192 protein-coding genes and 2 pseudogenes (1 of these 194 running past the window's edge) are annotated in these 230,686 nt (G+C 46.8%); 76 read left to right on the top strand and 118 right to left on the bottom strand.

Annotated features, from left to right (window positions below; genetic code table 11):
* The 3 genes in view from ACXAFI_RS07100 to ACXAFI_RS07090 are tightly spaced (at most 13 nt apart) and all read left to right on the top strand, a layout consistent with a single transcriptional unit that may run on beyond the window.
* A protein-coding gene (locus ACXAFI_RS07100) for a type I restriction endonuclease subunit R (RefSeq protein WP_475108225.1) crosses the window boundary here: on the top strand, window positions 1–3,090 show its 3' portion. 207 nt of this gene lie to the left of the window's left edge; only the last 3,090 of its 3,297 coding nucleotides appear in the window; the start codon falls outside the window, past its left edge; the stop codon is at window positions 3,088–3,090.
* A gap of 7 nt (window positions 3,091–3,097) precedes the next feature.
* Window positions 3,098–3,892, top strand: a complete 795-nt coding sequence (locus ACXAFI_RS07095; RefSeq protein WP_475108224.1) for a M48 family metallopeptidase — start codon at window positions 3,098–3,100, stop codon at window positions 3,890–3,892.
* Window positions 3,893–3,905: 13 nt separating this feature from the next.
* Window positions 3,906–5,243 carry a patatin-like phospholipase family protein gene (locus tag ACXAFI_RS07090; protein ID WP_475108223.1) on the top strand — a complete coding sequence of 446 codons (1,338 nt, stop codon included), beginning with the start codon at window positions 3,906–3,908 and terminating at the stop codon, window positions 5,241–5,243.
* A 51-nt stretch (window positions 5,244–5,294) separates the two neighbouring features.
* Here ACXAFI_RS07090 and ACXAFI_RS07085 read toward each other — a convergent pair whose 3' ends face one another.
* The 3 genes from ACXAFI_RS07085 to ACXAFI_RS07075 all read right to left on the bottom strand — a co-directional run bounded on the left by ACXAFI_RS07085 (window position 5,295) and on the right by ACXAFI_RS07075 (window position 8,718).
* The gene (locus ACXAFI_RS07085) at window positions 5,295–6,974 is read right to left on the bottom strand and encodes an NAD-dependent malic enzyme (RefSeq protein ID WP_152453895.1); all 1,680 of its coding nucleotides are present in this window, start codon (window positions 6,972–6,974) and stop codon (window positions 5,295–5,297) included.
* 734 nt (window positions 6,975–7,708) lie between these two features.
* Window positions 7,709–8,158 (bottom strand): GyrI-like domain-containing protein, encoded by a 450-nt coding sequence (locus ACXAFI_RS07080; protein WP_475108222.1) that lies wholly within the window; start codon window positions 8,156–8,158, stop codon window positions 7,709–7,711.
* Window positions 8,159–8,334: 176 nt separating this feature from the next.
* Window positions 8,335–8,718 (bottom strand): SpoIIAA family protein, encoded by a 384-nt coding sequence (locus tag ACXAFI_RS07075; RefSeq protein WP_475108221.1) that lies wholly within the window; start codon window positions 8,716–8,718, stop codon window positions 8,335–8,337.
* Between the two features lie 283 nt (window positions 8,719–9,001).
* Here ACXAFI_RS07075 and ACXAFI_RS07070 point away from each other — a divergent pair, with 283 nt between their 5' ends.
* Window positions 9,002–9,700, top strand: coding sequence for an alpha/beta fold hydrolase (locus tag ACXAFI_RS07070; protein WP_475108220.1), 699 nt, complete (start codon window positions 9,002–9,004; stop codon window positions 9,698–9,700).
* Here the strand turns inward: ACXAFI_RS07070 and ACXAFI_RS07065 are convergent.
* The 3 genes from ACXAFI_RS07065 to ACXAFI_RS07055 all read right to left on the bottom strand — a co-directional run bounded on the left by ACXAFI_RS07065 (window position 9,697) and on the right by ACXAFI_RS07055 (window position 12,954).
* On the bottom strand, window positions 9,697–10,020 hold the full coding sequence (locus ACXAFI_RS07065) for a VOC family protein (protein ID WP_475108219.1): 324 nt from the start codon (window positions 10,018–10,020) through the stop codon (window positions 9,697–9,699). The genes ACXAFI_RS07070 and ACXAFI_RS07065 overlap by 4 nt on opposite strands.
* A gap of 30 nt (window positions 10,021–10,050) precedes the next feature.
* Window positions 10,051–11,754, bottom strand: coding sequence for an arylsulfatase (locus ACXAFI_RS07060; RefSeq protein WP_475108218.1), 1,704 nt, complete (start codon window positions 11,752–11,754; stop codon window positions 10,051–10,053).
* 225 nt (window positions 11,755–11,979) lie between these two features.
* Window positions 11,980–12,954: an HAD family hydrolase gene (locus ACXAFI_RS07055; protein ID WP_475108217.1), complete on the bottom strand. Its 975-nt coding sequence runs from the start codon at window positions 12,952–12,954 to the stop codon at window positions 11,980–11,982.
* Window positions 12,955–13,142: 188 nt separating this feature from the next.
* On the opposite strand from ACXAFI_RS07055, the gene ACXAFI_RS07050 reads away from it, so the two are divergent.
* Entirely contained in the window at window positions 13,143–15,446 is a 2,304-nt protein-coding gene (locus ACXAFI_RS07050; RefSeq protein WP_475108216.1) for a tetratricopeptide repeat protein, read from the top strand.
* A 29-nt stretch (window positions 15,447–15,475) separates the two neighbouring features.
* Here ACXAFI_RS07050 and ACXAFI_RS07045 read toward each other — a convergent pair whose 3' ends face one another.
* From ACXAFI_RS07045 to ACXAFI_RS06965, 17 genes are all read right to left on the bottom strand, one after another.
* Window positions 15,476–16,831, bottom strand: a complete 1,356-nt coding sequence (locus ACXAFI_RS07045) for a hypothetical protein (protein ID WP_475108215.1) — start codon at window positions 16,829–16,831, stop codon at window positions 15,476–15,478.
* A 14-nt stretch (window positions 16,832–16,845) separates the two neighbouring features.
* A complete protein-coding gene (locus ACXAFI_RS07040) occupies window positions 16,846–17,589 on the bottom strand; it encodes an outer membrane lipoprotein-sorting protein (RefSeq protein WP_475108214.1) in 744 nt (247 codons plus the stop codon).
* Between the two features lie 37 nt (window positions 17,590–17,626).
* Complete coding sequence (locus ACXAFI_RS07035; protein WP_475108213.1) at window positions 17,627–18,856, bottom strand: ABC transporter permease; 1,230 nt, start codon at window positions 18,854–18,856, stop codon at window positions 17,627–17,629.
* A 2-nt stretch (window positions 18,857–18,858) separates the two neighbouring features.
* Window positions 18,859–19,563 (bottom strand): hypothetical protein, encoded by a 705-nt coding sequence (locus tag ACXAFI_RS07030; RefSeq protein WP_475108212.1) that lies wholly within the window; start codon window positions 19,561–19,563, stop codon window positions 18,859–18,861.
* On the bottom strand, window positions 19,560–20,294 hold the full coding sequence (locus ACXAFI_RS07025) for an ABC transporter ATP-binding protein (RefSeq protein ID WP_475108211.1): 735 nt from the start codon (window positions 20,292–20,294) through the stop codon (window positions 19,560–19,562). Before ACXAFI_RS07025 ends, ACXAFI_RS07030 begins: the two co-directional genes overlap by 4 nt.
* Entirely contained in the window at window positions 20,294–21,028 is a 735-nt protein-coding gene (locus tag ACXAFI_RS07020; protein WP_475108210.1) for a hypothetical protein, read from the bottom strand. The genes ACXAFI_RS07025 and ACXAFI_RS07020 overlap by 1 nt, the downstream gene beginning before the upstream one ends.
* Window positions 21,029–21,049: 21 nt before the next feature.
* Window positions 21,050–21,304 (bottom strand): acyl carrier protein, encoded by a 255-nt coding sequence (locus tag ACXAFI_RS07015; RefSeq protein ID WP_152453918.1) that lies wholly within the window; start codon window positions 21,302–21,304, stop codon window positions 21,050–21,052.
* 2 nt (window positions 21,305–21,306) lie between these two features.
* Entirely contained in the window at window positions 21,307–22,443 is a 1,137-nt protein-coding gene (locus tag ACXAFI_RS07010) for a hypothetical protein (protein ID WP_444922472.1), read from the bottom strand.
* The gene (locus ACXAFI_RS07005) at window positions 22,440–23,354 is read right to left on the bottom strand and encodes an alpha/beta hydrolase (protein ID WP_444922473.1); all 915 of its coding nucleotides are present in this window, start codon (window positions 23,352–23,354) and stop codon (window positions 22,440–22,442) included. The genes ACXAFI_RS07010 and ACXAFI_RS07005 overlap by 4 nt, the downstream gene beginning before the upstream one ends.
* Window positions 23,351–25,318 carry an NAD(P)/FAD-dependent oxidoreductase gene (locus tag ACXAFI_RS07000; RefSeq protein ID WP_475108209.1) on the bottom strand — a complete coding sequence of 656 codons (1,968 nt, stop codon included), beginning with the start codon at window positions 25,316–25,318 and terminating at the stop codon, window positions 23,351–23,353. The genes ACXAFI_RS07005 and ACXAFI_RS07000 overlap by 4 nt, the downstream gene beginning before the upstream one ends.
* A complete protein-coding gene (locus tag ACXAFI_RS06995) occupies window positions 25,318–27,171 on the bottom strand; it encodes an acyl-CoA dehydrogenase (RefSeq protein ID WP_475108208.1) in 1,854 nt (617 codons plus the stop codon). The genes ACXAFI_RS07000 and ACXAFI_RS06995 overlap by 1 nt, the downstream gene beginning before the upstream one ends.
* Entirely contained in the window at window positions 27,164–28,183 is a 1,020-nt protein-coding gene (locus tag ACXAFI_RS06990) for a hypothetical protein (protein WP_475108207.1), read from the bottom strand. Before ACXAFI_RS06990 ends, ACXAFI_RS06995 begins: the two co-directional genes overlap by 8 nt.
* Window position 28,184: 1 nt before the next feature.
* Window positions 28,185–28,712, bottom strand: coding sequence for a hypothetical protein (locus tag ACXAFI_RS06985; protein WP_475108206.1), 528 nt, complete (start codon window positions 28,710–28,712; stop codon window positions 28,185–28,187).
* Window positions 28,709–29,545 carry a hypothetical protein gene (locus tag ACXAFI_RS06980; RefSeq protein WP_475108205.1) on the bottom strand — a complete coding sequence of 279 codons (837 nt, stop codon included), beginning with the start codon at window positions 29,543–29,545 and terminating at the stop codon, window positions 28,709–28,711. Before ACXAFI_RS06980 ends, ACXAFI_RS06985 begins: the two co-directional genes overlap by 4 nt.
* A complete protein-coding gene (locus tag ACXAFI_RS06975) occupies window positions 29,542–30,582 on the bottom strand; it encodes a hypothetical protein (RefSeq protein WP_475108204.1) in 1,041 nt (346 codons plus the stop codon). The genes ACXAFI_RS06980 and ACXAFI_RS06975 overlap by 4 nt, the downstream gene beginning before the upstream one ends.
* Window positions 30,583–30,585: 3 nt before the next feature.
* Window positions 30,586–31,734 carry a type III PLP-dependent enzyme domain-containing protein gene (locus tag ACXAFI_RS06970; protein ID WP_475108203.1) on the bottom strand — a complete coding sequence of 383 codons (1,149 nt, stop codon included), beginning with the start codon at window positions 31,732–31,734 and terminating at the stop codon, window positions 30,586–30,588.
* A gap of 146 nt (window positions 31,735–31,880) precedes the next feature.
* Window positions 31,881–33,350: a class I adenylate-forming enzyme family protein gene (locus ACXAFI_RS06965; RefSeq protein WP_475108202.1), complete on the bottom strand. Its 1,470-nt coding sequence runs from the start codon at window positions 33,348–33,350 to the stop codon at window positions 31,881–31,883.
* A gap of 1,122 nt (window positions 33,351–34,472) precedes the next feature.
* Between ACXAFI_RS06965 and ACXAFI_RS06960 the strand changes: the two genes are divergently transcribed.
* Window positions 34,473–35,924 carry a DUF1254 domain-containing protein gene (locus tag ACXAFI_RS06960; RefSeq protein ID WP_475108201.1) on the top strand — a complete coding sequence of 484 codons (1,452 nt, stop codon included), beginning with the start codon at window positions 34,473–34,475 and terminating at the stop codon, window positions 35,922–35,924.
* On the opposite strand, the gene ACXAFI_RS06955 is transcribed toward ACXAFI_RS06960, so the two are convergent.
* Window positions 35,918–36,949 (bottom strand): AraC family transcriptional regulator, encoded by a 1,032-nt coding sequence (locus ACXAFI_RS06955; RefSeq protein WP_475108200.1) that lies wholly within the window; start codon window positions 36,947–36,949, stop codon window positions 35,918–35,920. The genes ACXAFI_RS06960 and ACXAFI_RS06955 overlap by 7 nt on opposite strands.
* A gap of 96 nt (window positions 36,950–37,045) precedes the next feature.
* On the opposite strand from ACXAFI_RS06955, the gene ACXAFI_RS06950 reads away from it, so the two are divergent.
* A complete protein-coding gene (locus ACXAFI_RS06950; protein ID WP_475108199.1) occupies window positions 37,046–38,599 on the top strand; it encodes a flavin-containing monooxygenase in 1,554 nt (517 codons plus the stop codon).
* Between the two features lie 136 nt (window positions 38,600–38,735).
* On the opposite strand, the gene ACXAFI_RS06945 is transcribed toward ACXAFI_RS06950, so the two are convergent.
* The 5 genes from ACXAFI_RS06945 to ACXAFI_RS06925 all read right to left on the bottom strand — a co-directional run bounded on the left by ACXAFI_RS06945 (window position 38,736) and on the right by ACXAFI_RS06925 (window position 45,580).
* Window positions 38,736–39,962 carry a phytanoyl-CoA dioxygenase family protein gene (locus ACXAFI_RS06945; RefSeq protein ID WP_475108198.1) on the bottom strand — a complete coding sequence of 409 codons (1,227 nt, stop codon included), beginning with the start codon at window positions 39,960–39,962 and terminating at the stop codon, window positions 38,736–38,738.
* Between the two features lie 42 nt (window positions 39,963–40,004).
* Entirely contained in the window at window positions 40,005–41,225 is a 1,221-nt protein-coding gene (locus ACXAFI_RS06940) for a phytanoyl-CoA dioxygenase family protein (protein ID WP_475108197.1), read from the bottom strand.
* Window positions 41,226–41,317: 92 nt separating this feature from the next.
* Entirely contained in the window at window positions 41,318–43,216 is a 1,899-nt protein-coding gene (locus ACXAFI_RS06935; protein ID WP_475108196.1) for an alkyl/aryl-sulfatase, read from the bottom strand.
* Between the two features lie 394 nt (window positions 43,217–43,610).
* Complete coding sequence (locus ACXAFI_RS06930; protein ID WP_475108195.1) at window positions 43,611–44,765, bottom strand: acyl-CoA dehydrogenase family protein; 1,155 nt, start codon at window positions 44,763–44,765, stop codon at window positions 43,611–43,613.
* A 305-nt stretch (window positions 44,766–45,070) separates the two neighbouring features.
* The gene (locus tag ACXAFI_RS06925; RefSeq protein ID WP_152453935.1) at window positions 45,071–45,580 is read right to left on the bottom strand and encodes an Lrp/AsnC ligand binding domain-containing protein; all 510 of its coding nucleotides are present in this window, start codon (window positions 45,578–45,580) and stop codon (window positions 45,071–45,073) included.
* A 141-nt stretch (window positions 45,581–45,721) separates the two neighbouring features.
* Between ACXAFI_RS06925 and putA the strand changes: the two genes are divergently transcribed.
* The 10 genes and pseudogenes from putA (at window position 45,722) to ACXAFI_RS06875 (ending at window position 59,179) form a co-directional block, all read left to right on the top strand.
* Entirely contained in the window at window positions 45,722–48,868 is a 3,147-nt protein-coding gene (putA, locus tag ACXAFI_RS06920; RefSeq protein WP_444922488.1) for a bifunctional proline dehydrogenase/L-glutamate gamma-semialdehyde dehydrogenase PutA, read from the top strand.
* A gap of 450 nt (window positions 48,869–49,318) precedes the next feature.
* The gene (locus ACXAFI_RS06915) at window positions 49,319–49,603 is read left to right on the top strand and encodes a hypothetical protein (protein ID WP_475108194.1); all 285 of its coding nucleotides are present in this window, start codon (window positions 49,319–49,321) and stop codon (window positions 49,601–49,603) included.
* A 125-nt stretch (window positions 49,604–49,728) separates the two neighbouring features.
* Window positions 49,729–50,166: a hypothetical protein gene (locus ACXAFI_RS06910; RefSeq protein WP_475108193.1), complete on the top strand. Its 438-nt coding sequence runs from the start codon at window positions 49,729–49,731 to the stop codon at window positions 50,164–50,166.
* Window positions 50,167–50,704: 538 nt separating this feature from the next.
* A complete protein-coding gene (locus ACXAFI_RS06905; RefSeq protein ID WP_475108192.1) occupies window positions 50,705–51,082 on the top strand; it encodes a DUF6896 domain-containing protein in 378 nt (125 codons plus the stop codon).
* A gap of 160 nt (window positions 51,083–51,242) precedes the next feature.
* Complete coding sequence (locus ACXAFI_RS06900) at window positions 51,243–53,063, top strand: AAA family ATPase (protein WP_475108191.1); 1,821 nt, start codon at window positions 51,243–51,245, stop codon at window positions 53,061–53,063.
* A gap of 139 nt (window positions 53,064–53,202) precedes the next feature.
* Window positions 53,203–53,475 (top strand): hypothetical protein, encoded by a 273-nt coding sequence (locus ACXAFI_RS06895; RefSeq protein ID WP_475108190.1) that lies wholly within the window; start codon window positions 53,203–53,205, stop codon window positions 53,473–53,475.
* 183 nt (window positions 53,476–53,658) lie between these two features.
* A complete protein-coding gene (locus ACXAFI_RS06890; protein ID WP_475108189.1) occupies window positions 53,659–54,276 on the top strand; it encodes a LysE family translocator in 618 nt (205 codons plus the stop codon).
* A gap of 193 nt (window positions 54,277–54,469) precedes the next feature.
* Window positions 54,470–56,025, top strand: a pseudogene (locus ACXAFI_RS06885) (transposase).
* A gap of 523 nt (window positions 56,026–56,548) precedes the next feature.
* Window positions 56,549–56,746, top strand: a complete 198-nt coding sequence (locus ACXAFI_RS06880) for a tautomerase family protein (protein WP_475108188.1) — start codon at window positions 56,549–56,551, stop codon at window positions 56,744–56,746.
* A 1,167-nt stretch (window positions 56,747–57,913) separates the two neighbouring features.
* Complete coding sequence (locus tag ACXAFI_RS06875; protein WP_475108187.1) at window positions 57,914–59,179, top strand: S41 family peptidase; 1,266 nt, start codon at window positions 57,914–57,916, stop codon at window positions 59,177–59,179.
* Window positions 59,180–59,282: 103 nt separating this feature from the next.
* On the opposite strand, the gene ACXAFI_RS06870 is transcribed toward ACXAFI_RS06875, so the two are convergent.
* The gene (locus ACXAFI_RS06870) at window positions 59,283–59,432 is read right to left on the bottom strand and encodes a hypothetical protein (RefSeq protein ID WP_475108186.1); all 150 of its coding nucleotides are present in this window, start codon (window positions 59,430–59,432) and stop codon (window positions 59,283–59,285) included.
* A gap of 799 nt (window positions 59,433–60,231) precedes the next feature.
* Between ACXAFI_RS06870 and ACXAFI_RS06865 the strand changes: the two genes are divergently transcribed.
* Complete coding sequence (locus ACXAFI_RS06865; protein WP_475108185.1) at window positions 60,232–61,089, top strand: hypothetical protein; 858 nt, start codon at window positions 60,232–60,234, stop codon at window positions 61,087–61,089.
* 191 nt (window positions 61,090–61,280) lie between these two features.
* Window positions 61,281–61,769: an AAA family ATPase gene (locus ACXAFI_RS06860; RefSeq protein WP_475108184.1), complete on the top strand. Its 489-nt coding sequence runs from the start codon at window positions 61,281–61,283 to the stop codon at window positions 61,767–61,769.
* Window positions 61,770–61,835: 66 nt separating this feature from the next.
* Here the strand turns inward: ACXAFI_RS06860 and ACXAFI_RS06855 are convergent, their stop codons facing one another.
* The gene (locus tag ACXAFI_RS06855) at window positions 61,836–62,477 is read right to left on the bottom strand and encodes an MIP/aquaporin family protein (RefSeq protein WP_152453944.1); all 642 of its coding nucleotides are present in this window, start codon (window positions 62,475–62,477) and stop codon (window positions 61,836–61,838) included.
* 315 nt (window positions 62,478–62,792) lie between these two features.
* Window positions 62,793–64,196, bottom strand: coding sequence for an MFS transporter (locus ACXAFI_RS06850; RefSeq protein ID WP_475108183.1), 1,404 nt, complete (start codon window positions 64,194–64,196; stop codon window positions 62,793–62,795).
* A 148-nt stretch (window positions 64,197–64,344) separates the two neighbouring features.
* Between ACXAFI_RS06850 and ACXAFI_RS06845 the strand changes: the two genes are divergently transcribed.
* Window positions 64,345–65,124: an amidohydrolase family protein gene (locus ACXAFI_RS06845; RefSeq protein WP_475108182.1), complete on the top strand. Its 780-nt coding sequence runs from the start codon at window positions 64,345–64,347 to the stop codon at window positions 65,122–65,124.
* Between the two features lie 131 nt (window positions 65,125–65,255).
* Here ACXAFI_RS06845 and ACXAFI_RS06840 read toward each other — a convergent pair whose 3' ends face one another.
* Window positions 65,256–66,221 (bottom strand): UDP-glucuronic acid decarboxylase family protein, encoded by a 966-nt coding sequence (locus tag ACXAFI_RS06840; RefSeq protein ID WP_475108181.1) that lies wholly within the window; start codon window positions 66,219–66,221, stop codon window positions 65,256–65,258.
* A gap of 368 nt (window positions 66,222–66,589) precedes the next feature.
* On the opposite strand from ACXAFI_RS06840, the gene ACXAFI_RS06835 reads away from it, so the two are divergent.
* Window positions 66,590–67,321, top strand: coding sequence for a glycerophosphodiester phosphodiesterase (locus ACXAFI_RS06835; RefSeq protein ID WP_475108180.1), 732 nt, complete (start codon window positions 66,590–66,592; stop codon window positions 67,319–67,321).
* Window positions 67,322–67,818: 497 nt separating this feature from the next.
* Here the strand turns inward: ACXAFI_RS06835 and ACXAFI_RS06830 are convergent, their stop codons facing one another.
* The 4 genes from ACXAFI_RS06830 to ACXAFI_RS06815 all read right to left on the bottom strand — a co-directional run bounded on the left by ACXAFI_RS06830 (window position 67,819) and on the right by ACXAFI_RS06815 (window position 72,630).
* The gene (locus tag ACXAFI_RS06830; RefSeq protein WP_475109800.1) at window positions 67,819–67,989 is read right to left on the bottom strand and encodes a transposase; all 171 of its coding nucleotides are present in this window, start codon (window positions 67,987–67,989) and stop codon (window positions 67,819–67,821) included.
* Between the two features lie 675 nt (window positions 67,990–68,664).
* Window positions 68,665–70,068, bottom strand: a complete 1,404-nt coding sequence (locus ACXAFI_RS06825) for an MFS transporter (RefSeq protein ID WP_475108179.1) — start codon at window positions 70,066–70,068, stop codon at window positions 68,665–68,667.
* 167 nt (window positions 70,069–70,235) lie between these two features.
* Window positions 70,236–71,300, bottom strand: a complete 1,065-nt coding sequence (locus ACXAFI_RS06820; protein WP_475108178.1) for a LacI family DNA-binding transcriptional regulator — start codon at window positions 71,298–71,300, stop codon at window positions 70,236–70,238.
* 76 nt (window positions 71,301–71,376) lie between these two features.
* On the bottom strand, window positions 71,377–72,630 hold the full coding sequence (locus ACXAFI_RS06815; protein WP_475108177.1) for an MFS transporter: 1,254 nt from the start codon (window positions 72,628–72,630) through the stop codon (window positions 71,377–71,379).
* Window positions 72,631–73,060: 430 nt separating this feature from the next.
* Between ACXAFI_RS06815 and ACXAFI_RS06810 the strand changes: the two genes are divergently transcribed.
* Window positions 73,061–75,412 carry a glycoside hydrolase family 65 protein gene (locus tag ACXAFI_RS06810; protein ID WP_475108176.1) on the top strand — a complete coding sequence of 784 codons (2,352 nt, stop codon included), beginning with the start codon at window positions 73,061–73,063 and terminating at the stop codon, window positions 75,410–75,412.
* Window positions 75,409–76,080 carry a beta-phosphoglucomutase gene (gene pgmB, locus ACXAFI_RS06805; RefSeq protein WP_475108175.1) on the top strand — a complete coding sequence of 224 codons (672 nt, stop codon included), beginning with the start codon at window positions 75,409–75,411 and terminating at the stop codon, window positions 76,078–76,080. Before ACXAFI_RS06810 ends, pgmB begins: the two co-directional genes overlap by 4 nt.
* A gap of 546 nt (window positions 76,081–76,626) precedes the next feature.
* On the opposite strand, the gene ACXAFI_RS06800 is transcribed toward pgmB, so the two are convergent.
* From ACXAFI_RS06800 to ACXAFI_RS06775, 6 genes are all read right to left on the bottom strand, one after another.
* Entirely contained in the window at window positions 76,627–77,610 is a 984-nt protein-coding gene (locus ACXAFI_RS06800) for a hypothetical protein (protein WP_475108174.1), read from the bottom strand.
* A gap of 153 nt (window positions 77,611–77,763) precedes the next feature.
* Window positions 77,764–78,174, bottom strand: coding sequence for a PaaI family thioesterase (locus ACXAFI_RS06795; protein WP_475108173.1), 411 nt, complete (start codon window positions 78,172–78,174; stop codon window positions 77,764–77,766).
* A gap of 443 nt (window positions 78,175–78,617) precedes the next feature.
* Window positions 78,618–79,991 (bottom strand): nucleotide 5'-monophosphate nucleosidase PpnN, encoded by a 1,374-nt coding sequence (gene ppnN, locus ACXAFI_RS06790; protein ID WP_475108172.1) that lies wholly within the window; start codon window positions 79,989–79,991, stop codon window positions 78,618–78,620.
* Between the two features lie 535 nt (window positions 79,992–80,526).
* Entirely contained in the window at window positions 80,527–81,360 is an 834-nt protein-coding gene (locus ACXAFI_RS06785; RefSeq protein ID WP_475108171.1) for an alpha/beta hydrolase, read from the bottom strand.
* A 436-nt stretch (window positions 81,361–81,796) separates the two neighbouring features.
* Window positions 81,797–84,079 carry a TonB-dependent receptor gene (locus ACXAFI_RS06780; RefSeq protein ID WP_475108170.1) on the bottom strand — a complete coding sequence of 761 codons (2,283 nt, stop codon included), beginning with the start codon at window positions 84,077–84,079 and terminating at the stop codon, window positions 81,797–81,799.
* 314 nt (window positions 84,080–84,393) lie between these two features.
* Window positions 84,394–84,579: a hypothetical protein gene (locus ACXAFI_RS06775; RefSeq protein WP_444922518.1), complete on the bottom strand. Its 186-nt coding sequence runs from the start codon at window positions 84,577–84,579 to the stop codon at window positions 84,394–84,396.
* Between ACXAFI_RS06775 and ACXAFI_RS06770 the strand changes: the two genes are divergently transcribed.
* Both ACXAFI_RS06770 and ACXAFI_RS06765 read left to right on the top strand, forming a co-directional pair.
* The gene (locus tag ACXAFI_RS06770; RefSeq protein ID WP_475108169.1) at window positions 84,565–84,831 is read left to right on the top strand and encodes a hypothetical protein; all 267 of its coding nucleotides are present in this window, start codon (window positions 84,565–84,567) and stop codon (window positions 84,829–84,831) included. The genes ACXAFI_RS06775 and ACXAFI_RS06770 overlap by 15 nt on opposite strands.
* 6 nt (window positions 84,832–84,837) lie before the next feature.
* Window positions 84,838–86,058 (top strand): phytanoyl-CoA dioxygenase family protein, encoded by a 1,221-nt coding sequence (locus ACXAFI_RS06765; protein ID WP_475108168.1) that lies wholly within the window; start codon window positions 84,838–84,840, stop codon window positions 86,056–86,058.
* A 45-nt stretch (window positions 86,059–86,103) separates the two neighbouring features.
* Here ACXAFI_RS06765 and ACXAFI_RS06760 read toward each other — a convergent pair whose 3' ends face one another.
* The gene (locus ACXAFI_RS06760) at window positions 86,104–87,168 is read right to left on the bottom strand and encodes an FAD-dependent oxidoreductase (protein WP_475108167.1); all 1,065 of its coding nucleotides are present in this window, start codon (window positions 87,166–87,168) and stop codon (window positions 86,104–86,106) included.
* Between the two features lie 283 nt (window positions 87,169–87,451).
* Between ACXAFI_RS06760 and ACXAFI_RS06755 the strand changes: the two genes are divergently transcribed.
* Together ACXAFI_RS06755 and ACXAFI_RS06750 are read left to right on the top strand one after the other, a co-directional pair.
* Window positions 87,452–88,084 (top strand): LysE family translocator, encoded by a 633-nt coding sequence (locus ACXAFI_RS06755; RefSeq protein ID WP_475108166.1) that lies wholly within the window; start codon window positions 87,452–87,454, stop codon window positions 88,082–88,084.
* Window positions 88,085–88,230: 146 nt separating this feature from the next.
* Window positions 88,231–88,587 carry a DUF4870 domain-containing protein gene (locus tag ACXAFI_RS06750; RefSeq protein ID WP_152453960.1) on the top strand — a complete coding sequence of 119 codons (357 nt, stop codon included), beginning with the start codon at window positions 88,231–88,233 and terminating at the stop codon, window positions 88,585–88,587.
* Between the two features lie 186 nt (window positions 88,588–88,773).
* On the opposite strand, the gene ACXAFI_RS06745 is transcribed toward ACXAFI_RS06750, so the two are convergent.
* The 7 genes from ACXAFI_RS06745 to ACXAFI_RS06715 all read right to left on the bottom strand — a co-directional run bounded on the left by ACXAFI_RS06745 (window position 88,774) and on the right by ACXAFI_RS06715 (window position 99,836).
* On the bottom strand, window positions 88,774–89,544 hold the full coding sequence (locus ACXAFI_RS06745) for a zinc-dependent metalloprotease family protein (protein WP_444922523.1): 771 nt from the start codon (window positions 89,542–89,544) through the stop codon (window positions 88,774–88,776).
* A gap of 231 nt (window positions 89,545–89,775) precedes the next feature.
* A complete protein-coding gene (locus ACXAFI_RS06740; RefSeq protein WP_475108165.1) occupies window positions 89,776–90,453 on the bottom strand; it encodes a hypothetical protein in 678 nt (225 codons plus the stop codon).
* 2,472 nt (window positions 90,454–92,925) lie between these two features.
* Window positions 92,926–93,813: a zinc-dependent metalloprotease family protein gene (locus ACXAFI_RS06735; protein WP_475108164.1), complete on the bottom strand. Its 888-nt coding sequence runs from the start codon at window positions 93,811–93,813 to the stop codon at window positions 92,926–92,928.
* A 171-nt stretch (window positions 93,814–93,984) separates the two neighbouring features.
* On the bottom strand, window positions 93,985–94,614 hold the full coding sequence (locus ACXAFI_RS06730; protein WP_475108163.1) for a hypothetical protein: 630 nt from the start codon (window positions 94,612–94,614) through the stop codon (window positions 93,985–93,987).
* 391 nt (window positions 94,615–95,005) lie between these two features.
* Window positions 95,006–98,938 (bottom strand): cobaltochelatase subunit CobN, encoded by a 3,933-nt coding sequence (cobN, locus tag ACXAFI_RS06725; RefSeq protein WP_475108162.1) that lies wholly within the window; start codon window positions 98,936–98,938, stop codon window positions 95,006–95,008.
* A gap of 20 nt (window positions 98,939–98,958) precedes the next feature.
* A complete protein-coding gene (locus ACXAFI_RS06720; protein WP_475108161.1) occupies window positions 98,959–99,306 on the bottom strand; it encodes a DUF2149 domain-containing protein in 348 nt (115 codons plus the stop codon).
* Window positions 99,306–99,836, bottom strand: coding sequence for a MotA/TolQ/ExbB proton channel family protein (locus tag ACXAFI_RS06715; RefSeq protein ID WP_226648689.1), 531 nt, complete (start codon window positions 99,834–99,836; stop codon window positions 99,306–99,308). Before ACXAFI_RS06715 ends, ACXAFI_RS06720 begins: the two co-directional genes overlap by 1 nt.
* A gap of 225 nt (window positions 99,837–100,061) precedes the next feature.
* Here ACXAFI_RS06715 and ACXAFI_RS06710 point away from each other — a divergent pair, with 225 nt between their 5' ends.
* On the top strand, window positions 100,062–102,233 hold the full coding sequence (locus ACXAFI_RS06710; protein WP_475108160.1) for a TonB-dependent hemoglobin/transferrin/lactoferrin family receptor: 2,172 nt from the start codon (window positions 100,062–100,064) through the stop codon (window positions 102,231–102,233).
* Window positions 102,234–102,503: 270 nt separating this feature from the next.
* On the opposite strand, the gene ACXAFI_RS06705 is transcribed toward ACXAFI_RS06710, so the two are convergent.
* The gene (locus ACXAFI_RS06705; RefSeq protein WP_152453968.1) at window positions 102,504–102,710 is read right to left on the bottom strand and encodes a DUF2905 domain-containing protein; all 207 of its coding nucleotides are present in this window, start codon (window positions 102,708–102,710) and stop codon (window positions 102,504–102,506) included.
* Between the two features lie 119 nt (window positions 102,711–102,829).
* Here ACXAFI_RS06705 and ACXAFI_RS06700 point away from each other — a divergent pair, with 119 nt between their 5' ends.
* The 3 genes and pseudogenes from ACXAFI_RS06700 to ACXAFI_RS06690 form a co-directional block, all read left to right on the top strand.
* On the top strand, window positions 102,830–103,543 hold the full coding sequence (locus ACXAFI_RS06700; protein WP_475108159.1) for an NUDIX hydrolase: 714 nt from the start codon (window positions 102,830–102,832) through the stop codon (window positions 103,541–103,543).
* 67 nt (window positions 103,544–103,610) lie between these two features.
* The gene (locus tag ACXAFI_RS06695) at window positions 103,611–104,534 is read left to right on the top strand and encodes an ADP-ribosylglycohydrolase family protein (protein ID WP_475108158.1); all 924 of its coding nucleotides are present in this window, start codon (window positions 103,611–103,613) and stop codon (window positions 104,532–104,534) included.
* 210 nt (window positions 104,535–104,744) lie between these two features.
* Window positions 104,745–104,960, top strand: a pseudogene (locus ACXAFI_RS06690) (IS3 family transposase); the annotation flags it as partial.
* Between the two features lie 143 nt (window positions 104,961–105,103).
* Here ACXAFI_RS06690 and ACXAFI_RS06685 read toward each other — a convergent pair.
* The 8 genes from ACXAFI_RS06685 to ACXAFI_RS06650 all read right to left on the bottom strand — a co-directional run bounded on the left by ACXAFI_RS06685 (window position 105,104) and on the right by ACXAFI_RS06650 (window position 108,366).
* Window positions 105,104–105,856 (bottom strand): hypothetical protein, encoded by a 753-nt coding sequence (locus tag ACXAFI_RS06685; RefSeq protein ID WP_475108157.1) that lies wholly within the window; start codon window positions 105,854–105,856, stop codon window positions 105,104–105,106.
* Window positions 105,857–106,372: 516 nt separating this feature from the next.
* Window positions 106,373–106,678, bottom strand: coding sequence for a hypothetical protein (locus ACXAFI_RS06680; RefSeq protein WP_444922533.1), 306 nt, complete (start codon window positions 106,676–106,678; stop codon window positions 106,373–106,375).
* On the bottom strand, window positions 106,662–106,907 hold the full coding sequence (locus ACXAFI_RS06675; RefSeq protein WP_444922534.1) for a hypothetical protein: 246 nt from the start codon (window positions 106,905–106,907) through the stop codon (window positions 106,662–106,664). The genes ACXAFI_RS06680 and ACXAFI_RS06675 overlap by 17 nt, the downstream gene beginning before the upstream one ends.
* Window positions 106,908–106,919: 12 nt before the next feature.
* Window positions 106,920–107,171 (bottom strand): hypothetical protein, encoded by a 252-nt coding sequence (locus ACXAFI_RS06670; RefSeq protein ID WP_444922535.1) that lies wholly within the window; start codon window positions 107,169–107,171, stop codon window positions 106,920–106,922.
* A gap of 4 nt (window positions 107,172–107,175) precedes the next feature.
* On the bottom strand, window positions 107,176–107,373 hold the full coding sequence (locus ACXAFI_RS06665; protein WP_152453974.1) for a hypothetical protein: 198 nt from the start codon (window positions 107,371–107,373) through the stop codon (window positions 107,176–107,178).
* A 24-nt stretch (window positions 107,374–107,397) separates the two neighbouring features.
* Window positions 107,398–107,622: a hypothetical protein gene (locus ACXAFI_RS06660; RefSeq protein WP_475108156.1), complete on the bottom strand. Its 225-nt coding sequence runs from the start codon at window positions 107,620–107,622 to the stop codon at window positions 107,398–107,400.
* A 60-nt stretch (window positions 107,623–107,682) separates the two neighbouring features.
* Window positions 107,683–107,952, bottom strand: coding sequence for a hypothetical protein (locus ACXAFI_RS06655; RefSeq protein ID WP_152453976.1), 270 nt, complete (start codon window positions 107,950–107,952; stop codon window positions 107,683–107,685).
* A 99-nt stretch (window positions 107,953–108,051) separates the two neighbouring features.
* Window positions 108,052–108,366: a hypothetical protein gene (locus ACXAFI_RS06650; protein ID WP_252085480.1), complete on the bottom strand. Its 315-nt coding sequence runs from the start codon at window positions 108,364–108,366 to the stop codon at window positions 108,052–108,054.
* Between the two features lie 149 nt (window positions 108,367–108,515).
* Between ACXAFI_RS06650 and ACXAFI_RS06645 the strand changes: the two genes are divergently transcribed.
* The 6 genes from ACXAFI_RS06645 to ACXAFI_RS06620 all read left to right on the top strand — a co-directional run bounded on the left by ACXAFI_RS06645 (window position 108,516) and on the right by ACXAFI_RS06620 (window position 116,888).
* Window positions 108,516–109,988 (top strand): MltF family protein, encoded by a 1,473-nt coding sequence (locus ACXAFI_RS06645; protein WP_475108155.1) that lies wholly within the window; start codon window positions 108,516–108,518, stop codon window positions 109,986–109,988.
* 21 nt (window positions 109,989–110,009) lie between these two features.
* Window positions 110,010–110,426: a DUF805 domain-containing protein gene (locus ACXAFI_RS06640; RefSeq protein WP_444922539.1), complete on the top strand. Its 417-nt coding sequence runs from the start codon at window positions 110,010–110,012 to the stop codon at window positions 110,424–110,426.
* 2,075 nt (window positions 110,427–112,501) lie between these two features.
* Window positions 112,502–112,903 carry a hypothetical protein gene (locus ACXAFI_RS06635; protein ID WP_475108154.1) on the top strand — a complete coding sequence of 134 codons (402 nt, stop codon included), beginning with the start codon at window positions 112,502–112,504 and terminating at the stop codon, window positions 112,901–112,903.
* 301 nt (window positions 112,904–113,204) lie between these two features.
* Window positions 113,205–114,368: a PQQ-dependent sugar dehydrogenase gene (locus ACXAFI_RS06630; RefSeq protein WP_475108153.1), complete on the top strand. Its 1,164-nt coding sequence runs from the start codon at window positions 113,205–113,207 to the stop codon at window positions 114,366–114,368.
* A gap of 110 nt (window positions 114,369–114,478) precedes the next feature.
* Entirely contained in the window at window positions 114,479–116,131 is a 1,653-nt protein-coding gene (locus ACXAFI_RS06625) for an amidohydrolase (RefSeq protein WP_475108152.1), read from the top strand.
* 199 nt (window positions 116,132–116,330) lie between these two features.
* The gene (locus tag ACXAFI_RS06620) at window positions 116,331–116,888 is read left to right on the top strand and encodes an NADAR family protein (RefSeq protein ID WP_444922543.1); all 558 of its coding nucleotides are present in this window, start codon (window positions 116,331–116,333) and stop codon (window positions 116,886–116,888) included.
* A gap of 160 nt (window positions 116,889–117,048) precedes the next feature.
* Here the strand turns inward: ACXAFI_RS06620 and ACXAFI_RS06615 are convergent, their stop codons facing one another.
* The 3 genes from ACXAFI_RS06615 to ACXAFI_RS06605 form a co-directional block, all read right to left on the bottom strand.
* On the bottom strand, window positions 117,049–119,271 hold the full coding sequence (locus ACXAFI_RS06615) for a pre-peptidase C-terminal domain-containing protein (RefSeq protein WP_475108151.1): 2,223 nt from the start codon (window positions 119,269–119,271) through the stop codon (window positions 117,049–117,051).
* 803 nt (window positions 119,272–120,074) lie between these two features.
* Window positions 120,075–121,985, bottom strand: coding sequence for a tetratricopeptide repeat-containing sulfotransferase family protein (locus ACXAFI_RS06610; RefSeq protein WP_475108150.1), 1,911 nt, complete (start codon window positions 121,983–121,985; stop codon window positions 120,075–120,077).
* A 340-nt stretch (window positions 121,986–122,325) separates the two neighbouring features.
* Window positions 122,326–124,728 (bottom strand): TonB-dependent receptor, encoded by a 2,403-nt coding sequence (locus ACXAFI_RS06605; RefSeq protein ID WP_475108149.1) that lies wholly within the window; start codon window positions 124,726–124,728, stop codon window positions 122,326–122,328.
* 988 nt (window positions 124,729–125,716) lie between these two features.
* Between ACXAFI_RS06605 and ACXAFI_RS06600 the strand changes: the two genes are divergently transcribed.
* From ACXAFI_RS06600 to ACXAFI_RS06575, 6 genes are all read left to right on the top strand, one after another.
* On the top strand, window positions 125,717–127,420 hold the full coding sequence (locus tag ACXAFI_RS06600) for an HAD-IIIC family phosphatase (protein ID WP_475108148.1): 1,704 nt from the start codon (window positions 125,717–125,719) through the stop codon (window positions 127,418–127,420).
* Window positions 127,421–127,740: 320 nt separating this feature from the next.
* Window positions 127,741–128,031, top strand: coding sequence for an IS66 family insertion sequence element accessory protein TnpA (tnpA, locus tag ACXAFI_RS06595; protein ID WP_475108147.1), 291 nt, complete (start codon window positions 127,741–127,743; stop codon window positions 128,029–128,031).
* Between the two features lie 5 nt (window positions 128,032–128,036).
* Window positions 128,037–128,387: an IS66 family insertion sequence element accessory protein TnpB gene (tnpB, locus tag ACXAFI_RS06590; protein ID WP_475108146.1), complete on the top strand. Its 351-nt coding sequence runs from the start codon at window positions 128,037–128,039 to the stop codon at window positions 128,385–128,387.
* Window positions 128,388–128,644: 257 nt separating this feature from the next.
* The gene (gene tnpC, locus ACXAFI_RS06585; RefSeq protein WP_475108145.1) at window positions 128,645–129,997 is read left to right on the top strand and encodes an IS66 family transposase; all 1,353 of its coding nucleotides are present in this window, start codon (window positions 128,645–128,647) and stop codon (window positions 129,995–129,997) included.
* Between the two features lie 380 nt (window positions 129,998–130,377).
* Window positions 130,378–131,619, top strand: a complete 1,242-nt coding sequence (gene hemA, locus ACXAFI_RS06580; protein ID WP_475108144.1) for a 5-aminolevulinate synthase — start codon at window positions 130,378–130,380, stop codon at window positions 131,617–131,619.
* A 181-nt stretch (window positions 131,620–131,800) separates the two neighbouring features.
* On the top strand, window positions 131,801–132,325 hold the full coding sequence (locus ACXAFI_RS06575; protein WP_475108143.1) for a YgjV family protein: 525 nt from the start codon (window positions 131,801–131,803) through the stop codon (window positions 132,323–132,325).
* A 198-nt stretch (window positions 132,326–132,523) separates the two neighbouring features.
* On the opposite strand, the gene ACXAFI_RS06570 is transcribed toward ACXAFI_RS06575, so the two are convergent.
* The 3 genes from ACXAFI_RS06570 to ACXAFI_RS06560 all read right to left on the bottom strand — a co-directional run bounded on the left by ACXAFI_RS06570 (window position 132,524) and on the right by ACXAFI_RS06560 (window position 136,960).
* Window positions 132,524–133,003 carry a LysR substrate-binding domain-containing protein gene (locus tag ACXAFI_RS06570; protein WP_475109799.1) on the bottom strand — a complete coding sequence of 160 codons (480 nt, stop codon included), beginning with the start codon at window positions 133,001–133,003 and terminating at the stop codon, window positions 132,524–132,526.
* A 446-nt stretch (window positions 133,004–133,449) separates the two neighbouring features.
* Entirely contained in the window at window positions 133,450–135,666 is a 2,217-nt protein-coding gene (locus tag ACXAFI_RS06565) for a M3 family metallopeptidase (RefSeq protein ID WP_475108142.1), read from the bottom strand.
* 499 nt (window positions 135,667–136,165) lie between these two features.
* Window positions 136,166–136,960: a class I SAM-dependent methyltransferase gene (locus tag ACXAFI_RS06560; RefSeq protein WP_475108141.1), complete on the bottom strand. Its 795-nt coding sequence runs from the start codon at window positions 136,958–136,960 to the stop codon at window positions 136,166–136,168.
* Between the two features lie 849 nt (window positions 136,961–137,809).
* Between ACXAFI_RS06560 and ACXAFI_RS06555 the strand changes: the two genes are divergently transcribed.
* Window positions 137,810–138,610, top strand: a complete 801-nt coding sequence (locus tag ACXAFI_RS06555; protein ID WP_475108140.1) for an IclR family transcriptional regulator — start codon at window positions 137,810–137,812, stop codon at window positions 138,608–138,610.
* Window positions 138,611–138,686: 76 nt separating this feature from the next.
* On the opposite strand, the gene ACXAFI_RS06550 is transcribed toward ACXAFI_RS06555, so the two are convergent.
* Complete coding sequence (locus ACXAFI_RS06550; protein WP_475108139.1) at window positions 138,687–139,814, bottom strand: acyl-CoA dehydrogenase family protein; 1,128 nt, start codon at window positions 139,812–139,814, stop codon at window positions 138,687–138,689.
* Window positions 139,815–139,841: 27 nt separating this feature from the next.
* Window positions 139,842–141,041, bottom strand: a complete 1,200-nt coding sequence (locus tag ACXAFI_RS06545; RefSeq protein ID WP_475108138.1) for an acyl-CoA dehydrogenase family protein — start codon at window positions 141,039–141,041, stop codon at window positions 139,842–139,844.
* A gap of 457 nt (window positions 141,042–141,498) precedes the next feature.
* Here ACXAFI_RS06545 and ACXAFI_RS06540 point away from each other — a divergent pair, with 457 nt between their 5' ends.
* From ACXAFI_RS06540 to ACXAFI_RS06520, 5 genes are all read left to right on the top strand, one after another.
* The gene (locus tag ACXAFI_RS06540) at window positions 141,499–143,376 is read left to right on the top strand and encodes an acyl-CoA synthetase (protein ID WP_475108137.1); all 1,878 of its coding nucleotides are present in this window, start codon (window positions 141,499–141,501) and stop codon (window positions 143,374–143,376) included.
* A gap of 56 nt (window positions 143,377–143,432) precedes the next feature.
* Window positions 143,433–144,635 (top strand): 3-oxoadipyl-CoA thiolase, encoded by a 1,203-nt coding sequence (locus ACXAFI_RS06535; RefSeq protein WP_282950988.1) that lies wholly within the window; start codon window positions 143,433–143,435, stop codon window positions 144,633–144,635.
* Between the two features lie 60 nt (window positions 144,636–144,695).
* Window positions 144,696–146,798 carry a 3-hydroxyacyl-CoA dehydrogenase NAD-binding domain-containing protein gene (locus tag ACXAFI_RS06530; RefSeq protein WP_475108136.1) on the top strand — a complete coding sequence of 701 codons (2,103 nt, stop codon included), beginning with the start codon at window positions 144,696–144,698 and terminating at the stop codon, window positions 146,796–146,798.
* 80 nt (window positions 146,799–146,878) lie between these two features.
* Window positions 146,879–147,892: a DMT family transporter gene (locus ACXAFI_RS06525; RefSeq protein WP_475108135.1), complete on the top strand. Its 1,014-nt coding sequence runs from the start codon at window positions 146,879–146,881 to the stop codon at window positions 147,890–147,892.
* 6 nt (window positions 147,893–147,898) lie between these two features.
* Complete coding sequence (locus ACXAFI_RS06520) at window positions 147,899–148,303, top strand: PaaI family thioesterase (RefSeq protein ID WP_152453998.1); 405 nt, start codon at window positions 147,899–147,901, stop codon at window positions 148,301–148,303.
* A gap of 305 nt (window positions 148,304–148,608) precedes the next feature.
* Here ACXAFI_RS06520 and ACXAFI_RS06515 read toward each other — a convergent pair whose 3' ends face one another.
* The 10 genes from ACXAFI_RS06515 to ACXAFI_RS06470 all read right to left on the bottom strand — a co-directional run bounded on the left by ACXAFI_RS06515 (window position 148,609) and on the right by ACXAFI_RS06470 (window position 161,316).
* The gene (locus ACXAFI_RS06515) at window positions 148,609–149,583 is read right to left on the bottom strand and encodes a TIGR00341 family protein (protein WP_475108134.1); all 975 of its coding nucleotides are present in this window, start codon (window positions 149,581–149,583) and stop codon (window positions 148,609–148,611) included.
* Window positions 149,584–150,120: 537 nt separating this feature from the next.
* The gene (locus ACXAFI_RS06510) at window positions 150,121–151,380 is read right to left on the bottom strand and encodes a glycosyltransferase family 4 protein (protein WP_475108133.1); all 1,260 of its coding nucleotides are present in this window, start codon (window positions 151,378–151,380) and stop codon (window positions 150,121–150,123) included.
* A 495-nt stretch (window positions 151,381–151,875) separates the two neighbouring features.
* Window positions 151,876–152,799, bottom strand: a complete 924-nt coding sequence (locus tag ACXAFI_RS06505) for a DMT family transporter (RefSeq protein ID WP_475108132.1) — start codon at window positions 152,797–152,799, stop codon at window positions 151,876–151,878.
* 762 nt (window positions 152,800–153,561) lie between these two features.
* Window positions 153,562–153,888: a low molecular weight protein tyrosine phosphatase family protein gene (locus ACXAFI_RS06500; protein WP_475108131.1), complete on the bottom strand. Its 327-nt coding sequence runs from the start codon at window positions 153,886–153,888 to the stop codon at window positions 153,562–153,564.
* Window positions 153,889–153,965: 77 nt separating this feature from the next.
* On the bottom strand, window positions 153,966–154,859 hold the full coding sequence (locus tag ACXAFI_RS06495; RefSeq protein WP_475108130.1) for a TolB-like translocation protein: 894 nt from the start codon (window positions 154,857–154,859) through the stop codon (window positions 153,966–153,968).
* Window positions 154,860–154,941: 82 nt separating this feature from the next.
* Complete coding sequence (locus ACXAFI_RS06490; protein WP_475108129.1) at window positions 154,942–155,331, bottom strand: hypothetical protein; 390 nt, start codon at window positions 155,329–155,331, stop codon at window positions 154,942–154,944.
* Between the two features lie 1,308 nt (window positions 155,332–156,639).
* Complete coding sequence (locus tag ACXAFI_RS06485) at window positions 156,640–157,254, bottom strand: LysE family translocator (RefSeq protein WP_475108128.1); 615 nt, start codon at window positions 157,252–157,254, stop codon at window positions 156,640–156,642.
* Window positions 157,255–158,261: 1,007 nt separating this feature from the next.
* Window positions 158,262–158,693: a hypothetical protein gene (locus tag ACXAFI_RS06480; RefSeq protein WP_475108127.1), complete on the bottom strand. Its 432-nt coding sequence runs from the start codon at window positions 158,691–158,693 to the stop codon at window positions 158,262–158,264.
* Window positions 158,694–158,738: 45 nt separating this feature from the next.
* Window positions 158,739–159,128, bottom strand: a complete 390-nt coding sequence (locus ACXAFI_RS06475; protein ID WP_475108126.1) for a hypothetical protein — start codon at window positions 159,126–159,128, stop codon at window positions 158,739–158,741.
* 127 nt (window positions 159,129–159,255) lie between these two features.
* Window positions 159,256–161,316 (bottom strand): P-loop ATPase, Sll1717 family, encoded by a 2,061-nt coding sequence (locus ACXAFI_RS06470; protein WP_475108125.1) that lies wholly within the window; start codon window positions 161,314–161,316, stop codon window positions 159,256–159,258.
* Between the two features lie 370 nt (window positions 161,317–161,686).
* Here ACXAFI_RS06470 and ACXAFI_RS06465 point away from each other — a divergent pair, with 370 nt between their 5' ends.
* On the top strand, window positions 161,687–161,983 hold the full coding sequence (locus tag ACXAFI_RS06465; protein ID WP_475108124.1) for a hypothetical protein: 297 nt from the start codon (window positions 161,687–161,689) through the stop codon (window positions 161,981–161,983).
* 1,469 nt (window positions 161,984–163,452) lie between these two features.
* Here the strand turns inward: ACXAFI_RS06465 and ACXAFI_RS06460 are convergent.
* From ACXAFI_RS06460 to ACXAFI_RS06450, 3 genes are all read right to left on the bottom strand, one after another.
* Window positions 163,453–164,844 carry a class II 3-deoxy-7-phosphoheptulonate synthase gene (locus ACXAFI_RS06460; RefSeq protein ID WP_475108123.1) on the bottom strand — a complete coding sequence of 464 codons (1,392 nt, stop codon included), beginning with the start codon at window positions 164,842–164,844 and terminating at the stop codon, window positions 163,453–163,455.
* A 68-nt stretch (window positions 164,845–164,912) separates the two neighbouring features.
* On the bottom strand, window positions 164,913–166,103 hold the full coding sequence (locus ACXAFI_RS06455) for an amino acid aminotransferase (RefSeq protein WP_475108122.1): 1,191 nt from the start codon (window positions 166,101–166,103) through the stop codon (window positions 164,913–164,915).
* A gap of 25 nt (window positions 166,104–166,128) precedes the next feature.
* Window positions 166,129–166,629: a MarR family winged helix-turn-helix transcriptional regulator gene (locus tag ACXAFI_RS06450; protein ID WP_475108121.1), complete on the bottom strand. Its 501-nt coding sequence runs from the start codon at window positions 166,627–166,629 to the stop codon at window positions 166,129–166,131.
* Between the two features lie 267 nt (window positions 166,630–166,896).
* Here ACXAFI_RS06450 and ACXAFI_RS06445 point away from each other — a divergent pair, with 267 nt between their 5' ends.
* From ACXAFI_RS06445 to ACXAFI_RS06420, 6 genes are all read left to right on the top strand, one after another.
* Window positions 166,897–168,030 carry a homogentisate 1,2-dioxygenase gene (locus ACXAFI_RS06445; protein WP_475108120.1) on the top strand — a complete coding sequence of 378 codons (1,134 nt, stop codon included), beginning with the start codon at window positions 166,897–166,899 and terminating at the stop codon, window positions 168,028–168,030.
* A gap of 76 nt (window positions 168,031–168,106) precedes the next feature.
* Window positions 168,107–168,736: a maleylacetoacetate isomerase gene (gene maiA / locus ACXAFI_RS06440; RefSeq protein ID WP_475108119.1), complete on the top strand. Its 630-nt coding sequence runs from the start codon at window positions 168,107–168,109 to the stop codon at window positions 168,734–168,736.
* Between the two features lie 275 nt (window positions 168,737–169,011).
* Window positions 169,012–169,296, top strand: coding sequence for a 2TM domain-containing protein (locus ACXAFI_RS06435; protein ID WP_475108118.1), 285 nt, complete (start codon window positions 169,012–169,014; stop codon window positions 169,294–169,296).
* Between the two features lie 332 nt (window positions 169,297–169,628).
* Window positions 169,629–171,104 carry a ricin-type beta-trefoil lectin domain protein gene (locus tag ACXAFI_RS06430; protein WP_475108117.1) on the top strand — a complete coding sequence of 492 codons (1,476 nt, stop codon included), beginning with the start codon at window positions 169,629–169,631 and terminating at the stop codon, window positions 171,102–171,104.
* 300 nt (window positions 171,105–171,404) lie between these two features.
* Window positions 171,405–171,848, top strand: coding sequence for a CopD family protein (locus tag ACXAFI_RS06425; RefSeq protein WP_475108116.1), 444 nt, complete (start codon window positions 171,405–171,407; stop codon window positions 171,846–171,848).
* Between the two features lie 60 nt (window positions 171,849–171,908).
* Complete coding sequence (locus ACXAFI_RS06420; RefSeq protein ID WP_475108115.1) at window positions 171,909–172,415, top strand: arsinothricin resistance N-acetyltransferase ArsN1 family B; 507 nt, start codon at window positions 171,909–171,911, stop codon at window positions 172,413–172,415.
* A gap of 14 nt (window positions 172,416–172,429) precedes the next feature.
* Here the strand turns inward: ACXAFI_RS06420 and ACXAFI_RS06415 are convergent, their stop codons facing one another.
* On the bottom strand, window positions 172,430–173,101 hold the full coding sequence (locus ACXAFI_RS06415) for a phytanoyl-CoA dioxygenase family protein (protein WP_475108114.1): 672 nt from the start codon (window positions 173,099–173,101) through the stop codon (window positions 172,430–172,432).
* Window positions 173,102–173,951: 850 nt separating this feature from the next.
* On the opposite strand from ACXAFI_RS06415, the gene ACXAFI_RS06410 reads away from it, so the two are divergent.
* The 8 genes from ACXAFI_RS06410 (at window position 173,952) to ACXAFI_RS06375 (ending at window position 181,920) form a co-directional block, all read left to right on the top strand.
* Window positions 173,952–174,566: a bactofilin family protein gene (locus ACXAFI_RS06410; RefSeq protein WP_475108113.1), complete on the top strand. Its 615-nt coding sequence runs from the start codon at window positions 173,952–173,954 to the stop codon at window positions 174,564–174,566.
* Between the two features lie 71 nt (window positions 174,567–174,637).
* The gene (locus ACXAFI_RS06405; RefSeq protein ID WP_475108112.1) at window positions 174,638–175,870 is read left to right on the top strand and encodes a class I SAM-dependent methyltransferase; all 1,233 of its coding nucleotides are present in this window, start codon (window positions 174,638–174,640) and stop codon (window positions 175,868–175,870) included.
* Entirely contained in the window at window positions 175,870–177,180 is a 1,311-nt protein-coding gene (locus ACXAFI_RS06400) for a MotA/TolQ/ExbB proton channel family protein (RefSeq protein ID WP_475108111.1), read from the top strand. The genes ACXAFI_RS06405 and ACXAFI_RS06400 overlap by 1 nt, the downstream gene beginning before the upstream one ends.
* Complete coding sequence (locus tag ACXAFI_RS06395; protein ID WP_444922581.1) at window positions 177,173–177,874, top strand: OmpA/MotB family protein; 702 nt, start codon at window positions 177,173–177,175, stop codon at window positions 177,872–177,874. The genes ACXAFI_RS06400 and ACXAFI_RS06395 overlap by 8 nt, the downstream gene beginning before the upstream one ends.
* Window positions 177,871–178,896, top strand: coding sequence for a hypothetical protein (locus ACXAFI_RS06390; RefSeq protein ID WP_475108110.1), 1,026 nt, complete (start codon window positions 177,871–177,873; stop codon window positions 178,894–178,896). The genes ACXAFI_RS06395 and ACXAFI_RS06390 overlap by 4 nt, the downstream gene beginning before the upstream one ends.
* Window positions 178,897–179,637: 741 nt before the next feature.
* A complete protein-coding gene (locus ACXAFI_RS06385) occupies window positions 179,638–180,240 on the top strand; it encodes a DJ-1/PfpI family protein (RefSeq protein WP_475108109.1) in 603 nt (200 codons plus the stop codon).
* Window positions 180,241–180,437: 197 nt separating this feature from the next.
* On the top strand, window positions 180,438–180,839 hold the full coding sequence (locus ACXAFI_RS06380) for a YybH family protein (protein ID WP_475108108.1): 402 nt from the start codon (window positions 180,438–180,440) through the stop codon (window positions 180,837–180,839).
* Window positions 180,840–181,539: 700 nt separating this feature from the next.
* Window positions 181,540–181,920: a VOC family protein gene (locus ACXAFI_RS06375; protein WP_475108107.1), complete on the top strand. Its 381-nt coding sequence runs from the start codon at window positions 181,540–181,542 to the stop codon at window positions 181,918–181,920.
* Between the two features lie 159 nt (window positions 181,921–182,079).
* Here the strand turns inward: ACXAFI_RS06375 and ACXAFI_RS06370 are convergent, their stop codons facing one another.
* The 4 genes from ACXAFI_RS06370 to ACXAFI_RS06355 all read right to left on the bottom strand — a co-directional run bounded on the left by ACXAFI_RS06370 (window position 182,080) and on the right by ACXAFI_RS06355 (window position 184,174).
* Complete coding sequence (locus ACXAFI_RS06370; RefSeq protein ID WP_475108106.1) at window positions 182,080–182,454, bottom strand: hypothetical protein; 375 nt, start codon at window positions 182,452–182,454, stop codon at window positions 182,080–182,082.
* Window positions 182,447–183,001, bottom strand: a complete 555-nt coding sequence (locus ACXAFI_RS06365) for a sigma-70 family RNA polymerase sigma factor (protein WP_152454047.1) — start codon at window positions 182,999–183,001, stop codon at window positions 182,447–182,449. The genes ACXAFI_RS06370 and ACXAFI_RS06365 overlap by 8 nt, the downstream gene beginning before the upstream one ends.
* A gap of 10 nt (window positions 183,002–183,011) precedes the next feature.
* The gene (locus ACXAFI_RS06360) at window positions 183,012–183,812 is read right to left on the bottom strand and encodes a DUF6249 domain-containing protein (RefSeq protein ID WP_444922586.1); all 801 of its coding nucleotides are present in this window, start codon (window positions 183,810–183,812) and stop codon (window positions 183,012–183,014) included.
* A gap of 65 nt (window positions 183,813–183,877) precedes the next feature.
* Window positions 183,878–184,174 (bottom strand): hypothetical protein, encoded by a 297-nt coding sequence (locus ACXAFI_RS06355; protein WP_444922587.1) that lies wholly within the window; start codon window positions 184,172–184,174, stop codon window positions 183,878–183,880.
* 178 nt (window positions 184,175–184,352) lie between these two features.
* Here ACXAFI_RS06355 and ACXAFI_RS06350 point away from each other — a divergent pair, with 178 nt between their 5' ends.
* The 3 genes from ACXAFI_RS06350 (at window position 184,353) to ACXAFI_RS06340 (ending at window position 186,224) form a co-directional block, all read left to right on the top strand.
* Window positions 184,353–184,958 (top strand): DUF924 family protein, encoded by a 606-nt coding sequence (locus ACXAFI_RS06350; RefSeq protein ID WP_475108105.1) that lies wholly within the window; start codon window positions 184,353–184,355, stop codon window positions 184,956–184,958.
* Entirely contained in the window at window positions 184,958–185,575 is a 618-nt protein-coding gene (locus ACXAFI_RS06345) for a LysE family translocator (protein ID WP_475108104.1), read from the top strand. Before ACXAFI_RS06350 ends, ACXAFI_RS06345 begins: the two co-directional genes overlap by 1 nt.
* Before the next feature lie 352 nt (window positions 185,576–185,927).
* Window positions 185,928–186,224, top strand: coding sequence for a YebG family protein (locus tag ACXAFI_RS06340; protein WP_444919359.1), 297 nt, complete (start codon window positions 185,928–185,930; stop codon window positions 186,222–186,224).
* A gap of 174 nt (window positions 186,225–186,398) precedes the next feature.
* Here ACXAFI_RS06340 and ACXAFI_RS06335 read toward each other — a convergent pair whose 3' ends face one another.
* The 3 genes from ACXAFI_RS06335 to ACXAFI_RS06325 form a co-directional block, all read right to left on the bottom strand.
* The gene (locus ACXAFI_RS06335; RefSeq protein WP_475108103.1) at window positions 186,399–186,794 is read right to left on the bottom strand and encodes an MAPEG family protein; all 396 of its coding nucleotides are present in this window, start codon (window positions 186,792–186,794) and stop codon (window positions 186,399–186,401) included.
* 171 nt (window positions 186,795–186,965) lie between these two features.
* Window positions 186,966–188,267, bottom strand: a complete 1,302-nt coding sequence (locus tag ACXAFI_RS06330) for an amidohydrolase family protein (protein ID WP_475108102.1) — start codon at window positions 188,265–188,267, stop codon at window positions 186,966–186,968.
* On the bottom strand, window positions 188,264–189,676 hold the full coding sequence (locus tag ACXAFI_RS06325; protein WP_475108101.1) for an amidohydrolase: 1,413 nt from the start codon (window positions 189,674–189,676) through the stop codon (window positions 188,264–188,266). Before ACXAFI_RS06325 ends, ACXAFI_RS06330 begins: the two co-directional genes overlap by 4 nt.
* 25 nt (window positions 189,677–189,701) lie before the next feature.
* Here ACXAFI_RS06325 and ACXAFI_RS06320 point away from each other — a divergent pair, with 25 nt between their 5' ends.
* Both ACXAFI_RS06320 and ACXAFI_RS06315 read left to right on the top strand, forming a co-directional pair.
* A complete protein-coding gene (locus ACXAFI_RS06320; protein ID WP_475108100.1) occupies window positions 189,702–189,983 on the top strand; it encodes a hypothetical protein in 282 nt (93 codons plus the stop codon).
* Window positions 189,984–191,624, top strand: coding sequence for a hybrid sensor histidine kinase/response regulator (locus tag ACXAFI_RS06315; RefSeq protein ID WP_475108099.1), 1,641 nt, complete (start codon window positions 189,984–189,986; stop codon window positions 191,622–191,624). It begins immediately after the preceding gene.
* A gap of 39 nt (window positions 191,625–191,663) precedes the next feature.
* On the opposite strand, the gene ACXAFI_RS06310 is transcribed toward ACXAFI_RS06315, so the two are convergent.
* From ACXAFI_RS06310 to ACXAFI_RS06280, 7 genes are read right to left on the bottom strand one after another with little or no spacing between them, the layout of a single operon-like run.
* Window positions 191,664–192,830 carry a glutathionylspermidine synthase family protein gene (locus ACXAFI_RS06310; RefSeq protein ID WP_475108098.1) on the bottom strand — a complete coding sequence of 389 codons (1,167 nt, stop codon included), beginning with the start codon at window positions 192,828–192,830 and terminating at the stop codon, window positions 191,664–191,666.
* Window positions 192,831–192,833: 3 nt separating this feature from the next.
* Window positions 192,834–193,457 (bottom strand): DUF1190 domain-containing protein, encoded by a 624-nt coding sequence (locus tag ACXAFI_RS06305; protein WP_152454058.1) that lies wholly within the window; start codon window positions 193,455–193,457, stop codon window positions 192,834–192,836.
* Between the two features lie 12 nt (window positions 193,458–193,469).
* Window positions 193,470–193,886, bottom strand: a complete 417-nt coding sequence (locus ACXAFI_RS06300) for a DUF350 domain-containing protein (RefSeq protein WP_152454059.1) — start codon at window positions 193,884–193,886, stop codon at window positions 193,470–193,472.
* A 15-nt stretch (window positions 193,887–193,901) separates the two neighbouring features.
* A complete protein-coding gene (locus ACXAFI_RS06295) occupies window positions 193,902–194,555 on the bottom strand; it encodes a YjfK family protein (RefSeq protein WP_475108097.1) in 654 nt (217 codons plus the stop codon).
* Window positions 194,540–195,613, bottom strand: a complete 1,074-nt coding sequence (locus ACXAFI_RS06290; RefSeq protein WP_475108096.1) for a potassium channel family protein — start codon at window positions 195,611–195,613, stop codon at window positions 194,540–194,542. The genes ACXAFI_RS06295 and ACXAFI_RS06290 overlap by 16 nt, the downstream gene beginning before the upstream one ends.
* Window positions 195,614–195,617: 4 nt before the next feature.
* Window positions 195,618–196,313, bottom strand: coding sequence for a PspA/IM30 family protein (locus ACXAFI_RS06285; RefSeq protein WP_444919366.1), 696 nt, complete (start codon window positions 196,311–196,313; stop codon window positions 195,618–195,620).
* Window positions 196,310–196,714, bottom strand: a complete 405-nt coding sequence (locus ACXAFI_RS06280) for a DUF2170 family protein (RefSeq protein WP_444919367.1) — start codon at window positions 196,712–196,714, stop codon at window positions 196,310–196,312. The genes ACXAFI_RS06285 and ACXAFI_RS06280 overlap by 4 nt, the downstream gene beginning before the upstream one ends.
* A 148-nt stretch (window positions 196,715–196,862) precedes the next feature.
* Here ACXAFI_RS06280 and ACXAFI_RS06275 point away from each other — a divergent pair, with 148 nt between their 5' ends.
* A complete protein-coding gene (locus ACXAFI_RS06275) occupies window positions 196,863–197,177 on the top strand; it encodes a DUF6471 domain-containing protein (protein WP_152454064.1) in 315 nt (104 codons plus the stop codon).
* Between the two features lie 87 nt (window positions 197,178–197,264).
* On the opposite strand, the gene ACXAFI_RS06270 is transcribed toward ACXAFI_RS06275, so the two are convergent.
* From ACXAFI_RS06270 to ACXAFI_RS06240, 7 genes are all read right to left on the bottom strand, one after another.
* A complete protein-coding gene (locus ACXAFI_RS06270) occupies window positions 197,265–197,567 on the bottom strand; it encodes a hypothetical protein (protein ID WP_152454065.1) in 303 nt (100 codons plus the stop codon).
* A 102-nt stretch (window positions 197,568–197,669) separates the two neighbouring features.
* Window positions 197,670–200,375 carry a DEAD/DEAH box helicase gene (locus ACXAFI_RS06265; protein WP_475108095.1) on the bottom strand — a complete coding sequence of 902 codons (2,706 nt, stop codon included), beginning with the start codon at window positions 200,373–200,375 and terminating at the stop codon, window positions 197,670–197,672.
* A 96-nt stretch (window positions 200,376–200,471) separates the two neighbouring features.
* Complete coding sequence (locus ACXAFI_RS06260; protein ID WP_475108094.1) at window positions 200,472–201,023, bottom strand: GmrSD restriction endonuclease domain-containing protein; 552 nt, start codon at window positions 201,021–201,023, stop codon at window positions 200,472–200,474.
* A 135-nt stretch (window positions 201,024–201,158) separates the two neighbouring features.
* Window positions 201,159–201,500 (bottom strand): hypothetical protein, encoded by a 342-nt coding sequence (locus ACXAFI_RS06255; protein WP_475108093.1) that lies wholly within the window; start codon window positions 201,498–201,500, stop codon window positions 201,159–201,161.
* Window positions 201,501–201,995: 495 nt separating this feature from the next.
* The gene (locus ACXAFI_RS06250) at window positions 201,996–205,103 is read right to left on the bottom strand and encodes an efflux RND transporter permease subunit (RefSeq protein ID WP_475108092.1); all 3,108 of its coding nucleotides are present in this window, start codon (window positions 205,101–205,103) and stop codon (window positions 201,996–201,998) included.
* 42 nt (window positions 205,104–205,145) lie between these two features.
* Entirely contained in the window at window positions 205,146–206,210 is a 1,065-nt protein-coding gene (locus ACXAFI_RS06245) for an efflux RND transporter periplasmic adaptor subunit (protein WP_475108091.1), read from the bottom strand.
* 33 nt (window positions 206,211–206,243) lie between these two features.
* On the bottom strand, window positions 206,244–206,771 hold the full coding sequence (locus ACXAFI_RS06240; protein WP_475108090.1) for a TetR/AcrR family transcriptional regulator: 528 nt from the start codon (window positions 206,769–206,771) through the stop codon (window positions 206,244–206,246).
* A gap of 172 nt (window positions 206,772–206,943) precedes the next feature.
* Between ACXAFI_RS06240 and ACXAFI_RS06235 the strand changes: the two genes are divergently transcribed.
* Window positions 206,944–207,339, top strand: a complete 396-nt coding sequence (locus ACXAFI_RS06235; protein WP_475108089.1) for a YchJ family protein — start codon at window positions 206,944–206,946, stop codon at window positions 207,337–207,339.
* On the opposite strand, the gene ACXAFI_RS06230 is transcribed toward ACXAFI_RS06235, so the two are convergent.
* Both ACXAFI_RS06230 and ACXAFI_RS06225 read right to left on the bottom strand, forming a co-directional pair.
* On the bottom strand, window positions 207,336–207,560 hold the full coding sequence (locus tag ACXAFI_RS06230; RefSeq protein ID WP_475108088.1) for a hypothetical protein: 225 nt from the start codon (window positions 207,558–207,560) through the stop codon (window positions 207,336–207,338). The two genes, ACXAFI_RS06235 and ACXAFI_RS06230, sit on opposite strands and share 4 nt — an antisense overlap.
* A gap of 149 nt (window positions 207,561–207,709) precedes the next feature.
* On the bottom strand, window positions 207,710–208,918 hold the full coding sequence (locus ACXAFI_RS06225) for an RtcB family protein (protein ID WP_475108087.1): 1,209 nt from the start codon (window positions 208,916–208,918) through the stop codon (window positions 207,710–207,712).
* Window positions 208,919–209,282: 364 nt separating this feature from the next.
* Here ACXAFI_RS06225 and ACXAFI_RS06220 point away from each other — a divergent pair, with 364 nt between their 5' ends.
* On the top strand, window positions 209,283–210,119 hold the full coding sequence (locus ACXAFI_RS06220; protein WP_475108086.1) for a pseudouridine synthase: 837 nt from the start codon (window positions 209,283–209,285) through the stop codon (window positions 210,117–210,119).
* Window positions 210,120–210,228: 109 nt separating this feature from the next.
* Here ACXAFI_RS06220 and ACXAFI_RS06215 read toward each other — a convergent pair whose 3' ends face one another.
* From ACXAFI_RS06215 to ACXAFI_RS06190, 6 genes are all read right to left on the bottom strand, one after another.
* A complete protein-coding gene (locus tag ACXAFI_RS06215) occupies window positions 210,229–211,491 on the bottom strand; it encodes a patatin-like phospholipase family protein (protein WP_444919378.1) in 1,263 nt (420 codons plus the stop codon).
* Window positions 211,492–211,658: 167 nt separating this feature from the next.
* Window positions 211,659–212,672 (bottom strand): YhdH/YhfP family quinone oxidoreductase, encoded by a 1,014-nt coding sequence (locus ACXAFI_RS06210; protein ID WP_475108085.1) that lies wholly within the window; start codon window positions 212,670–212,672, stop codon window positions 211,659–211,661.
* Between the two features lie 54 nt (window positions 212,673–212,726).
* Complete coding sequence (gene sohB / locus ACXAFI_RS06205) at window positions 212,727–213,878, bottom strand: protease SohB (protein ID WP_475108084.1); 1,152 nt, start codon at window positions 213,876–213,878, stop codon at window positions 212,727–212,729.
* Window positions 213,879–213,926: 48 nt separating this feature from the next.
* Window positions 213,927–214,577, bottom strand: coding sequence for a cation/multidrug efflux pump (locus tag ACXAFI_RS06200; RefSeq protein WP_444919381.1), 651 nt, complete (start codon window positions 214,575–214,577; stop codon window positions 213,927–213,929).
* Between the two features lie 45 nt (window positions 214,578–214,622).
* A complete protein-coding gene (gene nudC, locus ACXAFI_RS06195; RefSeq protein ID WP_444919382.1) occupies window positions 214,623–215,438 on the bottom strand; it encodes an NAD(+) diphosphatase in 816 nt (271 codons plus the stop codon).
* Between the two features lie 20 nt (window positions 215,439–215,458).
* Window positions 215,459–217,168, bottom strand: a complete 1,710-nt coding sequence (locus ACXAFI_RS06190) for a FimL-related protein (RefSeq protein ID WP_475108083.1) — start codon at window positions 217,166–217,168, stop codon at window positions 215,459–215,461.
* A 375-nt stretch (window positions 217,169–217,543) separates the two neighbouring features.
* Between ACXAFI_RS06190 and nhaB the strand changes: the two genes are divergently transcribed.
* Window positions 217,544–219,079: a sodium/proton antiporter NhaB gene (gene nhaB / locus ACXAFI_RS06185; RefSeq protein ID WP_152454081.1), complete on the top strand. Its 1,536-nt coding sequence runs from the start codon at window positions 217,544–217,546 to the stop codon at window positions 219,077–219,079.
* 111 nt (window positions 219,080–219,190) lie between these two features.
* Here nhaB and dnaQ read toward each other — a convergent pair whose 3' ends face one another.
* From dnaQ to ACXAFI_RS06170, 3 genes are read right to left on the bottom strand one after another with little or no spacing between them, the layout of a single operon-like run.
* Window positions 219,191–219,919, bottom strand: coding sequence for a DNA polymerase III subunit epsilon (gene dnaQ, locus ACXAFI_RS06180; protein ID WP_152454082.1), 729 nt, complete (start codon window positions 219,917–219,919; stop codon window positions 219,191–219,193).
* Window positions 219,920–219,938: 19 nt separating this feature from the next.
* On the bottom strand, window positions 219,939–220,370 hold the full coding sequence (gene rnhA / locus ACXAFI_RS06175) for a ribonuclease HI (RefSeq protein WP_226647515.1): 432 nt from the start codon (window positions 220,368–220,370) through the stop codon (window positions 219,939–219,941).
* Between the two features lie 51 nt (window positions 220,371–220,421).
* Window positions 220,422–221,210 carry a class I SAM-dependent methyltransferase gene (locus tag ACXAFI_RS06170; RefSeq protein ID WP_475108082.1) on the bottom strand — a complete coding sequence of 263 codons (789 nt, stop codon included), beginning with the start codon at window positions 221,208–221,210 and terminating at the stop codon, window positions 220,422–220,424.
* A gap of 234 nt (window positions 221,211–221,444) precedes the next feature.
* Between ACXAFI_RS06170 and gloB the strand changes: the two genes are divergently transcribed.
* Both gloB and ACXAFI_RS06160 read left to right on the top strand, forming a co-directional pair.
* Complete coding sequence (gloB, locus tag ACXAFI_RS06165) at window positions 221,445–222,227, top strand: hydroxyacylglutathione hydrolase (RefSeq protein ID WP_152454084.1); 783 nt, start codon at window positions 221,445–221,447, stop codon at window positions 222,225–222,227.
* Between the two features lie 201 nt (window positions 222,228–222,428).
* On the top strand, window positions 222,429–223,985 hold the full coding sequence (locus ACXAFI_RS06160; RefSeq protein WP_475108081.1) for a LysM peptidoglycan-binding domain-containing protein: 1,557 nt from the start codon (window positions 222,429–222,431) through the stop codon (window positions 223,983–223,985).
* A 99-nt stretch (window positions 223,986–224,084) separates the two neighbouring features.
* Here the strand turns inward: ACXAFI_RS06160 and ACXAFI_RS06155 are convergent, their stop codons facing one another.
* The 3 genes from ACXAFI_RS06155 to lon form a co-directional block, all read right to left on the bottom strand.
* Window positions 224,085–225,968, bottom strand: coding sequence for a SurA N-terminal domain-containing protein (locus ACXAFI_RS06155; RefSeq protein WP_475108080.1), 1,884 nt, complete (start codon window positions 225,966–225,968; stop codon window positions 224,085–224,087).
* 119 nt (window positions 225,969–226,087) lie between these two features.
* Entirely contained in the window at window positions 226,088–226,360 is a 273-nt protein-coding gene (locus ACXAFI_RS06150; protein ID WP_010132873.1) for an HU family DNA-binding protein, read from the bottom strand.
* Window positions 226,361–226,616: 256 nt separating this feature from the next.
* Window positions 226,617–229,022 (bottom strand): endopeptidase La, encoded by a 2,406-nt coding sequence (gene lon, locus ACXAFI_RS06145; RefSeq protein WP_444919388.1) that lies wholly within the window; start codon window positions 229,020–229,022, stop codon window positions 226,617–226,619.
* 43 nt (window positions 229,023–229,065) lie between these two features.
* On the opposite strand from lon, the gene ACXAFI_RS06140 reads away from it, so the two are divergent.
* Window positions 229,066–229,248, top strand: coding sequence for a hypothetical protein (locus ACXAFI_RS06140; protein WP_475108079.1), 183 nt, complete (start codon window positions 229,066–229,068; stop codon window positions 229,246–229,248).
* Between the two features lie 50 nt (window positions 229,249–229,298).
* On the opposite strand, the gene clpX is transcribed toward ACXAFI_RS06140, so the two are convergent.
* Window positions 229,299–230,585, bottom strand: a complete 1,287-nt coding sequence (gene clpX / locus ACXAFI_RS06135; RefSeq protein ID WP_152454089.1) for an ATP-dependent Clp protease ATP-binding subunit ClpX — start codon at window positions 230,583–230,585, stop codon at window positions 229,299–229,301.
* Window positions 230,586–230,686 lie beyond the last annotated feature (101 nt).

Here is a 230,686-nt window from a genome sequence, read left to right as displayed (position 1 = left end):
CTCTCGCAAAAATCCATCGACCACCTGATCGGCATAGTGTGCAGCCCAGCGCTGAACAAAGGGCCGCTTGCGGCCAATGAAGAGTTGTACAACCACCTGCTCTACGGCATTTCGGTGACCGAATTTATCGATGGCAAAAAAGCCACCCCCACCATTGCCCTGATCGACTGGCACACCATCGAAAACAATCACTTTGCCTTTACCGAGGAATTCAGCGTAACCCGTGCCAGCGGCGTGGAGAGCCGCCGCCCGGATATGGTGTGCTTTGTCAACGGTATTCCCCTGGTAGTGATCGAGGCCAAGCGCCCGGATGGCAAGAAAGGGCCCTCTATCGACGAGGGTATCTCCCAGAGTCTGCGCAACCAGCGCCACGATGAAATCCCACAATTGTTCGCCTACAGCCAACTGCTGCTGTCGGTGAATGGCGCCGAGGGCCGCTACGGCACTTGTAACACGCCGGCAAAATTCTGGGCGGCCTGGCGCGAGGAAGATATCTCCGATGGGGAAATGCTGGCGATCAAAAACCGCCCCCTTTCCAGCGAACAAATCCAAACCCTGTTTAAACAGCGCGCCCCGGCAGATCTGGACTGGTACCAGACCCTGATCGCCGGTGGCGAGCTGGCCCTAGGCGGCCAGGATCGGTTGCTAATCAGCTTGCTATCGCCCCAGCGACTGTTGGAGATGGTCCGTTACTTCACCCTGTTCGATAAAAAGGCCGGCAAAATTGTCGCCCGCTATCAGCAGGTATTCGGTATCAAACGACTGTTGGAGCGCATTGCCCAACGCGGCAATGACGGCGCGCGGGAGGGCGGTGTGATCTGGCATACCACCGGCTCCGGCAAATCCTTCACCATGGTGTTTTTAAGCAAGGCGCTGATCTTCCAGCCGAGTCTCAAACAGAGCCGCCTGGTTATTGTCACCGACCGGGTGGATCTGGAGCGCCAGCTCAGCAATACCTTTGCCAGCGGCGGCGAACTGGCGGGCAAGAAAGACAAGGAAGCGGCCATGGCTACTTCCGGCAAGCGTTTGGCCCAGCAGATTGGCAGCGGCAATGAGCGGATTATCTTCTCGCTGGTGCAAAAATTTACCGGCGCCACTGCCCTGCCGGAGTGTCGCAACGACAGTGCCGACTTGATTGTGCTGATCGACGAGGGCCACCGCAGTCAAGGCGGCGAAAACCATATCCGTATGCGCCAGGCCCTGCCCAATGCCGCCTTTGTGGCCTTTACCGGCACGCCCCTGCTGAAAGACGACAAGACCACCAATAAATTTGGCCCCATAGTCCATGCCTATACCATGCAACGGGCGGTGGAGGATCGCACCGTAACCCCACTGCTGTACGAAGAGCGCATCCCCGACCTGAATGTTAACGAGCGCGCAATTGACCGCTGGTTTGAGCGTATTACGGTGGGGTTAAGCGAGGAGCAGAAGGCGGATTTAAAACGCAAGTTTGCCCGCAAGGGAGAGATTTACACTGCCGACGATCGCATTCGACTGATTGCTACCGATATCGCCACCCATTTTGTTAAAAACATCGATGCGGGCTTAAAAGGCCAGCTAGCCTGCGATAGCAAAGCCACTGCCATCCAATATAAAAAGTACCTGGATGAGGCCCAACAGCACTGGCCAGAAGCACAGAAGTTTGAGTCGGCAGTGGTCATCAGTGCACCGGATACCCGCGAGGGCAACGAGGCGGTAGATGAGTCCTCTATGCCGGAGGTGGTGAAGTGGTGGAAAGACAATGTGGGCTCGCAAAATGAACAGCGCTACACCCAGGGAGTGATTGAGCGCTTCGATAAAGACGATTCCCTGAAACTGCTGATTGTAGTGGACAAACTACTGACCGGATTCGATGAGCCCAAGAATACGGTGCTGTATATCGATAAGCCGCTCAAGGAACACAACCTCATCCAGGCGATCGCGCGGGTCAACCGCCTGCACCCGGATAAAAAGTTCGGCCTGCTGATCGATTACCGGGGCATCCTGGCAGAGCTGGATACCACCCTGCAGAAATACCAGGATCTGGCCGCGCGCACCCAGGGCGGTTACGACATCGACGATATTGCCGGGCTCTACAGCCCCATGAGCAGCGAGTACAAGCGCCTGCCCCTGTTGTATAAAAACCTTTGGGGCATTTTCGCCGACGTGAAAAATAAGCAGGACCCTACGCAGTTAGAGAGTGTTGTGATACCAAGGATAGAAAAGCGCAACGGTGAACTGGTGGATGTGAACCTAAAAGTGCGCGAGGACTTCTACGAGGCACTCACCCACTTCACCACCTGCCTGAAAGTAGCCTTGCAATCGGCCACCTTCTTCGAAGACAAAAGCTTTAGCGACAATGATCGCCAGCACTACAAACAGACGGTTAAACAATTTGCCAGTTTGCGCCAATGGGCGCTACAGCAAACCGGAATCTCTGTGGACTATGACCAGTACGCGGCCCAGGTAAAAAACCTGTTGGATAAGCATGTGGTGGGCGTGGAAATCTTGGAGCCCGAGGGTAAATACGAAGTCAACAAAATGGGCAAGACGGAGCGGCCCGAAGATTGGGGGGAGAACAAAACCCGCAACGAAACCGATCTTATCAAAACCCGCGTCACCCGCATGATCGAGCAGGAGCTGCGCGACGACCCCTATGCCCAGGAGGCCTTTTCCAAGTTACTGCTGCAAGCCATTGAGGAGGCGGAAAAACTGTTCGATCACCCGCTCAAGCAGTATTTGCTGTTCGAGGAGCTAGAAGCCCAGGTAAAAGCCCGCAACCTGGATGAGATCCCCAATGCCTTTGCCGATAACCGCCACGCCCAGGCCTATTTTGGTGTATTCAAGAAAAACCTGCCGGAGGTTTTTGCGGTGGGCGATAGTCAGGTGCAAGATAAATGGATCAAGCTAGCTTTCGAGATCGATACAATGGTTGCCCAGTCCGTAATGGAGCACTCCATCAGCCCGCAAAATATTGAGAAGGATATCCATAAAAAACTGATGCCCAAATTATTTATGGCGTGTAAATCCATCGGTAGTGGTATGGTGCAGGCTAAAAAAATGGTGGAGATGATCGTGCAGATCACCCGCGTCGGTTTGAGCGGAGACTAACCCCGGCATGAACGTGCCTATTATCGATCAACAAAATAACCTCAATACCCGGCAACTGAGCTTTGCCTATGGGGATGAACACATCACATTTGAATGCCAACCCCGCCCCCAGGCCAGTGGGCGAGTGCTGATCAAAGTACACCCCGACTGCCGCGTGGTAGTCAGCGCGCCCGAACCTATTGATGATGATGCGGTATTAAAAGCGGTAAAAAAACGGGGGCGCTGGATTTACCAGCAGCTGCGCGATTTCCGCAAAGCGCTGGAATATATAACGCCACGGCAATATATCAGTGGCGAGAGCCACTACTATCTGGGCAAGCAATACCTGCTGAAAGTCATTGAGTCTGAAGACACTCAACAGCAGGTCAAATTACTGCGCGGTAAGCTGGAAGTATCCGTGATTAAGAAAGATCCGGAGAGAGTGCGCCTGCTTTTGGCCAAGTGGTATAAGGATCGCGCCAAAGAAGTTTTTCATCGCCGCCTGGATGCTCTGCTTGAGCAAACCCTATGGGTCCCCGGGCGCCCACCCCTGCGCACCCTCAGCATGAAAACCCAGTGGGGCAGCTGCTCCCCCCATGGACGTATTACCCTCAACCCCCATCTGGTAAAGGCTCCGCGCCAGTGCATTGACTATGTGATTTTGCACGAGCTCTGCCATATAGCCGAGCACAACCACAGCGAGCGCTTTTACCGATTGATGAATCAAGTAATGCCCCGGTGGGAAAGTACTAAAAACAAGCTGGATGCCATGGCGAATTTGATTCTGGGTGATACCCTGCCTCAACCACATAACCGCACATAATTTGTTCGAACACATGGAATTAATTAACACAGAAGGGAAAACCCAAATAGGGGAAGCAAGCTGGGTCTCAGATGCCCTGCAAAAGGCTAACACCCTATGGCATAAAGCCTGTCCTCAAGTTGAGGGCAAGATATTTAGTGATGTACAGGATTCCAACGGGTTCCAGTATGTGGACTTGGTGATGGAGGGTGGCGGCATGCTGGGGATTGCCCTGGTAGGCTACACCTACATCCTGGAGTTAGCCGGCATTCGCTTTCGCAAGATTGCGGGCACATCGGCCGGTGCTATCAACGCCTTGTTTTTAGCTGCCGCTGGTACCCCAGGCTCGCGCAAGAGTGAGAAACTCCTCGAGATTATGGCCAAGGCGGACTTTGCCAGTTTCGAAGATGGGGAGCTTTTTGCTCGTAGGACCGTTCAGCGCCTGCTTAATGGCCGAGGATTCTTTAGTAATCTGGCCCTACATCCTTTCGACTCCCTGCGCACCCTGCGGCAGCTGCTGCGGGACAAGGGCCTGAATCCTGGAGATACCTTCACCTACTGGCTGCAAGACGAGTTGCGCCAGCTGGGTATCACTGATACCGCGCAGTTATACCAACGCATCAACCAGTTCCCCACATTGTTTTACCAAGGCAATCCCGATCCCGAGGTTGGCATTGCAGAGGTAGCCCTGGTCGCCGCAGATATTACTACGGAGACCCGCGCGGTATTCCCAGCCAAAGCTCCGCTCTATTTCAGTGACCCAAATACGGTGAACCCGGCCGAATATGTGCGCGCATCAATGTCGGTGCCCGGCTTCTTCAAACCCTATACGGTAAAAAATATTCCCCAGTTGGAGCAGTGCCAATCTATTGAGGAGAACTGGCGCAACATAAAGGGTATCGGCAATCCCAGACGCTTCTTCAAGCACGGCTTTCCCCAAGAGGTGGAGTTTGTCGATGGTGGCCTGGTATCCAATTTTCCTTTCGATATTTTTCACGACCCCTATGGCACACCCAAACTGCCCACTTTGGGGGTCAAGCTGGAGGTAGATCACTACCAACCCAAATCCAATACCATGGGGCGCTTTGCCATGGGCTTGGTCAATACTTGCCGCAATATGCTCGATAACCATGTACGCGCAAGCCTGAATGCTGAGTACCATGCCTTGGTCAAGGAAATCGCCATTGATCCAATGGCGAATGGCCGTCTCCCACACTGGTTGGATTTCTCTATGCCAGGGGAGCATTGCGAACACCTGTTTGTATCCGGGGCCAAATCCGCCATCGAGTTTTTAAGTAAAGGTTTTCTTTGGGAAGATTATCTGGTGCTGCGCCAGCCAGAGGCAATCTATGGCAACGAACAGATTGCCTAAAAGAAGCTGGGCCGCAGAAGCGGCCCGGTTTGCGAAGGTTTGGAAATGATATTAGAAAGAGCGGCGGCGGTAACTGCGGTAGTTGGCATGCCAGAAATTGCGCTTTAGGGATTTCTCCAGCTGCTCATGGCTCACTTTGGGGGCAACCCCATCAAGCTGCGCCTGGGCAGCCACAGCCCTGGCAATATCTATACTCACCTCACGAATATTATCCAAGTGCGGCAGAAGTGCACCCTTGCCTTCCTTCACTACAGGCGCTTGCTCTGCCAGAGCGTTGGAGGCGGCCATCAGCATACCATCCGTCACACGGGTGGCGTTGGCAGCAATCACTCCAAGGCCAATGCCGGGGAAGATATAAACATTGTTGCACTGAGCCACCGGGTGAGTGCGCCCATCGATTTCCACCGCAGCAAAGGGACTGCCGGTGGCCACCAGTGCCTCCCCTTTGGTCCAGGTGTAGATCTCTGTAGGTGTCGCTTCCGCACGGGAAGTGGGATTAGATAGCGGCATAACCAGCGGGCGTTCATGGCCCTTTTGCAAGGCCTCAATCACCTGTTGATTGAATAACCCACCCTGACCGGAAACCCCGATAAGAATGCTGGGTTTTATCTGGCCAATCAGGCTTTCCAAGTCTGATTCGGCAACGCCCTCGAAGATATTCGGGGGCTGTGCCAGGGCCGCCTGGAAATCGTGCAGGCCCTTCATATCCGAGGTTACCAAGCCATAGCGATCGAACATAAAAATACGTGAGCGAGCATCCGCATCGCTGAGCCCCGCCTGCGCCATGGCAGACACCACTTGTTCGGCAATACCACAACCGGCGGAACCCGCACCGACAATCACAACCCTCTGGGCAGTGAGAGGCTCCTGCCAGGTTTTACACGCGGCGAGAATAGTCCCCAACGTAACGGAGGCTGTGCCCTGAATATCGTCATTGAAACAGCAGAGCTGATCCCGGTAGCGCTGCAATAGAGGCATGGCATTGGTCTGGGCAAAATCCTCAAACTGCACCAACACCTTGGGCCAGCGACGCTTCACGGCTTCAATAAACTGCTCTAAAAACTCATCGTACTCTTGCTGGGAAACACGCTCGTGTCGCCAGCCCATGTACATAGGATCACTGAGGAGAGTACGGTTGTTGGTGCCCACATCCAGGGTTACGGGAAGCGTATAAGCCGGGCTGATACCACCACAGGCGGTGTACAGAGACAGTTTGCCGATGGGAATTCCCATGCCACCTATGCCCTGATCGCCGAGACCGAGGATACGCTCGCCATCGGTAACCACAATAACCTTGACGTTTTCTTTGGTGGCACTGCGCAACATATCATCCATGTACTCACGGTCTGGATAGGGGATAAACAGTCCGCGGTGGGTGCGATAAATATTGGAAAATTCCTCACAGGCTGCGCCGACTGTGGGGGTATAGATGATCGGCAGCATTTCATCGATATGGTGCTCGATCAGGTAAAAGAACAGGGTTTCGTTATCATCTTGAATGCCCCGCAAAAAGATGTGCTTATCCAGGTCAGTCTTACAGTGCTGGTACTGGTAATAAGCTCGCCGGGCCTGCTCCTCAATGGTCTCAACATTGTTAGGCAAGAGACCCGCCAAGTTGAACTCCAGCCGCTCTTCCAAGGTGAATGCACTGCCTTTGTTCAATAGTGGCATTTCCAGCAAGGAAGGGCCGGCATGTGGAATATACAGGGGGCGCTTTTCGTTGTTGCTCATAAACCTGCTTTTAATTAGCGATGATGGACAAGTTATATTGCGCAAATAGCTTTCAGTCTGACCAAAACAAGCAAAGAGAGTCAGAAATTTGCACAGACCTACCGGTCTCTTGCCAGTCTAAGGGGTTTAAAGACTACTTAGTGTCCCGAATTATAACAAGGCCTACCCTCTTCCCTTGAGAGCCTGAAAAATACCTTTCAATCATGCTAGTTGGATTTTCACAGTGGTTCTTAATGGAGAATTTTTAGGCAACTCTGCTTTCCCTCTCTTAGAGGACTAACAGAACAGATAGTGAAACAGAGTAGATAATAGCCACCTGAACCAACCTCTAAGCCCTGTAATTCCAGGGTGGTTTTATCAATTACTGTGGGAAAGTTAAAGAAATGTGAGCGGGAGTAAAAGCCAGCCCTGCGTATTCTTGACGGGAACATCGCACTGTATTGGCAATAGACGGGGCGTCATCATCCAGGGAATACTAAGCAAGTCAGTGGAATCCGCATTTTTCGCCTTGTCTATTATGACGCCGGAAATTGTCCATTGTGACCATGCTGTCTATTCGGACATTTACCCACCCAGGCATCTGGAAGCACCGCCCGATGTTGAATATTTTTTAAGCGTTTTTGGTGGTCCGCTTTTTAGCCGCCTCTCTGCCAACTGGACAATTGACCTTATGAAAAGCCAGAGAGGAGGCTAATGGCCCTTTAGCCAAAAGGCCATTAAAGGCCCCTTAAGAGTTATTTGATAGAGATGGCGACTCTTATCTCATTCGGGCCCACATAGTGTTCAAAGTCTGTGGTGTAAGCACGTTCGTGAGGGCATTCCGGTGAGGAGAAGTAATTCCATACTTCACCCCATAAATTGATAACCGCCTGTGGCATTTCCCCCTGAGCTGAAAACACCAGGTACTTACCAGGCTCTACATGTATCGACTTAAAGTCCTCAGACATATCTGTTGAAAGCAGATCAGAGCAAGCATAGACATCGAACATCCCGCTATGGTCTGACTCGTAGTTGGTGTATACCCCATAAACCTGAGGGGTTCCCCTAAACTTGGGCGCCACCTCAGCACTAAACTTCTCCCACAAAGGGGCTATTTGCGCTGTAGAAGCATCCGCCTCATTCTCATTCTTAGTCCTTGTGCAAAGCCCCACCAAATCAAAGCCTGAAATCTGTTCAACGACCATAGCAGCCCCGCTATTTCCTCATTATTGATTGACTTAAAATCTATCTACTATTAAGCAGTGTTTGATAGCAACTGACCATTGCTCAACCTGAAACCCAGAATAGTCTGTTCCTACTCAGGAGATCGTTGCTTTGAGCCTCAAAATGAGAAAAAATTCCTTAGGAACCCCGTTTCGCTCTAATCTGTATTTTCTGGAGCATAGTGCTTGAGAAACTGTATGGCTTCCTCACGTTGGCCTAAAGAGAAGCACCGGATATCCATATTTCTAAAAATCTTATCTTCAACCCTTACAATTTTCTGCAACCATCGTTTATCCGTCAAAATAGCAGCTGCAGCAATATTGGAGATACCTACGTCAGCTAGGTACTTGAATTTCTCTATTATTGCCGAGAACTCAAACCCCTTAAATGACTCAACTTCTTCATAAATAGTTATCTTCCCAAACCTCCTACCAAGAGACCTTGCCTTATCCAAAGCCTTAGAGACATCATTATCAGTAATTTCACCCGAAACTTTAAAGGCGAGAACATTTGGAATATCAATATCTATAGCTGAGATCATTGTTCTTTCCTACCTACAAGTGGTTTTATTGAGAACTCTATATTAGCCATCCAGAGAAGAAAGTTGCAACGCTATGGCTTTTAAAAAACCCGAGAGTCTTCTCAAAATAAGACCCCATGAAAAGAGAGAAAAATAGAAGCAGGGTCACTCAAACTCAAACTCAAACTATTAACAGACATAGATTAAAAATTTTTTATCTAGTAGATAAAATCAACACTAAAAAGTAGAATAAACGCCAGATAAAGCACGTATTGAGCATGCAACTCTTTATGGAGGGTCAAACTTGAAGCTACTTCTCCTGCCTGGACTAGATGGTACAGGAATATTGTTTGAAGACCTAATCAAAGCACTACCAAAGTCATTAAAAATCCAGGTAGTTTCACTCTCAGAGCTATCCGGTAAGACTTATTATGAACAGGCAGAGTCATTAAACAGGTTGATGAAAGATGAAAATCTACTTTTAGTAGCGGAGTCTTATTCAGGCAGACTTGCTTATGAACTATACAAACTGGCTAAAAATCGAGTTAAAGGTTTCATTTTTATTGCCAGCTTCATCTCTTCACCATCATTTATATCCAGATTCGCAAAGTTATTCCCTATAATATTGATCAAGCCCAACCGCATCAATTACTGGATAATCAATCATTATGGCTTCAACGGCCATGCCACCAAAGAGAAAATTCAAAGAATTCTTCATTCAATAAAAACAACAGATAGAGAAAAATTTAAATATCGATTTAAAAATATTGCAGAAATAAATAACCCTATAGATAAGCTCAACCTGTCCGTAATCTACCTTAGTCCGAACAAGGATCGCCTTGTAGGCAAGAAAGCATTAAAACAATTAGCTTCTACATTCGAGAGGCTAGAAGTTGTCCAACTGCCGGGTGGGCATTTTATTGCACAAGCGAAGCCAATTGAATGCGCAAAAATCATTGCGCTAACGGCTAGCCAGTTATCGAGAAAAACCAAACTTTCCTAATCAACTTGATAACTCGCATTACTCCAAGCATTATTAATTTCCTCTGCTTGTTGCTTTGCATTAAAACGCTCCCAGACAATGCCATTGACATCTTTATCCTGAGTAAAAGCTGTTGCGCTTGGGTCTTCCCAACCCAAATGCCTGAGAGTTCCGGGCTTGCACTTTGAGTCCTTACGAATAGACAGATTTAAACTGTCAGTTCTCCACAGAGCATATTCGCCAGAGACATGGGCGCAGGGTTTGCAGTTCAGGCGAGCGCTATAATCCTGAACCGTTTCTTCGACCTTATCTGTTGATAGCGCAATATGTAGCCTTTTCATAGCTCCCTCCCTATTTGAGATACCAATAAATCAGTTACTGCCCGATGCCCCAGCTTCAAGCTGCTTCTGTACTTTTTCCAGATTGAAAGAACCTGGCACTTGGCTAGGTGGATACTCTTTCATGGTTTTTAGAAATTTTGTGGCAAGCTGCTGCATAGGAACCAGTACAAATGCACGATCAATAAACCAGTCATTATAGGTATTTGAATTATGCTGAGCTTTCTCGAAGGGATCTTGGCGCAAATTGAATAGAAGGGGAACTCGTAATTCCGTAAAAGGTTCACGCCAAACTTCAAAGCCCTTGCCACGATTTTCCAGAAAAATAGCTTTCCAGGGCTCATAACGCATAGCCACTATCTGACCATCATCATTGACATAAATAAATTCCTTCCTCGGCGATAGCTTGGCCTTACCAGAAAAGTAATTCATCATGTTGTAGCCATCCACATAATTGCGGTATTGCCGACCGTTCAGTTCCACACCCTGCTTAAGTTGATTTTTGATATTGGGATTTCCAGCGGCAGCAGCCAGTGTTGGCAGCCAATCCTCGTGTGAAACAATACCAGTTAAAGTGGTTCCCGCGGGAAACTTACCGGGCCAGCGCACAAACGCGGGCACTCGATAGGCCCCCTCCCAATTAGAGTTCTTCTCGCTGCGAAAAGGGGTTGTAGCGGCATCAGGCCAGGTATTGAAGTGTGGACCGTTGTCTGTGGAATAAAACACAATGGTATTATCAGAAATTTTCAGGCGGTCCAGCAAGCTCAGTAACTTACCCACTAAAATATCATGCTCCACCATGCCATCCATATACTCATTGCTGTTAGGGCCCGCCAGGTTTTTGTGTTCTTCACGCACATGAGTACGAAAGTGCATGCGAGTGGCATTCCACCAAACAAAAAAAGGTTTTCCCGCTTGATGAGCACGCTCTATAAAATCAATAGCAGCAGCAAGCGTTTCATCATCAATAGTCTCCATACGCTTTTTGGTTAGGGGGCCGGTATCCTCGATAGGGCCACCGGCATAAGATTTGATCACGCCACGTGGGCCAAATTTTTCCCGAAATTCAGGGTCTTTGGGATAATCACGATTCTCTGGTTCCTCTTCTGCATTCAGGTGGTAGAGATTGCCAAAGAACTCATCAAAGCCATGATTGGTAGGTAGATGCTCATCCCTGTCGCCCTGATGATTCTTACCAAACTGTCCGGTAACATAACCCAGACTTTTCATCACCGTAGCGATTGTCGCATCGTTCTTCTGCCAGCCTTCCTTTGCTCCAGGAAGCCCAACTTTGGTCATTCCAGTACGTACTGGGACATTACCTGCAAGGAAAGCAGCACGCCCCGCCGTACAAGATTGCTGACCGTAATAGTCAGTGAATGACAGCCCCTCAACGGCCAACCGATCAATGTTTGGCGTGGCATAGCCCATCATGCCTCGGTTGTTGAAACTGATATTCCATATACCGATATCATCTCCCCAAATCACCAGGATATTGGGCTTTGTAGAGGTGGAGGTCTGAACCGGCTGCTGTGTCTGGACTTGGGGCTGCCCCTGTTCTTGCTCCTGATATTGATCTGGCTGTGGCTGTGGCTGTGGCTGTGGCTGTGGCTGTGGCTGTGGCTGTGGCTGTGGCTGTGGCTGTGGCTGTGGCTGTGCAATAACCTGCCAATGAAGAAAGCATAACGCAACGGCACAAATGACTAAGCGGCTTAGAACCTGCATAAATGAGTGCATGATGGGTCTCATAAATCACTTAACGATCGATTAAAACGCAGATAACGATAAATAAAATTTTCCTGACATTCAGAATATTAACCACTGGAATTAACGCCAAAATATCAAGCTAAGATTCCTCTCGAGAGGAATACAACAAGACTAGAGCATACTTATCAAAGTCGTTGATAATTGCTCACTACCAAACTCAAAAGTAAAAAATAACGAGAAATCGGTCAGGAAGAATCAGCCATCATTGAGCGCGGGCTCTTTTTGTGTCTCCTTTCCCGAGCTAGGAGACTTAACCTTCGGAAAAATGATACTCCAGTCCTTCGCCATATCGACCACGGTCCAGCCATGAGTTTTGGCAGCTAAGAGAGCTTTATCCAGGTATCCGACACTGGAGTTATGATCATAAGCCCACTCCCTCTTACCATCAGTGTGATGTATCAGCATACCAAAACGTGGCCCTTTGCCGGTGGTAGACCATTCCAGCATCTGCAGATCTCCATCTGAATTACCAGCCACAAAAATTGGGCGATGACCAATAACCTGTTTGATACCAATGGGTTTACCTTTTCTATCGTTCAAAAATTCAACCTTATCCGTTGTAAGAACGTGAGGATGACCATCAGTATTCTCATAACGTAACTTTAAACGACTACCTATCACCTGCTCTGGTGGAATACCATATAAATCAAAAGAAAACACTCTGATAAAATCGGCACTACCACCAGAGGAAATAAAAGTTTTAAACCCCTTACCCCGCAGGTAATCCAAAAGCTCTCGCATTGGCTGATAAACCATATCACGATACCGCTTATCAGTGAGTGGGTTCTTCGCAGTAGAAAGCCAGGAAGTGACAATCTTATTAAACTCTGAACCTTCTACTCCGACATGAGTGACACCCACCATTTTCTCTATTCCAACCTTCCCCTGAGCTAATAGGCTGGATATATCTTCGTTAAGAATTGCGGCATAGGGCTGTTCCTTCTGCCATTCCGGGTGCTCTGGTGCTAGTCGTTTTATCTCATCTATAGCGAAGAGTAATTGAAAGTAGGCAGGTTTTTCCGCCCATAGAGTCCCATCGTTATCGAATACCGCGATACGTTGTTCGGGAGGGACAAAGTCTGGACTGCCACCCTGCGTGACTTTATTTACAAATTCCACAATGGCAGATTTTGTCGCAGTGTTATTCCATGACGGAAGCTCTGCACTCATACCCTTATCGGTAAGGCAGATATTTATCAGAGAAACTAGAAGTAAGGGGATTAAATACCGTATAAAACTAACCGTTGGCATATGTGTTTCTCAACAATGAAAGTTGTAACTTTTGTCGCAGAATGAACTAATTTGGACTCAGTAGGCACAGATCAAAACTTTAAGAAATCCAAGGCAACTTTAAAGTCATGATAAATATAGCTGGCAGGAATTCCAGCCTGATAGTTCTCGTCAGTCTGCTGCTTTTAGCAGGTTGCTCTAGAGACGAGGATGCCACGCCAGCAGCAGATGAGCCTGATGACAGCAAAGTTTCTTCAGCGGTAAGCCTGCAGCAAAATCATCTGAGTATTGAAATGCCGACGTATAGCGGATCTACTTCTTGTAGCGGCTGTCATCAAAAAGAAAGCACCGCTTGGGAGAGTTCTCACCACGCACATGCTATGCGGTTAGCGAGTGAGGAGAGCGTGCTTGGTAACTTCAACAATTCCACTTTTACCTACAGGGGTATAACTACAACCTTTTATAAAAGGGAGGGAACCTATTATGTTGAGACCGAAGGTATGGAGGGTAATCTGGAAGAGTTTCCGATTGCTTTTACCTTTGGCGTGGCCCCACTACAGCAATACCTGATTCAATTTCCGGGAGGGAGGCTGCAGGCTCTCAGTATCGCTTGGGACAGTCGCCCTAAAGCGGATGGTGGGCAACGCTGGTTTCATTTATATCCCGATGAGGTTATCGACCATTCAGATTCCCTACATTGGAGTGGCATTAACCAAAACTGGAACTTTATGTGTGCTGATTGCCACTCCACCAATCTACAAAAAAATTACGATCTCAATACAGATACATTTCAAACCAGTTGGTCCGAAATGAATGTTGCTTGTGAGTCCTGTCATGGACCAGCCTCAAAGCATCTTGAGTGGGCTTATGGTCAACAGCCAAACCTCGAAAATTTTGGTTTTCCCATTGAGTTACAGAAGGTTAATACAAACAACTGGAAAATGAACCTTGACAGTGGAATCGCCTCTAACAAAGCAGCAAAGACTTCCGCTGAAATACAAATCTGTGCACAGTGTCATTCCAGGCGTGCGACTTTTTTTCCTGGCGCAGGCCCAGGGAGCCAATTCTTGGACCACTACAATCCTGCCCTGTTACAGCCGCCTCTCTATCATGTCGATGGTCAGATTAACGAAGAAGTCTACGTTTATGGCTCATTCCTACAAAGTAAAATGTATGCTGCAGGTGTCACCTGTAGCAATTGCCACGAGCCACACGGTTTACAGTTGCGAAGTAATGGTGATGGGATTTGCGCTCAGTGCCATCTTCCAGGAAAATTTGCTCAAACAGAGCACCATCTACACCCAGTAAACAGCCCCGGTGCCAGATGTGTCAGCTGTCATATGCCAGCAAAGAATTATATGCTGATAGACAGCCGTCGCGACCACAGTTTTCGAATCCCACGGCCAGACCTCTCCGACCAGATAAAGACACCCAATGCCTGTACCAATTGCCACAAGGGTAAAAGCAATCAATGGGCCGCAGAGGTACTGCGTAACCGGTTTGGTCCCCCAGAAAGAACTCACTTTGGCGAAGCCTTATATGCAGGTTTTTCAGGACAGGTTGATGCTGAAAGGAAGTTGAGCGAACTGATCATCGATTCTCAACAGCCAACAATCGCCAGGGCTACGGCGATAACTCTGCTCCCCCAATATCTCTCTCGCCATTCTGTCCAACTATTGCAGTCTATAGCCCAGGGAGATCAGTCTCTTCTCAGTTTGGCCTTGGCCCAGTCACTGGATAGAATACCTGAACCATTGCGCCCTCCCCTTGGAATACCTCTACTCTACGAGCCAGAACGTGTTACCCGCTCACTGGCCGCCAATGCCCTGGCCGCATTCTCCATGGAAAATTATTCCGAGCCTGTTCGTCAGCAATTCTATCTGGCACTTCGGGAATATGTTGTCTCGGAGCATTTTAACAGTGACCGCCCCGAATCTCTGGCCAACCTGGCAGGACTGCACCGACAGAGAGGCAACATTCACCAGGCAGAGGCTTTCTATCGTCGAGCAATAAAAAAAGCACCCGACTACACACCGGCCTATATCAATCTTGCAGACCTCTATCGGGCAGAGGGAAGAGAAAAAGAGAGTGAAAACACATTGCGTAAGGCTTTGGGCAGGGCTCAGGGAAATGCAGCAATACATCACTCCCTGGGACTATCTTTAATACGACAAGGTCTTCACTCAGAGGCCATTAGCTATCTCAAAAAAGCTGCTGAAGCTAAAGAAACCGATAGCCGCTATATCTATGTCTATGCGATTGCACTACATTCCGCAGACAACCCGACTCAAGCTTTGGCAATACTTGAAAAGGGATTCGAGCAGTTTCCTACTTCAGTAGACATACTTCAGGCTTTAATCTCAATTAATCGAGAATCCGGTGATCTGGAGAAAGCGAAAAAATATGAGGCTTTCCTTGCGGGAAATAACTAACCGCGCCTTAGAACAATCCATTTCCCCAGCTAGAAATCGTAGTAGAAACTCAAACGAAGTAGATGCTCACTAGGGATTAAACCAAATTCACAGCTATCACAGCCACTGAATACTTGAGCCTGAAGCCTAGTGCTAAAGTGCTCGGTCCAGTTTTGGATAAACTCCAAGTTGTGGTATTGACTCTGATCATCGATATTATATTGAATACTCTGTCGGTACTGGAACTTACGTTCAACCCGGGTATTGCCCCACATAAAGAACAAGTATTCCTGTCGCAGCTGCCCCACCTTTAATAAGCCGTAACTGTCAATTAGAAAATTAAAAGCAGCAAATGCCTCAGAGGATTGTAATCCCTGTTTAGCCAGATCTACTTGATCTATTACCTGATCCCACTCTTCGGCCTCATAGCCGTGTTCATTGTAAAGATATTCCGCCGTAATATCCCAACCACCATCTAGGCTCACCTGGGCACCTAAAACGGCTTTCAGGTAACCACGATTCTGTAACTCTACATAGGAGATATCACTGGCCAACGGCAGTTCTCGCTGTTGCTCCCAGGCCCCCTCAAATCGCAGGGTAATATTATCTCGTGCCAGCGCGCTAAAACCCAGGGCTGCATTGAGATCTCCCCCCTCCAGTTGGTGCAATACTAAGCTGGTATCTAAATCTCCCTCCCGATTGAGGACCAATGCATACTGGTAATCATTTTCAGCAAAAGGACGGTCCAGGTTTCGATCCAGGTTATCCTCTACTTCGGCAAAATAAATACCCGCATTCCAATCACCGTAACGAAAATCCAGGTGCGCCATATCCCAGCCCTGTTGTTGGGTCAGGTCGTCCGTATCCAGATTTGGGCGGTCATAAACAGGCTTGAGTAAGTTGGCAGGCGACCAATTGTAACCATTGCTCCATTGGGGTTTTATACGGCCAATATTGATGCCGAAACGTCGACTAGGAGTATACGAGGATAAATACCCCTCCAATAGATACGCATTAAACTCATCTGCAGAGTCACCAGTCTCATCCACCTGGTAATCCTGCACAAGAGCTAGGCGGGTATAAGCTGAAAGATAGGACCCCGTCGAAAACCCGCTACTTAAGTCCAATGCCAATATGGATTCCCTTTCGCTAAATACCAGGCTTCCAGGGTTGAAATATTGGTCTTTCCGCACACTATTCTGCTGTTGGTAGGCAATAGCAGAGGCATCAAAATTCCAGGAAATGGTATTTTCTGGGCTATTGCTGACAATCTCTTCCGACTGAGAAATTTCAGAAGAATCAATAGAAAATGGATCTTCATACTCCTGTGCGATAGCCAAGGGAACCACTGAGGCGAAACCTAAAAAAATAACCAATTTATGCCGAGCCAGACTAAGAGTCGCCATGATGTCTCTTTCTATTAATTCAATTTACCCAGGGATGCCTTTTGGAAAATAGCCTGATCTAGCTCTTCAAGACGGTAATCATCAAATTTCATCCAGGTATAGTTATCCTGCATTAAGGCATCAACCAGAAGAAGCTTATGTAACTTAAGTGCTCCGTCATAGTTCTTGAATTCTTTGTAGAAAGCAGTTTTTAGAAGGCGGTCTGACCTGGAGTAAAATTCGCTCTTGAAGGGCTGGTTACCTTCCGATTTTGCCATCCACACTTTTACTTTTGCATAAGCTACACCGGAAGCGGTAGAGATTAACTCCAACAACCAGTAGTCCTGCCCCTCAAGTGTCTCCTCTCCGATAATTTCTGCACGGTAATCCCTGGAAAAATTAGTCCCTACAACGTCCCCATTGCTGGTTTCTCCAATCAGACGCTGGGAGGGTGCTATACGGATAACTCGGCGGGTACCGGGAATATAAAGCCACATATTGGCATCTTCTTTCAGCATAGCCCGGCCCTTCTCTCGGGCGGGAGACTCAAAGCGGATCAAAGATTTGTCATTGAATACTTTAACGCTGAGAGTATTGGTTCGAGGTTCTTTATCTTTTTTATAGCTGATATTAGTGATATCAAAGACAAAGCCCTGATCCTTGTAGCCCCTCACTTCATCCAATCGATTGACCAGGGATTCCGCTGTTACTTCGGCTCTTGCAGATACGCTGAGAGTCAACAACAGCCCAACGATAAAACTAAAGCGGCCTTTTTTCATCACTACACCCAATGCCTATAAACTATTTGCATCGCTATCAAGTAAATCGCAGCGCATTAACTACCGGTATTCTGGAAGCCTTTACCGCTGGATAAACACTGGAAATCAGAGAGATTAAAAACCCCAGAAAAAAAGTCTTTATCAGAATCTCAGTAACCACAAATACCCTTATGGGATAATCCTGAGTACTGCCCGGTGGCCTCGGCATCATCCACTCGGCATAGGTGATACCTTTCGCCGCAAGAATCCCGAAAAGCAGACCTAAAAGGCTGCCAATAATACCTAAAAATACCGACTCCAAAAGAATCAATCCAACCACCTGAGTCGGCGTGCCGCCCATGGCCCGAATTGTCCCAATCTCTCGGGTACGCTCCATCACTGCCATCAGCATGGTATTGGAAATGCTTAATGCTACAATCACCAGGACAATAGCGGTGATAAAACCGAACACACCATTAAATAGACCCACAACTTGGTGATAATAAGAAGCCAGATCCCACCAGCTTCTTAGCTCTAGTCCCAGATTCCGCTCCCGAAACACCTTGCGCAAGGTACCAACAGCCGCATCAGTCATTTCTGTTTCTTCAAGCAAGACCACCAATCGGGTTAAATCCGAGGTGTAAAGCAATTCCTGGGCAAGAGGCAAATTAATCCTAAGTAAGCGATCATCCAGCTCCTTCACACCGGTGGTCACAACTCCGGCTATCTGAATATCTACGGCATTTATCGCTCCGTCCTGAGTACTCGCAAGGAGGGTTAGATAATCCCCTACCTGGGCGTCCAGAGAGTTGAACAACCCCTCACCCAGATGTGCAGCAGCTACATCCTCAGGAAACAGATCTTCGCCTTCAACGATATGGATTGCGGAGGAAAGCAGTACTTCTTTTTCTGCATCGACACCAATGCCCGTTATCGCAATAGATTGCTTTCCATCACTAAGGAGGCCATTGAAATTTAGCCGCGGGGCAACAACCAATGCCTGGGTCTGCTCTTCGATCACCTGGGTAATCTGCTCAAGCTTGTCGGAGGGAATCAGGTACTTCTCTGGTTCAGCTTTGCCATACTGGTTGTAGCCCTCTGCATAGATCTGAATATGACCCAATTGCGAGCGGATCATACTTTCTCGCATGCCGTCATACATCGATTGCACGAAACCGCCGAACACAATCAGGCTGGTACAGCCGAAAATAACCGCAGCCAGGGTAATCAAGCTGCGTCGACCATTTCTTAAAATATTTAACAGCGCTACCTTCCAACCCAGGATCATAACTACAGTTTCTCCAGGGCTTGGCGAGACTTCTGCGCCCAATCCGTTTCAGAACCCGTCAGTTTTCCCCAGAGTTCTTTGGCTTCATCTGTCTGATCATTACGCTCATAAGCCTGTGCAAGGTAGAACTCAACGAATGCTTGGAACTCTTCCCCGTATTTACCACCAATTTGCTGTTGTACCAGCTCCAGATCTTCCACCGCATAACGTGCGCGCTTTAGGAAGGCCGGCATATTCGCGCAACTGATACCCCGCTGCAGTCTTGCACCTAAGTTAAAGGGCGCTTGTTTTACAGCTCTATCCATTATGCGATTTCCCCGCCTTGAAAATAAGGAAAGCTTTGCCAGTTGATCGATATAGAAACTGGACCGAAAGGAAATCGTCGAACCCAGGGCGGCACTCAATTCCGGGTCATTATCTAGAGAGCGCTTTAATTGGGCCATTTTTTCTTCCAGGGATTCAACTTGCTCAACCCGCGTATCGCTGGAGGAGGTCAATAACGCCAGTTCAGCCAAATAGGCAACTTTCATTTGCTCGGGCGTGGAGTCTTCATTTAACGCCTCAACCAAACGAGCCCTCTCGATATTGGAAGATGGGATCTCGGAAGGAGGCGTAAACTCATTAGCAAGTGCCTTCGAAAGGCTGCCAAGCAGTATAAGAATCGCAGTAAATATTCTCAGAGCAACCTGTGGGGCAAGAAATTTCATACCTCAGTCTCCAATCTTGCACTATTGACCTTTTCATACCGATTAGCCAGTAACTGATCAGTGAAACTATCGCTTACCAACTCGCCATCTAAAATAGTAATAACTCGAGACGCCAAGCTGGTGACATAATCATCGTGAGTGGAAATAACGAAAGTAATTCCCTGCTCTTTATTTAACTTCTGTATCAACGCCATAATCGTTTCAGAGGTTTTCGAATCAAGATTTGCGGTGGGCTCATCGGCCAATACGATATCAGGCCTTGTAACAATCGCCCTGGCTATAGCTACCCGCTGCATCTGACCACCGGATAATTGTGTTGGCCTTTGGCCTGCCTGTTTTTCAAGACCAACATCTTTCAGTGCCTGTAGAGCCCTTGGCTTTGCATCTTTCACACCCCTGAGAGTCAATGGATACATTACATTTTCCAAGGCTGTTAAAACCGGTATCAGGTTGAAAGACTGAAACACAATGCCGATGTGCCGGTTACGGAATTTTGAGCGTTTGTGCTCACCCAAATTACCGATATTGACGCCTCCAACCTGAACAGTGCCGGAATCACACTGATCGAGAGCCGACAAAATATTAAGTAGCGTACTCTTGCCACTACCACTCGGCCCCTTCACAGCAAGAAACTCGCCTTTCTCCAGGGAGAGGGTGATATCTTTAAGAGCATCTACCCAGATATCACCCATTGCATAACGTTTAGATACGTTAACTAGTTCAACCAGCATCAAGCTTCGCCTAAAGTAACAACCATTTGACTCAACTGCTTACAGGCATCCTGCATGGTATTCGGACATTCAGCCAAGCTTTCTGCCTTCTGGAAATAGTCCAAGGCGATGTTGAGTTCATCACGATTGTCCTGACCTTTCACTCTATAGGCATTCGCCAAGGCAAGATACACGAGCTGCCTGACCTCGGTGGGAAAAGCATCGGTATCTTTTTCAATCAAAGGGATAAACCAGTCTTCATCTTCAAAAACACGATCAAAGTGGCCGCTAACTTCACCGACAAAAGAAAAAGTCAGCAACCGAACCAGGCGCACATTAAAGTCAGAACTGGCTTGTAAGGCCGCTTCATCCACCTGACTCATCGCCTGACGTAGGCGAAAAAGTTTGTAGAGCCCCATGGCCGGGTCAAACATAGCGCCGGCCAACTTACCCTCATTGGAGAAGTAAGTCGCTTTGATCAGCATATTATTGGGATCCTGTTGGTAAGCGGCACCCAACAACTCATCCGCTCTATTTATCTCATTGTGATAGCTGTACATCTGTCCTAACTGCAGCATTAATTCAGAATCGGATTGATCCTGACTCAGCTCAGCAGTCAAAAACTCCAATTGTTCGATTTCTGCTTTGCTATATTCAATCTTTTTAAAATCGATGGGAGCAGCCCCTGAAAACCAGGCAACAATGTTACCAATCAGAAGACTGCTTATTAATATTGTTAGCATTTTCTTAAACATGGACTACTCCCTAAAATAGACTTACATCTCAGCTGAATTTTCGAGCAACTGTGTATCCATTTCCCTTAGGGTGGTGTGCTCATCAAAAACCAGATTCTCTGGACTCATTACCCCAGGATAAAGTTGCTCACAAATCAATATCACTTCTACGATATTGAGAGAATCCACACCCAACTCAGCAATAGGGGTATCCGCATCAACGGAATCAACATTCAGCATAAGAGCGATCTGCTCACAGAGTTCCTGTACTTTGCTCTCTACGACTGCTGTAGACATACCTAATCTCCAGTAACATTACCAACTTTCAAAGGATAGAATCGCAACAAATAATCCAGAGTCACAGCATATATACATATATGCTGCTCTCCCTCAGAATATTTCTGTTGCCGTTTAATAATCTTGGCGCTAATCATAGGGGGTATAAAAAACCAGATCCGGGCAAGCCACCGGTTTCCATAAAAAAATACCCTCTGAAAAGACTCATAAACATTAACTATGGGATTGTCATCCATAGTAAAAACCGGATCTGCCGTTTCTTCTTTTCTCCCGTTTTTGGCATCGACAACCCTAATTTCTTTACCTGCCTCAGCAGCTAAAATACTCAACTGAAATAGGATATACGGATGATAAAACCGCTCAGCCATATAGGCATTCCTATTCAGTACTTTATCCGAGGCCTCCCAGCTCGATTCAAGCTGATCTCCAATCTTTCGGATATAACCTCTTAGATCGATTCCTTCTACCTTTCTGGATTTATGAGCTGCATTAAAAATGTCAGCCCTATGCCGATCAAAACCAAAGTTTTTGGGTAGGCTTTCCCGAAGGATTTCGCATACAGACTCTTGACAAGTTTCAACCTTCTCAAATACCTGAGCAAAGAATACATGATCGAAAGGGGAGAATAGGCTTGTAGCGACTTTGGGTAGCAAATTGAATAGGGTTTCACCTTCACTTAGAGGTTTTACCAAAGAAGATGTCAAGCCAGGTTGTTCAGGCAGTGTATCGTCCAGCCAAATTAATGCTTCTGCAGTAACAGAGACCTCATCGCCAGGAAAAATCATCCTGACATCTTCCAACAGACACTTTCTATCAGAGGGAAAACCGAAATATTCCAGCTCAATCAAATAGTGAGGATCGACTCTATCGGCTCCAACTGCCAAAAAGGAGGGCAATTTTGCACCAATAAACCATTGCTCATTAAAGAGAAATTGATACAGAGGTAAATTAAATGATTTCCCCAGGCGAATATGAAAACAATTACGATCACTTCTCTGGATAATTCCTTCGTTATCATTCTTCGAAGTGTTGTGTAACTTGTTATACTCAGCCGGGTAAAAGTCCAATAAAGAAAGCTCAGCACCAACTGCAAGAGACACCGGCTTTATACCGGGAATATCATAAGCCATTTGTTTCACAGGGCCACCTCCAGTTGGCGCTCTACCACCCTGTCCAGCCAGCCGGAAAGAGGTTTGGCCGAGGCAGAGATAGCCGACATATGAGTAGCATTGGGAATCTCAGTTAGGCAGGAGTCTACCTGTGGCGAGATATACCAGTTCATCACCGTATAGAGGATATTCGCATCGACCACTTCATCATGCTCCCCCACAGTAATATGACAGGGAATATCAATACTCGCGAACAGATCAGTATATCTCTTGATGGTGTAAGCACTGAGCAAGTTGTAACTACATTCAAGTACCCTACCCTGATTCCCAGCAGCCGACCCAACTGGAGGGAAACTCAACACGGGCATTCGCCTGAAAACGGGAAAGAGCATCGCCAGCCAGTATTTCCAAAGGTTTATAGTCGGCAAGTTTTGCTGTTCAGGACCAGCCATAGGCCTTGAGTGCCGCCTTTTACGAAAATAACGGATAAAATACTCAAGCCCTGAAGTGGCAATATCATACTTTCTTGTCTCTTCCGCTTGAGTCAATGGCGGGGCTATAGCGAAAAAACCCGCTATGTCCTTGGTGCCATAAATTCCAAGGTATCGCAAAGAGGCAAGAGAGCCAGCACTGTGTCCACCGAGCACAAAACGTCGAACTCCCCTCTGCTTGAGGTGTGTTATTAAATCGTGTAGATCGTCTTGTAATTGATCCGGGTAATCCAGATCCCCGGGCCGACCTTCACTTTTGCCGTGCCCACGCCAGTCTGGCAAACAGATGGTCATCCCCTGCTTGTGCAACATACGCCCAAACATTAAATACCATTGACTGCTAAAGGTACTACCATGCATACAAATGAGCGCAGTCTCTGTGTCTTCTGCAGGCAACCAGCGGAAAGCCAGATTTTTCCCATCCCGCGCTTTAAAAAACTCTTGAATCACACCGCCTCCACTACACGACGTTCAGAAGCTTGTTGACCCATTTGCAGCGCTTTTCTCTGGTCAATTACAGAATCCATTATGCTATCGGGTTGGCTACGCGCAAACGCCAGGAAAACCGGAACCATACTTGGCATAGCAATATACTCTTGGGTCTGCCCCCAGAGTGATTTTGCCTTTTTAGTGAGCTTCTCAAGCTCATCTACCGTTAATTCTCCCGATAAATCTATAATTTCCAGCATGCCAGTATGGAAAGAGTCTTCAGACACTTTAACCTGAATAGGACATTCAGCTTCCTCAGAAAGCATTTCTGAAAATTTGACCGAAATTTTCTCCAGGAGCCAATCCTTGTCGGCGAGATTCAAATTAGATTTTTCAAGCAAATCCGGCAGCAAAATGCTCTGCTGAACTACCATTTTGTTAGCGAGCATGGGTAAATCCAATTTTGTCTCAATCACCTTGAGAAACATTTCTACCCAAAGCTTGACCCTTAAATCGATACGCCATCCGTCCCGACCAGCAGTACCCATAAGGTATACAAAATACTTGTAGTGATCCGCTCCAGACTCAAAAAAGCCTTCATCATTTCTTCGGTAATAACGGCCTTCAGATTTGAGTACTTTTGCGGTATCTATCAACTGCTTCTGCAGTATGAGTTCCAGCGCCAGATAACCCCTGCGCAGGTAACTCTTGCGCTGCCAGTATTCCTGATCCAGATAATTGCCGGACATATAATCCCAAACAATTTCCAAGAAATAAGCTGAAGTGTTATAGGCCAGCAGCGGCGAACAGAGTTCAGCAGAATCAATAACCGGATAAACATTGGCCACATGGGCATAAAGACCTTGGTAAAACTCTTTTACGGTCTGATTTGCGATGGGTAATTGCTGATCCAGTACTTGTTGAGCCTTGTCTCTATCAGACTCTGCGAGATCCATCAGGATATATTTGCAGATATGATCGTTAAACAGTGCAATCATATCGCCACCACCACTGAATAGTGGGTCAAGAAACATAGAGGCAAAGCCAGAAGTTGCCCAACGGTCGGGGAAAATAAACTCCTCCGCACGATAGGCAAGCTGCCCCCAAGCTTCAAAATCCACCAGCTCAGCGCCATCCAACAACTCTGAAATTGCCTGATAATTCTTCAGGAAATCCAGGAAGCTTTCACGCTTAGTCGGCGGTTTTGCAAACTTCTCTTTCTCACCAACGATGCCGACACTGGTGTAGCCACCACTTAGGGGAATAAACCACACCCAATATCCATCACCAGAAAAGTGATTGGTGGATAAGAAACGGCCAAAAGCACGCTTTCTCCAGGCTTCGTCTCCCATGGAGTCAATATCCTGGATGTTCTTGAAGCGCCCCCAGGCAGAGAAGTTCTCCGGCACATTTTCCTGACGGGTTAATTTCTTGTGTTTTTTGGTAAAACGGTTTCGTCCGCTGCAATCCACCAGCCAACGGGCAGTGACCTCAGCGTCGCACTCTACTGTAGACAACTGCACAGCATGCCGCTCATCCGCGGACTCTATACTGAGGGCCTTGGCCTTCACACCCATCAGTACTTCAATACCATCTTCCCGGTTCATTTCAACCAGATCCGCCTCCAGGCGGGCCCGATCCAGCTGGAAGGCTGGGTGAGGCGGTATACTGGTAGTTCCGTGCTCACTCATTTCTGTCAGAGACAAGCTGTGATCAGGCTTGTCAAAGAAAAAACGCAAACCATTTTTCGGAAGGTGATTTCTATAGAGGTAATTGACCAGGCCCAACTGGTTCATAAAGTAATGGCCGGTCATTTCAACGGTTGCTTCACCGACTTTTGCCCGAAAGCCATCGTTCGCCTCTACGACCAAGATTGAAGTATCTTGGCTGCCCCGCCTTATTTGTCGAGCCAGCGTTAACCCGGCCCAGCCACCGCCGATAATGACAACGTCATATTCTTTTTGTATTTGTCCAATAGTACTCATCACACAGATTCCACCTCAGCGAGAAGAGAATCCCATACCGGGGCGTCCACCTGACAAAATGAGTCGTGATCCTGAATAATCTCCATCACCATCTTGGTTCTGGGCAACTCATTTCTAATAAAGAACTTAGCGCTAGTAATCTTCGATTCAAGGAAGGCTTTATCATCCTCCTCATTGCTCAAGCGACTGGAGGCACTGCAAGCGGCCTCTAATAACAGCCAGGCAAGGGTTATATCCCCCATCATGTGCAGGATACGAGTGCTATAAGCCGGGATCTTGAACATCTCTTTAGTCCTGACCCAGACATGCACTGCTTTCAAGACAGTCTCAAGATGTGTAAAGGACTCTTGCAGTCGACTGAACTCCGCTTTGAATTTTGGGAAATCCGCTGCTCTATCCATAAATGTTTCAAATTCATTTTTATAAATTTGGAACAGTTTGCTGGAGTTGCCCAATCCCAGCTTATCGCGAATAAGGTCCTGGCTCTGGATATAGTTGGTTCCCTCCCAAATCGCGAGTACCTTGATATCCCGAGCATACTGCTCAATACCCAATTCTTTTAAGTAGCCTTGTCCACCACAAGTTTGGATAGCCAGCTCACATATCCGCCAGGCTTGATCACTGATATAGGCTTTCACCACTGGGGTCAGCAGGTTTACCAGACCCTGGTGATGAGCGACTTCCGATTTCTTAGCCTCATCCCCTTCAAATGTCTTCAGTAGGCTTTCAGAGAGAGTTAGCTTGGCTATCAATGCCCTACAACCCTCAACTTTTGACTTCATCTCCAGCAGCATACGTTGAACATCCACATGCTCAACAATATTGACCCTGCTCGCCGTAGCACTGAAGCTCTCGTGAAAACGTTTACCCTGTAGACGCTTACTGGCATAGGCAAGTGCATTGTAGTAAGCCGATGAAGCCATACCCAGGGCATAAACTCCGGTGCTAATCCGTGCTTGGTTCATCAGGGTAAGGAACTGCAGCAAGCCAACATTTTCCCGATTACCCAGCAAATAGGCACGACATTGACCATTCTTGCCGAAGGTCAAGTGGGTATTGGCACAGCCTTTAAAGCCCATTTTGTCAGCCAGAGAGATGCATTCGACATGGTTGAACTCTCCAAGGCTTCCATCTTCTTCCACCCAGAATTTGGGTACGATAAAGCAAGACAAACCATAGGTGCCCGATCCACTCTTCTCCCCCCTGCCCATCACAAAATACAGGGTATTACCTGTAAGGTCGTGCATACCGGCACTAATCAGATACTTTTCACCGGTTAGCAGATAAGTGCCATCTTCTTGTTGGGAGGCCTTGGTTTCCACCAGGGAGACATCACTGCCAGCCTGTGGTTCGGTTAAACAAAGACAGGAAGTCCACTCGGATGTGGCCAATTTATCTTTAAAAAGAGCCTTTTGAAGTTCAGTACCATATTTCTCCACCAGAGTGGAAGAAGGCAGGCAGAAACCGCCATAGGTCATAAAGCTGGGGTTGGCCCCCATAAACATTTCCAGGAGCATCTGCATAATAAAAGGCGGCAGATCGGTACGCTGTGCACCGCTGGCAGAGGATAAATCACCCCACTCCTCTTTGAAACGGCTCCACATCTCTGAAAAAGAGGAAGGTAACTGCACCTTGCCATCAACCAAGTGGCAACTTTGCTCATCGGCTTCCTGATAGCCCGGACCCAACACCTCAGTGGCAAATTTTTTAGCGCGCTGAAGGACATCCTCCAGAACCTCTACAGAGCAATCTTTGTAGAGTGGATGCTCAAAAAGGGCCTTGGTCTGATAGAACTGGTCTTCAATAAGAAACTTAAATTCCCGCAAGTCGGACTTATAGATATTTCTACCCATGTTTGGCTCCTTGATTTTCCAAGAGTGACCGCCAGCTGCCGGAACCCAGCACCCAGTGAAATATTTGATTGTGCCTTCCCCGATATTTTTTCTGGGGATAAATCATGGCTCCGCGCACATGAGGCAGATAGTCCTGACAGTGCGCATCATCGATATTTTGTGCCGCTGTAAAGTTTGCGTAAGCCTCTTCCAGTGAAAGAGTCTCAGTATGGACCAACCGGGAAAGTAACTGCCCATCGGTTCGCGGTGTTTTATGCACTCGGAGGCAGCCAGCTCGACCGCCACCACCCAAAGTGATAATCCAGAGATTTTCCACCTCACTTTCCAGGCAATATTTATTGATCTCAACAATGGGTTTTATACTGAGATAATGCTGCCCATCAAGCTCACTACTGGGCAGCCATTGAGATTTTTCCTCACGGGAGAAACCTTTTAGTAAACCTTTGGCCCAGCGGGATTGAATATCAAAAGACACTATGCGGCAGGAATGACTGAAATCGGTAGTCAATATTTTCTTGAGACTTTGTACCAGCTCATGAGCCCCACTCAGCGTTGGCGCTTGAGATAAAATATCACAACTGGAAATCTGGCATACACTCTCTGCATGATAATGCTTGCTCAAGCAGCAAGCCGCCACACCAGTGATTACATCCAGACCATCTTGCCCGGCCTTTACACCTATACCCAAGGCGTCCAAGCACTCCTGTTGTCGCTCTTTGCCCAGTTCTAAATTAATGATTAGGGCATCTTCTTCTTGCCGTTTGGAATAGCTTAATAGCGCCGCATGAAAGCTGGTACAGGCACTACCGACAAATTGAATATTGTGCCCAGCCTCCTCTAACCGAGCCAAAAATTCTATAACCGGACGCTCTAGCAACACATTGGCTTCGCCTGCAGAAACGATGTATACAAGCCCTGGAAGATGAGTTAATCCAGAAAGATATTCATTCAGGGAGTGCAATAGTTGCTCAGTTTCCCCCTGATGATCTACCCATAGGCTTCTGATATACATTTTATGCGGTCCTTTCCCTGACGATTTGCTCAACGTTATCAAAGCCCAGATTCAGCAATTTTTCTGAAATCATAGCGATCAAATTGTCGCTATCTTCGGTAGTACAAATCCGGATGCAAATATTATTTCTGCCAGACTCCAGTGGATGGCGCACTAAGGTATCTTCTATCACCAGATAAGGTTTACCCGCTTTATGCAGAATTAATTCTTCTGTTTGAACATCCTGCAACATCAAAACCCGCTCCTGCAGAAACAGTTTCGGCATCCTGCCACCCGCCGGCATCTGCATTCGTAACAAGATCGTCTCTATCTCAACACCAGAGTGATCCACGCATTCCAATAGCTCTACCAACAGCTGGTAATGTTCCGAAAAACTTAATAGCACAGGAATATTACCTACCGGTAATAGGGAAATTGCCAAAAAGTCGGATTCTCCCTGCAAAGGCAATGTCTGGGCAGCGCAAAGTTTAGGATTTTGTGGATAGGGATTACGTAGCAACCTACTGGAAATTTCTATCACTTTACTCATACCGACTCCGCCAGGTAAAAGGTGCTATCCTGATCAACACTAACTTCAGCCGTACAGTAGTAACCATTCAAAGCAATAGAGCATGCCAATAATTTCTCACGCTCTTGAAATCTACCAGCTACACCATGGCTAATAATATTTAACCAGGGATCACTGCCAAAACAATGACCCCACCTGTCATGAAGATCGGGCAGCTGTTGGAAGCCATTCAGTAGTCGGGTAAAAATCTGTCGTATATTTTCCGGGAAGAATGGCAAAGACAAGGTCAGATCCTTTCCATTGCTGGCCATTTTCCTAACAATTGTTGCAAACTCTGGCGTGGTGTTATAAGTAACGGCACAGCCTGCCGTGATATCTTCTCTGTTAAAGGATTCAACTTCCAACAGCAGAGTACATAAACCAAATCCACTCTTGCCCCAGTTTTCATTGCTCTGCCAAAAGCTCAGATCCAGCACATTGGCATCCAGAATACTGACTATTACATAGCGTGCGGTGGGATTTTGCCGTAAGTAATAACGCAGGCTGTAGCCCCAGGAGGCACACTCATAAGTATTCACAAAGCTGGTGACAGGGATACCCCGTTGCTGTTCAGCGGGATTTAAGTCGTCTGTGCTAACAGCCCCAGTAGTGAAGGGAAGCTCGATCATGGTTGAACAGAGAAAGTGCCGCTCAATCTCAGCCCTAGCTTCTGATGAAACAGCTTCTAGCACTCGCCTACTCTGATCCGAAATAATCTCTCCGATTCGAGCGAAGGCTTCTTGCAAACCTCCACTCGTTGCGAAAGTAATATTTTCAATGGGAGTAAAGGCTGCCGACTTCAGGTACAAACTCATAGCCGATGCCCTTTCGATTTACTGTAAATCTCAAAGAAACAGCGGTAAGAACTGCCTTCCATCTTGGTAAATGCCAACAGATCCCGCTGGCGGGCCTTACTTTTTACTTTACCTGCAGATACAAGATGTAAAAGTAATTCGTTACTGGCAAATTTTGTTGCCAAAACCCTATTCACACTGTGCATAGAAAAGATCGTGGCCGAGGTTTGCTCGTTGCACAGATAAATTAGGTACTCGATACTCTCTTGGTCTGCAACTGACAGCTCGACTTCACCCTGATCTTTCAACCAGAGTACAAAGTGCATCAGGGATTTTACAAAACGAGGACGTACCAATGTAAGGAAGCGATTGACACTACCCAGGCCGCCCCTACTGAGCAGCATTTCTTTAGTCACTGGGACACTGCCACGACAATTACCCAGTTGTAGCTTGCCATCCAAAAAAGCCTCACCTATAGATGACTGCTTCAACTCAGAGCAGAGTTCAGGCGGCAACATCAATGTAATTGGAAATGGGCGTGCGGCTTGTTTGGCAACAACCATGGCAAACCCCAGCTTTTGCGCCTCTATGCCATGAATTTTATTGACATTGAGTCGTAGGGCACCATTGGTATCCTGCAGTTCAGTTTTCCAGCTTTGTAGGCTTGGGCCACCCGGGTCGGTCATCAGGAAGTGGCCAAAAATACCCTGCTCCACCCAGCTATTTACCTGAGCCAGCTGCTCTTCAGTAGCGGTCAGGCTCATCATAATGGAGCCAAACAGGCCGATCATTTCATGGAAATGATCAGCAAGCCCCTCGTCTCGTACCCTGTCAATAATTTGATCAATGACAAAGGTTTGTTCAAATTGCTCCAAAGGCTGTTTGACAGATGGCTCCCGTAGGGGAGCAAGCGCTGTCAATGGGTCTTCAATGATCATCGAAGCATCGAACAAGCGCATGCAAGCCTTCTCAAGAAGGTCTTGCAGTGAAGCAGGCACTGGAGAAACAGATGAAAGTTGGGTGACAACGAAGCCGCCGGCAATAGATTGAATTTCCATAAGTTACTCCATGAGATAAGACTTGGCAGAAGGTAAGCTCAGGAAGGGAGCAACGGTATAGCTCGCATTGTAAGCACCGCAATTACTGAAAATGGCCAGGTCGCCAGGCTGTATGGCTGCACCTTTTATCTCACCGATCACGTCTTCCTTATTACAGGAAGTACCTACCAATAAGCAGCCTTCAGTATTACTCTCAAGTTCCAGCACTTTACCTTCACGTAATATCAGTGGCTGACTGAAACGCTTAAAAGTGCTTTCCGTTTTTGCCAAAAGAAAATTCTGGGCCATGCCGCCATCACAGATACCGTACTGCTGCCCTTCTATTGATTTTACATAGCGAACCTGAGTGACGAAGTACCCTGCGCTGGCAACGATAGCACGGCCACTCTCGTGGGTAATTTTAATGTGAGAGGGAAACTCACCAAGCAGCTCTCTGTACTGTTCAAAGTTAAAATCGACACTTTCCCAGTTCAGGTCAAAACCACCCCCAAGATTCACTAATGTAATCGCATAGCCGAGTTCACGCTCAAACTTCTCAACTATTTGCAATGCAGCTTGCGCGGTGCTGTAGGCGAGCTTGGCAAAATTGTAAGATCCCCGGAAAACATGAAATCCACCAATTTTTAGGTCATGCTCCTTACAGAAAGCCAAAGCAGTCTCAACATCACTCCATCCGAAACCAAAATGGTCTTTCTTCGTCACCGCCTGTGCTTTATCAAACTGATCCAAAGTGCTGGGATTCAAGCGAAGAATCAACGGATTGATCGGGCGCTTGCCTTGAAACTCTCGAATAATTTCCAGCTGGGATAGGTTATCTACGACCAGGGTACACTTGCTGGCAATTGCCGCTCTAATAAAGCTTTTATCTGCGGATGGATTATTGATATAGCGGGGACTTTCCCCCCTTGGCAGAAGATTTAGCTCACCGACAGAGGCAATCTCGATACCATCTTCGAAGACATGACCACTGCGTACAATGAGATCGAGGCAGCTATTCGCCTTCAGAGAATAAATAAGAGAGGTTCCCAGGCGATCTTTTAGTTTTCGATAGTTATCGGCAATATCTTTTAGGGAATAGACATAGCACGGTGTTGAAAAGTGTTGCTTTTGTTGACTGAACTGGGCAACGAGCTTTTCCAAGGAAGCTTTCATGAAATCACCTGGAGAAATTTTAAATCATTCTTATAGGGCACAAATATTTCAGCCGTATTTACGACTTACCGGTCTAATCGTTATTTTCAAACGTCTTATAAAATGCCTACCGACCGAGAAATCTCAGTGTTTCCAGCTGAGAGGGTTCAGGATTGAAGCTCTCGCTCCAGTTTCTTTTTGTCAATTTTGCCATTTGCCGTCAAATCAATTGACTCGACAAATCTTACTTCCCTGGGTGTGTAATCAGCATCCAGATTCTCTTTTAGCCACACTTTGAACTGCTGCTGATTCTCAGGTGTGTTTTCTTGTAGTTCGAGCACACAGACTGCTATTTCATTTTGAAATTTGTCTGTAGAACCAATAACCACACTGAGGTGCACCAATGGACAAGCATCTATCACATTCTCCAGGTCTTTGGGGAACAGACAAAAGCCTGCTTGTTTGATCAGGTCTTTGGAGCGACCCTTAAAGTAATAAAAGCCCTCATCATCCCGACTGAACAAATCACCGGTAGCGAGCCAGTTATCATCCCGGTAAAGACCGTTAACAATTTGCGCTCCCCCTTGAGCACTGGGATCATAGTAAGCTTGCATAACCCCTGAGCCGCGCACGAAGAGCTCACCAACTTCATTGGCTTGCGCTTCCCTGTAGGTATTCGCCCGGGCGTCGAGCAGAAAGATGCGAGCATCCAACCCAGGAATAGGCTTCCCTACAGAACCCATTTTTTGCTCCCAAAGCTCCGGCTCCAGGTACAACGCTCTTTTGCACTCGGTCAAACCATACATTGAGAAAACATCAAGTGAAGGACGATACTCTTTCCATGTACGAATTACATACTCCGGTAAGTGACCACCGGTATTGGTAATAGCGCGTAGTGCAGAAAGATCGGGCTTTACCAGTGCCAAAAGTTTCGCCAGTGCGGCGCCCATTGCCGGAACAATGGGTAACACTGAAATTTTCAGCTCAGATATTACTTTCAAAGCCTGCAGAGGATTGAATGTTTTATCGTAAAGAATTGTTGAGCAACCCTTATAGAGGGCAAACAACACTTGATACAGGCCGTAATCAAACGACAGAGGTGATAGACATAAAATACGATCTTCGCCAGACAGGCGAAGGTACTGAGAGAGAGATTCCAAAGAGGTAAGCACATTCTGGTGAGTGAGCATGATGCCCTTTGGCTTACCGGTACTGCCCGAGGTGTAGATAATCAGGGCCAGGTCGACACCTGTAACCCTGGAGGGAGTACAAAGCTCAAATAACTGTTGTTGTGGCCGGTAAGTTTCCAATGGAACGATTTCTTCACCTTCCACTATTCCCTTGGCATTGCAGTCAGAGGCAATAGAATTTATCGCCGATTGAGTTGCATCGCCCTTGACCGGAACTACCACCAAGCCTAAATGCCAGGCGGCCAACATTGTCGCCACAGTAAAAATATCGTTCTGTGCCCTAATAACAACTCTGTCCCCATGGGCCAACTGAATATCAGTCTGCTGCAAAAGAGACAATGCACTTTCACAACATTGAGCCGTTAATTTTTCCCCAGTCAGATTTTCAAGGCTTCCACACCAGAAACCAGTAACAACCCTGTCGAACAGGTCGGCAAGCGAGAACATTATTAGTCCAAATTTTTTTTCTAAAACTTTTTCTGTGACTTCAATCCTCCCCCATTAAAAGAAACTGAAGTCACCTACATGGCACGATCATTTTATAAAGTGAGCTCTCCATAATGACAAGCATTATCTTAAATTCCTGTGATGGAGTTTTCATTCCGGCACTCGCAGTTCAGGAAAGTCATTATTTCCTAAATTTTTTTCATGTTGACTTTTGATTACTATTGAACAAGACATTCAACGGGAAAATAATTTTATTGAGAGATATTTGGTGAGAACCAATTTTCAGCACGGATGCCGTTACAGCAAATCGAGTATTGATGCGCGAATTATTTTCACTATTCATGTAATTTATTTCAAAACCACCTAGCAGTTCTCAACCGCTACACACTCCAATCACAGCCCTCTCAGAGTGACATAATAAACCTCTTCGGTTGATCTTTTGTTACACCTAAGGCCGTAAAAAAATCTTTCCTTCGAGCGCCCTTCAACATCAACTTCCTCACTTCACCCCAGTTTATTTATTCGGATAGGAGGCGATTCTCCTCTCATAGGATTTACAGGCGTTGAATTCTCGCTTTTAAAATGTCCTAGCTTGCGTCAAAAGTTGGTGAAAATATCGGCCATCCAGGGGTTTCAAAAGAAGCGGCTTATATAATTAGACCAGCATCTATTTTTGGCCTGAGAGGCAAGTGGCGGGCTTATTTGGCACTTTAAATAGACTGGCGCAAAAAGTTTCAAATGAAACAACTACGACCAACTACAGTGTCAATAGCCTATCAACCTGCTTAGGCCTTAATTGATAACTCGATATAGCGGTTAAAAACGATGATGTTTTTGCAGCTTATTTACAAATGTGAAATTAACATCAGCAGAAAAAGCGAATAAGAGTGATATAGACACTCCACAAGTGACGGATCTAATAAACGATGCCTGGGACAGCAATAAAAGTGTTTAACGACCCCCGCTGTGTCTCCAGCCGAAGCCATTAAAGAGGAATTGAGATTGAACAGTTGGCCATTGCCGCTTACGCAACAGCCGCATAAATCCAACACAACCTCGCGGATGATTTTTCTCACGCTATCAATCCTCTTTACGCTATTCCATCCTAGCCTGAGAGCGGACGTGAGTAAGGAAGCTGTGGAATCCATCAATACGCCGGATGAAATAGAAAGCAGTATCGGTGTGCTTAAATTTCGCGACGGCGCTCCCTACCCAGAGACAGCAGAAAAACTCTACGACTACCTGGATCACATGCGTGCGGTCGATAGCTTTTTGAAGGGAATCCAGGGCGCCTCGGTACACGGGCTGATGAAAGGTGGCCGTGAACTGGGTGCCAAAGCGGCAAATGAAGTTTTGATCTTTGATCAGCTGATGAATTCTGAATCTTTATTTCTGACCGGAAACACCTCGACCATTTATACCCTCGCCTTTCTGGATCTGAAGCGCGATGGCCCTACAGTGCTGCACTCCCCTCCCGGGGTAACGGGTGCCTTTAACGATGCCTGGTTCCGCTACGTGGAGGATATCGGGCGCTCTGGGCCGGATAAGGGGCGAGGTGGCAAGTACCTGGTTCTCCCACCGGATTACAAAGGCAACCTGCCCTTTGGCTACTTCCCGGTCTACCCACGCTCCTATCGTGTCTGGGTGTTTATGCGCTCACCGGGCGACCAGCCCCTTGAAGCCGCGGCCCAAAATGTGAAAGACCACCTCAGGATCTACCCTCTCTCCAAGAAAGGAAACCCGCCCCGGATGGTGTTTATCAGCGCCTCAGGTAAGGCCTTCAACACCATCCACCCCAACAACTACAAATTCTATAGACACCTGAACGAAGTCATTCAATACGAATGGATCGGCATGCTGAACCCGGAAACCCGCGGCCTGTTTGCCTCTATCGGCATTGAAAAGGGCAAGGCTTTCAGCCCGGATGAACGCATGACCAAAATCCTTACCGATGCCGTGGCGATTGGGAATGGCATCGCACGCTCCATTGTTTGGTATCCCCGCACCGATAAGTCCCTAGCAGACGTCAAGATCTATCCGGGAACTGACAGTGCCTGGGTTATGGCATTTCCTGGCAAGAATATTTTCTTCAACGGCCCCGATGGCGAGACAATCAATAGTGATGCCCGGGTCAGCTACTTCTACCCCTATACCGGGGTGAGCCCGGCGATGACCGCCATTGAGCCCGGTAAGGGCTCCGACTATGCCATCGCCTTCGTGGATGAAAACAAGGAACCTTTCGATGGCGGCAAGAAGTACAAGCTGCACTTACCGCCGGATGTCCCGGTCAACGCTTTTTGGGCCGTGAACATTTACGACAGCCAGACCCGCTCACAACTGAAAACAAGCCAGAAATTCCCCTCGGTAAGCAGCCAGAGCAAGGGGATCATGCAAAACTCCGATGGCTCTTACGATATCTACTTTGGCCCCCAGGCACCCAAAGATTTCGAACACAACTGGCTTGAGACGGTGCCGGGCAAGGGCTTCTTTGTCATTTTACGCCTCTATGGACCACTGGGCCCCTGGCTGGAGAAAACCTGGCGTCCCGGAGAAGTCGAACCCACAGACTATTGATTGGCGAGAGCCAGCCTACGCCGGTAGTTACGGGGAGTATCCGAAAACCAACGCCGACAAGCCCGCTGAAAAGTGCTCTGTTCAGCATATCCCAGCAACCCAGTGATCTGCCCCAGAGCCAGGCCGGTATTGGACAGATACTCCGCAGCCAGCTCTCTGCGCACCAAGTCCAATAGGGAGTCAAAACGCAATCCTTCCAACGCCAGGCGTCTTTGCAGGGTGCGCGGGTGCAAGCTTAGCTGGGCGGCTACAACCCCCACCTGATACTGTCCAGTGGGCAGTAATTGCCGCACCAGCTCTCGAACTTGTGTGCCCAGTGAGGCCGCTGCGGAAACACGCTGCTGCTCCAGATAACTGGTAGCCAAACGCTTGGTGATCGGATCAGCGGAAGCGAGAGGAGTGTCCAACTGCTCCGCAGGGAACTCCAGGGCGCAATAGCCAGATAGGAATTCGACCGGACAGGAGAAATATTCCTGGTAATCAGCAGGCGCACTCTGAGCCCCATGAGGCAGCAAGACCCTCAATGGTGCCGTATTAGCCCCCATCAGCATTCGCAACATCATCAAAGCATTGCCCAGGGTTTGCTCGTGGATCTGCCGGAAACGGCACAGGGCCGGATCGAGCTGATCAAACACCAAGCGATCAAAGGTCCCATCAATAGTCCTAGCAAAGGTCCCAGCTGCTGCGGATTCAATACGTAAGTGAGTAGCCGGGCTGTGCAGTGACATAAACCGGCCTACCGCCTCAATGGCTTCTCTGGCAGAGGTGGAATTGCAAGCTATCACTGCAATGCCCCCCAACCGGTCAACACCCTGTCGCGCAGCGAGGCGAAGTGCAAAATCGCCACACTCTAACCGCTCGGCGGTAATTTCAAGCAAGCGAGCCACATCTACATGAGGGAGCAGGCGACTATCAGAAGCGACTATATCTGCAGGAATATTAAACTCAGCGAGAAGTGCACCAGCATCACCCCCCAACTCCCTTGTCAGCTCAGAATACCCCGTAAGCACACTGGCTCGTATCACACTACCCACTGCTCCCCCAGAGCGTCTGCTGACGCCTCAAGATAATTTTTTGTCGCAATGTAACAATAAAAAGGCCCCGCATCTACGCAGTCTATTGTGTCTAAAGATTCGAAAAGGATGATGACTTTGCAACCGCTTCATTTTGATGTGTTGATCATCGGTGCTGGCCTTTCCGGTATCGGGGCCGCCTGTCACCTTCGCCGCGAATGTCCCTCCAAGAAAATTGCCATCCTTGAGCGCCGTTCTCAAATCGGCGGCACCTGGGATTTATTCCGCTACCCAGGCATCCGCTCGGATTCTGACATGTTCAGTTTCGGCTTTGACTTTCGCCCATGGCCAGGGCTTAAAGTGCTAGCGGATGGCCCCGCCATTCGCCAATACCTGAATGACACCGCAGAAGAATATGCAATCAGCAAAGATATTCACTTCAATGTCGAGCTCTTCAGAGCCAACTGGGATAGCCAGAAGGGTCTTTGGATTCTGGAGGGCAGTGATACAGTCAGCGGGGAGCCCCGCCGCTACAGTTGCAAATTCTTAATCTCATGCACCGGGTATTACGATCACCACCGTGGATACCTTCCTAAGATTCCTGGAGCAGAGCAATTCCAAGGTAACTATATTCATCCCCAGCACTGGCCAGAAGTCCTGGATTACCAGGATAAGAAAATTGTTGTTATTGGCAGCGGTGCTACGGCGGTAACCCTGGTGCCCGCCCTGGCTGACCGAGCCGAACATGTGACCATGTTACAACGCTCCCCCAGCTACGTTATTTCTGTACCCGCATTCGACAAACTCTCTGCAAAGCTTCTCAAGTTTCTGCCAAACTCCTGGGTCTTTAAGTTCGCCCGTTGGCGCAATGTAAAAATACAGCGCTGGCTTTTTAAAGCCTCTAAACACTGGCCCCGATTTATGCGCAACTTATTCTTAAAGGGTGTGCGCAAGAGCCTACCCAAGAACTATGATATGCGCCATTTCACACCGGACTACAACCCCTGGGATCAGCGGGTTTGTGCGGTACCCGATGATGATTTTTTTAAGGCAATACACGCGGGCAAAGCGTCTGTAGAAACTGGAAAAATTAAAACAATTGGGAAGACCTATATTGAACTGCAATCCGGTCAGAGAATCGATGCCGATATCATCATCACAGCAACCGGGCTGAATTTACAAGTGCTTGGAGGCATGCAACTCTGCGTAGATGGAGAGAGAGTTCCTATCAATGAAAAACTCACTTACAAAGCCGTACTATTAGAGGGTGTCCCCAATATGTCGTGGGTTTTTGGCTATACCAACGCCCCTTGGACTCTCAAAGCAGATATCTCCGCTCGCTACATCTGCCGCCTGCTTCGTTACATGGACAAACATGAATATGATATCTGTTTGGCTGAGGATACCGAAGGCTGTAGTGAAAACAACTCAGTCATGAGTAGCCTGAATTCTGGTTATGTGAAAAGGGGCAATCATGTATTGCCACGTCAAGGTAAAAAATACCCTTGGCGCCTTCTGAATAACTATGAACAGGACTCTAAAATACTTCTTCATGCACCAATCGAGGATGGAATTCTCACCTTTCACACAAAACAAATTCCTGAAGAACAAACAGTACAAGTATCAACAGTCAATACAACAGAAGATATGGCTACTCATTAGAGGGGCAATCTGGATGTTTATTACCCCAGCTTGCACAGAAACAACAAAGAAGCAGCTGGGGCTTATAACATTTCAGGAGTATCAGAAATATTAGTGCGGTCTATATTGAGTTAGAGCTAGAAAATAGCCTACAACCTTAATCCTCGATTATCTTATTGTAGCCGTAAGTATCTTTACCATACACTTGAAAATTGGGAACATCAGGGAGCTTGTACTCGACCAAACCCTCCGCGGTTGAGTATATATCAACACCGGAAGGCGCAACCTTAACGTGATTTGGTGTACAGCGTGCTACTGCAGAAAAACGTGAATCCTCTTTAGTGGTATTTGGATAAGAGGCATGCATATTTAAGGAGGAGAATATTAAGCATTCACCAGCTTTCATGTGGACATCAACAACGTCAAACTTATCAAAATAGTCCTCACCCAGCAGTTCAACGGCTGTGCGAAATAATAATACACTCTTGATAAAAATAGTTCCGTAGAGCGCAATTTTGATTAACGTATACATATATGAAAAAGAAAAGGGCTGCAGAGACAAATAAAACAGCTTATTATCTTGAGAATAGCTATAAAGATAATCCATTCGGGCATCTGTCATTGATCCCGGCAGTAAGCGCAAACACCCATTTTCTTCTGTACAGTCTGTAAGTGCCACCCAGGCATTCAGCTGGATGATAGCGGGGTCCATTTTCTGGGTGGGTTGTAATTTGGCATACTTACCACTCTCACGGAAAGTAGCATTTTGGTGCCATATTGTCCCCCCTGCACCGGGGAACTTATGAAACATCTGGCTTCGCCAACACATAACCTCATCACCCAGTATACTTGCAAGACGCTCAGCTATTTGTGGCCTGCGAAATAAGTCTCTGAGTGATTTTATTCGTAACGCCTGGTAAAGCCCGGCACCCTCTATCTGCCACTGATCATGTCTTTTCTCAATATCCTCAATCTTTTCACTTAAATAAATCTCTCCATGAAAATCACAGGAAAATTCCTTTTGAAGTTCCTCCTTTAGTTGCTCCGCCTCATGCTCAGAGAGAACCTGAAATGGTGGCAGATATCCTTTTTCTTCAAAAAAGTCCAAATCTTCATTGCTGAGAAAGTTGCCCTCTCTCTTTGACTTCGGCTGTACATTGCGCGGAATAGTCAAGGTTAGATTTTTCAGTGACTCCAAATCATCAAACAACTGTTTCTTCTTATTCTTTTGGCAAGGTAGAATGAACACCTTATAAAGTATAACCAACCCCATCATCCCCCATATTCTGAGAGATTGACCCGCAGTAATTTGGAACTCATCAGCAACTTCCTTTAGAGAGCCAAATCCTTTTAGCATTTCCTTTAAAGTACTTTTTTTCGCCATTGCCGATACCAAGAATTGAAAAAATGAGCGGGGCAAGCCAGCTTATTCTGCTAACACCTTATTGAATCCATGTGAATCACTCCCATAAACCATAAAAGTATGGACTTCTGGCAACTCAAATTCGACAGGACCCTCAGCACTAGCGAATGTGTCCCACCCTGAAGGCACCACGCGCACATCACTAGAGGTGCAGCGGCCAAGGAAAGAGAATCTAAAACGATCTTTTGAGGTATTTGGGTAAGAAGCATGCATATTCAAAGCAGAGAATATCAAACACTCTCCCGCTTCCATCTCTACATCAAGAACCTCAAACCTCTCTAAAAATTCCTCACCCAACAACTTGATTGCTGTTAGGAATATTAGGGCACTCTTTCCGACTATAGAGCCATAGAGACCAATCTTTGTATATCTGTAAAGGTCTGAAAGAGAGAAAGGAAGCATGGAAAAGTAAAGGCCGCGGTGATTTTGTGCAAAATCGTACAAATAATGAATTCTTGCATCCGTAAATGAACCCGGCAAAAGGCGTAAGCATCCATTTTCCTTGGTGGAATCGGTTAACGCTATCCACGCATTGAGCTGTATGAGTGCTGGTGGAGTATCTTTGGTGGGCTCAAGTTTGGCATCTTTCCCTGTTTCCCTAAAGGTGGCATTCTGGTGCCACACAGTGGCTTCTGTTCCCGGTTTCTTATAAAAAAACTGCGACCGCCAGCAGATAACCTCATCCCCCAGCAAACTCGCCAGCCGATGGGCAATTTGCGGCTTACGCAATAAATCCCTAAAGGGTTTTAAACGGAGGGCTTGATAAGTTCCTGCATCTTCAATCGGCCACTTGCCATGCCTTATTTCTATCTCTCTGATTTTATCTCCATAAAAGCTTACCCCGTGAAAGCCATCATCATATTCCTTGAGCACCATTTCTTCGAGGTTTTCAGCCTCTTCTGTAGTCAAGACTTTGAAAGGCGGCAGATACCCATTCTTTTTAAAGAACGCCAGAGAATCCTTTTTTAGGAAAGAGTCACCCTCCTCTGCTAATACCGTTTTTTCAGAGGGAACCCGCATTGGTAACTGCTTAAGTTTTTCCATTTCCGCATGGAATTGTGCACGAGTCTTAATTTTCCAGGGAGCAATCAGAAAACGGTAACCTATGGCCAAAGCCATCATGCATAGAATCTTAATATTCTGACCCAAAGACAGCTCAAAGCTCGCACTCTCCTCAAGAGTGCCAATCCCCTCAAGCATTTCCTCCAAGGTACTTCCTTTCATAAATACTCCGGATTGAATCCATTAAATTGCAAATGCAATGACACTCCAAGCCCTCCCCACCCTGACACTCAACAAGAGGAGGAGTCTCAGAGTTAATCTACAGAAGCCTTATTCTTCGGCTCTGGAGTAACCAGATTCCACCAGAAATCGAACTTATCCATCAAAGACAGCAGCACTCTCAACTGGTCTCTATCGCCATCAATTTTCAATGCGTTACTATCCATTTTTTCCTGAATTGTCGATGTCCCAAGGATAATATCGTTGAGATCACTGCGATTAATCGTGACGGTGCTTTGGGATTTCTCTACCGGAGCTCCATAGTTAAGCACTGCATTTTCCAGTACTAGAGAGTATTTTTCTTCGACATCCGGCAAAGTGATATTGATGGCAATTTGCTTACCCGTTGCCTTGGGACCATTCAATCGAATTCCTAAATAATCAAAAATCAGCACAGTGGGCATACTGCGAATAGTGTCGGCGCTGGCTGTCAATGGAACTGGAAACCGCTCTATACCGTGGCGTAACTCCTTGGCACCACTTAAGAAAAAGTTTCTCCAAGTGCCATTTTCCTGCTGGTAACCCATCTGCTCTAATGCGTTAGCCAGTAAATCACGCGCTGCAAGATTATTGGGCTCGGCAGAAACCAGCTTGTCGAGCACTTCAGCCACCCAGCGGTACTCTCCAGCCTCATAGTCCCTCTTGGCTTGCTTTATCACATTGGCCGCACCACCCATATATTGAACATATTTTTTCCCGGCAGCAGTGGGAGGCATCGGGTAGAGACGCGCAGGGTTTCCATCAAAGAACCCAAGGTAATAATTCCATACCGCGCGGGTATCGTGATTGACACTGCCGTAATAGCCGCGATTGGCCCAGTATTGGGAAAGCTCTGGGGGCAGCTTCATCAACTCGGCGGTCTGAACCATGTTGTAGCCGTGATTGGCCAGACGCAGAGTCTGGTCATTGAGGTACTTATATAAATCGCGCTGCTTTTTCAAATGGTTGATTACATTCTCCTGCCCCCAGGTGGGCCAGTGATGTGGAGCAAACAGCACCTCCACCTGCCCTCCCCAGCGCTGTAATGTCTCATTGAGATAGCGGGACCAAGCTCGCGCATTGCGCACCTTGGCGCCGCGCAATGTGTAAAGGTTATGAAGTGTATGGGTGGCGTTCTCGGCGGCGGTAAGCGCCTTTAGCTCGGGAATATAGAAGTGCATTTCCGCAGGCGCCTCGGAACCAGGCGCCATCAAAAATTCAAAGGTAAGGCCATCGATTTTTCTGGTCTCACCGGTTTTACTGATCGTATCCGTGGGCTCAATCAGAGTGACGGTACCCGTGGATGTCTCCAATCCCAAACCCGCTCCCAGAGTGCCCTTCGGGTCTTTGGGCAACAGGTTGCCATACATAAAACTGGCGCGGCGCGCCATATGATTACCGGCAAACACATTTTCACTCACTGCCTCAATTAAAAAATCTTTGGGCGCGATCACTTTCACCCTACCAGCTTTAACCTCCTCTTCATTCACTACTCCGCGCACACCGCCGTAATGATCGACATGGCTATGGGTATAGATCACCGCCACTATCGGTTTATTCCCCCGATGCTCGCGATATAAATCCAATGCGGCTTTTGCGGTCTCCGCAGAGATTAAAGGGTCCATCACAATGACCCCACTATCCCCTTCAATAAAAGTGATATTTGAAAGGTCCGCACTGCGCACCTGGTAAATTCTCGGTATCACCTCATAGAGACCGCCCTGGGAAATTAATTGAAGCTGTCGCCAGAGGCTGGGGTTGGCGGTATCGGGGGCTTGCTGGTCATTGGCGAACTGGAAGGCCTCCAGGTTCCACACCGGATTCCCTTTTTTATTGTTGATAATGCCGTTATTGGGCAAAGGCGCAATAAAACCACGCTTTACATCGGCGAAATCCTGGCGATTAGCAAATGGCAGCTCTTTTAGTACGGCATGATTTTTCTTTTTGGTAATCACACTGGCAGGCTTTGGCTCTTGTGCTGACAATGAATAGGGTATGGATGAAATCAAAAATATGATGAGAGCGACGAACCCGAAAAAAATGTCCTGGTATTTTTTCATTTTTCTCACCCAACCTTGAGCCTCTCCAAACCCTGCAGTGAACCTGCCGACAGACAGAAAATGACCGAACCTGAAGCGGAGGAAAAACTTTCCTGTAAAGCGTAGGAGGGATTATAGGCAGGTAGAGAATATGTGCTTGTGGCCAGCCCCGCTAAGAAAAGCGGAGCTGGCTAGCGCAACCTGATTAGGATAATGATCGGACAATAACGGATGGGATTTTAGAAACCCGGGATGAATCGGCGACTATCAACAAGGCCTTGTGCTGCAAGCCACCGATAGCCAAATGCTATCAACGCACATCCAGCAAGTGACGGGCGATAATCAGGCGCTGTATCTCACTAGTGCCCTCGTAAATAGTGGTGATACGCACATCACGGCTCATTCGCTCCAGCGGGTACTCGCGGGTGTAGCCTACCCCGCCGTGAATCTGCAGCGCTAGGTAGCAGGCTTCATTGGCTTTTTCGCTGGCAAACAGCTTGCCCATTGAGGCCGTCGGGCCAAAGGCCTGACCGGCATCTTTCTGCCAAGCGGCTTGTAACAGCAGCAAACGCGCGCCTTCCAACTCAGTGTATTTATCGGCCAACTGCCACTGCAGGCCCTGGAACTGAGCCAGCTTCTTGCCAAATTGCTCGCGCTCGTGCATATAACTGCGAGCGCAATCCAGAGCCTCCAGACCGATGCCCAGCGCCAGTGAGCCGATACCAATGCGCCCGCCCGCCAGCTCGCCGGCGGCAATGCGGAAGCCACGATTCTCTTCACCCAACAGATTGGCGGCCGGGATTCGGCAGTTATCGAAGGAGACTTCGTTGGTTACGGAGGCTTTTTGCCCCATCTTCTCCTCAGCCTTGCCAATAATCAGGCCCGGTGTACCGGCCTCCACCAGGAAGCAGCTAATACCCTTGCCTTTGGCAGCCTCGGAATCCGTCACCGCCCAAACGACAAAAATGCCGGCAAATTCAGCACTGCTGATAAACAGTTTGCTGCCGTTAAGCACGTAGTCGTCACCGTCCTTAACGGCGCGGGTGCGCATGGCTGCGGCATCGGAACCAGAACCCGGCTCTGTCAGGCAAAAAGAACCTGCGGCATATTCACCGCTGCAGATCTTGGGCAGATACTTTTGCCGCTGCTCTTCATTGCCAACCGCCTGGATGACTTCGGCCACCATATTGGTGACTGAAGTGGTCGTGGCCGTGGAACCGCAGCCGCGCGCAAGTTCGGTAATAGCCAGACTGAAAGCTACGGTGCCGGCACCGGTTCCGCCGTAGTTGGGGTCGATATTGATCCCCATAAAGCCCAGTTCAGCCAAGGCTTTTAATTGGCTCAGTAGTAACTCGCGGTTGCCGGTTTTATCGAGCTCTGCGGCGATAGGCTTCAATTCACTCTCGGCAAACTGTCGCGCAGCATCCTGAATCATCTGCTGCTCTTCGCTCAATGAGAAATCCATACAGTACCTACTTTATAGTTATCGCGGTTGGATCGGGCGGCATAGGCGCCGCGCATACATTATGACGAGGATAATAAAATCCCGGCCGACAATGATTGCCAATTCGCCATTTTCCCCAGGGAAATCTGCAATCAATAGGAAGGTTTACGGTGCTGGGAAGTAATTAGGTGTGTAGTCCAGATCGGACTTGTACCGCTAAGGCACATAATAAGTGGTCATTCTTCCACCGGCTCGGCAACCTTATCTGTTTTTTATCTGCCAAGTGGCGAGCGTTTCGGCCATCCCTGACCGCTCAAACGCCAGGCCTAGCGCCTGGTTGTTTTGCTTTTGGGCTCTGGGTCGGGCACCGCAACGGCGGTATCGGTTTTTACTTCCTCCATCACCACATAGGTATGGGTCTCACGCACACCCGGTACCGAAGCCAGCTTCTCACCGAGAAAACGGCGGTAACCCAGCATATCCTTAATGCGAATCTTCACAAGATAGTCAAAGCCGCCGGCCACCATATGACATTCCTGCACTTCCTCAAGGCCTGCCACATGCTGGTTAAAGGCCTCCAGGGCCTCGGTAGCGGTGTTATTCAGGGTCACCTGAATATAAACCACCAAACCGGCATGGACTTTGAGGGGGTCCAGCAGCGCCACATAATCGCGAATAAAACCTTCCCGTTCGAGGCGCTTCACACGCTCCAGGCAAGGAGTGGGACTGAGGTTCACACGGCGCGCCAACTCCACGTTTGGCAGGCGGCCATGCCGTTGAAGAATCCGCAGTATTTGGCGATCGATACGATCCAGATCTTCCAACTGTCGAGACATTACAAAATACCCTACTGGCAATCACGCATTTAGGCGTGATATTTAACCACAACCGTCGCCAAAATGGCGATTAATTCTAAGCACTTTCGCACATAATCCGGTCTTTTATTCTGACCCTAGATATAGAGCTTGGGAGACGATATGTCGACAAACTTCGCCGGAGATCTCCAGAATGCCCGAGAGCGGGCTCACGAGTATTTGCACGCCGACGAAAACCAATGTGTTAGCGAGCTCCTGGCCGCCCCCCGCCCCAGTGACGCCCTGCGCAAGAAAATTCTGAACACCTCGCGCGAGCTGGTGCGCCACTCGCGCCAGCAGCGCAGCAAGCGCGGTACGCTCGATGCCTTCCTGCAGCAGTTCGGCCTTTCCAATAAAGAAGGCGTGGCACTGATGTGCTTGGCGGAATCCCTCCTCAGGGTTCCCGATGCTGATACTGCCGACAAACTGATTGCCGAGAAAGTGCATTCCGGCAACTGGTCCAGCCATCGTGGCCAGTCGGATTCCCTCTTTGTGAACGCCTCCACCTGGGGGCTGATGCTCACCGGCAGCGTGGTCGAGCTGGACCCGGATATCACCGAGCGTCCCTCTCACTGGATGAAGCGCCTGATCAGCCGCATCGGCGAGCCCATGGTGCGCACCTCCATGATGCAGGCCATGAAAATTATGGGCGGCCAATATGTATTGGGCCGCACTATTGAAGAAGCCTTGAAGCGCGGCCCCAAGGAAAACCTGCCCGGCACCCGATTCTCCTTCGATATGCTCGGCGAAGGTGCGCGCACCATGGCCGATGCCCAGCGCTATTACGACGCCTATATGATGGCCATCGAAGCCATCGGCAAAGACAATAGTAAGCGCGATGTTGTCGAGGCCAACGGTATCTCTATCAAGCTCTCCGCCCTGCACCCCCGCTACAGCGTACTGCAGCGCGAGCGTGTCATGGGCGAACTGCTGCCCCAGGTAAAACGCCTGTGTGAGGCCGCCGCCAAATACGATATGGGCCTGAATATCGACGCGGAAGAAGCCGAGCGCCTGGACATTTCCCTGGATATTTTTGAAGCCCTGGCCCGCGACCCAGAACTGAAAGACTGGCAGGGTCTCGGCTTTGTTTTGCAGGCCTACCAGAAGCGTGCACCCCATGTGGCCGACTGGCTGATCGCACTGGGCCGCGACACCGGCCGCAAACTCATGGTGCGCCTGGTTAAAGGCGCCTATTGGGATAGCGAAATCAAGCATGCCCAGCAAATGGGCCTAAGTGATTACCCGGTATACACGCGCAAATGCCATACCGATCTTTCCTACCAGGTGTGTGCCAAAAAACTGCTGGACGCGGAAGAAGCGATTTACCCGCAGTTCGCCACCCACAACGCCTATACCGTGGGCCTGATTTTGGAAATGGCCGGCGAGCGCACCAATTTTGAATTCCAGCGCCTGCACGGCATGGGTCACCTGCTCTATGCACAGATCGAAGCCGTGCACGGCAAGCGCGTGCCCGTGCGGGTTTACGCCCCCGTGGGTGCCCACCGCGACCTGCTGCCCTATCTGGTGCGTCGCCTGTTGGAAAACGGCGCCAACAGCTCTTTCGTCAACCGCTTTATGGATGAGAACACACCCATCGAAGCACTGGTGCAGGATACCCTCGATTTAAGTGAAGCCTGCAACCCCCTCCGCCACCCGCAAATTCCTGTACCGGAGAATATTTATATGGGCGCAGAGGCCCTGCCACGGAAAAATTCACACGGCATCGAACTGACCGACCCACTGGCTGTAGAACCCTTATTGGAAGAGCTGCAAAAACAACAGGGCAAACACTTCCTCGGTGGCCCTATTGTCGACGGTGTCATGGGCAAGGCGGAAGAGCCGGTCTACAACCCGGCCAGCGGTGAAGTGATCGGCCACACTGCCAATACCGACAAGCATTTGATTGAGCGAGCCTACGCCTCCGCCACCGAGGCGCAGATCGACTGGGACCGCCAGGGTGGCAACAGCCGCGCGGCGATTCTCGATCGCATCGCCGACTTCTATGAAAAGAAAATCAACGAACTGGCAGCCATTATCTGCCTGGAAGCGGGCCGCACTTTAAACGACGGCATCAGTGAAGTGCGCGAAGCCGTAGACTTCTGCCGCTACTACGCCAATGCCGCGCGCCAGCACTTCAGTGAGCCCACCGAGCTGCCCGGCCCCACCGGCGAAAAAAACCAACTGTTCCTCGGCGGCCGCGGTGTATTTGTAGCCATTAGCCCCTGGAACTTCCCCCTGGCCATCTTTACCGGCCAAGTGGTCGCCGCCCTTGCCGCCGGTAACGCGGTACTGGCCAAGCCCGCCGAGCAAACCCCGATCATCGCCGCCCACGCCGTGCGTATCATGCTCGACGCCGGCGTTCCCCCCAAGGTACTGCACCTGATTACCGGCACCGGCGCCGCCGTAGGTAAACTGCTGATCGAAGATCCGCGTCTGGGCGGCGTAGCCTTTACCGGCTCCACCGAAACCGCGCGCCTGATCAACCAACAGCTGGCGGCCAAAGAGGGCCCAATCGTACCGCTGATCGCCGAAACCGGCGGCCAGAACGTGATGGTCGTGGACTCCACTGCCCTGCCCGAGCAAGTAGTGGACGACGTAATTCAATCCGCTTTCCTGAGCGCCGGCCAACGCTGCTCCGCCCTGCGTATTCTGTGTGTGCAGGACGTGATTGCAGATAACCTGCTCAATATGCTCAAAGGCGCATGCGAGGAACTCACCCTCGGCGACCCCAGTAAACTGGAAACCGATATCGGCCCCGTGATCGACGAAAAAGCCCTGGGCACGCTGGAAACTCATCGTGAGCGTATGGCCAAAGAAGCCAAACCGCTGTTCGCCTTCGATGAAAACAAAAAGCCCAACACAGGCACCTTCTTCGGCCCACAAGTGGTAGAAATTGAAGATTTCTCCCTGCTTAAGCGCGAAGTCTTCGGCCCCTTCCTGCACGTAGTGCGCTTTAAAGCCGAAGAACTGGAAGACGTGATCCGCCGCATCAACGCCACTGGCTACGGCCTCACCTTCGGTCTGCACTCCCGCATCGAAGGCCGCGCCGACGCAGTATTCAAGCGTGTGAACGTGGGCAACTGCTACGTAAACCGCGACATGGTCGGCGCAGTGGTAGGTGTAAACCCCTTCGGCGGCCAGGGCCTCTCCGGCACCGGCTTCAAAGCCGGCGGCCCCCACTACCTGTTCCGCTTTGCCACCGAGAAAACCAAAACCATTAATACCGTTGCCACTGGTGGTAATACGCAACTGTTTAGTTTGGTGCAGTAGACCTTAAGACCAGAAAGAGCGGGCTTTGCCCGCTCTTTTTTACTTTAAAATCGCAACCACCCACCACCCCCTTCCCCAACGCTCACAGCTCCACCCTATTTAGCCAAATCCACAGATGTAACTTTTTGAATAGCAAAAGTGCTTGAAAATAGTACAGCTACGGCACTTTTTGCTCGATTTCTCCAAGATCAATAGCAGCTGCACATATCCACTGGGGCAACCAGCTAACTCATTGACTTTTAAGGTATTGCAAATAAGATCAAAAACCACGAAATAACAAGATATATAAGCAGCTTCTCATATCCACATTCTGACGTTTGTACTAACTATGTCTAAAAGACTGAATTTTCTGATTTTTTTCGCCAGGCCTGTGGCTTATGGTGTTGGGATATATGAATGGGGATATAATGCAGCTGCTTTTGAATACGCTGTTATAAATAGGACTAAGTAATGAGTGGTGAACCAAAAGAAAAATCGAAATTGCTGAGGATTATTCAATCTATTTGCTCACTATCTATAGTTGCCGTTATTTGCTACAGCATAATCTATGGAGTTGAATTGGTTTCTTCAGCTATTGCTGTGTCCGCAATAGCTGGCCTTGTATTACCGGCTGTTATTTCCGAGTCTACCGTGGGTATCGTTGAGATTTTAACTGGTGTTTTGGAAGCCTTCGTAGAAGGTTTGGTTTGTGCTGTTACGGGTGTGCTTGAGGTTATTGGTTCAATTTTTAGCTAGCATCTTAGAAATTTATAACAAGTTGCTGCATCCGACAGCCTACACTCCGCCCGCTTTATGCTATACGCTACGCTAGCACAAAGCGGCTTCATTTCGGCAGCGGCTGAGCAAGGCGTTAAGCAAATATGAAGTCACTACTCGACAATGGACAAAGCTGGGTTCTAGATAGAATTGAATACGCTGATGGACTGGATATTTTCCTTCAGGAATTGAAGAGTGGATTTATAGAAGATATCAATATTGATGGCACAACTATCAAAAATGTATACCCTCTTCTAGCAGATGAGGGCAGCTTAGTAGCAAGAGTGTCATTCTCTGATATTTTGGCTTGGCAGTGTCTAAATGAGTCTGCAACCACAGACTTCCCGGGAGAGGTGTACAAAAGTTCTGGATTTTTATCTGTTCTTTCTAGTTCAGCTTACTTGAACTATGTCCTTTCGAGCCATGGATGGTATGTTGAAGTGCAAGAGCGGCCCGTACAGCACTACAGGGTCTGGAGCGAGAATGAAATCCTGGACGTCGTAGCTTTCGGCCCTCCAATAATCGAGTCCGTAAATGCTTAACAAGCAGCGGCAGGGCGACAGCCAACGCTACGCACCTTTTGTGTTGCTCGCTGGCGCTCAAACATTAACACAAAATGCACTCCGCGCTGGCTGCGCCTGCGCTGGGCGTTAACTGCACAAAGAGAATGAAAGCACTTACTAATTATTTTCATGGAATAGCGAATAAACTGTATCCAACTCGCTGGGTCCTTGTTCTCGCGCCCTTTATTCCATTTGTTGCATGGTCCCCACTGTCTTCAGCGATACTAACTATTGCTTGGTTTTGGTGCATGCTTTGCTTGTTTATTGTGCTGATGTATGGACCGATTAAGAGCTTTGAAGGATCTTTGATATGGTTGGGGTTTAGGCCTTTCGCCTGGGTTTTTATCTTGATTTTTGGTGTTGGGGTACTAGCGGGAACAGTACTAATAACTTATGGCATTGTGCAAGGCAGTTAACAAGCGGCTGTTGTCTCCCCTTTGGGGCTGGGACGGCCTTTCCGCTGCTTCGCAGCTACAAGTCCGCCCCAAAGCCGGGCGTTATTGGGCCAGAAATAGGCATGGATAATTTAGAAAAAATTAAAAGAATAATTCCTCTTTGGTATGCGCAACGACTATGGGCGGAAGAATTACTAAAGAGAGCCTTCGGTCTAGAATCGGCAGAGGACATTCTTACTCAGGATCTTAGAGGCAATAATTCCATACCAGGAACAAACTGGATGTATAGAACGCATGGCGTAGGAGTAGATATATATAGGACAGCTGATGTTGGTGGCATAGACTTTGATTTTAACAAGCCTGACCCGGACCCGTGGAGATTACGCATCTTTTTTGAGAAGCAATACAATGAGGGTAATTTGCCATTGGCTGAATATCGAGAGTTGTATGAAGATGAGGGGCTCTTGCAGTGTTTTGTAGAGCAGGCCCTGTCGCAGTGATCCCAATAACCAGGCAATGCAGCCGACGGCCAACTTTGTGCACTTTTCGTGCGGTCGCTGCGCTCTCATTGTCGCGCAAAAAGCGCACAAAGCTGGCCGCGGCTGATTGCGGCGTTATAAGGTCGAGTTGTAATGCGGGATTACCTAATAAGGATGAGTAATGCAAATAAAAATTAGCAAAGACTATAAGTCAATATCTGCAGGATTAGAATTTGAATTACCATTCTTTACTGTTCTGACAGGGGAAAACGGAAGCGGGAAAACTCATCTATTTGAAGCCTTGAATGATAATAATACCGGACAGATCTCAATTGATGGAAAGCAGCTTAAATCTATAAGTTACATTGGCTTTGGAGCATTAAATCCTCAAGTAGACCAACGCTGTGACCCAACTCAAATATCACAGAAAGTAAAACAGGTTTGGCAAGAGTTACAGAAGGCTCAACAAAAGCTGGGCAGGAATAAGCGCATGATTCCAGCCGCAGCTTCTCCTGAGCAAGATGCTATATTGCCACACATTCGCAACCAACAGCACAAAGATGCTTTGCTAAGCATATCCAGACAGTCGGGGATCATGCCGTCAGAGCTAACCGAGGATATTATTGCTGACCGGATTAGCATGATGGATCTATCAGGTAATAATCTATTCAATACTCAATTTGCATTGATATTTAAGTCCTATCATGTCAGATACTTAGATAATAAGCTGAATAGAGTGTATGAAGAAGAAGGGATTGCCGATGCTCCTCATTATCTTAATGATGAGGAGTTCAAGTTAAGATACGGTGAAGCTCCTTGGATATTTGTGAATTCAATTCTAGAAAGACTGTGTTTGCCCTATAGTGTCAATGATCCTATGGGAACCAAACGTGATTCAACTTTTGATTTCAAACTTATACACAATACCTCAAACATCGAAGTAAATACTAACGATCTTTCAACAGGTGAAAAGACGCTAATGTCACTGGCATTAGCTATGTATAATTCTACAGGGATAGGTGATCGAGCTGAAATTCTAATTCTAGATGAACCAGATGCGCCTCTTCATCCATCTATGTCAAAACTAATGCTAGAAATCGTGGAAGAGGAAATCGTAAATAAACATGGTATTCCAGTTATATTATCCACTCACTCCCCTACAACAGTAGCTTGCACTCCTGCCAACTCCCTTTACAAGATGACTGCAAGCCAAAAGCAGCCTGAGCAGTGTAATTTGCAGGACTCCATGAGAATCTTGACGTATGGAATACCTAATTTAAGAGTATCTACAGAACGTAGAAGGCAAGTATTTGTAGAACATACATACGACGTAGTCTATTACGAATCCTTATTTGATATAATATCTAGAACAACTGATTTTGTTACAACGCCCCAATTCTTGCCGCCTCATACATTGAATGGGTCAAATTGCGATGCTGTTTTGGAGATAACTCGAAAACTTCGGGATATGGGGAATACTCAAGTATATGGTTTGATTGATTGGGACTTAAAGAATAACCCAGAAAATCAAGTGGTAATCTTGGGAATGGGTAAGCGTTATGCAATTGAAAACTATCTATTCGAGCCACATTTCTTAGGGCTATACCTTATACATAAGAAATTTTCTTCACCCACAGATCTTGGCTTTGATGATTGTAATTCTTATCTTGAATTAACCACTAGAATTACAAACGACAAACAAGCACTGCAAATTCTCATTGATGCTGTTGAAGAAAAAATAACTTGGGAGAGTGAAGAGAAAACTGTAGTTGAGAGTGCTCTTATTGATGGAAGGTCTATCAATATACGGTCCGACATACTTACTCTGCAAGGTCATAAGTATGAAGGAATGTGCAAAGAAACTTGGCCTCAGCTGCGTGGAGTAAGAGGCAACAATGATGGAGATAGCGCTTTAAAGAAGGACATCATCAATACTGTAATTAATGACTTCCCCGGCCTTATATCCAAAGACCTAATTGATACATTGAATGAGCTTAAATAGCCTTATAGCAAGGCGTTGCAGCCGACTGCCAAAATTGTCACTTGTTTCGCTAAAGACCGCAAAACAAAGCGCCACTTTTGGCAGCGGTTGAGCGCGGCGTTAGTGTTTAGCGATACCAGAAAATAATAAGGAAGCAAATATGAAGAAAATAATTACTATTTTGATTATTTTTGGTGCGATGGGAGGGTGTGCAAACGCAAATAAAATTGTGCTTCCGAGTGGTGGCGTTGGTTATACCATCAACTGCTCTGGTACCGCTGTTTCAATTTCAAAATGCTACGAGAAGGCTGGCGCAGTCTGCCCTGGCGGTTATGATGTGGTTTCTTCTCATAATCAACCAGGGGTTATGAAAGGCTTGGATGGTAAGCCCATAGCCACGTCAGACAAGGGCATGGTAGTTCAGTGTAAATAGCAAATTCGAGTTGGCAGACCCAACACTAACAAAGCCGGGCAGTTTGCTCCGGGCCTGCGGCCCTCCGCGGGACAGCTTACCTTGTGCACGTGTTGCGCAGGTCGCTTCGCTCCCATTTTCGCGCAACACGCGCACAAGGTAAGCTGCCCCTGCCAGCGGCGTTAGTTTTATGGAGGAAATATTGTGGAAATCTGGAAGTTGTTGTTCTTTATACCTGCGTGTTTTGCGCTCAATATGACTCCTGGTCCAAACAATCTATTGTCCATGAACAATGCTCGTTGTTACGGTTTTAAATCCGCTTTCATTGCTGGTCTTGGTCGTATTGCTGCATTCGCTGTAATGATTGCTTTGGCTACTTCAGGTTTAGCTGTCATACTCTATGCTTCTGAGACTCTATTTCTAACGATTAAAATTGTGGGCGCAGCTTACTTGTTGTGGATTGCCTTTAATCTTTGGTGTTCGGAAGCAAGTCCTGTCTCTGAATTAGAAAACACACGCAACCGACTAGGTTTAGCCAAACAAGAATTTTTGTTAGCCGCTGGCAATCCAAAGGCTATCTTAATCTTTACTGCTTTTCTGCCACAATTCGTCGATGTTTCGGCTAGCATAAATGAGCAGTTCTTCGCTTTGGGGGCTACATTCCTAATTTTAGAAATGGGTGCAATATCGATTTATGCCATATTTGGACTCTATTTAAGGCAGTGGTTCACGAAGCCGGAGATGGCAAAGCGCTTCAATAGAGGTTGCGCAACTTTTTTGGCTATGTCTGGAGCAAGCCTATTATTGAGCCGCCAGCAATAAAACTAACAAACTGCTCAAGAGTGATTCGCAACGCGTGATATTTTCACCATACCTTGGTTTAAGGGATTGAGGTAGTATGCGGCGGCTTTTGTATTGCGTTGCTCACACCTTAACAGGGCGTTCAGGCTGTAGAAAAACTCTTAAAAGTTAGCTTTTTTGTTAAAATGGAGGTCTTGATGTCGAGATTATCCATATGCCCAATTTCAAACGTTACGATTACAATCAAGATGCAATGGTCGTCATAAATTTCGAAGAACAACTACAACCTGAAACATTTGAGTTTACACTTCATCATTTGATTGATGACCATATCGACCTCTCTGCATTCCATAAAAAATATCAAAATGATAGCAGCGGGCGAACCGCCTATGATCCAGCTATCCTACTGAAAATCATATTGTTTGCTTACTCAAAAGGCATTACTTCAAGTCGTGAAATTCAATGGCAATGTGAGAACAATATCCTCTTCAAAGCTCTTTCATGCGATACCGTTCCGCATTTCACTAGTATTGCGAGTTTCGTAAGTAGTCATCCTGATGCGATTGAGTCGGTGTTTGAGCAAGTGTTACTGGTCTGCGATCAGCAGGGGTTGCTTGGTAACGAACTATTTGCAATAGATGGATGCAGGTTGCCATCCAATGCCAGCAAAGAACATTCAGGGACTTTTAAAGAGCTAGAGCAGAAGCAGGAAAAAATTCGCAAGAAGATCAAACATTGCCTCAAAGAGCACAAGTGGCTTGATGGCAGGAAGCCTAAAGAAAAAGAGCGAAAGCAAGCGGTAGCTAAAGCGGCTGACACTCTGCAGAAACACTTTGATAAAATAGATCAGTTATTAAAGAATCATTCCCCCAGGATGGGGCAAGGAAAAAACCCTAAAGAGGTAAAAAGTAATATCACGGATAATGAATCAGCCAAGATGACTACCAGCAAAGGAACCATTCAGGGCTATAACGGTGTTGCCGAAGTTGATAGGAAGCACCAGATAGTTGTTGAAGCACAGGCCTTTGGTGAGGGGCTAGAACATCATACACTGAAGCCTATTTTCAATGGCATCAGTTGCCATTATAAGAATATAGGAATAGAAGAAGACATCTTGAACAAGCAGGTTATCATTACTGCTGATACTGGATTCTCCAACGATGCTAATTATAGCTACCTGCGAGAAAAAGGCATTAATGCCTACATACCTGACAATAAATTCCGTTCACGTGATAAAGCTTTTGTTAAGCAAAAAGCCAAGTATGGCAAGCGTAATCAAAAAGGTAGAGCTAGTGCTGAGCAGACTTTCCCTGCTAGTGAATTTACATTCAACAAGAAAAAGAAAACCTGCATCTGTCCGACAGGAAAATCCATGCTCTTGTTAAAAGAAGAGCAAGTTAGTGAAGGTAAGAAAAGCTATTATTCGAAGGGCGCCTCACTGACCGCAGGGAATGCAGCCTTAGAAATCAATGTATGCGAAACCCAAATTCTGCAGACTCTCGAAAAGGACATGGAAGGCAAGTATCCCTTACTTGGACAAATGGGCGGACAGCCACTGACTGGATGAAAAAGCGAGTTGATAGTAATGAGGGCAAGACCATTTATGGGCATCGAATGTCTGTTGTCGAGCCAGTGTTTGGGAACATTGGTACCAACAAGCGATTGAATCGCTTCTCGCTACGAGGAAAAAGTAAGGTTCAGGGACAATGGCAGATGTTCTGCTTGGTACATAACATTGAAAAGTTGATGAGATATGGCAGTATCCACTGATTGAGTATAAATTAAGGGCATCAAGACGCCTAAATTTAATACAATGAAAGAAATTTGGTGATATAGCTAAATTTAGGTCGAAATTTTAATTGGAGGGATCTGAGGAGAGACGACTTTTTCTAAAAGTATTTTTCTACAGCCTCGTTATATTTTTGTTCAGTATTCAACTTTTATCAATACAGGGAAATGGTGTGTGAAAGAAGGATTTGAGAAAGTTAAAAGTGAGATCAACTCAAAGATTTCATTCTGGAAGAATGTAAAAAGCCGTAAGGTTAAAGCTGGGTTAATCGTTCTGTTTGTCGGGATAGTTTGTTTGAAAATTTATACAACCGTTTTTACATTCGATTGGTTCACAAACTTAATTCAATCGTTGTAAGTTGGTTTAAAATATAACAAGCGCTTCAACAGGGACAAATACTGGTTGGCTCCTACGCTGCGCTTCGGATTTTAGCCAACCAGCATTTGCCTGTTAAGCGGGCGCTATGTGAACGTCAAAGTCCCGAGATATTATTGAGTATTAAATATGCCGTATGTGAATGTACAAATAACTAAAGGTGTAAGCCGAGACCAGAAGAGATCTCTAGTAGAGGATATTACTGACTCTCTAGCCAAGCATCTAAATAAGTCACCAGAGCACATACATATTGTCATCCAAGAGGTAGAAGAAGAGAATTGGGGCTATTCAGGTATGCTTACTGACGAATGGAAGCTTAAAAAGTAATAAAGTAAAGCATAGAAATGAATAAGTCGACACAAGCAACTCAAGCACATAACTATACGAGCCAGTGGACAAAGTGCTGCGCACTTCGCCGCTTATTTAGGCCTTAACCACAAGACTTACCCACGCTTAGTAGACACCTTGTATAGTTAGGCTTCGGGCTAACATGGGGGTGTACCATGATCAAAAAGAGAACTTAGGCGTATACGGAGGAGTTCCACAGAGAAGCAGTTAAGAGAGCGAGATAATCTGGAGCAACAACGGCTTCTGTGGCGCGGGAGCTAGGAGTTAGCGCATAGCAGATCTATAACTGGCCCCGTCAATTTAATCGACTATCTGATAAACAATTTAATAGTTTAGATGGCGTCGACTCTTCCAAACAGGAGAGCGCTGAAGTTCGCAAGCTCAAAAAGGAACTGCATGAAGCTCGCCAGGAGGTTGAGTTCCTAAAAGACAGCTGCGTACTTTGCGAATCACCAAGTGAAAAGTGCGCACTGATACAAGAGTATGTAAGGGCATTTCCGGTTATCGTGATGTGTAAGTATTTAGAGGTCTCAAGATCGAGCTATTATCAGTAGCCAGAATCATTGGTATCTCTTTGCACGACCGGATTTCCTTCTAATACCCGGATTGAGAATTATCAGTTAATAGGCTTCCACAGCTGACCACCTACACTTCGCTCGCTTTATGCTGTACGCTATGCTCGCTCAAAGCGGCTTCATTCCAGTGTCTACTGAGCAAGACGTTAAGAACACAGACATGATGTAGCCCCTCAGAAAAGACATTGAACATTCTTGCTTCCATATTTTTTTCAGTTGTGGCTTTAACTTGGGATTTTCTTCAGACGGCGAGAAAATATGGGATCAGACGTAAATCTGGAGAAGACTAAGCTTTTTAGTGAATATGCTTCCAGTGAACTGGGCCTTGAATACATTAAATATAATGAAGGCCCGAGCAGATATAGACGTATTGATGGACCTTATCGTATTTCCAATTCGTATGCTCATTTCATCCTTTAAGGAGCTACTCTCGACAAGGGATTTCAGCCGATGCTTAAAGCTATACTCCTCTTCCCGCAAGATCGCTAAGCTCTTTACTTTTATAAAAATTGTGCTCTATTTTTGGTACATTTGAACTCAGCATTAAATTGACTTAGGTTAAATAGGTAGTATGAATATAAAATTTTTGATTCCTTTGATACTTGCCGGCTCTCTAGTTAGCTGTTTCAAATCGTCAAAAGATACAGAATTTAATTCTAAAGATGCCTGGAGGGAACTTGCAGGTGTTGTCAAGAAACAATACGCATATTTAGACCGTCAAGATTTCTATGCCCAAGAGATATTTGATGAATTTGAAAATCGCGCTATTAGTGCAAACACTAGGCAAGAGTTTGCAGATATAAGTCAAATGTTTTTACGGCATTTTCACGACCCCCATCTAAACCTTGGCCCATATGATGAAAATGATTTCAGCGTATTTCCGACTGGATCTGATATAAGAGCTACGTACAAAAATAATAAGTTCATAATAGAGGATGTTAAGGCTGATTCAGCGGCCGATTTAGCTGGAATCCGTCCTGGTGTTGAAATCATAATCATTGATAAATTACCCGTGAAAAAATCGATTGAAAAAGTATTTGGTAGAAAATTTGAACAGCTCTCGATAAATCAAATTAACTACGGCATAAATGTTAGTTTAGGTGGTTATAGAAATAGACAACGGATAGTTACCTTAAAGAATCACGGAAAATTGAAAACCTATCATTTGGCAGCAAGTTATGATTCGATAAATGCAATTGCTAATGGCCCCACAATAACTTTTAAAAAATTTGACAATATAGGTTATATTCGAATTAACAACTCATTAGGCAGCATAAATACTGTTAACGCCTTTGAGCAGGCGATACATGCATTGTTAGAAACTAAAGCATTAATTATCGACCTTCGCAACACACCTAGCGGCGGAAATACAGGTGTTGCAGAGCCAATCTTAGGGCACTTTGTGGAAAAGAAAACAGTTTATCAATTATATCAAACACAAGAAAAAGGTATTTCATATAAGCATGTCAGAATGGAAAAAGCGTATGCTGAGCCCAATACACCTCATTATACAAAACCTTTTGTTGTATTAGCAGGTCGTTGGACCGGTAGTATGGGAGAAGGGATGACTATTGGATTAGATGCTATCGGTGCTCTGGCAGTTATCGGGGCGCCCATGGCCGATCTGTTGGGCGGTATAAAAACAGTCAAACTAACCAAAAGTGACACTTGGATAGAACTCGGTTTTGAACGCTTATACCACGTAAATAAAACCTACCGAGAGGACTTCGAACCCGATGTCATGATAACTCCCGCAGACCGCGATAGTAATGGTAATGACCCTGCTTTATCGCTAGCTCGTAAAATTATTGATGAACAGGTAATGATCTCAATGTAACAAAGTTATGTTTAGGACCTACTAGTTCTCGTCTCAAATTATCGGCTGGAATTTTCAAACGTATGAAAACCCAGCCGGATATATCTACGGTGGAACCTTTAGATTATGCCCCTGGCCTCTGAGGCGCTGTACCTCGGTTATTATCTAAAGGTTTGCCATGCTTTTTATCAGACCAGTTATCGCTATTAACTGGCTGATTTGAAGTAAGTTTGCCTTTTTTAGCTGGAGTCTTTACTGCTTTCTTCTTACCCATGATGTACCTCTCTTACTGGATTCACTGAACTTCCATGTTCACGGTAGCTGACGTGCAAACCTTTTTCAGGAATATAGCCATAAACTCTAAAGACCAGGATATGATTGCAGATTAGTAATATAGGATAAAAACATATATCAATAAGTAAGCAAAAGTTACCCATCTGGTGAAAGAAGGAGTAAATCGTGTAGCAAAAGTTTGGAGAAGCTTTATTAAAAAAATAAAAAAATTAAATAAATGATCAGTATCAATATTCTTACTGGGGTCACGCTAACAGGCTAAATTATATAGGATTTTCATGCTCACACGTTGTCATTTGCGTATGAAGCTGCTTTCTCCCATACAGAGATACGTTCACATTGATGCTGTAGCACTGTGTGTTCTTAACCCTATATTCTGTATTAATAGTTACTGTCTTTTGATACGTTCGTGCAAAAAACTAACCGCCCCTCAACTAAGTCATATGTACCAACTAACACCCTTAAAAGATATACATTTTACTTAGGGAAGCCCTATTTCTCGTGTCTCAGGTTAAGAAGTACAATATTTAGACTGTGCGGTCCTAGTGTGCCAACAAGTAATCTAGCTGATGGAAAAATATGTTAATATTACTTGAGTTTATTGGTGGAACTTACTTACTGGGAACCAGGTATGGCCTTTACTCCACATCAGAACTATGGCTCTAAGCATTACCTTGTTTTTAGCATCAGAATCATAACCCCACCTTCTGTAACAGATTTCACATTTAAGTAACATTCACTCAATACTTTAACTACCCCACTTCATGAAAGGATTTAACATGGGTGCAGATATTTTTAATGATATAAAAATACAAGAGATGATTAAATTTTGCTCTACTGGCTATGATGCCTGGGATAAAATCATTAGAAAAGATGTTGCCAACAATTATGCTGCGGGTCGTGACCGTTCCGCCAAGGGGCAGGTTTACTGGAGCAATCTGAATAGTGAAGTTAGCTGTATTTTAGCTATCCATTCTTTCCTTAGAGAATACTTAACATCGAAAGTGCCAGCCAGTGAAATCGAACGACTAGACCAAATGCGAACCAATTTTAGGTTGGCTGCAGTCGACTATCAAAGGCGCTGCTCTACAACTCACCTAACAAATGATATAAACAAAAAAATCTCAAAGAACAACGCCCTTATAAAAGATAGAGAAGACAATCTTGAGGTTTCAAATATATGTTTAGTATCATCAATGCAGGATATTACATCAAAAATTAATGGCGTTATTGCAACTTATCTTGCACTCATCGGCATGAGAAAAAATCTAGCTTCAGTGGATGCCTCTTGGAGCGAGTATTACAAAACGATCCGGCGTGATTTTCTAGCTGTCGCCTCAAATATAGTAGGCTTATTTGTACCAACGAATGTGGGCAACTCAATCATTATTGCCTGGATGTATAGTGATGTCAGAGATATTAGAAACTTCCAAAAAACAGGGAGGCAACTCGCTGAAAACAAGCAAGAAATCTTAAAGGCAGCGGGCAAATTTAATGGGGATACTTCCATCGGTGATTTTTATACCTATGTGCTAGTAACCGCCTTAGCTGAGCACTATGGTTTTTCACCTAATAATGGAATAAGATACAATCCGCAGCATCAACACTTAGATATTGCTAAAGGTATTGTAGGCTAATATATCTCTATAACTTATCTCGTACTCTATGTGAGCAGTTTAGTTTCAACTCGGAAACAGTAGGAAACAACAACTGGGCTTGCTAATCTTGTGAGGTTGCGAGCCTACTGTTCTTGACGCTACCATACTAAAAACGTTAATTAATACACCCTACATCCCCATTCCTTATAATTTTAAGAAAGGTTACTTAGTTGGATAAGATACTAATTTTTGGAAATTCAGGCTCAGGCAAATCGACTCTAGCAAAGAAACTTTCAAAGAAAGGAGGGCTAGCTCACCTAGATTTAGACACCTTGGCATGGTTGCCAACCTCAACTCCACAAAGAATGCCTTTGGAAAAATCAAGAGTTAAGATAGAGACTTTTCTTAAAACACATAAAAGCTGGGTAATAGAGGGCTGTTATACCGATTTGCTAGAGCTTCTTAGTGATCAGGCGACCGAAATTATATTTATGGATCTTAGTGTTGACCAATGTATTGAAAATGCCAGGAGCAGGCCTTGGGAACCACATAAGTATGTATCCAAAGAAGCTCAGGATTCCAATCTAGATATGCTCGTTAACTGGATCAAGGAATATAAAAACAGGAGTGATACTTTTTCTTACCAAGCCCATCTAAATTTTTACAATGTCTTTCAAAGGAAAAAAACAATTTACGTAGAGAATCAAGAGAACATATAAAACAACAAAGAATCTACTCCCAATTATTAGGTTCTTTCTTGCATAGAATAACTGTGTTTAACGATCTTAACTCTCCTGTAGGTGACCGCGAGGTCTGAATAGTAGATAACTAACCAAAGCCCCCACACTAGCACCCACGAAAGGCATTAATAAATAATCCCAACTCCATGCTTTTGTGGCCAAGGCCACGGCGGGATTTAAAATGCCGTATGAAGCATTATGGGATACAATCAACCCCAATAACAATGAGCTGCCGACAACAATCCCCGAAGTAGCTTTCCCAATATCCTTGTTATGGGCTGTAGCCATAACACCAAAGCTAAAAAATGCCGTTCCCAGCCCCTCCCCTATACCACTAAATATTGATGCCTTATGGGATACCAACCATCCCTCTTGCCCCAAAGGAACATAAATGGTCACCATTAGTAGCGCCAGAACTCCGCCGCATACCTGAACGATTACGTAGCCGATAAAATCCTTAAAGCTTAACTTCTTAGAGATAAGCATGGAAAAAGAGATGGCAGGATTGATATGGCAACCAGAAATCCCCCCTATGATATAGACACAAAGTCCCAACGCCAGTCCAGCGGCAATCGGCGTCGCTATAGGAAAAGGGTTACTTGGTGTTAAAGAAGTCAATACCGCTGTCGCTAGAATGAAGGTACCGATGAGTTCTGCTGAAAGTTTTTGGACGAAGGAGTAGTTCATTGATTTACCCTAAACGCTGAAAAGTCACTCTCAAAAATTTAAGAAATAGTATAAGCGTTATCACTTTTTTGAAAAGGCATGTATATATTCAACTGATTGTAGACCACAAAAAATGTGTGTATTTCAATGAAAAATAATCTAACTACATTCTAAAAATTAGAAAAGTCTAGACATAATAACGCCAACAACTTTCCTCTAAACACCTTATTAATTTCAGATTTCGAATTACTTCATCTAAAACCACTTTCCATCTGCTTTGCCTGGCATTCGACAAGGTGAGAAAGAGTAATGCTTAGAGTTGCTTTCAAAGCTCATTTATAGAATGCCCTCCTCCTCATAATCGACCTTCACATCTTTACCTGTCACAAATAATATACATACTACTAATCCCGCCAAAGCCAGGTAGGCATTCACAGTAAAGGCCCTATCTATACCAGAAGGCAGATCCGGAGCCATAGCAACGATGGTTGTATTCATACCCAGCCCTATGGCGCCACCTGCTATTTGATACATATAAAGTATTGCTCCGGCCAGACTTGCTCTGGAGGGGTCTACAACCGTTATTGCCGCAGTGGTTATGGTTGAATAAAAAAGTCCGACCCCCGCCCCCAGAATCATTAAGCCAGGTATAAGCACCGGATAGGTAGTATTTGAAGTCAGGTGTGAGAGCATAAACATACCAGCGCACATGCATATGGTACCGGCTGAAACGATCAGCTTTGCCCCCAACTTCTCATATAGACTACCCGAGATATAGGAAACAATGCCAAATACAGCCATCATTGGTAACAGGCCTATACCGGAAAACGCGGCCGAGTAACCCCTAACCTTGGTGAGAAACTGGGGGATATACAGTAGGGCAGCAAAGAAAACCACAGAGAGCAGCAAGGTTGCCATACCCGCTGCAAAGAATTTGTTATTTGTGGCTACATCTTCTGGGATTAGGGCGTTCTTGCCCGCATTGCGCTCCACAATAATAAAAAGCCCTAAGAAAACCAAAAATACTGCGAATAATGTGACAATCCAGGGGCTCTTAAAGCCAAGATCTACCGCCAAATCCAAGGCAACAAGCAGACCAAATAAGGATACAGATAGTGTCATTACGCCAGCGTAATCTATTTTTTCATCAACTTTTTCCGGGCTGTCATCGGCGATCACTTTCCAGCAGACCAAACAAGCCAAAGCCGCGATGGGGATATTGATAAAAAAGATCCAGCGCCAACTAGCTAAGTCGGTCAACACTCCCCCTAGCATTGGCCCTATGGCATTTGATGCACCACAGACTGTCATAATTAAACCGCCCGCCAATCCAGAGCGATCCTCAGGCATTAGTCCATAAATCATCCCGAGGATGGCTGGCCACATCAGGGCGCCACCAATTCCCATTAATGCCCGTGATATCAGCAGCATCCACATATCTACAGCTAGGCCACCAAGCAAAGAGAAGAACACAAATATTGCAGTGCCTATAAAGAAGATACGACGTCGCCCAAACATATCTGCCAGGCGCCCACCAGAGATAATAAGAACGCCAAAAACCAGGGTATAGCCATTTATGACCCATTGGGCTGTAGTGATATTGGAGCTAAACTCTTTTTCCATAGCTGGTATCGCTACAGAGAAGGCGGTGAAATCATTCGCAATAAGGAATACCGCCAGACTAAGTGCTAACAAGCCAAGAAACTGGGTTTTTGTCAGGGGAGTCCTCGTTTCCGTCATTGTATTCTTCCTGAGGCTTAATTCTATAGCTTAAATATTTAATGGGACCTAAAATGTTTAAAGTTTGGTCTACTTCAATATTTAGCACTGATTTTTTTGCAAAAATCTAAGCGACAAATTTTTCTCTACTTCCTGTGTGTAAAATATTATGTCAATAGCAAAAGTTAAGATTTTTGATAGTCACTTCCATATCATTAGCCCTGGATTTCCACTTTACCCAAATAATGGATTCACTCCTGACTTTTTCACTACTAGCGACTATTTATCCCGACTTAAAAGTTATGACTTAGCCGGTGGCGCCGTTATTTCCGGATCCTTCCAGAAACAAGATGCTACCTACCTTAGGGATGCACTGGCTAAGCTTGGCAAAAATTTCGTCGGCGTGATACAGATACTAGCCGACACCGATGACGAGACTATCCTGTCATTAAACACCTGTGGCGTCCGGGCCGTAAGATTCAACCTAAAGCGTGGTGGCTCTGAGGACGTAGCAAAAATCAAGAATTTTGCTCACAGAATCTATGAATTAGCCGGTTGGCATGTCGAGCTTTATGTTGATTCAACTGAGCTAGAACCTCTCGCACCCACCCTACTTGCCCTCCCCCGCGTCTCGATTGATCACCTTGGACTGAGTAAAAGTGGCCTTAGATTGTTACTGTCACTCGCAGAGAAAGGGGTAAAGGTTAAAGCGACTGGCTTTGGACGACTTGATTTCGATCCGGCTACCGCCATTGCTGATTTTTACAAGGCAAACCCTAGTTCCCTGATGTTTGGCTCTGATTTACCTTCTACTAGAGCACCGCGTCCTTTTAGAGATAAGGATGTAACATTGATCAAAAATACACTGGATGAAGCAGGGGCCAACATGGTTCTTTGTGAAAATGCTAAAGCATTTTATTTCCATCAATATGAACCAACAGGAAGGTAATACATATTGATCTACATCAAAAAAATCAAATGATTCAGAAGTAGATATATTTTGAGTGAAACAATCATAAAGATTACACTTTAGCAGCTAGCCACGATCATTTTTCAAATCAACTCCTCTGAGCTTTGAAGCTAATTATTCAATACCCCGGAACCTCCGCCCTTACAAAGAAGCTTTTCAAAGTACATGATAGTTTTCTTAAGTCCATCATCTAGATTCACTTTGGGCTCCCAATTAAGCAAAGATCTTGCCCGATCAATAACTGGTTTACGCTGTCGAGGATCATCTCTAGGTAACGGTAAATAGACCAATTTTGAAGATGATCCTGTTAATGAAAGTATATGCTGAGCCAGCTGACTAATCGTAATCTCATATGGGTTGCCAAGATTAATTGGGCCCGTTATGTTTACCGGCGCCCTCATCAAGCGAATTAATCCTTCAACTAAGTCATCAACATAGCAAAAGCTTCGTGTTTGTTCTCCCGCACCATATATGGTTATATCATCACCCTTAAGTGCCTGAACGATAAAATTACTAATTACTCGCCCATCATCTGGGTGCATTCTTGGTCCGTATGTATTAAAAATTCTACCAACTTTAATTTTCAATCCATACTGCCGGAAATAACTGAAAAACAATGTTTCAACGCACCGCTTCCCTTCAATGTAACATGAACGCATGCAAACCGGGTCTACCTTACCCCAGTAATGCTCAGGCTGAGGATGCACTTCAGGGTCTCCATAAACTTCGCTCGAAGAAGCCTGGAGTATTTTGGCGTTATTTCTTTTGGATAGATCAAGCATATTGATAGCGCCATTGATATTAATCTTTAGCGTCTGTACTGGGTCAACTTGGTAATGAACAGGTGATGCCGGGCAAGCGAGATTATAAATTTCATCAACATCCAAATCTAATTCGCTTGTTATATCATGTTGAATGAAATTAAAATATGAATGCGGTAATAGATGTTTAATATTGCACTTTACCCCTGTTTGCAAGTTGTCAGCACAGAAAACATCATGCCCCCCTTCTAATAATTTTTCACATAGATGAGCGCCCAAGAAACCGGCGCCACCTGCAACCAATATTCGCGACATTGCAATTCCACACTTATAATATCTACTCCATTAATCATAGAAGTGAATAGCACATCCACCCCATTAAATCCTCCAAGTATCACTCTTTGAAATTTATCTTAAGATTTTACAGTTATAAATTACGCCATAATAAATTTCGTGAAATTTCACACCCTTATTAAAAGGCACCCTAAAAAGGATTTTCAATTCAAGCCATAACGGCAACCTACCTACATCAACTCAAATTTACTAAAGAGGCACATTACCTATTACAAGCTTCATCCATCAATACTTATAAACCACTAACGATTAACATCAGCAACACTATAATATTCTAGAATATATCTTATTAATCATTATTTTATATAAACAACTTGGACTTTTTGAAAATGGCTTTAGGCACCCTCTTCTGTTTTGCTCACCGAGGTTACCAACGCTTTTATAGCGAAAATACCCTACAGGCAATAAGCGAGGCATTGGAGCTGAAGGTAGGAGGAATAGAAATTGATTTATGGAATGTTGGTGGTCAACTTCTTATCACTCATGATAGGCGCCTAGGCCGTTTGCAACCTGGGAATACAATTATTACAGATATGAAACCAGAGACTCTTAGAGCTATACCTCTTCCCTGCGGTAGTAAGATTCCAACTCTACAAGAAGTCTTAAACTTAATAGGTGACAAGGCTCAGTTAAATATAGAGATCAAAGGTCCTAATTGTGCGACGCTATTAGCGAAAGAGATTCGTGCATTCGTTACAGATGGTGGGGCTACTTTTGATCAATATATAGTATCTTCATTTGATCAATTTCAATTGTTTGAATGCCTGCGCCTGCTACCAGAAGTTCGCCGTGGTGTAATACTGGTTGGAGTCCCTCTCGACTTAGCTGCAAGCACAGCCCCTCTGAAAGCTTATTCACTGCATACCGCTTTGGATTTTTTCCATAAAGATTTGATCAATGATGCAAAATATCGAGGTTTAAAGAACTATATTTTCACAGTAAATAACCCTGATGACTTAGCATTACTCGCCTCACAGGGTGTAGATGGAGTATTTACTGATAAACCACAAATTGTCTTAAATTTTAATGCAACAATTATGGACACCCGATCAACCGACTAGAAATTATTACCATAAATTTATTTCAGATTGATAAAATATACGTAATAGGAGCCTATAAATTTTCACTAATTTTTCTGGTATTTCTACCCTTTAAAAACCAACGACAACCACTTGCTAACCAAACACAAAAGAAATTAGCTGAAAATTTATTTATCACTTATCCTTACTATCCATACATGCAAAGCGACCCTATTTACTGCTCAAGGTTACAAATCAAATACAGGCGCCTCATCTGATACTAGACACTTCAAAATCTCTCCAATCACTGGAGCGCCTAACCTGAACCATCACTAAAAATCCACATTATAGCCCTCTGCTCTTAAAAGGGGCCTACTGAGTCATCCCAATATAGAATCACCTGCGTAATTCTAACTGATATTGACGCTACTCAATTATCTCCTGATTCTTTACAGTCTTCCGTAACATCTATGCATCAACCCCACTGTATCTGCACGGTAACCTTCCCTCAAAAGTGACTACCCCAATATGGTCTCTTCCTAAGGTGGGGAAAACGTGTAAAGACCCTTAACGCGGTTTTCCCCTTTTACCGCTCCTAGAAGCCTAGAAATTGATATCTTCGACGGCACCTTAACCAGCAGGTGCACATGATCTACCTGAATATTCAGGTCCACGACACAGCATCTCAACTGACTGCAGTAAACTTGAATTCAGTTGTGAAATTCATTTGCAATCGGATCTTTCAGCACACTGCAACATTACCTTAGAACCCAAACGATATGACATTGGCAATACCAAAGCACATATGTTAATTTTTCAAAACGGCTCATGTTATTTCCTTTAACTCGAATTTTGGGGACAACTCGAATCTTAGTGCAACATGGGCCACCCTGTTCGTGACGGGCAAACTTGATCTTTCACAACCACGCCCTAGGATGTGGGTTTCTACATCACACTAAAAGTGTTATCAACGCTAAATTGATTATAAATCGGCCTAGAGAATTTATAACCAAAGGCTGCAAACTGTCTACCCAGATTCCTTAGATGGAAATAATTAGATTTCAGATTTTTAAAGCAGGGGTCAGATACCCAAACAAATATCCAGTTATAGATATGGTATTGTTTTACGGATAGCCGTGCTCTGGAATTATAAATTTCTAGCAATCCTGCAATAACAGTACATACCGCACCTGAAGCTGTTACTTCTGCAAGGTGCACACCGAAATTAAACTATACAATACGTATCGATTTTTACTGGAAACAATTAAACACGAAGCCTCAATTAGAAAATAGATCCAGCCGCGAGTAGATTCTCATTAAAAACCACCTAGTAGACAGCATTGCAAAAATGTAGAAATATAATTTAATATCCGAAACCAAGGCCTCTAAAAGGTGCTTTCTTCATCAAAATCCTCTTTGAGAGACTTCCCCTCAACAAATAAAACCGATATTACAAGGCCGGCTAAAGCTAGGTAGGCATTAATGGTGAAGGCCCGATCTATGCCCGTAATAAGGTCTGGGGCCATGGCAACAACGGTAGTATTCATGCCCAAACCTAGTGCACCACCAGCAATCTGGAACATATAAATAATACCACCAGCTAAGCCCGCTCTGGCAGGGGCAACAATAGTAATCGCGGCAGTAGTCACTGCTGAGAAGAAAAACCCTATACCACTACCAACCACTAGAAGCCCAGGGAGTATCTCTTGAAAACTGGTATTTTCATCAATGTGAGACAACATAAACATACCGATACATATACAGACCGAACCTATTGATATAATTATCTTTGCACCTACCCTTTTATAGAGTTTCCCTGATATATAGGAGACTAGGCCATAGGCCATCATCATTGGCATGAGACCCATGCCTGCAAATGTAGGAGAATAACTGCGCACTCTAATGAGAAACTGCGGGATATATAAAAGTGCTGAAAAAAATACTATAGAGAGTAGTAAGGTCACTATACCCGCCACGAAGAACCTGCTGTTATTCACAACATCCTCGGGAATTAATGCATCCCTGCCTGTATTACGCTCAACAACAATAAAAGCTCCTAGAAAAAGTAGAGATACAATAAACAAGCAAACATTAATGGGGCTTTTAAAACCATGGTCTACAGCAAGATCCAGAGCTAGTAACAAGCTAAATAGAGACAGGGAAAGTGTTATCACCCCCAAATAGTCAATATGCTCTTCAATCTTGTCTGGCTTATCATTAACAACCCATTTCCAGCAGAGAAACCCAACAAAAGTTGCAACTGCAGCATCCATTAGAAATATCCATCGCCAACTTGCAAATTCGGCCAAGAGGCCCCCAAACATCGGCGCTATAGAATCCGAGATTCCACAGACCCCCATAATCAAGCCACCGGCAATTCCTGGGTTCTCTTTTGGAACTAACTCATAGATCATTCCCAGTATCGCCGGCCATATTAGAGCTCCACCGACCCCCATTAGAGCCCGTGCCACCAACAGCATTTGTATGTCAATGGATAGGGCGGCGAGTATTGAGAAAAAAACAAAAATTCCGGCGCCAGTCAAAAAAATACGACGACGCCCATAAATATCTGCCAGTCGCCCACCAGAGATAACCAAAACGCCAAAGACCAGAATGTATCCGTTAATCACCCACTGGGCAGTTGTAATATCGGTATCGAATTCTTGTTCAATAGTGGTAATGGCAGCAGGAAAAATGGTTAAATCGTTCGCCACCAAAAAGACAGCGAAACTCAGGGCAATCAGCGCCAAAAGCCGCTCTCTGGCCAAGGGGTAGTTGGTATCTGCCATCAAGTTCTACCGAAGGCTCTCTGTCATCGGGCCTATAGGAAATAACCCAGACAGTTTGGCCTATTAGGTGGTAGAGCAGCGAGCTTGATGGAAGATTTGCATGCCTGGAGAAGCTGGGTGAAACCCCAGAGAAGAGAAAGCAGCTCCGCCAGGGAGCTGCAAAAGAGCTATTGCTGATTATATTCCTGGATCGGTTGATAGCCAGGGTTGGCGCCACAGGACGAACGTACTACCAGTTCAGTCGGTAGCACTTCAGGCTCTGCTGTTTTATCACCGATTAACTGCATCATCTTATCCACCAGCAGCTCACCGCCGCGCTGGATATTCTGACGCACAGTCGTTAGTGGAGGCGTAAAGAACGGGGCTATAGGGATATCATCAAATCCAACCACCGCCACATCATCGGGTACTTTGTAACCCTGGCTCTGCAAGGCCTTAATGGCGCCCATAGCGATGCTATCACTTGCTGCGAAGATCGCATCGAAGGTCAAACCTTCTGCTTTAAGTAAGTCTGCAATGAACTGGTAGCCGCTTTCACTGGAGAAAGAAACTTTGATTTGGCGCGCACTATTATCAAGCCCTACTTCAGCAAGGGCGGCATTGTAGCCCTCGTAGCGCCCGTTAATCTCAGGGTGTGCAGTATCACCCAAAAAGAGGATTTTACGGCGACCCTGCTTGAGCAGATGTTCGCTAGCCTGACGCCCTCCCATCTGATTGTCACTACTTACGATACAGTAATCGAGACCTGGCTTGGCAGTCCCTCCCCATACCACTAATGGATCGCCCTGGCGTTGTAGTTCACGCAGTGGGCTGTCATCGATACCCTGGCCAATCACGATTACCCCATCGGCGCGGCGAGACCCCATTAAGTAGGCATGCCAATCGTCACTTGTAGCGATGCGGTTGGAGAACAGTAGATCGTAACGGTGCTCGGCCAGGCGATCGGCAATCGCACCAATCATGTCCAACATAAAGGGGTCGGAAAAGGTTTGGCCCCCGGCGCTGCCGGTATTGATCACCACAGAAATGGTATGGCTGCGCTTTAAACGCAGATTGCGTGCACTCTCGTTGATTTTGTAATTCATACTGCGCGCAATCTGCTGAATACGCTCCCGAGTCTTTTCATTGATCAGCGGGTTGTTATTCAGCGCGCGAGAAACAGTGGATTCAGAAACTCCCGCCAGCCGTGCAATATCGGACATGGAGACGGGAGAGGAGGAATCCTTAGGCATGCGTACTTCACCTTATTCGCGGGAAATACGCCATCTTAGGCGTGCTACAAGAGTTTGTAAAACTGCCGCTGCCAACTCATACCGCAAGCCTGGCAGAATTTTCAACTATCCCACCCTCCACCGCATGGCGGAAAAAGTACAGGCTGATCAGAATTACCGAGATCGGCACCAGTGATAAGTAAAAGGCCACCTGGCCATCAAAGGCTTCAAAAACCGAACCGGTAATCAGGGAACCCGTGGTGCCCCCCAGCGCAGAAAAAATCACCAGCAAGCCGGTCATTGCCGAGTGCTGATGGGTCGGTAGTGAACTCAGCATCACCGAGTTGATTGCCGGATAAATGGGTGCCATAAACAAGCCAATCAGTGGCAGAATAAAGGCCGCAATCGGCGCATTGAACCAGTTGATATCCGGGTTGGCCTGCACATCACTCGATAGCGGCAGAGTCAGCACCACCAATAGCGCCATTGCCAGCAGACAGACATTCAACACCGGATACCAGTGTAAACGCCGCATAATAGCCCCTGCCCCCAAACGGCCCAAGGCGAGCCCTGCAGCAAAAATACTGGCAGCCTGGACGCTCATCGCCGCTGGTAGCTTCAGAATTTCATTGTTAAACGTGGGCAGCCAGCTGCCGATACCCTGTTCGATCAACACATAGATAAAAACGGAAATGACATAAATGTAAACCAGGGGCTTGGCCATCAGTTTTATCATTGCCCAGAAGTCCTGCCGTGGACTGGTGCCCTCAACCCGGGTACCCGACTCATCCATTTTTGTCAGCGACAATAAAATAAAGGCAAACAGACAAATCGCAGCCAGCACCCAATACACACTCAGCCAAGCTGTGGAACCTGGATTGGCTGAGTCAATAAAGGCACTAAACAGCCAATACCCACTAAGAACCCCCACCATAAATACCCCCTCCAGGGTATTCACCATACTCGCATGTTCATTTGGACCACGGGTTAACAGGCCCACAGTTGAATAAACCGCGACCTTCACCAAGGCAAATGCGACTCCCACGGAGAGGAACAGTAGTTTTGCTGTCCAGAAACCTGGCAATAGGGGCATGGCAATACAAGCCCCGGTAACAATAGCGAGCCCCATCAGCATGGCCCGCTTAAATCCGAAACGCGGCAGTTGCGAAGCCACCAGAAAAGATACGATGCCGATGGGGATATCCTTAAAACCCTCCAATACACTGGCTGCAGATTTACTCACGCCGTAAGTATTAATCACCTGCAGTATCACAGTGCCGACACTGTTCAAGAGAATGGCGAACACAAAGTAAATGGCAAATAGGGAAAGCAGTATGCGCTGATTGTTCATAAGGAAATCTTTATCGGTCTATGGCTCAGGCGTACAGCCGTACCAGCCTGTTATTGTACATTTTTTGATCTTTCAGTGTGGGTTGATGACTGCAAATTTTCACGCCCCCAGAACTCAGCAGTATGACTTACCACAAAAGAATTGCAATCGTTTGCAATATTTCAAACTACCAAACAGAGACCATTCAGCGATCGCCGGTCAGACTAGCGGGTTACTAGATAACAAAAATGCTAGTAAATTCTTTATTATCAATAAGTTAAATAATATTTCCACTCACAAATAGCACATAGTTACCGTACAAGGAGATTTTTTTACCCTCGCATTGCAATCGATTGCATTTCAGTATGTACAAGCGATAGACTGCAGGCAGTTGCCCGAAGCGCTAATCACTTCGGCAAAGCGCCTAACCATCAGTTTCTGTGTAAGTGGTATGAAGAAAGAACAACAACATAAGCTTGAAATTCACCCCTGGGGCCTGCTGGAAAGAGAGTTTCAAGCGGATGGCTACCCTCTTAACGCCACCCTATTCTCCCTGGGCAATGGTTTTATTGGCCTGAGAGGCACCTTTGAGGAAGGCTTTGAGCCCGAGCCCTTTTCTGATGGCTGTTACCTCAATGGGGTCTATGCCAGTGAACCTATTCGCTACGGCGAGGCCGCTTACGGCTACGCCCGCAACAATCAGCGCATGCTAACGGTACCGGACGGCAAGGGTATTCAAATCTGGATTGATGGGGAGCGTTTCAGCCTCGCGGAGGGCGAACTACTCCAATATGAGCGTCACTTGGATATGGCCAGTGCAACCCTTACGCGCAGCCTCACCTGGCGTTCACCTCTTGGAAAAACCCTCAGGCTCAAAACCCAGCGCCAAGTCTGCCTAACTGAAAAACACCTAGTGCTCATCCATGTTGAAGTCACTCCACTGGATTTTGATGGGGAAATACGCCTGCTGACGGGGCTGGATGGCAATCTCGGTGAAGCCGAACACAGTGACGATCCACGCTTGGCCTCCCCCATCAATCAGGAAGATATCCAATGGCTGGATAAGGTCGCTGATGGTGACTACTTGGCATTGCCACTCTCAGTCAGAAGTAGCGGCTATGAGGTTCGCTGCGGAGCCATACACCGCTTGCAGACTAGTGCGGGCCACACCGTGACCAATCTACGCCATGAAAACCGGGTATTCACCGAATATCGCTGCAATGCCCAGCGGGGCAAGCCCCTGTGCTTGACCAAATACCTAGCTTACTTCGCAGAGCAAAGGGCTGAGCCGATTGAAGCTGGATCACTGCGCCAATACCTTGAACTCAGCGCCAATAAAAGTTTTGCCGAATATGCCAGGGCCCAACGCATAGAGATGGATAAATTCTGGCAAGAATCCGATATCCAGGTATTTGGCAACGACAGTCTACAGCAAGGCATTCGATTTAATCTTTTCCACCTATTCCAATCCCTGGGCAGGGATGGACGTACGAATATCGCTGCTAAAGGGCTCTCGGGAGATGGTTACGACGGTCATTACTTCTGGGATACAGAAATCTATGTATTGCCGTTTTTTCTCTACACCCAGCCCAATATGGCCCGCCCCCTGCTGGAATATCGTCACTCGATTCTGGATGCCGCCCGTGCCCGTGCCCGAGAGCTGGCGATCAGCAAGGGCGCCCTCTTTCCCTGGCGCACCATTGGCGGGGAGGAGTGCTCTGCATACTACCCTGCCGGCACCGCCCAGTTTCATATCAATGCGGATATCGCCTATGCAGTGCGCCACTACAGCCGAGTCACTGGTGATACGGAGTTTCTGCGGGAAAAAGGGGCGGAGCTGGTTATTGAGGGGGCCCGCCTATGGATGGAAATCGGCCACTTCAATCCTCGCCGCAACAACCAATTTTGTATCAATGAAGTCACTGGCCCGGATGAATATACCGCGTTGGTAGATAACAACTTCTATACCAACCTGATGGCTCGTGCGCATTTGGAGTATGCTGCAGAGGTATACCAGTGGTTGCAATCCTTTGATCCAGAAGCATGCCTGGCCTTGGCCCAACGTATACAACTGGGCCCACAGGAGCCCATGCTTTGGGCAAAAGCCGCAAAGGCCATGTACCTTCCCTACGACCAATCCCAAGGTATTCACCCGCAGGATGATGGCTTCCTCGACAAGCCAGTGTGGGACTTTGAGCAGACACCGGCAAATCATTACCCCCTACTACTGCACTACCATCCACTGGTAATTTATCGACACCAGGTTTGCAAGCAGGCAGATGTAGTCTTGGGACTATTGCTCGAAAGTTCCGAGTTTTCCATTGAACAAAAACGCCGCGACTTCGACTTTTACGAACCGCTCACTACACACGATTCCACCCTATCCGCCTGCATCCACAGCATTATTGCCAGCGAGGTGGGATACCCGGAAAAAGCGCTCGACTACTTCCAACAAGTAGCACGAATGGACCTGGACAATCACCACAATAATACCCAACACGGTATCCATACCGCCTGTATGGGCGGTACCTGGATGTGCATGGTGCAGGGCTTTGCCGGTATGCGCCTGCATGGTACAGAATTGCGTTTCGCCCCGTTTGTACCCGAGGGTATGGAAGGTTATCGCTTCCGTCTGCAATTCCGTGGTCGCACCCTGGAAGTGGACATCAATTGCAGTAATGCCAGCTATACCCTGATAACTGGTGAGCCCATCAACCTTCATCACGTTCATGAACCCGTATTTCTCGCAGCAGGCGAAACCCAAACATTTGCGATAGCACCGCCAGTGGAGGTAACACCGTGATCTATCGAGCTGCAATTTTTGATCTGGATGGTGTACTCGCAGATACCGCACGACTGCACCTGAAAGCCTGGCACCAACTGGCCCAAGAACTCAAGCGCCCATGGGCTGAAGATACCGGTGAAAGGCTTAAGGGACTGGAGCGTATGGCCTCATTGGAAGTGATTCTTGGGGAAGAGAGCGATCGGTTTAGTGAAAAGGAAAAGATCGATCTAGCTAGCAGAAAAAATAGTTATTATCAGAAACTGATTCGCAGCTTATCCCCAAAAGATCTACTGCCCGGTGCCGGGGAGCTTCTCGCCTGGTTAAACGAGAAACAAATTCCCATTGCCCTGGCCTCAGCCAGTAAGAATGCGCAGGCCGTTTTACAAGCATTGGAGATATCACATTACTTCTCAACAATTGCCGACCCAGAGCAGTCCGCACCTAAACCCTGCCCGGATATTTTCCTCGCAGCTGCGCAAGGCCTACAAGTTGAACCTGAATTCTGTGTTGCCTTTGAGGATGCTGCTGCCGGAGTCGCTGCCATTAAAGCAGCACAGGGCATGACTGCTATCGGCGTAGGCCATGAGAATTCTCTAAGAAACGCCGACTATATTGTGAATAGCCTGGGAGAATTCGACCCCAGGGACTTCTTTCTCTCAGCGATTAGAGCAGCGGCCGTAAGTTAGGATTACTTAGGCAAGCCACATGCTGTGGTAGTTAATGGTCTTTTAGTGTGCTTACTGCCTGACAACCCGGCACAATCTATTAAGCTTTCTATTCATTTTTCTGATTCAGTTTTCTATTCAGCTTTTTAATCAATTTTCTATTCAGCTTTATCCGTTTTTAGCTTCTCATAAAAACGGGTAAAGCTCGTCCCATAACAGTTAAACTACGAGACATCCTCTTTACATATGGTTTTTCTTTATAGTTAACGAGCGCTTACATTTCGCGCAAAAATAAGCCCGACCAATAAGTGCCCGACGAACAAGGCGATGAGCAATATAGAGGCCGAAAACAAATTCTTCCATAGAGCAAAGATCGCGTAAACATGAGCCGCCATCAGAAGGACCCAACTACAGTGGCCTAGCCAGCCTAAGAATTTACCGTGTAGCTTGGCAAAGTTATTAACGCCCAATCCCCAGGCAAAAAAAGCCTAAATTAGGGCCCAAGCAATAATAAAAGTTAATGCAATATCAATTAATATACCCAACATATCTATTGAATCAGTCGCCTTATTCGGATAGCGCTAAAGCAATGTTTCTTATCGCTAGCTCCATGGATACCTCTCCATCTATATACGGCATCCAATATTGATCAAGGATAGATTTATAATCCCAGAAGCCGAGATAAAGCCCATTCATTTCCGCATAGGGGATGTAATTTTTAACATCTCCAGATATCTCACTCTTGATGACCTGTCCAACGGTATAAAACTGAATCGGATGCCATATACCTTTCTTGTCACCGAGCCCCAATGAATTAAACTCTTTAGCGATGATCTTTTGTAGCTTACTCTCCCTCCTTACTGCATTAGCATGAGAGATTTCATGGAAAAACATTTCCAATGCAAACCAACCCGCATAATCGGGATAAGTACTATTGATAATAGACTGAAAGCTTCTCCCTGATGTGGTGGCACCCTGTCGCATCCCAGGCTTATAGACAACATTTACTGTATGTCTTTTAACGACCAATTTTTCACCAAATAAACCTTCGAGCCTGTCAGAAATGCTATCCCCATAGATATCCAGCTTTTCCCTTAAGTTTTGATACCATTCAAGATTACTCTTTCTATGCTGCTCCCAAAAATTTTTATCATAGAGCGTTGAAAGCGCATGCACATGATCATACAAGGTATTACTATCTGGTTTAGCACCGACAGCATCACCACTTAAAATCATCGCTGTTAAATCTGCTATTTCTTCATTGGACCTAATGATATGAACATTTCGAGCAGCCCCCTGTTTTATATAATCCCTAACAGCAGCATCAAAAAGATATAGTTCACTATCGGAGATGCCACTCTCCTTTTTGAAAGCAGTATAAAAATGCTCATCTCTTGCCAGCTCATAGATAAAGAGATGTAAATTCAACAAAGGTTCACTTTTAAAGCTCACTGATCGCCAACTACCCATCTGGTTACCTGGCTGGTCCTGTGCAAGAGCTGGGGAAGCTGAAAGAATTAAAAACAGGGCAAGTAATAAATGACGCACCATCAGAAAGCACCAGCTAGTTATATTTTATAGGAAAAAGGGGTGGGTGATTTTGATAAACCACCCTATTTTGGTAAGCGATGAATATAACTTCCAGACAGTGTTCTTTGCAAATCGGTACAATTGCTCAAATTAGGAGAAAAGTACCATTAGCATTCACGGATATAAGATCAATTGGGTGCAACGAAATATGGCTAGTTTTTTCCCCGCATCCTTACAAACCACGGTAGCATCCCAAACCTGAGTGGTTCGCCCCTTATGAACAGGTGTTGCAGTACATGAAACAACGCCATCACGTACCGTCCCCAGATGATTGGATTTGAGTTCAATTGTGGTAAAACCAGAGGCCTTCTCTGGCAGGTTTGCCAAGCAGCCAATACCACAAGCCGTATCGGCTAAAGAAACGACACTACCAGCATGCAAATAGCCATTTGGTGCCAGGTGAGACTCGGCAACCCCCATTTCTGCCTTCACCTCCCCCTCTGCAACCTTAACAAGCTCAATACCGAGAAGCCCGGGAAACTTGTTTTTGCAGATATTATTGTAATAGCTATGGTCCTTCATCATTATTCCTTGCCAAACTTTAAAAAATAAATTAAATCGTTAACACACTATCAATAGCTTGCTATATTACCAATATCAGTTTCTTTGGTTTTTCGCAATCTCAGAAAAAAGACTCTTTAACGAGATCTTAACTACCTTTGAAATAAAAGTATTGTACAGTGCGCCCCCGTGAGGAGTCACTCCTTCTGAAACTCAATAATCAACCCAGGGGAAAGATGAGCTAACTCAAATAGTGTTTTTTTCTAGCTTTAACATTAACTTCAATTCTATGCGCCATCAAATATTGATCTATAGCCTTGGTAGTCAGCTCATAGACCGCTTTATTAACTGCAGATGAGCCGATACTCTTAAAGTACATTCCCAGTCTTTTTCTAACGAAAGCGGCCACTTCAGGGAACTCTAAGCCCCCCTTCACGCAAAATAAATTATTCTTAAATTTCTTTTTTCTATTTAGAGAGCACCTTATAACAAGGAATATATTCCTTGCCGGGTAATTTCATTCTTTGCTGCTTAACAAAGGACTCCAGCATAACGTCAATACTGTGCATTATGCCTGGGTCGCCACGCAATTCATACGGGCCATGTTTTTCCACCATACGGATACCTTCATCTTTTACATTGCCCGAGACAACTCCGGAGAATGCGCGCCTTAGGTTAGCGGCTAATAGGTAGGGCTTCTGGTTTTTATGCAGGGCAAGATTCAGCATGCTCTCATGGGTTGGTGAAAACGGTTGCTGAAATTCATTGGCTACCTTCAGCTTCCAGTTGAAATAATAGGCATCGCCTATCTCCTTACGATAGGACTTGACCTCCTGTATGCCCACAGCCATTTGTTTAGCCACTTCCTGAGGATTATCAATGATAATTTGATACCGTGACCGCGCTTCTTTACCCAAAGTGGAAGCAATAAACTCATCAATACGTACAAAATACTCTGTAGCACTAGGTGGTCCTGTAAAAATCACAGGAAAAGGTTGATCCTTATTCTCTTCGTGAAGGAGTATCCCCAAAAGATAGATGATTTCTTCCGCAGTGCCTGCGCCTCCAGGAAAAACCACAATACCATGGCCTGCGCGCACAAAGGCCTCTAATCGCTTTTCAATATCAGGTAAAATAACTAACTGGTTCACAATTGCATTTGGCGCTTCTGCAGCGATGATGCCGGGCTCAGTAACGCCAAGATACTGACCATGTCGATCGCGCTGCTTGGCATGGCCGATAGTGGCACCTTTCATTGGCCCCTTCATGGCACCTGGACCACAGCCAGTACAAATATCCAGATGTCGCAAGGCCAATTCATAACCAACTTGCTTGGTATAATCGTACTCCTCAGATAAGATAGAGTGCCCTCCCCAACACACCACTAATCTGGGGCCACGCACCCGGTCAAAGGTGCCGGCATTACGCATAATATGAAACACTGCATCGGTGATGCCCTGGGAAGAGGTTAAATCATGCAGTGGGCTACCAGTGATTTCACTATTCACATAAATTATATCCCTGAGCACCGCGAACAAATGCTCAGCTATGCCGTTAATAATTTTTCCATCCACAAAAGCACTGGCAGGAGCACTTTTCAGCTGAAGTTTTATACTGCGCTCTGTTGGGACAACAGAGATATCAAAATTGGAATAGGTTTCTAAAAGCTCCTTACCATCATCCATGTTAGCGCCGCTATTAAGAACCGCTAGAGAGCAGTTCCGGAAGGTCTGATATTGAGAACCACGGCTTTCATTACTAAGTCGATTAATTTCATACTTGGATAAAATATCGAACTGCCCTGTTGGTGAGACGCTTGCATCGATAAGATCTGTAGACATGCAATCCTCTTATTAAACTGGAACTTTAATCTACACAGCAAATACTGTGCAGTAGCTATAGAAGTGTAATCTAACATTATGATTACACTTATTTTTTTATTTTACACGAAGAAGCCTAGCTCCATACTCAAAAATAATTGACGTGCAATTGATCAATTCAGAGGGGCCAGGGGCCGAATAGAGCACCAAAATACCTCTACTCGAACTCAAGACGTAAAGAGCATTGAATTGACTTAAATTACGTCTTTTAACTCTAATAAACCAAGTGGTGCTTGGAAGAAAGGCGGAAGAAAATACACTAGTCAGGGATCATTATAAGGCACAGAAATTTATGGAAAATATCTAGAATGTTCTTACAATCTGCCTGCAAAAGTAATTTTTACGTCTATCCAATTGTATCAAGATAGCCGAGATACACGAATTTGATAGTTCTGACTTGATCTGACAAAGTCCGCTTACAAGCCTTACTCTGCCAGGTCAAGTCAAAATCAGTATACATCTAGGAGTTAATTATCTTGAATAGCTTACCAAAAACCTATTCAACTTTAGATAAAAGTTGATCCAGCTCTTCAAGTACAATCCACGGATCGGTTTCATCGTACAGATGTGAGGAGTATTTCATAATTACATGCTTGGCGTTGTCACTAATCTTGGTGAGTTCAACTTGCGATTGATCCCACGTCCTGTTGTAAGCATCTACATCTGCGTAACTCATTTTAGTCTGGCGGATTGCATTATGTGGCAACCCTCTGCTCATTACCGTGATTGGAATATCTCTCTTTAACTCATAACGCTCTGGCTTTGATGCAGATTCTTCGAAATCTTCGAAGGAATGCTTTTCCTTTTCCCATTCCATTATCCACTGCATTGTTGCCCACCCCTCCTTGGATAAAGAAGACTTCAGGTTTCCATACCAGGATTCATGGGCTGCATCCACAAGTAGAAGGGCAGAAACCCTACTGGGGTTTTCACTTGCAAATGCTCTTGCCACTAAACCACCAAATGAATGGGCCACAAGAACTACGGAGTCCCATTTTTTAAACTCCACGAACGCCTCAAGCTCAGCAGAAAGCGCATCCATCGATCTAACTTTTGGAACGGCATGTGCACTTTTTCCAGCTCCAGGCCGGTCGTAGATACAGAGCATAAAATCATCAGAAGAGAATTTATGGAAGGTATTTTTATAGGTACTATGCGCATCTAAACCCATACCTGAAACCATCAATGCGACTTTTTTACCCTCACCTTCCTCTTTACAAAGATAGGATATGGTATTCCCACCAATGGTAACAAACTCATATTTATGCTCATCTTGCGCCCAAACTGAGCAACAAAGGATACTGAGCAAAAATGCGCTGTAAATTTTCATAATCATCCTTGGAACCTATAGTTAATATTAGATCTACCGTAATTATCGACACCCTAATCATTGTTAAACCAGTAATCCCTGCCCCTCATTCACCCGAATCAAATTGCACTATTTACCCGACGCAGAAGCAGCTCTCAATACTGTACATTTAACTGAACAATATACCTCTCGAAAGAATAATTCTTACAACTTACCAATTTAGCTTGCAACATCTATAGGCACTATCCCAGAAAAGCTTTCGTGGGGAAATCACTATAATGTTGACTTTATAAAAGTCTCGTTAATTGCTAGGGACAATAATCAATCTTAATAATGCTGCAAATTTGACCAAGTCGGGCACTTTAGAGACAAGTGGTAAGAAGGCAGGCATAAAAAAGCCGCACAAAAATAGTGTGCGGCAAAGCTCAGAAAGCCTATGGGAGAGGCTTGAGTCGAACTAGAAATCGTAGGCGATACTTAACTTGATGTTTCGCGGCAGGATATAACGAACATTGGTTGCCTGAGGATCCCGTGGGTCTCCCTCAGTAATGCCCTCCTCATCGGTGAGGTTATCCAGTGCAAGCTGAACGGTAACATCGTTCAAGTAAGCCACTGCACCAAAATCTACTTTGGTATAACCCGGCAATGTCACCGAGTTTTTACTGTCATTGAAACGATCACCCACTCGGCTTACCCCACCAAACACTGCCATATCAATATTGTTGATCGTGAAATCGTAGTTCTGGCTTAGGCGTACTTGGTACTCGGGCTGGCGCATCACTTGATTGCCTTTAAAGTCACCACTGGTGATTTCTGGCTTCTGCAAAGTTGCATTCAGGCCCAAAGTGAAGTCACCCCAGTGGGCCTTACCATCCAACTCAAGACCCAGAGCCTCTGTTTCCAGACGGGCACAAGTAGTGCTACCAATAATGCAATCAGGCATTCCCTGGGTTTCATTGTAGAAAAGGGTGGCAAACAGCGAGTAGTCTTGATCCTGCAGCTTGTAGCCCAGCTCATATTGGTCGATATCGATAATCAGATCGGAACCTGCGCGGAAGCTCTCGCCAAAATCGCGATAATTATCAAAGTCCGCAAATTTGAAGCCTGAGTTTATACGGAAGAAAGTCCCCATATTCTCAGCAAAGGCCCAATCTACTGCAGCTGTATAGGCAATACCCTCTTCATCGGCCTTATAGGTAGTAAAAATACCATCACGCGAACCATCATCTACTGAGTAGTTAGTTTCACGATTTGCAGAGCGTACGCCCAAATCAAACGTGAAATCGCCTAAGTAGAATTCACCAGCAATGTAGAATGCGTTTTCGCGGGCATCACCTACCGCTTCAAGGTCGTAGCTCCAGCAGAGAACTGGGTCGAGTTCTTCATCATCACAAGATAAATCGCCAGCAACCTGCTCACCATCATGACCAAGCACATAGTACGATTGGTTTCCAAGGCTCCACCACTCATCAACTTTCCAACTAGAAGTGTAATAGCCTGCAGTCACCTTAAAGTCATCCCACTCTTTGGCTAGGCTGATATCGTTGGTCGTTGCCTCAATATCTTTTCGTACTACCCAAGCACCAAATTGCTGCAACAGAGTATCATTACTGACCTCAGCCCCAGACACGGTAGTAGCTGAAGTCACGCCTGTAGCATCGTCGTATCGCAACTCGCTGGGTAATACTGGACGACCATTGGGTACAAAGCCCAAAGTATCGGCATTACCGCTGGTCAAACCAAAACGCTCAGTAATGCTCCAGCCATTGCCGAGATCCAATTCCAGATAAGCGCCAGCTACGCTACCGTCCCAACCTCGGCCTTCTCCCATATCAAAAGTTTCCCAGCGGGTTTCAGAGCCACCATTTCCGTCAGCCTGGGAAATGGGTACTAAAACCTTGCGATTGCTGGGACCCACTTGGGTGTAGTCCGTTGCCAGGAAGGAAGCATTTGGCAGATACCAAGTGCCAGTATCTTTAGTATCTCGTACGTAGAAACCGGCTTTGCCGTTATCCATCTCTTTAGTCAAGTGCAAGGTGAACTGGTGACCTTCTTCCGCATCAAAACCGGCATCGCGAATACCGGGTGAGGAACTCACATACCCACCCATCATGTAGTACACATCTTCGCTGAGCTTCCCGGTCAGAAGGGCATCAGCCCTTTGAAGATCATAGTCCGAAGTGGTGTATTTAAAGCGACCCTCGGTCTCTTCGGTCCCCTCTTTCAAAATGAAATTGGTCGTGAGGCCCGGCTGGCCGTTAGAGTAGACCGGATTAGGGCCACCGCGCAGGCCTTCTACGCGCTGGATCGTTTCATCTACACGGAATAGAGAGGAGTTTTCCATGAAAGAAAGAGTCGGTGCCGGGTAAAGTGGCAAGCCATTCATAGAGACCGTCACAAACGGAGCGTCGCTGCCGCCCGGAAATCCCCGTACATCAATGTTTGCACCAGATACGCCGCCAGAGCTTTCAACCCAAAGACCTGGGATAGACTTCAGCAAATCTGCAGTGCTAGATGGGGAAGCTTTACCGATTTCATCGTCACTCAGGGTTGTGATTGAAAAGCTCGCATCTAATTTTCTTATGCCTGCGCCGCCTGGGGTTCCCGTGGTAATCACCTCTTCCATCACTCTGTCTTCAGAGGCCCCCGGTGAAATAGAACCCTGGGCAACGGCATGACTCAAGAAGCCCAGCTGCATAGCACCAAAGGAAATGGCCAGCACTAGAGGTTTCTTCTTCATTAAACTCCCCTCTCATCGTCATTCTTATTGGATTTATGGAGTGCCTGGTGCCCACGCAAAATGCAATCGTTTGCATTTTGCGTGGGCACCTGTCCTGTGAGACGACACATTTCGTTCACTATAAATTAGCATTGCAATCGATTGCAATACACTTTCAGTGCCATTTTGTGGCTATTTTTGAGTTTTAGTCACATTGGCTAAATAAGTAGGCTTCTGCCAGATATCCTCCCCCAGGGTCTACACGCCGTAACTTAGGCGGGGAAAGTTATTAATTGCTTTGAAAGGGGCAAGGGCGTTTCTACAGTTTGAATAGGCTACAAAGGTTGGGTGGGATGCTCCTGACCCCAAACCAGGGATGCTTGGTAGGGGCTATTGCCATCAATTGAGGAACCAATATGACCAGCTCTTCCTGTCAACACGCTGACAACCACTCCCATAAACACGGCCCCCATTGTGGACATGCCGCCATCCGACACAGAGACCATGTGTGTTACGTGCATAATGGCCACCTACATCATCCCCATAGGGGTCACTACGATGAACATGTACTGGAAGTGAGCAACAAGAACCCCGATGATTGCAACCCCATCACCGCCAGCACTCACGCTACCCATGTTCACGGAGAACACTGCGGACACGAACGTATCCCCCACGGCGACCATTTCGATTACCTGGTGGATGGACGCCTGCACCATGTCCATGGTGATCACTGTGACGATCACGGACCAGTGGAAGTCATTCATGAGCGGTAGGCTAGAATGCCAAAAAACCACACCCTGGCGGAGATGCACAAGGAGGCTGGCACCCTCCATGAGCTGGCTCAGTTTCCCATTCGCTGGACGCAGCGGATAAAAGTCATTGGGCTGATAGCAGCTATAGGTTTATACAAACTATGTATTCTTCCATGGAAGAAAAGAGAGCGACAGCAGCTTTTTGCCAAGCTCGATCAACTAAAAAACTTAACGATCGACCTCCCTACCCCATCGGCCACCCAACAAGACAGCAAGTATTTCCTGAGTGCGCAAGACCGCAAGTTCTTCTCAAAAAAGGGTTACCTACCCCCCTTTAGGGTAATTTCCAGTGAAGAGGCAGGCGCGCTAAAAGAGCTTGCTATTCGGGAGTACCAAAATGGCTTCGGCGGTGTATCCTATTTAGGCAACAGAATTCGAGAAATAGAGAAAAAATACAACCGTTGGACTATCGAGTATGCGGGCCTATATCAAGCCCTGCGGCTCAAACCGTTTAGAGAGCTTTTGCGAAAACCTCAAATTGCGGAACGCTTAGCGAGCCTGCTCGGTGATGAAATTCTCTGCTGGCGCACACAATTTTTCGATAAAATGCCAGGGGCAGAAGGCACTGCCTGGCACCAAAATGCAACATTTCGCGAAGCAGGCAAATATGCGAAATTACAACCCACGCAAGAAACATCTCCCGCATTGATTCAGCTGAATGCTTGGGTAGCCTTGAGCGATACCACTAAAGAGAATGGCTGCCTTCGCATTTTGCCCGGATCTTTCAAAGATGCCAGAATCAATTACCTCTATGAATTTATCCCGGAAAATGAACTTTTCTTCTTTTCGCTTCTACCGTTCTCCCCCTCCTACCTCTATAAAATAGGAAAAATTGCTCTGTATGGAAGACTTTTCTATAAAAGCGCCGTTATTTTATTCAGCGCAGAAAAACTTTTGGGGGATAACTTTTTTGACCAATTTGAAGTCCAAGACCTGGAAATGAAAGCCGGTGAGTGCCTGATTTTTTCATCTCTAAATATGCATGCCTCCTACCCCAACACTTCCAGCCACGATGAACGTTTCTCTTTTGTAGGGCGCTGTACCGCTAACCATGTAAAAGTCGCTCCACATGGCAAAGATAGCTACCCAAGCCTTGAAGGACCAATAGAGTACACATTACCCACAATAAGTACTTTTCAAGTATATGGAAAGGACACTTATGGACTAAACAAAATCCTGGATGACTGACTCTGCCCCATCAATAGTAATCCAGTATCTCTGAAGTCTTTGTGATTAAATTTCTGTTAAATGACGGACATAAGCGCGGCGCACTGCGGGCACAACACCGATAGCTTTAGCCAAAATCCACAGCCCACACTTCATCAGTAAGTTGTTAGAAGTCACTACCTTTCGGGCAAATTCAGTTTTCCTTATTACCTGTTTAGCTATTTTGTGACGCTCACAGGCATATTGCTCAACTTCCCCTCGAATAATTGCACTGGCTGCGGCTACAGCATCGGCAATTCCCAAGTTCATTCCCTTGCCACCCACTGGTGAATGACAATGGGCCGCATCTCCGGCGAGTAGGACTCTATTTTTACAATAGGTTTCCGCCTGCCTGACGGATATCTGGAAGCTGCCCTGGCTATATATTTTTTTGATATCGAGAGGTTGAGGAAGGGCAGAAAGCGCATTTTCTTTGGAAGAAACCACCCTGACATGTCCCTGGCCTAGTGGTAAAACAATACTCAGATTGTTGCCCGGTTCTTGCAAGTTAACCGTGACCAGGCTGGGAGGCATGTGCCCGTTGACCTCTACATCGGCAATCGACCACTTTTCTGGTAAATCCTGTCCAGGATACCTTATTTTCATTTTCTGGCGGACCAGAGAGTGAACGCCATCAGCACCAATCACCCAGTCGAAAGTCTCCTTATCATGATTAGAATATTCCACTATTGCCGCGGCGTTTTGACTAACAATATTGGTTAATTGCAAACCGTACTGAACATCAACCCCCCGCTTCCTTAGCACACCAGCCAAAATCGATTCTGTTCTATTCTGGGGAAGAAAAAGTCCGGCCTTCCCCTGAAATTCCTTAGAGGAAAAGTCGAGAAACAACAGGCGCCGCTCATTTCTCAGATATTGGAGCCCCCGCATCGGCACCGCCTCAGAGAATAAATCCGCGGGAACGCCAATACTACTCAGTAGCTCAATAGTGGAAGGGAAGATTCCAACAGCACGAGAGAGCTGAGAAGGCTGACTGCGGCGCTCAATGATCTGGCAATCGATACCTTGAAACGATAATGCACAAGCGGCGGTGAGGCCCGTTGTCCCCGCTCCAACAATCAGAACCTTCATCTATCACTTACCGATCAGCAGACTTCTCTAGAGCATAGAAGAGCCCTCTTTAAGCATCATCCTGGTAACCTGATACAAACTAATGCCTATTAATATTGTGTGAGGTCACACCACGGATGCTGAAATTGTCCATCTAATAGCCAACTTAGAGAACTTACGCGCAAAAGGGTCAGGGACTCCAGGAGGTGACTCTGGTGCAATCGTATGACATCTATCTAAGGGGGGAGGTTGCGGGCATTACCGTTATAATGGCGCCCCAGAAAATTTGTCTGGAGTCAATTTAATGCCCGAAATTCCAATTTTAATGACATTCCTTGGCGCATCTGTCCTGCTGGCAATCTCTCCTGGACCAGACCTACTCTTAATATCCACCTACTCGACAGCCCGGGGCTTTATCGCTGGTTTTTTGCTCAGTATGGGTGTGTTTCTGGCAGGGCTAGCGCAAACGCTCCTTGTGGCCTTTGGTCTCGGGCACATCATGGAGACTATTCCTGTTGTTGCCCTTGCGGTAAAGACACTAGGAGCACTGTATCTGGCATGGCTGGGGATTCACTTAATACGCCAGTGGCGCTCTAATTTAGGGAACACTCAAAGCCAAGCAGTCACTGAGCCTCTTTGCGCCTCACAACTCATCAGCAGAGGGCTGATCAACAACTTAATAAACCCAAAGGCTTTAGTATTTTTCAGTTTATTTTTACCGCAATTTACCAGTCCTGCCCAGCCCATCACCCAGCAAATACTGCTACTAGGTTTTCTTCTCAGCACTATTGCACTCACCGTAAACACAATAATTGCCTTCTCTTTTAGCAAGCTGAGGCAGACACTGAGCAATCAATCAGCTTTTAGCCGACACTTCGACGGCTTACTGGGTATGTTATTCCTTGGCCTGGCCGGTCGCCTGGCGTTAGAGCACTGAGATCTAGGAACGGGGAATGGGGAATGGGAAAATAAGCAATAAAGAAATACACGCGCGAGGCATCTTGCCGTCAAGGCAAGCAAGTAGCTATGATCCACTCAGTGAAGCGGGTCATTTCAGCAATTAATTAACAAGAGTATGCAGTAATGGATAACTACAAACCATGGGGACTAGAAAGAAATACCTTTCTAATGCTTTTACACCTGAGCCAACTGGCCTGGATAATTATCCCTGGAGCGGGATTTGTATTACCTGTCATTATGTGGGCAACTACTAAAGATCAGGTTATTGAAGTTGATCGCCATGGCAAGATGATTTTCAATTGGATGATCAGCTTATTTATCTACTCCATCGTAAGCACTATTCTCATTATCTTAGGCGTCGGTCTCTTAGGGTTATTAGCTCTAGCCTTAATCAATGTAATCTTTATCCTTATTGGTGCTATTCGAGCAAACGATGGGATATTCTGGCGTTACCCACTCAGCATTCGCTTTTTTAAATAAACCCAAAGATATCCTCTGCCCTTAATTACAAGGCTTTGCCAATTATCTTTGCACTTTTTAAACAGCGGAATATGAAAGCCAGGGAAAACCCTGGCTTTCTTCTAGTCGATGACTAGAGGTGCAAGCTGCGGCTAATATATACAAATAGCCAGCCTACTGCTTTTCTCGTAAAGATAAAGCCGGTTATTAATAGTAACCAGCAATATCATCAACGATTGGGCCAAGAGCTTTATAGGCGTTAGAGATATCTTTACCGCCAGAACGCTCACCGCAAGCCATGCCGCCACACTCATTCCAATCGGGATCAGAGAACCAATCGTACTGAGTTACATTGGAGCCGTACATCCAGGGGTAAGCCATAATGGTGGAGAACTTGTTGTCTACACCGTGACCCATACCATAGGAGTAAACGCCACCGGAAGTGTCACCCTGCTTGGTGGAGTGAGTCAGACCCATGTTGTGGCCCAGCTCATGCACGAAGGTGTTATAACCACAGTCAACACCGGTCACGCTGTAAGCACGCTCTTTAGCGCTGTTATACATGGTGCCGTTGCTACCTTGGCCAACCCAGGCAATACCACAAGTAATGTAGGTGCTGCCGTTTTGAACAACTTCTTCTGCTTTAGTTAAGAAAACCACCATGTCAGCTTTCTTGGAAGAGCGCCAGCTATTCACAGAGCTGTGGAAAGTGATCAGGTCTAGAGTTTCCTCATTAACGCGGAAATCAGAACTGGAAGCTTTCCAGCTATCAACCAGGTTCAGCTGAATATCAATGCCATTCCTTTTGAAGGAATTGTTGGCATAGCTGATGTAGTTGTCGATTTTCGCAGAAATGTCACCAGTGTGCTGTGCAGCTGGATCGGTGTACATAATAGCGATATCAACGGTTTTAGCACTTGCAGCGCCAGAAACTGTCAGTGCGGCAACAGCTGCCGCCAGGCTTTTCTTTAAACTCATTATAGACTCCTTTTATTATAAGTAGTGTATAAGCTACTTTTTACAATCAATAAATTCATTGATTGCCTGATAGTATGTTAGCTATACGCTATTAATACCCTGACTCGACTAAAAGATCGTCCTGAATTTTTTAACCGCCTGTGAAGATAAACTTCTGGTATCCGCAGGATTTACATCAGCTCTCCTTAGCTTGATTATCGATTTGGAAGATTACCCCCCAATCAATTCTTTCTACTCAAAATCATTTAGAGGAACGTCATTATCATTCCAGGATTTTTTACGTTCGGCCTCAGATGACATGTCCTTATCATGCTTCTCAACATGATTGGATATCAGTGCACCATTAGGGGCAATCCACGCATATCCATCTTGAGCTTCCAATGAGTAGGACCCAGCAGGAGTATTGAGCTGAGCATAGACAGAATTTTTACCGATGGTAAAAGTTGCTCCATGTAAGCGGGCCTGCCCCAAGAAGTTCACCTGCAAACTTTTATTACCACTGGCATGCTGCTCGACTTCGCCTACCTGGGCATCATAACTGCCTTCAATACCGGGTAAATCAATATCGATATAATCCCCAACCTCTAGGCTTCTTAGCATTTCTACATCGATCTCTAAATATGTCTCGCCTTTGAGGTCCACAGGTAGGCGATCATTCTCATGCAGAAACTCTTTTGCCAACTCGGATTCTGACCACAGAGGGCGTCCAGATTCATCAAGTTCTTCTTCAGCAGTAGCAACTTCCTCAGCAACTCCTGAGGAAACAGCCTCAACCGGAACTCTGTCTACCACCATTTTGGGCTCAGGTAACTTGGCAGATTGACTCTCGGGTGCGGGCTGATTTTTCAACCAGAAAAAATAACCTGCACCTAAAGCAAGAACTAATACAGGAAATGCCAGCTTCTTCATGGCTCATACCCCAAATAATTATTCATCTAAAAAACGCCTTAAAAAAATGCACAAAAACAGCTTTATGATCCCTTGCACCAAATAAAATTGAGGTAAGAGCTGAGACAGCGAAGCCGCCCCATGAAGGACGCGCTATAGTACCAACACCTCAAAATTTATTTGGAAAGCACTTCACAGAAGAAAGTAAAAACCAAAAAATTTTCCCAATATATGCCCCTGAATAGCAACACCCTCAGAAGGACAGCCGTAAGTCATCTAGCGCGACCGAAAGTTCAAAAATATTTTCAAAATTTTTAATTTCGACACCAAAGGACAAGAACTGGGAAGGCATTCCGAAAAACACATAAAAAATTTATCAGGAGGTGACGCCTCAACACCAGAAAAGATTGAGTAATTTTTGAGCCACCTCTCATTTATAGTCACCCTACCTTTCACAGGTTGAAAACAATCACACCTAAGCTGTGGCCTTACAACATCAAACATCTAAAAATTCTCGTGACAGAAATCATGCCAACAATGAGAACCACTTGTGAAAAACGATTGATGCCCTGCATAAAACTTCAAGCTGTGAATTATCCGACAACATCTAATTTACAAAAATTCAGTCAAAGGCAATGAGAGCTCCTTACTTTTCTTTCAGAACTCTCTCGGAACATCAAGAAATGCATGGCTTACCTGTATCAATCCAATTTTTGACACACTCAATAAATCGAGGCGCGACAAACTGCACCTCCAAAGGGTACCTGGATTTTTTATCTTTATGCGTCATTTTGGTTTTCATGCACTCCTCAACTGGCCTTCACGACAAAAACCTGCCACAAGTTTGAGAAAGTATCTGTGCCCAATAACACTCGCTGCCCCTTACTCGGGGCCATCCCTCAACCGTATGCTCATCAACACCAATCAACTGCCGCACTGAAATTCTTCTTGAGCAAGAAAACAAATGGAGGGCCCGCTTTAGAAAATCAGCTGGAGGAGATGAAAAAAAACGAATTGATGTAAAAGCCAGGCAAAGCAACTGCAACAAAATTATTGGCATTTGGTGAAAAAGTTTCTCAGAAACAGCGGGGTTCACGCTCTGAAGGAGACATGTGTCTGGTAAATTGGCTTTAGGGAGAATGGTTTCAACTGGAACTATTTTTAGATTAGAGGCTGCAGGTTTTCTTATTCTGTGACACAGACTACGCCACTTAGCCCCACCTGCACACAAAGAATGAATGCAACTACATAAGGAGGCAAAATCGGAAACTTGTCTTACCATTATCTTTCTTCTAGGTAAAATTTTTTCACTGCAAGCTTAAGAGTTGAGTTCAGTGCTTCAAAATTGAGCACTTGATTAGGTTAAGACTTAACCCTTCTTAACACTCCCTCTACTCTTGAGACGCTTTACACCGACTTCCACGCAATAAATTTTCAAAATTTTTTCACAAAATTGTCAAAAGGGCTGACTGCAACTTGAACAGTCCTTCTATAGCTTGCACCTTAGTGGTAGTAACAAGATCAAAAGACTCACCTGATAATCTTTTACTTTTGTTCTGAAAGGGAAGTACTTAATCAACAAAGACAGGTATGTACAGGTTAATTTTTGCACTTTTTATATTGTAACTGCAAAGTTGACTTCCGGCATCGGAATCATATAACTGTAGGGGCTAAAACCTAACTCTAGGATTTACTTAGCTCTGCCTAGTGGGCCGATAGATTTTCCGAAACATCGTGCGCACTCGATGGTGCCGGCACAACATCCATTGAAAAGCCATAAAGCCATAAAGGTGTGCTAGGGGGCTACGGAGAGGGACTTAACTTTATCCAGAATCTTGCAGCGGAAAGCTTAACAGAGTAAGAGTAGCACGGCATTACTGGCAACAAAGTGTAAGGTGCACTAGTGATCTGAGAGAATTTTTAATGAACGTTGCTATTACAAGTTGCGGCATTAAAAGTGTGAGGGTAAGCCATAATTGTAGTAATCTTATAATGTTTGTGTCTTGCCTTTCATTACTAGACTGCCCTCCCCCCCCGAATTAGCATCTGGCCTATAATAAAATCACAAGAACAGGAAATATCAGCTTCTTCACAGCTCATCACCTAAAACTTTATTGAAACAATACTTAAAATCCAGCTACCAGAATAGAAGCAATTAACCTACCCCCCCCAACCTCCAGCAAGAATAACCCTTCACCCAATATTTAATGTACCCAACCAGTTTTAGGAAAAGAATGATGACAAGGACTCCAACTACTTCTCAACAATATCTCACACACAAGAAAAACATTAAGAAACCTCAACAAACACCCATTATTCGCCATCAGCCCATTACCAAAAAAAGAAGTAATCACCCAAACAAAATAATGGAAATTTCTCCCATGATAAAACAACCAATAGATGCGGTTAAAAAAGGGAGGGCAAAGCCCTCCCAAATACAATGGTGTCAGTCATCAAATAAATGATCGAGAAAGAAAGAGAGGAAGATTAGGGTTAATTGTAACCTGCTATATCATCAACAATCGGCCCCAAGGCTCTTTGTGCATCAGCATTATTTCTGATACCACAGGGAGATCCGTTACAGATTTTGTCTGGATTAGAGAATGTATCGAGTCTCTCTGCATCGCCAAATGACTGAGGATAACCCATGATTGTAGAAAAGCTATTATCTACACCATAACCTAGGCCATAGTAATAAACACCGCCACTGGTATCGCCTTGTCTGCGGGAATGATTCAGTCCCATGTTATGACCGAGTTCATGAACAAATGTCAGGTCAGTCGCCCCGCAATCCACAGCGGTAATGCTATATGCAAGCCTATTTGAGCCAAGATCCATCACGCCATTACTACCAGTCCCTACGTATCCAACGCCACAGGTTAAGTAAGTTCCCTCTTCGGTAACTACACGATTCGCTTTACCAAGTAAAATAACCATGTCAGCTTCATACAGATCACGCTGCTGCTGGGCATAGCCATAGTCGAACCACTCCTCCCAGGTTGGAGTAGTATCAACATCCAAATATGTGGCTCCAGAAAACTCCGCAAGATTATCACCTGTCACCAAGAGATCGGACGATGAATATTGGCGTGAATCAACAAGCTCAAGCTGGATATCTAGATCATTATTCTCATAGATACGATTAGCTGTGCTAATCAAACTATCCACTCTGGTAGAGATATCTCCTGTAAGCTGAGCAGCTGGATCTGTGTACCAGACTGCGACTTTTACCGTATCTGCTATTGCGGCACCCGAAAAAGTTAAAGCTGCTATCGCAGCAGCCAAAGTGTTTTTCAAATTCATGATAGTTCCTTTTATTTTTAAGTTGCTTTCCCCAAGTTTTTCATAGATACAGATGAAACCGGTTACATTTGTAAGCAAATTACACCTTCCACAAAAAACTCAAATACCCTAACTCGACATTGAGAAGCTCCGTTCCTGACTGCCGCCTGAGAAAATTACTATTAATTTTCTGGTATCTTTCAGGCACCTCAAGCAGTACTCCCTGTACTGCCTATCAGCTCAATTCATTGAGCTAAAAAGTTACAACATCTACTTAACTGAAGAAAGATTAGGGTTTACCTCCTCTTCCACATGACTCCTGGTTAAATCTTTTTTCGAAGCCACCCAGGCATAATTTCCCTGCGCCTCTAGGGAGTATGAGCCTGAAGGCAATGTTAAGTTGCCATATACCGAGCTTTTGCCAATTGTGAAATTTACAAAATACACACTGCCATAACCGGGCAAGTTCATTTGCACACTTTTATTACCGCTTGCGTGCTCCTGAACTTTATCCACTTGAGCATCGTAGCTTCCCTTCACTCCAGGCATTTCTATATCAACATAATCGCCAATAGATAAATTCTTTAGAGCTTCTACATCGATCTCAAGATATGCCTCTCCATTTAAATCGAGCGGCAAGCGTCCTGACTCATGTAAAACCTGCCTTGCGACATCCGATTCTGCCCACATCAAGGCACTATCAGGGTTCGCCTCTTGCTCAACGGCAGAAGACACCTCTACTAGTTCTTCTGTAGATTTAGTTTCATTTGGAACAATTTTCTTGGAGGGAGGGGGGACTGATTTTTCAGTGACAGGTTGTGGGCTATCTGTTTGACTCTTTGCCCAGAAGAAATACCCTCCCGCACAGAGGAGGGCAATCAGTGGAATTATTTTTTTCATTAGCTTCTCACTGCAAGATATTTATGTTAACTCAAAGAAAGCTCCCAACGGTGGTGATTACTTAATGAGTTGCACCAAAATCGAGACTTAACTTTTCTTAACATGGACCACTATGCTGAGACGCTTAATGCTAATTTCCACGCAATTAATTTTTCAGAAATATTTCACAAAAATAACATCTCTGTATGGATAGCCCACAAGCATTTTCCGACTTTCCCTGCTGGTTAAGAAAAGATATCGACAGGTTCCCGAAAAATGACAACAACATTAGCTCAAAATTTTTTTGCCGAAAAAGAAAAAAGGCCAGCAATAAGATTGAGAATTGCTGGCCTTAACTGTTCAAAAAGTGACTTTAGGGTTGGCTTTTATTGCCAAGGGAAATGTCTTATGCCTAAGCATGGGTCACTCGCTGTCCTCCCCCCTCAAAAAAGCGCTCAAAAAATACGCTAGTAAATCCACTGATAACAATTGCCAACAATAATAACCACAAGAAGTCCTGGGGTTTGTCCTGAGCTGCGGGCTCTTTTACTTGTTCTAGTTTCTGCCCACTAACTTGCTGAGACGCAGGAGCACTAGCGGTAACATTCTCCACTGCCTGGCCGCCTACAAGCGGGGCAAGACCAAAACCAAGCGCTTGCTCGCCAATAAAGTCAGTAAACTTCTCATTGTCTGTTGCGATATCGTGCTGATTGGCAAGTTCGGTGTAAGTCTCCACCATTTTCTTAAGCGTTTCGGCATCTGCAGGCCAGTAGCCCTTGCGCACTGCTTCCAGCATGCGCTCCAGCATTTGCGCCAGAGCTTCCGCATTGTGCGTCTCAAAGAACTCACGCATATCCATTTGGTATTTATCATCCACGTAGACCTCAAACATCTCCTGCCATTGGTCATCGCGGATAGTTTCTGGGGTCATCACTTCCCAGCCCCACATATTGTTCACACGATCCAGGATTGCCGTTGCGCCGGCATAGCCGGATTCCTGCATTGCCTCAATCCAGCGGGGGTGGAAATAACGGCTGCGCATTTCCTGATTGACAAACTCTCCTAAGGTCTGGGTTTTAACGTTGTCCTTACGGCGCAAGTTGGAGACATACATCTCCGGTGTCTTGCCGTCTAGATTGCGCACCGCAAGTCCCATACCACCAAAATACTGGAAGGGATCATCGTTGGTCATCATGGCGTAGAGGTTGGTGGAGCGTGAGAAAATCACCCCATCGGTGCCGGAAAGTACCTTGCCATAGAGTGCAACATTGCGCTGGTCTTCGCTCCAGCGGGATTCATCCTTGCCATAGGCAAAGCCCATGCGGCGCATATACAGATCGGCCAGTTTATCGTCTGTCTCCCAGCTGTCGGAAGCCAGGCTGGCACCATTCAGGCCCGTACCATAATTGCCACTTTCATTGGAGAAAATGCGCACAGAGGAAAGATAGCGCGCATCCTCTTCGGAACTGCCTTCTTCCTTTAGTTGCTGTAATAAGGCCTGGCTGTGACGATAGACAAAGTTGTTCTCTTCCTTCATCTGCGCCACTTTATCGATGGCTTCCGCCAGCCACAGCATCACATTAGGGAAAGCGTCGCGATAGAGGCCGGTAGCAGAGATCACCACATCAATACGAGGGCGCTTTAATTCAGAATAGGGAATCACTTCAGTTCCGGTAACATTACCCTGCTGATTCCATTTGGGCTTGAGGCCCAGCGCATGCAGTATTTGCGCTTCCAGCGCACCTTGGTGACGCATGGTCTCCAGGGACCAAAGGGAGAATGCCAGCTTGTCCGGGAAGCGACCGTGTTTTTCCCGGTAGTCGGCAATGGTCTGCTCCATCAATTGAACGCCGGCTGCATAGGCTTCCTTGGAAGGCACCTTAGCGGGGTTGAATCCAATCAGGTTGCGACCGGTAGGCACCGCCTGCGGGTTGCGAATAGGGTCACCCCCATGGCTCACCGGAATGTACTCACCGTCGAGTGCCAGCATCAGGTTTTGTAGCTCAGCGATACCGGCAAAGTTATCGGCATACTCCCGGCCCAGCTTCAGATGATTTTGCAGCTCTTCAGAAAGTTCCGGCAACTTGCGTCCAGCCAGGTAAGCATCCAAAAGCTGATAACCCGGCTGTGCTTCCAAGGCGGCTACATTGCGCTCATCCAGCACCTGATCCTGCGGTAAACCCAAGCCCTGGTCGCTTTCATACTGGCCGGCGACGGAGATAAAGTTTTCACCCAGCATTTGCAGCATGGTGCTGGTGAGATGCTCTGACTTGGGCAACTGACCAAAACGATGGATACCCAATGGCTGGCTCATTTCAGCCAGTTGGGCCAAGTGGTCCTGAAGACCGCTGAGCTGGCCATCGAAATCAGCCTGCAGGGTTTCAGCGCTGATTTCCAAATCCTTGAGCATATTCAGCTTGTCCGCCAGGGCAATAATGCGCTCCTGGGTGTTCAAACGGGTTTGCCCTTCTTCCAGAATCAGGTAATTACCAATCAACTCAGAGAGTTCAGCCACTTCGGCGTAAAGACCCGCTTTAGCGAAGCCCGGAGTCAGGTGGCTGATCATGGTCGCGCGGCCGCGACGCTTGGCCTGCATGGCCTCGCCCACATTATCGATAATGTAGGGATAGAACACCGGGATATTGCCCAGGGCCAAATTTGGCGCGTCGTACACAGAGAGTCCACGCTCCTTGCCCGTTAGCCACTCCTGGGAGCCATGAGTGCCCAAGTGAATATAGGCATCGGCCCCGAAAGTTTTGCGCGCGTAAAGATAAACCGCCAAATAAGCATGATTTACCGGCGTTTTCATATCGTGATACAGGGAGGCATGGTCTTTGGCATTCTCCGCGCGCACCCCCTGTGGCAGCACAATCAAGTTACCCAATGTCATACGTGGGATTACGAACGCCCGCTCACCGTTATGATCTGCCAACATGGCGTTATCTTCCGGATTACCCCAGCGTTCCACAATGGGATCACGCACAGAAGCCGGCAAACGATTAAACCAATTGACGTAGGTGGAAAGTGGCATCCAGTCAGCCAAACCTTTATCAATCAGTGCAGCGCTGTCTTCACGGCGATAATAGGGGCGCAGCAATTGGCCGGCCCAATCGATTAGGGTCTTGGAGTCCTGCTGCTTTATTTGATAGCCACGCTCGGCCATGACTTTGGCGATAGACTCAATAGAAGAAGGTACATCGAGGAAGGCCGCACCAATATTCTTCTCACCGGGGGGGTAGTTCCAGATAAAGGTAGCCACCTTTTTCTGGCTGTTTTTCTTGTAACCAAGTGAGGCATGGCTCCACGCGCGCTCCACCAGCGCACTGAGCTGGTCTGCCATCACAACCTTATTGCCACCTTCACTTGCAGCGATAATTACCGGATCGATACTACCGGTATCTTCAGGCATTACCAGGAAGAAAGGCGTTAACGAAGGAGAAACCCCACTATTATCCGCAAGGTAATCCGCTTCACTGCCCTCGGTATAATTCAGGGCGTGAATCACCGGGACACCCAGTTTCTCGAACTCTACGCGACGCTTACTCACATAATGAAGAGAGCGGTAATTGATCATCAGATCAATACGTGTTTGCCCCGCTTCGTCTTGCAGTAAATCCGGATAGGAAAGCGGCAGATCTTCTCCTTCAAAGAAAAAAGCAAAGGCCTTAGCGCCTTTCTCTTCCAGTCCAGCTAAGATTGCATCCACCACCTGCTGCTGCTCGTAATCCACCACCGAGCGATGAATAGCTACCGCAATAACCGGCTGGTCTGTAGATGCCTGCAGCCAATTAAAAAACGCCTCTTCACTATCAGTCACGAGATTCGGCAGGCGCGGGTGATAAAAGCCCACTTTAGGCACAATAATTGGTTCAGCTACAGACTGCGCAGAGAGGCCAAAGACTTTGACGGAGAGGAACTGCATTAAATGCTGGTAGTTTTGTCGCCCAGCATTATTAAAATACGCAGCGATGGATTGGTGCTGTTCAGAAGTCAGCCCCTGATTCATAGAGGCGTTATCGGCATCCCCCAGGGCAACCACTGGCACTTTGGGGTACTGGGTTAGCAGCGGCTGGTATTTACCAAACATAAATTGGGAGAGTGCCGGATTGATACCGTCAAGCAACACCAGGCTGGAAGATCCCCAGGCCTCTGCTATCTGCTCTTCACTCTTCCCTTTGCTGTTAAATATCTCCAGGGTAAACGGCTGGTCCGCAGCCAAATCAGATAACAGCGCTCCTTTGGCTTTCGCGGTATGGCTGGACATCATCAGCAAAACTTTGGGTTTATCGCTGGCCTGGACCATCACCGCAGTGAAGGCTACTAGCACCAAGCATGCTAACTGCATGCAAACCTTTTTCAACATCACTATTTACCCCCCGTTGCCTGGTCTTTAGCGGACTCTTCTTTTCCTTCCGGCACATAGACCAGACTGCCATCAGCCATCTGGTAAGCAACACCAGCGCGAGTGCCCTCTCCCGAGCCAATTTCGCCAGTGGATTTGTACTGCTTAATTTCTTCCCCATCTTTTACGATGACTTCCATATTGGGCTCGCCAGCATTCTTGATCACCGTGACCTTTTCATTGGAAAAAACGTTTAACGGGTTTTGAGCAATAGCGATGAGCAGCGCGGCGATAATCACCAGAAAGACATCAATCAAGTTAACCGCACTCAAAATCGGGTTGAGCTCTTCATCTTCATCCAGGAAGCGCATCAGGCAACCTCCTTCAATTTGCGGATGTTAATCAACTCAGCGGCAAACCAACGCTTCTTTACCGAGGCAGGCCAGAAAGTCAGGGTGGAAATTGCGAGGCCCCAGATCACAGCGGCAAAAGCGATAATCAGGTTTTCACTAATCCCCTGGATATTGCCATCGGCCAGGGCCCGCAACGCCGGCCCCATAGGAATCATGGTGGCGATCAAGCCCAGCATGGGCGCGATGCGAGTGGCCATGCGCAACATTTCCAGTTTCTTCAGCGCAAATACTTCCAGCTCGTCATCACATGCCAAAGGATGTCGCACGTAATAATTGTGCACCTGATAGCCGGGCAGGCCCTCTTTCCGACCTTGCTTTAAGGCCAAGCTGTAGGCACCAGCATTGCGACGGCGCAGCATCCATAGGGAGAGAAAGCGCCCCGTTGCGTACAACGAGTAAACAAAAAGAACCAGAATCGCCAGTAAAACCGGGGCCATAAACAAGTCGGCCACATCCGCCATCAGGTTCTCAATTATCGAAATATTCATTGCAAGCCTCCTCAGCCCAGCACTTTCGCTCTGTATCAATGGCCGCGGAAACTAGCGGAACTCCTCACTAACGTCAAATTTAATCTAACTGATATTGATTCGCATTTAGCTTTACATTAAGAAAATCATCCATATAATCCCCTCCAGCTGATAGCAGAGCTGATTTATCTCACCTCCAGCTAACAGACAAAGCTGAAGTACAAAATTCACCCCAAGGACAACACCATGAAACTTCGCCCTCTCGCAGCGGCCTTACTGGGCTTGGCCTCCGCCACTAACTTGCATGCCGAAACCTCAAGTTCGGCTGCCAGCAGCGACCTAGAGCTGATCGTTGTCAGTGGCCGCGCGGAAAAACCGCTGAAAGATGTCGCAGGAAGCGTTTCTGTTGTCACCAATGATGAAATTGAACAGCTGCAACTGAACGATATGAACCAGCTGTTCCAATACGAGCCCGGAGTGGAAGTTACCGGTGCCGCCGGCAGCGCACAAAATATCCTGGTACGCGGCATGGGTGGCGATCGGGTACTGATTATCAAAGACGGTATGCGGGTTAACGAAGGCTATGGAGCCAATGGTAAAAATGACATCGTAGGCCGCGGCTTTATTGAAATAGATACCCTGAAACAGGTAGAGGTGGCCAAGGGCGCTGCGTCTTCTTTATACGGTTCTGACGCTCTGGCCGGCATCGTGGTATTCACCACCAAAGATGCCAGCGACTATCTGGAAGATGGGGAGCAGTTCGGCGGTGCGATCAAAACCGGTTACACCGGTATTACCAATCAATCACACATCTCCCCTACCCTGGCTCTTCGCACCGGCAACTTTGAACAACTGCTGCATACCACCTTCCGCGATGGCGAAGAGCAAAAAAATTTCGACGAGAACCAGGACCCCTTCGATATTGAATCCAAGAGTCTGCTCTACAAGGCCAAGTACAACTTGGGCGGCGAGGACTTTGTCAGTTTCAGCATCGATCACTGGAATCAGGAAAGCACCGGCAACAGTGCCGATGGCCTGCTCCACTACTTCCGTGGACTGGCCGATTACGGCTACAGCATCGTCAAGGAAGAATCGAACTCCGACAAAGAGGTCCGCGCTTACCAACTGCGTTACCACAGCGAGACCCCTAGTGCAGTCTATGACCAGCTAAATATCAGCCTGTATAAAAACGAATCCGAACAGCAAGACGAGCAATATGGCCAGCTGGACATTAATGCCCCGATGTTCGGAGTTCTTGAAATTCGTGATATGTGGGAAACTGGCCTTTATAGCCAAGAGACTATTGGCTTCCTCTCCAATGCCAGCAAAGCCCTGAATGAGACTCACACCCTGGGATATGGCCTCGACCTGGAAAAAACCGAAAGCCACCGTACCGTTCACCAGTACCGCGAAGTGGAAGGTAGTTCCACCCTGGATGTGACCACCGAAAAATTCCCGGAAAATACCGTCTCCCGCGCGGGCTTGTTCCTGAACGATGAAATGACTTTTGCCAATGGCCAGCTGATTGTAACCCCCGGGGTACGCTACGACTGGTACGAAATGGACCCCGATGGTGCAGAGAAAGCTGACGGCACAGCCTTTGCCACGATTGAAGAGAGCAACTTCTCCTTCAACCTAGGTGCCTTATACAAAATCAACTCCCGCTTGTCTGCCTTCGCGCAGTATGGTCAGGGATTCAAAGTACCGGCCTATGACCTGGCCTATATCGAGCATTACCTGCAACCAACTTCTACCTATGCTTATGAGGTATTGCCAGCGGACGACCTGTCTCCTGAAACCAGCGATACTTTTGAGCTCGGCCTGCGTGGACACCTGGGCCCCATCGCCTTCAGCGCTGCCGCCTTCTATACCGAGTACGACGACTTCCTCGAAACAGCACTCATTGACAGCGAGACTTTCTTTAACAACGATGGCAGTTTCTCTCACGTATTTGAGCAATACCAATACCAGAATATCGACTCTGTAACGATCAAAGGGGTTGAACTGAGCGCGAACTGGTATCTGTCACCTGCATTCGAGCTATTTGCTAATGCCAGCTATCAACGTGGTGAAAACGATACCACCGGCGAATACCTCACCAGTATCAGCCCGCTTTCCGGTGTAGTGGGTGCCAGCTACACAAGCGCGCAGCTTTCCAGCCAAGTGCTAGTGCGCTGGGCGGACCGCATGGAACGCGTCAATGAAGGCGAAGTAAAGACTCCAAATTACGGCTCTGTAGACTGGACGCTGGGCTATCAGTTGATGGAGCAGGTATCGCTCAACCTGGCCGTCAACAATCTATTCGACAAAGAGTATGTGCCCTACCAGAATGTCGCTGGCTGGGATGAAGGCAGCGATATCTACGTAAACTCTGCTCCGGGCCGTACTTTCTCTGCATCACTCAAGTACGACTTTTAAAGTTCATATTTTGATTATTAACCAGGCGAGATAGTGGACGCCGGGTTGATGCGGCGCAAGGAAGCGCCGTCGCTGGTCACGGCCAGCAAAGCCCCTGAAATACAAGTCACTCTGCGCTTTTGCACAATTTCAGGGGCCTAATCACACAGGTCAAGGATGACCTTTTTTTGATTAGCGGAGAACGCACGCTCCTCTTCTCATACTCTCCTATAAGTCCCTTGCGGCCGCCCCCATGCGGCCTTTTTTTATTCTCTTGCATCAATACAATATTTACCTGCGAAACAGGTTAATTAAGAGGCTCAATATCAGGCTAACAATAATCATCGAGACAATGGGAAAATAAAAACGCGTGCGCCCAGATTCAATACGAATATCCCCCGGCAACCGACCAAACCAATTAAATAGCCAGGGGGCAAAGTGCAGTGCTACACCTATTACTAGAAGAATCAACCCAGTAATCATCAGCCAGCGTGACATAGCGCCCCTCTCATTTTGCTCTATTCAGGCTCCAAGAAAAATTTGTTTACTCCTCAAACCCCTTGAGTGCACAGGGCTAGGCAGCTACCATAAGTGACCAACTGACACTTAGTAAAGCAATGAACGAGAAAGAATTCCTCGCCGCCTATAACAAGGGTAGCTTTGAAGTCCCTCTAGTTACCGTAGATGCCGTCTTGTTTACTTATCAAGATAGACAACTCAAAGTATTGCTGGTGGAACGCTCCAATCATCCCGAGAAAGGGAAATGGGCGCTACCGGGCGGTTTTATTTCCGAGAGCGAAGATAAGACCCTAGAGGATACGGTCACCCGAAAGCTCAAGGAGAAAACCGGGGTTGTCCCTCCTTATGTTGAGCAGCTAGGCACCTTTGGTGGCGCCTGCAGAGATAAGCGGGGCTGGTCTGTAACCATCTGTTACACGGCTCTGATCGCTCACCAGGCCTGTGAAAGCAAATTAGAAACGATCTCCGATGTCGCCTGGCTTCCTATCGAGAAAGTCAAGAAAATGCACTTGGCATTTGACCATCTCAAAATTATCAATAAGGCACATGAACGCCTTATTCAAAAGGCTCTATACAGCATTATCCCTGCCTACGCACTGCCAAGGAAATTCACCCTGCCCGAGCTTCAACAAGTGCACGAAGTCATTATCGGCAAGCCTCTACAGAAAAAGTCATTCCGCAGGAGAATTGAGCAGGCGGAACTTCTGGTAGATACCGGTGAAAAACGCACTGAGCGAGGTCGTCCAGCCGCGCTGTACAGTTTGCGTGCCGGCTCTGGGAAATATACGTTTGTGCGGAATCTGGAGCAATAACCCTGCCCTATGGCCACTGATTTAATTTAATAATCACACTCAAGCAGATTTAAGAAGGATTTTGCAGGTGAATATTGAAACAATAGACAAAGTAAAAGGCTGTTTAGTCGGACTCGCTTGCGGTGATGCCGTGGGCACCACGCTGGAGTTTAAACGCAAGGGGGATTTCACCCCTCTTTCGGATATGGAAGGTGGAGGACCATTTGGGTTAGAAAAAGGGCAATGGACCGATGATACTTCCATGGCGCTCTGCCTAGGGCACAGTTTACTCCAGAAAAAAGGCTTCAGTGCAACTGATCAGATGAATCGTTACTGTAACTGGTACCAGTATGGGTATATGAGCTCTACAGGTGAGTGTTTCGATATTGGTGCAACAGTTTCATCCGCTCTAAATCGATACCTGCAAACAGGTGATCCTTTTAGTGGTTCAACATCTACTCGCTCCTCAGGTAATGGATCACTCATGCGCTTAGCGCCAATTCCCATATTTTTTTCTTCAACAGTTTCAGACGCTATTTATTTTGCAGGGGAAAGTTCCAGAACCACTCATGGCTCGGACGAGTGCATCGAAAGCTGTAAACTGTTCTGCAACCTTATACTTTTCACATTTGATGGCATCGAAAGAAGCAACCTTCTAAGTTCTATCGAACAAACTCCAACTACCGAAAAGGTAAAAAACATTGCCAGTGGGCAATTTCTAGACCAGCGCTATGAAGAGTTGACCGGAAGTGGTTACGTGATTGAATCCCTGATATCAGCGCTTTGGTGTTTTTTCAATACCAATAGTTTTCGGGAAGCTATTCTTTTGGCCGCCAATATTGGCAACGATGCCGATACAACGGCGGCCATATGCGGACAAATAGCCGGAGCTTACTACGGAGTTTCTGGAATACCTGAGCAATGGACCCGGCAAATTTCTTTGTCGGAAGAAATTCACACCTTGGCAGAAGATCTCTATAAGGTTGGGCGATCAGTCGCCAATGAATGGTAAAGCCGGCATAAGCCGGCTCTTGACGCTATGTGATAAGAAGGGCTCAGACAGCTATTGCCAGCATCCCCTCCTGAGTGGGTATTTCTACCAGTAAGCGGACGGCCTCAAAGTCCTGATCGATCAACAGCTTGCCATCGCGAAATACCGGGCGAAGTTGATTCACACATTCCCCTAATCGCTGTTCGCGGATCGTTTGGTACTGGCCATCGTGAGCACTTCCATAAAACTATATTACAAGAGTTCTACCAACCATCGTTGCGACGAAAGATCTATGGATCAATAAAAGAGCTACAAAAGAATCTGGACGAATGGCTCGTATATTACAATAATGATCGAACTCTTCAGGGTAAAAAGTGTTGGGGTCGCACACCGATAGCAACCCTTGAAGAGGGTAAAAGTATCTGGAAGGAGAGGCTCGTAAACTGAATTTGACCTGACAGAGCATCTTCATCAAAACCGGTAAACCCCTCTCTTTCAAAAGGATGTGTCAGATTTGGTCTGAACTAATACATTTCACCATACCACCCGCTATGCGGGTGGTATGGTGATTTGATATGTTTATTTATCTGTCAATTTTGAGCGTTACCGTTACCGTTACCGTTACCGCCACGAGGAGGTTCTGAAATTTCAAGTACCGTCCAATTTTGTTTTAGGAGTTGACCTTGTAAAGTTTCATTCTCATTTCTGACGTAGGCATCGGGCCCAAACCTTAGATGGTCGGGTCCAACAGGATAAACTATGAGTGCCCCCGTGTTAGCATAGGTGCTTAAAGAAGTGGCCATTTGGGTGTTTATCTTTGGCGCATTTCCATTTTGTCCATATCTAGGATCATAACGCCTTCCTTGTTCTGCAGAAAAACGGTAGGGCTGAGCATCAGTATTTAGACGATAGCCTTGATCAGCAAGCTCGGCGCTAATTGCACCTCTCAAAGAGGGGTCGTATGTAAGTAGGTTTTGATCACCAATTAATGATAATTGTTTCTGAGCTCCAGCATTGGAATAGAGTCTATCATTAACTTCAATAGGTTCTTCAACAGCTACCATCATATCGGGAATATTTAAAATTGCAGTTGCAGTATTTTTTGCAGCTGTTCTTATATCCTGAGATTGTGCGCCATGCCTTTCTCCCATTATAAGAAGTGCACACATGTCTCCTTCATGATACATAAGTATCGGAGGTGGCATTTGAAAGTCGGCTCCAGTGTCCTCTATTTGTGCGAACGAATCGCTCATTGTGGCGACCACATAAATATTGTACTGATCTATTGCACTCCAAATTGCGCGAGCATGGGGTAATTGGCTAAGTTGTGTTACTGGCATCATTAATTCCTATCTTAAAAAATTATAGAGTGTTCAATAAGCTACATTGACATAGCTAGCAGAAGTCTAGGGCTAACTAGAAAGGTTTTTTGTTTTTATGTTCCTCCTTTTTGTATACTCATGGCATTTACTTTGTATCTTAATCCCTAGCTTGATTACATATACATTTATTTCATGGTGAATAGATCAAGCATTGGAGAAGCCGCTAACGAGCGGTGTAGAAAAACAGATTAACCAAGCCCTCTATCCAACCAATCGTCGCCCATCTAAATTTCTGAAGATTTTTTCTAGAGAACTAGAATTATCTCAATACATAAAAATTTGGTTTCTTGTGAGCGACCTTAAATCACCGTCAAATGGCCAGAATGAAATGGCTGGAAACGGCCGATAAAAACGGCAAAAGCGTAATCTCTTTGCATTGCAGCAAACTCCTTGCTGTATTTTTCTCTCCCCGGTCTACCCAGGAAAGCCCATGAAATTATTGACCTTTAGTCACTAGAGGTCAGCCTGAGCTTTATGTTATTTTTTTTCACCTTTCTGATTAACCATCTCAAGAGCATACTGATAGGCTTCTTTGACATCGTCCTTAAGTGAATTAACACCGATACCACTCAATACTTCCTTGTAGCTAGTATTGGATGGATTCTGTAGCCACTTCATCATCACACTATTCTTTAACATGATGTTGCTAAGCCTTTCATCCCTTAAGGAGTCAGATTTTCCCTGTAAAATATGGATTCCTTGAAGCTCCACCGCATTTCTAACAATTTGCTTGGAAATATTACTAACATCCGGCTGAAAAGTATTTTTAGTCTGGTTGCTCATTATCCTCACCTTGCCCCTTTGTTTCGTCATCCAGTTCAAAACCAGTAGTTGATATATCCGAGAAGGATTTTGTCAATGCATTATTAACCTCCTGGCAGATGGCTATGATTGACTGCTGCAGTTCTTTACCCAGGTCAACATCAGTCCCTTGGCTGCTAATCAGCTTATCCAGCTGGTCTTCAAAATCTGGAGGGAGGTAACTTTTACTTGTAGGTTTACTGTTAGACATAAGTTGAAATCCTTAACGCATAAACATTGAAAGCAACAGCATCAAGAAACTTTGAATAACGGCCACAATCAACTGAATATGTGCAACGATAATTATAAGTAGAAAGATGAGGTTGAATGGTTGGGTCAACCATTTCTGAAAAGCTTTTCCAACAACTGTAGAGGTTTGCAAGGCTGTATCCCTTACATGATCGGCTGCATTTTGAACCAAAAAAGAGGAAGACATACGCTTCCCTTCTTTTGCCGCCCCCCCCTCGTCTTTCATAAAATTACAAATCAACTATTTTGTTTAGCTGCTTAGTCATCAACAACATACGCTGATTTCGTGCATTGACTTGATCTTGTAGTGTCGTTTCCACAGCACTATTAATAGAACGCTGCAAGTAGGCACTAGACATCACATCAATCAGCCTCCCCTTTCCTGCGGAAAGCTCCCTGAGAGTTGGTGTATCATCATCCTTCGCCATCTGTTCATCCTCTCAGACAGTAAATTAGAAGGTATCTCTAAATGTGCGCGCCCCAACCGCCGACATTTGCAAGATGGAATTGGCTGTTGCCTGCATTTGAGTTGCGCCGGTATGGGTAAATTCACGCACCTGAAGTTTAGATAGCGCAGACAAGTCACGTAGGCCATCCAAATGAAGGCTTAGTGCAGAAGAAGTTGCCACCTGATCAGCTACTTTAGTGGCCAGGCGATCTCGGAAAGTATCTTTCATAACTTGCTCCTTTATATTAAGGGGTAGCGATAAATCGCTACCCCTTTAAGGTCTAAGACCTTACTTACCGCCATCCATGATGTAATTGACAGCCTTAGCACCTGCCGCCGCCATTTGAGTCATGGCATTGGAAGTTGCTTGCATTTGTGTTGCACCGGTGTGAGTGAACTCACGAACCTGCAGCTTGGAAAGCGCAGACAAGTCGCGCAGGCCATCCAAATTCAGACTTTGCGCTGAAGAACTGGTAGTCTGGTCAGACACTTTGGGATCAACACGGTCGCGGTAAGGAGAAGGTTGAATACCGTCTACAGTATTGGTTTCATCAGACATAATTTTTTCCTTTCAATCAGTTTATTAAGTCACCCAGTTATTGGGCTCTATCACTGTATGGAGAATCCGAATCACTAATAATCGGGAAATTTCTCTCCATCAGCGATTAGATAGCTGTGCAGTATCTTTCTGCCCCTCCCCTTTACTACCATTACCCAAAATAGCATTTACCGCAGTAGCCCCAGCCGCAGCCATTTGTGTCATGGCATTGGATGTGGCCTGCATCTGAGTAGAACTGGTATGAGTAAATTCACGTACCTGTAATTTGGAAAGTGCGGACAGATCGCGCAATCCATCTAGATTTAGGCTTTTTGCAGCACTTGAAGTGGTTTCATCAGATACTTTGGGGTCAAGGCGATCCCGGTAAGGCGAGGGATCAATTCCTTCCAAGTTGCTATCAGTTTCATCAGACATATTTTTTCCTTCTCTTAGAGTGTTGCTAGGTATGTAGCCCGATCACTCTAAACAGCGATTTAAAACCAGTTAATCAGGAATTATTTCCTCATTTTGACTTAGAGAGACATCAATAGGCTTCATGATTAACATTCAGTCAAGGAGCAATCATGAACCGATCGAGCAATAGCTGGTTTTTCACTCTCTCAGTAATAGCCCTTATTGGAACCATTATTTATGCATGCAAGGTTCCCAAAAATCGACTCAAAAGCATTCAGGAAGTGGGGATATTAACTGTAGCCACACGAATGGATGGAGTGGGATGCTTCTATCACCGCGATCAACTGGCAGGATTAGAATGCGATTTACTGCAAGCCTATGCGGAAAATTTGGGGGTAGATGTAGAGTTCAAGAGAGCGGCTTCTATCAACGAAAGTCTGACTATGGCAAGAGAGAAAAAGGCAGATATAGCAGCTTCAGACCTAACATATACCAACAGACGATGGGAAAAAGTCACTTTTAGCCATGCACTGTTTGAAACAAGGGAAGTTCTGGTACAACGAAAAGAAAATGCTTTAACACAGTTCAAGGAACTAAAAGGAAAAACTCTAACCATCCACCTAGATAGCGCCTATATTGAAGAAGTTAAAGACAAAGCTTTATTACAAAAAATCCCCTTGAGATTCCCCAGCCACCCAGAGAGTACGGCAGCCATAAGCATTGATCCCGCAGATAATAAAGTATCGGTTCTTGAGTTGATTGATGCTGTGAGCATGGGGGAAATAGATTTTACTATCGCCGACGAACATATTGTTAATGGAAGTAATGGTTACAGCGATAACCTAGATACCTCGCTAGTGTTTGGGGAAAACCGCTGGGTAGCCTTTGCACTAACCAAGGATCACGATACCTCCCTTGTTAACAATCTCAATCAATGGCTGGAAAGTGAAGAAGCCCAAACGATAGTCAGAGCATACCTGAGCCTGTTAAAAACACAGGGGGCAGATAACGTACGAGGCTATGCCCTCCCCAAAGGTACACTGAGCCCCTGGGACAGGCTCTTCAAGCGCTATGCTAGCGAACCGTTCGATTGGGTCTGGCTTGCCGCGCAAACCTCGACAGAATCTAACTTTAGACCCAATGCCGTATCCCTTGCGGGAGCACAAGGTCTAATGCAATTAATGCCGGAAACCGCCAAGGAAGTGGGAGTAAAGGATAGCTTTAACCCAACACAAAATATCCGGGGTGGCTCCAAATACAACCAGAAGCAATATCGACGCTGGAAAAATTTACCCAAACGAGAGGCCATGGCTTTTACCTTTGCCTCCTATAACGCTGGTGCCGGACATGTACTGGACGCCCGCCGGTTAGCACTACAAGATGGAGCGAATCCCGATCAATGGTTTTCAACCTCCAGCAGCAAAGGCGTTGAAGATTATATTGTTCTTCTGCAAAAAGCGGAGTACTACAACAGTCCAATGGCTAAATATGGTTATTGCCGTGGCACAGAAACCCGTCAGTATGTGCGAAAGATATTTCAACAGGAAGCCAGTTATCGATCTCAGCTTAAGGACCTTTTGAAAAATAAGGAATTAATTCCTGATGGGCATGAACAATTCTCAGATACACCATATAAACTCTGACAATCTGATGAGGAAAGGCTCATGAGGAAACAAAACTACCTGGATTTTTATTTTGATCTGGATGGGATCGTTACACGACGACAGTTCTGGCTGCTTTTTGTAATACCAGTGCTTTGTGTCCAGTTTATTACCGGTCTAATTCTAGAGTATAGCAACTTTAATTTCAGCGATGGCATTTGGAAAACTGCAGAAATATTTATGGCGGTCATCAGTGTGCCTGTACAGTTAAGCTTAATTTGGGCTTCTGTGACCGTGTGCAGTAAACGTCTCCGAAGCTCTGGATTACCCCGCCGTATGTTGATCGTTGCCCTGCCAGGCATTGGGGCAATATGGGTTTGTGCAGAGCTGTTTTTTGCTCCCAATGCAGCTAAACGCTCAGATAAAGATAAACTGCTGGAGCCAGAGGATACCTTATATAGACGACCCGATGTACAATAGAGTAAGTATTGTCCTACCGGCGACTAAAGGTCAGCAATCAACATATCACCCGCATAGCGGGTGGTATGTTGGAAGTTCCCATAGGGGCTGTTACACACACTCTCAGATGTATCTTCTCCTAACGAGGATCTTCAACTACTTGATGATTGATACATTCTCGAATCATTGTTCGTTGAGCGCTGCTTTACTTACCCGGTAGTCACTGGGTCCGTGCTGTAAAATTTCTCTGTCCATGCTTGCACTTCTGGAATATCCAGATCAAAAATTTCCCTTTCAAAAACCTAATTGTGTTGAAAACACTGCATTTAGAAAATTCAACAGCAGTATACTGATGCGTCTACGCATCGCACCCCCTCAATCAACTAATAACCGTTTTACGACATGAGTCTCAAAATATAACTCCATACCCCCCCATCTCAATCTACCAATCTCGCAAGTAGCGCTCTAACCAGTTCATAAAGACTATATTTTCACTCTATACATCGAAGCGACGAAGTCCTGTAAAATTTTACTACAAGAGGTGGCAACCTTCCCACATATTAATTAATCAAATAAATTTAGCGCAAATTTTTCTCAACCCACATATAAACCACGCTTCCCACCAATAACACACATAAAAAGAGGCTTTTATTTTTAATAAAAATTTTTAACTCTCACCCTTAAAAAAATGCAGCCAACAAATCCCAAGGGGAAATGACCATCCATTTTTTAGCACAATCACCACCCCCTCCCTTAAAAGGCAAACATCTACACCAAACAAATAACCACAAGTTAACCACTTAAAAATTTACCCAGGAAGATTTTCTCTATATATACAAACAGATATCAAATGAAAAATACAACCTCAACTACCTACCAAGGAATAAAAAAATACCGATCCTTATCTCCAACTCAAACAACGATATAGCGGGACTCGAAAGAGGCGACATGGTTTTTAAAAACTGCGCATCCAAACTGGAAATTGGAAAGATAATCCAAATAGGCCAAGCCATTACGGCCAGTGTAAAATTTTGGTCCGGTATAAAGATTGTTGACTGAGAATAAGAACATGCTGCCATTTGCATTGATGATGAGGGCCATCCAATTGAAGCTATTGGTGAGGGAATCTCATTATCACCTATGAAAAAACGCTGATTAAATAGTGTTTAAGTGCAAAAATGAAGACGTTATCAACCATGCAGTCAGCTTTGCCAATACTATATTCGAAACAAAACTTGAAGCTAAAAATGAATAAAGAAACGCATTGAAGTATGATTTAATCGCGGCAGTTAAATCTGCACTCAACCCTAACAGAGACTCTCCTACCACCTCCACCATCGATGATAGAATTGATACAATTTTTCCTAAGAATGGGAGAAATCCAGGCCTATTTTACTCACAATTTGCTGCCCTTTGTTACAGCGTAGGAGCACAGCAATCAGGGCAAGCCCCAGCAGAATATGTCGAACGCCATGACCACGCCCTAATCCAAAGTCAGCTTGCATCTCAGTTAAGAAAAAATAAAAACTAGGCCTGCAAAAGAATTATCATGAGAGGCGAATATATTCTATTCGATAAATAATTACATCTAAGCCACCTACCATTGCGGCTCTTTCATCAGGGTCGTGCTTACCAACGACCTCCCACCAATTAAAATTCCCGAAAGAAAACTATTAATAAAGACTCAAACGTATCAATCATTAATCTTGATCGACATACATCACAGATTAACCTATAAAATCAACCAAATTAATAAACAGTGTTACACACATGAATAATATTTCCCATAACCCCTAGCGAACGCCTACGGGAGGCAGTCCTTAAAAAATACTATTACACAGCCAATCACCTACCAGCCATCAAAAAATCATCTGCAAGATTTACTCCTTAACTTTTCAGGATTTTTATAGGAGTATGCTACCAAGCGTTACCTTCTAGTGTGTCAACACCTCTCTACACAGCGAAAAATTCGCTAACCCCATCACAAAAAAGATCACAAACCCATAGCTTAACACACTGGGAAACGTTTCACTCTACGCCAAATGATATCGTTAATCGTACTCTCGCTGCATGCTTTATCTTACAGGGACGATGATATGCAGCAAGGGAACAAAAATCGCAATCACAATGTTGAGATTGATCATAAGAAACTACCAGATCTGATGCAGGAACTTATCGAGCTGATTGGTTACGCTGATATGTATATTCTGGTTACATCTTTTGGAGGGCAGGATGTTTACATCCCTAAATATCCGGCTAGGAGCAAGCTGATTGATATACTGCCCATCCAATCACTGCAAACCCTTAGTAACTCTTATGGCGGCACCTATCTAACCCTGCCTACTTCACGACAAATTGATATTCAGGCTCGCAATCGTGAGATCTTATGCGCTCTGTATAATGGCGAATCTCGATCCGCAGTTGCCAAAAGGTTCGGAATTGGAGTAAGACAGGTGGCGAATATAAAAGCAACCGCAAAACTCAATAGCTGCCTCTAAAACCAGAGTATTAAAATAGTTTTACTTGAAACCTAAAATATAGAGTCGATCAACTCGTAATTTCTATCTCAGCAATTAATGCCCCTAACGGGCTGTGAGGGCTTATTAGCCTACTTAAAACCTAACTAATTTATTAGCCGACTTGATTATCAAACCTATCAAGATGGCTCAGACACCACTAAGAAAGAGACTCTGTATAAAACGTGGAGAGTGCCTATTGCACTTGGAAAAGCGACGTTGTTGTCAATAACCCTACTGTTATACTGTTAGGCACACCCACCTACCTCAAGGATCACCCAAAGTGAGAAGGATCTCTTTTTATACAATATTATTAGCGTTCATTTGCGCAGTCATCCCTGCTACAAGCCTCGCTGATACTTTTCTATCCCGGGGCGCGATCCCCGTAATCGACAAAATTAAGATTAGTAAGGTCGCAGGCCCTATTCCATATCCATGGGGTATAACCTTGCTCCCTGACGGCTCTCTAATCATCACTCAACGAGATGGTAAGCTACGCACTATAACCAACAATACCCTTTCCGAGGCGATAGATTTTCCAGCGCAGGTTTTCTTTGAGGGACAGGGAGGGCTTCTGGATGTAATTGCCAGCCCGAACTTTGACAGAGACCAGCTACTATATTTCAGTTACGTTAGTGGCAATACCGAAAGTAACCGCCTAACTATTGGCAGAGGAAAATGGCAAAGTGGCCAGCTGGTTGACTTTCAAGAGATATTCAAGGCAGCTCAAGGTAAAAAGAATAGCGCGCATTTTGGTTCGAGATTTGCCTTTCTCCCTGACGGTACCCTGCTGGCCAGTATTGGGGACGGCGGTAATCCCCCACAGGATTTTCTCGACGTCTTTGCCCGTGAGCAGGGTCAAAATCTACAAACACACTTTGGCTCAATAATCCGTATTAAATCTGATGGTTCAGTACCTGATGACAACCCCTTTGTAAATACCAAAGGCGCTCTCCCAGAGATTTGGAGTTTTGGCCACCGCAATCCTCAGGGGCTTGCTGTCGACCCTGAAAGCCAGGTTATCTGGTCCTCAGAGCATGGTCCTGCAGCTGGAGACGAATTAAACCAAGTCCAAAAAGGGGCTAACTACGGCTGGCCCAGAGTAACCTTTGGTAGGGATTATCGAGATGGGTCCAACATCTCTTTCAAAATTGCCAGCCCAGAATTTACCTCTCCTTTCCTTGCCTGGATTGATACCCATGCCCCCGGCGGTCTCACAGTTTATACCGGCACAGAATTTCCACAGTGGCGTGGACACCTCCTTTCCGCTGGCTTGGTCACCCAAGACCTGCGGGTAATCAATCCGCAAGGGGATCCGCTGAATGTTGAGAGAAGAATTGTTATCGGTGAGCGGGTTCGCGATGCTGAAATCGGAGCAGATGGCAATCTCTATATCATCACCGATGGACCCCAGGGCCATTTACTTCGTATAGAGCCCGATCAGTAAACAGCCCCCTACTCCTGCACTCATTAAACCAGCAATCTTTTAATCTACTTTTCAGGGGGTATGAAGCCACCATAGAATGGTCGACGACGAGAACAACAAGGCACTCCACCATGCGTCTAGCCCAAGCTCTGGCGGTGACACTACTCACCGCCACTTCTATCAGCTCTCAGGCAGTAACACTCATCCACAACTTCTCAGGCTATCAAACTACGGATAAAGCACTTATTCAGTTCTCTGCCATGGCCTTCGACCAGGGCAAGGTGCTGGGAACTGGCAATATTGCCGAACTGGATAAAAAGTATCCCGATGCCGAGAGAGTGGATGCCAAAGGCAAGACTCTGCTACCCGGCCTGATTGATGCTCACGGACATATGTTAGGCCTGGGGCAACTCAATGAGTTACTGGATCTGCGCGACCAGTCTCTGGAAGGTTCCCTCGCGGCGATAAAGCGCCATGCTGAGAGGCTGGAACCAGGCCAATGGCTGCTCGGGCGCGGCTGGAACCAGGTTACCTGGCCCGGCAAGCAATTCCCCAGCCGGAAGCAACTGGATGCCCTGGAGATCGATCACCCCATCTGGTTGCGCCGGGTTGACGGCCACGCAGGCTGGGCCAACTCGAAGGCTCTACTTCTTGCCGGTATCGACAAGAGTACCCAGGCCCCCGAGGGCGGTGACATTCTGCGCGATAGCAAGGGCGAGCCTACAGGAATCTTAATTAACAATGCCATGAGCCTGTTACAAAAGGCAGTCCCCTCTCCCACTCTGACCCAAGAGAAAAAATCCCTACAGAATGCCTTTGCTACAACGCTTTCTTTGGGGCTGACCAGTGTGCACGATGCGGGTATCAAGGAGCAAACTCTCAAAGCCTATCGGGAGTTGGCCGAGGAAAATGCCATCCCGATGCGGGTGTACCCGATGCTGTCAGTCGATAGCCACAACTATGCCAAGTTGCTGAAAGCTGGCCATATCGGCAACCCCGAAGCGCGACTCTATATGCGCAGCATTAAATTATCTGCCGATGGCGCCCTGGGTAGCCGTGGCGCGGCGTTGCTGGAACCCTATCACGACCGCCCTCAGGAAAATGGTCTACTGCTCTATCCAGAGAGCAAAATGCTATCTCTACTCAAGCTGGCAACTGATAATAATTTCCAGGTGAACGTACATGCGATTGGCGATAGAGCCAACCATATAGTGCTCGATCATCTTGAAACCTTGAATAAAAAGAAAAGCCAGCAAGAATATCGTCACCGCGTAGAGCATGCGCAGGTCATTGAAGCAAAGGATATCCCTCGCTTTGCCCAACTCCATCTAATAGCCTCCATGCAGCCCACCCACGCCACTAGCGACAAAAATATGGCGGGTGACCGCCTTGGTGATAAACGCCTGATCGGCGCCTACGCCTGGCAAACACTTCTCAACCAGGGCACACCAATAGCCGCCGGCTCCGACTTCCCGGTTGAACCCGCCAATCCCCTGTTTGGCCTTCACGCCGCAGTGACCCGTCGCGATCGCCAGGGCAATCCCAGCAAAGGCTGGCGCACCGAAGAAGCAATGACTTTAGAACAGGCTCTGCGCGCATTTACCCTGGACGCTGCCTACGCCAGCCATCAGGAGAAAGTAATCGGCAATCTACAACCCGGTAAATTTGCCGATTTTATCCTGATTGATAAGAATATTTTTGAAATAGATCCACAAGAGATCTGGCAGGTACAAGTTTTGCAGACTTGGGTTGAGGGAGAAAAGGTTTATCAGCGAAATTTATAATTGGCTTGCCACTATTATCTCTTTATAAATCGCTCGGTGCTTTTTTAAAGCTCTATTAATAAGTATGCAATCTGGGACCCATCAAACCCCAGGTTGCATACAATATTCCAGTAAAAGGTGAGTCACTGTAGTTAACTGGCCAACTCACTGCACTTACAACCTGGTAAGTGAAATCCAAAAGTCAGAAGCTAAAGATAAAATGAATATTAAGTCAAGAGATCAACTAATCGACTTCGTAAACAAAGGAAACAAGGTCAAATACCTCTTCTTTTGGGGGCATCAAGAAAAAGGTAAGCAAGTCTCTAAGAGCTGCTTTAGCCAATGGTACGATTCCAAATTCGAAGAAGAAGGAAATCATTTTATTACAGCCGAACACTACATGATGTATCACAAGGCAAAACTATTTGGGGATAGCAACGCATGTAAGAAAGTTTTGGCTTCATCCAATCCGGGCGAGGCGAAGAGCATAGGTCGGCAGGTTGTTGGTTTTAACCAGAAGATCTGGGAGAAAAAGCGATTCGATATAGTGGTTAATGCCAACCTTGCCAAGTTCTCCCAAAATATTGAACTAAAGGAATTCCTGCTCAATACAGAGAACAGGGTCTTAATAGAGGCCAGCCCTGTCGATAAAATTTGGGGAATTGGCTTGGCGCAAGACAGTCCTAAAGCACAAGATCCGAACACCTGGAAAGGTCTCAACCTTTTAGGTTTTGCCCTTATGGAAGTAAGAGATAAGCTTTGTCTTTCTCTCGCTTAACCGACTTAAGTGTAGTCAGACTTGAGTGTTTGCACGGCAAGTTTTTAATAACTCAAAGTGAACTCAAAGTAAAGCAGCATTCAAAAAAATTGAAAACGGGCAATGGAGTTATTTTAAATTAAAGCACTCCATTACCCATAAACTAACTACCTGCTAGGTGTTAGTAATCAACACTTAACCAGAGATTTTCAAAGTCAGTGTAACCATAAACAGCCACATGCCAGATACCTGCTTGAGGCGCATTCACATCAATAGATTCATGGCTGCTCCAGTTTTCAGAGTAATAATCCGCATTGGTTGCCGAGACTTGTTCGCCATACTTGATATACAAGTCGGCATCACCGAGAGAACCAATAAATGATGGCCCAGTCGCAATGGAAAGCTTAGCTGCGCCCTCTGGGACCTGCACCTTAAAAGTGAGCATCTCACCCGCCTTACCATCCAAATCTGCGATTGTCTCTCCTGTTAATAGGAACTCAGATGTAGACTCCGTGAAAGAGCCCACTAAAGAAACATCTTCAAAATCCGTATAGCCCAACAGCATAACGTGCCATACGCCCGCTTTCGGATTGGCGATTGAGACGACCTCTTCATTACCACCTAAATAGGGACGATAATCATAGACAGATTCTGTTGGTTTCTCTCCAAAGCGCACGTAAAGATCCGCATCGCCAGTGCCGCCAGTCATTACAAACTTTAGATCAGAAGCATTTTCTGGAACGGTCAGGGTAAAATGCAATGCTTCTCCAGTAGCCGCAGCCAATCCGGCAATCTGCTGTTGATTAACAAGCTCATTAGCTGGCTCTCCACCCAAATCCAGAGTCGCAGTCAAATCGACACCTTCAAAAGAACGCTCGACCGGTGATAACAGTACATACCAGCGGCCTTGCTCTGGCGAAGCAATCTGTATATTTTCGATGTTACCGGCATTTTCTGAACTGAAATCAAAATCTGTGGTACTGGGCTGACGGTTGTAAGCGACATAAACATTCATCTCGCCGCCCGTTCCCGACTCTTCTGTTTGAACAGTCAACTTTTGAGCATTTTCAGGGACATCGATATGGAATAGCTTTTCACCTTTAGCCCTTAAATCGACCCTAGGTTTACCCGAAATTAGCGTTCGCTCCGCCTCCTCATCACAAATAAATGTGCCACCACCTTTAACCGGACTGTATTGGATATTGCCACCTTTCATCACACCATTAATTAGGGCGAACATTTCACAGGAGTAAACATCCAATAGATTATTGGTAACATCCACATCTTTCAGGAAGGGCTTATCCAATACCCATTCAAATTTTGCCGCGTCCAAATAGTTGCCCGAAAAATTTAAGGATTCCAAGCGCTTGGGCAGCCCTGGAATTTCCGTCAGGTTTTCATTGACCGCGGTTAGATGTTTTAGATATCGAAATAGATGGATACCCTGCAGCGACTGAATTTCACCATTCCCAGGAGTCTGGATTTTCTCAACTTTTGCAGCCTCTAAACTGCTAATTTCACCGTCTTTATCGCTATCAAAATAAGCGAGCAGATAAGACTTAAATGCCGGATCAGGAATATTGATATTCACTGCGCCGTAGTGGGAAGCCGCCCCCACCTGATCACCAGCTCCGAGGTCGAAACGTTGCCCCACAATGCCATCATATTGCTCATAGCCTTTCTTTGGGACAATCGTTGCATCCCCATTAACGCTATATGCCCTGGAGGGATAGTGCATCACAGACAGGAAGTCATATTCACTGTAATTGTGTGATTGACGAATATCAAAGTTGTAGATATATGCAGGCTTTATATTTTCTTCAAGGATCATCACATATTGATCCCGATCCGAACGCTGTTGTTCATGCCTCATGCCAATTGCGTGGCCCAGTTCGTGAACAATAATATACTTCTTATCCCAGTTGTTCATACTGAAAAACTGACCACCACCGGACATTCCAACCATAGAGCGGTTTTCGCTGCCATTACGCACATAGATATAATTAGCTTGATCCGTGCGTTGCACAAACTTTAAGTCTGCAACTTCTTCCCAAACCTTGGTGGCTTCTAGGAAGCGTAGGCGGTTTTCTGCCGTTACATCCCCATAGAAATCATAGTAGACAATACCTTCAGGCCATTTATTTGCTGATAGCTCAAAGGCTGACATGATACCAACTTGCTCAGATCCCTGTTGAACCAGCTCCAGCATGTCACCAGTTAACTGATAGAGTTTGCCATCGACCATCATTCTTTTTGCTGTGAATTGCTCTTCCAGTTGCGCAAATTCACTTGCAGTGAAGCTCGGAATACTAGGATTCTCTAGCTGACTTGAAGCCAGGGCCGATTGACTCATCAAGGCCAAACTTGTGGAAACCCCCAGCACTGCACCGGTTAATTTTTTCATTTTCATGTTCCTTCTCTGAAAATTTACGGATTTATAACCTAATCTGGTGTTCAAGGTTTTGAAAGACGACGTACTCACTTGATCTAAATCAAAAAATTCCATGGACCACGTCGACGCCGGCAAGAATACAGACTTTAAGTTTTTGGGTCGATAGAAAATCAAGCAAAGAAGGCTTAAAAATTATCTGTAATAGAAGAATTTTTTTTCATTATGAATTGATTATTACTGGAGTATTTCACTTACAAGAAACGAAACATTCCCGCAAGACAAAACCAGTAATAACAGGGCCATATTTCAGACAATTCAATTTGACTTGAACTCATTCATTCGGAATTAACCTAGACCCCAAAAAGATGGTACGAAAGCAGTTAACTATTCCAAGGCCAAGCTAAACGCCAATACGGAGATTGCTTTTGCAAGAAATTATTTCAAAGTGCATTGACAGATGCTCACAAGCACCATCAAGGAAAATGTTTACATGAAAACCCAAACCCTTGGGAGAGAAATACCATTAAAAAGAAATAATGGCTATAAATAGAGACGAGGATTTCGACAGAATCTCGGGGGATTTTAACGATTACACAACCAGAAATGCAGACAAGTTATGTGAGCCTTAGGATATCCATCCTAAGGGCCTGTCCCCACTTGACTTTCCCACTCGGCCGAAAAAAGCACACCTGATGAAATCAGCTCACCAACAAATTCTGTCGTAAGATAGAAGGAATATGAAAAAGAAATAGCGAAAAGCTGGTCAACCCATCAAGGGCGCTAATAGATGGTACACCGGGAACCCCAGCTCCCACTCACCATTTTCCGTAACGTTCCAGCTCGCCAGATAGAACCTTGCGCAATGGTTCCAAGTCCGCTTCAAAGTGCTTCCACTGCTCAGTGCCACTGCGGTAAATGGGCTGGCGCACCTGCTCAGCGCTTGGAGTACGAACGGCGCGATCCGTACGATGAAACTGCAGGCACTCTTCGGCAAATGGCAGTCCACAAAAATTCAGGAGTCGCCGCACCTGCCCTTCCAGATCTTCAACGACCGATTCATAGTGCACACGAAGCACCTTGCCCGGTAGCACCCTGCCCCAGTGATCCATCAGGCGCACATAATCCCGATAGTGCTCACCCACTTGCTCCAGGCCATAGGTGAACTCCTGCCCTTCCGCAAATAGCTGCTTAAAGCCACTGAAACAACAAGCCATGGGATGGCGACGGGCATCGATTATTTTTGCTTTCGGCAGAATCAACTGAATCAAGCCAATATGACGAAAATTATTCGGCATCTTGTCGATAAACAGTGGGGCTTGGCCGCGATGAATAACGGCCTCTTCCAGATAGCGCTGACCAATCTGCCTCAGCTGAACCGCACTTAATTCATGCAGGACTGCGGGGTAGCGTACCTGCTCGCCAGCTTGACCACGCCCCTTTAGGCGTTGAACTGCAGCCATAATATTGTGCAATTCAAAAGTGCCATCCACTTGGGGATGCGAGGCGAGAATCTGCTCCAGCAGCGTCGATCCTGCTCGGGGCAGTCCCACAATAAAAATGGGGTCAGGAGCATCACAGCCAGAGGAAGCATTCCTGGCAAAAAGCTCGGAGTTGCAGTGAGCAATTTGTAAGTCGGTATCCCTGCGGTTTTGTTCAATGCTGTACTGACACTCCTGTTGCTTGAGTGCATTACCCTGTTCATACCAGTAGAAAGAACCAGAATAATCGGCGCGATCCTCCAGGGCTTTGCCCAATGCAAAACAGAGGTGGTAACGATCGTCTCGCGCTATATCTGGCAAGCCCTGCAGCTCCCGCATACTGTCGATTTCGGCATCGGTAAAGCGGTAGGTTTTCATATTGGCCAGACTCCAATAGGCATCACCATAGTCCGGCTTGGCCCGATAGGCATCCCGATAGGCCTCGATGGCCTGCCCTGCTTTCCCCACGGTTTTTAAAGTGTGCCCTCGCTGCAAATGCACCCCGTGCAGATCTGGAGCCTCGGCTACCACACGATCATAAATTTCTAAGGCAGTCTGATAATCACCCACCATGGCGCTTTGTGTAGCGAAAAGAATATCGCTCTGGCGACCCCCTTGGCCTGCTCGCAAGTGGCGGGCCTGTTCCAGCGCCGCAGCAAACTTCTGCCGCTTGCGCAGCACACCGATATAGTCGAAGCGCGCCTGGTGAAAATCAGGGTGCAGCTCCAGGCAGCTTTCAAGTAAGAAGTCGGCATCATCTAGCACCCCCAATTCAGCGCCGATCAACGCCAGCAAGCGCATAGCTTCCGGATGGTGCTTGTTTTTCTGTAAAAAACTCCGGCAAAGCTGTTCGGCCTTATGAAGTTTTTTCTCATACATCAGGCTCGCGGCGCTCAGTAGTGTAGGCGGCAGGTTCTGCAATCGTTGGAACTGCTGTAAGGCCTGTAAGGCATCGGCCTCCTTGCCTTGGGCGCGCAAGCCGAGCGCCAACCCTTTCCAGCTGGCATACAGTGCCGGGTTTAACTCCAGGGCGCGCCGGTAAGCGCGTACCTGTTCGGCAAAATTTTCCTGCGCCGAAAAGTTATGGCCGCATTCCTGATACGCTCGAGCATGACTACCATCTCGCTCCAACAATTGCCCAAGGGTCGCCAGGGCGCCGTCAATCTCACCCGAATACCTTAGGCTAACCGCCAGTAGGTAGTAACCCTCAATGTCGTTGGGGTATTGCCCCACCAACTCTTTTGCCATGGACGCCGCGGCAGAGAAACTTTTCTGCTTCAGAGCGTTACGGATTTTTTGACTGAGTTCGGTTTGGCCACTCTGTAACGGAGAAGTTTTGGGTTGCGAAGAATTAGACTGCGATGACAAAAGATTTTTCTCTCTAAGCCGTAAAAATACTAGCCGCTACACTCAGCGTAAGTCCTAAGGCTAAAAGCCTACCACTACTCCGACCACCAACGTAGCTGGGGAACTCAACAGGATTTATGAAATGGCATTGATGCAACTTCACCAATAATTTATCCACGACAGCGGAGCGGAATCTAGCCGCCCCGCTATCGGGCTAATCACTAAAGAGACTTACAATCCCTCAGAAGTCATACGACACGCGCAAACCCACAGTACGCGGGCGATTAGTGGTGATACGTTTGGAATTATCCAGGGTATTGATAAACAATTCCGCGCGCTCATCGGTGAGGTTCTCGACATAGAGCTCTGTCCCCCAGTGTTCTTCGCGCAAACCCAATGACGCATCCACGGTAGTGTAAGAGTCTTGTTTAAAGCGGTCGTTCGGATCAATCACAATAGAACTCCAGGCTTCATCGCTATAAGAAACGCCCGCCTGCCAGTAAGCACCGAAGCTGGCCAGATCCCACTCGTAACGAGCACGCAAATTCATCTGCAGAGGTGGAGACAGAGCCAGCTCACTGCCTTCAGGAGCCACGTTAACCGCACTGCCTGGCACATCGGTAATTTCGGTATCGTTGTAAGACATGGCCCCGATAAGCTGGAGGTTATCAGTTGGCAGCCAGGTCACATCCATCTCAACCCCGCGGATTTCCGCATCCAAGGCATTGTCGAGATAGAACAGGAAGTAGACATCGGGATCAAATACCGCAGTTTGAATATCTCTCCACTCTACGAAATAAGCGCTACCGTTAAATTGAAGGCTCTGATCCAAGAGAGTCGTTTTCCAGCCCGCTTCGTAGTTATCTACGGTATCGGTACTGATGGTATAGGGTACTACTGTCGTCTCATTGCCATTGCCGCCGCCACGATTGTAAGCGGGCGGGCGGAAACCCTCCGAGTAGGTTGCATAGAGCATTACATTATCTGTAGGTCTATAGCTGAGGGTGAATTTGGTAATGACATCACTCTCATTCATGGGGACATCAATACCGGTCTCCTGCCACTTGGAGTCCAGGTTATCGCCATACATATCCAGATCAATACCGCCTGCATTGCCAAACGAGGAGTTCGCGGAGCCCAGCAGCTCCACATCGATATCGTAATGACGCAGACCAACTGTGGCACTGAGCTGGTCGGTGATGTCATAGGTGAGCTCACCGAAGAAGGCTAGCTGCTCTTCCCTGCGGGTAATATCGTTAAAGAAAGCTACACCTTCCGGGCGAGCGTTCGGGTCGATCGCAGTGGATTTCACCGGATCAGTGGAGTCCGGAGACCAACCGCGCGGATAGTTTTGCGGGAAGCCCAATTCCAAAATGGACTGATAATCAAAATTGCCCCGGTCGAGGATTTCGATATCCTCATAAAAAGCACCTACTGTAAGGCGCAGAGCGTATTCCTGTGGCGTGGACAGACGCAGCTCGTGACTGGTGCGGGTATTTTCCATAAAGCCCACATAGCCCTTTGTGGGATCGTAGCAAGTGTCCACATAGTTACAGGTGTAGTAGGCCGCATAGTTGCCCACATCGTTGTAACCGGTGTAGTCCATAGACTGCTCCACCTCACGATCGAGGTAGGCACCGGTATACACGATATCCAAAGCCGCCAGGCGCCCTTCAAGAGTCCAACTTGTCAGATCAAAGCTGTCTTCCAGGGTATCGTCGTAGAATCGGTTTACTTCCAGATCTCCAACTTCTTCCGGGTCATGGTCAAACACCCCATCAGCTTCCAGATCTTGATGAGTGTGCTGCACCAGCAGAGACCAGTCATCACTGATCACATAGTTCACCCCTAAGCGAACCCCTTTGTAACTGGAATCGTTATAGTCTTCCTCTACCAGCGCTTCACTGGAAGCGCTCACAACCGGCAACCCCTCCCAAGCTGGATTAATTGAGGCATCGGGAGTGTAAGTACCGGCCACATTATCGATATAACCGCCTTCATTGGATTGATAGGCCGCTACGCGCACAGCCAGCTTATCCTCAATCAAAGGCAGGTTGATCATGGTTTCCAAACTATCGGACAGCTCGCCATCCTTAGTGGTCGCCAACCCCGCTTCTATGCTGAGATCGAACTCATCCAGCTGCGGTTTATTGGTGATCAAACGCACGGTACCCGCTTGGGAGCTGGCCCCAAACAGGGTGCCCTGCGGGCCTTTCAAAACTTCAACACGCTCAATATCGGTGACATAGACATCCAAATTCCTGCCACCAATGCTCACCGGCGACTCATCCAGATAGAGCGCAACATTGGGTGCGGTTCCGTTGGCCTGAGACAGCTGGGTGGCAATGATTTCGGTCGCCATACCGCGAATGTAAATAGAAGATTGCCCGGGCCCACGCCCCCCGGCAGTCACATTGGGCATAAAGCGAATATAATCATCAAAGTTAGAGACATTCAGGTCCTTCAAGCTTTCTTCGCCCAGAGCCTGCACGGTTACCGGGATATCCTGCGCGCTTTCAGCACGCTTGGTCGCCGTAACAGTTACTTCCTCGATTTGCCTGGACTCGGCAAATACCGGTTGGTGGGCCAATACCGCCGCTCCTGCAGCCAGCACCGCGCTGTGCAGCTTGCTTTTCTCAAACACAGAAATCTCCTTAATTGACTTCGAATTATGCTTACCCAATGTCCTAAGCAGAGGCTGACAACTCCTTTGGCAACCATACCCATTTGCTTAGTGCTGTAATTATTTTTTTCGGAAATATGATCTTTGAAATAAACAGACTCACACTGTTCTAACTATCACAGGAAGGCCCAGGTAGAGGAAAATGGGATCATAAGTATAAATTTTGGACGAAATTCTATACAAAACCCTTAGAAATATAAAGTTCGTATGTTTTTTAACCAAAAAAAGCCCCGGTGGAGAAAATTGGTATCGACTGGCAGCAAATAAATTTTTAGGGGTGTAATATTTTGATATCTAATATTTAAATCACTTAGAGTATCGCCCCAATATCAACAGCCGCTTGCGAAAGAGCTAACTGGGACTGGGAAACGAGCGAGTAGGCAGGACTTGCTACAAGAACCTGCTCTCTAGTGACCACCTCTACAAGCAGGACAACACAATGGAAAGGGTCCTATAAATAATCAACTCCTATTAGCGCCTTGTGTACAATCAGAACCCAGTAGCTGCCAATAAGGAAAAGAGCCAACTCCCAGAGACAAAGCTGCTTATCTTTTTTCTAGATCGGGAGCTACTTTCAAGAAATAACACTTCGATAGGGAGATCACAGCCTAACAAAACACCGTTGATATCGGCCTGGGTCAACGCTTCAAAGACGGTATTTGATCACCCATATTCCATTAACTAGCTTCTTATTTAAGATTACCCTCTAAGCAACCGAGATCACCTGGAACTGATTATGCAGTCGGCTATTTAAACTTATAAAAGCAATCTATATAAAATATGCTAAGCTTGATTTCTTATCAAAACTACACATAAAAAAGGAGGAAATCGCTTTTAATCGTGAAACTCCACCCCATCACTAGCAGCATGGCAGCGCCCAAAACAATGCTTGCCCTATGGCGCTAGCCTGTTAATCGATATGCCTACTTCTCTTTGTAGAGCTTGGCACATGAAAAAAATCGAATCCGCCGAAATAAAGAATTTAATTACCGACTTTGATGGGACTCTTTGGCAGGGCTCCGTTGCAGAAAAAGAAATACCACGCCTTAATTCTGATTACTATCATTATCTTGTCGATCTCTACAGAAAGGGTGTTGTCATCATCGGAATAAGTAAAAACGATAGGAGTGATGTGCAGGCGGCATTTCGACAACTGAATATCAATAAAGAAATTTTTTTGACCGTCATTGCCAACTGGCAGCCTAAAACGGACAATATACACGTGCTATTTCAACAGCTCTCTCTTAAGGCCTCCCATACAGTCTTTATAGATGACAACCCACTGGAAAGAAGTGATGCGCAGGCCGCATTTCCAGACCTTTATGTACTGGATTTCAAAGAATGGCATTTACTTCAAGAGAACCCATACCTTAAAAATCCCATCTCCACCGAAAGGAGCATCAAAGACCGATACAAAAAGTATCGTCACGCACTCAATCTTTTTGATGCCAGAGCTCACTTTGATAAATCTGACAAGGAATTCCTATTCTCAAGAAATCGCTCGATACAAATTGGCTCCCCAGCCAATAAAGAAGAATTTTCCAGAGTTGCTGAGCTGTTCTTTAGAACAAATCGATTAAACTTTAACCCACGACAACTCTCCTCAATTGAGGAATCAATCGCTTATATACAAGCAATAGTCGAATCTGGAGGGAGGGTTTATTCTGTTTCTGTTAAAGATGGAGGAGAATCCCTTGGGATACAGGCTGCATTTACAGTAATCACTAATGGGCCAGTATCCATTGTCAACAATGGCACCATTTCTTGCAGCATGATCAGCTTTGGCGATTTTGAAGGAAAGATTCTAAATGAACTGCTGAAAAAGTGGTTCAAATATTCTAAGAAAGTGGAAATTTTAGTAAGGCGCACTAAAACCAACACCAGGATCTTTGAATTACTTAAAAAGTTTCACTTTAAGTTAAAGCGCCAAGATAATTTAAACTCTACCTATTCCTTAAAGAGGGATCAATTTAAGGAGATCTCTGTCCCCTGGATCAAATCCGATGAAGACGCTGAAGTAGACTACGATTATTTTGGCGTTCCGGCTATTAGAAATTATTTCTTAAATCGGGAGTGGAATAAGATACCAGCAAGCTCTCACGTGGTGCTATTGGGGTCAGGACAAGGCGAAACGCTAGGTGTAGCTGTTACCAATAAGCTCTTTAAGCACTTACAGGCCATAAACACAAGGTATGACCTTGTCGATATCGAAGACTATGGATTCAATATCGTCGCCAATGCAGAAAACCTAAATGACATTTATAAAGCGGAATCCGTTGATTATATTATCTGCGCCGAGCTTCTTGAGCATACCGAGCATTATTGGAGAGTGATTAACGAACTATTGCGAATTCTCAAGGTTTCAGGTCGCGCGTTTGTCAGTGTACCCTTTAACTTTCCAGCACATGAATATCCAATTGACAAGTGGCGATTATCATTCGAATACCTTAAGGAAACTTTTGGAGTCTGCTGTAAAATTGAAGACTACCATCTTGAGGGCGACCCAAACAACCCACGCCATATCCTATTAAGCCTCACCAAAACAGGCGCCTTTCTTCAAAACATAGAACCTAAACAGGGATATATAGACCCCCATACTGGATTAACTTATATTTTTAGCGATCATGAAAAATTTAAAAACTTAAGCCATTAACTAAAAACTCTACAACAGCACTTAAAAACCGCCTCCCCCCCTCTATTCTCTTTCAATCCACCCAGCCTGAAACCATCGATACACCGGTAAAGGTGCAATTAAATACTCTTTCTATAGGTAATGATACTAATTCAAAATATTACTGGATAAAAAAAGGCCGCATCAGTCGATGCGGCCTTTTCGAACTAATTGTTAAGTTAAACGATCAGTTCTTAGAGGCAACGGTGCTCACTTTCGTAAGCGGTACATGAACCACATTACTCAACTTGCTTTGGCAGGCTGCCATGATACCCCCTCCATCAACTTCGGAGGAAAGGCTGATGAATCAGCAGCAGTGGCAAAGTCATGTCAGGGCCTACCAGAGAAGCTCTCAATCCAAGCGCGCCTATACCCGTAAGCACAACCTAAACTACAGCCAGCTCCTTTACTGGCACCAAAAACTAACTGAACAAACTGCGGTCTCTGATACCGCTGACTTTGTTCCCGTGGATATCAAGTCTTCTACAGTCACTACGGGAAACCTTGGTGTATTAGAGTTCCCTAATGGCATAAAGCTGGTGATCAATAGCCCGGTGTTGTTGGCGCAAATCTCTGACCTTATGGACCTGTAAATACGATGTGGCTACCGTTTAACAGCAAAGTCTGGTTTTACCGTCAGCCCATCGATTCCAGGAAACAGATTGATGGCATTGTGCTGCTGGTCGCTGATACGTTACACAAAGATCCGACATCCAGTCAGCTCTTTGTCTTTCGCAATAAAAAAGCCGATAAAATTCGTATGCTCAACTGGGAAGATAATGGATTCTGGCTCCTTTACAAGCGAAATGAACAGTCGAGGTTTATCTTTCCTGGCATTTCAAATGACGTAATAGAGTTGTCGATTTCACAGCTACAGTGGCTGCTTTCTGGGTTGGACTTTACTCAGCAAGAAGGACCGGAAAAATTCTATTTTTCACGCTTTTATTGATACGTATAGAGCCCGGAAAAATTGTTCCCCATGGTATAATCCACGCATAAATTAACATCGGAAAACCCAGTGGCTACCGATGATACGCTACAGTACCAGGTTGAACAGCTTACATGTGAACTCAAACTCTCACTCCAGCGGTGCGAGCAGTTTGAAAAGGCTTACAATCAGCTATTGTTTCAATTCAAACAGCTACAGCGCTCTCTCTTTGGCCGGCGCTCTGAGCGATACGAAGACCCTGATGATCCCCCCAGGGATTGCTGTTCGAAGGTGCAGAAGTTCGGGATGAAGGTTCTGTAGAGGGAAATGATGCTGAAGACACCAAAGACTGGGATGATGTAGTTAGTATTGCGGCACGCAAGCGTCATAAAAAAACAAAGAAGCCCTTTGCCGAACACTTACCAAGAAAAGAGGTGGTAATCCCTGTCTCAGAACAGGATAAAACCTGTGCATATGGCAGCCAAAAGAATCTGGTTGATTACGAGCACCATGAGTGCTTGAACTACATACCCCCGGTATATAAGGTGATTGTCGAGTTGAGGGAGAAGGTTGCCTGTCCCAAGGGCTGTGCAGACCAAATAGTTATATCTCCCAAGCCAAAGCATCTCCTACCCAAGGATAAGTTTACCGAACTCGTTCTAGCCCACCTCATAGCCAGCAAGCTTGATGATCGACAGCCGTTCTATCACCTGGAAAAACAGTTTGAGACTCGTTCCGGCTTTAGTTTTCCCCGTCAAACCATGGCTCGTACTGTTATCGATTGCGCTACTCCCCTACAACCACTGATCAATTTGCTAAAAGACGGCGTCATTGGCTACGATATTGGAGCTTTGGATGCCACATCATTGCAGGTTCTTAATGAACCTGGCCGGCCAGCAAGCCGAAAATCTTATGCTTACCGTTTCCGAGGTGGTCCTCCAGGAAAGGAAGCGATCCCCTATGAATATAATGCCGTTGATCACAAGGATTTTGTGAATGACTGGTTTGCCGGCTTTAAGGGCACGCTGCATTGCGATGCTGATCCATTTTTTGAGTTGTTATTTGAGCAGACAGCTGTAAACACAAATCACTGTAATGCACATGCCCGTCGAAAATTCGAACCCATAGCGAGAGCGGCGCAGAGGGATGGACTGGCAAAACGAGCAATGCGGTTTTATAAGAAACTCTACCGGGTTGAGAGGAAAGCCAAAGAGAATCAGCTGACCACAAAGCAGCAACACGATTTGCGACAAGAGGAGTCCAGGCCGATTATGACTGCCTTTAAGTGTTGGCTGGATGAGCACTATCCGCAAGTGCTACCCAAATCCCCGCAGGGTAAGGCAATGAATTACTGTCTGAAATATTGGAATGGGCTACGTGTATTTCTCAACGATGGTCGCTTAGAAATCGACAACAATTTGACTAAACAGGAAATCAAACCCTTTGTGATGGCTCGAAAGAACTTCCTGTTTGCATCCTCGGTCAATGGCGATAAAGCATTGTGCCTGCACTTTAGTTTGATCCGCACTGCCAAGCTCCACGGTCTTGCCCCCTACAAGTATTATGTGAAGTTGCTTAAGCAGACTCCTCACTGCCAATCCGTTGAGGATTATGAGGCACTGCTACCCTGAAATATCCAGCTTGAGAAAGTTGGGATGTCCGCAGCCGCATGATATAGCGATGCTGGTCGCAAGAAGGCGGATGTCCGCTGAGTAGTTATATCTATCAACTGATGACATAACCCTTTAAGCCTTCCATGACTTGGCATTCAGCGGTGCTATCCTGGTACTTTAAATACAATTCTCACCTACGATCTGATCTGATCTGATGAAATCGCTTACCCTATAACTCGCCCTGGTGAAATTTATTCGCTTACTGAAACCGGCACCGCGTATTAGCGGGTAGAAATTTCTTTGAATAATTAACAAAAAATTCTTCCGGATGATTTATGTGTCATGGTAGCATTTCGCAACTTTCGGATGTTACTTGTAATTCAAATGGATTTAATAGCATGTATCAAAATTTATTCGAGCAGAAGATCGTTGAACTGAAGTCTAGCGGGCAATACAGAGAGTTTTCTTGTATTAATAGAGTGAGCGGCGACTACCCAAATGCTCTACTGGGATCAAGAAAAAATTCTGCCCCTGTAGTTGTTTGGTGCAGTAACGATTACCTGGGAATGTCTCAAAATCCTCAAGTTACAAGCGCAATGAAAAGCGCTGTCGATCTTCATGGTGCCGGCTCTGGGGGCTCCCGAAATATTGGCGGGACACACAAATATTACATTTCGCTAGAAAAATCTTTAGCAGAGTGGCATGGTAAAGATGCCGCCCTGGTTTTTCCCACTGGCTATAGCTCCAACGATGCCACCCTTCAGTGCTTACTTAGACTTTTTCCCGACTGCGTGGTCTTTTCTGATGAAAAGAATCACGCATCCATTATAAATGGCATAAGAAGCACAAATGTTGAGCGGCACATTTTCAAACACAATGACTGTGATCATTTGGAAAGTCTGCTCAAAGACCAACCTAAAGATAGATTCAAAGTTATTGTATTCGAGTCTATTTACTCTATGGATGGAGATGAGGCACCAATACAGGAAATTGTCAATTTATCCAAGAAATATAATTGTTTCACTTATCTAGACGAAGTACACGCTATAGGAATGTATGGCCCAAGTGGCTCTGGAATTACAGACAGAGATTGTTTGTCAAATGAAATAGGCATTATTCAAGGAACCATGGCAAAAGGAATAGGTGTAATTGGTGGCTACATAACCGGTGACTCAAAAACTATTGACTTGATCCGATCATTTGCATCAGGTTTTATCTTTACAACCTCACTACCTCCAGCTGTTGTGTCTGCCTGCCTGGCAAGCGTTGATCATTTGAAATCAAATGACAAAGAACGAACTGCCCTGCACAAAAAAACCGATGAATTGCGCAACTCACTTAAAAGCGAAGGGATACCCATCATGGGGTGCAGTACAACTCATATCATCCCGATTCTTATTGGGGATGCAAAGAAGTGCAAGGAAGCCGCCAGGATATTACTCGAAGAGTATAAAATATACATTCAACCAATTAACTCTCCCACAGTACCCGTTGGAACGGAACGGTTTAGAATCAACGCCACACCAAACCATACCAGTGATCAAATTAAATTTTTATCCCAATCAATTAGGGAAGTATTTAACAGGCTATCAATTCCTTTAGAGATCGGCCATCACTTGAACAGGGGCAATGCAGCCTAGGTTTACTTAGAAGTACAAGGACATCCTCCTGCGCACTTTAATGTTCGGGAGGATCAGCAACCCTTAAACACAGGCGTACCTGTCAAATCTATTTTTAAGCCCGCTTGGCGTACAATTCACAACCTCAAAGCAACAAACAGTCGAAAAATCAAAGAGTGCAGCTCCACTGCCTAGATAGTATATGATTGAAACAATCCATCAAAACAGCTTTTTACTATCACAAGTTTTAATTTCCATTGCAATATTATTTGATATCTTATCCTTTCAATTCAAGGCTCGAAAGAAAATACTGTTATGCTTGGTCATAGCTGGAATCTTTATCTCAACCCATTTTCTCTTGCTGGGCAATATAACCGCATCGCTTTTAATGGCTGTTGCAGTAATCAGGTATGCATCCAGTTATTTTTACGCATCAACCAAGCTATGCTCACTTTTCCTGATAATTTCTCTTGCCGTAATGATATCCACCTTTTCAGGTATCTTAAGCATATTGAGCTTTTTAGGGTCTTCGTTTCAAACCATGGGTGCATTCTCCAAAAATGACAAAAGATTAAGAGAGCTTATGCTGATAGGAACATCTATATGGCTGACACATAATTTTATGGCTGGTTCCCCTGGGGCGGTAATTATGGAAGTTATATTTCTAAGCAGTAATATCATCGGGTATTACCGATATTACATTCTCAAAAGCCCAATAAAAAACTAGGAGTAGCACAAGGGATTATTTGCATAGTTCCAAGATAGACTTTTTTGCTTCGCGCTGAGGCTACAACTAATGATGCATAATTTTACCTATATTGATGTAAAGGAATATTTCAAATGCCGTAAGCGTGAAAGGGGTTTTTTTCTTAAAAAATAAATCCTGAATATCAACAATGTGAGTATGATCGCTAGCTATTCAAATCTAATTGAATAGCTTCATAAGTAATTCAACTACCCACATGTGGAGCTGGCTGTGATTAGATCGACTATGCCATGCTGCAATAACTTCAAACTTTGGGGGTTGGGTATCCAGATTGAGAGGAATAACTTTCTTGTTTAGTAGTAACCTGGAGGGGTAAAAAGCTATTGTGTCAGTTGCGGCAATGATATCTGGTGCGGCTAAAAAGCATGGCACAGAAATAACAATATTACGTTTCAGCCCTTGCGGTGCAATCCATTCATAATGAGACCCCCTCAGGTTTACCCGCAAAGGCGAAATGATCAACTGAGGGTGCTCGTCTACGTCAGCCAAAGTTAATGACTTCCCCTTCAAAGGGGATTTTTTTCCTGCAATATAGACATGTTGATCCTCGAATAACAGCTTGTACGGCAGGTTATCCGGGATAAAATCCGGAAAGGTGAGCGCTAGATCAATCTCGCCATCTACCATTAACTGGTTCAGGTTATCTGTTTCAAAATCCCTGACTTATGTTTGGTTTGAGTTCATGGCTAGGGAAAGTTTGGGCAACCTCGCCCGCAAAAAAAAAGCGGGCTGGACAACCCACGCCATATCCTATTAAGCCTCACCAAAACAGGCGCTTTTCTTCAAAACATAAAACCTAAACAGGGATATATAGATCCCCATACTGGATTAACTTATATTTTTAGCGATCATGAAAAAATTAAAAACTTAAGCCATTAACTAAAAACTCTACAACAGCACTTAAAAACCGCCTTACACCCCTTCTATTCTCTTTCAATCTACCCAGCCTGAAACCATCGGTACACCAGTAAAGGTGCAATTAAATAGTCTTAATATGGGCAATGATATTAATTCAAAATATTACTGGATAAAAAAGGCCGCATCAATCGATGCGGCCTTTTCGAACTAATTGTTAAGCAAAACGATCAGTTCTTAGAAGCAACGGTGCTCCCTTTCTTCTCCGGGATCGGGAAGCCACGATCGCGCATCAGCGCTTCGATATTCGCATCACGACCACGGAAAGCACGGTAGGCATCTGCGGGATCTACAGCATTACGCGGTGCAAACAGGTGCTTCACCAGCTTGGCCGCTACTTCTTTGTCGTAGAAGCCACCTTTAGACTCGGAGAAGGCCTCAGAGGCGTCGGAAGTCAGCACGTCGGCCCACATGTAACCGTAGTAGCTGGCTGCATAACCTTCACCAGAGAAGATATGGCCAAAGTGCGGGGTGCGGTGACGCATGACCAGCTCGTTCGGCATGCCCAGCTTGTCCAGAGTTTCACGCTCAAACTTATCTGGGTCGATACCCTCTGGATCGGCAGTGTGGAACTTCATATCAATCAGCGCAGAGGCCAGGTACTCAGTGGTAGCAAAACCAGAGTTGAACTTGGCGGCTTTCTTAATCTTCTTCACCAGATCCGCAGGAATAGGCTCGCCAGTCTTGTAGTGCACCAGGTAGTTATCGATGACTGCATCGGTAGACAACCAGCGCTCCAGCAGCTGGGATTGGAACTCGGTGTAGTCGCGAACGCCGCTGTTCAGGGTCGGGTAGGTCACGTTAGAAGCGAGGAAGTGCAGCGCGTGGCCAAATTCGTGGAAGAAGGTTTCCGCATCGTCCCAGCTCACCAGCACAGGCTCACCCGGTGCGCCCTTGATAAAGTTGGAGTTGTTAGAAGACAGGACGTTCTTCTTACCATCAAAGGTGGAGTGGTCACGATACATGGTTGCCCAGGCACCGGAACGCTTACCAGCACGGGCAAATGGGTCCAGGTACCAGAGGCCGATATGGTCGCCACTGGTCTTGTCAGTGACTTCCCAGACTTTTACATCTTCGTGGAATACCGGTACAGAACCTTCTTTTACCGGGGTGAACTTGAAGTTGAACAGCTCACCAGCCACGTAGAACATGGCTTCACGCAGGTTATCTAGCTGCAGGTACTGCTTCACTTCATCGGAGTTCAGGTCGTACTTGGCTTTGCGAACCTTCTCGGCGTAGTAACGATAGTCCCAGGGCTCAATAGTGATATTGGCTTTCTCGGCATCTGCCACCGCCTGCATATCAGCGACTTCTTCTTTTACGCGAGCAACCGCTGCTGGCCATACCGCTTCCATCAGCTCCATGGCGCGCTCAGGGGTTTTCGCCATACGGTCTTGCAGGCGCCACTCAGCGTAGTTGTCAAAGCCCTGCAGGCCCACACGCTCATCGCGCAACTTCAGGATCTCAGCAATGATGGCGTTATTATCGCGCTCATCGCCATTGTCGCCACGACTGTAGTAGTTGGTCCACACTTGCTTGCGCAACTCACGGTTGTCGGAGTAAGTGAGGAATGGGTCCATGGAGGAGCGGGTATTGGTAATTGCGTACTTGCCCTTCTCGCCCTTCTCTTCCGCCAGAGCTGCCGCCGCTGCAACGAAGGATTCCGGCAAGCCGCTCAACTGATCTTTGCTCAGGAAGATATCGTAGCCTTCCTCATCTGCCAGTACATTGTTGGAAAACTTAGTGTAAAGCTCAGCCAGGCGCTTGTTAATTTCCGCATAGCGCTCCTTGGCCTCACCCTCCAGGGTGGCACCATTGGTAGAGAACTGGGTATAGATCAGCTCAACCACACGCTTCTGTTCGGCATCCAGGTCCATCGCGTCGCGCTGGTCGTAGATCGCCTTGATACGCTTAAACAAGTCTTTGTTCTGGTAAATTTTGGACTCGTAATCAGCCCAGATCGGTGCCAGCTCTTGCTGAACTTTGCGGAACTCCGGTGAAGACATATTCGCAGCCCAGATTCCATAGTAGGCCGTTGCGCGGTCCAGCTCTGCGCCACTGCGCTCCATCGGCACAATGGTGTTTGCAAAGGTTGGCTTAGCGGAATCTGAAGCGATCGCATCCAGCTCGGTAAGGCTTATCTCAATACCTTTTTCAATTGCGGGCTTGAGATCTTCCAGCTTCATCTTGTCAAACGCAGGTACACCACCAAAGGGACCAGTCCACTCTGCCAGCAGCATGTTACTGGCGTGCTCTGGAGTTACAGCCATGGACTCTTCGGCTTTCACAGTGTCTTTAGCTACCTCAGCCTGCTTTGCCTTTTCACCACAACCGCCCACAACCGCCAGGGATGCGGCTACGGCTAGTGCGATCATTGTCTGACGCATTTGCTATCTCCTCGTAAAAAAGGGTCTTGTAATAGTTTTAAGAGCGGGATTCTACCCTCTCTTGACCTGTGCCGGCCAATTCTACCGCCTCTGTGGCCTGGAACTGCGACTAACTGAGCGATTCGTGCGACAACCTCCTCCCCCTGAACTACCGGCATCTCCATGGGGATGAAGAGAACACTCAATACTGTTAACGGTTTATTAAGTTGGTTCATTTGAGAATGCGAATCATTAGAACACTGAGTCAATGCGGCTCGCTTAGCCTCACCATAATAAGTTGGGAATCTCAATACGAGTGCTACTAACCAAGTAATCTACAGAGCACCAAGTGGCCAGCGGAGACAAGCCCGTTAAAACATTGAACTCTCACTGCTGGGAGGAATATTGTTTGTGCAGATAAGAAAAAGAAGGAATTTAAGACTCATTTTTTTGGGCAACCCTCTTTTCTTAGCCTACTTCTACAGGCGCTATAGCTAAGGACCTTGGCTAACGTCAAAATCTATAAGTCCTTTTTCCAACAAACCAGCATTGCCATTGGTGGAACACACTCAGAGTTTTCCAAATCTCCACACCAATTACCCACATTCTTCCCGAGTTCAACAAACTTCTGTAGAGATAGATTACTTTCAATTGCCACCATCAAAATATCTGACAAGGTGTGATGAAAATTATAATTTTCTTTAGCCTGATATTTTCTGCCATCCAAGTAGCCCAATCCTTGATCATCCTTTTGCGGCTCGCGATTGAAATAAGACATGGCAATGTATGAGGGATTACCTTCTTCATACATATTTAGAACCGGATGTATTTCTTCCATTAAAAGATAACCACCCGGCTTCAGCAGCGAAGCACAGATACTCATAAACCGCTTCAGGTCTGGCATCCAGTTCAGTACGCCAATCGTGATAACTGCAAAGTCAAAACGGCCTTTATACTCATCAGACAGCTCATAGATATTAGAGCAAACGATCTCTATACCCGAACATCCCGAAGCATTTACCAAAAGCCGGGCCTGATCGACAAAGGCTTGAGATCCATCAATGCCGACGCAACGGCCAGCTCCTTTCTTTTTGATGGATATCAGATCTTTTGCATTGTTGCAGCAAATTTGTACTACTGACTTTCCGGAAAGATCAAACCCATCCAACATGCCATCAAAGTCTTGTTCCAAGACATTAAAATTAGACTCGGAGACTTTTTCAAGTAGATCCTTGTTTAACTCCCAGTGAATAGGTCCAGCCTCATCCCAGGAGGCCAAGGATTTACTTACAAAAAATTCGGTATTTTTCCTCACGGAATACCCCTCAAAGAAATTAATCAAACGGAAATTTTAAAATGCATCAAAAAGATATCGCATCTTACTAACCACCCCAAAGCAATAGTTTTACTGCAGAGGAAAAGTATAACAGAATCAACCAGTGATTTTGGCTGCTATAGACCACCGTCTTAGCATCCAGCTTACACTATAATAAATTCGACTGACCCATTTTGAGACTTTACAGCCCCTTATCCTGAAAATGAAATGAAAGATTTCTTTGGGGTATACTTAAATGAGCCCTGTATACCTCCACAGTTTTTAGCAGTGGCCCACTGAGCCCCCTCATAAGAGTAGGCAGAAAAGAAATCAAGCTCATTCTTATCAACTACCGCAACAAAATGTGAGCCGATTAAGCGGTTGCTATTAGTCAGCTCTTCAAGAACTGATTTTATTTATTTTCCAACATTATCGTCTATGGCATAACAGTTACCATTCGACAACCAAAGCCATTGTGATACCAATGAGAAGCCTTGTTATCATATCTAAAATTCTTTTTTAAATGGGCTCAAACCTGGAAAAGCTAACTGGCAACGGACTCAAGCACTAATTTCATCTTTGAAACAAGCAGCAAGTATGCAAAATACGACAGATAGAATGTATATATAGGTATTCCGCAAAAAATACAATTAAACCATATCGGTTTTAAAGAAAACTCTTGCCCCAGACTCACAGTTGAACTCTCAAGTACAACCACAATTTACATTACTCTCATTATTTTCCAAACACCCTTCACAGGCCTAAATTTCTCTTCAAGGCTAAGTATCTAACTTCAGATCCAGGAGTAAAATTTGTATACTTGCTACTATAGAAGCAGGATTTAAGACCATGGCTCCGCTGAGTGATCTCCCAAGAAAGAAAAGCACAGAACCCGATCGCAAGTTTATTGAAGCCCTCGCCCGAGGACTGGATGTTCTGCGGGCATTTCAGCCTGGTGATGGCTTTCTGGGTAACCTTGAAATCGCCCAACGCACGGGCTTGCCTCGCTCTAGTATTTCACGGTTAACCTATACTCTGACAAAATTAGGCTATTTGACCTACTCCGATCGACTGGAAAAGTACCAATTAGGAAGCGGCGTACTAGCACTGGGTTACTCTTTCGTGTCCAATCTGGCTATTCGCCAGGTTGCCAAGCCCCTAATGCAAGACCTGGCAAACTCCACCGGAACTGCTGTAGGGCTGTCTGACCGTGATCGACTCGATATGATATTTGTCGAGTTTTGTGCAGCCGCTAATGTTACGACTTTTCGCTACGAAATAGGTAACCGTGTTTCTTTAGCTACCAGTGGTTCAGGAAGGGCTTTTCTGGCAGCGCTACCTCAAGAGGAGCGCGAGTACTTTTATGGGCACCTGGAGAAAAGAAATAGCGAGCGCTGGCCGAAAATCAAGGTCGGAATTGAAGAAGCGGTAGCAAGCTATAAGCAGCGTGGCTTTTGTAGCTCCTTTGGCGACTGGAACCGTGATGTTAATGGTATTGCTGTCCCCCTACAATTAAGCCAGGGGCGCATTTATACATTTAATGCGGGCGGACCTGCTTACCGCCTGAGTCCAGAATTCCTGGAAGAAGAAGTCGCCCCCTTATTGAAAAATATGGTCGGCAATATAGAGGCCATGCTGATCCGCTACTAGATAACTTAACCCCAGGTTAGTAGCACAATGCGACCAACCTGGGGGACAACTCATCACCTCACGGCTGCCTGCCTCGCTAGTGCCCGGCAAATCGGCGAGTATGATAATCCGTACTACCGAACAAATACTGGATTGTGGTTAAACGTTTAAAGTAATGGCTTACATCCAACTCCTCTGTAACTCCTATACCGCCATGTAACTGAATTGCTTCCTGGCCTACTAACCGGGCAGCTTTTCCAATGCGGCTTTTTGCTGCAGAAATTGCCTTAGGGGCAACGCCATTATTCACATCCAACTGTAACGCTGCCATTAATAGAATAGAGCGGGCCTGCTCATATTCGGTAAACATATCCACCATCCGGTGTTGCAAGGCCTGGAACTTACCAATGGCAACGCCAAACTGCTCTCGGGTCTTTGTATATTCCACGGTCTTTTTATAAATTTTCTCCATGGCCCCTACTGCCTCGGCACACAGCGCCAGTGTGGCCCGGTCAATTGCCTGTTCAATTACTGGTAAAGCTGCTCCCTCTTCCCCAACTCGGTTTGCAACAGGAACCATCACGTTATTAAACTTTACCTCAGCCGCACGGTGCCCATCCACAGTGGCATATCCCTGGCGATGAACACCCTCAGAGTTGGCATCTATCAATAATAAAGTGATACCTTCACAATCATGTTGACCGCCGCTAGTACGCACTGTCACCAATAGTTTATCTGCGGCTGAACCGTTCAAAACAACAGCTTTGTGGCCATTTACTACGTAGCTGTCTCCGTTACTTATAGCTTTAGTAGTAATATCAGACAGATTGAAACGGCTCTGGGGCTCAGCAAATGCAAATGCCAGTTGCAACTGGCCTTCCATCAACAAGCTTATTAGCTCCCGCTTCTGTGCCTCGTTGGCACCGCTTGCTATTAGCCCACCACTTAAAACTGCACTGGCCAGGAAGGGTTCCACCACCAGGCCACGACCAAACTCTTCCATCACCACCATCAGATCAACAGCAGAACCGCCCAAACCACCGTCTTCTGCACTAAATGGAACCATTAGCCAGCCCAGCTCGGCAAATAACTTCCAGTTATCCTCACTAAACCCAGTATCACTGTCTATTAACTTGCAGCGACGATCAAAGTCATAATCCTGTTGAATAAATTTGCTCACACTGCTTTGCAGCATCTGCTGCTCTTCGCTATAGGAAAAATCCATCGTTCCAATCCTCATTAAACGTCGCGTTTACAGACCAAGTACCCACTTGCTGATAATATTTTTCTGAATTTCGTTACTACCACCATAAATCGAGGATTTACGGTTATTTAAGTAACGGGGCACGCTGCTGGTAATAACGCCAGGGCCTACATGCTCGCCATCAAATCCGCTTTTAAATTGCTCCCGGACAAATGGCATTCCGTAGTAACCCGCAGTTTCCATGTAAAGTTCATCAATAAGCTGGGCGATTTCAGTTCCTTTAATTTTTAAAATGGAGGATTCCGGCCCCGGTGCATTACCGGTACTCACTGCCACAAGTGCTCTTAGCTCAGTAAACTCCAGAGCTAAAAGATCTATTTCAACTTCTGCGAGCTTTTGCGCAAAGGCTGGATTTTCCAGGAGGCTGGCGTCACCATCACAAGTATCACCTGCCAGCTTTTTCAAAGTCTGTAAACGTTTTTTGGAAGTAGCAACCCTTGCAATGCCTGTCCGTTCATGGGTCAACAGTACCTTGGCATAGGTCCAACCGTGACCTTCCTCTCCAATACGGTTGGCCACGGGTACCCGTACATTATTGAAATGCACCTCATTCACTTCATGATGGCCACCCAAAGTGATAATAGGCGATACCGTAATACCCGGGTGGTTCATTTCAATTAACAAGAAAGTGATCGCGGCCTGGTTCTTGACTTCGGGGCCCCCGGTACGAACCAGGCAAAAAATCCAATCGGCCCAGTGCCCCAGAGTCGTCCAGGTTTTAGTGCCATTAACGATATATTCATCGCCGTCTCGCACTGCTGTGGTTTTTAACGACGCCAAATCAGAGCCCGCATTTGGCTCCGAATATCCTTGGCACCACCAAACATTACTTGCCAAAATATCCGGCAAAAACCGCTGCTTTTGCTCTTCACTGCCATAAGTAAAGATAACCGGTGCAACCATTTTAAAGCCGAAAGGAATTACATCTGGCGCGCCGAAGTTGGCACACTCATTGGCCCATATGTATTTTTGTGTTGGCGTCCAACCGGTACCCCCATATTCAACTGGCCAGTTAGTCGCAGCCCAACCCTGTTCGTACAGGATCTTTTGCCAGCGTTCATAGTCCTCTTTCCCCAGGGGAATTTCATCCAGAGTCCTCTCACTGATATCCGCCGGGAGCTTCTCTTGCAGGAATTGCTTAACTTCCTGCTGAAAAGCTAATTCTTCGGGGGAAAAATCTATATTCATTCGCTTGCTCCTGTTTTTATGGGTGCAATTGGCAGAGATTTTTCAGCTAACTTCCTTCACCAACTTGCACAATCAACATGTACTAAATTCGGAAGTTCCCTTATACAAGCGGAATAAATTCACTTTCGATCTGGCTCGGCGAGCTCCTCTCTTTGTCTTAAGTAAACCTATCTACAAACAATTTCAGGATGATATTGATATCTGAGCATCGCCATTTTGACTTTTTCCGACTCACGCAAGTAGGCCCTCAATTATCGAGCCAACTCTATTGACGCAATTTTCTACTTTGTGGCATTTATATAGAGCTGGTGTAAATATTTATCCGCCAATTCCCACCAATTAGCTTTTAAATAACCACTCGACGCACAAAACATTACCATTGAATTCCGCAGAGTGGAATGCTCTTTTCACTTTTGATATTGTCACCAACATAATAACCATAGTGAGAGAAGCCCCCATGTCTATCACGTCCACTTCCACTGGCAGTCCCATGCTGCAATCTCTTGCAGAAATCCAGGAATATGAAAAAGTACCTTTGCTACAACGTTATCCCTGGGAAAACACCTACGATTTAATTCGGCAGGCCGCCCGTCTTTACCAACAAGATGCAGCCATCGAATTTCTTCCCACCGCTGTACCAGATGAAGAAAGTGTGACAGTGAGCTACTCACAGCTATCCGAAAAGGTTCACCAAACCGCCAATTTACTCCATTCTCTCGGCGTTAATTCGACAGATACCGTTTCATTACTATTACCCAACCTGCCTGAAACGCATTTCGCACTCTGGGGTGGACAAGCCGCGGGAATCGCCAGTCCCATCAATCCGTTGTTGGAACCGGAGCATATCGTCGAGATCATGAATGCCACCAAAGCTAAGGTATTAGTCAGCCTTGGGCAGGATCTCAGTGAGGAGATATGGGAAAAGGTTGCGCAAGTCATTGAGCAGGTTCCAACCTTAGAGGCACTGCTGCTAATCAGTAAAAAACCGGTCAGCACCTTATCCATGCCTTCCGGTATAAAAGTAGAGAATTTTGTACTGGCAATTGCCCAACAGCCAAATGACCACTTAATTAGTGGGCGAACTATTCAGGGCGATGAAATTGCCAGTTACTTCCACACCGGGGGAACAACCGGACGGCCTAAAATTGCGCGCCTGACCCACAGCAATATTGCATTTGTTGCACAGCTGAGTGTGGACACAACATCCAGTAAGGGGCGATTTGCTACCCTCAGCGGCCTTCCTTTATTTCACATTTTCGGCACTGTGGTCGCCGGCATTGGCACTCTGCTCGCCGGCCGCACGATTGTTATAATGACCCCATCAGGTTTTCGCTCCCCCAATGTGCTCCCCAACTGGTGGCATCACGTCGCCCGCTTCCGGGTACAGGGCTTTGGTGCCGTGCCCACTATTCTCGGCATCTTGATGCAAATCCCTGTGGGCGACAATGACATCAGCTGCCTGACAGATGTTGGCTGCGGGGCCTCGCCTTTACCCGCAGCGCTTAAGAGTGCGTTTGAGGAAAAATTCAATGTGACGGTAAGCAATGGCTATGGCATGACAGAGTCCAGCTGCCTGCTGGCCCGCCCCCCAACAGATATGCAAGCGCCCGAGGGCAGCGTCGGCCGCCGCCTCCCTTATATGGAAATGAAAATTGCCGAAGTGGATGGAAACCGGCTAGTGAGAACCTGTAACACCGGTGAAGTCGGTATTGTACTTGCACGGGGGCCACATATTTTTTCAGGCTATCTCTCCGAAGAGGATAACGCCAAGGCTTGGGTTGACCACAGTTGGTTTAATACTGGCGATATGGGATATGTCGATGGCGATGGCAATCTTTATTTGACCGGGCGAGCCAAGGATTTAATCATTCGTGGCGGCCACAATATAGATCCAGCCTTGATTGAAGAGCCACTAAGCCGTCACCCCGCCGTGGCTATGGCCGTTGCCGTTGGCCAGCCCGATGCCTATGCCGGTGAGGTTCCGGTCGCCTATGTCACTCTATATCCGTCCGAAAATCCACCCACAGAAGAGCAGCTTATCGACTACTGCCGCACCCAGATTTCTGAACGTGCAGCGATACCCAAGCGGATAGAGATCATTGATGAAATCCCCCTAACTGCAGTAGCCAAGGTATTCAAACCCGCTTTGCGTAATCGCGCTACCGAATATGTTATTGGTCAGGCACTTCAGGAAAAAAATATATCTGCAGAATTTTCTGCCCGTTTTGATAGTGCTCTGGGCCAAGTTGCAAAAGTTCGTCTGGAAAAACCTTCGGCTAAAACGGTAGCAGAGGAGGCATTGGAAAATATTCCGGTAGCACTGGAGTTTGATTAAGCCCGGACATTTACTACTGCTCACAAAACAATAATCAGTCATTGGGAAAACTGACAATGCCACAAGCTTATATCTATGATGGCGGCCGAAGTGCTTTTGGTCGCCATGGAGGTAGCCTTTCCAGTATCAGGCCAGACAATATGCTCGCGCATGTCATTAAAACCCTGGTTGAACGTAATAATTTCGATCACAAGCAATTTGAGGATGTGATTGCCGGAAATACCAATCAGGCCGGTGAGGACAGTCGTAATATCGCCCGCTTTGCCGGGCTAATTGCAGGACTGCCGATCTCCACCGGTGGTATTACGGTAAACCGCTTATGTGGTTCAGGCTTATCTGCCGTTGCCGATGCAGCCCGCTGCATCAGGGCCTCGGAAGGTGATTTGTTCATTGCCGGTGGTGTTGAATCCATGAGCCGCGCCCCTTTGGTCCTCTCCAAAGCAAGCAGCCCGTTCGATCGCACCCAGCAACTGGCGGATACCACTTTGGGTCCGCGCTTCACCAATCCCGATATTGTTGCAGAATTTGGCAGCCATACCATGCCGCAAACTGCAGACAATATCGCCGCAGACCTGAATATTCAGCGGGAAGAGTGCGATATCTTTGCGTTAGCTTCACAAGCAAAATATGAAAGCGCGCGTTTTGATGGCTTTTTTATCGATGAAATTATTCCTATTGAAGTGCCACAGGACCGAAAGCAACCACCCCGCCTTGTCGATACTGATGAGCATCCCCGCCCCGATACCAGCCTGGAGCGCCTGCAAACGCTACGCCCGCTATTTGAAGGCGGCGTAGTAACTGCTGGAAATGCTTCTGGAATCAACGATGGTGCCGCAGCACTCATTATTGGCAGCCAGGAGGCTGGGCAGGCCGTAGATCTCAAGCCCCGCGCACGTATTCTCGCCAGTGCTATTGCGGGAGTGGAGCCAAGAGTAATGGGGTTAGGCCCGGTCCCGGCTACCCGTAAGGCATTGGCTCGTGCAGGCTTGAGCCTGGCAGATATGGATGTCATGGAGTTTAACGAGGCTTTTGCTGTACAGACCATGGGCTGCCTGAAAATGCTCGAGATTGATTACGAGGACTCCAGGGTAAACCCCAATGGTGGTGCAATTGCAGTTGGGCATCCGCTCGGCGCCAGCGGAGCCCGCATTCTACTCACAGCATTACGTCAGCTGGAGCGTAGCGGTGGGCGCTACGGGTTAGCCACCATGTGTATTGGTATTGGCCAGGGAATCGCAGTGATTATAGAGCGTATATAAAAACCGGCGAGACCCTCTAGGAGAAACAATCTAATAGTCATTTAAGATCTGGAGATAACAATGTCTACCGTAAATTATGAACTTATTGGCGATATTGGTGTTATTCGACTTAACAACCCCCCTGTCAACGCGCTTTCCCACGGGCTGCGCGAAGGCATTTGGGGAGCGATCAAGAGTGCTCAGGAAGATACCTCTCAGGCACTGGTTTTAATATGTGAAGGCCGCACTTTTATTGCTGGTGCAGACATCACAGAATTTAGTAAGCCTCCACAGGCACCTGCCTTATCTGAGGTGATTACAGAAATCGAAAACTCTCGTAAACCGGTGATTGCCGCTATTCACGGTACCGCATTGGGCGGGGGCTTTGAGGTGGCACTGGCTTGTCACTATCGTTGCGCCCAGACTTCTGCCAAAGTCGGCCTGCCTGAAGTTAAATTGGGGTTATTGCCTGGGGCCGGTGGTACTCAGCGCACGCCACGTCTGGCCGGCGTTGCGGCTGCACTAGAAATGATCACCAAAGGTGCCCCAATCCCGGCCGCGAAAGCCAAAAGCATGAAGCTGATCGATCACGTGGTTGATGATGATCTATTCGAAGGGGCCCTCGCCTTTGCTCGTGAGCTAATTGACCAGAAAGCCCCACCACGCAGAGTCCGGGACATCACAATAGATCCTGCCAGTATTCCAGAGGGCCTATTCGACGATTTCCGCCAGCGACTGGAAAAAAGAGCACCTGGTCAACTGGCCCCACAGAATATTGTCTCCTGTGTGGAGGCAGCGGTTAAACTGCCATTCGATAAAGGGCTGGCTAAAGAGCTGGATCTATTTATCGAATGTCTGCTCTCAAGTCAGTCCGCCGCCCTGAGGCATATGTTCTTTGCCGAGCGACGTGCGACAAAAGTTCAGGGTCTCTCCAAAGATACCCCTATCAGAGAAATAAACAGTGTCGGCATTATTGGCGGCGGCACTATGGGGGGAGGTATCGCCATGAATTTTGCCAATGCCGGTATCCCAGTCAAGCTGCTGGATATCGATCAAGCTGCCGTAGAACGTGGCCGGGCAGTAATCGACAAGAATTACAATATCAGTATGAAAAAGGGGAAGATTGCAGAGCTCCAAAAAGCACACTGTCTCTCACTAATCCAGGGCACCACTGACTACTCCGACCTGGTAGAGGTAGACCTCGTTATCGAAGCTGTGTTTGAGAATGTAACGCTTAAAAAGGAAATTTTTTCCAAGCTGGACCAATACTGTAAACCCGGCACCATTCTCGCAACAAACACTTCCTACCAGGATATCGACCAGATCGCCGCTGCAACCAGTCGGCCAGAAGATGTTATCGGGTTACACTTTTTCAGCCCCGCCAACGTTATGAAACTTCTGGAAGTCGTTCGTGGCTCAAAGAGCGCCGACGATGTTATTGCTACCGCAATGCGGTTGGCAAAAACTATCAAGAAAGTTCCCGTGCTGGCCGGAAACTGCTATGGGTTTATTGGCAACCGGATGCTGCGGCCCTATGCCCGTGAAGCACAACTCTGTTTGATAGAAGGAGCCACCGCGGAGCAAATAGATACCGTAATGCAATCCTGGGGCATGGCCATGGGGCCCATAGCGGTTGGAGATTTGGCCGGTCTCGATATTGGCCACAAAGCCCGCGAGGGCCTGAGCGAAGCAGAAAAAGGCGACCCCAAAACCTACTGCATTGCGGATGCTTTAGTAGAGATGGGACGCCTGGGCCAAAAGAGTGGAGCCGGTTATTACCGCTATGACCCAGAAACTCGCGCTCGTACCAGTGACCCCGAAGTCCAAGCAATCATAGAGGCTCAAGCCAAAGCTTATGGGATAGAGCGGCGAGACATCTCCGATAAAGAAATTCTTAATCGCCTTTCTTTCGCCTTAATTAATGAGGGAGCCAGAATTCTGGAAGAAGGGATAGCCCAACGCCCCAGTGATATTGATGTTGTGTATGTTTATGGCTATGGTTTCCCTCCCCATCGCGGCGGCCCCATGTTTTACGCAGATAACATCGGCCTGAAAAAGATCTACGATACTATTTGCACATTCCGTGACCAACATGGCGAAGCCAATTGGACTCCCGCACCATTGCTCGTCCAACTGGTAAAAGAAGGTAAAACATTTGCGAAATGGGCAGACGATCAGCAATAGTATTCGCTTCTCAAGGGTAACCGGTAAAAGTACCGGTTACCCTTTTTGCCAAAGTTGAGAGATTTTTAATTGGCAACACAATGACAAGGCCTGATACCTTAATAGAATCGAAACTACGACCGAGCCAGATGCGGTTTAATGAGCTGCAGCTCGAACAGTCACCAGAACCGCCAGATCACCACAAAGCGATCCAAGCCAGGGTTAAGAGAAACAATTGGAAAGGCATAGGTTACGCACTGGCCACCGCCATGGTTGCCAGTACAGCCGCCGCAGCCAGTAAATGGATATCACCCGCCGTACCAGTACCTTTAATAGTTCTCAGCCAATACAGCATCTGCTTACTATTACTTATTCCCTGGCTGGTGCGCCAGTCACCCCAACAGCTCACAACACAACAATGGAAAACCCATTTACTACGAGGCTTTGCAGGCTGGCTCTGCTTTTTTTCCTACTTTTATGCACTCAGCCGTATTTCATTGATGGAGGCAGGCTTACTGCGCAACGCCGCCCCTATTTTTGTTCCGCTTGTAGCCTGGCTTTGGGCGCGTGCACAGATTCCCGCCACAAGCTGGTTACCCATTGTGCTTGGGCTACTTGGTATCGCACTGATTCTTCAACCTGATATCAGTGGTATCAGCAGTGGCCACGCCTTCGGCTTACTATCAGGTATTACTCTAGCTGCCTCTATGGTGGGCACACGTATTCTTTCTCATACTGATAGGTCGAGTCTTATTTTGTTTTACTATGTCCTTATCTCATTTATGTGCAGCCTGCCCCTAGGTATCCACTACTGGCAGTCAATACCTAGTTGGACCATTCCCTACCTAGCTTTTAATGGAGTTTCTGTTTTATTAGCGATATGGCTCTATACCAAAGCTTATAGTTATGCAAAACCCAGTGTAGTTTCACCAATCAGTTATTTTGGAGTAGTTATTGCTGGCATTTTTGGTTGGCTGATATGGCAACATCTGCCTAACACAATTGCGTTGATAGGAATTCTTATAGTGGTCATAGCAGGTCTGCTCACAGTGTTTTTCTCTACACAGCGGGCTGCCCGAACGCACCCTGTCCCTAACCAGTCTCCCATAAGGTAAATCCAAATGAACTGGCAAGATATAAAACAACCACCGTTTAATGATCATTTGGGTGTAAAAATTGATGAGTGGCAGGAAGGCCGTGTAGTGATCAGCGTAACCGTACTTCCTGAGCATTTGAATAGCCACGGAGTACCCCATGGAGGGTTTATTACAACGTTAATTGATATTGCCGGTTCCTACTGTGGTCTCTACTGCCCATATCCAAATCGTCGGCGTAAATCCCTCACGCTTTCATTAACAACCAATTTCACCGGTCGAGCCAAAACCAACCAGTTAACCGCCATAGGTAAGTTGACTAGCTCGGGGCATAAAATCTTTTATTCCTATACTGAAGTTTATGACAGTGTAGGAACATTGCTTGCAACTGGTCAGATGACAATGCGCTATCAAACGGGTAGTGAACCATAAAAAACTTAGAAAGATTTCTCTATCAAGCTGAAAATTGACTTATCTTATAGCAACCCCAGAATAAAAGAACACCATCAAGCCACACAGAATATCCTTAGTTTTTATGGCAAGCAGATAACCCGATAAGATAGGCAGGACAAAACCGACAAGACCTCATAAAGCAGGTAAGTTTTCTCCATAACTGCAAACTTATGATATGGCTCCCGTTAAAAAACGCACCTTTCGGAAGCCATATCCTCCCATCACATAAAATATCAACAGATATTGCTTTCGCAATCTATTAAATGGTGAACGCCAAAAAATCCTCAGTAACCTTTAAAAAATATAAAAGCCAGTAATGCAGTTAAAGTAGATACCCACCCAAGGATATAGCGTCTCATTGCTTTATTAGCTTTCTTTTTTTCAATCCAAGTTCTTGGGCTAACGCCCTTAAACAGAAATACCATTTTGCTCGCCAAATTAACACAGACGATATTAATAGCAAGCAACAACCCTGCACCGCTAGCCAGATGCATCTGCCCGCTCCCAATCATTATCCCCATTGTTACTGCAGGTGGAAGTAATGCTACTGCGACCATAACTCCAACCAAAACACCAGACAGCCCCGTAGTTAGGGATAGTGTTGCCGCTGCACCAGAAGCGAGTGCCAAAGCGATTGAATCCAGACTTGCATTGGTTCGAGACATGATTTCATGGTTATCGAATTGCCCAGGCCATAGTAATCCAATCCATACAGACATCCCGATGGCAATAATAATACCAACAGATAAGGTTTTTATTGAATTCAACATTAAGTCGCCATCACCTAGAGAAGTGCCAAGACTTAGAGCTAGATTTGGTCCAAGTAAGGGAGCAATTACCATAGCCCCTATAACAACCGCGACATTATTCTCTATTAGCCCTATAGCTGCTACGGTTGTCGCCAATATAACTAATAATAAATAATTGGAATCAAGACGCGCCCCTCTTTCAATATCCTGATAGAGAGATTCACGAATGATACTGGCCGATACATTCTCTTTTTTCTCCTCCACCTTAGCTTTTGGCAAATCAGCATAGACAGGCAAAACTACTATACGAACACTGGGTTGTGCTCCCAAAATGGTCTGAAGAGTATCCAAGGTTTCTTGAAGCCTGCTATCGTCGACCAGCATACGCATTTGCTGCATACCGTCATCCCCTATAACTCCGCCTCTGAAGTCAACAGCCTTAACCTTGTTTGCAATTGCTGAGATAGTTTTATGACTCCCAGCATTTGCAATTATTTCTACATATTTCAATGGTAGCTCTCTTATTAATACCGCTTTCCAGCTTTATGATAAAATATCAATTCATATCGACGCTTGCGTACAATCATAAATAAATAAATCAAAAAAATCTAATAATTATCGAAATAATTTTCTTGGAGTGTTCTTACCCCGAAAAACCGACCTGTACCTCGGCAAATATTCGAAAATATAGTTACTAGAAAGGCTTTAATCTTTAAAGAAGGAGCATGGTTAATGTACTAAACTATATTTACTTTAAGGTTAAATGAACACGTTTAATTTCAGAAGAATTAGTAAATAGTACCCAAATGCTGCTATCAAGTTTAGCTAGACACACCAAAAATTCCGCTTAGAAAAAAAGAAACCTATTCGAACCTTAACATAATCACGACTCATCTTGAGAGTTAATAGGAATATTCGGTCTGTTTCTAGTTTAAATACAGCCTGCCTTACATGGATAACACTTTGGTTATATTGGTGGAATAAGAGGCTTCAATTTGTAGTCACCTCTCACAAAAATAGAAACGAAATAGATCAAGGCAAGAAAGATTAGTTTGGCTGGTAGTTGATCTCCCTAAGATCCTTGTTGGTATTAGCTTCTCCAGAAAGAAGTTTATTATGCAGCTCAAATACCTCTCTATATTGATTAACGAGCCACTTATCCCAGTACTTTTGATCATAGAAATATGAAATTTTCTGTTTCCCAAGTCTACCAAGAACAGCAAGCCGCTCATCGTCATAGATTATTGAATTAATATCCCTATAAAGCTCACCACTTATATATCCTCGATCTCCAACGCCACCAAAATTCGAATAAGTGCCTTTATACCAGTTTTCCTCATCAATAATACCAATATATGCCTTAGAACCAATAGCAATTACAGGCCTATTACTACCCAAGCCATCAAGGGCACTCCTTCCTGGAGCTACTACCAAATCTGCAGACTGGTAAATTTTATTAAGCTTATCCTCATCCTGCCAACCAAGGAAGGTTATGCATTGCCGACCAAGTTCTTTATTCAATTCAACTGCAGCTGACTCTAATTGAGATCTTTCAGGTCCATCACCAGCAACTAGCCAATTCCAGGTTGTCAATCTATTCTTGACCTGATAAGCCCAGGTATCTATTACACAATTAAGTATAAATTGCTTATCTGGCCCCATACGGCAAGAAAAAACAATCATTCGATCCTTTGATAAAATTCTAGTCGGAAAATTACTACTTATTGCCTTCACTCGATCTAATCGCTCACTATGGCCACCATAAAATACATCTGTATTAACAGCATTTGGATAAATCAAAATTTTATGGAGATTTTTGACTCCCTTTTTGACAAGGTGATCTCTCACACCAAGGCTCACACAAAAAATTCGGCTAAAATCATCGGAGTCTTCTTCTAAGGAGTCGGTATATTTTCCGTGCATTGTGAGCATAATTGGTATATTTAATATTCTAGCGATTCTCTGCCCAATTTCCCTAGAAATAAATGGATGTGCATGTACGATATCAAATTTAAATGCATTGGCTATACGAGTTGCTGATCCAGAAGGGTCTTTAAAATCATCCTCAATTACATCCAGACCAATATCACGACATTGCTGAGCGAAAATTCCAGCCTTACATAATATTGTGCAACGCCAACCTGCTTTAATGATTGCTCTTGCTTGTGCATATACATGCGAATGAAGACCACCAAGTGGAGCCTTGAAGAAAACCGGGATAAGGATATGCATAATTTTTCCTATAATTGACCATTGATTTAAAATCAACTCATTCAACCCAGCAACAAATACCTTTACATCACCCAAAGAAATAAATCAGTTTAACTGCGCATTATAAACATCGAATAAGTAGTTTAATATTTATTCTTACTGATGGAATATTTATCGGTAACTAATTGCTATCCACTTTAGCAATCAATCACCTAATAACTTAAAATTGACAATTATTAAGCAATGAATATTCTATCATAACTTTATAAATATAATATATAGCTCCAGCATCCGTTACTAGAGGGGCTCTGAACACTCCATGAAACCTCTGATCTAAAGCCCGGTTCGCAATCGAGGTGCAGCTTCGCAAAAGAGCCCAGACCTATCAAAAAGTCGCAACGAAGAGTGTGAACCGCTCTGAAATCCCCATAGAGCTGAATTTGAAAACTATAGCTGCTATGTTACATATTATAAAGATCTATGGCCGCTCACTGAAAAATATCTGAGGCCTTCAAAGCCTGCAGAAATATTTCTGAATTATTCAGAGACTCCCTATATAAATGCACTCAAGCCCCCCTTGAATCAAAATAATCAATTTACTGGATTTGAAGTGTTTCGAATACTTCTCTTTTCCTTCTTGAAAATACGCTTTAAGGGATTCCCCATTGTACGCCCAGTATCTGAAGCATAGATACCTGCGCCCAAAACTATTATGGCTCCAAGTAAGGTAAGATTATCCGGCAGATCACCAAAGATGACAAAACCAATCACAATCGCCCAAAATAACAGGGTATAACTAAAAGGCTGTAAAGTAGAAGCTGGTGCGAAAGCCAACGCCTTTATCAGTAAATAGTGGCCCATAGCACCAAGAATCCCATTCAAAATCAACAATTGCCAGCCCACCGAAGTTGGCTCAACCCAATTAAAGGGTGCTAATCCTCCGAAAACCACAAGTCCAATGAGAGCTGTATAGAATACCGTCGTATTGGAATTATCAAACTGGGCAACACGGCGTGAAAGCACTTGATATGCTGCCCACAAGATCGCTCCGCTGATAGGGATGACTGTGTGCCAACTCATGACTCCTAACCCAGGCCGAATAATAACTAGTGCACCTAGAAAGCCTATAGTGACCGCAACCCAGCTTCTTCTATCTACCTTTTCTTTCAGATACCACCCAGCCATTAAAATAGCAAACAATGGTGCCAATGCTGCGATAGCATGTACATCAGCCAAAGGCATCAAACTAAAGGCAATGATGAATACCGTAACCTCAACCACAAGCAATAATGACCGTATGACTTGGATGCCAATAACTTTACTACGAATTTCTTTTAACTGGCCAGTTAAGCCAGAAACAAGAATTACAATTAAGAAAAATATCGCAAAACGAACCACCATGATTTCAACGATAGGATAGTTTTGCACGAGCAATTTTCCGGTCGCATCCATACCAGCAATGCAGAGCATAGCTAAAACACACAAAATTATCCCTTGACCACTTTTTATATTCAATTTTATCGCTTTCCTAAAGAAAATCTGGACATGATATACTCTTGCATAACCAATACAACCAACTATTCACTAACCTATGTGGCATATCTTTGTTGAGCTGATACGAACTGATAACCAATCCTTAATGTTTTCAGTAAAAGTAAGAATGATGGTGGACACCTTACTGGAGAGGTGGTTTCCGCTAAGAGTCATTTTTCCCTTAAAATAGAACTCAATAACTTTTAATTTTCTCTACTTGAGTCTCTTGACTTTAAGGAAAAATAATGCCTATTAACATGTAGAAAACATGATCAATCAGTATCACCTTTTGAGCAACTCACTATTAAATTTGTGTCATGTGTCTGACCTAGGGGAATGCTAAACAAATTAGAAACGTCATTATCAGCTTCATGCTAGATTGCCAATACAGTACCAAGTGTGATAATTGAAAATTCAATTCTACCTAGTATTGAACTTTGAATATCCTTTACCTGATGAAAAATATGTAGCTCGATAGTAAAGTCGACCCTTCCTAGCTCGTCGAAAACCTTAACTATCTTATAGATGTTTGATAGTGCAAACCTAATCTGAGGTGTATAAACTTTCGGACATACAAATTAAATTACCCTGATCAATATTCGAACAATGAGTACAATGAATAGTAATACTGGTAATTTTAAATGTATTCTCCCCCTGCTCTCGTCCAACAAAAAAAGCGAAAAAACCTATAGGCCCTACCACCCAGCGCCCTTTTCCAGACATTCGCGCTGCTGATTTTTGACCCTACCGTAAGCGAATATGCCTGGATACTCTGTTTTCAAGCAAACGGACTAACACCGGGTCCATACGATTATAATTGTTAGGTATGTCTAAACAGATCAGCTTTTTATCTTTTAGGAGGTCCTTGAATTTCTTTGATACTTTGTTTTTATGAGACTTCTCCATAACAAAGATGATATCAGACCACTCGATAAGGTCGCCACTCACAGTTGTTTCGGCATCACTATTAGTGCCTGCACCGATAGCATTGATACCCTCGTACGTAGAGAAAATCTCTTCACCTGTCGGACTTCTCAACCTATTTTCACTACACACAAACAACAAATTCATGATAATCCTTCTTTTACATAACGCATGTTATTGGCGTGGGCCCTAGGGATAATGATCTTACTTTAGTGGTATGTAGTTTACTTTTTGGGCTTAAGATCTTTTATTATCTGGGCATCGATCCAGTACAAGTCTGACTGAGAGCCTTCCCTACCGTTTCGGTGAGGCACCATCCTATTGAAGAAAAGAAATTTTCCATCAGGAGTGATTTGTGGCCCACCTTCTTCCGCTTCTGTATTTACCTTGTCACCAAGATTAATCGCTTCCCCCCAGGAACCATCTTTTTGGCGAAAACTGATATAAAGATCATTACTTCCAAATCCGCTCTCTCTTTCGCCATCCCACATAATATAGCTCTCGTCAGGAGCAATATACGGATGGGCATTCCACTTACCAGTATTGATTGTTTGAGGTAGCGGTTTCGGATCTTCCCATTTCCCGTCAATAAACTTTGAGTACCGAAGAATTCCATCACCGGCCGGACTACCTCTCTCATCCATGACCAAAGTCCCTTTGCCTGATGCTGTAAGGCCCATGATTTGAATGGCTTCAAATGCAGGGCCAAGGCTTTTCATTTCTGACCAACCGTCAGCCTGGAGTACTTTATATTTGGCACCGTAATGAAGGATCTTTCCATCTGGTGAGTGGAAGGGTTTTCGCACTCCAGTCGGCATTACTGTCTTGTGCCACTGATCACCTACTTTTTTAAAAATGACAGATTCCGGCTCTCTTGCATCACGCGAGTGCTTCCACCTACCGACATATAACTCCGTCATATCTAAGGAAAAGCTCCCAGCATCTCCCCACTCCTCTGTATTTACGATACCCGGTGCGAAGGGTTTGGCGACTAAACCCGGAGGCTTTTGCCCAAGGTAAGGCCCTTTAATTACCGGAAGTTCATCTTGGCTATAACTTTTATTAGCCATCAAAAGAATAGAAAACAGAGCGATAACTAAATTGTTAGTATGTTTCATAATTTAATCCCACCCGAAAACCTGTGCGGAGCATTTTGTTACAATGTCCATGCGTGATACTACTTGTAATTTATCAAGGCACTTATTCGTCTAATCGTCGTATTGTTGATATTTCCCCACCATCAATTTCTGTTGAAGTCCAGACGCCATTAGAATTGACTTCCTCGTACTTACATCTAAATCTAGGAGCTTTGAAAGGTTTTGAGCAAAAAATACCGTTCTTTCGTTGCTCCCATACTCCCTTTACGAGCGAGCCGTCCCTTGCTGTACTTGTAAAGGTGCCATCGGCAAGAATGACCTCTCTGTAAACTTTTCCATCAGAGGCGGTAACATCAAATACACCATAAGGAGGTTTACCATCTGCAGCGTATATTCCGACTTTTATGACTGACGACTCAGAGTCATCCAAAGCCAAGCATGCATTGCCGGAAATGGCAACCCCCAAAATAAATGATGCTAAAATTTTTTTCATGTCGTAAGGCTCTGAGATATTAATAATGAATGATCTCTATCCATCGAAGGAGAGATTCTACATATTACCTTACTAAACGGCAGCAGGAACACAACTTAGGCTGTTCCGTGGAAGACGGTAGCTTTGTGTCCCGATAAATTCAGCAACTTGTCAACCTATTCTTCCTCATCGCTCCGATCCACCAGATCATCTGGAGAACCAAAGAGAATTTTTTAAATTCATCACTGTTTTTTATCGCTCTTTCACCAAAGATAAGAGTAGGCCTTAATTTTCAGGGATCAACGAAAAATCACCTTGAGATGAATAGTTTTTCATCAGCTCATCCTTCAGTGGATCTATTACACTAATTTTAGTCGTGCCGACTAGGTCCACACGCTTCATGCGCCAATCCTGAAACAGGAAATATATCCCTTACGAGTAAGTCATGCTTGTTGAGCCACTCAATAGATTCCAAGTGCATCGATGTGCCTCTTTAAGTCGGCCAATCAAGAATTAATTCGTGCTAAGCACTTTAGTGCCACACAGAAAGGTCAAACACTTTCGGAATGAAAATTTTGTACCGACAAGAAAAATCACAATTACAATTTCTAGATGATTCTTGTGTCAACATTTACTGATTTGAAAGCGGCAAGTACTTTGTAAGATATAGCTTCTAACGTAATTTTTTCAGGGGAGATATCTTAGTAAGACTCTGGATGCCATGCCTCTAACTTGCAAGCCAAATGTATTAATTTTTTATATAGAACATTTAAATTTCAACTTCTTTTGTCGATTTTACTTCCGTATAAGTTAACACTCAATGCACAAGTAAATAATTTGTTGCGAGTCCAAAGAACCAAGTGCATTTTATACTGGCGTCTGTTAGTTATTTTTTGTAAGCCCAAATATGTCATCCAGAACAAACTCCCCTTGTTCAGTAGGTGCTAATTCATATTGCCATTTGTGATCTCTTGAATATGAACTTGACCAACTCTAAGGATCATTAATGAACTCTACCAAGTCAGACCCATCTAAAGTTTTCGTATTTTCTGGTGGATATGGCACCTTCGAATCTGCTTTAGTTGATACAGAGTCACCAAGCCTTTCGGCTTAAGAGAGACTAAAAGCTTAATAGTAAACTCAAACTTAGCTATGAGTCCCATTTCGAGGTTACCAGAATAAATCTCAAAAATTAACTCGGGAGCGATTTCCAGAAATCCGTTAATTCTACTAACAACCATTTTTCCTGACCAGACAAATTGATAGCTTATTCTCCTTCGGCAACTAACGCCTGCATATGGGGTGCTTTAATTGTCCCACATACTCTTGTCATGCTTTCACTGCAAGGACTGTACCGGTTCCAATCATGGTTGCACCGGAAATACGATTTAGTGTTTTTTGCGAATGTTTGCTATTTAACGCTTTCTTTGCTCGAACTGCTGTATATCCGTAGAAAAGTAAAGTTGAACCCAGCACTATTGCCACAACTGAACTTATCGCCAAAATATCTACGCCTGAGAGTTTTTCCAAATTCATAAACGTTGGTAAGAATGCAACATAGAAAAATATTACCTTGGGGTTTCCTAAAGTTATAAAGAGGCCCGTGAAGAAACTTGTCCTTTGAGAAATTTCTTTTGTTGATCCAATCTCTACTATATTTGGATCGGATGACCAGAGCCTCCATCCTAAATATATTAGGTATGCAGCACCAAAGTATTTAATCAGTAAGAACAACCAATGTATTTTCTCAGCTACTGCACTTAAGCCATAAATTGCAAATAGCAGAAAAATAATATCTCCAATAACAATACCAAAAACAACAATGGCAGATTCCTTCATCCCAGATGTTAGTGCCCTTGCAATTGTTGCGAAAAATCCTGGGCCAGGGGTAATAGCAAGGAGTAACATCGCTCCAGAGAAGATAAGAAGTGAAGTTAATGACATAATTCCCTCTAAAACATGACGCATCAATAACCGGAAGCTGGAACGCAGAAGCATAAAACAAGCTATCCGGCACACGTATGCGTGTAGTTGATTGACTTGTTAAATGTACTAATCCGGAGGCAATACAATTACAGACACTCCGAAACGAACCTCTAATTCTTTAAATACTGTGAGGCTATTATTTTCTACTTAGAGCTCAGCGTGATCACAGTTACTTCTATAATCACAGAATACATCAACTTGGTATTTATTTTTCAGCTTCTTAATAGCCTTAGCATTCTAGTTTATTACAGATCAACAGCATTCATATGCTTAGATAGGCCTTCTTCATGAATATTTCATTCGCAAGCCCACATCCATTGAGAGTAATGCTTAGTGCTTTTAAAAATTTGTCACCCTTGAGGTGTAAAATCGTAGGCTCAAATCTCAACAACTTTTGTTATTTAATTGAGGTTTTCACTGCCTCCATACATTCTTAAGGAGGCAGTGACTGAAATAATAACCTTCACTCATACCCGATGCTTGTACCTTAGTCTCATACCCGACGCTGCAATCATCAACGACTTACTTTGTGCAAAGGGTACACAAAGTAAGACGTCGGCTGCATTGCTTTGTTAACAGGGCTCAACCAATACTTTTGAGACTAACGCCGCACCAAAAGCAATTTGGGCGCGACTTACGTATCTTATGGCCATCATCAAGACAGTTTTTCTCAGATATGGGATCAAATTTCCTATCACATAAGACAATTTAAGTCTTTTTTTCTTTAAACTGACTCTCAGAGAACCCTTTAGAACGTTCAAGCTCTTCAAATAGTGCATGGCTTTGCAAAGATAAACGATCTGCTTTCTCTTCCAGCTAGCGGATTAATGCAAACGCCGCTCTAGTATCATACCATGCATCATTTCACGTTTTGATTATCCGAGATCTGTCACTGCTGAAAAACATCCCAAAGCCACGGCATGGTTGATAATTTCCTCTCTCTTAATTTATTAAGTGATTGTTAGCTATTTTTTTTTGGATATAAACTCATAAGCTGGCTTATCTGTTTCTATGGCATATCCAAAAAGAATATTTGAAGAAATAACAGGGGTTACCTTAATAATGCCAATTTTATTAGCGACTAATTCACGCTTTATCAATTCATAGCTGGTATTAATCTCCTGCATATTTGGACTCATCGAACTTGATCCAAACATAACTATAACCGTACCATCATTTGATCCAGCCACCTTCATTTTCATGCCAGAGATAGAGATTTTTTTAGTAGGCCCTGACAAGCCAGAACAATCCTGCGACAGTTCATGAGGGCTACTACAAGTCATACCAACTGCCGAAATAGAATCATTATTCAATGAATCTGGGACCAAAACAGGTGGATTTGAAACACAGGCAGTCAGTAATACGGCAGAAAATAGTAGCAATGTATTTTTAATCATCTTTCTTCATTATTGTTTAAAGTAAATAGTGCAGAAATAGCCTCATTAACTATTTCTGACGGTTTTTTTCCTGACTAAAGAGGTTCTCTGTGAATATGCTGAGGCTAGCAGCAGGCTGGACTCTTTCTCATAAAAACGGATATCCACATTCAATAAATACCACGTCACGTCCCACTGCCATTGCCCCCCATAGACAATTTTTACATCATAATTTTTAGAAGTATCTGTCGATTCAGTATAAACTTTCAACCCTTTCTTCTTTAATTGACGTGAAATAATTTCATCTAGCCCCCTCTCATCAATCGCATTCTTCTCAACCATGTAAACTAAATTACGATCAATAGATTCTCCTGGGACAATATAGCCACCCATAGTACTTGAGCAACCCACTATGGATAAGAATAAAGCGGAAGAAATAAATATTATGTATTTCACTAAAACGCCTGGATTTTATGGATTTGTATTTTCACTTAATGCCGAGCTCACCTGCACGTACTGCGGAGAGCGTTCTATGTAAAAATGGAGCGCAGCAGAATGTGTCAGCGTGCAATTTTTTTAGATTCTATTTGCACTTATTCGGAAAGTACCTTCTCACATACGTATCCAAAAGAGAGTTAAGCTCTTTATCTAGTGCATCATGTTTCTGGGGACTTCTTAGTTTTTTAAGGTGCTTCTCAAGAAATTTGCACGACAAAATAACTACTATTTTTTTGTGCTCAGAATAGAGTTCTCTTGCCCAATTCAGCTCTTTCCCTTTTTCCAAGTTATTATTAGTTGCACGAGTCACTATAAAGGCAAATGATCCATAATCATTGCATAAATATGAATGTAGCTGGCGATATTCTGTAGCGCTTAGATCTTTATAGTTTTTAATTTCAAATATTACTTGCCTTGTATTATAGTCATTATAAACTCTTTTCCAAAATTTACTTTCTTCGAGATTTGTTGCTACAACGTCACGTTGTTGGAGAGCATTTTTATTAGGGTGCGCCTCAACATTACATAGAGTTCCGGCAAATATAATTTTAATTGCATTTACACACCAAGACTCGAAACCATACGCCTCATCTTTTCCTTCTTTTATTTCGGCAAGCTCTTGAATTAAGGCCTCTATTCTCTTATGCCGTATCCCTTTTGACTCTGATGTTACTTCAATTTCATACTCGTCATTAATTTCTTCAGCCTCCTCTAGACTGATTCCAGACTTCCCTATCCCAAGGGCCAACCAATAACATGGGTGAACCAAAATCCTCGTTTCAGTCGAAAACTCCTTATCAGGATCTTTCCCATCATGACAAAAAACAAATGATGCAGACTGTTCGTTATGGATTCCGATAAAGCCAACGCTATATAATCTTTGTAAAACTTGACGGGAATCACTAAAAAGAAAAATATCTTGCTGCTTGTTTTTTTCAAATCGGTCCTGTTCAAGAACCAAATCTATAAGAGGCTTAGCCTCGTTTACAGTCATTTCTGATTTCAGACCATAAAACGACTTTGTAAATTCTTCGACAGAAGGGAATATATACTCATATTCTTTATGGAGATCATTTAATCTATTCATTGATATAGTTTTAGCGGTGTACTCTATATCCTCTAAAACTATCTGCTCTCTATCATTCGAATTTGCTTTTAGAAAAGCCTCATTTAGCAGAACCAATATATCTCTAGGTCGATATAATGTGAGTTTGAGTGCTAATCTAAAGCCTTCTTTTCCCTTTAATTCTTTTGCTGCATATTGATTCCAAATTCGAACGCTATTTTCATGCTCAGACTTAAAAGCCGACTTCAGTCGAAAGCAAACCAAGTTAAATAAATTGTATTCATCCCAGTGAAGACGTAAAGTTTGCCCTTCGATATTTCGAGTAAAATCTGGATCTAGCTTTGATATAGCGCGATATATGTTGTCACGAACGAAGGCAAAAGCAACTATTTTTTCTTCCATTCTAGACTTGATATCAATCGCAGCCTGTATAAATCCATCAATTATTCCCACCCCAAGATTGTCAGGACTATAACCTTCATCCAAACGATCCGCAAAGACTACATACTGAACACCAGATTTCTTTAAGGCCTCCAGCAGGACTTCTTCTACAAGGTCAAGTTCTAAATTATCAGAGAGATCTGCTATTCTTGACTGCGGGGATTCTGACTCATTTAATATAGACTTTAATTTTTTTCTTATTTTCGTAGATATAGACTGCCGCCGACTCCCCCACGACGTATAGTGCTCACGAACTTGGCTAAGATCTAGATTGTTTTTAAACTTATAGTGATTTCCGAGCTCAACAAGTATTTCCATATAAATCGCGTAACGCCAAGCCATTTTGGTGCCGGCTTTAATGTGCAGGTACTTTTCGCCAAATTGATCAAAAATGTCTCGAAGACCAATAACTTGCTCTTCTTCTGGAGAAATCGATAGCACAAGAGTCTTTGGCTTGGAGCCCCAGTGCTTTGAAAGTCTATAAGCTAAGGCACTTTTACCAGTACCTCTTCTTCCTACAATAATGGGACGATCGTAAGACTCCAATAAAGACTTATAGTCCGCCGATTCCCAAAATGCGGTATCAAGCATACTTTTATCTTGCTCAGCTCGAATATCCCCTAGAACATTCCCTCTCAATGTAACCTCTCTTATAAAGTATTAGGTATCTGAAAAAATCTAACGCCGCAATCAGCCTCAGCTTAATTTGTGTGCTTTTTGTACGAAACTGGGATCGCAGCGACCGTGCAAAAAATAAACAAAGTAAGAAGTCGCTGTATTGCGGTGTATGGTTGTTCTTGTCCGGTTCTGTTGTTGAAAATCCTTTTCGTAAACGGGTAAATTGAGACCCACTTTCGGCGGTCACCGAAGGCCTTATTTGTCACAGCTCATTGTATTGCCGGCTCATCAGACTGATAACAAGTAGGAATACGACAAACACTCACTAGACATAACTTGAATAGTCATGTGGGCCTCGAGCCCGAATAGCAATGCGTAGATAGCTTATCTCATGGTACCTCAAGAGAGCAATGCCGGTATCAATAATTGCAGCAAACAACTCGATATTTATGTGAGGCCTACTGGCCTGTTCTTTAGTGTTTCCAATGATAAAAATGGGATTAAGGATGCCATTCAAAAATTACAACCTATTAAACCTCAAAGAGAGCTTATAGAGCCTACAGGGCGGCTCGAATTAGAGTTAGTTTGCGCTGCAGACAAAGCGAGATTACCTATTATTGTTTGCGTTCCTTCTCAAGTGAAAAACTTCGCTAAATCCGCTGAAGCCACGCCAAAACTGACAAACTAGACGGCAATTGATATCACATAGTTTGGTTACGCTATGAAGCCAAGGCACTCGGTGTTTAAGCCAGAAAAACTCAGGTAGATCAGTGAGTTACTGGCTGCAAGTAGTCAGTGCTTAGATATTAGTACAGTGCAAAAGAACCGGCTTCAGAGGCTGCCTCAGTCAGTGCACAAACCTATTCAGACCAATTTAATTAAGATTAAGAAAGAATTACAAGGAATCGACAAACAGCTGGATAAACTGGTTAACAATCTTTCTGAGTAGCGGCAAAGGCGAGACCTATTGTTGAGTGCCAAAAGAGTCGGAAATGTATGGACTTACACGCTGATTAGCAAGCTTCCTGAGCTAGGAAAATTGAACCGTAAAGAAACCGCCGCACTTATACACTTGTAGGTATCGCTCCAATGAACCGTGATAGCGGTAGTTTTCTGTGCAAGGATATATTCGAAGCGGAAGTATCGCGTACGCAGGGTCCTGTTTGTAACAATCATGTCGGCATACAACATCATCCAAAATTAAAGCCTATGTATAAGCGACTAGTCGATGCTGGAAAATCTAAAAAGATCGCTCTCATTGCTTGCATGAGAAAGCAGCTTAAGATCTTGAATACCATGTTTAAAAATAACACCTATTGGGATCAATAGTAAGGCTTAAAGGCTTGACGAGCAACCATAATCACTTGTTATGAGTTTGGCTACGATAGAGCATCAAAGACGATTTCTGTATAATATCCATGAGATACACCCAGTGTATATACTCCAAACTCAACTTGGGTTTCTTCCATTTTTTCCCCCCACAATCTTTCAGCTTTCAATAGATCACACAGATCCTTTGAATCGCGAACGCCCAATAGTTTGGTGCTGATGGCTTCTCCAGAAGCAACAAAATCGAATGAAACTAGAAAAGAATCACCCTCACGTACTACGTGGACTCATCAACGGAGACACCCTTATATTTTCCATGCTCCATGCTCCATGCTTTAGTGTTCCTTTGACTCATAATATTTTGATAGTGATCTTCACGAGCACTATTGAGCACTATTGAGCACTATTGAGCACTATTATCGTGATTACTATTTCTAAAACAAACTCGAGCAACGCCTCGAACTTTCTCTTAATAGTCAACTTGGTAAACTTACTTGGCACTATTTTCAGAATTACAAAAATGATCATTATGATCACTATCACAAATTTTCTTATAACATCCAACCTGTTGATTTTATAGAGGTTTCGCCCTCAATCTATTATTTCCAATAAATAACAGTCTCGATGACTAAAATCTCTAGTCGGGTTTGGTCACAGAATGGAGAGTAATCTCAAAATAAAAATTGATGAGTCCAGAGGCCATGCCCTACCTACTCTATTAATAGTTGCTCATGAATCCCCAGATATTTTCACAGTAAAGAAAAACCCCCTGTCCAAGTGTCGATCTCAGAGCAAGGGGCCAATGTGTTAGCATTTTAAATTAAGCCGTTAGGCAATCCGTCCAGCCCGCAACCATTCAGACACACAGAAAGCCAACTCTAGTACTTGGTCGGCATTGAGTCTTGGGTCGCACTGGGTGCGGTAGCAGCTGGCAAGATCGGCTTCAGAAATTTTCCAGGCGCCGCCGGTACATTCGGTGACATGTTGTCCGGTCATTTCCAAGTGGATGCCGCCGGGGTGGCTGCCTTCGGACCAGTGTACGGAGAAGAAGTCGCGGATTTCTCGCAGAATTTTATCGAAATCGCGGGTTTTGTAGCCATTGCCGGCCTTTACGGTATTGCCATGCATGGGGTCCGTACTCCAAACCACGGAGCGCCCTTCTGCTTGTACTGCACGTACCAGCGCGGGCAATTTATCGGCGAGGGTATCCGCTCCCATGCGGGTAATCAGGGTTAGGCGGCCGGCTTCATTCTCTGGGTTGAGTTTATCGATCAAACGCAGCAGCTCATCAGGCTGCATACTGGGGCCTACTTTTACGCCAATGGGATTGCAAACCCCGGAGAGGAATTCCACATGGGCACCGTCCAGTTGGCGAGTGCGCTCGCCTATCCAGAGCATATGCGCGGAGCAGTCATACCATTTGCCGGTGAGGCTGTCGGTGCGGGTGAGTGCCTGTTCGTATTCCATCAACAGTGCTTCGTGAGAGGTGTAAAGCACGGTTTCACGAATTGCCGGAGTATTCTCTGAGGTCACTCCACAAACAGCCATAAATTCCAGCGCTTCCTGCAAACGCTCGGCCAAGAGTGCATATTTTTCGCGTTGGGGATTATTTTTCAGGAAGCTCAGATTCCAGCCATGCACCTGATGCAAATCGGCCAGGCCGCCCTGGGCAAAGGCGCGCAACAAATTGAGGGTTGCCGCCGACTGGTTATAGGCGGTGACCATTCGCTGGGGATCTGGCTGGCGGGCCTCGGCGGTAAAGTCGATGCCGTTGATAATATCGCCACGATAGCTAGGTAGTTCTACCCCATCAATCGTTTCTGTATCGGCGGAGCGAGGCTTGGCGTATTGGCCGGCCATACGCGCAACTTTGACTACGGGCAGGTTGCCGGCAAACGTCAGTACCACTGCCATTTGCAGTAATACTTTAAAAGTGTCGCGAATGCGGTTGGCATTGAAGTCGGCAAAAGATTCGGCACAGTCGCCACCCTGCAACAAAAACGCCTTGCCTTCCGCTACCTGGGCCAGCTGGCGACGCAACTCCCGTGCTTCGGCGGCAAATACCAGCGGCGGGTGGCCAGCAAGTTGATTGGAAACTTGAGAAACTTCTTCGGCGGAGGTGTATTTGGGCTGTTGGTGTGCGGTGAAGTTTCGCCAGCTCTGCGGGGTCCAGATTTGGGAGGGGGATTCAGACACTGGGGCTCCTAGCTCAACTTCCATCTTTCACTCTTACTTCTTTAGGTAAATGTTAAAGGGCGAGCATTCCGCTCACCCCCAATTTGCCGAATTTACAGCACGCTGGCAACCGCCTTGCAGAAGTATTCCATATTGCTGGAGCTCAAGCCGGCAATACTGATGCGGCTGGAGTCCACCATATAGATGGAGTAGTCCTTCTGTAGTTGCTGTACTTGCTCTGGGTTGATGCCCAGGAAGGAGAACATTCCTTTCTGCTGTCGGATAAAGCCAAAGTCGCCTGCAGCTCCGGCAGCAGCCAAGCCCTCAACCAAGCCGGCGCGCAGTCCGTTGATACGCTCACGCATCTCGGTCAGTTCTGCTTCCCAGTTCGCTTTCAGGCCTGCATCTGTAAGGATAGATTCCACAATCGCAGCACCGTGGGAAGGTGGCATGGAATAGTTCCCACGAATTGCACTCAACATCTGGCTGTGACCTTTATCGGCACTCTCACCATTGGCATAGATCACCATGGCCAATCCAACGCGCTCACGGTAGAGACCAAAGTTTTTGGAACAGGAAGCCGCCACCAGCATTTCGGGAACTGACTCCGCCATCAAGCGTAAGCCGTAGGCATCGTCTTCCAGGCTTTCACCAAAGCCCTGGTAGGCCATATCAATAAATGGTGTGAAGCCCTGTTTCTGCGCCATTTCTGCCAGCAGTTTCCACTGCTCACGAGACAGGTCAGCGCCGCATGGGTTGTGACAACAGGCGTGGAACAAGACCACATCGCCCTCGCCCACGTTTTTCAGGGTTTCGACCATTTTGTCGAACTGCAGACTGCTGGTGGCACGGTCGTAATAAGGGTAACTCTTGATGTTCAGGCCGGCATTGCCGAGAAGGGGCACATGGTTTGCCCAAGTAGGATCGCTAACCCAAACGGTAGCGCCGGCTTTGGCGCGATTGATCAGTTCGGCCAGCACGCGCAGGGCGCCGCAGCCACCAGGAGTTTGTGCTGAGCGCACACGGCCGCCAACCAGTGCCGGATGACCTGCACCCAGTACCAGCTCCTGCATCACCGAATTAAAACCCGGGGTACCCGCAGGGCCGATATAGGCCTTGGTTTCCTCACTTTGCAGCAGGCGTGTTTCGGCTTCTTTAACTGCCTGCAAAACCGCCGTGTGGCCGGCTTCATCCTTGTAAACCCCTACCCCTAGGTCGATTTTGCTGGGGTTTTCATCCGCACGGTAGCTGGCCAGCAGGCCGAGAATTGGGTCTGGCGGTAAGCTGCTTAAATGCTCAAACATCTGAAAACTCCTTTACTTATCCTATTTATTGGTCAATCAAGCCGCGCTCGGACCACTCCTTAGCGCGAACCATCAGTTTTTCGATAATGCCATCCAGTTGCTCCCTCTCCTCCAGGGTGAGCGAAGCGATCAGGTCACTTTCATATTGATGCGCAAGCGGCACTATGCGGGCATACACCTCACGCCCCAGCTCAGACAGGTTCAAAACCTGGCGGCGACGGTCCGCGGGGTCTTCACTGCGGGTGATGTAATCGTTCTTCAGTAGGGAGGAAACCGCACGGCTAATGGCCACCTTGTCCATGGCCGTCTGCTCGACTAGCTCTGCCGCAGACAGGTCGGGAAAACGCCCGAGTATAGCCATTACCCGCCAAGCAGGAATGGTGAGATGAAAGCGCGCACCATACGCTTGTGAAATGGCGTTACTCACACGGTTAGAGAGTACCGACAGGCGATATGGTAAGAACTTCTCCAGGCGCAGTTCATCCTGCTTCACCGCCGTATCCGGCGCATTGTGGTCATTGGTCATGGCTGCTCTCACACCTGCCTATCTTCGAACCCCGGTTGTACCAGATGCCCAATTTAACTAACATTAGTTTCAATTGTAACCACCGTGCATGCAAATGTTGCACGGAAAGGCCCAGGAAAACCGGACAAAATTGGTCCCACAGTATAGGGTTTTCAGCGCCATTTTTGTTAACACTATGCCGCTTAAACGCAAAAAACATGCGTAGTAGCACTGCCGAATTGATCAATGCTCCACCTGCCGCCCTGCCAGCATGAAGCGAGGCCGCCCATGAATAAGTGGATCCGCTTTCCCCGCGTTGAAGGGAAGACCAGCCGCCAGGCCCATGCAGATTTCCCGGCTAACACCTTTGAGCGGGAGATGGGCAAAGAGGGCTTTTTTGGTCCCTGCACCCACTTCTACCATAGCCACCCGCCCACTGGCTGGAGCCAATTTACCGGCCCACTGCGACCACACGCTTTCGATGGCACCAAGATCCTCCATACAGGTAACAGCCCTTGGGACCAAAAGCTCCTTTTACGCAATGAAAATAGCCAGGTAGGCCTGTGGATCTGCCGGGAACCCATGGATCATTTAGTGCGCAATGCCGATGGCGACCAACTACTGTTCGTTCACAACGGCAGTGGTGAGTTGTTCTGCGATTTTGGCTGGCTGAGTATCCGCGATGGAGACTACATCCTGCTGCCTAGAGGTACCATGTGGCGACTCTCTCCCACAGAGAATGAGCCACTGGAATTGCTACTGATTGAAGCTAGCGGCGGCCACTTTCAGCTTCCAGAGAAAGGCATCCTAGGTCCCAACGCCATCTTCGATGAGGCAATCCTGGATGTGCCGAAGATCGACGAAACCTTTCTTGCCCAACAGGGGGACTCCCAGTGGCAGGTGGTGGTCAAGGCCCGCCAGCAACTCTCCAAGATCATCTACCCCTTCAACCCACTAGATTCTATCGGCTGGACCGGCGACAACCTGGCAGTGCGAATCAACTGGAGAGATATTCGCCCGATCATGAGCCATCGTTATCACCTGCCCCCCTCTGCCCACACCACCTTAGTGGGCCCGGGTTTTGTGGTAGCCACTTTTGTGCCGCGGCCCATCGAGAGTGATCCAGGCGCTCTTAAAGTGCCGTTTTTTCACAGCAATGACGACTACGATGAACTGATCTTTTATCACCGCGGCAATTTTTTCAGCCGAGACAATATTCATCCCGGCATGCTCACACTGCACCCCATGGGATTCACCCATGGGCCCCACCCAAAGGCATTTGCCATCGGTGCAAAGCATGCCCGTGAGGCAACCGACGAAGTGGCGGTTATGATCGATAGCCGCACCCCATGGGATATACTCCCCGATGCCCATGCAATAGAGTTTGAGGGTTATGTCAACTCCTGGAAAACACCATCATAATTGGGAAAAAGAACTAATAAATTAATCGGCGGCTTTCCCTGCCGCCATCAAAACGATTGATAAAAAAGGAAAGAGAATGGACCTTTACGGATACTTCCGCTCCTCCGCAAGTTACCGGGTGCGCATAGGGCTTAACTTAAAAGGCCTGAGCTATAACTATCTTCCAGTCAACTTACTGAAAGGCGATCAACACGGTGAGCGCTATCGCAGCCTAAACCCTCAGGGGCTATTGCCAACGCTCAACGATGGGGATACCAGCCTGACCCAGTCTATGGCTATTTTGGAGTGGCTGGAAGAAACACACCCAGAGCCTGCGCTACTACCCAAAGGGGCCGAGGCTCGCGCCCATATTCGCGCCCTTGCACAAAGCATTGCCAGCGATATTCAGCCGCTGCAAAACCTTCGTGTGCTCAAATATTTAGTCTCTGAATTCAAAATTACGGAAGAGCAGAAAATCCAGTGGATTCAGCAGTGGATTCACTTAGGCTTTTCCGCTCTGGAGCAACTATTAAAACCCGCGCCTTTTGCGGCTGGTGACACCCCGGGACTTTTTGAATGCTGCCTACTGCCGCAGGTATACAACGCCGAACGCTTTGGCATGGATATGAATCAATACCCCAAAATACAAAAAATCGCTGAGGCCTGTAACGAACTGCCGGCCTTTGTTGATGCCCACCCGGAAAGACAGCCGGACAGCACTGTATAACCGCTATATTCGGAATTTGGGAGCCCCGAAGATCCGGGCTCCCAATAAATTTGAATTGGTAGTCATGAACAGCACCACCGCCCTACCCCGCTAAAATCACTCCAGACCAACGGGATTATTAGCGTCCTTTCTTTACAAAACTCAACTTTTCCCACTCCTTTTAACCTTGCCTGCCAAGGTCGGCTGTGGTTAATATCCCTTGTATAAACAACAAGATAAGATTACCTCGCTATTCACTCGGCACCAAATAGCCTGACTTCACCGAGATCTACAAGATGCAGCCTGAGCAGCAAACTTCAGTAAAAGAGAAAGAAGCCATTGAGCATGTAAGAAGACTCAAGGGTTTCTATCAACACCTGATCACCTACTTGGTCGTTATTGCTGGCCTCTTTATCGCTAATCTAATCCTCTCCCCCGACTACCTTTGGTCCCTGTGGGCTGCCCTAGGCTGGGGTATTGGAATCGCCTCCCACGCTATGCGAACCTTTAAGCCTTTTACATTTTTTGGACCTGAGTGGGAGAAAAAACAGGTAGAGAAACGGCTGAAAAAGAAACCTTAATTTCAGGTTGTCCCTGGCAAACATCCCTGAAATTAAGCCTCCCTAAAAAGTACTCATTCATTCAGGGGATCCCCACTTGCCAAGGTAAAATTGAAAGTTTCAATAGAAATTTATTCTCCACTAAGAAAAATAATAAAATTTTCAGCTTAAGTCTGCGATCATAAGATTAACGTTGACAATTACATCCATCAAAGTGCCATTAAAGATTTAGCCATTCACTAAAAAAAACCTTGAATTGGCAAGTGTCATATCACTTTCATAGAACCGTACTAGTATTCCTCCCCTTTCATTCATGGCAGCCTCTATCATTAAAACCCTAGATGGACACTCTTATGCCAAATAAAATCAGTTTTTCGTGCTTATTCTCGTTAATATTATTTTTCTCTGCAAACACACATGCGAGCACATCCCCTAGCCTCCAAATAATCGCAGACACCCCACAGGAACAGCATCGCATCGACCAACTCTACTACCTTCAACCTCACAACAGCTACGAGCACCTGGAAGCCGGTGAAACGCTCACAGACTGGTTGGATAAAGGCTTTCGTTCACTGGAGCTGGATGTTGTCGACCACGGTCCATGGCAGGGCAGCTCATATGGTCCCTATGTCGCCCATGGCCAGAGCGATATCGGCAATCATATGTGTAGCAGCAATGGTAGTGATGACCGGCTAATTCACTGCCTGAACGACATCAAGGCCTGGCTTGCGAATAATGAACTCAATGCACCGCTAATGCTTTATATCGACATGAAGCCCGATAGCAACTGGTTTGCTGCCTGGTATGCCGATGAGATCTACTTGTTAGATCAATTTATCAAACAACAGCTGGGTGAATTGCAATTCAGTTTTCAGGACCTACTTGCGCACTTAGAGGCCAGCTCACCCTCCTCAGACTATCGCAGCACCCTGAAGAGTATTGGCTGGCCTACCCTGGGCGAGATTCTACCAAGGGGTAAAAAAGTCTTGGTTATGTTTACCGGTGGTCAAAGCGGAAACGTCAATAACCGCATGGAATCAGCACTAGACAACTACAATCTGCATGCATTCCTTTGCCCCGATATTGATACAGCAGATCCCGAAGAATTTTCTGGAAATATTGATTCGATAGATTCCAATAGCTCTAAGCAGATATTTTGCGGCAATGTGAAAGCTGGTGACCACTATCAAGTCACGGCCAATGAGGCCGCCAACACCAAACAGCTAATGCATCTATGGAATAGCTCGGGAGATTTTAGCAATACCGACTTCGGCTATGCCTATCTCGCCGTTGCCCACGGAGCTACCGCAATTGGCATGGACCCCAGCACTGTCGCTAATACGCCTAGCTATACAAGCCAAGCAATTCCTTTTGTTGGGGTACGAAGAAGCCTGCCAGGATATATACGCCTTCGCTCATCCTCAAATAGTAATCTTTGTATGACGGTATCCCAGGGATATAGCAATGGCTCAAACCTGACGCTATCCAACTGCAATACCGGCAACGAGCAGCAATTTGTCTATACCGCCGAAGGCCAGCTCCGCCCCAAAGGCAATAATAAATACTGCGTAGACTACAATACTGGCTCCGCAGACAATGGCGATAAGATGCACTTATGGGATTGTGATGGAGGCAATTCAGAAAAGTGGCAAATTCAACAGGATGGCACTATCCAAAACCGCGATAAGGATTGGAGCTACTGTATTGACGTACCAGGCAGTTCCGCAGAAGAAGGCGAGCGCCTACAAATTTATAAATGCAGTAACAACGATATAAACCAGCAGTTTTTACTGGATTCTGTTTCTGATTGGACTCAAACCAACTTTTAACAAGATTCTTTCCTAGAGCTCTACATATAAATCGGCATCGCCCACCGAGACATAAAGGGCATCCGGCAAAATCGGATGTCCTGATAATATTCTCTTAATGGCTCAACCTAAAACAAATGGTCCTGCGGTAAGTACTAAAGGATTAAACTGTTAATCCTACAGCTCCCCTGCGAAGTTGAAACCTAATCCGTTACATCTGGCCTTTGATACCTCAAAATTTATCTCGATAGGGATCTGTGGCTAGGCAACCGAAAAATTAGCCGATATAGTGCCTACTCAGGGAATCTTTTGGAGATGGTGATGTACGATGTAGTATTGTTCTTGCACCTGCTTGGAGCAACTATCTGGACGGGAGGACACTTAGTACTCGCCTGCACAATTCTTCCCAGTGTACTGAAAAACAACGATATTGAATTTATTTCGAAATTTGAGGGCTACTACGAGAAAATTGGTATCCCCGCCTTAGTCATACAGATTCTCTCAGGGCTCTATATGGCATACACTTTACTACCAAACCTAAGCCAATGGTTTGACTTTTCAAACCCATTATCCCGACTTATATCATTCAAGTTGATACTACTTGTGGGAACCTTTCTGCTCGCTATAGATGCAAGGCTGAGAGTCATCCCCAATCTCTCACCACAAAACCTAAGATCACTCGCTTACCATATAATACCGGTAACCCTTATTTCTGTTCTTTTTGTTTATGTAGGGGTCTCATTTAGAACTGGATGGCTTTATTAAGCCACTTATCAACAAGGATTCCATTTAAAAATTTTAATTACTGGATAAATTGTCAAGATAATGATTAGGACTGTTAGCAACTCAGATGCACCGGTATTAGCTGCAATATACAACCACTATGTCATAAATACTCCCATCACCTTCGAGGAGCAAGCTATTAGCTCTGTTGATATGGTCCGGCGAATCGAGTCCGTCCATAACTCAAGCCTTCCCTGGCTGGTAAAAGAGCAAAACGGTGAGGTTGTTGGCTACGCTTATGCCACACCATGGAAGGAAAGAAGCGCTTATCGATTTTCTGTGGAAACAAGTGTATATATTACCAACGACATGAAATCGAAGGGCATGGGTACAGCGCTATATCTGGCTCTATTTGCCGAGCTTAAAAAGAAGAATATTCGCACTGCTATTGGCGGAATAACTTTACCTAACTCTGCAAGCGTCGCTCTACATGAAAAACTAGGCATGAAGAAAGTTGCACACTTTGAAAAGGTAGGATTCAAATTCGGCCAATGGCGCGATGTTGGGTATTGGCAAGCTCAGCTAGAGTACCTTAATCCTCCTGTGTAACAAGTTATTGACTTTCAAACCCATGAGGCCCCGCAAGGTAACTTAAAGCTACTATACTCCAGGTGAATAATGCGGCGCCGCCCTGAGGTGCGTACCTTATCGGATGAGTGCAAAATATGAGGACGCATAATCAGTATATCCCCAGCTTTAGCCTCACAGTGAACAACCCCGCCCGTAGCGACATAGCGTTTAATCGCTTCAGTTCCCAAAATACCCTCACGTTGACTGTAAGGTAGAACTTTCAAGCAGCCATTATCAGCACCGGCATCGTCAAGGTGCACACGCAATGTGACCATCTCCTTTAATACCTTTAGTGGAGGCTGCACGTGGTGGACTCCATCTTTGATACTCCAAGGGCCCCAACCATGCCTCTCAAACCGAGAGGAAACAGCTACAGTCTTATCCTGGTGCCAAGCTACAGACCAATTATTATCAATTTTTTTGTCAAAAAAAATGGCTCTCACCAACCGGACAGGTTTTATCAAGTAAGTCTCTACTAACTTTAAAATCTCTTCTGATTTTGCCAGAGAATCCACGGAAGGAAATCTTTTATTGGCAGTGCGTACACCGCCTCTACCATTGGTAAGTGATATGGTTGCCAAATCGGTTTGAAGCGTCTTTATTTGATGTCCTGATAAAACATTACGAATCAAAGCGTGGCCACATTCCAGATCATCCACCTTCATAAGCCTCAAAAAATTAACCTTGGAAGGTTGAGTAAAATAATCACAAGCATTCATCTAGCAAGTAAATTTTAAGCCGCTTCAGTTCCTTAAGATACATTAAATTTTCGGAAAGCACTTTAGTGGGCAAAAACTTTCTGCCAGTCAGCATCATACGCTGCGCGTTTCTTCTTAGTCGCAATTATTTCGCAATCACCAGTAGCCTCATGCAAAAAACATAACTTTCTGCAAGCCTAAGTCGATAGAACAGAAACGGAACAACAGCGGCACTTAAAAGAAAAAGTGCTCTTGATCACACTTTTTACGTGCAATCCGTGCTAACTTTAACTTATTCAAGTCGAGGTCAGCTTGATTAATGGCCAAGCCGTTTAGTGGTGGCAGGCACGCTGTAAGAAGGTACACACCAACTCATCGATTATGAGCTCTATTGGACTCAATACCCATCAGCAGGCAATTTAGCAGTATGTCCTCCTTATTTGAAAGTGAATATTTACTTACGCTATTTACACTGAGCTGAGCATAATGATGTTGAAAACTATCGTAAAGATAGCTTGATACTCTATTCAGGACTCAGATGATTTTTTCTCCAGCTTAGCAAAATGGGGAAACCTAGATGAGTAAATTCACAAGAGAATGTTTCAGAAGCGCTCGGCCAGTAAGATGGCTCATATAAAAGTGCTCAATTTTATCAGACAACTCATACCAGCCATCGCAAGGAAACTGTCAATGGCCAGAATGTTGGTGTTTTTTTAAGCTTAAAATATCACTTTTTGCACCAATACACTTTCAACTATGGGTATGAGAGCAAGAGATCTTATAGCTGACTTTTACCACAAAGAAGAGATTTATTTCGATGAGCACTGACAAAAGCAATGATTCCACACCATTTCTAGCGGGCATGAGCGCTGGTGAACAGCAATCATCTCTCTCGAATTCAGGCGCCAAATCAGTGCTGGGCCAAGGAATCAATTTCCGTGGCGAGCTGATTGGTACCGAGGACCTTCACGTAGAAGGCACTGTCGATGGCACTGTGATTATGGTTGGACACAATCTTTCAGTGGGTACTGGCGGCGCAGTTACAGCAAATATTCACGCAAAAAATATTGTTGTAGAAGGCACCCTAGACGGCGATGCACTTGCCGATGAACTCATCGAAATTCGCAATACAGCACAAGTGAATGGAAACCTGATCGCGCCCAGAATCAAGCTGGATGACGGTGGTAAATTCCGCGGCTCCATGGATATGGTAGATACCGATTCTGAAATGAAGGAACGTCACAAGGAGTTCTCTGATCGCCTGGTACACCCTGATCTGCCTGCGACAGAGGATAAGCCTGCAAATCGTGCACAGAGCAATTCTTCTTACTCCTCCAGTAACTCCACTGTGAATAGCTCTTCTAGCATATCCGATAGTAGTGATTACTTATTCGGCACCAAGGAGATCGAAGAGGAGGCCGAGGAAAGCTGAGCTGAAAACTTCTAGTAATCCTCATTACCAGCCCCGGCTATTGCCGGGGCTTTAGCTTTTGGTATGGAAATATGTTGCAGCATCAATCTTTTGGCATTGCTGCCCTGGTCGAAGAAGTCATTCAACCAGGTGCAAAAGTGTTGGATTTGGGATGCCTCTCCTTCGGCACTACACAAACTTTCTTAGAACTTTCCTGCCAGACATTTATTGAAGATTTACGTAGCTTATTACTTGAAATCAATACTCTGGATGCACAAACCCGTGCTTCAAGGCTATCTGAACATCTGACCAAGAAACCACAGAGAATAAAAATTGATGTTGTTCTCTGCTGGGATTTATTTAACTTTATGGAGCCCGAACTCATCACTCGGCTCATTAAGGAGATCAGCCCTCACTTAAAGTCTGGTACTATTTTTCATACCATGCTCTATACCGGCACAATGCCCACAGCACCCGCCGACTTTAAGCGCCTATCCGGCTTCACCTTTAACTCTGAGCAGCTTGCTTTACAGGAACCGCTGCCCACCTATCGTTATTCATCCCTTAACTTGATGAAAACTATGGGAAACGTTTCTCTGCGCGCCTCACTCCTACACAGAAAGGGCATGCGTAAGGACCTTATCGAAATGATGTTCGAGTATGGCAATGTGAAGTCACAAAATGCTTTACAGGCTGCGGGAACCTCAGGCGCAATTTCTGCATTTAGACAAATAAGTCTAACGGAGCTGCCTTTAACCGCTTTCGACGCAGCAATGTCACATGTCAGCCGCTCCCCCATCAGTAAAGTACTCGATGTCGGGAAGAAAGTCGGCAGAAATATGCAATTTCTTCAGCGCGAAGCCGGTGAGCTTTTTATATCCGACCTCTACTCCGCAATACTTTGGCAATGCAGCCGCAAGGAATCATTTGAAGGAGCCGTGCATGCCGCCTTGAAACAGGCAAGCCTGCCAGAAAATCTGGATTGCATCTTACTTTGGGATCTACTCAACTTCTTTTCCGTTGAAGAAATTCAAATAATCACCAGTGCTTTATATCAGTCTCTGAGCGATGCAGGAGTCATGCATTTTCTACTGTTCAAACAAGAGCGTCTTCCAGTCAACTGTGGTGTGTTCGAGATACAGCAGTCGGGCCTAGTAGGGACCTTTCTCCAGCCAGCTGGCAATAAGCCGGTCAAGTTTCGCACGATTACTGACGTAGTGAAGTCTCTACCACAAATGAAAGTACTTAGTCAGGGCACTGGACGGATAGCCAGCGGGCCCTCTTATCATGAAATAACAATGCAGAAAGTTGTAAAGGATCAATAATGACCCAGTTTTTCTATCACTGGTTGACTAAATTATCCGCCGAGCAAGTAACCGACACCTTTCTTATCGTTATGCTTGCCCTTGGTGCTATCGCTTTGGCCGTTTACCCCTTTGGTAAGTTTTCACGTTTTGTAAAAGAGGTGCCATCCCTTCTGACTGCTCTTGGCATCCTGGGAACGTTTATTGGCATAATTCTCGGTATCTATGGTTTTGACTTGGCTGATATCGATACTTCAATTTCAGAGCTGATGCAGGGCCTGGAAACGGCCTTTATGACGAGTATCCTGGGCTTGTTCCTGTCACTGGTTCTTCGCACTATCTTTCAATTGTTCAGTACAGAGCAGCCAGCCAAAGCCACCTCAGATGACATCTTGATGGCAATTAATGGTCAGCGGCAGGATCTTGCCAAATTCCAGCAGAGTATTAGTGAAGAAGTTCTTCAATCGCTCACCGCTGTTGTTGAAAAATTTAATCAGGGTTTAAATTCACAAATGGGTGACAACCTGCAGCAGTTTATTCAACAGCTACAAGCAGTATCCCCCGCCCTACAAGCTTTAATCGACCAGCATGAGCAACATGCCGAGTTGGCTGCCATCTACCGTGAACAAACCACGTCCCTGCTGGTTGAAATTAATGGTGCCCAGGAAAATCTTCTACAACTACATCAACGTATTACTGAACTACCAGAAGTCTTTAATGCGATCCCTTCATTGGTGGAGCAGCAACGTGTTCACTCCGAACAAATTTCTGTAATGCTGAATGAACAGCAGGCATCCATTGAAATACTACAAAAATCGATCCCAGATATAGCGCCCAAATTCGAGTCTTTGACCAAAGGAATTGACAACGCCAACCAGCAACTGGGCACCCAAGTTAAACAATTGATATCCCTGAATGAAACCCAGACCAAAGTCTTTGAACAAAGAACCAACAGAGTTGTAGCTCTGGCCGATGTTCTCACCAACATCGACCCGAATCATTTCTCGAATATTATCCAAGAGACTGCCAACAATCATCGTGAGTCAATGGTTGAGCTTGCCCAGCTTATTGCCAAAACCCATCAGCAAATGATCACTGAATTGTCCCAGGTGATCACTCGCGATTTATCCAATGCTGACGTGAGCATCAAAAGACAGTATGAATTGCTGGATCAACGCTTACATAGCGAAGTAGAGAGTGTAATGACAGCAATGGGCGACGCACTGGGAACCTTGAGCGGTGAGTTCTCACGAGACTTTCGTCAGTTAATCCAACAAATGAAGAGAATCGACAACCAAGTGAAACAGGCCGCTGGAGAGGAGCATGTTTGAGGGCGCTCACTCCAGCAGCGAATCCAGTGAAAGCCAATGGATCAGCCTATCTGACATGATGGCCGGCCTAATGATGGTCTTTCTCTGTATTGCCGTCTTCGTTATGCGCTCCCTAATAGACGAACGCGCCAAGATTCGAGAGCTTGCGGAGTCTTATCGAGACACACAGTTGGCGATCTATCAAACTTTACAGCAGGAGTTCTCTCAAGACTTGAATCGCTGGGGAGCCTCGCTGGATAAGCAAACCCTCGCTATCTCCTTTAATAATAGCGATGCGCTGTTCAAGACCGGGGATTTTGCCTTAAGTGACAATGCCCGTGAAATTATGTCCTCATTTGTACCCCGGTATATTGCGGCACTGACCCCCTATATGGACTCTATCGCAGCAATCCAAATTGAAGGGCACACAAGTTCTGAATGGGGTGAGCAATCGGCCCCCGAAGAGGGATACTTTCATAACCTGCGCCTATCCCAACAGAGATCACGGGCGGTGATGCAGTATGCACACTCGCTGCTGCCGTCAGATCAAGCAGTACTGGTGCGCGCAAAAGTTGCAGCCGTAGGCTACTCCTCTGCCCGCCCTGTACTCAATGACAATGGTATGGAGGATCCGGATCGCTCTCGTCGGGTTGCTTTCCGAGTAGTGCGGGATTCCGAAAGCCATATCCTGCAAATTCTTGAGGAGGCTTTGTGAAGCTAACCAATCTTCAGCCTATTCATAACCGCCAAACTCAAGAGTTGTCGTGTATCCTCAAACCTATCCCTCAGCCATCAAATACCAGTAAACCATGTCGAAACAGCTTGGCCAATGCTATTCGATCGGGGATTCAGCTGGACGCTTCAGACCTAGACAAGCTCACCTGTGGTTGGCGTTACCGAGGTATCCCGGTGTTTGCATTTGGCCTTGACCCCACTTCTATCACACAGGTTGATACTTTTGGGCTAATTCACGTTTCTCCCAAATGCCCTACAGTTAGTAACCATCAGGGACCTCTTTGGGTAAGTAGCGACTTCTCTGCTGCGCAAAAGGCCTTTCCGCAAGATGAACTGAAGCCCTGCCCTCACTGCTTGCGGCATCTTTATAGCCTGGACATCGCAGACTTATTGCATAAAGACCGCTTCGGAAATATTACCGATATCGACTGGTTGATTTATGCACGATACTTTGCTGGCCATTTTTTTGACACTCAGCCATTATTCTGGCGAAACGGTGAACGTCCGCAGAGGGTAGACTCACTGTTTAGCGCTGATATCCCAAAGTATGCTTGTTCAATATGCCAATGTCAGGTAAAGGCTAGTAACTGGGCACTGAATCCAGAATTAGCCGTACGGAGTGAACTTCCAAGAGAGATTTGCCTCCTCTGCGCTGAAAGGCGCGCCCGTGCCGTAATAATGGCATCTCCACAAGAAGCGTTGCGTGCAGCAACATTGCGCTATGAGTCCCTTATTAAACAGCTGGGCAGTGAACCCCAAGCATCCTGGGCAATCGCCGAGCAAGTAGTTCCCGCCTCTTGGCTTCCGCTGATCCAGAAACTGAAAACTCTGATGGGACCGCCCAAGGTCTTTCAACTAATCGCCCCTCAGGTGCTTGCCGTTTTGTGCTGGCCCAGTATGAAACGTGCCATCATTGCTGATAACACCAAAGAGTCAAAACTGCCTTCTAACTATTCCGTTTGGCGCAAAGCCCAAATTGAGCAAGAGCTTGGCCTCAGCTAACTAAAAAGCGTACCGTGCTGGGTATAGGCATATAGCTCGCGCCCCCTGGGATTTATCTTTTTAGAAATCATTCATGCAGTGAACCTTAAGGGGGCTGGCTACGGACGGTAAGGAGGCAAGAAGTATTCTTAGAGCGGATGGGCCTAGCAAGCAAAAAATAAACACGGAACCTTATCACCCAAACGAACAAGCTCTGTTAAATATTTATTTTTAATACAAAAAAATCAGGAAAACTTAAATTTCATACCTACCAGTTATAAGCTAGCATAAAATCTCTAAAGAAATCCAAGCCGCACAGGACACGCAAGCGCACAAGCAAACGGAACGATAGCCACCTTAATCACCCCTCTATTAAGTACACTCAATAGATCCCATCCGTACCCTATTGTTTCTAGAAAGACCAACCTCTAAAGCCCCCAGAAGATAAAAATCACGCCATTAGGTTTGGAGCAAAATTTACAAAAGGATTTTGACTTCACATTTGCAAACTGAGATATTAAGCAACATCACTTAAGAAACATTTTAAGTAACTAAATGAAGCGCAATGAGCCGGAAACGCGCCCTTCAGCAGTTAAAAATATCGGTAACTTTTAGAAACCCAGGGGCAAACTCCCTAAAAATAAATTCTCATTATCGATAGAAATATTCTTACGGAAATGTCACTGCCGTGCGGCTTCATAAAACCCCCAACCCACCAAAATTACTTATAATAAACGTCACGCCACTGAATAGAGGTCAAGGATGAAGCTGGGAGTTTTACTTTTTGAAGAATTTGAACTGCTTGACGTGTTTGGCCCCTTAGAAATGCTGGGTCAAGTAGATAACCTTAGCATTGAGCTTATATCTAAAAATGCGGGGCCAGTATATTCAGCCCAAGGGCCCGCAACCATCACACAAAAAGATTTTCGTGACAGCACTGAATACCAAACCATTTTGATTCCTGGGGGCATTGGCACAAGAAAGGAAGTGCATAATTCGAGTATCATTGACTGGATCGCAAGAAAGGCCAAAAGCGCCAACTATATTACTTCTGTTTGTACTGGTAGCGCCTTACTGGCCAAGGCAGGCATACTGAATGGCAAAAAGGCCACTACAAATAAATTAGCATTTTCTTGGGTGTGCTCACAAAGCGAGCAAACAAACTGGATCGCAAAAGCACGCTGGGTTCAAGATGCCAATATTTTTACTTCCTCTGGGGTATCCGCAGGCATTGATATGGCTCTAGCTCTCATCAAAGAAATTTGGGGCGAAATGAAAGCGAACGAAATAGCAGATAGAGCAGAATATAAATGGAACCAAAATCCTGACATTGATCCATTTGCAATTAAGTATGGGCTAACTTAGCGAGGTATCACGTTTGCGCTAGCATTCATAGAAAGCAAATCGAAACCCAAGTCAAATATGCAAAATAAATCTACAGAAAATATAAAGCTAGAAACTCCATATAAACAACCAAATCCTTAAAAAGGCAAATAAAAAAGATAAATGGAATTTCTCATAACCCAGCCACCATAACCCACCAGCAACTGCATGGATCCATTATGAAAAATCAAGAAATAAAAAAAATTGAAACTCTCCTTGAAGACTGGGTCGAGTCTACACGACACGATCAAAAGGACAACATTTTAAGCAATCACTTACCAGATGCAATCATCTTCGATGTGCTTGCACCGCTACAATATCAAGGTGCGAAAGCCTATAGAGAAAGCTTTGATGAATGGCAACCTCCCTTTAAAATCCCCTCGCTATTTGAGTTGAGTGAATTAAAAATCACCGCAGGGGATAAAACAGGATTTGCTCACTGCCTTATTAACTGTGGCGGTACTCTTCCTGATGGCAAGGAAGTTCGCGATACTGTTCGAGCAACCTTCTGTTTTATTAAGACTGAGGATTCCTGGCAAGTTGCGCATCATCATATTTCTACGCCAGCCAAGCTTGAATAGTTAAGTTCACAACATAGGACCACTAGAAACCATCGAGCCATTGATATGTTTTTATACTGAGTGCATTTTATACAGTATCACACTATGGAAGTGATCTTTTTCCACTTTGCTGCTCTAACCTTGTGCCCCCAGGTTAGCAGCAGTGAGCCCCAATGCACCATATTACCAGCCAATATAGAAACTTCCATTTAGCTTTGTGGAAACAATAGTTTCTTTATATGAGCGGAGCTAAAATTTAAAAATATATGAAATAGATATCAAACAAAACTTAAGCAGTAAGATTGATAAGTCAATCTTACTGGAAAAAATACCATTTCAACAGTTCGAGATTCTGCTCTCCTATCAATCAAAACCCAGTTACAGTCTCAATTAGATATACTTACGAAGCACGCTAAAGTTCAGCTTTAAATGCCAAAAAAAGTTGTTTGCTACTCTCTTACTTTACAGACATATCGTTCAGACCAAATACAGTACAAATAGTGCCAAACTATTAATTGACGAAGAAATCACATAGATTACATTCGATCAATAAATTTATTCAGCAATACTATCAAACTAAGTAGGCTGTAAGAAATCCACTAAAATTTAAAAGCATGCAGAAAGCCCTCACCCCTGGCCCATAAGCTCTTTGTAAAGCATAATTTATATCTTAATGTTTACTCTTGCAGGCAAGAGCAACAGGGTTGCGTGGGAATTTCTGATGAATCTAAATCAAGTGACACTTCCAGTATCAAACATGGATAAGGCTACACATTTTTACCGTGAAATGGGCTTTGTTCAAATAGTCGATACACCTCATTATGCTAGATTCGAGTGCCCCGATGGAGATGCTACTTTCTCACTAACCCTTTCGAGCAATTCTACAGAGAATTCGGCTGTAGTTTATTTTGAACATGAGAAATTGGACTCCTGGGTCAGGGAGCTAAAGAGAAAAGGCTTCATCTTTTCTGAAGACCCAAAAGATCAGCCTTATTTATGGCGTGAGGCGGTCCTTTTTGACCCAAGTGGCAATAAGCTGAAGCTGTATTGGGCTGGTGTAAACCGTAAGAATCCACCTTGGAGAGTAGAGCGAAGCCTGTAGTGTTGGTGCTCTCAAACCAATGATGACGGTCGGTAAAGAATAGAAATAATGAAAAGGAACAGCGAGCAAAACGTTGATTGGCCCACCCCTAGTACAATGCTAGAAAGTACACTGCTAGAGGCAGGCAAGAATTGGATTCTTTTTTGAGTATCGAAGTAATCAGCGGCGGGCAGCGAAAATACCACCGGCCATCACCGCCAGTGAGGAGAGCATCCCCACGCCGACCAAACTATAAAGACTAATTGACTGACGAGCGGCTTCACTGAGCACCTCGCCGAATGGAAATTGCCAGGCTACGATGCCCGAGGCAGCCAGTACGGCGATATACTGGAACCAGCTGGCGCGACGCTCATTATGCTTGGAGGGAGCGGGCAGCTTGGCCATGACGCTTTCACAAAAACCGTCATCGTCCAGGTAGGGCTCATCGAACTGCAGCTGCTCTGCCAGCCATGCATCGAACTGTGGGTCTTTGCCCTCTATAGCTAAATCGCCCAAGGCATTACCTTTCGTATTGCGCTGTTCAAAGTTAACCATTGACCACCTCCTCGCGCCACGGCTGTAACAAGCTCTGAAGCTTTGCCCGCGCGCGGTTGACATGGGATTTTACCGTACCAAGCGGCAACTTCATAATACTTGCCGCTTCCTCATGGGAGAAGCCCCGCTGCATGCACAGATGTATCGCCTGGCGCTGCGCATCGCTCAGGGAGTCCATTGCGGAGTTTAGATCTCTAGCCATGCCCAAACGTTGGGACTCTTCCACTGTCTCTTCCGCCTGAGCCCTATCGACCGCTTCCTGGTCCACTTCTGGGGCGTTCTTGCGTTTGTGGCTCATGACGAGATTGTAGGCGATACGGTACAACCAGGTGCTAAACCGGGCATCTCCCCGAAATGCCGGCAGCGCCTTGTAGGCCTTAATAAAGGCTTCTTGCGCCATATCGTCTGCCAGGCCCTGGTCGCCATCACACAGCTGACGGAGCGAGAATCGCAGCTGAGATTGATAGCGACGAACCAGCTGGGCATAAGCCCGCTGGTCCCCGTCTTCGACGGTGCGCCTGATCAAATCCTCATCATTGAGGTCCATATTCCGGTCCTTACGCCTGCTTGTTATCGAGCTTCCAGTTGATAAAGCGGGCCAGGCCGATAAATAACGGAATCAAACCCAGGCTACCTACCCCGACCCCAGCCATCGCAGAAAGCCAGATAAACACCGCAGCTCCTACCGCAATCAGAGTAAAACCTTTATCTGCGGAATTGTTGGGAGTGTTGCCTTCCAGCATATCCAGCATTTCCGAGGGCACATCACGACCTTCTGCCACCATACGATTGATGTTTTCCATCACCAGCTGTTTTTTGCGGTAGCTATTGCGGGTTACCAGCCACACAATCAGTACCGGCATACCGAACACACACAGCAGAGCCAGTACTGGCAAAGTCACCACCTGGTGGAAACCAGAATCTGAGTGAGACTCCTCCCAACTCTTGTGTGAAGCGTCATATTTCTTGGATAAACCGATCTCTACATTGTCTGGCACACTGTCTAGGGCCTCTTCGGCCACCCGCCCACGCTCATCGAGAATGCCCTTTCGTTCAAGCTTCTCAATAATGCGTTGACTCAAGGGGCCACCAAACTCCGCCCCCAGGTCCACCTGAACCTCGCTGCGCTCACCGTCCTCTCCCTCAGTTTTGATCGTGAGCACCCCCTTTTCATCACGCATAATGCGTACACGTGAATCTGGTTTGGGTACCTCACTTTCCATAGCTGGCGGCTTCGGTGGCTCGGGGATAGTGTTGCTATCATCCTGTGCCCAGCTGCCCATAGCGGTAAAAGTTACTGCCAGCGCTGCCAGCCAGCAGGTAACTGCCCGCAGGGATTGTGAATTTCTCGCTCTCATTAGTTACTCTCTAATCATTGTCTTTTTGTACTGTTAAACCGTCGGCTCGGGGAAACCGTGTAATGCTACATAACCGTAATGCGGCCTCGGCTATAGGGCCCTGGGGTAGCACCTTGGGGAGCTCTCTCCTCAGCAATTCGCACCGGATAGGGGAGTCCGCCACCCTTAACCTCACTGCCAAGCTTGCACTCATTGAGCTTTTGCAAAAAGTGCTGGTCCGTCTTCTCGGTGAGCTGTCGATGGATATCATCCACGGAGAATCCCAGCTCGGCCGCCGTGGCCTGACCGGCCTGCATGCCACCAAGCGCCAATATCAGTACGGCGCAAAATTGTACCTTCTTAAATGATCCCGCAGTAAACATTGTGACCTCCAGATCGCTTTTCCTTGTACACCTCTATGACGGGGCCAGAAACGGTTTTGGATGCAGGCGCAAAAATATTTTTTTGATTCTTCCTTTAGAGAGTTCTCGTCCTTACTCAGCTGGACCATCAAGTACAAATGTCGTAATAATCGGCCCATCATCGCTGAGGAGCCCATTGATGCCTGATATTAAGGAAATACTGACCTTCTGGTTTGGTGATCCCTCTCTGGATCACCGCCCCACCGAGGAACTGCAAAAGCGCTGGTTTTCGGCAGATCAGAAGCTGGACCAGCAAATGGCAGAAGACTTCGCTGAGATCACCAATTTGGCCATAGAGGATAAGTTGGATCACTGGCGCCAGAGCCTTATGGGTGAGCTGGCTCTGCTGCTATTGTGCGATCAGTTCGCCCGCAATATTCATCGCGGCACCCATCTCGCCTTCAAAGGAGATGACTTGGCTCTCGAAATCAGCGAGACGATTCTGCAGCGGGGAGACGAGCAAAAGCTCGGGTTGTTTCAGCAGGTTTTTGTCGGCATGCCCCTGGAGCACAGTGAAAAACACTCAATCCAGCAGCGCTCCGTGGCATACTTCGCACAATTGCAGAAGCAGTACGGGGATGATGAGGCCATCGCTCCTTATCTCGCCACCCACTACCGATATGCCCTGGCCCACCAGGAGATTATCGAGCAGTTTGGTCGCTTTCCGCATCGCAATGCAGCCTTAGGCCGCGATTCCACAGAAGATGAGAAATATTGGCTGGCACAAGGGGGCGGCTTTAAATAATGGATTTACTCGGATGGTTATCACTTGCGGGCATCTGCGCCCTCGGCGCCATGTCCCCAGGCCCTAGCTTATTAATCGTAATGCGTTGCTCGGCCTCCGGCCTGCAACAGGGCCTAGCCAGTGCCATAGCCCACGGTGCTGGGGTTGCCGTTTACGCTGCCCTGACAGCCTTCGGGCTCGCGGTTCTGATCACCAGCTCCCCCCTACTGTTCAGCATCCTGCAATGGGGCGGCGCGGCTATGTTGGTATACCTGGGCTGGAAGGCCTTCAGGGCTCCGGCTCCCGGCTCGGGAACCACCCAGCTGGAAGCCCCCCACCTAAGTGTTCGCCGCTCAATCGTTCAGGGTTTTGGGGTCGCCTTCTTTAACCCCAAGATTGCAGTATTCTTTACCGCCCTATTCAGCCAGTTCGTCTCAGAACAGCAGGCCCTCACCACCAAACTGGGGATGGCTGCCATGGTATCCGGGGTAGACACTCTCTGGTATTGCATCGTTGCCCTGGCAGTCTATGCCAGCCGCAAACGCCAGTTGGTTAGCAAGCATCTCGGCCACCGTATCCAGCAACTGTTTGGCTTACTTCTGATCGGCCTGGCCGCGCGCCTGGTACTCACTATTTAATGACTGGGCGCTGCGCGCCCACTCACCTCTCTTTCCCAGCCCACCAAGCTCGTCTCTTACCACTCGCAAGCAACGATCAACAGCGCCCGAGAAAAAAGCAGGCCCGAAAACGGGCCTGTATAGTGCGGAGTTTGCAGCCAGGATGCCTGGGGGGTTACATCCGGCTGCAGGTGTGCATTATGACAGTTGTGACATGTCCCTGCGGGCAAACCATCGCAATGGTGACTCTCTTGAACGCAATTAAATAGACGCCACTTCGATCTCAGTCACCATTGACACTGAATATTTATACAGTTACCGTATGGCCATACAAACAAACTGGAATGTCTGAAGGGCAATTGGGAGGCATATCATGGCCGTAGTAGCTGTTTGGAAATGCGATCGAGACGGAGCAATGTTCGACAACAAAAAAGATGCTGAAGAACACGATAAGATGCTGGAGCTTGCTGCCAACATTACCACGCTAATTGAGCGCAGTATTGAAGGCATTGATGAGCAGGTGAGCGAGGAAATCGGCCTGCTGCTGGCCAAGCGTCGCGATTCACTGGCCAAAGCTTGCAAAGGCAAACCAGAAGTGCTGCTGGAAGAAGAGGATAACAGCGAAGAGTCCTCAGACGAAACTGTTACCCCCTTTGCCGCGAACCAGTAAAAAGCTACCTGAAGAAATTTTCCGGTAGAAGTTTAAAGTTTCATCCCTGTACTCTGCCCGGTTAACCGGGCTTTTTTGTTAGGCTTCAGAAGCTTTCTGAAGCCTCTTATCAAATAATAATCATCAGTCGCCAGAGATATTCACCTAGAATTCTCACTAATGGCATTGCTGCTTTTACAGGGACTTTACCGATATCACGATATTGATCACCGCAAGGGCAAGTATCACCAGCCAACTGATCAATGTACCCAAAAAACGCCCAGTATGGGTGCCGCCCTTGCCTGCAGTCAGGCCATACGCATGAAAAATTCGGGATAGCAAAAATGCTATTCCAAAAACATGCAGCCACAAACCGGGCAACCCTCCCAGCTCCGCAAGTAGCAGAAGCAGCAGTGCAATGGGGGCATATTCGACCGCATTCCCATGCACACGCACACGAATCTCATTAAAACGATCATCGCCAGTACCGATACCCACCCGCTTGGCACGACGAAACTGAACCACGCGGCCCGCCAGGTAGATAATCAGGATTGCACAGAGACTCGCATACAGCGCTGTAATATTCACCATGGCCCTTTCCTTTTTCTTATTAATACAGGAAGTAAATATATATCTAATTCCCTTCAGCTCACCAAACCAATGCTAAGCAGGCGACTGGACCTTTTTGTTCATTTTTCATCAAGCAAAAAAAGAGCGGGCCTTGCCCGCTCTTTAATTTAATAGTCAGCCATTTGTAGCAAGTTAGTTGCGATAACCAAAGCCGTGGCCCTTGGCGGGCTTCAGGTGACGATCGCGCAGACGGGTAGAACGGGTAACCAAAGATTGTGGTTCACCCTCGATCAATACCTGCTCAGGGTAACTGGTCACTTCCAGTGGATCGCCGTTCCAAACCACGATATCAGCAGTGGCGCCTTTCTCCAGGGTACCACCGCTAAGACGGAAGATATCTGCCACATTAGTGCTGATAGACTTCAGCGCCTCCTCGTAGGGCAACCCGTGGGCAACAGCATTGCCAGCAGATTGACGTGAGAGGTACACGTTATGGGTAGAAGCATAGTCGGGGCCACTAATAGCCACTTTCACACCGGCCTTAGTTAACAAAGCGGCGTTATCCAGGCGCGCACCAAGGCTGGAGAAGGAAATGGGCAAGTTGTTGATCGCGTCAATCACTACAGGCACCTGAGCCTGGGCCAGCTGGTCAGCTACCATCCAGCCCTCAGCCGCCCCGAGCAACACGAGCTTCACATCCAAGACCTTGGCTAGTTCGATAACCGCAAGAATATCGCTGGCGCGATCAGCAGTGATTAGCAGAGGTTCAGTACCATTAATCACTGGCTGCAAGGCTTCCAGATCCGCGAGACTGTAATTCAGCTCACGCCACTCTCCCCGGCGAATAGCCACGCGGTTGTCCCGGTACTCTTTAGCTTCGCTCAGCGCATTTTCAACTTTGGCGTAGGCATTCGCACGGCTGCCTCCTGCTAGCTGAGCTCCGGTCTCACCCAAATAGGCCTTTTGGGCAACGTCTTTGGCTTCAACGCTATTGAACTCGCCATTGAGCTTGATGGCAAAGCCACGCCCGGCGAATACTCTCTGGGCCGCTACCGCAGCTTCATCCCAGGTGCTGATAGCTGGAAAGACCACCGCGCTGGTAACACCACCGGCCCGGTTGAAAGGAATCAGGGTAGATTTGGGGTTGTACGCGGGCACAGGATTAAACGCACTGCCGATACTTTCCCCAGTTACCGCATTATCGTTAGTGCCACTGGCTGCACTGATCTCCACCAATCCCAGCTCGGAAATAGGTGCAATGACGCCAGGCGTTACCACCTTACCTTTTGCATCAATAACTCTATCAGCCGAAACATTGAGGACAGGAGCCACCTGTTCCACTTTGCCATCGACAACCAGTACATCGGCAGATTCCAGGGAACCCATATCCGCCAAAGTATGCACCTTGCCACCCTTGATCAGGATGCTCTCCGCATGGGCTCCAGCGGTCAAAACCCCCAGGGCCAGCGCACAGAATACAGCTATTTTTTTCACAGTCGCTCTCCCTCTGCATCGAGAATACCCAATTCGAAATCACTGCGCGGTTGACGCTTTTTATCGGAGCGGTCGTACATCAGCTCACCGTCGATAAAAACTTGATCCACATGGGTATAAACACTGAAAGGGTTACCGGACCAAACTACAACATCAGCCATTTTGCCCTTCTCGAGGCTGCCAGTCTGCGCTTCAATGCCCAGCGCCTTAGCGGGGTTAGAGGTCATCCAGGCAACCGCGTCTTTTGGCTGGATATCAAAACCAGCGCGCTGACCTGCCGTCATCGCTTTAGCGACCTCTTCATTCAAGTGCTGTACGCCAACACCGGAATCAGAGTGGATCATGGCACAGGCCTTGGCCTGATCGACGATAGCAATATTCGCCTCAGTCATATCGAAGGCTTCGTGCTTAAAGCCCCACCAATCGGCCCACATCGCCGCACAAACATTGTTCTCTGCTAACAGGTCGGCCACTTTATAGGCCTCAACCGCGTGGTGGAAAGTGGAGATCTGGAAGTCAAATTCCTTGGCAATATCCATCATCACGGCCATTTCCTCACCGCGATAACAGTGATTGTGTACCAGGATATCGCCATTCAGAACGCCTGCTAATGTCTCGAGGCCGAGATCACGCTCTGGCTCATCGCCACCCTTCTTTGCATATTCTTCCCACTTTTTCTTGTAACTGCTGGCCTCAATCCAAGCGTTGCGGTAGCCGGCCACATTGCCCATACGGGTTGAGGGAGACGTGCCTTTACTTCCATAAACACGCTTGGGGTTTTCGCCACAAGCCATTTTCAGGCCATAAGGCGCACCGGGAAATTTCATATCCTGTACGCTGCGGCCCGGCACATTTTTAAGGGTCACACTGCGCCCGCCGAACAGATTGGCGGAGCCAGGTAATATCTGTAGCGTGGTTACACCACCGGCCAGGGCCAATGGAAACTGGGGGTCTTGAGTCCACACCGAATGTTCCGCCCAAACCTGCGCGGTATTCGGGGATGTCATCTCATTGCCATCCTGGGAGGACTCAATGGAGGGCGCCGGGTAATCTCCCAGGTGGGAGTGCACATCAATAATGCCCGGAGTCACCCACTTGTCTTTGCCATCGACCACCTGGGCATCCTTGGGAGCCTTAAGATCCTGACCGATCTGAGCAATTTTCCCACCTTTCAGCAACAGGTCGGTGTTCTCCAACTGCTCGCCGGTACCGGTGAGCAGAGTAGCGCCCTGTATCAGTACCGGTCGCGACTGAGTAACGGAGTAGGTAGATGGGAAAGCGTCCAGGCGAGCAAAATCCGCGGATCTCTGCTCGCTCCCGGCTTGCTTCTCACCGCAGGCAGACACCAACAGCGAGGCACAAAGCAAAGCCGCGATGCCGCGCCCGAAAAATCGAGAATGCAGCTGCATAGTAATTCATCCAATGGTCTTCAAGATGGCGGTGAATGCTATCAGGTTGCCTGGCCATAGCCACTATTTAGGGAAGAAAAGTTTAGGAAGTATTAATAAAAATACCAGCACCCTTCTGAGAGTCGCAGCTGGACGCGCATCACATTTATATAAACACACAATTACAAAAGGGTTTATAAATCACGGCCTGTCAGCAAAGACTGCAAGCCTGATCAAAAAACCTCTGAGTTCCCTATATACTTTTTTGTTTCCACATGATGCAATTTCTGGTGAAAAAATACTCAATAATAATTCCGGAGGAGAATAGGTGATCAAAGATAACCGCTTGCCGGTATTCCCCTCATCCCCCATTGTCACTAGTGGCCAAAATCGGGACTCCCTGCAGGTATACGAAGCCCTGCGAAAAAGCGAAGAACGCTATCGAGAACTGGTCGAGCATGCGAACTCCATCATAATGCGCTGCGACAGACATGGGCGAGTCACTTCATTTAATGAGTATGCCCAGCAGCTTTTTGGCTACTCAGAGGCAGAAATTATTGGCCGGCACTTGGTAGGCACCATAGTGCCGGCCAGTGAATCCAGCGGCCGGGACCTACGTCAACTCATTCAGCACGTTTGCGACCACCCGCAGGAACACCGCTACAATATTAACGAGAATATTACCAAGTCCGGCAAAAGAGTTTGGATTGCCTGGACCAATAAAATCCTTTCGGACGAGAATGGTCGCCCCACCGGTATCCTCAGTATCGGAACAGATATCACCAAGCAGCGCCTACTGGAAGAGGAGTTGCGGCAAGCGCAAAAAATGCAGGCTATTGGCGAATTGGCCGGCGGTATCGCCCACGACTTCAACAATATGATTCATGGCATCAGCGGCTATGCCGAGGTTATTCAACAGATTGCTGAAGACCCCCGTATCAGCGAGTACACCAACCATATCCTCACCACTGCGCGCCATGCGGCCGAGTTGACCAAGCAATTGCTCACCTTCGCCCGCAAAGGCAACTACCAGCTGAAAGATTGCAACACCCATGAAATTACCCGCGATGTCTGCGCCATGCTCGAGCGCACCATTGACCGGCGTATTCGTGTTGAGCAGCAACTAGAAGCCGGTCGGCCTCATGTGGTGGGCGACCCTGCCCAGCTAAAAAGCGCATTATTGAATATTGGTATCAACGCCAAGGATGCTATGCCAAACGGAGGTATTCTGCGTTTTGCCAGCAGTAATATCACTTTTGAAAGGGCTACCACTATTGCTGATTTTGAAGTGCAGCCCGGGCATTACCTACTCATCACCATTCGCGATAGCGGAACGGGTATGCCCCCCGAGGTGCGGCGCAGAATTTTTGAACCTTTCTTCACCACCAAGGAATGTGGTCGGGGTGCCGGACTGGGCCTTGCGGCAGTGCATGGCACCATCCATTTACACAAGGGCGCTATCCAATGCCACAGCATTGAGGGAGAGGGTAGCACTTTTAATCTGTACCTGCCGATTGCAGAGGCAAAGACAAACAAGCAGCCAAGTCAGGCCGAGTCCTTATCTGCGAATCGCCAACTTCGCATTATGGTGGTGGATGATGAAGCAATTGTCCGCAGTTATTCAAAAACACTCTTCGAAATGAATGGCCACAGCGTGAGCACTTTCGCATCTGCGGAGCAAGCGATCACCTATTACCGGCAACATTACGAACAAGTGGACCTGGTAATCCTCGATATGATTATGCCGGGTATGGATGGCCAGGAGTTATTCGCCTTTTTGCGACGGATCAACCCAGAAGTAAAAGCATTGCTCTCCACCGGCTTTAGTGTCGACAGTAAAGTCCAGGAGGTTATTGCCGATGGCGTGCTCGACTGCATCCAAAAACCCTTTACGTATGGCAGGCTCAGCAAAAAAATTGAAGAGTTGATTTTTAGTGGTCAGCTGACAACACCGGAAACTAGAAAGTAAAGCGCGGAAATGCTTGCCAGAAAATTTCTGGCAAGCATTTCAAAGAATAATATGCGGAAGGTAGCGACTCATATCCTGCGTTATTAGATTGCTATCCTCACGAATTGAGATGCCCGCAGCCATGTCATCCACTAACCAGCTGCCTACAAGGGTGAAGTTTTTACCAAACTTCGGCAATGGATGCATAGCTTGGTAAATAAAGCCCTCTTCGCCATAAGGCCCATCAGACAGTGAATGTACATCCCCTCCGCGCACTACCGAAATATTAGCGCCTTCACGGGAAAAAATAGGCTTTTTAACCAACTCCGAATAGCCACTAGCCTTACCCAGCTCATCCTCGAAAAATGATGGCAACAAGTTGGGATGGCCTGGAAATAATTTCCACAACATAGGCAAAAGTGCTTTATTGGATAATATCGCCTTCCAGGGTGGTTCCAGCCAACGCACATTATTGCCGCCCAATAAAGAACCAAATTCCTCGCGGAACATAAACTCCCAGGGATACAACTTAAACATCCAGGTAATAACCTGATCGTCTAAATCAGTAAAAGCTCCCTCAGCATCGCAGCCAATATCCTCAATAAATACAAAGTGATTGGTGATATCGGCTTCACTAGCACAGTCTTGCAAATATTGCACCGTGCCGCGATCCTCTAACGTATCCTTACAGCAGGCAAAATGGAGTTCGCGGCCGGGCGTCAAAAATTGTAAATCGCGAAAGCGGTTAACCAGCTTTTCCTGCAGACTGTTAAACTGGTCGGACTGAAGTGGCAAGGCTCGCCTGTCTACATTGTCCTGCAGCCAGAGCCATTGCCAAAATCCCGTTTCATATAAGCTCGTGGGAGTGTCTGCATTATTTTCATAGAGCTTGGCCGGCCCCTGCCCTGAATAGGCAAAATCCAAACGGGAATAAAGGCTGGGGTCACCGTTTTTCCAGGAATCGCGGACAAAATCCCAGTGCTGCTCCGGAATGCGGAAACGCCGTAACAGCGCCTCATCCTCAAGCACCTTAGCGACAACATCCAGGCACATTGCATGGATTTCTTCGGTGGGGTCTTCAATATCCTGCTCTATCTGTTCCAGAGAGAACTGGTAGTAAGCGCTTTCATCCCAGTAGGGTTGCCCGTACATGGTGTGGAATTGAAAACCAAATTCTTGCGCCCGCTCTTTCCAGCGCGGACGCTCACCGATTGGTAACCTCAGCACCAATCAGCCCCCCCAACTTCCTGAGCGCCCGCTACTGGAACGTCCGCCACCCCAGTTGGACTTGGCCGAGGCCACTGCGCCAAAGCCCCCACGGGAAACCGTCTTGGTCACCTTGGGCTTGGGGTCCATCGCGCTCTTATCCACGGTATAGGAGTTTTTACCGTAGCGCCCGATCACCTGACCATCCGCAGTCATCAAACGATCGTAATAGCGGGAACCAGAAGCGGAATAGCGGTAAACCGGATTGTAATAACCGTAAGAGTGATAGCGTCGGTCGTTATCATTCAGCAGGGAAGCAACCATAAAGCCGGTCATCAACGGCATCCAAAAGCCGCCGCTGCTCTCACGGCAACTGCCAAATTCTGACTCGCATTGAGATAAATTGGCATATTTGGGCCCGGTACGCTCGGCTTCAGCCAGAGCCTTCTGGTAGGCCGCTTGACATTGGGCCTCATCGAGCTGCGTGTTATTTACACAGTCCTCGACTGAGGAAACCACCTTAACCTCTTCATCGGAAGAGCAGCCCACCAAAGCCACGGTGATTCCCATAGCCAGAGGGCGCAGTACAAAACTTGCCCCTCTGCCTTTGCGCATCCGCGCAAGGTTAATATTTTTACTACGCTTCATCCTCACCTCCGCTTAGTAGCTCATGCAAGCCGCGTTGAGGACACCAACAGAAATGGTGGTAGCTGCCAGCATGATGCCCGCACTAACTTCACCGTCTTCAATACGTTCAACAATACGCGGCATAAAGCCAAAACGAATAATCGCAAAGGCAATAAGCTGAGCGATTAGGGCGACGAATGCCCAGGTGGCAAAGTCAATAATGGAAACAGAGTTACTGGCGGCACCGCCAACAGCAATGGCAAAACCCAGCACCGCACCACCAAAGCCGATGGCAGCGGCTGCATTTTTATCTTCACGGATCAACTTCCATTCGTCGTGAGGTGTCACCAGAGCGTAAAGAAATTTAAACGCGATTAAAAAAACCAGCGACAGGCCAAAGTAGGCCGCAAAGTGAAGGATACCAGTCATTAAATCGTAGGGCTGGTCCATTAATACATCTCCTTATTATCCGTGAATAGTCAGCTGTGATGGTGTCAAAGTTATACCGGTACTGATCACCAAGCTGCGACTCAAGTAACCCGCGTCTTCCTCTTTCTCTTCCGCTGAAAGGAACAGGGATTCGGTACGCTGATCGGACAAGTCACGCTCAAAAAGCATGGTGAATTGATCGGTGAGGGAGTAATCCCCATCCTCGTCATAGGTCTTCTCGGCCATATGCACCGGGTTGTGATAGTTACCAGCAGCAGTCCAGACTCTGTTATAGCTACGGTCCTGCAACTGATAATTGGCAGCACCAATTTCCTGTTTAAGGAGCCTGTCCCAAGCCTGCTGATTGGCGACATCGAGAGTATCGTAAAAGTGAAACAGCTTGACGTCCACTACGTGCTCATCGCTTTGGCCCCCTTCTGTCACAACCTGTAGCCAGGCATCGTCATCGGTATAAAAACGATATACCCAGGCACCATCGAGTTTTACTATACCTGCGGCTTTGATAATCTGAGTGGGGGAGCAGGATTCAATAGTGAGCTCATCCAGAATCAGGCGGATTGCCAGCGGGTCCAGTTCAAAGCTTGCGCCAAGCCTCAACCCCATAATTTCAGGCGTATTCACCTTTGGAACTTCTTTTCCCTTCAGTTTATCGATCAGCTTGGTAAACATGTACCTGCGCCCTCTCCTTCATTCATTTTTATATCGAAGCAGCTTTTTTCGGTCAGCCGCTTTGCTGAAATGTAATAGAGCATATCCCCCTTGTTAACTTCATCGGTCAAGGCAGGGTTTACATCGATTTTTATAATCCCCTGGCGACGCACGGCAATCAAGGTTGCGGATAAGTTCTTTTTAAAGTGATCAAATAATGCGGAAAATAGCAGCGGCTGCTCACCATGATACTCAATACTGTATTGAGTCATTCCATAAGTGCTATCGAGAAGTTGTCGGTGCAGTCTGGCAGAACCAGGGTCCAGGGAGGATTTAGCCAACAATTCCACCGCCACGGATGGAATACATTCAATATTGGGGCAGTGTGAGCGCAACAACTCACCGACATTTTCATCCTGGAAATAGGCTGTTTTATGGCTATTAGGACTGTGCTTATCACAGAACAGGGCGGTGGTGAGTGTTACATCATCCAGGGGGTTATCGATAATAATTCTCGCGGCATCGGCAATTGCGGCGCGTTGCATACTCTCGATATGGGAAAAAGATTCAACCCGTACAAAATCAATTTTACCGGGCATCGGGTTCTCAATATCGGCCTCGACACAAAGCACTATCTCAGTTGCTGTGCCATTGGTTTTCGATAGCAATAATTCTATTAAGCGAAGGGTTCTGGTTCCGTTCCAGCCAATAATGACTGTGTGATCTACGCGATTTGTCATGCGCAACCCCCTCTTTCCTCTATGTACAAACTCCGAAATAACAAAGCCCACCTTGGTTAACACCATGGCGAACAAACTCAAACCAAAGGGGATTACCCAGGTTGCCACAACCACTTTGCCCGCGGGAGTCACTGGCGAGAAATCGCCGTAGCCTACAGTGGATGCAGTAACGACCAACCAATAAATAAAATTGGTCGGATCGACAATTTCGCTCTCTCCGGCGGCACTGAGCAGCAGGTAACTACCCACCACATAACCCAGGACACCGACAAGAATGGCTGCTGTGTTGGCCTTAACAAAAAGCGACGCCAGAAGGCGCCGCACGCGATAAAGTAGCACTGGATCAGGCCTTTTGGCGGCTCGCCAGTAACTGGGCCAGCTTGTCGCTACCGCTGACCTGGCCACCGGGCTTGATACCCGCCGCCTTCAGCTTGGCATCCAGGCTGGAGCCACTTTCTTCCGTCGCCAGCTCTTCCGCAGCTTCCAGCTCCGCAGCGCGTTCCTGCTGCTTGTTCTTGATGCGGTCGAGGCTGTCCAGAGCCGTTTTGATTTTGCTGTTAGCACCCATATGGCGGGAGGAAACCGCTACCTGGGCCTTTTGAACTGACTCTGTGGCCTTAATCTGGTCGATCTGCTGCTCCATGCGGCGCACATTGATTTTCGCCTTGGAGATATTCCCCTTCAGAGAGCGCTCGGAGTTGATAAAGCCTTCCAGCAGGCTCTGCTCTGTTTCAAGCTGGGCTTCCAGCTCGGTAACGCGCTCCGCACACTCCAGGGCCAGGCTCTCATCGCCTTTCTCACTGGCGTTGATTGCGTGGGTGCTGTAAGTCTCAATATCGGCTTTCAGCGATTGCACTTTGTTTTCAGCCAGCTTGCGCTTAGCCATGATCTTAGTCAGGTTCTCATCACAAGCTTTCAATTCGGCCTTTGCCTCCCGCAGCTCTTGATCAAGAATACGAATAGACTGGCTATCCGCAACTGCTTCAGTTCCTTCGTTGACCGCACCTTTCAAGGCAGTCCAGATTTTTCTCAGGCTCATGCTACACCCTCCATTTCAAAATGATCCGCAAATAAATCCAGGAAGTCACCCACATTGGAAAATAGGGTTTCAACTTCTTCAATCACCACTTCGTCTTTACTGGACACAGACAGCGCGCCGAAGGCGACATAGTAACGCTCACCGCCAATCATTTTGATAGCGATCGCCGTCAGGGGAACCAGTTGATGAGTCTGGAGAATCATCTCGTTAAGAGCGACCACATCGGCTACCTGGCTCACAGGGAACAAAATGCTCTCGACAACGATTTGCTTCTCACCGACATAAACGAATGCATCGACACCCTCGTCGTTGGAAATGCTGAGGCACTCTCCCTCAGACTCCACCACCCATCCGGTGTGGTTTTCCGCCAACTGGCGTAGATTCTCATGGTTCCAGGTCATCTCGACTCCCTCGCTGTGGAATATTGGTCACAAATATAGCATCAAAAAAAAGGTGGTCAATAACTTATTTCAAACTTATGTTGCAAATAATACACACAAGGATAGTATTTACCACATAAGTGACATCAACTGTAACGGAGTAGAGCCCATGGACCACAAGCAAAGCCTCAGCAATCAGCAAGCACTGGCTCCGTACAAGCAGGCCATCGCTCGCTATGTGCGCGCCTCAATGGCTTTGCGGGGTATGCGTTACGGGGATCTCGCCCAGGCCCTGGCCGAAAGAGGAATTTCAATGACCACAGAAAACCTGCGCAGCAAAGTAAGCAAGTGCATGTTTTCAGCGGATCTGCTAGCGGCCATCATCGATGCGTTATCGGTGGAAGACAGCGCTATGCCTGAAATCCTCAAGCAAGCGCGGGAACTGCAAGATCAAGGACTCAATACCGAGCAAGAGAGAAGCTAACACGCCCTATCGCGGAGTACCAACTGGTGGATCACTGAACTGGAATAGCGATGCTATCCACTTTAACGGCAAGGGCCTGCCAGATAGCTAGTAGTGATGTAACTTATAGACTGGTTCACCGTTACCGCACTTCCCGACAACCTCCGGCTCAGAGAGCTTTGCACCAGCCGGTATCACCTTATTGGTAGGCCACCAAACGAAGCAGGCATAGCGGAAATTGACTGCCCAATTGCAGTAAAGACGTCCGTCGTCCTCCTCATAGAAACGCGCCTGACAAAAACTCAGAGTCGGGCTCCGCACCCCGTGTTGCTGCTGTGCATCGACAAAAATCACATCGACAGCTGCTACGGCAGATACCCAAAAGCAAGGTATCAATAACCACAATTTCATAGGCGCTCTCGGCGAAACTGCAAACTGGACTCCTTTTAAGCCTAGCAGTCCCGGCGCAACTTTCATTGTTGCGTACTCTTACATTGGCCTTGATAGCAGTATTCAGTACTCGCTCTGTTGTGACGTCTTTTTCAACACTTCAAGAATGCGCCTTAGACAGCTTTCTGGGTCACGCACCCAACTGATATAGGGCAATGGCAACACTCTTACCCCCGCTCGGTGCAATACTTTGTAAGTCTGGATAGTAAAGTGCTGCCGATATTCCCCGGGGTAACCAATCAAATCTACCCCCAGTATTCGCCCGCGGTGCTCACAAACCACATCCACACACTGGCCGGCAATAGGAAATGCGACCCAATGCCTGATCTGTGCCCGCTGCAAGCCTGCACTCACCTCTCCGGCAAACTCACAGGGAAATACTTTTTGTTGGGTACTGAAGTCCACCCCATGTCCAAAATCAATGTAGCGGCGCAACAAGTGCTCAGGTGGCAGGGACTCAGGACTAATGGAATAAGCCACCAACTGCCGCTCCTTAGCCCGGGTTACCGCCACATTAAACATATCGGCGCGATTGAGATAAGTCGCCGCACGCAGGGATTGATTATCTGCCGCAAAAGACAAGAGCATAAGATCCCGCTCTTCTCCCTGAAAACCATAAGGTGTTGCAACTAATATAGAAAAACGACGCAGTACATCTACTGGAAAAGCCCTGCTTACCTCAGAAGCGAGGTAGTCCGCCTGCTCCCTGTAGGGAGACAGGACCCCAACCGTTGGCTTTACAGGAGATTCGGCAAAGCAGTTAATGTGTTCACGCAGCTGCTCAATGACCCAATCTTTTTCGACCCGATTTCTGCCGTTCTTTGCTCGTTTCCCCTCCAGATATTGCAGAACCAAAGCTCCTTCACCAGACGCTACCGGTCTCGCCTGCATCACTTTCAGCCTATCGGCATAAAAAGCGTGATTACTAAAAGCGATAAGCTCTGGCTGGCTGCGGTAATGCTCATCTAACAGGGTAACCGCCTCCTGACTTTCCAGTGAGTCAGAGACAATATCCAACAGGGACTGGTCCCGGTAACTAAACGCCACGGGTAATTCTTCTGGGCCGTTCAGGCCCTCCCACAAGCGTTGTTGCTGCTGTGCCGATAAAAAGGATACATGACGCAGCTGCTTGCCATCGCCCACCACAACCGCACGACTTGCCCGGTACAGTGCCGGCAGCGCACTGGCAATATCGCACTGGGTAGATTCATCAAAGATGACGAGATCAAACAAGCCCGGGGAAAGAGGTAATATTTCATTGAGCTCATCCAGGGTCGAAAGCCAAATAGGATAGGCCTGCAAAACAACCTGCATATTCGTTTGGGCAAAACGCTCTGCCTGGGTTTTGGAGGTCCGCGCCCTGAGTGCCTGATTGAAAAGGGATAAGTGCCTTCTTTCCCGCTTTAAAAGACTCAAAAGAGTCTCTTTACGATAGGCATTAATGTATCGGGAAGCTTGCAGCTCGAAATTTTTTCGCAAATGCCCGATAGTCTCTTGAAACTCCCAAAGCGCTTCCGTATCCAATCGTCGGCCTAAAACGCGCACCCCAAAAGCCGTAAACCAGGTGCCAAAACCTCCTGGGCCTAACATCTGTGCAGTCTTTAAAGCCCTGCTAAAGCCTCGCTCAGCTTTTCGCAGGATCTTTAAAGTAGCTTTGAGGCGACGCTTTAATTTGGCAACACTCACATCGGGAGCTGCAACGCCCTCTTTTAGTAGTGAGTCCAAATGGGATTTCAAACTGCGAATAAAACCTAGCTCACCTGTGTGTACATAGCCTTCTTGTAAACCGTAAGTCTCGCGCAATTTTTGCCGAACAACATTTATTGCCTGAGAGGTTTTAGAGACAACCAGAACGCTATTGCCATGCAGCATTTGATCAATCGCCATTGCCGCAATGGTAAAACTCTTGCCTGTACCTGGGGGGCCAGAGATAAGACTCAAAGGTAAATTCGCAGCATTTCGCAACGCCCTCTCCTGAGTCTCACTCAATATCCCTGGCAACATCTCGGGCTCACTGTTACTTCGAGGGAAATGGTCAGCACATTCCCCGAGAACGGCTTTTAAAGGGGCAGAAAGTCTTCGAGCCTTACTTAGAAGTCGCAGTTCATGAAGGACTCCTCGCGATCCCCGCGACCTGTCAGCCAATATGAGCGCACAAGCACTACTGACTGTCAGAGTGGAATTTTTGCTCAAGGCATCAGAGTCAGCCGGCTGCAGGTTTGGCCAGCGGCTGATCTCTTCAATGCCACTCAACCGGCTGTTTTCCTCTAGCCAACGCCCTATGGCCGCCACCTTAGCGCTATCCAGTGGAAAACTGGGTATTGGAAAGCTATCTGTCACACTGGAATCTGTGTCCGGCTTAAGGATCAAACGCAACAAAGGAAGGTTGATACGGATATCATCCGTGTTTATCTCGATGAAATACTCTTCATCGCAATATATTCGGGCGGGATAATAGAGGAGAGGGGCACATAGTTTACGCTTGGAATTGATACCTATCTGAGCAGGAAGCTCTCCAGAGATAAAAAAGAGCGAATAAATCAAGCTGCGCTCTTTCCGATAAGTATCTACCTGCTCTGCAAGCTGTGCCGCTGAGGCACCCACCAAAGGGATTCTGGGCAGCTCACCACCGGATAAATAGTCTCGCTCACTGAAAAATACTCGGCGATTATCCGCAAGGCGAGCAATATTACTCAGTGATAAGTCGTGACTATCCGCTTGATAGCAACACCTGAAATATTCGATCAAAATCCTGGAGGAGTCCCGCATATCCGCCTGCACTTCCAATTAGAGGCAAAATGCTACCCGAAATTGTCAGACTGCGACAGGTACTCCTCTTGATGGAGATGAGAGATCGAACCCTGACTAGCCCTCACTGGCCATGGTGCGCAGCCTCTGGGATTCGCTTGGACTCAGGTTCAGGCCATACTTATCGACAATAGAAATAAATCGCTGCACATAAATTTTTCCGACCGGTGCATAAGGCGGCATCCACTCATCAGGCCCTCTGTGCCCCTTGCTTTGGTTGCGGCCATCGTCCACTAACCACAGATTATCAATATCCTCAGCGAACTGCCTTTTCAGCTCTCGACTCCAGCTAGCTCCACCATGATCATGGGCCCACTTCAGAGGCACTATATGCTCTACATCAAGATCAGAAGCCTTGCTGTAAAAGTTGCCCGTGTAGGGGTCCAACCACAACCCAGTGGCAACCTTGCACTGGTTAGCGCGGGTATAGGTCACAGGGGAAAGGGAATAACGAATCAATAGCTCATGCCGGGTATCTTGACAGTCCCGGTCTGTATCAGACCACTGCGGTAACCACTCTGCCCTCTCATAAGTGGTCGCGAGTACTGGAAAACTTAAGGATGCTACTAAAGCAGACAATACAAAGCTTGAAAATGATCGAACACTCATACATCAACTACCAATCAAATCAGGGGCTAGACTACAAGAAAAACTATTGGAAGAGTATGAGCCGGTTCAAATTGGCAGCTGAAAAGAAATAATGGCTTTTAGGTATCCATTGTAGGCGGGTAGAATTAAAAAAATTCAAAGGATTATTTCGTGCATCGTCCAGTGATCTTCATTCATTATGTATTCAACTTTAATAGTAAAAGTTCTTCTCTTGATATCCCCGAAACCATTATCAAATTCGACCCAGCCTTCGACATTGTGGATGCAGTCGCCTCGATACGTAGATTTAGAGTCTTCTTGTCCAGAAACTGCGATGAGCTTAGCGATATGAGGAAGTGGAGCGTATCGCTTAACAAATTTCTGGCTTACTTGGATTGCGTAACGGGAGTCAATGCAAGCTTCCTGAGCTAATTCTTCGGGTGTTTTAGAGCAACTGGCCAGTGCAACCGCAACACACAGCGCGATAAAAGAACGCATTTACAAACCTTTCTTTTATTTCTATTTCAAATTTCAAATTTCAAATTTCAAATTTCAAATTTCAAATTTCAAGGCTGCAGGTTATCCGTCTCTCCCTATCAAGTCGATAGAATTCTTCTTACAGGCAAATACTCCTTCATGAGAAATTGAAAAGGTCGAAGCATGGATACCTAAGAACCATTAGTTGTTTTTCATATTTTTCCTACATAGACCTCATCAGTGGAAGGTAGATGGCAATAAAGGTGCAACAAAGTAATAGCACTTGGTAACAGACCTGATAAGTTTTCATTACAGGTATCGATAGACTTTTTACTCTGACAACAAGACTAGAGCTAGCCAACAAAAATGTAATTTGGACTCAGGAAAAATAATAGTGGTAAAGGTATCCACCTGGAGAACGGGAAAAAATGGAGAGAGAGATAATTCCACACAACACCCTGATGGTACTGTGTGGAATATCTAAAGATCAAACTATATTAGAGTACACTTCAGTTGTTATGCAGAAACCGGCTCTCCTGAGGAAGCCTTCTTGGGCCTAGCTATTTCTTCGGGCGAACTACCTTCTACCTCGTTAGGTTTCACTTTGTGGAAAACTGCATAGAAAACCGGGATAGCAATCAGGGTTAGCACTGTTGCAAAACCCAGTCCCCCCATAATGGTTACAGCCATATCCGCAAAGAATGCATCAAACAACAGCGGAGACATTCCCAAAATAGTGGTGACCGCTGCGAGGAATACCGGGCGCAAACGACTTACGCTGGCACGCTGAATTGCGGTAAGCCTAGGCAGTCCTGCATGAGTTTGCACTTCAATCTCATCCACCAAAACCACAGCGTTTTTAATCAGCATTCCGGATAAGCTCAGTACGCCAAGCAGGGACATAAACCCAAACGGCAATCCGGTGGCCAACAAGCCTACGACCACCCCCACCAAACACATGGGAACCACCAGCCAGATAATCACAGGTTCGCGAACGGTACCGAACAACAAGATTGATACCAGGATCATAATCAGGAAGCCTAGCGGCAAGCCTTTACCAAGAGACTTCTGCGCATCGGTAGAGCTTTCATATTCACCACCAAACTCCACTTTAAAGCCAGGTGGTAACTGCATGCTCTCCACCCAAGGACGAATCTGGCCAAAAGCGGACATCGCTGTCACGCCTTCCGGCGCATCGGCACTCACTGTAATAGTGGGAACCCGGTCGCGCCTTTGGATCAGACCCTCATCGGCCGTAACCTCAAAATCGGTGATCAATTGTCCCGCAGGAATATATCCCTGTTCATTGGGACTCCATACCAGGCGGTCTTCCAGAGAACCCACTTGGTTCCTATCCCCCGCTGGCATACGCGCAATAATGGGGATAATGCGATCGCCGCTCTCGAAATCACCTACCGTATAACCGGCAGTAGCAAATTGAATCATCCGACTAATATCGGTATTCGTGACACCGGCTACACGAGCACGCTCATCATCAAGGTGTGCATGAATTGTGGTCTCACGACCGCGCCAATCGTGGCGGATATCTTCGAGCCCCTTTTCACGGAATTGCTGCTCAACATCCTGCGCAAGCGCACGCAACTTCTGAAAGTCCTGACCAGAAATTCGCACCTCCACATCGGCGCCCCCACCGGGGCCAAACACTAAACGCTTGAAGGTGATCAGCGCTTCCGGCTGCTCTTCACGTAATTGCGCCTTAGCTTTCTCTATTAGCTGAGGGATTTGCTCGCGCGTCTGGGCACGAACAATCAACTGGCCATAGGAAGCGTTGGGGGGCTCAGGAGCATAAGTCAGCATAAAGCGATCTGCTCCACGACCCGCAACAGCCGTTACAGAAACCACTTCCTCCTGTTCTTTAAAATATTCAGTCGCAAGTTGAAGTGCCTTATCGGTGCGATTGATATCACTACCCTGCGGCATGTAGTAATTCACATAGAACAGTGGAGCATTGGAGTTCGGGAAGAATCCCTGCTTCACAAATCCAAAGGCGAAGTAGCTCACCAGAGTAACCACAACCAACAAGCCGATCGTCAGACCGCGATGCTTCAACGCCCCGGCCAGGGCGCCGGAATACATATTGTAAAAGCGACCGTTATAAGGATCTTCCGAATCCGAGTCCTTGCTAGGCTTGAACAGGTGATAGCCCAAATAGGGGGTTACCGTGACAGCGAGAATCCAGCTAAGCAGCAGTGATATACCGATCACAGCAAACAGAGAGAAGAGGAATTCACCGGTAGCATCGTCAGATAGCCCGATACCGGAAAACGCCATAATACCAATAACCGTGGCACCCAGGAGTGGCCAGAATGTCTGACGTACTACACGGCTGGCAGCACTCTTGGGCTTTTCATTTCTCTGAACCCCCATCAGCATGCCTTCAGCCACCACGATAGCATTGTCAACCAACATGCCCATGGCAATGATGAGGGCACCAAGGGAAATCCTCTGCAGGTTTAAACCGAACAGGTTCATGATCAGTACGGTTCCCAGAACCGTTAGACCAAGCACAGTACCCACCACCACACCGGAGCGCCAGCCCATAAAAACACAGAGGACTAGGGTAACGATGACAACTGAAGAGACGAGGTTAAACAAAAAGCCATCGACACTTTCTTCCACCACCTGATGCTGCGCATAAACCGGGTGAATCTCCACCCCCAGTGGCAGCGCCTGCTTTATCTCTTTAAGCTTTGCCTCTACGGCCTTACCAACATTAACAATATTGGTATTTTCAGCACCTGCTACACCAAGTAATACGGCCTGCTTGCCATCATAACGGGCAATAAAACTCGGGCTTTCATCGTATCCCATCGAGATATCCGCGATATCCCTGATAGCCAACATTGCCGTAGAACCAGGCACTCCCACAAGAATATTGCGAATAGACTCCAAATCACTCGCAGGATTATCCACTAGGATGCGGGTACGTAAATCCTGGCCACCAATTTCCCCTACTTTTTGCGTGGAACTTTCCGATTGCAGGACCTGGGCCAAATCGTCAAGAGAAAAACCAAACTGAGCGAGTCGGGATTCATCAATATCTAAATAGGCGACTTCATCAATAATCCCGGAGCGGGATACTTTTGCAACGCCCTCTACACCGAGCAATTCACGGCGAATCGCTTTGGTGATCTCACGCATTTCCGTCAGGGAAAAACCCTCACCGGTAATCGCGTAATAAATGCCATAGACCTCACCGAAGTCATCATTGACCACCGAAGGATAAGCCCCACTTGGGAGGTCTCTCTGGGCATCGTTGACCTTACGCCGCAACTCATCCCATACCTGGGCCAATTCTGCTGAAGCATACTGGTCCTTGATCTTTACACGAATCTCCGACATTCCCGGACTGGATGTAGAGGTAACCAGATCCAGCTGCCCCATTTGCTGGATAGCGACTTCAAGCTTCTCAGTAACTTCCTCTTCTACTCGCTGGGCACTGGCACCGGGATAGAGGGTAAAGACTCGGGCTTCTTTGATGGTAAAGGCCGGGTCTTCCAGGCGGCCAATATCCGATAGCCCCCAAAGTCCGCCGATTAGGCAAATCAACATCAGAAGCCAGCTGTAAACCGGCTTTTCAATAAATACGTCAGAAATCTTCACAATATTTCCCCCCTGTTCACAGGGCCAGAGCTCACAGACAAATCAGTGCTGTACATAATTGCGAACTTTTGCACCGTCATAGAGGTGCTGACCGCCCGCGGCCACCAGCTTCATTGCCGGAGACAAGCCCTGAATGATTTGCACTGCCTCACCATTTGTGCGGCCGAGGGCCACCTGAACTTTGGAAACAGACTGGTCTTCATTAATTTGCCAGACATAAGGCTCCCCCCCACTGCTGCTCTGCACAGCTGCCAGAGGAATCCAGAAATCTCCACTACCTTCCTTCATTTTGACGGTAACCCGGGCTGTCATGCCGGGAAGAATCTGAACATTCTGCGGTCGCGGCATTCCCAGCTCCACGGCGTAAGTCTGTGTCACACTGTCGGCTTCCGCTTGGTGTTCACGGTATTTCAAAGCAAACTGCTTGCCCGGCAGGAATTCAAATTCTGCAAGCACTGAGCTGATCTGCTCTTCGTTGACAGTGGCCAGTAGTTTTTCCGGTACAGAAATCTGGATACGCACCTCAGAAATGTTCTGCAAACGCACAATTGGCTGACCAGGTTGAACATTGGTGTAATTTTCAACGAGTTGCCGTGTGGCCAGCGCATCAAAGGGGACTGTCAACTTGGTATAAGCCAAATCCTGCTCTGCTCTTTCCAGTGTCACTTTGGCAAGATCAAAATTACTCTCGGTCTCATCCAGCTGCTGCTGGGAAATCACTTTCGAATTTGCCAGGGAACGCTGTCTATTCAGTGTTTTTTCCAAGAGCTCAACATTCACGCGAGCCTCCTTTACCCGGCGCCGATAATCCCTATCATCAAGCTCCGCAATTAAGGTACCTTTGGGGATGATCTCCCCTTCGCGTAGATTTAACTTATCGAGCTTACCGCCCACCTGAAAAGAAAGGTCCACGCTTTGCACCGCTTTCACCCTGCCGGCAAATTGGCGATCTGCAACTTTGTTTGTGCTCTGGACTGTAGCGACTTTCACAGGCCAGAGCCTTTCGACCTGTTGCTCCTCTTTTTCCGAGCCGGAGCAGCCCGCAAGAATGACCACCGCCGCCATTAAAAGGGCCAGGGGGGCACGAGAACTTACCGACAATTTCATATTCGTCATCCAAAAGCGTGTTTAAGAAAAAAATCAGGAGAGATCTGCAGAAAGCATCAACAAACGTTCACGTAAGCGGTCGAGCATCGGATCTTCAGGCTCCACAACACCCAACACGCGCCCAAAGAACAAACCTTGGGCAGCGAGAATTAACAGTTGCGCCAGTTCGGGGTCTTTATAGGTTCGGGAGATTTCACTCCGAAGCTCCGCTTCCTTTATTTTTACAGGTTCGAGAAGCGCCGGGTCTTCGGCTACTGCCGCAATTAGCGATCGTGGCAACCCCTCGTCATCTTCCATTAGTTCGAAAATGGAACTCAATCGACAGGTCAGCAGGTCACCGCCCGCCTTAGCACAAGACTCAGCAGTGGCATCCTCCCTGGCAATCGCCGACTCCAACATCGCCTTAAGAAGTGACTGCTTGGTCCTAAAGTGGTGGATTAGACCACCTTTACTCAGCCCGCACTGGGCAGCCACTGCATCCAGAGTGAGCTTACGCGCGCCCTTCTCTCGAACCACCTCTTCGGCAGCGCGAACAATGGCAGATTTATCAACTCTCGACACATGACCTCCCGGACACACCCAACAAACCAACCGGCTGGTCGGTATCTTAGCGTTCCCCTGAAAAAGGTCAAGCTATGCTACCCTCTGTCACCGTCAAGCAAGGTTAATAAGTGTTTACGAAACCACGATGACCGAATGAACGAAAATTCCCGGTTCTGCTATGGAGTTATTTATGACGGATCATACCTGCCCCTGCGGCTCAGGTAAGAAGTTTCAAGGTTGCTGCAACCTCTACCTCTCGGGGCAAGCCTATCCCAATACTGCAGAGACTCTAATGCGCAGTCGTTACAGCGCTTATGCGATGGGGAACCTGGCCTATTTGCGTAAAACCTGGCACCCAGACACTTATCCCGATCTTTCCCAAGAGGATCTGGAAACCCAGTGGACCCGCTTGGAAGTCATCAAGACTAAACCTGGTTTGAAAAAGTCGGTGGTGGAATTTAAGGCTTGGTATTCAGAGAATGAGCAAGAACATGTAATTCATGAAGTATCCCTGTTCAAGCTTTACAAAAAGAGATGGGTTTACCTGGAGGCGCTCCCCGGTTGGCCAGAAGAAGGCAAAAATTAACAACCGGTAAGAATCGGCGGAAACATACAGCTAGCCACAGCTACAAGCGGGGAAATATCGCGGGAGCCTTTCCACTCCCGCGCCTCCCTCCTCATTTTTTGCTTACCAGCAAAACGCTCTCCTGACTTCGCCTTCACATGAGCGCCGCCCTTGCCCATTAATGGGTTACGGGCAACATAATTACGGAATTTCTTAGTCGTCTTAGGTGGGATTTTTTTCATTAATATTCTCCTATTTCGAAACATTTGGCAGCCAAGTACCAAAAGTGAAAATATTTTCCTAGAAGTTTCGGCCAATTAACCGACCTATGCTTCATCAAATAACAACTCCTACAAATAGCGCCTCCTAATAGTTCCTACCAACAAAAATCCTAACCCTTAATACATATCACCTGACGCAGTGTATGCTCCACTTCAACAAGATCTGACTGATTATCCATAACCCGGTCTATATCTTTATAAGCCGCCGGAATCTCATCGATCACTCCCTTGTCTTTACGACATTGAACGCCCCTAGTCTGCTCTTCAAGATCCTGCCGGGTAAATCTCTGGCGTGCCGCGGTACGACTCATTTTACGGCCAGCGCCATGGGCGCATGAGTGGAACGATTCAGCATTCCCACGCCCACGCACAATATAGGACTTAGCACCCATTGAGCCCGGAATAATTCCCAACTGATCTTTTTTCGCACTGATCGCCCCTTTACGGGTTACAAATACATCCCGTTCAAAATGGCGCTCGCGCATCACATAATTGTGATGGCAGTTAATTGCCTCACTGGTCAGGGTAAATTTTGGCAAGTGATTTTTCAGGCAATTCAAAACCAGCTTCATCATCTCCTGCCGATTGGTTCGAGCGTACTCCTGGGCCCAATTTACCGCCTGGATGTAATCCTCAAAATGGTGGTTACCTTCGGAAAAGTAAGCCAAGTCTTTATCTGGCAGATTATGCATATGCCCCGTCATATCCTTTCGAGCCAACTGAATAAAGTGCTGCCCAATGGCATTGCCAATTCCTCGGCTGCCTGAATGCAGCATCACCCAAACTGCATTGTTTTCATCCAAACAAATTTCAATAAAATGATTGCCGCCACCCAGAGTCCCCATCTGGGTAACCCAGGTTTTCTGCGGCTGATGCAGCTTTTTCAAAAGCCCAGGATGCTTTTCAAACAACCTATCCACACCGGGAGCTAAAAGTTTGCAGGCAGATTCCCTGGCACTGATCATCTTGTGACGACCCTGTCCAATGGGTACTTTCACCTCAATGGCCTCCCGCAATGCTTTCAGGTTGTCTGGCAACTGATGGGCATGTAACGAAGTTCGCACTGCATTCATTCCGCAGCCTATATCCACTCCTACCGCCGATGGGATTACCGCGCTCACTGTTGGAATGACCGAGCCGACGGTTGCTCCCTTACCCAAATGCACATCAGGCATTGCTGCCACGTGCGAGTGGATGATGGGTAACTGAGCGATATTTTTTAGCTGCTGTAAGGCCTGCGGCTCGATTTCATCAGTATATATTTTTACCGGCACACTACCTTGCGGTGCATTTTTATTTAGCACAATTTTTACAGGCATATAGAGTCCTTGGATTGACCCAATAAATCAGTAAAAGCTCTCCAAAGCCCTAAACAAAAAAGCCCCGGCAAATGCCAGGGCTCTAGAGGATTCTGGCTTGAAAAGCTCAATTGCTTTTCAAGCTGAAGTACATGAAAAGCGATTAAAAAAACAGGTTGTTAGTATCCACATTTCGCATTTCATGACCCCTTCGTGGCTGCGTTCCACGTTTAAAAGAAGAATACTTAATAAAAAAATATGCCAGCACCAAATACTTTCTAGCCAGCAATGAAATCTACTGCGAAGTTTATTGCCTAGCCCTAGGATGTCAACCTAAATTTAGATTTCTTGTTGGTATTTTTTTCTTGCAGGCATCCACCGATGCATGAATCACCAATGCCGACCAAAATTTTTAAATGCAATCAACGCCCCACAGCAATACACTAGGCGCTCAGCCAAAGCGCTTTTATCAGATCGAACAATGAGCTGTGAACCAGAAATAATCTTTGAAGACGAACATTTACTTGCTGCTTACAAGCCCGAAGGTTGGCTCGTTCACCGCTCAGAGATAGACCGCCGTGAGACGCGTATTCTCCTGCAATACTTACGCGATCTTAGTGGTTATCATTTATATCCGGTACATAGGCTAGACAAGCCTACATCCGGAATCATCATCTTTGGTAAGAGCGGTGAAGTCGCCGCCCGGTTACAGCAACAACTGGAAAGTGAATATTCTCTTAAACAATATCTTGCCGTGTGTCGTGGTTATTGCCCCGAGCAAGAGACCATCGATTACCCACTCCCTCCAGTAGCAGACTTTAAGCATCAAAGAAAACGCCCCAAATCCGAACTCCCCCGCCAAGAGGCCATTACCCTTTTTCGCAGACTTGCCACCGTGGAGTTACCCTATGCAGTAGACCGGTATCCTACCAGCCGTTATTCACTGGTAGAGGTACAATTAAAAACCGGCCGCCGGCATCAGATCCGAAGACATTTCAAGCATATCCAACACCCACTGATTGGCTGCCCCAAATACGGGAAGTCTTCCCACAACCGATTCTTTTCCCAACAATTTGATTGTAAGCGACTACTTTTACACGCTGTAAGATTAGAGATAAGGCACCCCGTGAGCGATACATTACTAGCATTACGAGCTGAGCCACGTGGAGAATTTAAAAAACTGATGGAATTACTGGATTGGAGCGAAGCAATAAATCATTGAATCAAGGGTATTGAATCTTAAAAGAGACGAGCAACACAATCACAACGATTCTCTGTTTAGATTAGAAAAAATGAGTACCTTTGAGGCCCCTTTACGAAACCAAAAGATGCTAGGAAATATCTCCCTGCCCGATCTGATCCTCTGTTCCTTTCTTTCGGACCCCGAAGAGACCTTTTCGCTCAACCTCAAGCCTGGGCTGCGGCCTCAAAAAATAACGTAATTTATCTTTCTCCCACATTGCGTCCTGGTAACCGAGTTCTATCAATTCTTCGATATAAGGCCTCTCAAAAAGCAAATAACTCGCCGCAGAGACCCCGCCTCCAGAACGGGTTGCCCCGGTGGAGCGAAACAACCAGCGCAACGCCGGCGGTAGGTACTTTAATTTTCTCCCTCCCAGCCTGGCCAGACTCTGTGAGGGTTCAATTACGACTGATTCCACCGGTCGCAGAGGGGACAGATCCGCAAACTTATCTTCATCGACAGAATCCAGCAAGGTATTGACCCGATCCATATGCTCAAGGTCACCCTCCAAGCTGTCAATGAAAGCCGCATTGAACCACTGAGCGGCAATTTGGGCCATTGAAGGAGAGTGAACCTGGTTATCGCTACGTCGACTGCCCCAGTGAACTGGCGACCGGTTATCGGAAACACCAACAATAAAAACCCGTTTGGCACCAAGATGCAGCGCTGGACTAATAGGTGCCATCTGGCGAATTGCACCATCGCAGTAATAAATATCATTGATTTTTACTGCGGGAAATATTGCGGGAATTGCTGCAGAGGCCAACAAATGATCTACGGTCAACTGCGTGGAAATCCCGAAACGGCGAAAGCGTTGCCAGCTTCTTACGCCATCGGCAGCCTGATAAAAGCTTACCGATTCACCTTCGCTATAGGAAAGCGCATTAATACAAGTTGCATGCAGGTGGCCCGCATCTATATTTTTTTGGATATTATTAAAATCGATTACATCCCCGAGTAGCTTACGCAAAGGGGAATTATCGAGTAGTGCGAGAGGTTTTTGTCGACCCACCCCCTGGTTGAACAGTGACCGACTGATCGACAACAAGTTACTAAAAAGGCTAAACCAGCTGGTGCGATACACCCGCTCCACACTCAGGCTCATCCACACAGAGCACATGCTCTCAATCGCTTCTTTAAATGTGCCAGGATGGGCCGCCAACATCATGGCATTCATAGCGCCAGCTGATGTACCACAAATGATTCTAAAAGGCCGGGGATTATCTTCGGGCACCACTTCAGCCAAGGCTTTGAGAACACCAGCCTGATAAGCGGCACGGGCGCCGCCACCCGAGAGCACTAACGCACTGTTCTGAACAGGAACCAGGGACTTTTCGCTACCTTTAGACACTGTAATCTTCCAACAGAAACAGGCTATAAATCATGCTATTGGCTTTAAGGCTATTGAAAAGCACAAGCACAGACAAATACCATTACTTATATACAGTGAAACAGGACAATCAATCACCAGCCCGGTCGCAGTTATTCAGGAAGCCTCTGAACAATTCCGCAATGTCTCTAAAGAGCCATATTGACAACGTAGCGACCAATACCATGCCCTCGGTGGAGCCGTGCAAGGAATTCCGGCGCCTGCTCTAGTGATATATCCTCAGCAATAAGTTTTAACTTGTCACCGATATACCAAGGACCAGCCAACTTTTGCCATACAGCGGATTTTTTCTCTATTGGCAACTCCACACTATCGACGCCCAGTAGACTGATGCCGCGCAAAATAAAAGGGAAAACGTTGGCATGAAACTGAGCACCAGAGGCCATACCGCAGGCCGCCACGCCACCACCATACGCCAGAGATTTCACCACATTGAAAAGTGTTTCTCCGCCGACGGTGTCTATTGCCCAAGCCCATAAAGGCTTGGCCATAGCCTTATTGGCAAATGGCGCAAGAGTATCTCGATCAAGAACCTTCCAGGCACCCAATTCGGTGAGGAAGTCAGCCGCTTCAAGCTTGCCTGTAACCGCAGCTACACGAAAGCCCAACTTAGCGAGGAGAGCGACCGCAATTGAGCCCACCCCACCTGTAGCGCCCGTGACCAATACCTCACCATCTTCTGGTGTAGCACCGGCTTCCAAGAGGCGGTCAACACAAAGGGCAGCAGTGAGCCCCGCAGTGCCCAGTGCCATTGACTCCCTATTGCTGAGCCCTTTTGGAAGAGGCAGCGCCCATTCACAAGGGATAGCAATAATTTCCGAGAGCCCACCGGGCGTATTCATGCCCAAATCATAACCTGTGACCAGCAATTCGGCACCTAGGGCAAAAGTACCACTGTGGTCTTCTAGCACCGTGCCAACCGCATCTATCCCAGGAGTATGCGGATACTCTCTGGTAATACTGCGGTTGCCAAATGCAGACATGGCATCCTTATAATTCAAGGAAGAATAAGAAACGCTAAGTAACAAAGGATTGCTCGGTAAATCACGAATGTGTCGATTTACCAGAAGCTGGTCAAATTTCCCGGCGGCAACCTCTTCCGCACGAATCGCTCGAAACTCCCTGTCCAGAAAGTTTTTCATGCCTGCATTATCCTAATGACAGATTTTCCGTTAGGTTGCCCTATCAGCATTCCATTACTGAGCGTGGTGACGCCAAGCGGTTAATTTTGAGAATAGACGTGTCAAGGCCGACTCTACACCTGCCTCAGCTGCCAATCCCATTTTCTTGGCGATATTTTTCTTTTCTTTATATTCCACCTGGAACAGGTCCGCATGTTTTGCACAATCTGTCAGGTATTCATCGGAGGTTTTCAGCTCATCCACCAGCCCCATTGCGAGGGCTTTTTGTCCGAACCAAACCTCTCCTGTCGCCACCTTGGCGACATCGAGTTTGGGGCGATATTCGCTGATAAAGTGCTGGAAAAGTACGTGTATTTCCTCCAGATCACTCTGGAACTTCTCACGTCCCTCTTCGGTATTTTCCCCAAACATAGTGACTGTGCGCTTGAATTCACCTGCAGTGAAAAGCTCATAGTCCACATCGTGGCGTTTGAGCAAGCGATTAAAGTTAGGCAGTTGCGCCAATACACCAATAGACCCGAGCATAGCGAAAGGCGCAGCAAGAATTCTATCTGCCACACAGGCCATCATATAGCCTCCACTGGCCGCAACCTTATCAACCGCAATGGTGAGCTGAATGCCCGCACTTCGGACCCGGGCCAACTGACTTGCCGCTAATCCGTAATTGGCCACCATTCCCCCAGGGCTTTCCAAGCAAAGCAATACTTCATCACCCGCTTCAGCCACTTGTAGAATAGCGGTTATTTCCTCACGCAAGTGCGATAGGCCACTGGCTTTGATGTCACCATTGAAGTGGGTTACGAAAATGCGCTTGCGTTCATCCGTCGAGTCAGCAGCTTTTCCAGTCTCTTCAGAAGCTGTATCTCTCTGTGGCTCTTTTGTCTCAGCCACTGAGCTATCTCCCTTGGAGGCTTTCTCTTTCGCCGCTGCTTTATGCCGCTTAACCAGCGCCTTCTCTTCAGCTTTTTTCTCTTTAGCAAGCTGTTTTTTACGCTGATTAAACTCATGTTTTTCCATTAAAGCTTCGAGCAGAGTCTCTTTAAACTGCTCATAGCGATCATTCAAGCGAGTAACACTGATATGTCCCTGTACCCTTTCCTTCAGTTGCTCACGATTAGCAAAAATAAATCCCACCAATATCATCAGAGCTACGATAACGGTAACAATTTTTGCCAAGAAAAGGCCGTATTCAATTAAAAATTCCACTTATACTCCAGATTGCTGCCATGCAATTTTGATAATTATTAAGCCGCCCTACTGCCAGCCATCTAAGGCAGAGGTCGCCTGCTGATTTAATGGACGCGCCAATAAGCCACCGTGACTGATACGCACTTCGTAAACTGCACCATCTTCCATGGGCAAAAAGGTTGCGCTTCCATAAACCGCGTCAACGAAAGGCAGATTTTTATCAAAGCCACGCACAAATTGCCAAATATCGACGCCATAATTGGTGCCATCAATTTGATGTACAGAGCGTTCACGAATTCGTTCATCTTGCAAAGTAAGGTAGCGGCCGCTCAGGCGATCCAATCGGTAAGCAGGTTCAATACCCCAGCGCGCCAAAGGCCCTTGCCACTTCAGCATACGAGCATCCAGCTGCCATTGGTCACCGTATAATTCAAACTTTTGCGAAATACCATCGGCATCAGAAAATTTCACTTCAAACTGCTGCTCAGCAATTTTTCTAAATGACACGATGCCAACACTGTGCTCATTGGCTAGATTTCGATAGCTGTATACATCTGCTGCAACCAAAACGATCCAGAGCGCTAAACCAAAAAAAACCAGCCCAACAGAACCCCGCAAAAACCCCATCACCCAAGTGCCCCCCAACAACACTCTCGCGCCCCAAAAAACGAGGAGCAGCGCTACTATAGCTATTAGGAAGGTAATCACGATATACATGTCGATATTTAACTCCTCTCTGCTAATTCTGTAGGAACAGAAGGTTTACGACTTCTTTCCAGCTGTCATTAAGTTGGAAAAGGTATGGATCAACTGCCCGGATAGAGTTTGCACCGGTGGAATGGCGGGTAGTGAACGATAATGAAACCACTGTGCCTCCTCAATCTCATTCGGATCGGGGCAGAGCTCGCCCCCCTGCCACTCGGCCAAATATCCCAACATCAACTGACCGGGGAAAGGCCAAGGCTGACTGCCGACATACCTAAGGTTTCCAACTTCAAGCCCAACCTCTTCCCTGACTTCCCGCTTCAAAGCTTGTTCAGCGCTCTCCCCCGGCTCGATAAATCCAGCCAGTGCGGTATAAGTGATATTTCTACGATTGGCGTGACGGGCCAGCAGGCATTCCTCCCCGCGGGTCACCAACATAATGACGCAGGGAGAAATTCTGGGATAAACCGTCAACTGACAGTTTGAACAGGTCCTAGCGCGATCAATGGAATGGTAATGTGTTGGCGTACCGCAACGTCCACAAAAACGGTGATCGCGATCCCAGTAGGCGACCTGTAATGCCCGCCCAGCCAGGGCAAATAAATGCTCCTCGGTAGCAGTGAGCAAACTGCGCAGATTGCGCCAGTTGTGCCCCCGAATCTCAAACTGAGCAGATAAAACTCGAACGCCGCAACTGTGGCCGCCTAGCTCACCGAGGTAGTGGCTTGAGATAACAGCCTCAGGCGGCAGCAGACCTGCCTCGTGAATAAACTGATCTCCAATACAGAGAACCAGACCCTCTGCCACAATAATTTGCTGGGAGAACTCCGGGGCTTCCCAAACATTTGCGGCGGGCTCAAAGCGATCTACCAAAAAGTGACTCCTTTCTCCAGCTAGGCCGCTTCTACAGGGCAACCCAGTGCTGCCAGGCTTTCCACCGCAAGATTCAATGATTGAACATCTGCCTGGCGATGCAGTTTTACTTCACCGAGATAGTATTCCAGGCTGATAATCGCATCGGCAAAAATATCCAGCAGCTGCTCAACTTCGGGAGCAGCATCATGCCGATCCACTACGGTTTCCACAAAATTCAGCAACCCCTCAACTACTGCTGCAGCACGGCGAAGGTTGAGTACGATCAAGCCGCCCCGAACGGAATTCAGAGTGGTGGAGACATTGCGAATATGGCCGTGATCAAAGCCTGAATCGGCATAAGCAGCCAGCGCCCTCTTAATTAGGGCAAGTCCCGCTTCGGCCTCCTTAAGCACCGCAACTTCAGCCTCGGCCAGTTGGCTGTGCTCAAAAGCAATATCAGCGTGACCGTATTCATCGAGGTCAATACTGGTGCTCTGTTTCAAGGCTCGCACAGTGCTGTCCACCATCAAGACTTGGCCTGTGAGTTTCTGTAGCGCGGCGTCTGCAACAGAACCGCCAGCACCGGCTGCACTCTGGTACTCGGCTACGGCATTGCGCAGGCTCTCCCCAATTCGCCGGAAGTTAAGCATTTGCAATGTTCCGGCGACTCTCTGCAAGGTACTGGTGAGGCCATCATCCTCATCAAGACCTGATACGCCGATCATCTCGATATCATCCAACATTCGTCGCACGCTGGACAATTCCTCATCCAGAGCACCGGCAACGGCTGAAATAGCAGTAGCACCGGGGCCGCCGAGGCTTGCCCGCTCTCTTTCCAGCTCATCCTCAGTGTAATCAAGCTCTTCCGCAGAGAAGGCTTTGAGTAGCTTTGCCCCACTTTCATCGGGTCGAGAAAGAGCCAACCAATAGATACACTCTTTTAACAGGATCGGCGGTGCCGGTTGATCCAAAGCCGTATCACACTCTTTTTGCAATGCCCGCAACCAGCGATCAAACATGCTGAAGACCATCACCCGCGAACGGCTGATACGCATTTCAGCAGCAGCCATGCCGCCGAGGGCTGCACCGGCTACCAACCATAGACGCCCATTGGGGCGGCCCGTTGTAATACTAGCGATGCGCTCCAGTGCCCGCGCCATCATGGTAAAAGCCGGCCCCCTGGGCTTGCCGCGTAATAGTGCCAGCAAACCCACTTGGTACATATGGCGAAACCTACGCACAAAACTGCGCAAATCCTCGGACATTACTGCCGATGCCCCTAGGCCAGGTAGCGAGGCACTGAGGTTACAGCGGTAAAAATGGCTCTCCGGCACAGGGGGCTGGGAGCGCGCTGCACGTAAATTATTAATAAAAGGTATTAGTAGTTCGGGGCGGGCGATCGCCCGGCTCTGTACAAAATCAAGATAGCGGCCGAGTACATAAAAGCCCGTACCTAGGGCTTCCATCAGTTCTTCCGTAGGCTGTTGGCGCCCCTCTAAAACCTCGGTTAAAGCGGCGATCTTTTCCTGCGTTAGTAATTCACCCGCGTGGAGTTGCACCATCTGCAAGACCCCACTCACTTGCCTGAGGGCAGAAATACACTGCTCCAGGGACTGTTTCTGGGTGGTATCTGCTGCAAATTTATCCAGGTGAGCGGCAGCATTGTCTATCGCAACAACCAGCTCGTCCTTGACTACATTGACAGAAGTGATGTTGATCTTGCGCAATTCACTTTTTGCCTGCACCACTGCATTCTTCCTGTAACCGAACAAAAAACAACCAACTCAAAAAGAGTAGGCCTAATAAACGGCAATTTATACCAATAGTGAAAAGAGTCCACCTTTCCTCAGACAATTTCCACCGAATATTCGACAAAACTTCTGGCAATAAGGCAACGACCCTTAAATTACTTGAATTTTCCAGAAAACCCAGTAGCGTTTGCTATTTTGATACTTTGATATTTGCGTCTGTACGCATTTTGTTCTTGCGCACAAAAAATAACCAACACTAGAAATATTGCCGCAAGAGGAAGAGACATGGTAACCGGGCAGATCATTGCCATGCACCATTCCCTCCCAAGACTCCAATTTGGCCCAGAACTGGGTAAACCATGGAAGTAAAAGATGAATACCTACAACAATGCAATTACGGCTTCCGGAAACGGTTTTGGGAGAGCCTTTGCTGAGAATTTTCTCGGCGAAGCTCCTGACTGGTACAAACTAACCATCGCCGCCTTCCTGCTATTAAATCCACTCATACTCTATGTCAGCAGTCCCTTTGTCACCGGCTGGGTATTAATCGGAGAATTTATCTTTACCCTAGCCATGGCCTTAAAATGTTACCCGCTGCAACCCGGAGGCCTGCTTGCCATTGAGGCCGTCCTAATGGGTATGACCAGCACCGATGCGGTTTACCACGAAGTGGTAGAGAATATCGAAGTTATTTTGCTGCTGATGTTTATGGTAGCCGGCATCTACTTTATGAAGAGCCTGCTGCTGTTTGTCTTCACCAAGATCCTGATCCATGTAAATTCTAAAAGCCTGCTCTCACTATTATTCTGTGCCGTAGCAGCTGTGCTTTCTGCCTTCCTGGATGCGCTCACCGTAACCGCTGTATTGATTGCCGTTGCTGTAGGCTTTTACTCGGTCTATCACCGGGTTGCATCACAACAACCCCACCACCATCATGGCCACGACCACTCCAACGATGAGCAGGTTGTGGAGTATCACCGCGAGGACCTTGACCAGTTCCGAGCCTACTTGCGCAGCCTGATCATGCACGGTGCCGTAGGCACCGCACTGGGGGGAGTGTGTACCCTGGTAGGCGAACCACAAAACCTCCTGATTGCTGAGAAAGCCAGCTGGGATTTCGTACAGTTTTTCCTACAAATGGCTCCAGTAACCATTCCCACCTTAATCGCGGGCCTTGTGACCTGTGTACTTTTGGAAAAGATCAAACGATTTGGTTACGGCGCCCAGCTTCCTCTCGCAGTCAGGGAAGTTTTAGTGAATTTTTCACGAGAAGAAGAAAGCAAGCGTACCAGCGCACAAGTCGCCGAGCTCTGGGTTCAGGGCATTGTTGCCCTGATGCTGGTATTCGCCTTAGCGTTTCACGTTGCTGAAGTCGGTATTATCGGTCTGATGATTATTGTTTTACTGACCGCCTTCAATGGAGTGGTTCAGGAAGCTCGTATTGGTCACGCTTTTGAGGAAGCTCTGCCGTTTACCGCACTTTTAGTGGTGTTCTTTGCGATCGTTGCAGTCATTCATCAGCAGGAGCTGTTTGAGCCAGTGACGCACTTCGTATTGTCGCAAAAGCCGGAACAGCAGCCGGGTTTGTTATTTGTCGCTAATGGTATTTTGTCCATGATCAGCGATAACGTGTTCGTAGCCACGGTATATATCAATGAAGTTAAATCCGCTCTCCTTGCAGGCGAAATTACCCGAGAGCATTTTGACAAACTAGCCATTGCCATTAACACGGGGACCAATTTACCAAGTGTCGCCACTCCCAATGGCCAGGCAGCTTTCCTGTTTCTTCTAACCTCCGCTCTTGCTCCGTTAATTCGCCTTTCTTATGGCCGCATGGTTCTTATGGCCCTACCCTACACACTGGTGCTCAGCACGGTTGCGCTACTTTGTGTGATTTTCGCACTGTAGGGAGTAACTTGCCGGCTAACAACCAGATTTAACCGGCAGCCTCAAGATGGTGGTCCAATGAAGTGCAGACAACCATCAATAAAAAAGCCCGCAAAGCGGGCTTTTTATATATCACCAGAAATGTTTTCCGGCGGATTTCTGCAGTAGCTCAAGCATGGACAAATGTGCCTCCTGCTCTTGTGCCGAAGCTTGGATCACTGTGAGACGGGGTCGGCTTTGGGATAGCCTGCGGATGACTGCGGACTTGACCTCCCCCTGTGCCTGCTCACCTTCCTCAGAATTCTGTCCATCACCTCCCTGAGCCAAACCTAGATCGGTTTGACCGCCAGTCATCATCAAATAGACGTCGGCGAGTATCTCCGCATCCAGGAGGGCGCCATGCAGATCACGCTGGGAATTATCGACAAAATAGCGCTTACAAAGCGCATCCAGGTTATTCTTTTGTCCTGGATGCTTTTCTCGTGCCAGAGCCAGGGTGTCAAGCACACTGCAATGCGCATTTACATGCTGCCAACGTGGACTGCCCAGCAACTTTAACTCGGCATTGATAAAGCCAACATCAAACGGCGCGTTGTGAATAACGAGTTCAGCGCCCTCACAGAAAGCCATGAAGTCATCGGCAATCTGGGCAAAGACTGGCTTATCCGCAAGAAACTCATTGGTAATGCCGTGAACTTCTATCGCGCCATCTTCAACCTGCCGCTGCGGATTAATATACTGATGATAGTGGCGCCCAGTGAGCTTGCGGTTTTCAAGCTCTACACAACCAATCTCAATAATCCGGTGACCGTTCTTGGGATCTAGACCGGTGGTTTCAGTATCCAGTACAACCTGGCGCATGGTTCACTCCCCGTTAGAATTACAGCTCATCTATACCGCGGTTGGCCAGCTGGTCAGCCCTCTCATTACCGGGATGGCCCGCATGCCCCTTCACCCAATGCCACTCCACCTGATGCCTGGCAACACCTTCGTCTAACTGCTGCCAGAGATCCGCATTTTTTACTGGCTTTTTACTCGCTGTCTTCCAGCCATTCTTTTTCCAGTTGTTGATCCAACCGGTGATCCCCTGCCTCAGGTATTGAGAGTCGGTATGTAAATCAACCTGACAGGGCTGTTTCAGGGCTTCCAACGCCTTAATCGCAGCCATTAGCTCCATGCGATTATTGGTGGTATGAGACTCTCCTCCACATAATTCTTTTTCGTGTTCCCCGTAAACCAGCAGGGCTCCCCAGCCTCCTGGCCCGGGATTGCCGCGGCAGGCGCCGTCGGTGTAGATGGTAATTTGCTTCAAAATCAATGCCAAAAATTGGAACAAAACGACTTCCAGGTGACCTCACCATGGTTATCGCTTCTGATGCTTTTCCCGTGCAGCCACACGAGGGCTTGTAGGTGTTGCCACCAGGGCAGGCTTTCGCTCAGTGCGCCAATCGATCTTGATTGCCCGCACCCGTGCCACTTCTTTGCGCGCGACTATGATGTAAAACCCCCCCCAAGGCAAGCGTAAGCGGGTGGCCAGCCGCTCCATCCAGGCAGTCTTGGCGAGGAGCTCGCGCTGCTGCAATGGCAGGCGAAAAAAGCCTCGATGCAGCTGTTCAGCCTGGAGATCCAACAGATTCATCCAGTCGGCGACTCTGGCCGCGCGCAGCTGGTTACCCTTTTGATAGGCGCCACGGGAAAACAACAAGCGTGACAGACCCAGCAGGGAAAAGGGGTTGAACCCCATCAACAGCATGTGGCCACCAGGTATTAAAACCCTGGCCGCCTCGCGTAAAACCTGGTGAGGATGAGTAGAGAAGTCCAACAAATGATGCAATACCACCACATCAATCGATTCAGAAGGAAGGGGTAACTGCTCCAACTCAACAACGGCCGCCCCCTTCTGCTCAGGGCTCACCGCCAAGCGGAAACAGTGATTAATCCGACTGGAAGCAGCAAAATCCACCGCATCGGTAACCCCCGCCTGCAACAGATGGTATCCAAAGAACCCCTCGATCAGAGGCTGGGTCAGGGCCAGTTGCTGGGAGAGGATCTCTTGTCCCAGACTGCTTGAAAACCAATGGGATAGAGCTGGACTGGCTTTGCCCAGTTGTGATGCTTCTATTGACACTCGAGATCTGGACTTGTCAGTCATTCAGTCTCCTTATTTAATCCCCTTACTGACTAGGTAAAACCAAACTTACAATCCTGGGTTTTTAATAGCCATCTCTTATTAGTGAGTTCTGGGTGTCAGGGAGTTTAACATCACATCAAACTTTCATTTCCAAGTCACCAGGGAAAGCATATAACCTGGTAATTACCCCACTCCACATCTTTCCCTTAATATCCATGGTATCGTTCCAAGATTGAGTTGGCAGGCAGGACTAAGATGCTCTCCGTAACCCCTATACCCGCGTTAAGTGATAACTATATCTGGCATCTTGAGAAAGATGGTGAGCACTGGGTTGTCGATCCAGGTGAGGCTGAACCCGTTATCGACGCCTTACAGGGTAAATCCCTTAATGGCATATTAATCACTCACCATCACTTTGATCATACCGGTGGGATTAAAGCGCTACAGAAACACTATGGATGCCCAGTATTCGGGCCCGAATCCATTAAGGGCGTGACTAATCCAATTGCCGGCGGAAATACTTTTTTACTGTTGGGACTCCCGATGGAGGTCTGGGATATCCCCGGCCACACTCTGGACCACCTGGCAATAATTCTGAAAGAAGAGTCTCCTGACGGCAGCCTGCAACCGCACCTCTTCTGCGGCGACACACTTTTTGCCGCCGGCTGTGGTCGTATATTTGAGGGAACCCCAAAGCAGATGCTCAACTCCCTACAAAAGTTAACCGGCCTGCCAGAACATACCCTCGTATATTGTGCGCACGAATACACTCTCGGCAACCTCCGCTTTGCCCATACCGTAGAACCGGGCAATAGCGCCGTTAGTGAACGGCTGGCCCAGAGCCAAATCCTTCGGCAGGCTGGTGAAGCAACTCTACCATCCACCATCGCTAAAGAGCTGGCAACAAACCCCTTCCTGCGCTGCCATATTGCCGAGGTTGCGCAAAGTGGCGCCCACCACCTAGGCCGGAATACACCTGAGCAACTCGATGAAGTCGAAATATTTGCTAGCTTGCGCGACTGGAAAGACCACTTCTAAAGGGGGGAAGTAACGCCATCAATAAGGCCTGACAACTTATCAACACAAAAAACTGTCTGTTTTTTATCCATCTGCGTTGACCGAAACTATTTCCGCTAATTAGAATCAGAAGGCTATGATCCAATGCTCAGTGTTAGCAAAAAATAAGCGCCCCAGCGCGTGCTGAGCGGGAATTACAAGAATTACTCGCGGATACCAAACATGGTTCACAAGAATTTTGCCGTGGCATTGCTAGCCGCTACGGTTGGCGCCTGCTCGCAAATACCAGAGACTGGCCCATCTCCCGATAGCGAAAACCATCAGGCACAAGAAGCCAGCCCTGCGAACGACCTTGCGCCCCTCTCAGAGAAACCAGCAGAGGCAGCCCTTCCCCCTACAGATATTTGGGAGCGCCTACGCAGAGGATTTCGCCTCAACCACCGCACTGAGGATCCTAAGGTACAGGATTACATTGCCTATTTCTCCCGGAATGAAGGCTATATGTCTCGGGTTACCGAGAGATCACGCCGTTATATTTTTCATGTTGCAGAGGAGTTAGAACAGGCAAATATGCCACTCGAGCTCGCCTTGTTACCAATCGTGGAGAGCGCCTACGATCCTTTTGCTTATTCCCATGCCCAAGCTTCTGGAATGTGGCAGTTTATTCCCGCAACCGGCCGCTCTTTTGGCCTTCAGCAAAACTGGTGGTATGACGGCCGCCGAGATGTACACGAATCCACCCGCGCAGCCGTAAAGTACTTTAAATACTTATACGAGCGTTTTGATGGCGACTGGGAACTTACTCTGGCGGCCTACAATGCCGGAGAGGGCACAGTACGCCGAGCAATCGAGCGCAACCGCCGTAAAGGGCGAGGGACTTCCTTCTGGGAAATCAAGCTACCCCGCGAAACAAAACGCTATGTGCCACAACTACTCGCACTTGCCGAGGTAGTATCACGCCCGGATCATTACAAAATTCCTTTACATGATGTCGCCAACGAGCCCTACTACGCCCGTGTAAATGTTGGCAGTCAGATAGACCTTGCCCAGGCCGCAGAGCTCGCCCAGATCGAATTGGATGAGTTATATCTGCTCAACCCCGGCTTTAACCGTTGGGCGACAGACCCCAATGGTGATCACCACTTACTAATCCCAGTTAAAAGCCTTGAGCACTTTGAGACAGCCCTAAGCGACTTGCCGGTAGAACAGCGAGTTACCTGGGAGCGCTACACCATTGCCCGCGGGGATACGCTCTCTACCATCGCGCGACGCTACCAAACCACCATTACAGCCATCCGCGAAGCCAACAAGCTGCGGAGCAATAATATTCGCGCAGGTAAAACCTTGCTGATTCCCAGCGCTTCCGGCCCTTCAGGGCAATATGCGTACACTGTGGATCAGAGGGTAAAACAACGCCAATCCTCAGGCCGAGGACAGAAATCAAACTATACGGTACAGCCCGGTGACAGTCTCTGGGCAATTTCCCGCAAGTTAAAAGTGAGCGTGAAAGAACTCGCTCACTGGAACAGCATGGCCCCCGGGGATACCTTACGCCCAGGCCGAACACTGGTCGCCTACAACGGAAGCTCAACCAGTAGCAACCGTACCACTCGCAAGCTCTCATACCGGGTGAGAAGTGGCGACTCTCTCTACCGGATTGCGAATAAGTTCAGCATCAAAATCGATGATATTTTACGCTGGAACAAAATCCCCAAGTCGAAATATCTACAGCCCGGCCAACGCTTGACTCTATTCGTCGATAGTGCCCACAACAGCTAGCCCAACGATCTGAAGATACTTTTGTACTAATAAAAAACCCGGCTTTTGCCGGGTTTTTTATTGGGCTAACTGCCAAATTTCACTCTGCCTGTCCTCACTCTACTCCTCCGTAGAACTAAGCTCCACTTTGGCTTGGTCAGATAGGTAGCGACGAATTGCAGCCAGCTCTGCACCACCATTCACGGATGCCAATTGCTGCATCAAGGCCTGGCGCTGCTCCTTACTTTGTTGCGAGAGGTCGCCCGGGCGCACATCACGCAATGCCAGTACAACCTGATTACCACTACTCACACTAAATACCGCCAGCTCCTCAGAATCCGAAGCAGGCGCAGGCAGAGAGAAGGCCTTGCTATTGATCTCAGCGCGCTCTCCAAACCCTCCTCGGCGGGTCTTGTCGCTGGTCTCCAGGGTCAAGCCCTGTTCTTCAGCCAACTCAGCAAAATCATTGCCAGAAGCCAGATTTTCTTTCAGGTTTTCCGCCTTTTTGGCGAGCTGTTCACTGGCCTTATCGCGCTTCAGAACTTCGACAATCTGTTCACGCACTTCCTCAAGAGGGTAGGTGCCAGCAGGCTTAGACTCAGTCACTCGCAGCACCACGGAATGCTCGTTATTGAGATTCAGCACATCGGAAGTGTTGCCATCCTCCATCACTTCAGGTGAAAAAGCGGCTTCCACCACCTGGCCATTTGCCAGTACACCACTACCGTTTGAGCGGGAGAAAAGACCACTGGTTTGCAGCGGGACTCCCAACTCCTCAGCCGGCCCAGACAAACTCTCGGCATTGTACGCCAAGTCCGCCAAGCGGCTCAGCGCATCGAGAAACTCTCTTTCCGCTGCAGCAGTACGCAATTGATTTTCGATAGCAACCTTACGTTCCTCGAAAGTCGGCGGCTCACTCTCCTCTACCTCTAAGAGCTTGATAAAGTGAGTGCCACTATCGGTAGTAACTGGTGATGAAACCTGCCCCACTTCCAAAGAAGCAAGCGCCTCTTCGAAGGCTTGCGGGAATACATCGCCAGTAGTAAAACCGAGATCCCCACCCTCATCACGAGAACCTAGATCCTCAGAGTAGCTCTTGGCCAGCTCTGAAAAGTCCTCACCAGCATCGAGTTTCGCCTGAATTTCGTCCAGCTTTTCCTGATCCGCTTCTTCTAACAGAATATGCGCTGCACGGCGGCGTAGGTCAGAGCCAAAGTTGGCAAGCTCTAGATCATATTGAGCACGGACATCTTCATCTGAGATATCGATATTGGAAGCAAACACTTTTGGGGTCAGCTCAATATACTCAACCGCTACTTGCTCAGGACGCTGGTATTGGCTTTGGTTTTCCTGATAGTACTGCTCAACCTCTGCCTCACTCACTTCTGTGGTAGCCAGTAATTCCTGTACAGGTAACACTACGTAGGAGAAATCCCGCTCTTCCATGGAAGCAGCAACCACCTGCTCAGCATCCACTTTGGTGGTAAAGGCACTGCCGGTAACACTATCCGCATATTGCTGAAGGGACATATCGCCCTCTACAATTTGCGGGAAGCTGGCTGTGCTGTAACCCATGCGGCGTAGAGCATCACGATACAACTGAGTGTTAAAGGTGCCGTCGACCTGGAAAGCCTGGATATCGGTGATCGCTTTATTGACCGCAGCAGTACTCATCACCATACCACTCTCCTGAGCAGCCTGGCGCATTACTGCAGTGGAAATGAGTTGGCGCAAAACCGGCTCGCGCAGCTGCTCATCACTGATCATATCCGCCGGAACATTCTCTCCGTATTGGCTCATGATCATACTGCGGCGGTTTTGTATGGCCCGCTGCAAATCCATATTAGTGATTTTTTCACCGTTGACCTCGGCAACCGCATCGGCGGCACCACCACTGGCTCCGCTAAAAAAATCGATTCCCCCAATGACCATAATGAACCCAAAGAATGCCGCAACAATAATTGCCGCCGTTCCTTTCAGGTTATCGCGCATGGACTGAAGCATGCTCAGCTCCGAAATTTCACTCTAATTGTTCAATTGTTAGCAGATACAAAAAAGGCGTATCCAAAATGACACGCCTCTTTGCACTTCGACTTTTACAAGGTCTCGAAGTTCACCGAAACTTAGTTCACGGCGTCTTTCAGGGCTTTACCGGCCTTGAAGTTGGGAATTTTTGCCGCAGCGATTTCAATCGGATCGCCAGTACGCGGATTGCGGCCAGTGCGGGCTGCACGCTCTTTTACGGCAAAAGTACCAAAGCCCACCAAGGCAACCTGATCGCCTTTTTTAAGCGCATCAGTAATGCTGTCAACCATTGCGTCCAAAGCACGGCCAGCTGCAGCTTTAGGAATATCTGCAGACGCGGCAATTGCTTCAATCAGTTCGGACTTATTCACGCTTAATCCCTCTGTTCTTTTAAATATGTTTAGGGCTTACCCTCAGGCAAGGTATCCCTACTCGTAATTTTCTAACCACCGACAATTTTAGCGCCGGCCAATAAGGCCCGTTTTATACCAACTGCCCGGTAGCGGGTCAAGGAACCATGCGGGTTTCCGGCCGACAGGACAAAACTCAGGCAGCAAAAATCAACTTTGTGGTTAGGTTTTGGTCTTGTAAATTGTTACGGGGTGACAAGTGTCACCCCGAATGTGATCAATGGGTTTGGATAGATCTTTGTGAGCGCTCTTCCGCCTGCTTTTGCAAGGCAGAATATTCCTCATCAGAGAGAGACTCGGGCTTGTGTTCAAGCGCCAACTCAAGCACTTGGTCGATCCATTTAACCGGTTTCACAACGAGATCCTGAAGAATATTGTCAGGAATATCTTTCAGGTCCCGCTCGTTATCAGCAGGAATCAGTACAGTTTTTATACCGCCTCGATGCGCTGCCAATAACTTCTCTTTGAGACCCCCAATTCGTAAAACTTCTCCCCGCAGGGTGATTTCTCCTGTCATGGCCACATCCGAACGAACCGGAATATTGGTCAACACGGAAACCAGTGCCGTGCACATGGCGATACCTGCAGAGGGCCCATCTTTTGGCGTCGCCCCTTCCGGAACATGAATATGAATATCCCGGGTTTCATGGAAATCGGGTCCGATGCCGAGAGCCTGGGAGCGCGAACGCACCACCGTCAGGGCCGCTTGGATAGACTCCTGCATCACATCGCCCAGCGAACCGGTTTTGATCATTCGACCCTTACCAGGTACCGCAGAGGCCTCAATGTTGAGTAGCTCACCGCCAACTTCTGTCCAGGCTAGGCCCGTAACAATCCCAATTTTGTTCTCTTCCTCGGCACGACCAAAGTCGAATTTGCGTACACCCAGCAACTCTTCCAGTTGCTCAGGCTGAACGACAGCCTTTTGGTCAGACGGGTTGCGCACATGTTCGGTGACGACCTTGCGGCAAACTTTGGCAATTTCACGGTCGAGCCCCCGCACACCCGCTTCACGGGTGTAATAACGTACGATATCGCGAATTGTCTGGTCCGAAAGCTCCAACTCATCCTCTTTCAAACCATTCGCTTTACGCTGCTTTGGTACCAAATAGCGCTGAGCAATGTTGAGCTTTTCATCCTCGGTATAACCGGGGATACGGATAACTTCCATGCGGTCCAGCAAGGGGCCAGGAATGTTCATAGAGTTTGAAGTACACACGAACATCACATCGGAAAGGTCGTAATCTACTTCGAGGTAGTGATCATTAAACGTCTTGTTTTGCTCTGGATCCAACACCTCAAGCAGGGCTGAAGCGGGATCGCCGCGCTGATCCATCCCCATTTTGTCGACCTCATCGAGCAAAAATAGGGGGTTTTTAACACCGACTTTGGAAATCTTCTGCACCAGCTTACCTGGTAAAGAACCAATATAAGTACGACGGTGACCGCGAATTTCCGCTTCATCGCGCACCCCGCCAAGAGCCATACGCACATACTGGCGGTTGGTCGCGCGGGCGATAGACTGCCCAAGTGAGGTCTTACCAACCCCGGGAGGCCCGACTAAACACAGGATCGGCCCCTTAACCTTTTTCACACGTTTTTGTACAGCAAGATATTCGAGAATGCGCTCTTTCACCTCTTCCAGGCCATAGTGCTCCTTCTCGAGAATCTCCTCGGCTTTCTTCAGGTCATGCCGCACGCGGCTCGCCTTTTTCCAGGGGAGACTCAACATCCAGTCGATGTAGCTTCGCAATACCGAGGCTTCTGCCGACATGGGCGACATCATCTTCAGCTTGGCAAGCTCGGCTCGGGTTTTCTTCTCCGCTTCAGCGGACATCCCCGAGTCGGCAATCTTATTTTCCAGCTCTTCAATTTCATTGGGCTCTTCAGTAATTTCACCCAACTCCTTTTGAATCGCCTTCATCTGCTCATTGAGATAGTACTCGCGCTGGCTTTTCTCCATCTGCTTCTTCACGCGGCCGCGAATACGCTTTTCTACCTGTATCAGGTCGATCTCAGAGTCCATCAGGCCCAGCAAATGCTCTAAACGCTCTTTTACATTGGAAGTTTCCAGCAGCTCCTGCTTCTGAGCCAGCTCCAGGGACATATGTGCGGAGATGGTATCTGCCAACCGCCCAGGCTCATCAATGCCAGACAAAGAAGTAATTACCTCGTTAGGCACCTTTTTGCTGATGGAGACATACTGTTCAAACTGTGACATTACCGAGCGAACCAAGGCTTCTGCCTCGCCCTCGGACAACTCAGTGGTCTCAATAGGCTCAACGGTAGCCTCGAAGTGGTTGTCATGCTCGGCAACATCAAGGATGTTGACCCTTTCCCCCCCCTCCACTAGCACTTTCACAGTGCCATCTGGAAGTTTGAGAAGTTGCAGAACACTCGCAATGGTGCCAACGCGATAGATGTCCTCGGCGCCAGGATCATCTTCCGATGCTCTTCTCTGGGCTACGAGTAGAACTTGCTTATCCCTGCGCATGGCCTCTTCCAGAGCCTCAATGGATTTTTCCCTGCCGACAAACAGCGGAATCACCATGTGGGGGTAAACAACAACATCGCGCAATGGCAACAACGGATATTCAAGTTTGGTGTCGGATGACTGATCCATAGAACTCCTCTCGGCCCTATCACTGGGTATTTGGCGCGGCATCATGCTGCTGTTGGATAATGACAGCTTAATTTGGGCCACCGCCCTTCAGTTGCTAGAGATGGGGGGGGAGAGCCCGGAATACAAGTCTAATCTCGCGACCAATTTGTGCCGACTTCAACTGAATACTGGCAAGCCGCTGGCGCTCAAACATGACAGACAGGCAAAAAAAGAAACTTTTAGATAACAATCAGCTATAAAAAAAGCCCCACAAGTGGGGCTTTTCAATAAGGAAGGTTATTCCTCTGGCGCAGCCTTCTGTGGCTGGCTTTCGCTCTCATAGACCAGTAGAGGAGCTGACTCTCCTTTGATGACCGCCTCATCAATAACGACTTTAGCAACATCATCTGAAGAAGGGATGTCATACATGGTTTCCAGTAGCACCGACTCCATAATAGAGCGGAGGCCACGGGCACCCGTTTTACGCTCCATCGCTTTGGTTGCCACTGCGTCCAAGGCATCTGGACGGAAATCCAGCTCTACATCTTCCATTTCGAAAAGCTTTGCATACTGCTTGGTCAGAGCATTTCGCGGCTCGGTGAGAATCTGCACCAAGGCCTCTCGATCGAGCTCCTCCAGTGTCGCAGTCACCGGCAGGCGGCCCACGAACTCAGGAATAAGCCCGTAGCGGACCAGGTCTTCTGGCTCAAGGTCCCGCAGAACCTCACCAAAGTTGCTGGTGCCATCCTTGGATTTCACCTCGGCACTAAAGCCAATCCCACCTTTCTCTGAGCGATCGCGGATTACCTTATCCAGGCCTGCGAAGGCACCACCACAGATAAACAGGATGTTGGAGGTATCCACCTGCAGAAATTCCTGCTGTGGGTGTTTCCGGCCACCCTGGGGCGGAACAGAAGCCACGGTACCTTCGATCAGCTTAAGCAGTGCCTGCTGTACGCCCTCTCCAGAGACATCCCGGGTAATGGAGGGGTTGTCAGATTTGCGAGAAATTTTGTCAATCTCGTCGATGTAGACAATTCCCTGCTGAGCCTTCTCGACATCGTAGTCACATTTTTGCAGCAGCTTTTGGATGATATTTTCTACATCCTCACCGACATAGCCAGCCTCTGTAAGAGTGGTCGCATCGGCAATGGTAAAGGGCACATTGAGCAGTCGAGCAAGGGTTTCTGCCAGCAGGGTTTTACCGCTACCAGTAGGCCCCACAAGGAGAATATTGGACTTGCTCAGTTCAACTTCATCTTTCCCTTTAACACCGGCTTTGCTGCGCAGGCGCTTATAGTGGTTATAAACCGCAACCGCCAGTACGCGCTTGGCTCTCTCCTGACCAATCACATACTGATCGAGAATCTCAGTGATTTCTCGCGGCGTGGGTAGACGCCCTTCAGGGCCCTCCGCAGTCTCCTGGACCTCTTCGCGAATGATATCGGTGCAAAGCTCGACACATTCGTCGCAGATAAAGACTGACGGCCCAGCGATCAGCTTCCGCACTTCCTGCTGGCTTTTGCCACAGAAAGAGCAGTACAGCAATTTGCCGCTGTCTTCTCCGCTGCTTTTGTCGGTCATCAAAATACTCCGTGGTCACTGGCCTACCAGGCCCTTTAATTCAGCTATTACAGCAAGATGCTGTCTTTTGGCGTATTTTTCAAGTCCCTCTAACTGAGAAA

Source organism: Microbulbifer sp. ABH2_005, assembly GCF_056160005.1.
The sequence above is the reverse complement of the archived record's forward strand: the minus strand, read 5'-3'. Positions and strand labels throughout refer to the sequence as shown.

Bases quoted from the DNA above. Each gene is read 5' to 3' on its own strand.
- gloB (WP_152454084.1), top strand. From the start codon at position 221,445: ATGCTCTCCGTAACCCCTATACCCGCGTTAAGTGATAACTATATCTGG.
- ACXAFI_RS06255 (WP_475108093.1), bottom strand. From the start codon at position 201,500: ATGCGTTCTTTTATCGCGCTGTGTGTTGCGGTTGCACTGGCCAGTTGC.
- ACXAFI_RS06815 (WP_475108177.1), bottom strand. From the start codon at position 72,630: ATGAACAATCAGCGCATACTGCTTTCCCTATTTGCCATTTACTTTGTG.
- ACXAFI_RS06155 (WP_475108080.1), bottom strand. From the start codon at position 225,968: ATGCTTCAGTCCATGCGCGATAACCTGAAAGGAACGGCGGCAATTATT.
- ACXAFI_RS07055 (WP_475108217.1), bottom strand. From the start codon at position 12,954: ATGAGTGCAGAGCTTCCGTCATGGAATAACACTGCGACAAAATCTGCC.
- ACXAFI_RS06465 (WP_475108124.1), top strand. From the start codon at position 161,687: ATGGTACCTCAAGAGAGCAATGCCGGTATCAATAATTGCAGCAAACAA.
- ACXAFI_RS06655 (WP_152453976.1), bottom strand. From the start codon at position 107,952: ATGTCTGATGAAACCAATACTGTAGACGGTATTCAACCTTCTCCTTAC.
- ACXAFI_RS06395 (WP_444922581.1), top strand. From the start codon at position 177,173: ATGTTTGAGGGCGCTCACTCCAGCAGCGAATCCAGTGAAAGCCAATGG.
- ACXAFI_RS06220 (WP_475108086.1), top strand. From the start codon at position 209,283: ATGAATCACCAATGCCGACCAAAATTTTTAAATGCAATCAACGCCCCA.
- ACXAFI_RS06750 (WP_152453960.1), top strand. From the start codon at position 88,231: ATGGATAACTACAAACCATGGGGACTAGAAAGAAATACCTTTCTAATG.
- ACXAFI_RS06995 (WP_475108208.1), bottom strand. From the start codon at position 27,171: ATGGGTAGAAATATCTATAAGTCCGACTTGCGGGAATTTAAGTTTCTT.
- ACXAFI_RS06430 (WP_475108117.1), top strand. From the start codon at position 169,629: ATGCCAAATAAAATCAGTTTTTCGTGCTTATTCTCGTTAATATTATTT.
- ACXAFI_RS07095 (WP_475108224.1), top strand. From the start codon at position 3,098: ATGAACGTGCCTATTATCGATCAACAAAATAACCTCAATACCCGGCAA.
- ACXAFI_RS06285 (WP_444919366.1), bottom strand. From the start codon at position 196,313: ATGAGCCTGAGAAAAATCTGGACTGCCTTGAAAGGTGCGGTCAACGAA.
- ACXAFI_RS06670 (WP_444922535.1), bottom strand. From the start codon at position 107,171: ATGAAAGACGAGGGGGGGGCGGCAAAAGAAGGGAAGCGTATGTCTTCC.
- ACXAFI_RS06945 (WP_475108198.1), bottom strand. From the start codon at position 39,962: ATGGCGAAAAAAAGTACTTTAAAGGAAATGCTAAAAGGATTTGGCTCT.
- ACXAFI_RS06410 (WP_475108113.1), top strand. From the start codon at position 173,952: ATGAGCACTGACAAAAGCAATGATTCCACACCATTTCTAGCGGGCATG.
- ACXAFI_RS06295 (WP_475108097.1), bottom strand. From the start codon at position 194,555: ATGTTTACCAAGCTGATCGATAAACTGAAGGGAAAAGAAGTTCCAAAG.
- ACXAFI_RS06260 (WP_475108094.1), bottom strand. From the start codon at position 201,023: ATGAGTGTTCGATCATTTTCAAGCTTTGTATTGTCTGCTTTAGTAGCA.
- ACXAFI_RS06910 (WP_475108193.1), top strand. From the start codon at position 49,729: ATGAAGTCACTACTCGACAATGGACAAAGCTGGGTTCTAGATAGAATT.
- ACXAFI_RS06450 (WP_475108121.1), bottom strand. From the start codon at position 166,629: ATGACCAATGACCACAATGCGCCGGATACGGCGGTGAAGCAGGATGAA.
- ACXAFI_RS06710 (WP_475108160.1), top strand. From the start codon at position 100,062: ATGAAACTTCGCCCTCTCGCAGCGGCCTTACTGGGCTTGGCCTCCGCC.
- ACXAFI_RS06620 (WP_444922543.1), top strand. From the start codon at position 116,331: ATGAATATTAAGTCAAGAGATCAACTAATCGACTTCGTAAACAAAGGA.
- ACXAFI_RS06230 (WP_475108088.1), bottom strand. From the start codon at position 207,560: ATGAAAAAAATCCCACCTAAGACGACTAAGAAATTCCGTAATTATGTT.
- ACXAFI_RS06755 (WP_475108166.1), top strand. From the start codon at position 87,452: ATGCCCGAAATTCCAATTTTAATGACATTCCTTGGCGCATCTGTCCTG.
- ppnN (WP_475108172.1), bottom strand. From the start codon at position 79,991: ATGTCTACAGATCTTATCGATGCAAGCGTCTCACCAACAGGGCAGTTC.
- ACXAFI_RS06635 (WP_475108154.1), top strand. From the start codon at position 112,502: ATGCAGCAAGGGAACAAAAATCGCAATCACAATGTTGAGATTGATCAT.
- ACXAFI_RS06210 (WP_475108085.1), bottom strand. From the start codon at position 212,672: ATGAAAAACTTTCTGGACAGGGAGTTTCGAGCGATTCGTGCGGAAGAG.
- ACXAFI_RS06820 (WP_475108178.1), bottom strand. From the start codon at position 71,300: ATGCCTAAGGATTCCTCCTCTCCCGTCTCCATGTCCGATATTGCACGG.
- ACXAFI_RS06610 (WP_475108150.1), bottom strand. From the start codon at position 121,985: ATGGCAAAAGAGTTGGTGGGGCAATACCCCAACGACATTGAGGGTTAC.
- ACXAFI_RS06480 (WP_475108127.1), bottom strand. From the start codon at position 158,693: ATGATTAAAAATACATTGCTACTATTTTCTGCCGTATTACTGACTGCC.
- ACXAFI_RS06270 (WP_152454065.1), bottom strand. From the start codon at position 197,567: ATGAAATTGTGGTTATTGATACCTTGCTTTTGGGTATCTGCCGTAGCA.
- ACXAFI_RS06665 (WP_152453974.1), bottom strand. From the start codon at position 107,373: ATGGCGAAGGATGATGATACACCAACTCTCAGGGAGCTTTCCGCAGGA.
- ACXAFI_RS06600 (WP_475108148.1), top strand. From the start codon at position 125,717: ATGAAAAAAATCGAATCCGCCGAAATAAAGAATTTAATTACCGACTTT.
- ACXAFI_RS06775 (WP_444922518.1), bottom strand. From the start codon at position 84,579: ATGCACGTAACACACATGGTCTCTGTGTCGGATGGCGGCATGTCCACA.
- ACXAFI_RS06335 (WP_475108103.1), bottom strand. From the start codon at position 186,794: ATGGTGAATATTACAGCGCTGTATGCGAGTCTCTGTGCAATCCTGATT.
- ACXAFI_RS06370 (WP_475108106.1), bottom strand. From the start codon at position 182,454: ATGGTTAACTTTGAACAGCGCAATACGAAAGGTAATGCCTTGGGCGAT.
- ACXAFI_RS07035 (WP_475108213.1), bottom strand. From the start codon at position 18,856: ATGATCCTGGGTTGGAAGGTAGCGCTGTTAAATATTTTAAGAAATGGT.
- ACXAFI_RS06565 (WP_475108142.1), bottom strand. From the start codon at position 135,666: ATGCGTCAGACAATGATCGCACTAGCCGTAGCCGCATCCCTGGCGGTT.
- ACXAFI_RS06300 (WP_152454059.1), bottom strand. From the start codon at position 193,886: ATGGACCAGCCCTACGATTTAATGACTGGTATCCTTCACTTTGCGGCC.
- ACXAFI_RS06320 (WP_475108100.1), top strand. From the start codon at position 189,702: ATGGCGGTGAATGCTATCAGGTTGCCTGGCCATAGCCACTATTTAGGG.
- ACXAFI_RS07020 (WP_475108210.1), bottom strand. From the start codon at position 21,028: ATGTTTAAGAAAATGCTAACAATATTAATAAGCAGTCTTCTGATTGGT.
- ACXAFI_RS06140 (WP_475108079.1), top strand. From the start codon at position 229,066: ATGCTGCTGTTGGATAATGACAGCTTAATTTGGGCCACCGCCCTTCAG.
- ACXAFI_RS07040 (WP_475108214.1), bottom strand. From the start codon at position 17,589: ATGAAAAAAGGCCGCTTTAGTTTTATCGTTGGGCTGTTGTTGACTCTC.
- ACXAFI_RS06365 (WP_152454047.1), bottom strand. From the start codon at position 183,001: ATGGACCTCAATGATGAGGATTTGATCAGGCGCACCGTCGAAGACGGG.
- ACXAFI_RS06525 (WP_475108135.1), top strand. From the start codon at position 146,879: ATGACAAGGCCTGATACCTTAATAGAATCGAAACTACGACCGAGCCAG.
- ACXAFI_RS07080 (WP_475108222.1), bottom strand. From the start codon at position 8,158: ATGGTCGTTGAACAGATTTCAGGCTTTGATTTGGTGGGGCTTTGCACA.
- ACXAFI_RS06200 (WP_444919381.1), bottom strand. From the start codon at position 214,577: ATGTATATCGTGATTACCTTCCTAATAGCTATAGTAGCGCTGCTCCTC.
- ACXAFI_RS06625 (WP_475108152.1), top strand. From the start codon at position 114,479: ATGCGTCTAGCCCAAGCTCTGGCGGTGACACTACTCACCGCCACTTCT.
- ACXAFI_RS06720 (WP_475108161.1), bottom strand. From the start codon at position 99,306: ATGCGCTTCCTGGATGAAGATGAAGAGCTCAACCCGATTTTGAGTGCG.
- ACXAFI_RS06420 (WP_475108115.1), top strand. From the start codon at position 171,909: ATGATTAGGACTGTTAGCAACTCAGATGCACCGGTATTAGCTGCAATA.
- ACXAFI_RS06325 (WP_475108101.1), bottom strand. From the start codon at position 189,676: ATGCAGCTGCATTCTCGATTTTTCGGGCGCGGCATCGCGGCTTTGCTT.
- ACXAFI_RS06980 (WP_475108205.1), bottom strand. From the start codon at position 29,545: ATGAGTTTGTACCTGAAGTCGGCAGCCTTTACTCCCATTGAAAATATT.
- ACXAFI_RS06685 (WP_475108157.1), bottom strand. From the start codon at position 105,856: ATGATGCCAGTAACACAACTTAGCCAATTACCCCATGCTCGCGCAATT.
- ACXAFI_RS06485 (WP_475108128.1), bottom strand. From the start codon at position 157,254: ATGTCATTAACTTCACTTCTTATCTTCTCTGGAGCGATGTTACTCCTT.
- ACXAFI_RS06495 (WP_475108130.1), bottom strand. From the start codon at position 154,859: ATGAAACATACTAACAATTTAGTTATCGCTCTGTTTTCTATTCTTTTG.
- ACXAFI_RS06640 (WP_444922539.1), top strand. From the start codon at position 110,010: ATGAGGAAACAAAACTACCTGGATTTTTATTTTGATCTGGATGGGATC.
- ACXAFI_RS06780 (WP_475108170.1), bottom strand. From the start codon at position 84,079: ATGAAGAAGAAACCTCTAGTGCTGGCCATTTCCTTTGGTGCTATGCAG.
- ACXAFI_RS06460 (WP_475108123.1), bottom strand. From the start codon at position 164,844: ATGGAAGTTGAGCTAGGAGCCCCAGTGTCTGAATCCCCCTCCCAAATC.
- ACXAFI_RS06930 (WP_475108195.1), bottom strand. From the start codon at position 44,765: ATGGATTTCTCATTGAGCGAAGAGCAGCAGATGATTCAGGATGCTGCG.
- ACXAFI_RS06350 (WP_475108105.1), top strand. From the start codon at position 184,353: ATGCCTGATATTAAGGAAATACTGACCTTCTGGTTTGGTGATCCCTCT.
- ACXAFI_RS06880 (WP_475108188.1), top strand. From the start codon at position 56,549: ATGCCGTATGTGAATGTACAAATAACTAAAGGTGTAAGCCGAGACCAG.
- ACXAFI_RS06375 (WP_475108107.1), top strand. From the start codon at position 181,540: ATGAATCTAAATCAAGTGACACTTCCAGTATCAAACATGGATAAGGCT.
- ACXAFI_RS07030 (WP_475108212.1), bottom strand. From the start codon at position 19,563: ATGAAATTTCTTGCCCCACAGGTTGCTCTGAGAATATTTACTGCGATT.
- ACXAFI_RS06660 (WP_475108156.1), bottom strand. From the start codon at position 107,622: ATGAAAGATACTTTCCGAGATCGCCTGGCCACTAAAGTAGCTGATCAG.
- ACXAFI_RS06555 (WP_475108140.1), top strand. From the start codon at position 137,810: ATGGCTCCGCTGAGTGATCTCCCAAGAAAGAAAAGCACAGAACCCGAT.
- nhaB (WP_152454081.1), top strand. From the start codon at position 217,544: ATGAATACCTACAACAATGCAATTACGGCTTCCGGAAACGGTTTTGGG.
- ACXAFI_RS06740 (WP_475108165.1), bottom strand. From the start codon at position 90,453: ATGAAGAAGCTGGCATTTCCTGTATTAGTTCTTGCTTTAGGTGCAGGT.
- ACXAFI_RS07015 (WP_152453918.1), bottom strand. From the start codon at position 21,304: ATGTCTACAGCAGTCGTAGAGAGCAAAGTACAGGAACTCTGTGAGCAG.
- ACXAFI_RS07085 (WP_152453895.1), bottom strand. From the start codon at position 6,974: ATGAGCAACAACGAAAAGCGCCCCCTGTATATTCCACATGCCGGCCCT.
- ACXAFI_RS06745 (WP_444922523.1), bottom strand. From the start codon at position 89,544: ATGAGTTTAAAGAAAAGCCTGGCGGCAGCTGTTGCCGCACTGACAGTT.
- ACXAFI_RS06810 (WP_475108176.1), top strand. From the start codon at position 73,061: ATGAAGAAAGAACAACAACATAAGCTTGAAATTCACCCCTGGGGCCTG.
- ACXAFI_RS06275 (WP_152454064.1), top strand. From the start codon at position 196,863: ATGGACCACAAGCAAAGCCTCAGCAATCAGCAAGCACTGGCTCCGTAC.
- ACXAFI_RS06795 (WP_475108173.1), bottom strand. From the start codon at position 78,174: ATGATGAAGGACCATAGCTATTACAATAATATCTGCAAAAACAAGTTT.
- ACXAFI_RS06900 (WP_475108191.1), top strand. From the start codon at position 51,243: ATGCAAATAAAAATTAGCAAAGACTATAAGTCAATATCTGCAGGATTA.
- ACXAFI_RS06855 (WP_152453944.1), bottom strand. From the start codon at position 62,477: ATGAACTACTCCTTCGTCCAAAAACTTTCAGCAGAACTCATCGGTACC.
- ACXAFI_RS06965 (WP_475108202.1), bottom strand. From the start codon at position 33,350: ATGTTCTCGCTTGCCGACCTGTTCGACAGGGTTGTTACTGGTTTCTGG.
- ACXAFI_RS06385 (WP_475108109.1), top strand. From the start codon at position 179,638: ATGAAGCTGGGAGTTTTACTTTTTGAAGAATTTGAACTGCTTGACGTG.
- lon (WP_444919388.1), bottom strand. From the start codon at position 229,022: ATGGATCAGTCATCCGACACCAAACTTGAATATCCGTTGTTGCCATTG.
- ACXAFI_RS06415 (WP_475108114.1), bottom strand. From the start codon at position 173,101: ATGAAGGTGGATGATCTGGAATGTGGCCACGCTTTGATTCGTAATGTT.
- ACXAFI_RS06225 (WP_475108087.1), bottom strand. From the start codon at position 208,918: ATGCCTGTAAAAATTGTGCTAAATAAAAATGCACCGCAAGGTAGTGTG.
- clpX (WP_152454089.1), bottom strand. From the start codon at position 230,585: ATGACCGACAAAAGCAGCGGAGAAGACAGCGGCAAATTGCTGTACTGC.
- ACXAFI_RS06705 (WP_152453968.1), bottom strand. From the start codon at position 102,710: ATGTCACGCTGGCTGATGATTACTGGGTTGATTCTTCTAGTAATAGGT.
- ACXAFI_RS07090 (WP_475108223.1), top strand. From the start codon at position 3,906: ATGGAATTAATTAACACAGAAGGGAAAACCCAAATAGGGGAAGCAAGC.
- ACXAFI_RS06490 (WP_475108129.1), bottom strand. From the start codon at position 155,331: ATGAAAAAAATTTTAGCATCATTTATTTTGGGGGTTGCCATTTCCGGC.
- ACXAFI_RS06530 (WP_475108136.1), top strand. From the start codon at position 144,696: ATGTCTACCGTAAATTATGAACTTATTGGCGATATTGGTGTTATTCGA.
- ACXAFI_RS07060 (WP_475108218.1), bottom strand. From the start codon at position 11,754: ATGCACTCATTTATGCAGGTTCTAAGCCGCTTAGTCATTTGTGCCGTT.
- ACXAFI_RS06550 (WP_475108139.1), bottom strand. From the start codon at position 139,814: ATGGATTTTTCCTATAGCGAAGAGCAGCAGATGCTGCAAAGCAGTGTG.
- ACXAFI_RS06545 (WP_475108138.1), bottom strand. From the start codon at position 141,041: ATGAATATAGATTTTTCCCCCGAAGAATTAGCTTTTCAGCAGGAAGTT.
- ACXAFI_RS06345 (WP_475108104.1), top strand. From the start codon at position 184,958: ATGGATTTACTCGGATGGTTATCACTTGCGGGCATCTGCGCCCTCGGC.
- ACXAFI_RS06380 (WP_475108108.1), top strand. From the start codon at position 180,438: ATGAAAAATCAAGAAATAAAAAAAATTGAAACTCTCCTTGAAGACTGG.
- ACXAFI_RS06280 (WP_444919367.1), bottom strand. From the start codon at position 196,714: ATGACCTGGAACCATGAGAATCTACGCCAGTTGGCGGAAAACCACACC.
- ACXAFI_RS06675 (WP_444922534.1), bottom strand. From the start codon at position 106,907: ATGTCTAACAGTAAACCTACAAGTAAAAGTTACCTCCCTCCAGATTTT.
- ACXAFI_RS06925 (WP_152453935.1), bottom strand. From the start codon at position 45,580: ATGTCTCGACAGTTGGAAGATCTGGATCGTATCGATCGCCAAATACTG.
- putA (WP_444922488.1), top strand. From the start codon at position 45,722: ATGTCGACAAACTTCGCCGGAGATCTCCAGAATGCCCGAGAGCGGGCT.
- tnpB (WP_475108146.1), top strand. From the start codon at position 128,037: ATGTGGCTACCGTTTAACAGCAAAGTCTGGTTTTACCGTCAGCCCATC.
- ACXAFI_RS06435 (WP_475108118.1), top strand. From the start codon at position 169,012: ATGCAGCCTGAGCAGCAAACTTCAGTAAAAGAGAAAGAAGCCATTGAG.
- ACXAFI_RS06730 (WP_475108163.1), bottom strand. From the start codon at position 94,614: ATGAAAAAAATAATTCCACTGATTGCCCTCCTCTGTGCGGGAGGGTAT.
- ACXAFI_RS06845 (WP_475108182.1), top strand. From the start codon at position 64,345: ATGTCAATAGCAAAAGTTAAGATTTTTGATAGTCACTTCCATATCATT.
- ACXAFI_RS06800 (WP_475108174.1), bottom strand. From the start codon at position 77,610: ATGGTGCGTCATTTATTACTTGCCCTGTTTTTAATTCTTTCAGCTTCC.
- ACXAFI_RS06840 (WP_475108181.1), bottom strand. From the start codon at position 66,221: ATGTCGCGAATATTGGTTGCAGGTGGCGCCGGTTTCTTGGGCGCTCAT.
- ACXAFI_RS06500 (WP_475108131.1), bottom strand. From the start codon at position 153,888: ATGAATTTGTTGTTTGTGTGTAGTGAAAATAGGTTGAGAAGTCCGACA.
- ACXAFI_RS06700 (WP_475108159.1), top strand. From the start codon at position 102,830: ATGAACGAGAAAGAATTCCTCGCCGCCTATAACAAGGGTAGCTTTGAA.
- ACXAFI_RS06535 (WP_282950988.1), top strand. From the start codon at position 143,433: ATGCCACAAGCTTATATCTATGATGGCGGCCGAAGTGCTTTTGGTCGC.
- ACXAFI_RS06990 (WP_475108207.1), bottom strand. From the start codon at position 28,183: ATGTATATCAGAAGCCTATGGGTAGATCATCAGGGGGAAACTGAGCAA.
- ACXAFI_RS06245 (WP_475108091.1), bottom strand. From the start codon at position 206,210: ATGAAATTGTCGGTAAGTTCTCGTGCCCCCCTGGCCCTTTTAATGGCG.
- ACXAFI_RS06615 (WP_475108151.1), bottom strand. From the start codon at position 119,271: ATGAAAAAATTAACCGGTGCAGTGCTGGGGGTTTCCACAAGTTTGGCC.
- ACXAFI_RS06870 (WP_475108186.1), bottom strand. From the start codon at position 59,432: ATGGGTAAGAAGAAAGCAGTAAAGACTCCAGCTAAAAAAGGCAAACTT.
- ACXAFI_RS06865 (WP_475108185.1), top strand. From the start codon at position 60,232: ATGGGTGCAGATATTTTTAATGATATAAAAATACAAGAGATGATTAAA.
- ACXAFI_RS06425 (WP_475108116.1), top strand. From the start codon at position 171,405: ATGTACGATGTAGTATTGTTCTTGCACCTGCTTGGAGCAACTATCTGG.
- ACXAFI_RS06235 (WP_475108089.1), top strand. From the start codon at position 206,944: ATGACGGATCATACCTGCCCCTGCGGCTCAGGTAAGAAGTTTCAAGGT.
- ACXAFI_RS06445 (WP_475108120.1), top strand. From the start codon at position 166,897: ATGAATAAGTGGATCCGCTTTCCCCGCGTTGAAGGGAAGACCAGCCGC.
- ACXAFI_RS06985 (WP_475108206.1), bottom strand. From the start codon at position 28,712: ATGAGTAAAGTGATAGAAATTTCCAGTAGGTTGCTACGTAATCCCTAT.
- cobN (WP_475108162.1), bottom strand. From the start codon at position 98,938: ATGCAGTTAGCATGCTTGGTGCTAGTAGCCTTCACTGCGGTGATGGTC.
- ACXAFI_RS06650 (WP_252085480.1), bottom strand. From the start codon at position 108,366: ATGTCTGATGAAACTGATAGCAACTTGGAAGGAATTGATCCCTCGCCT.
- ACXAFI_RS06405 (WP_475108112.1), top strand. From the start codon at position 174,638: ATGTTGCAGCATCAATCTTTTGGCATTGCTGCCCTGGTCGAAGAAGTC.
- dnaQ (WP_152454082.1), bottom strand. From the start codon at position 219,919: ATGCGCCAGGTTGTACTGGATACTGAAACCACCGGTCTAGATCCCAAG.
- ACXAFI_RS07025 (WP_475108211.1), bottom strand. From the start codon at position 20,294: ATGCTGGTTGAACTAGTTAACGTATCTAAACGTTATGCAATGGGTGAT.
- ACXAFI_RS06970 (WP_475108203.1), bottom strand. From the start codon at position 31,734: ATGAAAGCTTCCTTGGAAAAGCTCGTTGCCCAGTTCAGTCAACAAAAG.
- ACXAFI_RS06765 (WP_475108168.1), top strand. From the start codon at position 84,838: ATGCCAAAAAACCACACCCTGGCGGAGATGCACAAGGAGGCTGGCACC.
- ACXAFI_RS06905 (WP_475108192.1), top strand. From the start codon at position 50,705: ATGGATAATTTAGAAAAAATTAAAAGAATAATTCCTCTTTGGTATGCG.
- ACXAFI_RS07045 (WP_475108215.1), bottom strand. From the start codon at position 16,831: ATGGCGACTCTTAGTCTGGCTCGGCATAAATTGGTTATTTTTTTAGGT.
- ACXAFI_RS06355 (WP_444922587.1), bottom strand. From the start codon at position 184,174: ATGTTTACTGCGGGATCATTTAAGAAGGTACAATTTTGCGCCGTACTG.
- ACXAFI_RS06850 (WP_475108183.1), bottom strand. From the start codon at position 64,196: ATGACGGAAACGAGGACTCCCCTGACAAAAACCCAGTTTCTTGGCTTG.
- ACXAFI_RS06715 (WP_226648689.1), bottom strand. From the start codon at position 99,836: ATGAATATTTCGATAATTGAGAACCTGATGGCGGATGTGGCCGACTTG.
- ACXAFI_RS06785 (WP_475108171.1), bottom strand. From the start codon at position 81,360: ATGAAAATTTACAGCGCATTTTTGCTCAGTATCCTTTGTTGCTCAGTT.
- ACXAFI_RS06400 (WP_475108111.1), top strand. From the start codon at position 175,870: ATGACCCAGTTTTTCTATCACTGGTTGACTAAATTATCCGCCGAGCAA.
- tnpA (WP_475108147.1), top strand. From the start codon at position 127,741: ATGAATCAGCAGCAGTGGCAAAGTCATGTCAGGGCCTACCAGAGAAGC.
- ACXAFI_RS06455 (WP_475108122.1), bottom strand. From the start codon at position 166,103: ATGTTTGAGCATTTAAGCAGCTTACCGCCAGACCCAATTCTCGGCCTG.
- ACXAFI_RS07075 (WP_475108221.1), bottom strand. From the start codon at position 8,718: ATGATCTCAGCTATAGATATTGATATTCCAAATGTTCTCGCCTTTAAA.
- ACXAFI_RS06170 (WP_475108082.1), bottom strand. From the start codon at position 221,210: ATGACTGACAAGTCCAGATCTCGAGTGTCAATAGAAGCATCACAACTG.
- ACXAFI_RS06160 (WP_475108081.1), top strand. From the start codon at position 222,429: ATGGTTCACAAGAATTTTGCCGTGGCATTGCTAGCCGCTACGGTTGGC.
- maiA (WP_475108119.1), top strand. From the start codon at position 168,107: ATGGACCTTTACGGATACTTCCGCTCCTCCGCAAGTTACCGGGTGCGC.
- ACXAFI_RS06680 (WP_444922533.1), bottom strand. From the start codon at position 106,678: ATGAGCAACCAGACTAAAAATACTTTTCAGCCGGATGTTAGTAATATT.
- ACXAFI_RS06760 (WP_475108167.1), bottom strand. From the start codon at position 87,168: ATGAAGGTTCTGATTGTTGGAGCGGGGACAACGGGCCTCACCGCCGCT.
- ACXAFI_RS07050 (WP_475108216.1), top strand. From the start codon at position 13,143: ATGATAAATATAGCTGGCAGGAATTCCAGCCTGATAGTTCTCGTCAGT.
- ACXAFI_RS07000 (WP_475108209.1), bottom strand. From the start codon at position 25,318: ATGAGTACTATTGGACAAATACAAAAAGAATATGACGTTGTCATTATC.
- ACXAFI_RS06895 (WP_475108190.1), top strand. From the start codon at position 53,203: ATGAAGAAAATAATTACTATTTTGATTATTTTTGGTGCGATGGGAGGG.
- ACXAFI_RS06835 (WP_475108180.1), top strand. From the start codon at position 66,590: ATGGCTTTAGGCACCCTCTTCTGTTTTGCTCACCGAGGTTACCAACGC.
- ACXAFI_RS06305 (WP_152454058.1), bottom strand. From the start codon at position 193,457: ATGAAGCGTAGTAAAAATATTAACCTTGCGCGGATGCGCAAAGGCAGA.
- ACXAFI_RS06915 (WP_475108194.1), top strand. From the start codon at position 49,319: ATGAGTGGTGAACCAAAAGAAAAATCGAAATTGCTGAGGATTATTCAA.
- ACXAFI_RS06825 (WP_475108179.1), bottom strand. From the start codon at position 70,068: ATGGCAGATACCAACTACCCCTTGGCCAGAGAGCGGCTTTTGGCGCTG.
- ACXAFI_RS06360 (WP_444922586.1), bottom strand. From the start codon at position 183,812: ATGAGAGCGAGAAATTCACAATCCCTGCGGGCAGTTACCTGCTGGCTG.
- ACXAFI_RS06940 (WP_475108197.1), bottom strand. From the start codon at position 41,225: ATGAAAGGAAGTACCTTGGAGGAAATGCTTGAGGGGATTGGCACTCTT.
- ACXAFI_RS06265 (WP_475108095.1), bottom strand. From the start codon at position 200,375: ATGCGGGACTCCTCCAGGATTTTGATCGAATATTTCAGGTGTTGCTAT.
- ACXAFI_RS06575 (WP_475108143.1), top strand. From the start codon at position 131,801: ATGATTGAAACAATCCATCAAAACAGCTTTTTACTATCACAAGTTTTA.
- ACXAFI_RS06540 (WP_475108137.1), top strand. From the start codon at position 141,499: ATGTCTATCACGTCCACTTCCACTGGCAGTCCCATGCTGCAATCTCTT.
- ACXAFI_RS07065 (WP_475108219.1), bottom strand. From the start codon at position 10,020: ATGAAAAGGCTACATATTGCGCTATCAACAGATAAGGTCGAAGAAACG.
- hemA (WP_475108144.1), top strand. From the start codon at position 130,378: ATGTATCAAAATTTATTCGAGCAGAAGATCGTTGAACTGAAGTCTAGC.
- ACXAFI_RS06875 (WP_475108187.1), top strand. From the start codon at position 57,914: ATGAATATAAAATTTTTGATTCCTTTGATACTTGCCGGCTCTCTAGTT.
- ACXAFI_RS06520 (WP_152453998.1), top strand. From the start codon at position 147,899: ATGAACTGGCAAGATATAAAACAACCACCGTTTAATGATCATTTGGGT.
- ACXAFI_RS06975 (WP_475108204.1), bottom strand. From the start codon at position 30,582: ATGGAAATTCAATCTATTGCCGGCGGCTTCGTTGTCACCCAACTTTCA.
- ACXAFI_RS06340 (WP_444919359.1), top strand. From the start codon at position 185,928: ATGGCCGTAGTAGCTGTTTGGAAATGCGATCGAGACGGAGCAATGTTC.
- ACXAFI_RS06645 (WP_475108155.1), top strand. From the start codon at position 108,516: ATGAACCGATCGAGCAATAGCTGGTTTTTCACTCTCTCAGTAATAGCC.